General features: G+C 57.8%; 196 protein-coding genes and 6 pseudogenes. 92 read left to right on the top strand and 110 right to left on the bottom strand.

The window, feature by feature from the left end:
• The 9 genes and pseudogenes from KJA79_RS21635 to KJA79_RS21595 all read right to left on the bottom strand — a co-directional run.
• Positions 1–847: TnsA endonuclease N-terminal domain-containing protein (locus tag KJA79_RS21635; RefSeq protein ID WP_213044177.1), on the bottom strand; the 847-nt coding region annotated here is incomplete at its 3' end.
• A gap of 235 nt (positions 848–1,082) precedes the next feature.
• Positions 1,083–1,592: a helix-turn-helix domain-containing protein gene (locus tag KJA79_RS21630; protein WP_213044176.1), complete on the bottom strand. Its 510-nt coding sequence runs from the start codon at positions 1,590–1,592 to the stop codon at positions 1,083–1,085.
• An 830-nt stretch (positions 1,593–2,422) separates the two neighbouring features.
• Entirely contained in the window at positions 2,423–3,274 is an 852-nt protein-coding gene (locus KJA79_RS21625; RefSeq protein WP_213044175.1) for a nucleotidyl transferase AbiEii/AbiGii toxin family protein, read from the bottom strand.
• A 7-nt stretch (positions 3,275–3,281) separates the two neighbouring features.
• Positions 3,282–4,184: a type IV toxin-antitoxin system AbiEi family antitoxin domain-containing protein gene (locus KJA79_RS21620; protein ID WP_213044174.1), complete on the bottom strand. Its 903-nt coding sequence runs from the start codon at positions 4,182–4,184 to the stop codon at positions 3,282–3,284.
• Positions 4,185–4,577: 393 nt separating this feature from the next.
• Positions 4,578–5,489 carry a tyrosine-type recombinase/integrase gene (locus KJA79_RS21615; protein WP_213044173.1) on the bottom strand — a complete coding sequence of 304 codons (912 nt, stop codon included), beginning with the start codon at positions 5,487–5,489 and terminating at the stop codon, positions 4,578–4,580.
• Positions 5,490–5,600: 111 nt separating this feature from the next.
• A complete protein-coding gene (locus KJA79_RS21610) occupies positions 5,601–6,539 on the bottom strand; it encodes a hypothetical protein (RefSeq protein WP_213044172.1) in 939 nt (312 codons plus the stop codon).
• 564 nt (positions 6,540–7,103) lie between these two features.
• Entirely contained in the window at positions 7,104–7,982 is an 879-nt protein-coding gene (locus KJA79_RS21605) for an IS3 family transposase (protein ID WP_213044171.1), read from the bottom strand.
• A 231-nt stretch (positions 7,983–8,213) separates the two neighbouring features.
• Positions 8,214–9,248 (bottom strand): IS110 family RNA-guided transposase, encoded by a 1,035-nt coding sequence (locus tag KJA79_RS21600; RefSeq protein ID WP_213044170.1) that lies wholly within the window; start codon positions 9,246–9,248, stop codon positions 8,214–8,216.
• Positions 9,249–9,326: 78 nt separating this feature from the next.
• A pseudogene (locus KJA79_RS21595) lies at positions 9,327–9,596 on the bottom strand (transposase); the annotation flags it as partial.
• A gap of 83 nt (positions 9,597–9,679) precedes the next feature.
• Between KJA79_RS21595 and KJA79_RS21590 the strand changes: the two are divergent.
• From KJA79_RS21590 to KJA79_RS21580, 3 genes and pseudogenes are all read left to right on the top strand, one after another.
• A pseudogene (locus KJA79_RS21590) lies at positions 9,680–9,932 on the top strand (IS3 family transposase); the annotation flags it as partial.
• Between the two features lie 681 nt (positions 9,933–10,613).
• Positions 10,614–12,131: a group II intron reverse transcriptase/maturase gene (gene ltrA, locus KJA79_RS21585; protein ID WP_213044168.1), complete on the top strand. Its 1,518-nt coding sequence runs from the start codon at positions 10,614–10,616 to the stop codon at positions 12,129–12,131.
• A gap of 68 nt (positions 12,132–12,199) precedes the next feature.
• A pseudogene (locus tag KJA79_RS21580) lies at positions 12,200–12,682 on the top strand (transposase); the annotation flags it as partial.
• Positions 12,683–12,846: 164 nt separating this feature from the next.
• On the opposite strand, the gene KJA79_RS21575 reads toward KJA79_RS21580, so the two are convergent.
• The 10 genes from KJA79_RS21575 to KJA79_RS21530 form a co-directional block, all read right to left on the bottom strand.
• Positions 12,847–13,284: a hypothetical protein gene (locus KJA79_RS21575; protein WP_213044167.1), complete on the bottom strand. Its 438-nt coding sequence runs from the start codon at positions 13,282–13,284 to the stop codon at positions 12,847–12,849.
• Between the two features lie 356 nt (positions 13,285–13,640).
• Positions 13,641–14,735: a PstS family phosphate ABC transporter substrate-binding protein gene (locus KJA79_RS21570; RefSeq protein ID WP_213044166.1), complete on the bottom strand. Its 1,095-nt coding sequence runs from the start codon at positions 14,733–14,735 to the stop codon at positions 13,641–13,643.
• Between the two features lie 225 nt (positions 14,736–14,960).
• Positions 14,961–15,308: a winged helix-turn-helix domain-containing protein gene (locus tag KJA79_RS22895; protein ID WP_246507853.1), complete on the bottom strand. Its 348-nt coding sequence runs from the start codon at positions 15,306–15,308 to the stop codon at positions 14,961–14,963.
• Between the two features lie 451 nt (positions 15,309–15,759).
• Positions 15,760–16,599 (bottom strand): phosphate ABC transporter ATP-binding protein, encoded by an 840-nt coding sequence (locus KJA79_RS21560; protein ID WP_213044164.1) that lies wholly within the window; start codon positions 16,597–16,599, stop codon positions 15,760–15,762.
• A complete protein-coding gene (gene pstA, locus KJA79_RS21555) occupies positions 16,596–17,459 on the bottom strand; it encodes a phosphate ABC transporter permease PstA (RefSeq protein ID WP_213044163.1) in 864 nt (287 codons plus the stop codon). Before pstA ends, KJA79_RS21560 begins: the two co-directional genes overlap by 4 nt.
• Positions 17,452–18,330, bottom strand: coding sequence for a phosphate ABC transporter permease subunit PstC (gene pstC, locus KJA79_RS21550; RefSeq protein WP_213044162.1), 879 nt, complete (start codon positions 18,328–18,330; stop codon positions 17,452–17,454). Before pstC ends, pstA begins: the two co-directional genes overlap by 8 nt.
• The gene (locus KJA79_RS21545; protein ID WP_213044161.1) at positions 18,287–19,153 is read right to left on the bottom strand and encodes a phosphate ABC transporter substrate-binding protein; all 867 of its coding nucleotides are present in this window, start codon (positions 19,151–19,153) and stop codon (positions 18,287–18,289) included. The genes pstC and KJA79_RS21545 overlap by 44 nt, the downstream gene beginning before the upstream one ends.
• Before the next feature lie 35 nt (positions 19,154–19,188).
• A complete protein-coding gene (arsS, locus tag KJA79_RS21540; protein ID WP_213044160.1) occupies positions 19,189–20,226 on the bottom strand; it encodes an arsenosugar biosynthesis radical SAM (seleno)protein ArsS in 1,038 nt (345 codons plus the stop codon).
• Positions 20,227–20,274: 48 nt separating this feature from the next.
• Entirely contained in the window at positions 20,275–20,631 is a 357-nt protein-coding gene (locus KJA79_RS21535) for an ArsR/SmtB family transcription factor (protein WP_213044159.1), read from the bottom strand.
• The gene (locus KJA79_RS21530; RefSeq protein WP_213044158.1) at positions 20,631–21,818 is read right to left on the bottom strand and encodes a methyltransferase domain-containing protein; all 1,188 of its coding nucleotides are present in this window, start codon (positions 21,816–21,818) and stop codon (positions 20,631–20,633) included. The genes KJA79_RS21535 and KJA79_RS21530 overlap by 1 nt, the downstream gene beginning before the upstream one ends.
• A gap of 307 nt (positions 21,819–22,125) precedes the next feature.
• Between KJA79_RS21530 and KJA79_RS21525 the strand changes: the two genes are divergently transcribed.
• From KJA79_RS21525 to KJA79_RS21515, 3 genes are read left to right on the top strand one after another with little or no spacing between them, the layout of a single operon-like run.
• A complete protein-coding gene (locus KJA79_RS21525; protein WP_213044157.1) occupies positions 22,126–22,569 on the top strand; it encodes a heavy metal-responsive transcriptional regulator in 444 nt (147 codons plus the stop codon).
• Positions 22,566–22,961, top strand: a complete 396-nt coding sequence (locus KJA79_RS21520; RefSeq protein WP_213044156.1) for a carboxymuconolactone decarboxylase family protein — start codon at positions 22,566–22,568, stop codon at positions 22,959–22,961. The genes KJA79_RS21525 and KJA79_RS21520 overlap by 4 nt, the downstream gene beginning before the upstream one ends.
• On the top strand, positions 22,958–23,494 hold the full coding sequence (locus KJA79_RS21515; RefSeq protein ID WP_213044155.1) for a hypothetical protein: 537 nt from the start codon (positions 22,958–22,960) through the stop codon (positions 23,492–23,494). The genes KJA79_RS21520 and KJA79_RS21515 overlap by 4 nt, the downstream gene beginning before the upstream one ends.
• A 10-nt stretch (positions 23,495–23,504) precedes the next feature.
• On the opposite strand, the gene KJA79_RS21510 is transcribed toward KJA79_RS21515, so the two are convergent.
• On the bottom strand, positions 23,505–23,882 hold the full coding sequence (locus KJA79_RS21510; protein WP_213044154.1) for a hypothetical protein: 378 nt from the start codon (positions 23,880–23,882) through the stop codon (positions 23,505–23,507).
• A gap of 110 nt (positions 23,883–23,992) precedes the next feature.
• Positions 23,993–24,349, bottom strand: a complete 357-nt coding sequence (locus KJA79_RS21505) for a DsrE family protein (RefSeq protein WP_213044153.1) — start codon at positions 24,347–24,349, stop codon at positions 23,993–23,995.
• Between the two features lie 252 nt (positions 24,350–24,601).
• Between KJA79_RS21505 and KJA79_RS21500 the strand changes: the two genes are divergently transcribed.
• The 10 genes from KJA79_RS21500 (at position 24,602) to KJA79_RS21455 (ending at position 30,232) form a co-directional block, all read left to right on the top strand.
• A complete protein-coding gene (locus KJA79_RS21500; RefSeq protein ID WP_213044152.1) occupies positions 24,602–24,814 on the top strand; it encodes a hypothetical protein in 213 nt (70 codons plus the stop codon).
• Positions 24,815–24,868: 54 nt separating this feature from the next.
• Positions 24,869–25,117 carry a hypothetical protein gene (locus KJA79_RS21495; protein WP_213044151.1) on the top strand — a complete coding sequence of 83 codons (249 nt, stop codon included), beginning with the start codon at positions 24,869–24,871 and terminating at the stop codon, positions 25,115–25,117.
• A 21-nt stretch (positions 25,118–25,138) separates the two neighbouring features.
• A complete protein-coding gene (locus tag KJA79_RS21490; RefSeq protein ID WP_213044150.1) occupies positions 25,139–25,600 on the top strand; it encodes a CBS domain-containing protein in 462 nt (153 codons plus the stop codon).
• Positions 25,601–25,854: 254 nt separating this feature from the next.
• On the top strand, positions 25,855–26,529 hold the full coding sequence (locus KJA79_RS21485) for a M48 family metallopeptidase (protein ID WP_246507847.1): 675 nt from the start codon (positions 25,855–25,857) through the stop codon (positions 26,527–26,529).
• 219 nt (positions 26,530–26,748) lie between these two features.
• Positions 26,749–27,336, top strand: a complete 588-nt coding sequence (locus tag KJA79_RS21480) for a TetR/AcrR family transcriptional regulator (RefSeq protein WP_213044149.1) — start codon at positions 26,749–26,751, stop codon at positions 27,334–27,336.
• Between the two features lie 145 nt (positions 27,337–27,481).
• A complete protein-coding gene (locus tag KJA79_RS21475) occupies positions 27,482–28,306 on the top strand; it encodes an SDR family NAD(P)-dependent oxidoreductase (protein WP_213044148.1) in 825 nt (274 codons plus the stop codon).
• Complete coding sequence (locus KJA79_RS21470; RefSeq protein ID WP_246507846.1) at positions 28,303–28,785, top strand: YHS domain-containing (seleno)protein; 483 nt, start codon at positions 28,303–28,305, stop codon at positions 28,783–28,785. The genes KJA79_RS21475 and KJA79_RS21470 overlap by 4 nt, the downstream gene beginning before the upstream one ends.
• Positions 28,786–28,916: 131 nt before the next feature.
• On the top strand, positions 28,917–29,306 hold the full coding sequence (locus tag KJA79_RS21465; protein ID WP_213044147.1) for an antibiotic biosynthesis monooxygenase family protein: 390 nt from the start codon (positions 28,917–28,919) through the stop codon (positions 29,304–29,306).
• Between the two features lie 107 nt (positions 29,307–29,413).
• Entirely contained in the window at positions 29,414–29,635 is a 222-nt protein-coding gene (locus KJA79_RS21460) for a tautomerase family protein (RefSeq protein WP_213044146.1), read from the top strand.
• Between the two features lie 33 nt (positions 29,636–29,668).
• Positions 29,669–30,232: a carboxymuconolactone decarboxylase family protein gene (locus KJA79_RS21455; protein WP_213044145.1), complete on the top strand. Its 564-nt coding sequence runs from the start codon at positions 29,669–29,671 to the stop codon at positions 30,230–30,232.
• A gap of 153 nt (positions 30,233–30,385) precedes the next feature.
• Here the strand turns inward: KJA79_RS21455 and KJA79_RS21450 are convergent, their stop codons facing one another.
• Complete coding sequence (locus KJA79_RS21450) at positions 30,386–31,153, bottom strand: SDR family NAD(P)-dependent oxidoreductase (protein ID WP_213044144.1); 768 nt, start codon at positions 31,151–31,153, stop codon at positions 30,386–30,388.
• A 118-nt stretch (positions 31,154–31,271) separates the two neighbouring features.
• On the opposite strand from KJA79_RS21450, the gene KJA79_RS21445 reads away from it, so the two are divergent.
• Positions 31,272–31,628 carry a winged helix-turn-helix transcriptional regulator gene (locus tag KJA79_RS21445; protein ID WP_343224278.1) on the top strand — a complete coding sequence of 119 codons (357 nt, stop codon included), beginning with the start codon at positions 31,272–31,274 and terminating at the stop codon, positions 31,626–31,628.
• Between the two features lie 55 nt (positions 31,629–31,683).
• Here KJA79_RS21445 and KJA79_RS21440 read toward each other — a convergent pair whose 3' ends face one another.
• Entirely contained in the window at positions 31,684–33,282 is a 1,599-nt protein-coding gene (locus KJA79_RS21440; protein WP_213044142.1) for a sigma-54-dependent Fis family transcriptional regulator, read from the bottom strand.
• A gap of 212 nt (positions 33,283–33,494) precedes the next feature.
• Here KJA79_RS21440 and KJA79_RS21435 point away from each other — a divergent pair, with 212 nt between their 5' ends.
• The 15 genes from KJA79_RS21435 (at position 33,495) to KJA79_RS21365 (ending at position 44,750) form a co-directional block, all read left to right on the top strand.
• Positions 33,495–34,064 (top strand): carboxymuconolactone decarboxylase family protein, encoded by a 570-nt coding sequence (locus KJA79_RS21435; RefSeq protein WP_213044141.1) that lies wholly within the window; start codon positions 33,495–33,497, stop codon positions 34,062–34,064.
• Positions 34,065–34,127: 63 nt separating this feature from the next.
• Positions 34,128–34,931, top strand: coding sequence for a cysteine hydrolase family protein (locus KJA79_RS21430; protein WP_213044140.1), 804 nt, complete (start codon positions 34,128–34,130; stop codon positions 34,929–34,931).
• 44 nt (positions 34,932–34,975) lie between these two features.
• Complete coding sequence (locus KJA79_RS21425) at positions 34,976–35,350, top strand: DsrE family protein (protein WP_213044139.1); 375 nt, start codon at positions 34,976–34,978, stop codon at positions 35,348–35,350.
• Positions 35,351–35,422: 72 nt separating this feature from the next.
• Positions 35,423–36,022 (top strand): pyridoxamine 5'-phosphate oxidase family protein, encoded by a 600-nt coding sequence (locus KJA79_RS21420; RefSeq protein WP_213044138.1) that lies wholly within the window; start codon positions 35,423–35,425, stop codon positions 36,020–36,022.
• 100 nt (positions 36,023–36,122) lie between these two features.
• The gene (locus KJA79_RS23085; RefSeq protein ID WP_213044182.1) at positions 36,123–36,653 is read left to right on the top strand and encodes an ABC transporter substrate-binding protein; all 531 of its coding nucleotides are present in this window, start codon (positions 36,123–36,125) and stop codon (positions 36,651–36,653) included.
• Entirely contained in the window at positions 36,620–37,366 is a 747-nt protein-coding gene (locus tag KJA79_RS23080) for an ABC transporter substrate-binding protein (protein ID WP_281412715.1), read from the top strand. The genes KJA79_RS23085 and KJA79_RS23080 overlap by 34 nt, the downstream gene beginning before the upstream one ends.
• 9 nt (positions 37,367–37,375) lie before the next feature.
• Positions 37,376–37,855 (top strand): nuclear transport factor 2 family protein, encoded by a 480-nt coding sequence (locus tag KJA79_RS21405; RefSeq protein WP_213044137.1) that lies wholly within the window; start codon positions 37,376–37,378, stop codon positions 37,853–37,855.
• Between the two features lie 776 nt (positions 37,856–38,631).
• Complete coding sequence (gene bufA1, locus KJA79_RS21400) at positions 38,632–38,967, top strand: BufA1 family periplasmic bufferin-type metallophore (RefSeq protein ID WP_213044136.1); 336 nt, start codon at positions 38,632–38,634, stop codon at positions 38,965–38,967.
• A gap of 11 nt (positions 38,968–38,978) precedes the next feature.
• Entirely contained in the window at positions 38,979–39,824 is an 846-nt protein-coding gene (gene bufB / locus KJA79_RS21395) for an MNIO family bufferin maturase (RefSeq protein WP_213044135.1), read from the top strand.
• Positions 39,808–40,584, top strand: coding sequence for an HvfC/BufC N-terminal domain-containing protein (locus KJA79_RS21390; protein ID WP_213044134.1), 777 nt, complete (start codon positions 39,808–39,810; stop codon positions 40,582–40,584). Before bufB ends, KJA79_RS21390 begins: the two co-directional genes overlap by 17 nt.
• On the top strand, positions 40,581–41,114 hold the full coding sequence (locus KJA79_RS21385; protein WP_213044133.1) for a DoxX family protein: 534 nt from the start codon (positions 40,581–40,583) through the stop codon (positions 41,112–41,114). The genes KJA79_RS21390 and KJA79_RS21385 overlap by 4 nt, the downstream gene beginning before the upstream one ends.
• Before the next feature lie 30 nt (positions 41,115–41,144).
• Entirely contained in the window at positions 41,145–41,648 is a 504-nt protein-coding gene (locus KJA79_RS21380; RefSeq protein WP_213044132.1) for a TlpA family protein disulfide reductase, read from the top strand.
• 79 nt (positions 41,649–41,727) lie between these two features.
• Positions 41,728–42,831: an alkene reductase gene (locus tag KJA79_RS21375; protein ID WP_213044131.1), complete on the top strand. Its 1,104-nt coding sequence runs from the start codon at positions 41,728–41,730 to the stop codon at positions 42,829–42,831.
• Positions 42,832–42,949: 118 nt separating this feature from the next.
• Positions 42,950–44,206 carry a sulfite dehydrogenase gene (gene soxC / locus KJA79_RS21370; RefSeq protein WP_213044130.1) on the top strand — a complete coding sequence of 419 codons (1,257 nt, stop codon included), beginning with the start codon at positions 42,950–42,952 and terminating at the stop codon, positions 44,204–44,206.
• Between the two features lie 73 nt (positions 44,207–44,279).
• Complete coding sequence (locus KJA79_RS21365) at positions 44,280–44,750, top strand: c-type cytochrome (RefSeq protein WP_343224280.1); 471 nt, start codon at positions 44,280–44,282, stop codon at positions 44,748–44,750.
• 167 nt (positions 44,751–44,917) lie between these two features.
• On the opposite strand, the gene hepT is transcribed toward KJA79_RS21365, so the two are convergent.
• Positions 44,918–45,355 (bottom strand): type VII toxin-antitoxin system HepT family RNase toxin, encoded by a 438-nt coding sequence (gene hepT, locus KJA79_RS21360; protein WP_213044128.1) that lies wholly within the window; start codon positions 45,353–45,355, stop codon positions 44,918–44,920.
• Positions 45,352–45,765: a type VII toxin-antitoxin system MntA family adenylyltransferase antitoxin gene (mntA, locus tag KJA79_RS21355; RefSeq protein WP_213044127.1), complete on the bottom strand. Its 414-nt coding sequence runs from the start codon at positions 45,763–45,765 to the stop codon at positions 45,352–45,354. Before mntA ends, hepT begins: the two co-directional genes overlap by 4 nt.
• 145 nt (positions 45,766–45,910) lie before the next feature.
• Here mntA and KJA79_RS21350 point away from each other — a divergent pair.
• Positions 45,911–46,162 (top strand): annotated as a pseudogene (locus KJA79_RS21350) (c-type cytochrome); the annotation flags it as partial.
• A gap of 32 nt (positions 46,163–46,194) precedes the next feature.
• Here KJA79_RS21350 and KJA79_RS21345 read toward each other — a convergent pair.
• From KJA79_RS21345 to KJA79_RS21325, 5 genes are all read right to left on the bottom strand, one after another.
• A complete protein-coding gene (locus KJA79_RS21345) occupies positions 46,195–46,962 on the bottom strand; it encodes a DUF3047 domain-containing protein (protein ID WP_213044125.1) in 768 nt (255 codons plus the stop codon).
• A gap of 53 nt (positions 46,963–47,015) precedes the next feature.
• Positions 47,016–48,569, bottom strand: a complete 1,554-nt coding sequence (locus KJA79_RS21340) for a mercuric reductase (protein ID WP_213044124.1) — start codon at positions 48,567–48,569, stop codon at positions 47,016–47,018.
• A gap of 42 nt (positions 48,570–48,611) precedes the next feature.
• Complete coding sequence (locus KJA79_RS21335) at positions 48,612–49,430, bottom strand: TVP38/TMEM64 family protein (RefSeq protein ID WP_213044123.1); 819 nt, start codon at positions 49,428–49,430, stop codon at positions 48,612–48,614.
• A 393-nt stretch (positions 49,431–49,823) separates the two neighbouring features.
• The gene (locus KJA79_RS21330; protein WP_213044122.1) at positions 49,824–51,125 is read right to left on the bottom strand and encodes a hypothetical protein; all 1,302 of its coding nucleotides are present in this window, start codon (positions 51,123–51,125) and stop codon (positions 49,824–49,826) included.
• Between the two features lie 401 nt (positions 51,126–51,526).
• Positions 51,527–52,466 (bottom strand): IS630 family transposase gene (locus KJA79_RS21325; protein WP_213044121.1). Its coding sequence is split into 2 segments (ribosomal slippage): positions 51,527–52,123 and positions 52,125–52,466, totalling 939 coding nucleotides; the frame shifts between segments, so codons are not numbered across the junction.
• A gap of 125 nt (positions 52,467–52,591) precedes the next feature.
• Here KJA79_RS21325 and KJA79_RS21320 point away from each other — a divergent pair.
• Complete coding sequence (locus tag KJA79_RS21320; protein ID WP_213044120.1) at positions 52,592–53,548, top strand: IS5 family transposase; 957 nt, start codon at positions 52,592–52,594, stop codon at positions 53,546–53,548.
• 153 nt (positions 53,549–53,701) lie between these two features.
• Here KJA79_RS21320 and KJA79_RS21315 read toward each other — a convergent pair whose 3' ends face one another.
• Positions 53,702–54,025, bottom strand: a complete 324-nt coding sequence (locus tag KJA79_RS21315) for a hypothetical protein (RefSeq protein ID WP_213044119.1) — start codon at positions 54,023–54,025, stop codon at positions 53,702–53,704.
• Positions 54,026–54,235: 210 nt separating this feature from the next.
• Here KJA79_RS21315 and KJA79_RS21310 point away from each other — a divergent pair, with 210 nt between their 5' ends.
• The 3 genes from KJA79_RS21310 (at position 54,236) to KJA79_RS21300 (ending at position 57,086) form a co-directional block, all read left to right on the top strand.
• Entirely contained in the window at positions 54,236–54,676 is a 441-nt protein-coding gene (locus tag KJA79_RS21310) for a response regulator (RefSeq protein WP_213044118.1), read from the top strand.
• Between the two features lie 57 nt (positions 54,677–54,733).
• A complete protein-coding gene (locus KJA79_RS21305) occupies positions 54,734–55,435 on the top strand; it encodes a Crp/Fnr family transcriptional regulator (protein ID WP_213044117.1) in 702 nt (233 codons plus the stop codon).
• 610 nt (positions 55,436–56,045) lie between these two features.
• Complete coding sequence (locus tag KJA79_RS21300; RefSeq protein WP_213044116.1) at positions 56,046–57,086, top strand: IS630 family transposase; 1,041 nt, start codon at positions 56,046–56,048, stop codon at positions 57,084–57,086.
• Between the two features lie 133 nt (positions 57,087–57,219).
• Here the strand turns inward: KJA79_RS21300 and KJA79_RS21295 are convergent, their stop codons facing one another.
• The 20 genes from KJA79_RS21295 to KJA79_RS21200 all read right to left on the bottom strand — a co-directional run bounded on the left by KJA79_RS21295 (position 57,220) and on the right by KJA79_RS21200 (position 83,399).
• Entirely contained in the window at positions 57,220–59,355 is a 2,136-nt protein-coding gene (locus KJA79_RS21295) for an amylo-alpha-1,6-glucosidase (protein WP_213044115.1), read from the bottom strand.
• Between the two features lie 150 nt (positions 59,356–59,505).
• Entirely contained in the window at positions 59,506–59,931 is a 426-nt protein-coding gene (locus tag KJA79_RS21290; protein ID WP_213044114.1) for a DUF6789 family protein, read from the bottom strand.
• A gap of 148 nt (positions 59,932–60,079) precedes the next feature.
• Positions 60,080–61,060, bottom strand: coding sequence for a VOC family protein (locus KJA79_RS21285; RefSeq protein WP_425518132.1), 981 nt, complete (start codon positions 61,058–61,060; stop codon positions 60,080–60,082).
• Positions 61,061–61,194: 134 nt separating this feature from the next.
• Positions 61,195–62,766, bottom strand: a complete 1,572-nt coding sequence (locus KJA79_RS21280) for a GMC oxidoreductase (protein WP_213044112.1) — start codon at positions 62,764–62,766, stop codon at positions 61,195–61,197.
• 37 nt (positions 62,767–62,803) lie between these two features.
• Positions 62,804–63,592, bottom strand: a complete 789-nt coding sequence (locus tag KJA79_RS21275; RefSeq protein ID WP_425518131.1) for an aquaporin — start codon at positions 63,590–63,592, stop codon at positions 62,804–62,806.
• Positions 63,593–63,678: 86 nt separating this feature from the next.
• Positions 63,679–66,483 (bottom strand): MGH1-like glycoside hydrolase domain-containing protein, encoded by a 2,805-nt coding sequence (locus tag KJA79_RS21270; RefSeq protein WP_213044110.1) that lies wholly within the window; start codon positions 66,481–66,483, stop codon positions 63,679–63,681.
• Positions 66,484–66,571: 88 nt separating this feature from the next.
• A complete protein-coding gene (locus KJA79_RS21265; RefSeq protein ID WP_213044109.1) occupies positions 66,572–67,681 on the bottom strand; it encodes a glucose 1-dehydrogenase in 1,110 nt (369 codons plus the stop codon).
• A gap of 63 nt (positions 67,682–67,744) precedes the next feature.
• Positions 67,745–68,725: a phosphogluconate dehydrogenase (NAD(+)-dependent, decarboxylating) gene (gnd, locus tag KJA79_RS21260; protein WP_213044108.1), complete on the bottom strand. Its 981-nt coding sequence runs from the start codon at positions 68,723–68,725 to the stop codon at positions 67,745–67,747.
• A gap of 104 nt (positions 68,726–68,829) precedes the next feature.
• A complete protein-coding gene (locus tag KJA79_RS21255; protein ID WP_213044107.1) occupies positions 68,830–69,618 on the bottom strand; it encodes an HAD family hydrolase in 789 nt (262 codons plus the stop codon).
• Entirely contained in the window at positions 69,615–70,274 is a 660-nt protein-coding gene (locus KJA79_RS21250) for an ROK family protein (RefSeq protein WP_213044106.1), read from the bottom strand. The genes KJA79_RS21255 and KJA79_RS21250 overlap by 4 nt, the downstream gene beginning before the upstream one ends.
• A gap of 67 nt (positions 70,275–70,341) precedes the next feature.
• Complete coding sequence (gene zwf, locus KJA79_RS21245) at positions 70,342–71,727, bottom strand: glucose-6-phosphate dehydrogenase (RefSeq protein WP_213044105.1); 1,386 nt, start codon at positions 71,725–71,727, stop codon at positions 70,342–70,344.
• A 54-nt stretch (positions 71,728–71,781) separates the two neighbouring features.
• Positions 71,782–74,661: a bifunctional transaldolase/phosoglucose isomerase gene (locus tag KJA79_RS21240; RefSeq protein WP_213044104.1), complete on the bottom strand. Its 2,880-nt coding sequence runs from the start codon at positions 74,659–74,661 to the stop codon at positions 71,782–71,784.
• 95 nt (positions 74,662–74,756) lie between these two features.
• Complete coding sequence (tkt, locus tag KJA79_RS21235; protein ID WP_213044103.1) at positions 74,757–76,841, bottom strand: transketolase; 2,085 nt, start codon at positions 76,839–76,841, stop codon at positions 74,757–74,759.
• A 174-nt stretch (positions 76,842–77,015) separates the two neighbouring features.
• Positions 77,016–78,005: a sugar phosphate nucleotidyltransferase gene (locus tag KJA79_RS21230; RefSeq protein WP_213044102.1), complete on the bottom strand. Its 990-nt coding sequence runs from the start codon at positions 78,003–78,005 to the stop codon at positions 77,016–77,018.
• A 50-nt stretch (positions 78,006–78,055) separates the two neighbouring features.
• On the bottom strand, positions 78,056–78,784 hold the full coding sequence (locus KJA79_RS21225; protein WP_213044101.1) for an MlaA family lipoprotein: 729 nt from the start codon (positions 78,782–78,784) through the stop codon (positions 78,056–78,058).
• Between the two features lie 606 nt (positions 78,785–79,390).
• A complete protein-coding gene (locus tag KJA79_RS21220) occupies positions 79,391–79,687 on the bottom strand; it encodes a carboxymuconolactone decarboxylase family protein (RefSeq protein ID WP_213044100.1) in 297 nt (98 codons plus the stop codon).
• Between the two features lie 339 nt (positions 79,688–80,026).
• Positions 80,027–80,236, bottom strand: coding sequence for a DUF2934 domain-containing protein (locus tag KJA79_RS21215; protein WP_213044099.1), 210 nt, complete (start codon positions 80,234–80,236; stop codon positions 80,027–80,029).
• 171 nt (positions 80,237–80,407) lie between these two features.
• Positions 80,408–81,262, bottom strand: coding sequence for a DMT family transporter (locus KJA79_RS21210; protein WP_213044098.1), 855 nt, complete (start codon positions 81,260–81,262; stop codon positions 80,408–80,410).
• 63 nt (positions 81,263–81,325) lie between these two features.
• Positions 81,326–82,144 (bottom strand): TVP38/TMEM64 family protein, encoded by an 819-nt coding sequence (locus KJA79_RS21205; protein WP_213044097.1) that lies wholly within the window; start codon positions 82,142–82,144, stop codon positions 81,326–81,328.
• A 241-nt stretch (positions 82,145–82,385) separates the two neighbouring features.
• The gene (locus KJA79_RS21200) at positions 82,386–83,399 is read right to left on the bottom strand and encodes a TonB-dependent receptor (protein ID WP_213044096.1); all 1,014 of its coding nucleotides are present in this window, start codon (positions 83,397–83,399) and stop codon (positions 82,386–82,388) included.
• A gap of 652 nt (positions 83,400–84,051) precedes the next feature.
• On the opposite strand from KJA79_RS21200, the gene KJA79_RS21195 reads away from it, so the two are divergent.
• Complete coding sequence (locus tag KJA79_RS21195) at positions 84,052–85,854, top strand: alginate export family protein (RefSeq protein WP_213044095.1); 1,803 nt, start codon at positions 84,052–84,054, stop codon at positions 85,852–85,854.
• A 113-nt stretch (positions 85,855–85,967) separates the two neighbouring features.
• Here KJA79_RS21195 and KJA79_RS21190 read toward each other — a convergent pair whose 3' ends face one another.
• The 29 genes and pseudogenes from KJA79_RS21190 to KJA79_RS21050 all read right to left on the bottom strand — a co-directional run.
• A complete protein-coding gene (locus KJA79_RS21190; RefSeq protein ID WP_213044094.1) occupies positions 85,968–86,966 on the bottom strand; it encodes a WD40/YVTN/BNR-like repeat-containing protein in 999 nt (332 codons plus the stop codon).
• The gene (locus KJA79_RS21185) at positions 86,963–87,934 is read right to left on the bottom strand and encodes a YVTN family beta-propeller repeat protein (protein WP_213044093.1); all 972 of its coding nucleotides are present in this window, start codon (positions 87,932–87,934) and stop codon (positions 86,963–86,965) included. Before KJA79_RS21185 ends, KJA79_RS21190 begins: the two co-directional genes overlap by 4 nt.
• A 25-nt stretch (positions 87,935–87,959) precedes the next feature.
• On the bottom strand, positions 87,960–88,376 hold the full coding sequence (locus KJA79_RS21180; protein WP_213044092.1) for a c-type cytochrome: 417 nt from the start codon (positions 88,374–88,376) through the stop codon (positions 87,960–87,962).
• Between the two features lie 15 nt (positions 88,377–88,391).
• Positions 88,392–88,790 (bottom strand): thiosulfate oxidation carrier complex protein SoxZ, encoded by a 399-nt coding sequence (locus KJA79_RS21175; protein ID WP_213044091.1) that lies wholly within the window; start codon positions 88,788–88,790, stop codon positions 88,392–88,394.
• Positions 88,791–89,285 carry a thiosulfate oxidation carrier protein SoxY gene (locus tag KJA79_RS21170; RefSeq protein ID WP_213044090.1) on the bottom strand — a complete coding sequence of 165 codons (495 nt, stop codon included), beginning with the start codon at positions 89,283–89,285 and terminating at the stop codon, positions 88,791–88,793.
• 7 nt (positions 89,286–89,292) lie between these two features.
• Positions 89,293–89,811: a c-type cytochrome gene (locus KJA79_RS21165; protein ID WP_213044089.1), complete on the bottom strand. Its 519-nt coding sequence runs from the start codon at positions 89,809–89,811 to the stop codon at positions 89,293–89,295.
• Positions 89,812–89,857: 46 nt separating this feature from the next.
• A complete protein-coding gene (locus KJA79_RS21160; RefSeq protein WP_213044088.1) occupies positions 89,858–90,571 on the bottom strand; it encodes a c-type cytochrome in 714 nt (237 codons plus the stop codon).
• Between the two features lie 59 nt (positions 90,572–90,630).
• On the bottom strand, positions 90,631–91,914 hold the full coding sequence (locus KJA79_RS21155; protein ID WP_213044087.1) for a sialidase family protein: 1,284 nt from the start codon (positions 91,912–91,914) through the stop codon (positions 90,631–90,633).
• Between the two features lie 73 nt (positions 91,915–91,987).
• On the bottom strand, positions 91,988–92,659 hold the full coding sequence (locus KJA79_RS21150; protein WP_213044086.1) for a c-type cytochrome: 672 nt from the start codon (positions 92,657–92,659) through the stop codon (positions 91,988–91,990).
• Between the two features lie 50 nt (positions 92,660–92,709).
• Positions 92,710–93,285, bottom strand: coding sequence for a cytochrome c peroxidase (locus tag KJA79_RS21145; protein WP_213044085.1), 576 nt, complete (start codon positions 93,283–93,285; stop codon positions 92,710–92,712).
• Between the two features lie 59 nt (positions 93,286–93,344).
• The gene (locus KJA79_RS21140) at positions 93,345–93,914 is read right to left on the bottom strand and encodes a cytochrome c peroxidase (protein WP_213044084.1); all 570 of its coding nucleotides are present in this window, start codon (positions 93,912–93,914) and stop codon (positions 93,345–93,347) included.
• 141 nt (positions 93,915–94,055) lie between these two features.
• Positions 94,056–94,340: a hypothetical protein gene (locus tag KJA79_RS21135; protein WP_213044083.1), complete on the bottom strand. Its 285-nt coding sequence runs from the start codon at positions 94,338–94,340 to the stop codon at positions 94,056–94,058.
• Positions 94,341–94,407: 67 nt separating this feature from the next.
• Positions 94,408–95,085 (bottom strand): hypothetical protein, encoded by a 678-nt coding sequence (locus tag KJA79_RS21130; RefSeq protein WP_213044082.1) that lies wholly within the window; start codon positions 95,083–95,085, stop codon positions 94,408–94,410.
• Positions 95,086–95,412: 327 nt separating this feature from the next.
• Complete coding sequence (locus KJA79_RS21125; RefSeq protein WP_213044081.1) at positions 95,413–96,144, bottom strand: NAD(P)H-hydrate epimerase; 732 nt, start codon at positions 96,142–96,144, stop codon at positions 95,413–95,415.
• 10 nt (positions 96,145–96,154) lie between these two features.
• Positions 96,155–96,973 (bottom strand): hypothetical protein, encoded by an 819-nt coding sequence (locus tag KJA79_RS21120; RefSeq protein WP_213044080.1) that lies wholly within the window; start codon positions 96,971–96,973, stop codon positions 96,155–96,157.
• On the bottom strand, positions 96,970–97,704 hold the full coding sequence (locus tag KJA79_RS21115; RefSeq protein ID WP_213044079.1) for an MlaC/ttg2D family ABC transporter substrate-binding protein: 735 nt from the start codon (positions 97,702–97,704) through the stop codon (positions 96,970–96,972). The genes KJA79_RS21120 and KJA79_RS21115 overlap by 4 nt, the downstream gene beginning before the upstream one ends.
• Positions 97,701–99,131 (bottom strand): hypothetical protein, encoded by a 1,431-nt coding sequence (locus tag KJA79_RS21110; protein WP_213044078.1) that lies wholly within the window; start codon positions 99,129–99,131, stop codon positions 97,701–97,703. Before KJA79_RS21110 ends, KJA79_RS21115 begins: the two co-directional genes overlap by 4 nt.
• Positions 99,128–99,931, bottom strand: a complete 804-nt coding sequence (locus KJA79_RS21105; protein WP_213044077.1) for a DUF3047 domain-containing protein — start codon at positions 99,929–99,931, stop codon at positions 99,128–99,130. The genes KJA79_RS21110 and KJA79_RS21105 overlap by 4 nt, the downstream gene beginning before the upstream one ends.
• A gap of 5 nt (positions 99,932–99,936) precedes the next feature.
• A complete protein-coding gene (locus KJA79_RS21100) occupies positions 99,937–100,674 on the bottom strand; it encodes a DUF3047 domain-containing protein (protein ID WP_213044076.1) in 738 nt (245 codons plus the stop codon).
• Positions 100,675–100,682: 8 nt separating this feature from the next.
• Positions 100,683–101,354, bottom strand: coding sequence for a tetratricopeptide repeat protein (locus tag KJA79_RS21095; protein WP_213044075.1), 672 nt, complete (start codon positions 101,352–101,354; stop codon positions 100,683–100,685).
• 130 nt (positions 101,355–101,484) lie between these two features.
• Positions 101,485–101,733 (bottom strand): hypothetical protein, encoded by a 249-nt coding sequence (locus KJA79_RS21090; protein ID WP_213044074.1) that lies wholly within the window; start codon positions 101,731–101,733, stop codon positions 101,485–101,487.
• Positions 101,734–101,788: 55 nt separating this feature from the next.
• The gene (locus tag KJA79_RS21085; RefSeq protein WP_213044073.1) at positions 101,789–102,139 is read right to left on the bottom strand and encodes an STAS domain-containing protein; all 351 of its coding nucleotides are present in this window, start codon (positions 102,137–102,139) and stop codon (positions 101,789–101,791) included.
• A 309-nt stretch (positions 102,140–102,448) separates the two neighbouring features.
• Entirely contained in the window at positions 102,449–103,996 is a 1,548-nt protein-coding gene (locus KJA79_RS21080) for a sigma-54-dependent Fis family transcriptional regulator (protein ID WP_213044072.1), read from the bottom strand.
• Positions 103,997–104,247: 251 nt separating this feature from the next.
• Entirely contained in the window at positions 104,248–104,835 is a 588-nt protein-coding gene (locus tag KJA79_RS21075) for an acyloxyacyl hydrolase (protein ID WP_246507851.1), read from the bottom strand.
• A gap of 313 nt (positions 104,836–105,148) precedes the next feature.
• Positions 105,149–105,700, bottom strand: a complete 552-nt coding sequence (locus tag KJA79_RS21070) for a carboxymuconolactone decarboxylase family protein (protein ID WP_213044070.1) — start codon at positions 105,698–105,700, stop codon at positions 105,149–105,151.
• On the bottom strand, positions 105,697–106,638 hold the full coding sequence (locus KJA79_RS21065) for a DUF3179 domain-containing protein (protein WP_425518130.1): 942 nt from the start codon (positions 106,636–106,638) through the stop codon (positions 105,697–105,699). The genes KJA79_RS21070 and KJA79_RS21065 overlap by 4 nt, the downstream gene beginning before the upstream one ends.
• Positions 106,639–106,721: 83 nt before the next feature.
• A complete protein-coding gene (locus KJA79_RS21060) occupies positions 106,722–107,303 on the bottom strand; it encodes a hypothetical protein (protein WP_213044068.1) in 582 nt (193 codons plus the stop codon).
• Between the two features lie 42 nt (positions 107,304–107,345).
• Positions 107,346–107,600, bottom strand: coding sequence for a hypothetical protein (locus tag KJA79_RS21055; RefSeq protein ID WP_213044067.1), 255 nt, complete (start codon positions 107,598–107,600; stop codon positions 107,346–107,348).
• Between the two features lie 84 nt (positions 107,601–107,684).
• Positions 107,685–107,960 (bottom strand): annotated as a pseudogene (locus tag KJA79_RS21050) (IS3 family transposase); the annotation flags it as partial.
• A gap of 46 nt (positions 107,961–108,006) precedes the next feature.
• On the opposite strand from KJA79_RS21050, the gene KJA79_RS21045 reads away from it, so the two are divergent.
• Positions 108,007–109,380: an IS30 family transposase gene (locus KJA79_RS21045; protein ID WP_213044066.1), complete on the top strand. Its 1,374-nt coding sequence runs from the start codon at positions 108,007–108,009 to the stop codon at positions 109,378–109,380.
• Positions 109,381–109,423: 43 nt separating this feature from the next.
• On the opposite strand, the gene KJA79_RS21040 is transcribed toward KJA79_RS21045, so the two are convergent.
• Positions 109,424–110,532 (bottom strand): IS3 family transposase gene (locus tag KJA79_RS21040; protein WP_213044065.1). Its coding sequence is split into 2 segments (ribosomal slippage): positions 109,424–110,268 and positions 110,268–110,532, totalling 1,110 coding nucleotides; the frame shifts between segments, so codons are not numbered across the junction.
• Between the two features lie 502 nt (positions 110,533–111,034).
• On the opposite strand from KJA79_RS21040, the gene KJA79_RS21035 reads away from it, so the two are divergent.
• From KJA79_RS21035 to KJA79_RS23420, 21 genes and pseudogenes are all read left to right on the top strand, one after another.
• Positions 111,035–112,696, top strand: a complete 1,662-nt coding sequence (locus KJA79_RS21035) for a hypothetical protein (protein WP_213044064.1) — start codon at positions 111,035–111,037, stop codon at positions 112,694–112,696.
• A gap of 285 nt (positions 112,697–112,981) precedes the next feature.
• Positions 112,982–113,515, top strand: coding sequence for a hypothetical protein (locus KJA79_RS21030; protein WP_213044063.1), 534 nt, complete (start codon positions 112,982–112,984; stop codon positions 113,513–113,515).
• 13 nt (positions 113,516–113,528) lie between these two features.
• Entirely contained in the window at positions 113,529–113,966 is a 438-nt protein-coding gene (locus KJA79_RS21025) for a hypothetical protein (protein WP_213044062.1), read from the top strand.
• Between the two features lie 16 nt (positions 113,967–113,982).
• Positions 113,983–114,765 carry a hypothetical protein gene (locus tag KJA79_RS21020; protein ID WP_213044061.1) on the top strand — a complete coding sequence of 261 codons (783 nt, stop codon included), beginning with the start codon at positions 113,983–113,985 and terminating at the stop codon, positions 114,763–114,765.
• Positions 114,762–115,442, top strand: a complete 681-nt coding sequence (locus tag KJA79_RS21015) for a hypothetical protein (protein ID WP_213044060.1) — start codon at positions 114,762–114,764, stop codon at positions 115,440–115,442. The genes KJA79_RS21020 and KJA79_RS21015 overlap by 4 nt, the downstream gene beginning before the upstream one ends.
• Positions 115,443–115,945: 503 nt before the next feature.
• Positions 115,946–116,989 (top strand): ThiF family adenylyltransferase, encoded by a 1,044-nt coding sequence (locus KJA79_RS21010; RefSeq protein WP_343224277.1) that lies wholly within the window; start codon positions 115,946–115,948, stop codon positions 116,987–116,989.
• Positions 116,990–117,914: 925 nt separating this feature from the next.
• Complete coding sequence (locus KJA79_RS21005) at positions 117,915–118,973, top strand: IS630 family transposase (RefSeq protein WP_246507836.1); 1,059 nt, start codon at positions 117,915–117,917, stop codon at positions 118,971–118,973.
• An 821-nt stretch (positions 118,974–119,794) separates the two neighbouring features.
• Complete coding sequence (gene dnaE / locus KJA79_RS21000) at positions 119,795–122,986, top strand: DNA polymerase III subunit alpha (RefSeq protein WP_213044058.1); 3,192 nt, start codon at positions 119,795–119,797, stop codon at positions 122,984–122,986.
• 228 nt (positions 122,987–123,214) lie between these two features.
• A complete protein-coding gene (locus KJA79_RS20995; protein ID WP_213044057.1) occupies positions 123,215–123,769 on the top strand; it encodes a tetratricopeptide repeat protein in 555 nt (184 codons plus the stop codon).
• Between the two features lie 1,135 nt (positions 123,770–124,904).
• The gene (locus tag KJA79_RS20990) at positions 124,905–125,108 is read left to right on the top strand and encodes a hypothetical protein (protein ID WP_213044056.1); all 204 of its coding nucleotides are present in this window, start codon (positions 124,905–124,907) and stop codon (positions 125,106–125,108) included.
• A gap of 664 nt (positions 125,109–125,772) precedes the next feature.
• Positions 125,773–126,063: a type II toxin-antitoxin system RelE/ParE family toxin gene (locus tag KJA79_RS20985; RefSeq protein WP_213044055.1), complete on the top strand. Its 291-nt coding sequence runs from the start codon at positions 125,773–125,775 to the stop codon at positions 126,061–126,063.
• A gap of 14 nt (positions 126,064–126,077) precedes the next feature.
• Positions 126,078–126,368 carry a HigA family addiction module antitoxin gene (locus KJA79_RS20980; protein ID WP_213044054.1) on the top strand — a complete coding sequence of 97 codons (291 nt, stop codon included), beginning with the start codon at positions 126,078–126,080 and terminating at the stop codon, positions 126,366–126,368.
• Between the two features lie 572 nt (positions 126,369–126,940).
• Positions 126,941–127,159: a hypothetical protein gene (locus KJA79_RS20975; protein ID WP_213044053.1), complete on the top strand. Its 219-nt coding sequence runs from the start codon at positions 126,941–126,943 to the stop codon at positions 127,157–127,159.
• A gap of 125 nt (positions 127,160–127,284) precedes the next feature.
• A complete protein-coding gene (locus KJA79_RS20970) occupies positions 127,285–127,662 on the top strand; it encodes a hypothetical protein (RefSeq protein WP_213044052.1) in 378 nt (125 codons plus the stop codon).
• 165 nt (positions 127,663–127,827) lie between these two features.
• On the top strand, positions 127,828–129,195 hold the full coding sequence (gene xseA / locus KJA79_RS20965) for an exodeoxyribonuclease VII large subunit (RefSeq protein WP_213044051.1): 1,368 nt from the start codon (positions 127,828–127,830) through the stop codon (positions 129,193–129,195).
• A complete protein-coding gene (locus tag KJA79_RS20960) occupies positions 129,188–129,424 on the top strand; it encodes an exodeoxyribonuclease VII small subunit (RefSeq protein ID WP_213044050.1) in 237 nt (78 codons plus the stop codon). Before xseA ends, KJA79_RS20960 begins: the two co-directional genes overlap by 8 nt.
• A gap of 60 nt (positions 129,425–129,484) precedes the next feature.
• On the top strand, positions 129,485–129,718 hold the full coding sequence (locus KJA79_RS20955) for a hypothetical protein (RefSeq protein ID WP_213044049.1): 234 nt from the start codon (positions 129,485–129,487) through the stop codon (positions 129,716–129,718).
• On the top strand, positions 129,696–130,073 hold the full coding sequence (locus KJA79_RS20950) for a response regulator (protein WP_213044048.1): 378 nt from the start codon (positions 129,696–129,698) through the stop codon (positions 130,071–130,073). Before KJA79_RS20955 ends, KJA79_RS20950 begins: the two co-directional genes overlap by 23 nt.
• Positions 130,074–130,183: 110 nt before the next feature.
• Positions 130,184–131,113: an SAM-dependent DNA methyltransferase gene (locus KJA79_RS20945; RefSeq protein ID WP_213044047.1), complete on the top strand. Its 930-nt coding sequence runs from the start codon at positions 130,184–130,186 to the stop codon at positions 131,111–131,113.
• A 103-nt stretch (positions 131,114–131,216) separates the two neighbouring features.
• Positions 131,217–131,660, top strand: coding sequence for a macro domain-containing protein (locus KJA79_RS20940; RefSeq protein WP_213044046.1), 444 nt, complete (start codon positions 131,217–131,219; stop codon positions 131,658–131,660).
• A 162-nt stretch (positions 131,661–131,822) separates the two neighbouring features.
• A pseudogene (locus KJA79_RS23420) lies at positions 131,823–132,350 on the top strand (lytic transglycosylase domain-containing protein); the annotation flags it as partial.
• Between the two features lie 294 nt (positions 132,351–132,644).
• Here the strand turns inward: KJA79_RS23420 and KJA79_RS22885 are convergent.
• Positions 132,645–132,785: a hypothetical protein gene (locus KJA79_RS22885; RefSeq protein WP_246507834.1), complete on the bottom strand. Its 141-nt coding sequence runs from the start codon at positions 132,783–132,785 to the stop codon at positions 132,645–132,647.
• Between the two features lie 53 nt (positions 132,786–132,838).
• Here KJA79_RS22885 and KJA79_RS20930 point away from each other — a divergent pair, with 53 nt between their 5' ends.
• Entirely contained in the window at positions 132,839–133,339 is a 501-nt protein-coding gene (locus tag KJA79_RS20930) for a JAB domain-containing protein (protein ID WP_213044043.1), read from the top strand.
• Between the two features lie 291 nt (positions 133,340–133,630).
• Here KJA79_RS20930 and KJA79_RS20925 read toward each other — a convergent pair whose 3' ends face one another.
• Positions 133,631–134,224, bottom strand: coding sequence for a hypothetical protein (locus KJA79_RS20925; protein ID WP_213044041.1), 594 nt, complete (start codon positions 134,222–134,224; stop codon positions 133,631–133,633).
• 1,766 nt (positions 134,225–135,990) lie between these two features.
• Here KJA79_RS20925 and KJA79_RS20920 point away from each other — a divergent pair.
• The 5 genes from KJA79_RS20920 (at position 135,991) to KJA79_RS20900 (ending at position 140,611) form a co-directional block, all read left to right on the top strand.
• A complete protein-coding gene (locus tag KJA79_RS20920) occupies positions 135,991–136,251 on the top strand; it encodes a hypothetical protein (RefSeq protein WP_213044040.1) in 261 nt (86 codons plus the stop codon).
• Positions 136,252–137,126: 875 nt separating this feature from the next.
• Entirely contained in the window at positions 137,127–138,296 is a 1,170-nt protein-coding gene (locus tag KJA79_RS20915; RefSeq protein WP_213044180.1) for an RNA-guided endonuclease InsQ/TnpB family protein, read from the top strand.
• Between the two features lie 71 nt (positions 138,297–138,367).
• On the top strand, positions 138,368–138,724 hold the full coding sequence (locus tag KJA79_RS20910; RefSeq protein ID WP_213044039.1) for a single-stranded DNA-binding protein: 357 nt from the start codon (positions 138,368–138,370) through the stop codon (positions 138,722–138,724).
• Between the two features lie 67 nt (positions 138,725–138,791).
• On the top strand, positions 138,792–140,216 hold the full coding sequence (locus KJA79_RS20905; RefSeq protein ID WP_213044038.1) for a hypothetical protein: 1,425 nt from the start codon (positions 138,792–138,794) through the stop codon (positions 140,214–140,216).
• Positions 140,217–140,278: 62 nt separating this feature from the next.
• The gene (locus KJA79_RS20900) at positions 140,279–140,611 is read left to right on the top strand and encodes a single-stranded DNA-binding protein (RefSeq protein WP_213044037.1); all 333 of its coding nucleotides are present in this window, start codon (positions 140,279–140,281) and stop codon (positions 140,609–140,611) included.
• Positions 140,612–140,765: 154 nt separating this feature from the next.
• Here KJA79_RS20900 and KJA79_RS20895 read toward each other — a convergent pair whose 3' ends face one another.
• Together KJA79_RS20895 and KJA79_RS20890 are read right to left on the bottom strand one after the other, a co-directional pair.
• Positions 140,766–141,020, bottom strand: a complete 255-nt coding sequence (locus KJA79_RS20895) for a hypothetical protein (RefSeq protein WP_213044036.1) — start codon at positions 141,018–141,020, stop codon at positions 140,766–140,768.
• Between the two features lie 95 nt (positions 141,021–141,115).
• Complete coding sequence (locus KJA79_RS20890; protein ID WP_213044035.1) at positions 141,116–142,357, bottom strand: hypothetical protein; 1,242 nt, start codon at positions 142,355–142,357, stop codon at positions 141,116–141,118.
• Positions 142,358–142,492: 135 nt separating this feature from the next.
• On the opposite strand from KJA79_RS20890, the gene KJA79_RS20885 reads away from it, so the two are divergent.
• Positions 142,493–142,756 (top strand): hypothetical protein, encoded by a 264-nt coding sequence (locus KJA79_RS20885; protein ID WP_213044034.1) that lies wholly within the window; start codon positions 142,493–142,495, stop codon positions 142,754–142,756.
• Here the strand turns inward: KJA79_RS20885 and KJA79_RS20880 are convergent.
• Positions 142,725–142,973: a hypothetical protein gene (locus KJA79_RS20880; protein ID WP_213044033.1), complete on the bottom strand. Its 249-nt coding sequence runs from the start codon at positions 142,971–142,973 to the stop codon at positions 142,725–142,727. The genes KJA79_RS20885 and KJA79_RS20880 overlap by 32 nt on opposite strands.
• Positions 142,974–144,108: 1,135 nt before the next feature.
• On the opposite strand from KJA79_RS20880, the gene KJA79_RS20875 reads away from it, so the two are divergent.
• From KJA79_RS20875 to KJA79_RS20825, 11 genes are all read left to right on the top strand, one after another.
• A complete protein-coding gene (locus KJA79_RS20875; protein ID WP_213044032.1) occupies positions 144,109–146,580 on the top strand; it encodes a DEAD/DEAH box helicase in 2,472 nt (823 codons plus the stop codon).
• Between the two features lie 124 nt (positions 146,581–146,704).
• The gene (locus tag KJA79_RS20870; protein ID WP_213044031.1) at positions 146,705–147,196 is read left to right on the top strand and encodes a hypothetical protein; all 492 of its coding nucleotides are present in this window, start codon (positions 146,705–146,707) and stop codon (positions 147,194–147,196) included.
• A 154-nt stretch (positions 147,197–147,350) separates the two neighbouring features.
• Positions 147,351–147,734: a single-stranded DNA-binding protein gene (locus KJA79_RS20865; protein WP_213044030.1), complete on the top strand. Its 384-nt coding sequence runs from the start codon at positions 147,351–147,353 to the stop codon at positions 147,732–147,734.
• Between the two features lie 450 nt (positions 147,735–148,184).
• Positions 148,185–149,585, top strand: coding sequence for an RNA-guided endonuclease IscB (gene iscB / locus KJA79_RS20860; protein ID WP_213044029.1), 1,401 nt, complete (start codon positions 148,185–148,187; stop codon positions 149,583–149,585).
• A 336-nt stretch (positions 149,586–149,921) separates the two neighbouring features.
• Positions 149,922–150,269, top strand: coding sequence for a hypothetical protein (locus KJA79_RS20855; protein WP_213044028.1), 348 nt, complete (start codon positions 149,922–149,924; stop codon positions 150,267–150,269).
• A gap of 105 nt (positions 150,270–150,374) precedes the next feature.
• A complete protein-coding gene (locus KJA79_RS20850; protein ID WP_213044027.1) occupies positions 150,375–150,785 on the top strand; it encodes a hypothetical protein in 411 nt (136 codons plus the stop codon).
• A 68-nt stretch (positions 150,786–150,853) separates the two neighbouring features.
• Entirely contained in the window at positions 150,854–151,672 is an 819-nt protein-coding gene (locus tag KJA79_RS20845) for an RNase H family protein (RefSeq protein WP_213044026.1), read from the top strand.
• A gap of 140 nt (positions 151,673–151,812) precedes the next feature.
• On the top strand, positions 151,813–152,211 hold the full coding sequence (locus KJA79_RS20840; protein WP_213044025.1) for a hypothetical protein: 399 nt from the start codon (positions 151,813–151,815) through the stop codon (positions 152,209–152,211).
• Between the two features lie 61 nt (positions 152,212–152,272).
• Positions 152,273–152,635, top strand: coding sequence for an SLOG family protein (locus KJA79_RS20835; RefSeq protein ID WP_213044024.1), 363 nt, complete (start codon positions 152,273–152,275; stop codon positions 152,633–152,635).
• A 201-nt stretch (positions 152,636–152,836) separates the two neighbouring features.
• On the top strand, positions 152,837–153,094 hold the full coding sequence (locus KJA79_RS20830) for a hypothetical protein (protein ID WP_213044023.1): 258 nt from the start codon (positions 152,837–152,839) through the stop codon (positions 153,092–153,094).
• Between the two features lie 81 nt (positions 153,095–153,175).
• Positions 153,176–153,364 (top strand): hypothetical protein, encoded by a 189-nt coding sequence (locus KJA79_RS20825; protein ID WP_213044022.1) that lies wholly within the window; start codon positions 153,176–153,178, stop codon positions 153,362–153,364.
• Between the two features lie 372 nt (positions 153,365–153,736).
• Here KJA79_RS20825 and KJA79_RS20820 read toward each other — a convergent pair whose 3' ends face one another.
• The gene (locus tag KJA79_RS20820; RefSeq protein ID WP_213044021.1) at positions 153,737–154,249 is read right to left on the bottom strand and encodes a metal-dependent hydrolase; all 513 of its coding nucleotides are present in this window, start codon (positions 154,247–154,249) and stop codon (positions 153,737–153,739) included.
• Positions 154,246–154,659, bottom strand: a complete 414-nt coding sequence (locus KJA79_RS20815; RefSeq protein ID WP_213044020.1) for a hypothetical protein — start codon at positions 154,657–154,659, stop codon at positions 154,246–154,248. The genes KJA79_RS20820 and KJA79_RS20815 overlap by 4 nt, the downstream gene beginning before the upstream one ends.
• A 545-nt stretch (positions 154,660–155,204) precedes the next feature.
• Here KJA79_RS20815 and KJA79_RS20810 point away from each other — a divergent pair.
• The gene (locus KJA79_RS20810; protein WP_213044019.1) at positions 155,205–156,278 is read left to right on the top strand and encodes a ParM/StbA family protein; all 1,074 of its coding nucleotides are present in this window, start codon (positions 155,205–155,207) and stop codon (positions 156,276–156,278) included.
• 635 nt (positions 156,279–156,913) lie between these two features.
• Here KJA79_RS20810 and KJA79_RS20805 read toward each other — a convergent pair.
• Positions 156,914–158,070 (bottom strand): IS3 family transposase gene (locus KJA79_RS20805; RefSeq protein ID WP_213044179.1). Its coding sequence is split into 2 segments (ribosomal slippage): positions 156,914–157,797 and positions 157,797–158,070, totalling 1,158 coding nucleotides; the frame shifts between segments, so codons are not numbered across the junction.
• A gap of 1,065 nt (positions 158,071–159,135) precedes the next feature.
• Between KJA79_RS20805 and KJA79_RS20800 the strand changes: the two genes are divergently transcribed.
• Positions 159,136–159,390 carry a response regulator transcription factor gene (locus KJA79_RS20800; RefSeq protein ID WP_213044018.1) on the top strand — a complete coding sequence of 85 codons (255 nt, stop codon included), beginning with the start codon at positions 159,136–159,138 and terminating at the stop codon, positions 159,388–159,390.
• 70 nt (positions 159,391–159,460) lie between these two features.
• A complete protein-coding gene (locus KJA79_RS20795; protein ID WP_246507849.1) occupies positions 159,461–160,117 on the top strand; it encodes an aspartyl protease family protein in 657 nt (218 codons plus the stop codon).
• 119 nt (positions 160,118–160,236) lie between these two features.
• Here KJA79_RS20795 and KJA79_RS20790 read toward each other — a convergent pair whose 3' ends face one another.
• From KJA79_RS20790 to KJA79_RS20765, 6 genes are all read right to left on the bottom strand, one after another.
• Positions 160,237–161,553: a type II toxin-antitoxin system HipA family toxin gene (locus KJA79_RS20790; RefSeq protein ID WP_213044016.1), complete on the bottom strand. Its 1,317-nt coding sequence runs from the start codon at positions 161,551–161,553 to the stop codon at positions 160,237–160,239.
• Positions 161,553–161,804 carry a helix-turn-helix domain-containing protein gene (locus KJA79_RS20785; protein WP_343224279.1) on the bottom strand — a complete coding sequence of 84 codons (252 nt, stop codon included), beginning with the start codon at positions 161,802–161,804 and terminating at the stop codon, positions 161,553–161,555. The genes KJA79_RS20790 and KJA79_RS20785 overlap by 1 nt, the downstream gene beginning before the upstream one ends.
• A 138-nt stretch (positions 161,805–161,942) precedes the next feature.
• Positions 161,943–163,346 (bottom strand): replication initiator protein A, encoded by a 1,404-nt coding sequence (locus KJA79_RS20780; RefSeq protein ID WP_213044014.1) that lies wholly within the window; start codon positions 163,344–163,346, stop codon positions 161,943–161,945.
• A 425-nt stretch (positions 163,347–163,771) separates the two neighbouring features.
• Positions 163,772–164,902: a ParB/RepB/Spo0J family partition protein gene (locus KJA79_RS20775; RefSeq protein WP_213044013.1), complete on the bottom strand. Its 1,131-nt coding sequence runs from the start codon at positions 164,900–164,902 to the stop codon at positions 163,772–163,774.
• A complete protein-coding gene (locus KJA79_RS20770) occupies positions 164,899–165,750 on the bottom strand; it encodes a ParA family protein (RefSeq protein ID WP_213044012.1) in 852 nt (283 codons plus the stop codon). Before KJA79_RS20770 ends, KJA79_RS20775 begins: the two co-directional genes overlap by 4 nt.
• Positions 165,751–166,229: 479 nt before the next feature.
• Entirely contained in the window at positions 166,230–166,796 is a 567-nt protein-coding gene (locus tag KJA79_RS20765; RefSeq protein WP_213044011.1) for a helix-turn-helix domain-containing protein, read from the bottom strand.
• 291 nt (positions 166,797–167,087) lie between these two features.
• Here KJA79_RS20765 and KJA79_RS20760 point away from each other — a divergent pair, with 291 nt between their 5' ends.
• Positions 167,088–168,329, top strand: coding sequence for a tyrosine-type recombinase/integrase (locus KJA79_RS20760; protein WP_213044010.1), 1,242 nt, complete (start codon positions 167,088–167,090; stop codon positions 168,327–168,329).
• 15 nt (positions 168,330–168,344) lie between these two features.
• On the opposite strand, the gene KJA79_RS20755 is transcribed toward KJA79_RS20760, so the two are convergent.
• A complete protein-coding gene (locus tag KJA79_RS20755; RefSeq protein ID WP_213044009.1) occupies positions 168,345–168,587 on the bottom strand; it encodes a hypothetical protein in 243 nt (80 codons plus the stop codon).
• Positions 168,588–168,856: 269 nt separating this feature from the next.
• Between KJA79_RS20755 and KJA79_RS20750 the strand changes: the two genes are divergently transcribed.
• Complete coding sequence (locus tag KJA79_RS20750; RefSeq protein ID WP_213044008.1) at positions 168,857–169,555, top strand: hypothetical protein; 699 nt, start codon at positions 168,857–168,859, stop codon at positions 169,553–169,555.
• A 218-nt stretch (positions 169,556–169,773) separates the two neighbouring features.
• On the opposite strand, the gene KJA79_RS20745 is transcribed toward KJA79_RS20750, so the two are convergent.
• From KJA79_RS20745 to KJA79_RS20710, 8 genes are all read right to left on the bottom strand, one after another.
• A complete protein-coding gene (locus KJA79_RS20745) occupies positions 169,774–170,220 on the bottom strand; it encodes a hypothetical protein (RefSeq protein WP_213044007.1) in 447 nt (148 codons plus the stop codon).
• Between the two features lie 523 nt (positions 170,221–170,743).
• The gene (locus KJA79_RS20740; protein ID WP_213044006.1) at positions 170,744–171,667 is read right to left on the bottom strand and encodes a tyrosine-type recombinase/integrase; all 924 of its coding nucleotides are present in this window, start codon (positions 171,665–171,667) and stop codon (positions 170,744–170,746) included.
• A 750-nt stretch (positions 171,668–172,417) separates the two neighbouring features.
• Positions 172,418–174,292, bottom strand: coding sequence for a hypothetical protein (locus tag KJA79_RS20735; protein WP_213044005.1), 1,875 nt, complete (start codon positions 174,290–174,292; stop codon positions 172,418–172,420).
• Positions 174,285–179,897 carry a hypothetical protein gene (locus tag KJA79_RS20730; RefSeq protein ID WP_213044004.1) on the bottom strand — a complete coding sequence of 1,871 codons (5,613 nt, stop codon included), beginning with the start codon at positions 179,895–179,897 and terminating at the stop codon, positions 174,285–174,287. The genes KJA79_RS20735 and KJA79_RS20730 overlap by 8 nt, the downstream gene beginning before the upstream one ends.
• On the bottom strand, positions 179,894–183,298 hold the full coding sequence (locus KJA79_RS20725) for a hypothetical protein (RefSeq protein WP_213044003.1): 3,405 nt from the start codon (positions 183,296–183,298) through the stop codon (positions 179,894–179,896). Before KJA79_RS20725 ends, KJA79_RS20730 begins: the two co-directional genes overlap by 4 nt.
• On the bottom strand, positions 183,295–186,750 hold the full coding sequence (locus tag KJA79_RS20720; protein ID WP_213044002.1) for a DUF6603 domain-containing protein: 3,456 nt from the start codon (positions 186,748–186,750) through the stop codon (positions 183,295–183,297). The genes KJA79_RS20725 and KJA79_RS20720 overlap by 4 nt, the downstream gene beginning before the upstream one ends.
• Positions 186,750–189,803: a hypothetical protein gene (locus tag KJA79_RS20715; protein WP_213044001.1), complete on the bottom strand. Its 3,054-nt coding sequence runs from the start codon at positions 189,801–189,803 to the stop codon at positions 186,750–186,752. The genes KJA79_RS20720 and KJA79_RS20715 overlap by 1 nt, the downstream gene beginning before the upstream one ends.
• The gene (locus tag KJA79_RS20710) at positions 189,793–190,254 is read right to left on the bottom strand and encodes a M64 family metallopeptidase (RefSeq protein WP_213044000.1); all 462 of its coding nucleotides are present in this window, start codon (positions 190,252–190,254) and stop codon (positions 189,793–189,795) included. The genes KJA79_RS20715 and KJA79_RS20710 overlap by 11 nt, the downstream gene beginning before the upstream one ends.
• Before the next feature lie 627 nt (positions 190,255–190,881).
• On the opposite strand from KJA79_RS20710, the gene KJA79_RS20705 reads away from it, so the two are divergent.
• Positions 190,882–191,985: a hypothetical protein gene (locus KJA79_RS20705; RefSeq protein WP_213043999.1), complete on the top strand. Its 1,104-nt coding sequence runs from the start codon at positions 190,882–190,884 to the stop codon at positions 191,983–191,985.
• 23 nt (positions 191,986–192,008) lie between these two features.
• Here the strand turns inward: KJA79_RS20705 and KJA79_RS20700 are convergent, their stop codons facing one another.
• A complete protein-coding gene (locus KJA79_RS20700) occupies positions 192,009–193,043 on the bottom strand; it encodes an IS481 family transposase (protein WP_213043998.1) in 1,035 nt (344 codons plus the stop codon).
• A gap of 254 nt (positions 193,044–193,297) precedes the next feature.
• On the opposite strand from KJA79_RS20700, the gene KJA79_RS20695 reads away from it, so the two are divergent.
• The 8 genes from KJA79_RS20695 to KJA79_RS20660 all read left to right on the top strand — a co-directional run bounded on the left by KJA79_RS20695 (position 193,298) and on the right by KJA79_RS20660 (position 202,780).
• A complete protein-coding gene (locus KJA79_RS20695; protein ID WP_246507833.1) occupies positions 193,298–194,857 on the top strand; it encodes a class I SAM-dependent DNA methyltransferase in 1,560 nt (519 codons plus the stop codon).
• Positions 194,847–196,163: a restriction endonuclease subunit S domain-containing protein gene (locus tag KJA79_RS20690; RefSeq protein ID WP_213043997.1), complete on the top strand. Its 1,317-nt coding sequence runs from the start codon at positions 194,847–194,849 to the stop codon at positions 196,161–196,163. The genes KJA79_RS20695 and KJA79_RS20690 overlap by 11 nt, the downstream gene beginning before the upstream one ends.
• Entirely contained in the window at positions 196,150–196,599 is a 450-nt protein-coding gene (locus tag KJA79_RS20685; RefSeq protein WP_213043996.1) for a DUF6978 family protein, read from the top strand. The genes KJA79_RS20690 and KJA79_RS20685 overlap by 14 nt, the downstream gene beginning before the upstream one ends.
• Entirely contained in the window at positions 196,596–197,363 is a 768-nt protein-coding gene (locus tag KJA79_RS20680; protein ID WP_213043995.1) for a DUF1829 domain-containing protein, read from the top strand. The genes KJA79_RS20685 and KJA79_RS20680 overlap by 4 nt, the downstream gene beginning before the upstream one ends.
• A 27-nt stretch (positions 197,364–197,390) precedes the next feature.
• Complete coding sequence (locus KJA79_RS20675) at positions 197,391–198,101, top strand: abortive infection family protein (RefSeq protein WP_213043994.1); 711 nt, start codon at positions 197,391–197,393, stop codon at positions 198,099–198,101.
• Positions 198,098–201,250, top strand: coding sequence for a type I restriction endonuclease subunit R (locus KJA79_RS20670; protein ID WP_213043993.1), 3,153 nt, complete (start codon positions 198,098–198,100; stop codon positions 201,248–201,250). The genes KJA79_RS20675 and KJA79_RS20670 overlap by 4 nt, the downstream gene beginning before the upstream one ends.
• 111 nt (positions 201,251–201,361) lie before the next feature.
• Complete coding sequence (locus KJA79_RS20665; RefSeq protein ID WP_213043992.1) at positions 201,362–202,453, top strand: hypothetical protein; 1,092 nt, start codon at positions 201,362–201,364, stop codon at positions 202,451–202,453.
• A gap of 96 nt (positions 202,454–202,549) precedes the next feature.
• The gene (locus tag KJA79_RS20660) at positions 202,550–202,780 is read left to right on the top strand and encodes a hypothetical protein (RefSeq protein WP_213043991.1); all 231 of its coding nucleotides are present in this window, start codon (positions 202,550–202,552) and stop codon (positions 202,778–202,780) included.
• 313 nt (positions 202,781–203,093) lie between these two features.
• Here KJA79_RS20660 and KJA79_RS20655 read toward each other — a convergent pair whose 3' ends face one another.
• The 5 genes from KJA79_RS20655 to KJA79_RS20635 form a co-directional block, all read right to left on the bottom strand.
• Positions 203,094–203,633 carry an MbcA/ParS/Xre antitoxin family protein gene (locus KJA79_RS20655; protein WP_213043990.1) on the bottom strand — a complete coding sequence of 180 codons (540 nt, stop codon included), beginning with the start codon at positions 203,631–203,633 and terminating at the stop codon, positions 203,094–203,096.
• A gap of 18 nt (positions 203,634–203,651) precedes the next feature.
• Entirely contained in the window at positions 203,652–205,415 is a 1,764-nt protein-coding gene (locus KJA79_RS23415) for a TnsD family Tn7-like transposition protein (RefSeq protein ID WP_213043989.1), read from the bottom strand.
• A 4-nt stretch (positions 205,416–205,419) separates the two neighbouring features.
• Positions 205,420–206,220, bottom strand: a complete 801-nt coding sequence (locus tag KJA79_RS20645) for a TniQ family protein (protein WP_213043988.1) — start codon at positions 206,218–206,220, stop codon at positions 205,420–205,422.
• Between the two features lie 19 nt (positions 206,221–206,239).
• A complete protein-coding gene (locus tag KJA79_RS20640; RefSeq protein ID WP_213043987.1) occupies positions 206,240–207,589 on the bottom strand; it encodes an ATP-binding protein in 1,350 nt (449 codons plus the stop codon).
• Between the two features lie 203 nt (positions 207,590–207,792).
• Entirely contained in the window at positions 207,793–209,967 is a 2,175-nt protein-coding gene (locus tag KJA79_RS20635) for a Mu transposase C-terminal domain-containing protein (RefSeq protein WP_213043986.1), read from the bottom strand.
• Positions 209,968–210,085 lie beyond the last annotated feature (118 nt).

Genomic DNA, 210,085 nt, shown 5'->3' with positions numbered 1-210,085 from the left:
GTAACAAACGGGGGAAGGTCACCCCTCCTTCTGAGAAGCGAAATGGGCGATCGGTGAAAAGCAGGGGGGTTCGTGGTGAGGTGTATCTGGTGAAATCGATAGGCCAGTACGAGTTCGCCAGCATATGCCGTGCGACTTGCAGTGAGGTTCCAGGCCTCAATTGGAAGATGTTGTCGCAGGAGTTGGTGATGGGAGCCAATTTGACCCCGGGCCGTACTTCATTGAGGAGAAGGGTCTTAATGTTCTCAGTTAGTTCTTGAGGGATAAACTCTATGGAGGTTGGACTTTTGTAGGGATGGAGCCGTCTGAGCGTGCTGATGAATGGCTTGCTGATCGTGGCTTCTGTAAAGATGCGCCAGGGAATACCGAGCATGTGCCAGAACTGTCGCTCGATTTCTAGTTTCTGTAGAGTACGAGTTTTGTAGAGGTCTCGTTCGTACTTTACCGACCATGCTTGATAGTGGACTTTGTCACGAGACCCAAGCGTCAACAAAAAGTCGGTTGTCATAATGATTGGATGCTTACTCTTTGGATCAGTCGGGTGTTTAAATCCGAGTGAATTCGCAATAGCCACAGTATTGTCCTGAGGAAAGAGAGGATACTGTTCGCGAATATCCAGAACCTCATTATCGAGGTCTGCTAAGTGGAAGAAGATGAGCTCCAGGCGGCTGAAGAGGTGGTGAATACGCCCAGTGGTCGCGCCCTTCAGTCTGGTGCGTAGACCGCGAGAGCTGAAATCAAAAACGGTTAGCCACGGTTTATACGCAAAGTATTCTCCCTTTCCTCTCCCCTGCTGGATCCAGCGAGCAATGAGTTCCGGCGTAACGACCTGTTTGTAGGTAGGCATGGATGATGGTCTCGCTCAGCCTGAAAGGTGCCAAATGGTAAAAAAAAGTTACCATTCATGTCAAGTGTCATGATGGTGGCCGCGTCTTCATCCGTGCCGGGTTATGGCGATTGGCTCGATTTTGAGGAAAGGAAACCTGCGATGGTAATAGCGATGGGACTAGGAGAGGTCGTCAGCTATGCGCGACGACGGTGTCGGTGGAGACGTAACAGACGGTAGGGCCAGGATATACTGCCTAGTGAGATGGTTCTGAGGCGAGTTTCTGCTGTTTGCCGGACACTTTCTTTAGTGTCTCCCGTTGAGTTTGAGTGGATGGATGGAACGCGATAAATGGCCGAGGCGTGTCGAGAAAGATACATTTTGGAATATTCAGAGACAGGGGGGATGTGTCATAGGCTTTGGAGAGTGTGAGGAGGACCTGTTTAGGGGAAAGGCCATCTAGTTTCCTAATGTCTGGAACAGGTGTCCTCCTGGAATTGGCCTGTAATAAGTCTTGAACAAGAATGATCTCCCAGCCGCTCGCAGCCATTTCCATCTCGATGGGGGGCACCCCTAATGCTGCGGCGAGGCCATGCAGGATTGGAATACGCGGGGGTGGATTACGACCTGATTCAATTATGCTGAGATAGGCGTGAGTAATACCTCGTCCTTCAACGTTTGCAGAAACCACCCGTGCTAGTTCGCGTAGACCAAGCTTCTTTGCTAGGCGTAAGCTCCGCAGATATTTGCCAAAATCGTTCTTCATTGAGGTCAGTTTTGTGTCGTAAATGCTGTTCGAATCATATGAACACACAATCAGTCCCTTCTGAAGTGGCGAGTTCGCCAGGTACAGAAGTACGGACGTGTGCTCGGTTAATTAAAAAGGGGTTCTACCGTAATTTGGACGGAGACGGGAGACATGAAAATGCAGTGCGGTAATTCTCCGATTGGAGAGTCTACAACTTTAATGTCAAGTCTAGGACTTTAATGTCAAGGCTACAACTTTAATGTCAGCTCACACAGGTCTGATGTGATCAATGGTCTGCTTGATTCCATAGTACCTGGTATACCAAGAGTCTACCTGTCCTAGCAACATTCTTGGGGGGCGCGCGTCCGAAATTCCGAAGAAAAAGATTCTGGCTCTTTGTTTTGTTGGTGAGGTAACGCATAGTATACCAGGCACCTACGCCCCAGGTAGCGAACTGCTGAGTTGGAGCGAGATCTACGGTGTAGGGGAGGGCGAGGCTTATCTGGCGTCTCGTTGCACCATGGCACTCGTTCGGAACGACTGGAAACCGACTGGAGAGTGCGGTATGGTTATGTTCATAGGAGCAGTGCTCGGGGGTTTGCGCTTAGCTTGCAAGCCGACTCATAAAGGCTCGGAGAAATCCGGGCCTTTTGGTTTTTCAGAGCTTGACACGAACGTTAGAGTCAGTCGCTGGCGGCAATGGAGAAGCTGTCGACCATGCTCAGCTGCCCGTGACCGGTGACTTTTCCACGGGTAACATATTTCTTCACCACCGAATGAGCAACGCTCATCTTTTAGGAGGTAACTCTTGACCACTGTCGCATTTTGAAACGCGGAAACCCAATGTGCTACCAGGGCAGGGATTCGAAAAACACGCGCACGGTTCCATAGACTTCCTCAAAGGGAGGTAAGTCCTCACGAATCTCATTGGCTAATTGAGGATACTCTTTTTTCGAACGCTGGATAATCGCAGGGCTCGCCATAGACGTTCGATCCACTGTGAGGCCACGAGAGGCGGCCTTAGACTTCAAGGCCTCAAGAATCACTGCTTTCACCAGCTCATCGGTCACGGGATAGTCTTTGATCATCCGGAAGAGATCGTAGGCATCCTGTCGGCGCACTCGGTTTCTGACTTCTTGCTGAAGGAGCGCTCTCAGTTTCTCTGCCATTAGGTCAATGAAGCTATACGCATGAATGACGGTCCCGTCAGGAAAACGAAGTTGATCCACCGAGCTGGTCTGTTCGTTAAAACTGTAATCCACATCCACCACATCGGGGCAGTTCTTGGCCACGAGATGACCATGTTTTCTCGTTCCCTTTTCCGCATATCCTAGTGTCATTTGAATGGTTTGAAATTCGGCGTCTGCTCGTTTTGGTCTTACCGCATAAGATTGCACGCGGCAATCCACTCCGTAGTCGAGCTCCTCGACCGCCACTGCAAGCCGGCCTTCAAACTTCGAACGAAAGGTCTCCTGATCAAATTCAGCGAATCGTTGGGCTGTTGAGAAATCAATGTCCCGCGTATATCGCGAACTCTCGTACCGAATCGCGAGAAGGATGCCCCCCTTTATGATCATGTGGGGTTGAAGATCGGATGAACGGCCAATTGCCACCAACACGGTGTGGACCGCCTGTCGAAGTTCTCGTTGCGCGGCATCAGGCGCCTTCTGGACCCAAGCAGCAATGTCACATTCCTCCATGCATGCCTCAGCTGTGATTAAGTGACAGGCACCAGCGTGCGGAATAGCGGGAGCTGTATTCAGAAAGGGGGTCCAGCTTCCGGGAACCGCCCCGCTGGACAGTCGTCGCCCACTTCTCAATAGTTGCGTTCCCTGTGATCCCACACCGTTCATCGAGCACATACCCAGCTCGGGCTTTATCGATCAGCGTGCCATGTCGATCAATCTCCTCGACAATCAACGCTTCATACTGTCTCGCATGAGCCTCATACACTTCGATAACATGATTAATCCCGCCGCACAGGTGTGCGGCGCGAACCATATCCAGAAATGTTCGGCCGATTGTCGAGACTCGTAGGACTCGCTCCTTCCCGATTTTGAATGCACCAGTATGGGCGCTTGCGTACTTATGCACTGGTTTTTTGTCAATTCGGGCAAAGCGGATGCGCGTCAGTCGAGGCAGACTCCCGTCACGGTAGGCTTGCAGGTGCTCGCCGAGATCTGACCTCATTCTGAGCACCGCAAAGCTAGACCATTTCGTTTGTTGGGGAGTACTATAAAAAATGGTGGTGAGAATTCGATTGGTCAGCCCATGATAGGCCATCGCACTCAGATGTGAAAGATAGGCAAACGGATCCACCGAGCACAAAATGTCTTCTGGCGTGAACTGCGTCTTCCCCAAAATATTGTACACACTCCCCCGGAAATCTCGTCTCTTTCGCAAGATACCTCGACTCAGCAGGGTGCGGAGTAGCGATCCGAAATCACCAATATCCGGGACGGACTTTTTTAATCGTCCGATTTTCAGCCCTTCGACCTGTTTCTTGTCGTAAAGGTCGAATAAAAGACGACCGAGTTCATACTCTGTCAGAACTGGCTGAGTCAGTCGTCCAATTTCAAGGGTTGCCGCACCTGCAAGATCCAGTGACATTGGATAGAGCCTTCGTGGAATTACAAAGTGACAACATTGAGGAAACGAGGATCACGAAGCATACGTGGAGAGGTGTATATGTCCTAAGGACATATACACCTCTCCATACTGACTTGTCAATATAGCCACCGCTTTTACAACTATAGGCTTATATCACTTTTAGTATTGACGACTTCGTGATGCAGCATTAGAATGTCCTTAGGACATTCTAATGCTGCATATCAGTCGACTCATTTCTCTCTTCCACATTCCCCCCAGTAAACCTTATTCTTCTCGAGTTACTTCAAGAGAATCCTCGAAACCTAATCAACCTGTAGATTTCGGCATTCGCTGAAGTAACATCACAACCATCGATCGGAACACCTCAGGATGTATTGTTCATCGAGATGGCGATCACGACAGTCCCAACCGATCCGTCACCGAATCCACGAGATGAGGCTCGACGCCTAGGTACTTCTCAGTCGTCATCACGGAACTGTGGCCATACAGCTGCTGAATTTCCCGCATATCTTTGGTCAGTGCGTAACACAGCCGGCCGAAGGTACGGCGCAAGTCATGCGGAGCCACATGTTTCCCCAAGGCCAGCTGTGCGTACCGTCCAACAATTCGCCAGATCGTATCCTCCGTCACTCCCTTGCCCCAGACGCTGCCGTGGCGATTGATGGCTCGGATTACTCGGCCGGACTCAATCCCTGCCGCCTCGACCCACCGGTCCCAGGCGTTCTTCACCACGCCAGGGAGGGGAAGGGTGCGAAGCCGTTTCCCTTTGCCTCGCAGATTCGCGAGCACCCATCGACCCTCGCGTTCGCGCACCGCCGTCACCGCCAACTGCGCAATTTCCGCCCGCCGAAGCCCACACCGCAGGATCAGCATCAACACGAGATAATCCCGTTTGCCCACGATCGTCCGCACGTTCGGCCCACTCAAGATGCGCTGTGCCTGTTCACGTGGCAACCACACTCCAGCCCGAACCCCACGATTGGGAACCATCGGAATGCGGAGAATTGCCATTCCTGTCGGGGTATCGAGCACTTGTTCGGCCATCCCTTCATGCGCTAGACGGCGAAGGACAGTTAGATGGAGATTGATCGATTTCGGAGCGAGCTTCTTGGTGAGCAGCAGATAGTCACGGTAGCGCAGAACCGTCGTCTTCGACAACAGCATCAGCTTCGTCCGTGCAACCCACGCCCGATACATCGAGGCTGACGCACGATAGGCGCGTTGTGAATGTTGAGAGGCACAAGCCAGAACCACCTGATCGCACAGCTGGGTCCACTGTGCCCGGGTCATTGTCTTTTCACTCATGGGTCGTTCTTTTTGCGCAGCTCAAACTGTGAGCCCTACTCTCAGTTCGTGATAGTCTATCTTATCACGTCTTACGTGCAATGCACTTCCCGAGCGAATGGAAATACGTTCTTAATCTGGTAATTGATAGATCTTCCAGTGGTGGCCATTGACTATCCCGATTATTCCCAGGCGTCCATGAGGATCACCGAACGAAAGTAGGTTCTCCTTGTTCTCATTTTTTAGGAATCGCATGTAATACCCCTGCAACATACTCGTGACCGAGGTCCGCACGGGCGCTACCTTAATGAGTCGTTCCATGAAGACGGCGACACAAGGAGGCCCTGTCACGTCGGGATCATCAATGGTCATGTGCGGATCATATTCCCCCGGCAGACCTGTAACGTCGAGGGCAGTCCATATCTTGGGGCCGTGTGACTCAAAGTATCTCCAAACATCGCCGGCAAGGACCCCGGCCAGACGTGTAATCAACGCCAAGTCATTTTGTGCGCGCCCCTTAAACGACACACGCTCAGCCACATTTCGATATCTTTGTGTGGCGGATTGGCGGGCGATGTGTTCATCAAACGATGCCTTGATTTGATCCAGATCTGTGCGACGATCCCAATAGATGTCTACATTCGTCGCCGCATGGGCTGCGATACAGGAGGCCATGTAGGCGATGAACGAATCGAAGGGAACAAATCGTTCGCCTCTTGGAGAGGACCGTTGTTTATACTCCCTCCCATAAGCCAAGGCCGCGTCTTTTGTTCGTCGGCCTTCATGAATCATGCAGGCGCCATGAGCATAGAACGCGAACAGATGTATGGAGAGACTCGTACGATTCAGCGTCTGGACGAAAACCTCCCTGGCTGCCTCGTTTTGGAGCACGTCCTTGTATTTATAATCCTCTTTGCCAACAATTGAGCCGAGGTGTTTCGAAATCCGGGCTAATTCTGGAGCCTGTGCCAATGGAAACAGAACTGCTCCCACTCCAAAGCCAGACTCCTCGGTTGACTGCGGGCGATTACTGGTTCCAGTTTCATCAAAGACAGCGATGTATTTCTTCATGTGCTATTCAATTTGGTCAATCAGTGCACATCTGGCCTGTCGCAAGATCGACGTGCATGTTACGCACCGCTATAAAGGTCACGCATTTGTCTCAAATGGCTCGAAGAGCATCGTGGTACAGGCGCAGTGTTTGGAGTCGAGCAGAAATTCTGACAGCAAACTCCCATGCCGCCAAGTAGCTAAACATCCTACTGTTTGCCGTGTATCAGGCCTGGTCTGAGACCAGAAGTTCTTGCCTCGCGGGATCTACTTGATCGGGAGCTTACACGGTTCTTGGACCAAGAAGCAGAACCCTGACGCGCGAACCTCAACTCAAGACAAGGCATGGAGAACATCGTTGGGGGGAGCTATGCAAAAACATGGGCAGACAAAGGCACGAAATGAACGATACCTTAAACCCCGCTCTGGATCAGGCGAATCGCAGAAGTGTGGAAGCGCACTCGGTTAGATTGGTAGGGCTAACGGTTGACCCGCCCCGCGAATGTAGACCAAACGAGACCTGAGGAATTGGCCTGCGCGTGATCGGTTTGAGCCGCCAATGCGGCGAATCGAAACTACCATAGCTCACGTGAGCGCCTCCAGTAATTCGAGAGCGGCGGGGGCTCTCTGGGGCAGCGGAGCCCAGCCCGCGGCAAAGGCGGCTGGTGTCACGTCCTGTAGCGAACTGTGGGGACGTAGATTATTGTAATCCTCCTGCCACCGCGTTAATTTTTCCCGCGCATCCTCGAGCGTGAAGAAGACTTCCACGTTCAAACACTCATCTCGAAGACGCCCGTTGAAGCTCTCGATGAACCCGTTCTCGACCGGTTTGCCCGGGCGAATAAAGTCGAGCTGAATCCCGTGGCGATAGGCCCAGGCATCCATGACACGACTGGCAAATTCGCTGCCGTTGTCCACGGTGATCGAACGCGGGGTACCTCGCTGCCCCACGAGCAGCTCTAAGGCCTGGGCCACCTTCTCGCCTGTCAGCGACCGATCGGCCAGCAGGCAGAGGCATTCACGGGTGAATTGATCGACGACCGTCAGGATTCGAAACGACCGACCATCGGCGACCCGTTCGCTCATGAAGTCCATGCTCCACCGTTGGTTCGGGGCGGTTGCCTCTGGCTGCGGTACACGGGCTCGGCCGGCCGCCTTCGTCCGGCGTTTCGTCCGCACCGTCAGCCCTTCTTCCGTATAGAGCCGATAGATGCGTTTGGCGTTCACGCGCCAGTCGTCCCGTCTCAGCAACACCGTCAGTCGCCGATACCCGAACCGCACCCGTGCCGCGGCCAACTCGCGCAACCGGATCCGCAACGCCTCCTGCGGATCACGGTGCCCCTGATACCGCAATGAAGCGCGCGCCATCGGCAACAGCCTCGACACCCGGCGCTCGCTGACCTGATAGGTCACCTGCGCCCAGCGGGCGAGGGCCCGCCGGTCCCGAGGCCTTAGAGCTCCCATGAAGGGTGCCGCTGTCAAGATGTTCGGAGAAGGGGGGATACGTCGTCCATCCTCCCATTCGTGCTCTCTGGCACATTCAGCTGGACCAGAGGGGCGCCCCATTCTTTTTTCGAGCCTCGAAGGCTACGCTCTAAAGACGAGGTTACCCGCTGCTGGAGGTATCCCAACTCCATGCTCCGTCGTCGGCGGTGTCCTTCCTCTTGTGAATCCTCTCCTGACGAGCGACTGCAGCTACGCCACGGCTCCGAGTCGCTGAGGTTGATAGACCGTCTCGTCCCGCAAGACGTGGAAGGCGATGGTCAACAGTTTCCGTGCCAAGGCCACGATTGCGGTTTTCTTGCCACGACGGCGCGCGACGCGATGCCACCACTGTTGCAAGGGGCGGGCGGCTGGAGCCTTCACGGCTAGTGCCGCGAAGGCGGCTTGCACCCAGACCGCCCGGATCTCACTGCGCCCTTGTTTCGTGATGGCGCCATACCGCACCTGCTCACCGCTGGCTCGCACACTCGGGGTGAGGCCACTGTAGGCCACTAGATGCTTGGCGGATGGAAACCGTTGGATCGTGTCCACGGCAGCGAGGAGGGTTTGGGCACTAATGGGCCCCACGCCGGGAATCGTTTCGAGTTGGGCCACACGGGCGTCGGTCTGTGCGCGAGCGTGCAACTCCTGGTCGAGGGCCTTCAGGGCGGCAAACAACGCCGTCGCGAGTTCGGCATAGGCGTCCACGACCGCCTGAGTAGATGCTGAAACCGACACCCGTTTCAGCCGAGCCCAGCCGGACAGGGTCGAGAGCGCACGGGTTGGGAGAACTACCTGCTGCTGGCGCAGGAGTCCACGGATCACATTGATCGTCTTGGTCCGCATGGTCACGAGTTGCCGACGCGCCACCAGCAAGTGTCGCACCTCTCGACTCCGCGGCTCTGGCACATGCACCGGTTCCGGCAGTCCCCCGATGCGCAGGAGATGGGCGAGCAATGCGGCATCCACCCGATCGGTCTTCTTCTTGGATTCGGCTATCCATTTCACCTTCAGCGGATGCACGACATGCACCTGGGCACCGAGCTCACGTAGCACATCAACGATCCAGGCCGTTTGCCCGCCGGCCTCAATGGCCACCCGCAAACCCTTCGCCTTGTAACGCTGGAGCACTGTCCGGATCGCTTCCGCGGTGGTCGCCACCGCCACTTCCCGAACCCGGCGGCCGTGAGCATCTTCCAAGCACATATGGGTCGACTTGATGGAGATATCCAGGCCACAGTAGTACATGCCAACCTCCCTTGGTTAGGTAATGAGGAACCTGCGTGCCACTTATCTACCGCAGTTCCATCCGGTTGGCACCCTTCATAGCTTCTTTTTTCGGACAATCTCCTGGAGCATGTGGCGATCCAGCGAGAGATCGGCCAGCAGGCGTTTGAGCTTGGTATTTTCCTCGCGGAGCTGCCGGAGTTCCCGCAGTTCGCTGAGGCCCAGCCCCGCATATTTGCGCTTCCACACGTAGAAGGTCTGTTCGCTGATGCCGACCTCGCGGCAGATCTCCGCGACGGTTGTTCCACTCTCCACGTGCCGTAAGGTGGCCAGGACTTGCTCTTCGGTATGCCCCCGTCGTCGTCCCATCGTTGTGTCCTCCTTCTGGGTGAAGAAGACCACGCCGCAGGCCGTTTCCTCAAGTTCCCGCTGGCCTACTTTTCGGGTTTTGGGTCAACCGGGCGGAACTGGCCCTCATGCGCCGAATTGACGAGCTGCATCTGGCCCATCCGTTTGCCGGCGCCCGCATGCTGCGCGATCTCTTGCGGCAAGAGGGCCACGCTGATGCGACGCATGGGTCTTGAGGCGGTGTATCGCAAGCCGCGCACGACCCACCGGCATTCGGCCCACACCATCTATCCGTATCTCCTTCGGGACCTAACGATCAGTCGCCCCAATCACGTCTGGGCGGCCGATATCACGTATAGTACGCCCAGCCAACGAAGCCCGCCTGTCTGGGGCTGAGTTGCTTGAGCATGTCTGGAATGCATGACTCGATGGAGTTGCTGTAGCAGTCACGAGCATGCCCTCCTTCTGCTACGAGAAGGAGTGAGCCGAAGCGGCGGTGACTTGCCGGACACTGGCAAGGTGACGAAGTCCGTGGGAAACGGGGCTTGCGGCGAAGCGGTTACGCCAAGATGAGCCTCTAGGCTGAGCATGGGACGGTTGAGGAACACACACCTATTGACACGCATCTGAGGGTTGAAATGTCACCCCTGCCTACACCGCTTCACAGGCAGGACGCGGAGCGGAGCCAGTCATACGTATGGACTGGGACGGCGAATGCTGGCGAGACATGTACGCTGGCCAGCAGGGAGTCATGGGGAGCGCGTAGCTAGACCGTGACGTCCGCGACGACTTGCGGAACGCAAGGAGAAAGACTGCGATAGGCAACCTCGCTCGTGTGTGGAGTCCAGCATGTGAACTGGGGAAGGCGTGTACCGATGACAAGGGAGTGTGTCCCCCCGATGCGGTACACGTTGGCGGAGCCCTCGTAGTAGTTCGAGGCCGGGAAAGCCGGCCACAGGGCGAAGGGGGGCAGTTGAAGGGGCTTGCTTGGCGAATTAACTGACCACAATGAGGTGAAGACCTTTGATAATCAGTGACATGCAACGCAAGCTGGCGACGTGGTCAACGGAGAACAAAGAACGCAAGTTCGATCGACTCCTGAGACTGATTGCTGATCGCGCTTGGCTGGCCGAAGCCGCGCGCATCACGTTAGCATCCAGTGGTGCGAGCACACCGGGCGTCGATGGGGTCGACAAGGCCATGATGACGGGAAACCTTCACCAGGAACTGGCGACGATGCGGGCCGAGCTGTTAGCGGGCTGCTACAAGCCGCGACCCGCACGGCGCGTGTACATACCCAAAGCGAACGGCACGTTGAGGCCCTTAGGTATCCCCAGTCTGCGGGATCGAGTGGTCCAGAGAGCGATGCTGATGGCCATGGAGCCGATATGGGAGAGTGATTTCCATCGAGCGTCCTATGGTTTCAGGCCCGCCCGGAGTGTGCACCATGCGATACGAACGGTCAAATTGCAGCTGCAGGAAAGTGATGAGCACAGAACGGCAGGTCGCTGGGTGATTGAGGGCGACCTGGCCAGCTACTTTGAGACCGTCCATCACCGCCTGCTGCTGAAAGGCGTCCGCAAACGTATCGCTGATCAGCGCTTCCTCGCCCTGCTGTGGAAGTGTATCAAAGCAGGCTGGGTTGATCGGGGTCTATTTTGCGCCGCGAGCGAAGGCGTTCCGCAAGGGGGAGTCATCTCTCCGCTGCTATCCAACATCATGTTGCATGAATTCGATGACTGGATGGAAGCGAACTACCTGAGCAAGAAGGTGCGCAAGGACCGATGGGCGTGGAACTTCGGAATTCTCACACAGCGGCCGATTGCTGTGCGAGAGAACCGGCAGTGGAAACCAGCCGTATCCTACTGCCGCTATGCAGATGATTTCGTCGTGGTCGTCAAAGGAACCCGCGCGCATGCTGAGGCGATACGCGAAGCGTGCCGGACGTTTCTGGAAGGTCAGCTCAAACTCACGTTGAATATGGAGAAGACCCATATTACCCATGTGAACGACGGCTTTGTCTTCCTCGGCCACCGTATCATTCGCAAGCGGGGACCGCGAGGTCATCTGCGACCGGTCACGACGATTCCATGGGAGAAGTACCGGGGCTTCACGGACAAGCTGGTCAAGGAACTGTCTGGCAATTACAGCGTGAACAGAATGGACCTGATGGAAAGCCTGAACCGGAAACTCTCGGGGTGGGCGAACTTCTATCAATACACCGACTATACGGCGACCGTCTTGAGCCGAGTGGACCGGACCGTCTTCTGGAAGCTCGGACATTGGCTCGCGCGCAAGTATCGGCGAGGATTCCCGAGCCTGATGCGCGAACACGTCCGGGCACCAGAACCGGGGCGCGCCATAACTTGGGTACTGAAGGGACAGAATAGTCGTGGGTGGTATGGCGAACAGGCGCTTCGGCGCCTCGTCACCAGCCGCAAAGGTCAGTTCAGGTGGCGGAACCCGGAAGGGAACCCGTACCTGATTCGCGACGAGCATCGCACGTTCCTCGAATCGCGCTACGCTGACGTGGCTTTTGCTTTAAGCAACGCTTGAATGGAGAGCCGGATGCGCTGAGAGGTGCAAGTCCGGTTCGGGGAGGAGAGGCTGGGAGATAGTTCGACTACGCCCGGTCTCTCACTCCACTTCCGATGGCGCGGGGCTTCGTGTATCTGTTCGCCGTGCTCGACTGGGCCAGTCGCCGGGTGTTGGCGTGGCGGCTCTCCAACACGCTCACGACCGATTTCTGCCTGGAGGCCGTTCGGGACGCCCTGGCCCACTCTGGCACACCGGAGATCTTCAATACCGACCAAGGATGCCAGTTTACCAGCCAGGAGTTCACGGGGCTCCTGACGCATCACGGCATCCAGATCAGCATGGACGGGAAAGGGTGTTGGCGGGACAACGTGTTCGTGGAACGACTCTGGAAGAGCATCAAATACGAGGAAGTCTATCTGCACGCCTATGAGACTGTCGGCGCCGCGCACCAGGGCTTGGCGCGCTACCTGACGTTCTACAACCAGACCAGGCCGCATCAGGCGCTTGACGGCCAGACGCCCGACCAGGTGTCCTCTGACCATCTGACGACAGGGCTCACGGCCGCGTAGTCAGCAACCCGCGAGGCGCCACTTAAGAAAGGGAATCGGCTGTCCAACCAACCGGAGCCACCTCTCACAGCGGCACTTATATATAACTGCCGCTGAAGCGTACCGGCTGGTCGAGGTGGATACACAGCTTTAAGAAGAGAATGGGGATAAACGTCGGCACGTTCTCATAACCCTATCGCATAATCACTGTTCCATTTTTCCCCCAATAGTAATAGATGGAGAAGTTGGGAAAGATCGCTTCCTGAGTATTCTGTCCGGCAACGGTAAACAGCACCCCCCGCAGCACCGACCCAGTGATCGCCTAAGCGATACTGAAGGGTTGGTTGGCCACCGAACGTATTAAATCCATTCCTCCCTCCGGTCGTGACCTGATGACCATCTGCGCGCCACGTCAGCCCATGGAAGCCGACGAGTTCGAGGTTATACCCAAAGCCTCGCTTCTCATCGAGAATATGCTCGATGATCAGACGGGTGTTGATGATGTCGCTCGGATAGGTGGTCTCTCCGGACTGACTCCCCGGTAAATGGTATGAATAAAACACGCCGGCGCTGATGCGAAAGGGGGCGAGATTCTTGCGAGCCAAAAGGCCCTCCGCCCACATGCGTGAGCCGAATCGTGAAGTAGGGAGACGTCCGAGCGGGGCAAACCCGTCTGGGGGGCTCTCCGTTCCGGCCCCTGTACTGGTCGGGAGCACGATCATATTGAACGTCGTGATCGACGGACGCCAGCCGTTCGAATATGGTCAGGCAATGTCTCAACGCAAAAACGACAAGATCGAGAGCTTAGCAGCTCCAATTTAGGACTGGGGGCTTGCCTCGATGGAAAGAACGGGAAGATACGTATGCTCGAGGCACATCTGAAACATCTGTGCCTCAAACCCGAAAAGCGAAGACTAAGAAGCAGCGGTAGAGGAAAGTTCCCGCACAATAGTCTCTTCCCAGGATCGATCAATCACTGCTAGCGAACCATCGTTGCAGCCCGGGAGAGCTCCGACGCTAGGGGACTCTTTGTCGTCCGATCGGGAGGCAAGGGGAAAAAACCAGCCTTCACCACAGCCTCCTGTCCTTCATAGCTCATGATGAATGCCAGAAACTCTTGCACGGCAGCGGGTACGGGCGAGTGTGGCGACATGTCTGCATAGAGATACAAGACCCGTCGAAGGGGATATGTCTGATCGGCCACCGTTGTTGATAAGGGCGTCACGAACGGCATTCCGGGCGCCTCGGCAAGGGGCACGACCCTCACGAAAGAGGCGTGAAGACCCAGTCCGCTATAGCCGATGCCGAAGACATCACGGCTCACATCGAGAATGACTGAGGCTGCTCCAGGATTGTCATGCGATCCAACCCTGAACTCGCCGCCGGCGAGAACATGTTCCTGGAAAAAGGCTCGCGTCCCGGATTTGCGGTCGCGCCCATAGAGCTGGATTGGAGCCTGTTCCCATTCGTTATCCACTCCCAATTGTCCCCACCGGGTGATGGCTGCTGAGTAACCACGGTTGCGGGTCGTCGAAAAGATGGCATCGGCTTGGTCGATAGTGAGCCCCGCTAACGGATTATCCTTATGGACGTACAGCGCCACGGCGTCGACCGCTACCGGCACGACTGTCGGTTCATGTCCATGTTGCGCGACAAATTCGCTGACTTCGTTATCAAAGAGCTCCCGGGAGGAGGCAACCATTTTAAAACTCACGGCGCGGTCTTCCGGCCACATCACCTTACCAACCTTGTTGAGCGGCGGCTGTAGGAATTCGGCAATGGCCTTGCCGGACCCGCCGCCTCGCACATCAATGACGACGTTCGGTTGTCGGCGTTGGAACTCCAGGCTGAGGCGGGTCAACAGGGGATACATCGCCTCAGAACCCTGAATCCTAAACCTGCCGGACACGTGCGTCTGCGGGCGATAGTGTGCCAAGGCCGAATCGACTGTGTTCATGACAAGAGGACCGCTATGTTCAGCTTCCGATCGCTCAACCAACGCCACAACAGAGACCAGCTGAAGTGCAGACAGCAGAGCCAGTCCCAGAACGCCTATGCTACGAATTGGCAACATGCTTGAGTTCTCCATCAATGCGGTTCGCGACCGCCATCACCTATGACTCTCATGAGAAACGATTGCAGAAGAGTTATGTGACTGTTACAGGTTTATGAACACTTCATGACAAATGGACGCTGTGACAAGTGAGCTGCCGCACGATCGCCAGCTCACGGTGCCGCTCATGCACCCCGATGCTCGATCATGATTACACCGATTGAGGGGTTCGATGTCCACGAGGGGCTACCCGCTCAGTCCACCAGTAGGACCATTCGCTAGTCCTCTACCTGGATGCCGCTCACCAGGAATACCAGCCTCCTCGTCTCTCGTGTCTTTAAGCTTATATCCCAGACCTCTCACACACAGGATCGCTCGATCGAGCAAAGGAAGCTTCCGTTTGAGTCGCCGGATATGGACGTCTACTGTACGGGTCGTCCCATAGTAGTCGTAGCCCCACACAACGTTCAGCAGAACGTCTCGTGAGCGCACATGTCCTGGATGCTTGAGAAGGCATTCCAACAGATCGAACTCTTTTCGGGTCAGCCCGACTTCCCGACCGTTGACCAGGACTTCGTGTCGAGATATATCCATCATGAGCGCCCCATAGACATATCGAGACCGTTCTGAACGAGACCCATTTAGACTTTCCACAGAGCTCACTGTGGTTTTGGCACCACCTTGGGCAGAAGCTGAAACGGAATCCATTTGCACTGAGTCCCCTCGCCCATAAACGACATCAGGCTGATCTTCGTGGGCGGCGACCCATACAGGGAGCATGAAGACGCGAGATCCAGTGGGAAGCTGGTTGGAGGAGATACGGGGACCGGCTTGATGTCCGACAATTGAGATCACCGGCCATTGTTCAAGTGCACGATCGGGCTCACGATTGCCAGATGGCTGGCCCTGTTTCATGCTCTGTAGGCCGCTCGACTCCGTGGAGGGCTTCGAAGGAATCAGCCTGCAGAGCGGCCTCGCCTTGTTCTTCTTCGCGTCCATACTATGTCCTGTCTTCATAGAGCGTGACTCAACCGGTGGCACACGACTATCCTCGCATCCCACTCACATAGGCAGCGGTCAGGGGGTCATGGGGCTCCTCAAAAATCTGCTTTGCCGGCCCTGCCTCAATCAGTTGCCCCGATCCATGTTGAACCCAGAACAGGGCGGTGTAATCCGCGATGCGACGGGCCTGCGAAAGATTATGGGTCACGATCAGCACCGTGTAGTGTCCCCTTAGTCCGACGATCAGATCTTCGATGACGCCACTGGAAAGTGGATCGAGTGCACTGCAGGGCTCATCCATCAGGAGAACGTCAGGCAAGAGCACCAGCGCACGGGCCATGCACAATCGCTGCTGTTGACCACCTGATAGCGCCAAGGCCGGCGAATCCAAGCGGTCCTTGACCTCGTCCCACAGCCCCACATCCCGTAATCCCGTCTCGATAGTGTTGGCAAGCCGGTCCCGATCTCTGAGCCCGTGCTCGCGCAGGGGAAACTCCAGGTTCTTCCGAATCGAGAGAGGGAACGGATTTGGTTTCTGGAAAATCATGCCGACGCGGCGGCGCAAGCGGATTACATCGGTCTGCGGCGCCATCACGTCAAGTCCGCCGAGACGGATGCGCCCCGACAGCCGGCACCCAGGGATGAGATCGGTCAGGCGATTCAGCGAGGAGAGGAAACTGGTCTTGCCACAACCCGACGGCCCGATAAGCGCCGTGATGCAGCCTTGGTTGATTGCGAGTGTCACGTCGCGAAACGCCGGCTTCTGACCATAGTGCAGGCTGAGCTGCTCGACTTCGATGAAGGGCTTGGGCACGCAACAGACCGGCCGTTCTTCCAGCGAAAACCACGGCTGTGTACCAGGCGTAGACGTAGAGAACTTCATATCGTGACGATCCTCCGATGCAGCCAGTGCTCGGCCAGCCACGACGCCGTTCCATTGATCGTCAGCAGCAAGACAACCAACACCAGCGCCGAAGCATAGGCGTGGGCGTCTCCCCCGGAGACATTCATCGAGAGGTCGAAGATGTGGATGGACAGCGCTCGGCCTGAATCGAGCAGCGACTCCGGCAGGCGATCGACATAGCCGCTCGTGAAGATGAGCGCGGCCGTTTCCGCCATGGCCCGACCTACCCCCAGCACCAGACCGACCAAGAGTCCCGGTACGGCCGTCGGCAACAAGAGATGCACCAGCGTCGTGGTCCGCGAGAGCCCTAAGGCGGCGGCGGAGAGCCGGTACCCGCTCGGCACGGCGCGGAACCCTTCCTCTGTCGAACGGATGAGAATCGGCAGCACCATGCAGGCCAGGGTCAGACCACCGGACAAAATCGAGAATCCTAAGCCCAGCGTCTTGCAAAAGAAGGCGTTGCCGAAGAGCCCGAAGACAATCGACGGGACGCCCGCCAGCACATCAAGACTGCGGCGGGTCAGACGCCCGAATAGGCTGCCATCCGGAGTGAACTCAGCCAGCAATACTGCGGTTCCGACGCCGATGGGAAGGGCCACGCCAAGACAGACACCCAAGATCAACGCGGTTGAGATGAGAATGGGGCCGATCCCGCCTTCGCGTCCGGCGTTTCGAGGGGGGGTTGTCAGAAACGCCCATGACAGGTGACTGAGGCCGTGCCAGAGAATGTCCCCCACGAACCAGCAGAAGATCGCGGTCACGAGCACCGCCGCGCTCCACACCAAGGTCGCGGCAAGCCATTCCCGTCCCTCACGATGTCGTTCCAGTGCTTTATCCATAGATTCTTCCGTGGCTAATCCAGTCTGCCGCGGCGACCAGCGCCACAATCATCCCCATCAAGACCAAGCCGCTGACGAACAATGCGGCGCGATGGTCCCCGAAGGCATAGGCCATCTCAAGCGCGATGTTGGCGGTCAGCGTCCGCATCGGATCGAACAAACTGTGCGGTGTTTGGACCACGTTCCCGCAGACCATCAGAATCGCCATCGTCTCTCCGATGGCACGGCCGGTCTCAAGAATCGCACCGGTAAACAACCCTGATTGGGCCGCCGGAAATACGACCCCTCGAATGGTGGCCCAGCGCGATAATCCCAGGGCGGCCGCGCCACGCACGTATTGTGGGGGCACATTGGCGAGGCTGGCATCAGCCATTAACGCGATGGTGGGGAGAATCATCATCGCGAGGATGACGATTCCGGCCAACAGGCTCGGCCCAGGCGGATGGATCGATCCGATCAACGGGACGAGCACCACCAGGCCCCAGAATCCATAGACCACGGATGGAATGCCCGCGAGTAGTTCGATCAGCTTCCGGTAAGGGCGCGCCACGGCAAGGGGCGCGTAGTAGTGGCAGAAGACCGCGGAGAAGATCCCCAGTGGCGTCGCGATCAAGACGGAGCCGACCATCGCGAACAGGGTCCCCCACAGCATCGGCGTGAGATTGTACAATCCTTCGGCAGGATGCCAGGATGGATCGGTCACAAACCGTGCGATGCCCACGTGCCGTAAGACCGGAATGGCTTCCACGACAAGAAATCCCACGATCAGCAGCACGATTGCGCCCGCGAGCGTGGCGGTGCCACGCAGCAGCCAAAGCAGGAGCCGATCAGTCGGCCAGCGGGACAAAGTATTGCTGCCTGATGAGGTCATAGACCGCCTTTGCTTGTGCATATTCAATAAATGCTTTAGCGAGGACTGAGGGCGCCGCACGCGTCACGAGATGCAGGGGCCGCGAGAGTGGAAAAAGTCCTCTCCGTACATTCTCGGTCGAGGCGGCCACGCCTCCGATCGAAAGCAGTTGAATGGGAACCCGGTGGGCGGCGTCATATTCAGCCGTTCCGACGGACACGTACCCGATCGCATGGCGATTCCCGGCCACGGTCTTCACGCCTTGCTCGTTGTCTCCGATCACCACGTGGGCTTTCACATCCGTATTCTTCAGCCTGAAGTACCGAAGAAATACTTCTAGCGTAGACCGGCCCTCCGCTTTATTGACGACGGTGATCGGCGCATCGATTCCACCGACCTCTTTCCAGTTGGTGACCTTACCGGTATAAATCGCGATAATCTGGTCATCGGTGAGAACCCGCACCGGGTTGTCTTGATGGAGAATGATGCAGACCCCGTCGCGGGCAATGGGGAAGGCGGACAGATCCTGCTCATCCTCCTTCAACGCCCTCGAGACCAAGCCGATGTCGGCGAGGCCTTGGCGGGCGTCGGCGATGCCACGTGACGAACCGCCGGTCTGCACATCGATGCGCACGGTGGGATGAAGACTTTCGAACCGCTTGCCGATTTCGGCGACAAGGGGGGCCAGGGTGCTCGCGCCGGTGACCACCAGCTTCCCGGTCAGTGGATCTGCTCCAGCGGCCTGCGCTTCGGCTGATGCCAGGACGCTCAAGAGCCCCACCAATGCGAGAGTCACCAGAGTCCCGTATTTCTTTGGCGGAAACAAACCCGAGTATTCAGTCATGTAGATACCTCAATATATTGGCCATGGGCTTGAGTTCAGGCGACCGCCCCGCCGCAGGACGATCCTGAGCCGGCTGTACAGCCATAGCAGTGGTTGCGCATGACGATCTGGCGTTGATTCAGTTGAACCGGATCAAAGTCGCGGATATGGGCAGGCGCGCCCGGGCTCACTGGCAGTTCGAGCATCTGATTGAAGTCGCAGTCATAGAGAGTGCCATCCCACCCGATGGAAATCATCGACCGGCACATCACGCCAGCGGCCGCTGTGGGATTGAAAGCGTTGGCCAGCCGCTCCATATACTGCTCGTAATTGCCGCTCTCCACGAGAAACTCGAGATATCGGCTCACCGGCATGTTGGTGATCGTATAGAGATGGGTGAACTCGACGCCATGGCGAACCCGGAGTTCTTTCCGAAACTGCGCCTCGATCGCCTCCTGCTTGGGAGGGAGAAAGGCGCCGACTGGATTGTGCACGAGATTCAAGAGCAGGCCGCTGTCGGAGCGGCCGTATCCCAACCCGTTCAACAGGCGTAGCGCCTCGATCGACTTCTCGAAAATGCCGTCGCCCCGCTGCGCATCGGTCTGGCTGGCGCGATAGGATGGCAGTGAAGCAATGATTTCAACCCGATGCATCGCCAGAAACGCGGCCAAGTCTGCCTGTGAAGGGATCAGGAGCACGGACAAATTACAGCGATCCATCACATGCCGGCCGAGTCCGCGAGCTTGTTCGACCAACCATCGGAAATTGGGATTCAGTTCCGGTGCGCCCCCCGTGAGATCAACCGTGGGAATGTCGGTTGTGGCGAGCGCCTGCATGCACAGCTCTGCCGTTTCTCGCGACATGCGTTCGGTCCGATCCGGGCCTGCGTCCACATGACAGTGCTTGCAGGTCTGGTTGCAGAGCTTCCCCACGTTGATCTGAAACACCGTCATCCCGGTCGCTCGAAGCGGGAAGAGGCCGGCTTGATCGAGTCGGGTCTCAAACGATGAATAGCCGTGCGTGTCGGCGAGCAGCTTGAGCTGTTCAGAGGCGGAGGCCAGCGGATGATGTTCTCCCAGCAGGGTCAGCGGCATGTCTGTGTCCTCAGAAAAACAAAAAATCCCCTCACGAACCGAGCCGCCTCAGTGCGCATGACTCAACGCGGCCAAGACCGTTTCAGGGAATCGCACCTCGCAACACCCAAAATTCAGGGCCTGCCCTTGCCGATTCGCTAACGCCCGTTTGACGGTTGGAGCGATGCGATAGCAGACCTGCTTGCCCTCCCGAAGTCCTTCGACTAATCCGGCATCGCGAAGAATGCGAAGATGATGGGAGATGTGCGGCTGCGGGCAGCGCAATTCTCGCACCAGCTCCGTCACGCATTTCTCTTCGACCAGCAGGGACTCCAGCAGACGCAACCGCGTCTCATCCGCCAACGCTTTCAGCACCGTGGCACATTGGCCCGTGGTCAGGAGATCGCCTATCGAAGCACGCTTCATTAACAGCAGGCTCCCTCAGGGGAACAGGTCACGGCTTCCCCGGTTACGCGCTGACCGGCGCGATTGAGAATCGCAAAGTGCGGCGCATAGCCGTCGGTTGCGAGGACCGTGAGGGTTTTGGAGCAGACTTCCAGCGGCTCGCCGCGTCGAAAGACATGGTGATCGTCGTCCTGCGCTTCTACGAACGGTCCTGCCAGCAAGGCGAAGTCGCCTTTCCACACACAGGACGTCTGTTCGGGAAGCACCGATGTCCAGCGTGGATCCGTCTGATCGAGTGTGACTGGGTCTTGAGACAAGACAAACTGTGCGGCAAATGGCGGCTGGCCCAGGAGCCGCGCCGCTTCCGCAGTGAGTGATTGAGGAGTCCCGCGCAGATAGGTCGTGCCTCGTTCATCCACCACGCGGCTGAAGGGACCGCGGAGCGTGGCATAGCGTGGGACTGAAGCCGGCGCATGGGCAGGGAGTTTGTAGCCGGTCAACGTCACCGAGAAGAAGTGAATGCCATCGATCCGCTGCCAGGGCGACGACTTGATCAGATGCAGGCCGACAAACCCCGCCTCCGTCATGCCGGCCATGTAGTCGGTGAGTGTCAGGGCGCCAGACAGGCAATCGCCCCATTTCTCCGCATCGTGAACGAGGTACTGAGGCACGGGCTGGTCGGCGACGATATCCGAGATCGTGAACCGTCCGCCTGGCTTGGCGACGCGGAACATTTCACGGAAGACCTTGCGTTTATCCGGGGCCAGATTGATCACGCAATTGGAGATGATCAAATCAACCGTGCCGTCCGCTACCGGCATGGCGTCGGCCATGCCTTTTCGGAACTCCACATTGGAGGAGGAGTAGCCGAGATTGCCGGCCACGATGACGGCGTTCCTGCGTGCGATCTCCAACATCGTATCGGTCATGTCGATGCCGATCACGCGGCCCGTCGGACCAACGAGACGAGACGCCTCGAAACAGTCGATCCCGCCACCCGAGCCGATGTCCAGGACGGTTTCTCCAGCGCGCACCGTCTGTAGCCCGGCGGGCGTGCCGCAGCCATAGGAAATCTTGATGACCTCCTCCGGGATGAAGGTCTTGAGATGGCTCATGTCATAGCTGGTCGGGCAACACATTTGCTCGCCCGAGCTGGCCGCCCGGGCGTATCGATCACTGACGACCTGGGTAATGTTCTCTCCTGGCATGGCTCCCCCCGCTAAAATATGACCATATGGAGATACGTCGATGTATCAAACTGACGAGTCGCCTTCAATCTCCAGCCGCCCACGAAGATGGATGCGTCAGATAGGGAAAAGAATACAGCGAGGAGAATGAAGATTCTGTAAGCTGGCTTACATTGAGTCCTACCCCGTAGGTGCGAGCATCGCCGCGAGAGGGATCCCTCACCAGCGCAGAGGACTTCTGACAGGGCGGAGCGTGGATCAGGTAGGTTCCTTGCCCCCTTGACTCGCTACCATAGTATCAGGTGTAGCCTCTTCCCACGGAGCGACTATGACATCCCAACGTACGATTGGCTGGCTCGCAAAATCGGCTGGCGTTCATGTCCAAACGGTTCGGTACTACGAGCGGCAACAGCTCCTCTCGCCTGTCGGACGTCGGCCGTCTGGATATCGTGTCTATGACCACGAGGCAGTGGCACGACTCCGATTCATCAGAAACGCGAAGGCACTGGGATTCACGCTTCGAGAGATCGGTGAATTACTCAGCCTCCGAGTGAATGGCCGGGCGCGTTGTGGCGACGTGCAGCGGAAGGCAGAAGCTAAATTGCATGGCGTTGAAGCGAAGCTGACAAACCTCCAAGCCTTGGCCCGCGCGCTGCGCGGATTGATCCGCATGTGTCAGGCTGGTCAGCCTATCGATCGTTGTCAGATTCTGCGCCAGATGGAAAGAGACCAACCCGCCTCACAACAATCACAGAAACGGAGGACATCGTGACAAGTCCGAACGACACACGGTTTACGGAATTGCGTCGCCTCAGTCCGCAAGTAACAGGCGGGTTGCTTCGCATGCGCCAGGCAGCCTATCGCGATGGGGCGGTTCCCGCCAAACATAAGCTCCTCACCGCGATGGCTATCTCCATCACGATCCGATGCGAACCCTGCATTCGCGCCTATGTCCGGATGGCGCACGAGAAAGGCAGCACACAAGAAGAGCTGATCGAATTCCTTGAGGTAGCCATGACCATGCAAGGTTGTCCCGGCGAGGAATGGGCGCTAAAGGCTTATGCTGCCTATAAGGAATCTATCGGTCCTGAGACGACTTCGGATGCCGCAGGTTGCTGCGATCACCAAACGTCAAGCGATACCAATGAAGAGGAGGCACTATGAAACGACGATTCGCTCCCCTGCTCATGACCCTCACAACGCTCCTCTTGAGTACGGGACTTTGGATTCCTGCAGCATCCGCAGCCAACATCCTGATCCATATGAAAACGTCGCTTGCCGTGGACGATGCACAGATCTGCGCGGTGCCGAATGTGGCATGGGCAGCCGTGAAGGCCGGGCATACGGTAACGATCCTGGTGGATGCGAGCGCCGTCACGTCAGTGACAAAAGGCTTCGGGTGGTTCAGGAAGCTCGTTGGCTCCGATTCAACCGCGCTTGACCGTGCCAATCTGCCGGAGCGGGAGCGGCAAAGTCTCTCTGAACAGATGGGCGTACTGCCGGAACAAGTTCCGCGTACCTATGGCGAGTATTTCGACTTTCTCAAGAACAAGCTGGGCGTCGACATTTATGGGAATCAGACCATGATGCTGCTCTACAAGATCGATCCGGCGCGGGTCGCCGCTTCAGTCACCTCAATTCCACTAGCCAAGATGGTGGAGTTGTTCGAGGCAGCGGAACAGATCCTGGTCTATTAGGTAGTGGCTGTTAGAGGCGCGCCCGGCTTCTGAAGTAGTTCCAAACATCAATCGTATCGAGCACCAAGGACATGCCCATGGAGACCGATAAGACCAGCAAATAGCGTTTGAACGACGCCTCAGCGGCAGGGATCTGTGTCACGACATAGGCCAGCAGTGGAATCCATGGGAAGTGGCCGAGCCCGAGAATCTTTGTGAATCCGTATCGCGAATAGAGTCCCATCATCAGCATCGCACTTGCGAGAAAGTTGATGAGAATGAGCTGTGCGATCGCTTCCTGCCAGAAGGCGAAACTCGCCATGTTGACGAGCATGAGAAACAGGACCCACAGGGAGACCCAGAGGGGCTGCTGGATCAATTCGATGAAAAATCGTAACGGGTTTCTCATAGCCCGATTTCCTTCCGATGATTGGATCAGCAGTGGTTTGATGCTCACTGCAAGGGGCGGACATCCGGCCGTGGTGATTGCGCCGTCCGGATGTCCGATGGTTCACGATATTAGAACGTGATGACCTGATACCCCTGGGACACGAGCTTCTTGAAGCTCGGATGACCATCGTATTCTCCCGTCAGCTTCACGCCGCAGGCTACGACCTGATCCTTTACCCCAAACGCGCCCGCGCAAAAGTCGCAGGCCCCGCTGATTCGATCCTTCACCGCCACATACAGCCCGTGGGCCATGTGATCGGGCTTCTCCAGTGCCGGAATCCACTTGGGCCCGGCGCCGTCGAAAATAAGTTGGACGTCGTCGTGGGCGTCCTTGAACTCTTTGACGGCTTCCATCGCGTTCACCACACGTCCCAATCCTTCATGGGTGTCGGTGTCGGCTAATACCACGATCGCAACTTTGGACATGCTGCACTCCTTTCATAACGAACAGGTGAATGTTGAGAACTCTCTCCGTCTCATCGGTGGGACGGCCGCGGCGAGATCCCGCGATAAGTTGTGCACTCTACTGCGGAGCACTCGGAAGTTCTGTGGGCTGGATTACAACTGCACAAAGAAAGAATGCAGAACACGTGAGGTACCTTACAGATCGGCGGCAACACACCCGCTAGGATCGTAAGCAGGATAACCACATGTCTCCCATCCACAAGGAGGTGAACCGTGACCTGTGAACGATGCAACGGACTGATGGTACGGGAACAGATTTGCGATTTGCAGGGGCGGAGCAGCAGCCTGTGCGTGGACGGCTATCGCTGCCTGCTCTGCGGCGATCTGGTCGATGCGCTGATTCTTGAACATCGAAGACGATCCACGGCACCGACAGAGTCCATTCAGTTCACCAGTCCTCGTATGCCGCGGCTCGTCGCGGCATAACTGGAGAGCGATCGACACCTAGCCCGTGCATCTCGTTCAACAGGGAGGCCCGCCATGACAGTGCTCGACGACCCCGTAATGGCCTTACGTATTCAGCTCCACCAACTCCCCTGTCCGACTTGTGGAGCTCATGAACTGATCCCGAAATTGCAGTGTGATTACTATCCCGATGGCTGCCTCTGGTTTGTGCGCTGCGGCCATTGCCAGTCGCAGTACCACTTGGATCATCGGACTGTGCCTGCCGGGGAACAGCTCCCGAGCAGCGCGGGCATCGGAAACCAGACCAGCATCTCAGGCCTATGAGCGAAACGAAAGGAGGCTTCCATGAGAATCCATGAGGTGATGTCTACGGGAGTCGTCACAGGCACACAGATAGAAACAGTGCGGGACGTCGTCGTGAAGATGTTAAGCCGGCATTGCGGGGCCATTCCGATCGTCAGTGCCGATCAGGAATTACTCGGGATCGTGACACTGCGCGACGTGATGCTGCCGATGTACCCCAATTATGGCGATTACATTCACGACGCCGTGCACAGCCGGGACTTTCTGGAAATGGAGCAGAACTATCCCGAGGTGCTGGGAAAGAAGGCCGAGGAGATCATGGTGCGCTATCCGCTGACGGTCTCACCGGAAACGCCCATCCTTGAAGCGGCGTCATACATGGGGTTGAAGAACTTTCGCCGCCTTCCGGTCGCCGACCACGGCACGCTCGTCGGCATGGTCAGCATTGGCGACATTCACCGAGGCCTCTTTTTTGCGCGTGGCGGCTGCGAAGTAGACGCATGAGTCGCCAGCTACCCCCATACGGTTCCAGACCTGTCGCTCGCAGGACACTCCTGTCTCTTGGCGCGACAGTGGCATAGCGCATCGTTCTGTCGCTGAGCGTCATAGGAAGCCTCGCCGCGTACTACCGCGCTCCCGGCACGGCGCGCGACCAGCTCATTTTCTTCTCGGAAGAGAAGGAACTGGATTTCGGACTCAGCGCCTATCGGGAGGTGTTGCGGCAAGCGCGGTTGAGTGACAACGATGAGATCAATGAGATGGTCCAACGGGTCGGCCAGCGGATCGCCAGGGCCTCGAACAAACCTCAGTACCAGTGGGAATTCGCCGTGATTGACGACGACAAGACGATCAACGCCTTTGCGCTGCCCGGCGGGAAAGTCGCGGTGTTTACTGGGCTGCTCAAGGTGACGAAAAGCGAAGCGGGTTTGGCGACGGTGATCGGCCATGAAGTGGCGCATGCGCTGCAGCGTCATGGAGTCGAGCGGATGAGCCGGAGCATCATCGACCAAATCGCCCAATTGGGCGCGATCGGCGCCGCGGCGGCTGGGCAGGCAGGAGGAGGTGCTATCCAGGGTGTATTGGGCGCCTACGGTGTCAATGTGTCTTTGCCATTCAATCGGAAGCAGGAGTCGGAAGCGGATTACATCGGCCTGCGGTTGATGGCGCAGGCGGGCTACGACCCGCGCGAAGCCGTGCCGTTCTGGGAACGCATGAGCGGCTGCCCCAAACAGATGATCGGGAAACTGTGCTTCCGCTCGCAACATGCCATTCCCGAGTTTCTCTCCACGCATCCTTCCGATCTGACGCGTATCAGTCAGATCGAAGGGTGGTTGCCGGATGCGTTGCAATATTACCACGGCCCCGACGGAGGGATCCTTCCGCACCGCGCTCCATATCAGCCACTCATCGGGCCGATGCCGAAAGAGAGTTAGGAACATACTTGATCTGCGGGACCATTTTTGGCCAGCGTGACTCATCAACGAAGTGTAGACGATTGTGGGTTTCAATGGGAGGCAAGATGGGGTTAGGCTATCTTAATAAGCTTGCTCAACCGCTCAATCGAGATTGTTCGAGGCAAGCATGGAAGGATCTGGCCGCCATCCGGTGGCAGGGCTTGACATATGGACCGACTGGTCCATATAATCCGGGCCATGACGATTGGCCGCCCTATCGAGTTTGATCCGGAGAAGGCACTGGATGCCGCCGTAGACGTATTCTGGTGCAAGGGCTATGAGGCCACGTCGATGAGCGACTTGCTCACTGCCATGAAACTCTCCAAGAGCAGTCTCTACCAGAGCTTCGGCAGCAAACGCCAGTTATTCACACGGTGTTTGACTCGTTATCAGGAACGGTTCACGTCAGAACTGAACCATGGTTTGGAGGAAGCCAAGTCCGGACGACGTTTCATCGAATCGGTTTTTCAGGCCGTTGCCGAGACCGCGCAGCAGCCGGAAGGCGAAAAGGGTTGTCTCGTGGGGAATTCAGCCAGCGAGTTGGGTCAGCGGGATACCGTCTTTGCGAAGCCGGTCGCTCAGGGATTGCGCGGTCTCGGCGAGGTATTCAAAGCGGCGCTCAAACGGGCTCAAACGGAAGGTGACGTGCCGCCTCATGCCGATCTCAATGCGCTGGCGAGTTATCTGGTGAGCTCCATGACCGGCTTGAGGACGCTCATCAAAGCGGGCTTGGATAAACGAGCGGCGCGATCCATGGTTCCGTTGATTCTGAAAGCGGTGGGGTAAGTGTTTTTTTGACCATATATGGACCGATTGGTCCATATAGAGAGGGATCGTGAGGATGGGGCTGCAAGGCCATGCGTAGATCGCAATGCACCGTGCAGGCCGATACGGCACGGGTTTCGGAGCATCGCAAAGGAGGAGATGGCAGATGGATCAGCAGGCACAAGCGAAATACGGACCGTGGGCTCTGATTACCGGGGCCACGTCAGGCATTGGACGCGAATTAGCTCGCCAGCTGGCGTCTCACCATATTCACATCGTCGCGGTGGGGCGACGCCACGCGCGCCTGGACGAACTCACGATTGAATTGAAGACAGAGTTTGGGGTCACCGTGCTCCCCGTGCCAGCAGACTTACGCGATCCTCTGGCGATTCAGACGATTGTGTCATCGGCGGAGGGGCTCGACATCGGTCTCGTCATTCTCAATGCCGGGGCCGAACTCACCGGCAGCTTTGTCCATGCCGATGAAACAGCCCATCTCCAGCTCGTACAGCTCAATGCCGTCGCGCCCATGCAGTTAGCCCATCACTACGGGCGGCGCCTTGCCGCGCGAGGCCGGGGCGGTTTGATGTTCGTCTCCAGCTTATTTGCCTACCAAGGCGTGCCGTATGTCGCGCACTACGCCGCCACAAAGGCCTATCTCCTGAGTCTGGGCGAAGCGTTGCATGTGGAACTCAAGCCGCATGGGGTGGATGTCCTGGTGCTATCTCCCGGTCTCACCAATACGGAGATGACCGCCAATATGGCCCTCGACTTTTCCAAACTGCCCCTCATCCCTCAGCAACCACAGCAGGTCGCCGCCGTCGGGCTGCAGGCGCTTGGGAAGAAGGCCACGGTCGTGTCCGGTCTCCTCAATAAAGTGATGGCGTGGGAAAACCGGCTGCTGCCTCGTGCCACACCGGTATCCTTGCTCGGGTTTCTCATCAAGCGGGCGCTCAAGGGCGGAGCCCGTCCAGAAGGGAGGGTGGCATGAGGAACGTGTTCCGCCGATGGTGCATGGCCAGTGTTGGCATCAGTCTCCTGGTCGGTGTCAGTCTGATTCTCGCAGGGCCTGCCGAGTCTGGCCAGTTTTACGAGCGACATGGAGTGGCCATCGATGGCTACGATCCCGTGGCCTACTTCGAAGACCACAAGGCGGTCAAAGGCCTGCCCACGCTTTCTCATGTCTATCAAGGATCGACCTTCCTCTTCGCGTCCCCCGCGCATCTCGCCGTCTTTGTGCAGGCGCCGGAACGATTCGCGCCCCAATTTGGCGGGTACTGTGCCTACGGTGTGGCCGAAGGAGTTAAGGCGGCCATTGCCGGTGAAATCTGGGAGGTCGTTGAAGGGAGGCTCTATCTCAATCACGATCCCCAGGTGCAAGCAAAGTGGAAAGCGGGGCGGTCGGCCTTGCTTCGTGCCGCGCAGGCCAAATGGCCTGAGGTCGAGTCGTCTGCCGATGTCTATCCCTAGCGAATTCTGTCGGGAGTACGTCATCGATGGGATCAGGTGTAACAAAGGGAGGTGTGCCATGTAATGCATACGCTGATGAGCAGGAGCCATAGGATCATCACACCGTCTATCACAGAAAAGGAAACGCGACCATGAAGAGAATTGGAATCAACGTGCTTCGTGCTGGTGCCATGGGAGCCTGGTTGCTTGTGGCGGTTGTTGGAGGAATGCCAGCAGTATCTGGTGCCGAGACCGTGCGCGAGGGGGAAGTGACGGAAGTCATGACCTACGTGGCGGCGCCGGGGAAAGAAAAGGCGTTCGACGAGGCCCGGGCGGCCATGTTCAGCTTCCTGAAAACACAACCGGGGTTTGTGTCCGTGACCGGCCGGCAGGATCTCAAAGATCTGAAGGTTCATGTCGATCTGTCCGTGTGGGCCACACGGGCGCAATACACTGCGGCGTCAGCGGCATTGCCGGAGAAGCTGCGGTCAGCGTTCATGGGGACCGTCTCCGAGTGGAAATATTTTGGGTTGACCCAGTAGGCATTGTGCGCGGTTTCGTTCGCGGGAGGGGCGGCCTCGTGGCGCGAAGGCGCCGGAGCGCCGTGCCAGAATCTAATGGCCGTATCTATCATGAAAGGAGAGGCACGATGCCACTCGCACAATTAAAGGGGCTCAGCGGGTACCTCAGCATGGAACAGAAGCAGGAGTTGATTCGAAAAGTGACGGACGCGATCGTCTCGGTCGAAGGAGAAGGACTGCGGCCTGTGACCTGGGTGCTTGTTGAGGAAGTCCCGTCAGGTCAGTGGGGCGTCGGCGGGACACCCGTCACGACCGAAGGGCTGAAGAAGATGGCTGCACAAGGCAAGTAACTGAGGTTCCTATCACAACGGAGGAGTCGCAGCATGAAGTTTCAGATTCATACGAAAGAGACGGCTCCGGAGGCGTCGCGGGCGACGCTCGACGCCACCGCGAAGAAATACGGGTTTCTTCCCAATTTATTTGGCGTACTCGCAGAGTCCCCGACGGCGGTGCAAGCCTATGCGGGCATCAATAAGGCCCTGGAACAGAGTGCGCTCACTCCCGTGGAGCAGCAGGTGGTGGCGTTGACGGTCAGTGCTGCTAACAATTGCGCCTATTGCATGGGCGCTCACTCCACGGTCGCGCAGATGGTGCACATGCCCGAGGCTGTTCTCACGGCATTGAGAGAACAGCGATCCCTCTCGGACCGGAAGCTCAATGCGCTGCGCCTGTTGGTGGTGTCTGTCTTGCACCATCGGGGGTGGGTGCCGGAGGAGGATCTCAACCAATTTACTGGGGCAGGTTACGCTAAGCAGCACCTGTTGGATGTGCTGACGATCGTGGCGCTTAAGACGTTGAGCAACTATGTGAATCACATTGCCCACACGCCGCTCGACTCCCAGTTTGCGGCGCAAGCGTGGACGTCACAGGCAGCTACGGTCGCCTGACACAGCCTTTCATCTGCTCAAGTCCGGCACGAATGAAGGAGGGGCCTGCGTCTGTGAAGACGCGGGCCCCTCCCCTGACGTCCTATAGTATGTCGTCGCACTTTACGCCGGCGGCCGCGCACGTCCTCGCGAATGCCGATCGGAGTCGATGGGCTAGTTCCGGCCCGCCATGACACCGCCATCGACATCCCAAATGGCCCCGGTCACCCATTGGGCGTCATCGCTCAGCAGAAAATCGATGGTCTTTGCCACGTCTTCCGCCGTGCCAATCCGACCAATCGGATGAAAGCTATTAAATGTGGCAAGTGTCTCGTCCATGTCCTGCGGATCAATGAAGGCCTGATAAATGGGCGTCTTGACCACTGCCGGCGACACGGCGTTGACCCGAATGTTGTTGCTGGCCAGCTCCATCGCCATATGCTGCGTAAGGGCATGCAGCCCAGCCTTCGCCATGGAATACGCAGAGGAAGGGGTGGCTTTGATGGCCTGTTTCGCCCACATCGACCCGATATGCACGATGGAGCCGCCACCGTTTGCGGCCATATTTTTGGCGACGGCCTGTGAAATGAAAAAGAGGGCTCGGTTGAGATCCAGATAGGTGTCATAGTTTTGGAGCGTATGGTCAAGAAATGGCGTGGGCTTGAAATAGCCTGCGGCATTCACCAAGTAGGTGATGTGGCGGCTATGGTCCTCGGCAAACGCCACGATGCGTTGGATGTCATTCGATTCGTACACGTTGGCTTGAAGCGTTTCAACTATGCCAACCGAAGACAGTTCGCGTTGTGCCGTCTCCAGCTTTTCTGGCGAACTACCCGCAATCACCGTGGTGACGTCCCGAGCGAGCAAGAGCCGTGCGGTGGCGAGGCCTATTCCGCTGGAGCCGCCGACAATCAGGGCGAGTGGCTGATTCGCGCGTTGCATGAGATCACCTCCTTACGTTACAAGAGCGAACACAATGTGTGAGGGCAGTCTATGACGCACTCAGACCGAGTCCAAGCAGGTACCAGGTGGTTCAGTAGACACTAAGCGGTACATCTTGATGGGAAGACAGGCGAAAATATTTTCCCGGCGATCCGCCCCAGAACAGAGCACTCGAATGGTGGAGACCATTTATGGGTGCAAATGGTCGCTGACAGTCTATCAGCTCCTGGCCAACGGTATTAAACGGCCGGGGGAGATGGTTCGTAGCGTGGAGGGCCTGACGACCAAAGTGCTCAACGAATGTCTTCGCAAGAACGTGGCATTTGGCATCATCGAACGCATCGCGTACAACGAAATCCCTCCCCGTGTGGAGTATGTCGTCACGCCGTTCGGCAGGAAATTCATCCGTATCCTGGATGATCTGGACAAGTTGCAGAAGGAAATAGACTCTGAACAGCGACGGACGCCCCGTTGAGCGATGCGCCTTCGCATCCCAGGGTGTGCGAGCGAGCCATAGTGTGATCCCGGGATTATGAATCCAGCTTGCTCTTCTTGATGCCCAGCGCTTTGATGCGTGACGCGAGGGTCGTCGGCTTCATGCCGAGTAAGACAGCCGCACCATCTAGGCCAAAGATCTTGCCCTTTGTGAGCCGCAAGGCTTGGACGATGTTCTCCCGTTCCTGACGTTTGAGCTCTTCACGCGTGGCCAACTGTGCCATTGAGGGGGTGGGAAGTGAGGGGACGCCGCGCTCGCGCGATGGCGAGGGTTGAAGGTGAACATGCAGCGAGCGGCCTTGAGAGAGGATGACCGCGCGCTCCACGACGTTTTGCAGTTCTCGCACATTGCCTGGCCAGTCGTGGGCGGCCAGCTGGCTCAGCACTGCCTGGGTAATGCGTGGCACTCGGCGATTCATTCGCCGGGCGCTCTGAGTGATGAAATGTAATGCAAGCTTGGGAATATCCTCGCGGCGTTCACGGAGCGGCGGAATGTGGACCGGGAACACGCTGAGACGATAGTAGAGATCTTCGCGAAAACGACCGGCTTCGACCTCGCGTTTAAGGTCGCGATTGGTCGCCGCGACGATCCGGACATCCACTGTCCGTGTGCGCGTATCGCCAACGCGCTCGAATTCACCCTCCTGAAGTACACGCAGTAGCTTCGCCTGCATCGCCAGCGGCACTTCCCCGATTTCGTCGAGAAAGAGTGTCCCGCGATCGGCCATTTCGAAACGTCCCGGTCGATCTGCGAGGGCGCCAGTGAAGGCACCTTTCACATGGCCGAAGAACTCACTCTCGAACAAGGCGTCAGGCACGGCACTGCAATTCACCTTGATCAAGGGCCGGTCTTTGCGCGGGCTCCGGTCATGGATCGCGCGGGCCACGAGTTCCTTACCCGTACCGCTCTCGCCGGTAATCAACACTGCCGCATCGGTCGGCGCGACTAGCTGAACTTGACGGAGGACGTGCTGGAGCGCCTGGCTTTCTCCGACGAATTCTCCCATCCCAAGGGCAGCCGTGACCTCCTCGCGCAGGTAGAGGTTCTCCTCTTCCAGCCGGGTGCGCAGCAGGCTGATCTCATCGAACGCTCGAGCGTTCGCGATGCTGACCGCTGCGTAATCGGCGAATATGCGAAGCCACTCGAAGGCTTCCTCGTCGAGCAAGCCGCGGTCGAAGAGCGCCAGCACTCCGAGGACATCATCCCGGAAGATCAAGGGCTGCGCCGCGAAGGTCCGGACTCCCTCGTGCGCGAACCAGGCAGGATTAGCGATCCACTCCTCATCACCGCGAAGCCCAGCCAGCCGGAGAGGCTCGCCGGTCGAAACCACACGCCCAATTTTTCGCTCTCCCATGGGAAACCGATGAAAGGCGCCGTCCAGGCGGCCGTAATCAGCCTGCGGATCGTGCGGGACGCCGGCGCTCGCCACGAGGTGCAAGGACCGGGTGATGTCGGAGGTATCGTTCCGACTTCGACACACCTCGCAGAGCGAATCCGACTCAGCGAGCCAGATACGAGTCAGAACGGTGTTCGGACACTGTGCAATGCCGTCGGTAATCGTGCGCAGCACCGCATCAAGCCCGCGTTGTTGAGCAGTGGAAACCATCACTTGTGAAAGTTTGCGGGGATCCATTGATGCGTACAGGCTACGATATTTCATGCACACATTCAACGACTAATCGTAATCTACGAATAGTCGTTGCTACTGCCAGACGAGAAAAATCAATTTAAGTATTGTCTTTTCAATATCTTATTACGCATCTCCGATCAGGCACGCCATCTGCTCTAGCGATGGCTATTGAATGCGGCTGCAGCAAATCAGATCCACTCACAAAGGAGGAACGTATGAATCGCATCGCACATCTCGATCCCCAGACCACCACTGGACCGGCCAAAGCGCTCTTCGAGGGCGTGCAGGGGAAATTGGGTGTGGTGCCCAACCTGATTCGTGTCTTGGGCAACGCTCCGGCTGCGCTCCAAGGCTACCTCAGCTTTAACGCCGCGCTTGCGGACGGAAGCTTGAGCCCGAAGGTCCGCGAATTGATCGCCATCGCGGTCGCCGAGGCCAATCAATGCGCCTACTGTCTCAGCGCCCACACATTCATCGGCGGCAAGCTGGGGCTCGCCCAGCAGGACCTCGCCGATGCCCGGCAGGCCAACGCAACCGACAACCGGACCGATGCCATTCTCAAGCTGGCGCGCCACATCGTCGTGCAACGCGGGGAGCTCGGGGCCACAGAGCTTGAACAGGCGCGTACTGCCGGGCTGACCGACGGCGAGGTCATCGAGACGGCGGCCCATGTCGCGCTGAACATCTTCAGCAACTACGTCAACCATATCGCCAGCACTGTCATCGACTTTCCGGAGATCACACTCACGCATGGATGCGCCGCCTCTTCTTGCGCCTGCGGCTAGAGGCAGAAGACGCATGGCGCGTCAAAGAATGTACCTTCATCAACGCGTAGAAAGGATGCCATCATGACCCTGTTTATTCGTTTAATCGTCACGTCTCTCACGGCTGTTGTCGTGAATCTTCCCCTGACATCAGCAGTGTACGCACAGGACCCGAAACCGACCGTGTCACACTATGCCGGGCCACGGGAGGATGCGCCGGTCCCTCGCCCCGGCCTGACACCCAAGAAGGGCCGGGTGGCCGTGGTGATCACCGATCCCCAAAACGATTTCCTCAGCCCGAAGGGAGTGGCCTGGGGTGTGGTCGGCCAGAGCGTGCAGGAGAACCACACGGTCGAGAACATCGAGAGTCTCTTCAAAGCAGCCAGAGCGAGCGGTGTGCCGGTCTTCGTCAGCCCGCACTATTACTATCCACATGACCACCAGTGGAAGTTCGGCGGTGCTCTGGAAGTGCTCATGCACAACATCGGGATGTTCGATCGTAAGGGGGCGTTGACGCAGGAGGGGTTTGCCGGATCGGGCGCCGACTGGCTGGACCGCTACAAACCCTATATCGAAGACGGCCGTACAGTAGTGACCAGCCCGCACAAAGTGTTCGGGCCTGAGACAAACGATCTCATTCTGCAACTCCGCAAAGCCGATATCAGCCAAGTGGTCCTCGCCGGGATGTCGGCGAATCTCTGCACAGAATCGCATCTGCGCGAGCTGCTGGAACAGGGATTCGAGGTCGTCGTGGTCACCGATGCCACGGCGGCCGCCAAGCTACCGGGGTTCGATGGCTATGAAGCGGCGTTTGTGAACTTCCGCTTGATCGCGAGTGATGTGTGGAGCACCGCTCAGACGGTCAAGATTCTCTCGGCGCTCAAGTAATGATTCGTATCAATAGTCTCACCATCTCTAACCAAGGAGGACCCATGAAAACAGCCATCATTATCATGTCCGATCCGAAGAGCGGCTCAGAGGAAGCACTCGGCCGAGTTTTTAACGCACTGGCGGTCGCAGCCGAAAGCAAACAGAAGGGGGATGAGGTGGCCGTGGTGTTCAACGGCGCCGGCACGCGGTGGCCGGCGGAACTCACGAAGCTGACCCACCCAGCCAACGGCCTCTACAACTCGGTACGTGACGTCGTGCAGGGTGCCTCCTGCGGATGCGCGGATGTCTTTGGAGCCAAGGACGGTGTGGAAGCGTGCGGTGTGCCGCTGAAGAAGGACAATGCCCTCGCCGGAACATCCGGCCTCTTGAGCCTCCGCCAGTATATGGTGGACGGGTGGAAAACGATCGTATTTTAAGACTCCCTCATTGAGGCGGCCAGGAGTCCACTCCTGGCCGCCAGAGGGCTGACGCTTGCAAGGGGTGCCACGATGGCAACGAAATATCTCGACCTGACATTTACGGATTCGGTGTGCCGTGCGCAGCAGCAGTATTACGGACGAGCGGGCGTGATCACCGGCGCACACGAACGGGACCCGCTCAGCCAGGCCGAAGCCGAGTTCATTGCGGCGCGAGACAGCTTCTACCTGGGATCCATCAGCGAAAGCGGATGGCCCTACATCCAGCATCGCGGGGGGGCTCAGGGGTTTTTGCGCGTCATCGACGACACGACTCTGGCGTTCGCCGATTACAAAGGAAATCGACAATTGCTCACGACCGGCAACGTGTCCGTAAACGACCGTGTCGCGCTGTTTCTCATGGACTACAAGAATCGCGCGCGGCTGAAAATCCTTGGTCATGCCCGCGTCGAGGACGCCCGTTTCCATCCGGAACTCGTCGCGCAGATCGCCGACTCGAACATGCGGTCGAGCGTGGAGCGCCTGGTCTTCATCGACATCGTGTCGTTCGACTGGAACTGCCCCAAGTACATCACGCCCCGCTACTCGATTGGTGAGGTCGAAGAACTGGCAGAACCGCTGCGAAAGCGGATAGCCGAACTTGAGGCGCAACTGCGCGCCTATAGCAAATGAACGGCTCCAGCGTGACAGCCCGCTTGCGATACGGGCGGATTGGCATATGCAGATTCCGGCATGCGCACATAACCGCGTCTCACAACCAGAGAGGTGACCCATGAATACGATTTCTCGCAGACGGTTTTTGCAACTGGCGGCGGCAACCAGCGGTACGCTGGCGTTCAGCAATCTGGCCGCGCAGGTGTTGGGACGGTCATCCGGACCACGCGTCGCGTACGCGGGCGAATCCATCAAGATCGGCATCCTCGACCCGCTATCCAACCCCTATAAAACCTCCTCGGTTCACGATGTGCATGGGGCGACGGTGGCAGTAGATCGTGTCAACAAGGATGGCGGGGTGCTGGGACGCCAGGTCGCGATTCTGGAAGCCGACGACGCCTCGAATGTTCAGACCGCATTGAAAGCCGCCACCAAGTTCATCAAGGAAGACCGAGTGGATGCCCTCATGGGCACCTTCAATGGAGAGGTCGCACTCGCCGTTTCTGACCTGGCCAAGAAGGAGAATAGGCTCTTCATGGTGACCGGCGCGCATGTGCCGGAGCTGACGGGGGCGGGTGCAACTCGCACACGTTCGTCTTCATGCCAAGTGCCAGGATGTTGTCCAGGGCCGTCACGCCCCATCTCGTGAAGACCTACGGGAATCGCTGGTTCATGGTCACGGCGGAGACGATGGACGGCCAGGCCGCAGAGCAGGCCATGGCCGAGGCACTCCTGGCCGAAGGTGGCGAAGTGGTTGGCTCCGTTCGCACGCCCTTCGGAACCACCGACTTCACAACCGCGCTGGCTCAAGCCAAAACGGCCAAACCCAGCGCCGTCATCCTGAATCTCTATGGCTGGGATCTCGTTCATGCCCTGAAGGCCTATACCGCGGCGGGGCTGGTCAAGGAGCAGATCGGAGTGGGTGGGATGATCGGCGGAGAGCAGATCGGCCGCCCGCTTGGCTATGCCAACAACGCGGGAATCTGGGGACTGATCTGGGACCCGAAGATCAACAGCGAAAGCTCCCGGCGGTTTATTCAAGGCGTGATCGAGAAGTACCATCACACCCCCACCTCGCGCTGCTACCACGGCTATGCGGCGATGACGCAGATTCTGGAAGCGATCCAACGGGCCGGGACAACTGACACGCAGGCGCTCATTAGAGCGCTGGAGGGCCATGAGTTCGACGGGCTGAAAGAGGGCCGCTCCTACTTCCGCGCCCAGGACCACCAGCATGTGCAGGACGTGCTCGTGGGGAAAGCCTACGGCAAAGAACTGGGCCTGGGCCATTATCAACTGCTGGCCACTGTGTTCGGAGATCCCGTAGCAAGCACGCAAACACAGAACGCGTGTGCACTGTAGGAGCACATCATGTCGTCAACACAACATAGCCGTCCCCCTCTTCCTCCCTTCACCTGGCACACCGCAATCCAGAAAGTGCGCCTGGCCGAGGATGCCTGGAACAGCAGAGACCCCCAGAGAGTGTCGCAGGCTTACAGCGCCAACAGTTCATGGAGGAACCGCAACGAGTTTCTGTCTGGCCGTGAGGCTATCGTAGAATTTCTGCGCCGCAAATGGGCTAAGGAGCTGGACTACCGGCTGATCAAGGAACTGTGGGCATTCCACGAAACGCGCATCGCCGTGCGTTTTGCCTATGAGTGGCACGACGATTCCGGGAATTGGTTTCGGTCCTACGGGAACGAGAACTGGGAGTTCGACCGAAACGGCCTCATGCACCAGCGCCTCGCGAGCATCAATGACCTTCCCATTACAAAGGAGGAACGCCAATACCGCTGGCCACTGGGCCCTCGTCCCGAAGGCCACCCTTCCCTATCCGACCTCGGCCTGTGAGGGACAGCGTGAGCGAGACACGCAATGGCCTGCGGATATCCGCCAGGGCAGTCCATCGAGGTGTGATCATGGAAGCGGTCATAGGAAGAGCCCCTGTGACCATGTTGTTCTCGGCCAAGGGGATGTAAGAGGACCGGACCCCTGATCTCATTTCCCCTCCCCACCTTCTGCTAATAACAGGCACCTCCGGCTGGACTCGCTCGACGGTCCCGGCCGATCCTCCCTCCATCATCTCTCAATTCATTTTTTCAACTGTAACGCAGCTCACAGACCTTTCATGTGGCTGATGGCAAGTTATGCATGAACATATCTAAAAGTCTAGATGTGTCCATGCGCTTTCGATGGACGAAAGCACATCAACCCGTCTACCACTATCACAAAGGAGGGGCAACCCATGTCGATGATGTGCAGCATGCAGGGATGCACACAGAAACACGGAATGTGCGGTCACGAAAAGATGATGCTCGCAATGATGGTGATGTTCATGATCGGAGGAGCGACCTACTGGCTTCTCGGGTAACCGGCCAGCGGCTTCTCCGTACCACTCGCAGCGAGGCATCGGCGGCGCCTGGATGCGGATTGCCAACTGTAAGCTGCCTCACAGCGGCCAGGCGGCATCGGTAGTAGCCTATCGAAACCATGAGTAGCTCCAGAACACATCTCTCGCCGCACTGAAAGGAGGATCGTATGTAGCCGAACTGAATCCGTCCCGAACTGCGCATGTTCGGTATCGAGTGTCATTCCCAATAGCATTGAAACTAACAAAGGAGAATCCTATGAACGCAACGACGAAAAAGAACGCCATGATCCATTCCGCATTGTTGGTGGCCTTGAGTTTTGCAGGCGCCGAAGCCGCGAATGCCGCTCCGAAGATGGCGGAAATGCCAGCCGGATGGGAGGCCTGCGGAGGCGTGGCCAAGGCCGGGATGAACGACTGCGCGGTCAAGACCAGCCTCCATTCCTGTGTGGGCCAGTCCAAGACCGACAATGAAGCCGATTCCTATGTGTTCCTGCCGAAGGGGCTCTGCGGGAAGATCGCCAAGGGTACCGTCCTCGCCATCACGAAAGATGATCTGGCAAAGATGAAAGAGATGATGATGAAAAAGATGTAGGACGACGAGCGATGTCTGTTCAACATCCCACCTCGATCCCGGCACAGGCCGGGATCGGACTGCGGGCACATCATTTTCGCGAGATTCTGGACGCGCCACCGCCGGTGGCCTGGATGGAAACCCATCCGGAGAATTATTTCGGCGACGGCGGCGCGCCGTTGCGCGTGCTTGAGCGGATCAGGAGCCGATACCCGCTGAGTTTTCACGGGGTCGGCCTGTCCTTAGGCTCCACCGATCCAATCGACCAGGCCCATCTCCACAAACTGAAAGCTTTGATCGATCGCTTCGAGCCGGCTTTCGTGTCGGAGCATCTGTCCTGGAGTTCCGTCGGCGGACGCTTCTTCAACGATCTCTTGCCCCTTCCCTACACCGAAGGGAGTTTAGATCATGTCTGCGCCAGAATCGACGAAGTCCAGAATCTGTTGAAGCGCCCCTTGCTGATCGAGAATATCACTCGGTATCTGACCTGGCAGGATTCGCCGATTTCTGAAGGCGCCTTCCTGTCCGAGATGGCCGGGAGAACCGGCTGCGGCATTCTGCTCGATCTCAACAACGTTTACGTCAACGCCGTCAACTTCCATACTGATCCGCTGGATATGCTGATGGCGATTCCGGCTGAGGCCGTCTGGGAGATCCATCTGGCGGGATTTGATCGCTTCGGGAGCATGCTGATCGATACCCACGGTCAGCCCGTGTACCCGGAAGTCTGGGGCCTCTATCGATGGGCGATCCACCATTTCGGTCCGCGCCCGACGTTGATTGAGTGGGATACCAATCTCCCGCCGCTGTCCGTACTGGTCGAGCAAGCCACACAGGCGGATGCCATTCTGGGGGCATGCCATGTCACGACTGCGTGAACAACAGCAAGCCTTTGCCGAGGCCATCGTCGAAGGGAAATACCAGACGGCCACGGCAGCGATGGCAACGGATGGAACGGCGCTGCGAAGCGTCGCGCTCTACCGCCGGTTGATCCGGAATAACTTTGTGCAGGTGCTGAGGATTACCTATCCCGTGTTGCATCGGTTTGTCGGCGACGGTTACTTTGGGGTGCTCGCGCGCGGGTACATCAAGAAATATCCCTCGACCAGCGGCGATCTGTTTCTGTATGGACGCCATCTCCCGGCCTTGCTGCAACACTTCGAGGCGCCCCCCCTCCTTGTCGAACTGGCTCGGCTCGAATGGGCTTGTCATGAGGTCTATCAGGCTGCAGATTCGTCGCCGCTGCCCCCTGACCAGCTTCACGCTATGGTCTCGGCAGATCCCTCGCGCGTCACCTTCCAGTTCCATCAGACTGCGCGGTTCCTGTCCTTTCCCGTTCCAGTCCATCGCGTTTGGCTGGCGCTCCAACCGGACGCATCGCCGGACGAGGTCGTCGACTTGCCTCTTCCTGAGGAGGAGACCGGCCTCATTGTGGTCCGCAGCGGTGGGGCGGTGCAGGTCATACCGCTGGCCTGGCTGGATTACCGGTTGCTGGAGGCCCTATCTCAGGGAGCGACCGTCGCATCGATCGAACGATTGGCACGAGAAGCTGAATCCGGTTTCGATTTCACCCGGTTGATGACGACCCTATTGAACATACAGGCAATAGCCGGAATTTTCGTGGAGGAGGGCGTATGACGCACCCCGTTGGTCTTTTGACACGTGCCGCTGATCGCGCGGTGCCTCTGTATCTATGGCTGGTCCATGGTCTGGAAGCGCTGCTCCCGCTGTTCGACCTGTCCGTTCGCTTGTATCTGGCGAACATTTTTTGGAAAGGCGGGATGGTCAAGCTCTCCAGCTGGATGTCCACGGTCATGCTGTTCACCATGGTCTACGATGTGCCGGTCCTGCCGCCCGAGATGGCAGCCTATCTGTCCACGGCCGTTGAACTCGGCGGCTCGTTTCTGCTGGCGATCGGCCTGGCCGGACGATGGGCGGCCCTCTCGCTCTTCGGACTCAACATCGTCGCCGCGCTCTCCTACGGCCAGTTGTCCGAAGCCGCGCTGCAAGAAGCGTTCTATTGGGGCATTCTCTTTCTCTATTTCGTCCTGCACGGACCGGGGTTGATCTCGGCGGATGCCTTGCTGGATCGCTTCTATCAGCGCCGGCGAACGACACGTGTGATCGACAGCGCTGCCTCGCCCCAACCGGCCGCACATGGAGCCTGAGCTGGCGCCGAGTTACGAAAGGAGCCGAGCATGAAACAGTTGGCATCGATGATGATCTGTATCCTGATCATCGGTTTTCTTGGGGGGAGTGTTTCAGAGGCGGGCGGACAGAAGATGGCGCCCTTCGAATTGCGCGCGCTGGACGGCACCGCCTATACAGACCGGCAGCTCATCGGCCAGCCGGCATTGCTCATGTTTTGGGCCTCGTGGTGCCATGTGTGCCAAGGCGAGCTTCCTAAAATGCAGGCATTGCAAGAGCGAATGAAAGGACAGCCGTTTCATATTCTTACCGTCGGCTTTGCGGATACCGGAGCGAATATCCGCAACCACGTGGAATCCCAGGCGCCTCCTTTCACCTTTCCGGTGATTTATGATGTCGGCGACCGGTTGGCCTCGCAGCTAGGCGTGCGCAGTACGCCGATCTTCTTTCTGCTGAATAAGAAGGGAGAGGTCGTTGTGACCCATCGGGGAGGAGGATTGCTCGACGATCCTCACTTTCAGACGGCGGTCAATCACTTGCTTCAAGAGGAGTAATGGGGAAGACTGTCCGGCACAAACCGGACAGCGAGCCGTCAGCCGGTGCGTGCCAACAACCGATTTTCCCGGAGAAAGCATGGCTCAAGACAGAACAGACAAGCAACTTCTCGCGCCCTTCACTCTCAATAGCGCGCTTCGCGCACACAACCGCATTGTGCTGGCGCCGATGACACGCGCGCGAGCCGGCCGGCATCGCATCCCCAACGGGCTGATGGCGGAATATTACCGGCAGCGCGCGTCCGCCGGATTGATGATCTCCGAAGCCACCGTGGTGTCCACGCAAGGCATCGGCTGGGTCGATTCGCCCGGCATCTATTCCGATGCGCAGACCGAAGGATGGAAGCTCGTCGTGGAATCCGCCCATCGAGCCGGTGGTGTCATGTTCCTACAGCTCTGGCATTGCGGGCGCGCCTCGCATAGCACGTTTCACCTCGAAGAAGGTGCGCCGGTCGCGCCCTCCCCGATCGCCATCCATGGCGACGGAATTCAGACCCCGAACGGCCGTGAGCCGTACGAAACTCCCAGAGCGCTGGCGACAGAGGAAGTTCTCCGAGTGGTCGACGATTACCGGCAGGCCGCTAAGCGAGCCCTGCAGGCCGGGTTCGACGGCGTCGAAATTCACGGCGCCAACGGCTATCTCATCGATCAATTTCTGCAATCCAAGACCAACCACCGCACGGATCGTTACGGCGGCAATGTAGAAAACCGATACCGGTTCCTGAATGAAATCGTGCAAGCCGTGACGGCGGAGGTACCCGCCGCGCGCGTGGGTGTGCGTCTCTCGCCCAACGGGGTCTTCAACGAAATGGGATCGCCGGATTTTCGCAAGACCTTCAGCTTCGCCGCCCAACAACTGGATCAGTACGGATTGGCCTATCTCCATCTCGTGGACGGGCTGGCATTCGGATTTCACAAGCTGGGCGATCCGATGACCTTGCCGGAGTTCCGCCGCGTCTTTCACGGACCGCTGATCGGAAACGGCGGCTATACGCCGGCCACCGCGGAGGCGGCAGTTCAAGATGGATCGGCCGATCTCATCGCCTTCGGGCGTCCCTACATCAGCAACCCGGATCTGGTCGAACGCATTGCCCAGGACTGGCCCCTGGCGCCCGAGGCGCCGATGGACGTCTGGTACATGCCGAATCCCCGCGGGTACGCGGATTTTCCCGTCTATCGATGAGGGCATAACTTCGCGGTGTAGTCGGTGAACCGTACCCGCTTGCGCCAGGCGCATCATAGGGGACACACTGAACGATATACCGATGCCGGTCTGCAGAATGATCGACAATGGAGGGCCCATGAGCCAGTATGATGAGGAGAAGGCTGTCTCGTCGGAGAGGGATGGTGAGAAACCAGTTGGCCGTCGGACATGGCTGGCCAGCGCGGTCTCCGCGATGGGTGTTACGGCCGTTGGCTTGATCGCCCCGTCGATTCTTCCAGCCGTAGAACAGGACCACACCGATCCCACGCGGGTCCCAGGCCGCATTCCCAGTCCTTATGGCACTCGCGCACTGGGAGAAACCGCCCAACGCCTGACGACGGCGACCCATTCACTGACGCCGCATCAATCGTTGCACGGCATCATCACCCCATCCGCATTGCACTTCGAGCGCCACCACAACGGCGTGCCGGCCATTGATCCCAATCGCCACCGGCTCCTGATTCACGGGCTGGTTGATCGGCCGCTCTCATTGTCCATGCACGATCTGACGCGCTTCCCTTCCGTGACACGCACGCTGTTCATCGAATGCTCCGGCAATTCCGGGAAAGAATGGAAAGGGCCGACAGGGAAGACGGTCCAAGAGACGCACGGGCTCATGAGCACCAGCGAATGGACCGGCGTGCCGCTCGCGACGGTCTTGGCTGAAGCAAACGTCAAACCAGAGGCTGCCTGGGTGCTGGCGGAAGGGAGCGATGCCGCCGCCATGACGCGCAGCTTGCCGCTGGCGGAAGTGCTGAAGGACGCGTTCCTGTGTTATGCGCAAAACGGCGAGGCGTTGAGACCGGAGCAGGGCTATCCGCTCCGCCTGGTGATTCCCGGCTGGGAAGGCAACACCTGCATCAAGTGGCTACGGCGCCTCAAACTCGGCACCGCCCCGTTCATGACGCGCGAAGAAACGTCGCGCTACACCGATCTCATGCCGGACGGCACGGCCAGGCAATTTACGTTCGTCATGGAGGCCAAGTCCGTTATCACAAGTCCTTCAGGCAGCCAGCGAATCGAGCCGGGCTTCATCGAAATTCGTGGGCTCGCCTGGAGCGGACGAGGCTTGGTGAAAACGGTCGAGGTCAGTCTCGACGGCGGGCGGACATGGCGACCGGCACACATACAAGGACCAGTGCTTCCACAGTGCCACACACGCTTCCGGTTCGGATGGCAATGGAACGGAGAGGACACGATCCTGCAAAGCCGTTGCATCGATGACAGCGGCTATGTCCAGCCAGCGAGGGCCGCGCTCGTCGCAGCCCGAGGAGTTCATTCTTCATACCACTACAATGCGATTCAGAGTTGGAAGGTGGCCGCAGATGGGGAGGTGACGAATGTGCAAATCTAACGCGACCCCTTGGGAGGTGTCGGCACTCGCACTATCTCTGCTCTTCGGGAGTATAAGTCATGCTGAAGAGCCGATGCGCTATGGGTTCGGTCGGCCGGCCACCGGCGCGGAGATCGGCGCCTTGAACATCGACATCGATCCAAGCGGAGCAGGATTGCCGCCTGGTCAAGGGACCGTGCAGCAAGGGGCAGCCATCTATGGAAACAAGTGCGCCGCCTGCCACGGACCAACAGGAACGGAAGGACCAAAGGATCGCCTCGTGGGCGGCCAAGGTTCGCTGGCCACTGACAACCCGATCAAAACCATCGGCAGCTTCTGGCCCTATGCCACAACGTTATACGATTACATCCATCGTGCCATGCCGTTCAACGCTCCGCAATCCCTGACGCCAGATGAGGTCTATGCCGTGGTCGCGTGGCTGCTCCATCAAAACGGCATCATACCATCCGACGCCGTGATCGACGCGCAGACACTTCCGCGCGTCACGATGCCCAATCGTGCGGGGTTCGTCTCGGACCCGCGACCAGATGTGCTGGTTCGGTGACGCAGAAGCCAACTGCTTGGTAAAGCCTCACGGTGCTCTCTTCTCGTAGACGGTCAAGTGTGTGAAGGCCGGTACACGAATCGCTCCAGCCCCCAAGGTCTCGTCCGAAGGCGCGCTTGATGCCGTGAACGTCGGTGGTGGATTGAGAGGAGGCCGACGCCGGACAATCAGCCGCCGTGGCGATGAGACAGATACTGCTCGATGGCGCTGACATACCGAGGGAAGAGGGATTGGGCTTTCCGAACGGCATCCAAGACGATGGCATCGACGATCGCATCATACTCATGAACCAGGCGGTTCCTCAGCCCCGCCGAGGGAGCCAGCGCGTCGGCCAGTTCTCGCTGAAGCACACCATGGTCGGCCAGCTTGAGAAACCCCTGATAGTAATCGTCCGGGGCTCCGTGGCCGTCCTGGACGAGAATATGGGTATTCAGATCGATCGCTGCTTCAATCAATTCCTGCAGAAGCCGTTCCGTCCCCTTCCTGGTAAACAGATTGTCGCGATACCGTTCAGGAGTCATCGCGGCGACGGGTTCAAGCGCCGTCAAGTTCTCGACGATCACGACGAGCTTCCGGCGAAGCACGGAGGGATCGGACGGCGTCACGCCGCACCCCTGTTCTGAAGAAAATGCCGGATCGTCTCGCGCTGCGCGACGCGCAATTTGGCGGTATCGACATAGCGGCGGTGGGCAAGCGAGCAGAAGGCCGCGTAGCATCCTGGCGTCCGTTCATAGAGGAGCTGTCCTCCCCGCACGACTTCCATCATCAGCAGCGGCGAGGCACGGCGAAGATCCGCCACATCGACAGCGTCGGTGTGCAGAAGGCGAGTGATCTCATTGGTCAGCGAGACAAGATCCAACGGCTGCCGTCCTTTCACGGCAAGATCGAGGTCGCTGTCAGCGTGCGTCACCCCGCCCGCAACCGAGCCGAACAGGATCACCAGATCGAGATCCGGATCGGCAAAGAGCGGGACGAGACGCTCGCGAACGTGAGCGATGGTGAGTGGAGCGGCCATGATTCATTCCGTTCAAGCACGCTGATTCGCTGCAACCCTAGCAATGCCGTTCCTCGGCGTCAAGTCACGGATTGATCGAGCCTTCTGCCCAGCCATAACTCCGCTCCGGCTGGTCAGTGGTTGAAGGTCGATCGCCACGGCGAAGCCCATCAAAACCATTGGCAGCTTCTGGCCCTATGCGACGACTCTCTATGACTACATCCATCGCGCCATGCCCTTGAACGCTCCGCAATCCCTCACGCCCGACGAGGTCTATGCCGTCGTCGCCTGGCTGTTGCATCAGAACGGCATCCTTCCCGCCGACGCCGCGATCGACGCGCAGACCCTTCTGGCCGTGAAGATGCCCAATCGAGGGGGATTCGTCTCGGACCCGAGGCCAGATGTCCTGTCTCGCTGATGGCGCAAGCGTCCACCCTGTCTCTGCCCTGACTACTCCACCCTCTTCTTGAACGCGATATCCCCATAGTAGGCCTCGGCTGACTCACCGGTATTGTCCGTATCCGTCATGATCGCCACGCCGGAAATCATCGGTGGGTCTTGGCCGAACGCCCGCTTGTAGTCTTCATAGACATTGCGCTCCTCCGTGATCCAGGTATTAAGCTTGGTTGAGCCGCTGTCGACCACGATCATCTGAACCTGATCCGTAAAGGGGTTCGGTACGGAGGTTCCTACTGGTGCGTGACTTTCCCAGATATAGTTGATGGCGCCCAGCGGCGGATATTGGCCATAGATCAGCTTGGCCGCTTCGTATTTCGCCTTCCCAAAGAGGCCAACCTTCTGGCTGTCGTATTGGAAGGTGACATAAATGCGGGCGGGGTAATCGTCTCCTTCTTTCTTGGCCACGTCCCCGGCCTTCAAGATATTCGAGACTTTCCACTGCCATTGAATGATCGGATATTCCTTCGGATCGATCAGAATTTCTTTCGTCAGTCCCGAAGAGGAGGCCTGACTGGCTGCTTTGACGGCGACGCGGTCGCCGTCTTTTACGAGGCGGTACGTCGTGTGCTGGGAAATCTTCGGAAAGGTGAGCGGCTTCCAGCCGTTGGGCCATGGGCCATCCGGGGTTGCCGCAGAAAATGTGCCGATTTCTACTCTCGCTGGGGATTCAGCTTGCAGCCGGGTCGGCTCGCCGAGGGGGGCGACGACGAGAAAGAACAGCGCGATGCCGACGATCAAAGTCAAACGACGTAGTGTCATGCTTCAGGTCCTTTAGTGTGACTGTGGGTGAAATCCGTATGGAGCACCCGAAACTATTTTCTCGTCCACGAAAACCACTTACTGAGGATGTTCTTCTGCCGTGCGGTGAAGGTGGTCTTGCGCCAGGCATTGGCCACCTTCTTCACGACTTCGCCCTGTGTGGGATAGGGATGGATCGTCGACGCCAGGGTCTTCAAGCCCAGTCCGGCGTTCATGGCAAGTGTGAACTCATTGATCAAATCGCCGGCATGGGCCGCGACAATCGTGGCCCCCAAAATGCGATCCGTTCCTGCCTCCACATGGACCTTGGCAAAACCCTCTGCTTCACCATCGAGCACCGCCCGGTCCACCTCGTCTAAGCGATGCGTGAACGTCTCCACCTTGTGCCCCTTCTCCTTCGCCTCAGCTTCGTAGAGGCCGACGTGGGCGATCTCCGGATCGGTGTAGGTTGCCCAGGGAATGACAAGAGAACTGACCCGTGCTGTGCCGAGCCCGAAGGGATGGGGAAAGAGCGCGTTCTGAATGACGATCTGAGCCATGGCGTCCGCCGCATGCGTAAACTTGTAGCGGGAGCATATATCCCCGGCCGCATAGATATTCGGATTGGTCGTGCGGAGGTGGCCGTCGACCGTGACGCCCGCCTTGTCGTAGTCAACACCGGCCGTCTCCAAGCCAAGACCGTCCACGTTCGGCTTACGCCCGGCGCCCACGAGAATGTCGTCGACCGTGATATCGTACGCCCGGCCATGCGAACCGCCCGTCAGCCGCTTGCCGGTCTCCGTCTTCTGGATGGTCAACTCCTTGCCGCAACAGAATAAGGTCACACCGTCGCGAACCAGGGCTTTCTCGACAATCTCTGCAGCCTCGCGATCTTCGTTCGGCATGATCCCGTGCAGCGCCTCAATCAGATACACCTGACTGCCGAACCGGGCGAAGGCCTGCGCCAGCTCACAGCCGATGGGGCCCGCGCCGATGATGGCCAGCTTTGCCGGCAACTCGGTTAACGAAAAGATGGTTTCGTTCGTCAGATAGCCCGCTTCTTGTAGTCCTGGGATGGGTGGCGCAGAGGCCCGTGCGCCGGTGCAGATGGCGGCCTTGGCAAAGTCTAACGTCGCGCTGCCGACCTGCACGGTCTGCGCGCTGGCGAATCGCGCCTGCCCCAAGAAGACATCGACACCCAGGCCGGTAAACCGCTGGGCCGAATCCGTCCGGCTGAGTTGGGCGCGCAGTGTCCGCATGCGCGTCATGACGGCGGGGAAATCTTCCTTCGCCGCGCCGGAGAAGTGGATGCCGAACTCCTCAGCTTTTCGAACATCAGCCCAAGCACGCGAGGCCCGGATTAAGGCTTTGGAGGGCACGCATCCGACGTTCAAGCAGTCGCCGCCCATGAGGTGCCGTTCGATCAGTGCGACTTTTGCCCCTAGGCCGGCCGCGATCGCCGCCGTCACGAGTCCGGCCGTTCCACCTCCAATGACCACCAGGTTATATTGACCGGTCGGCGTCGGGTTCACCCAATTTGGTGGATGGACGTAGTTGATCAAGCGTTGATTATGTTCATCGTCGGGTAGCATCACGTTGGAAACAACCATCTTTTCAGGCGCGCTCATGGGCGGGGTCCTTTCGGTTGATGAGGGGGCATCGAATCTCGTTCATGGGTGAGAGGGAGCCTCTGTACGATTCACCGGTTCAACTGGTTTGCCGGCAAATCGCCGATACAGAATCGGCACCAGGGCGAGTAGTCCCAACAAGGTGAAGGCCAGAATCACGTTGGGCGAGGCAATTTCCTTGAGCGAATTGATCGTGCCCAATTGACGCCCGGCGTAAGCATAGACGAAGCTACCGGGCACAATGCCCAGGGCCGTCGCGAGCACATAGGTGCCGAGGCGGACCCGCGTCAGGCCCGACACCAAGTTGACCAGGAAGAACGGGAACAAGGGAACGAGCCGGAGCGTCACGAGGTAGCTGAAGGCGTTCTTTGCAAACCCCTCTTGAATCGGACCCAGCTTCTGGCCGAACGTCTGCTCGACCCACCCGCGCAAGAGATAGCGAGCGGTCAAAAACGCGAGCGTGGCTCCGCCGGTCGCCCCGAGATTCACGAAGGCTGTGCCCCACAGGCTCCCGAAGAGAAAGCCTCCGACGAGGGTCAATATCGTGGCGCCGGGAAGCGACAAGCCGGTGACCAGACTGTAGGTGACGATAAAGCTCGCCACGGCGGCGGCGTGATGTTCGTCAGTGAAGGCCAGGAGCCGATCACGGTTCGCTTTCACCGTCTCCAGCGTGAGATACGCATCCATGTCGAACCAGAAGAATGCGCCGATGGCGAGTCCAATCACTGCGGCGATGATGAATTTGCCGGAACGCGGCCCGCTCGCTGATTCGGAGGGCACCGAGCCCTGATGAGATGGTGGTGTCGGATGTGCCGTCTCGCGCGTGACCGGGTGTTCTACGGCACAAGGTATTTCCTTCATGGTGCTCCCTTCGATCGGCTGATTAAGGCCAAGCATCTGGTCTGTCTTAGATCGGTCTGTTCGTGAGGAATGTTCTCTCGGCATGTCTTCACGGTAACTCAATTCCCAATTTGAATCTGTGAGCCAATTCACAAAGCACAACGGGAGGAAGACCGGGAAGGGCGGCGTTTTTTATGGAGCAAGATTCCCACAATTCAGCTAGAGTCTCCTAAGTTGGCGTACAAACTGAGCATTTACCGGGACATGCCTGCCTTGACTCATGATGCAGTGAAAAACCGGCAGAGGGTGGTCTCCGGTGGGATGAACCATGCCCGATGGAGCACCGCTACAATCAGAGGAGGACAAGCACGATCCCAACGCAATCCACTTGAGTGACGGCAGCATCGATGGGCCTCATGATCGCTGGGGAATCACGAGGATCACATGGTTCAGAAGTGTATGGCGCTCATAGCTCAACAGATACAAGTGCAACAGGGAAGGATCATCGGCATCCCAGTGAAAGAGAGGGCCATCCACGCCAATAGCGTGATGGTCGAACCAACGGTTCTGTGCGTCGAGATGGAATCCATAGAACGTGCGGTGGATCGGAGGACTTGCCACAACCTGCTCATAAGACTCAAAGAAGCTGGGGTTGCCGATGCCAAGAGGAACCTGCCAGCCACGGTCGTACTGCGCTGAGGACGCCACCGGAATCGCGGCCCAATCGAGCCCGCCAAGAATGAGGCGAGTTGACTCCCCTGTCTTGCTGCTGCGAAAGGCGAGTTCTATCTCAAACAGAGAGCGAGTGTCCTCCTTAAGTTTCACGCGCCGGACAATGGCGCCCGTAAGCTCAGCCAGATAGTGAAGCTGTGTCTCTCGCGGGTGCGCGCGAGAGTATCGCCCAGGCGGGATGAAGCTGGCGAATCGCACTGGCTGGTTGTACCAATCGCGATAGGTCGTGGCGACTGGCGTCAGAATGTTTCGGCGCTTGAGGACTTGTTCGCCTTGCGCCGACACCGGCTGGTCCCACAGCGCTGTGGCCTGGACCGGCCATTCCCGTTCGACTGTCCTGAGTCGGTCTAATCGGATAGCCGTGCCTGACGGATCGACCCAGTGCTCCAGCGACCACCAGTAGGACCAATAGGACAGGTCGTTCACCCGTTCGAACACCTGCTTGTAGAGTCCGAGCGGGAACGTGAACCAGAGGTGCTCGTACACTCGCTCTTCACCGTCCTCCGTGGTGAAGAGCAGCAATTCCCATAAGCCCGCGTTCAAACAGTTGCGCGCGAGATCCACACGGGTCAGTGCCCGCTGCTCGAACCCGTCTCCGCCTTCGCGTACGTCAAGATGGGGTGAGGGTCGAGTGAATCGGACCTGTTGCCGGTTCCATTCCCGGTCGATCAACCCGATTTTCGTCAAATCCAGGTCGCTTTTGGCCCAAGGGGGAACTGCCGCAACGACATGCGCGAGATCGACATCGGTGAGCTCGATGGCCGCAGCCTGCGGCGTGGCGGGTTCCAGACGAATGCGAAAGCGGGTGCCGTCGAGTTGTTCGACAATCAATTGTCGGTGAGAATAAGTGCCGAAGACCTGGCTCGTCTTCTCCGGATTTTCGGGATAGGCGTCTTTCGAGAATGCCGTAAGGGCAACAGCTTGCGGAGTCCTGGCGCTGTAGCGACTTGCAAGCCAGACGAGGTTCGCAATCACGAGGATCACGAGACATGCGAGCGACGCGAAGACTATTCGTTTCTTGAATCGATGAGCCTGTGTGGGCAAGGCCTGCGTCCTCCGTGAAAGAGAGGGGTAAACAGCATGCGGCGATTGTATCGGAATGGATGCCGCCTCCGCTATCATCACCGATAGGGAAGGTTAATAGACGGGTGACTGCTGCGTTCGAGGTGCCCGAGGGGCTGAAGGGCGTGCTTGTCCGAACGAGAGTTCGCCGCTGGAATAGGTGCTTCCGAATGTCTTCACGAGTTCGGCCAACTGCCGGAGAGCGGATTGAAGCTCTTCAGAGCGGAGAGGTGAGAGTGGATGGATGTAAGCCGCATAGACGAGGCCATTGCTCGTCGCGTAGCGCGCGTCTAGGGCGGAGTGAAAATTAGAGCGTTTTTGGTTTATGTCTTTACATAGCCTGAAGACGCGAAGTAGCGCGTGCATTCAGCGGGTGTGAAGCGGTCGAGCAACATGCCGATGTCAGCCCAGAGCGCGTCCACGGTTCGAGGGGCAGTTTTCCGGAGCAGCGCTTTGAGTTTGGCAAACAGTTTTTCAATGGGATTGAGATCGGGGGAATACGGCGGGAGATAGCGAATGTGTGCCCCCACCGCCTCAAGCGCCTTGTTGACGCCGGCCACTTTGTGACTGCGTAAGTTGTCGGCGATGACGATATCGCCGGGGTGGAGTGTCGGGCATAAGAATTCCTGGACATATTTGAGGAACAGGGCGCCGGTCATGGCCCCCTCCGCCACCATCGGAGCGGAGATGTCATCATGCCGCAGCCCGGCCACGAAGGTGGTGGTGTGCCAATGTCCGTGCGGGACAGCGGCGACGCACCGTTCACCACGCGGGGCGCGTCCGTAGCGCCGGGCCATGTTCGTCGACGTTCCCGTTTCATCCAGAAAGACCAGCTTCGTGATGTCCAGCGCGGGTTGGGCTGCCTGCCACTCACGCCGTGCGGCTTGCACGTCGGCGCGATCTTGCTCGCTGGCGTGTAGGGGTTTTTTTAAGGGTGAGCTTCCATTTGTCGAGTTGATGCCACAAGGCGGGGACCTTCATCGCAATCCCGTGTGCCGCTAATCGGGCACACATCTCCGCAAGGGTCAGATCACCTGTTTCCTTCAACCATGCCCGCAGTGTCGGCTCCATCCCGACCAACCGGGACTGCCGATGGCCTCCAATTGGGAGACTGCTCCGCTGCCCCGTCTGCGTGAGCCGGTTCCGCACCTGATACACCCAGACCCGACTGACTTCAAATCGGGCGGCAATGGCTGTCGGACGCTCCCCACGTTCCAATGCTCTCAACACACGGTCCCGTAGATCCTGCGAATAGGCCTCCATCCTGTTGCCTCCATCAAGAAACCAATGGAGGGCACTCTACAGAATGTATACACTTAAGGAATCTCTGATTTATTCTCCCTACACAGTATGGTGGGGTAGCGCAGCACTGATGAGGAGGCGCCCCCATGCCGCAACAGACCTTCGCGGAAGCCAGCTTTGAACGGTATCGCAAGCCCACCCGCCGCGAGCGGTTTCTCGATGAGATGAACCGCGTGGTGCCGTGGGCGGACCTGACCGCGGCCATTGAGCCGTTTTATCCCAGGGCCGAGGGCCCGGGGCGTCCGCCGGTGGGCGTCGAACGCATGCTGCGCCTCCATTGTCTGCAACAGTGGTTCAACCTGTCGGACCCGGCGGTGGAGGAGGCGCTGTACGACTCGCGCGCCATGCGGCAGTTCGTGGGCATTGATCTCGGCCGTGAGCCCGTGCCGGATGAGACGACGATCTGCAAATTTCGGCATCTGCTGGAAGCCCATCAGGTGGGGGAACAACTCTTTGCGCGGATCGGAGCGTATCTGGCCGCCCAAGGCATGAAGGTCAGCCGGGGGACCATCGTGGATGCGACCATTATTGCGGCACCCAGTTCGACCAAGAATCGCCAGAAGGAGCGGGATCCAGAAATGCATCAGACGAAGAAAGGGAACCAGTGGGACTTCGGTATGAAGGCCCATCTGGGCGTCGATAGCCGGACCAAGCTGATCCATGCGGTGGCCGCCACGGCGGCCAATGTGCATGACAGCCAGGTCTTGCCAAAGCTGCTGCATGGACAGGAGACCCGCGTGGGGGGGGACGCGGCCTACAGCGGGCAACGCGACGTGATCCGGCACCACGCCCCCGGTGCCAAGAGCTTTATCCAGACCAAAGCCCATCGGCATCGGCCCCTGAGCGAGGCCGAGCGGGCCCGCAATCGCACCAAGTCGAAGGTCCGCGCCAAAGTCGAGCATGTGTTCTTGGTGATCAAGCGCATCTTTGGATGGTCCAAAGTCCGCTACCGCGGGTTGGCGAAGAATACCCACTGGCTGTTCATCAGCTGTGGCTTGGCGAATCTGTACGTGGCTCGACAGCGCCTGCTGACGGAGGCGTAGCTGACGTGGGTCGATACCGCACGAGGGAGCGGCTCGACGGCGGGCGAATCCCGATACGATGCTCCCGGGCGACCTCGTTCCGAGATTGATGGCTCTCATTGACCAATCTCTGAGCAGATTTCTCAAGACAAACGTGAATTAATCAGACGTTCCTTAAATCAAAAACGCTCTAGCGTCCAGCATCTGCTTCCGCCGTCGGTCGGTGAGTTCGGCTTCCGGTCCGATCGGCGCGACGATTCGCATGCGGTCATGCGGCTCACTGGTGAGCAGCGCCATCTCAACATCGGCATAGGAGAAGCGCCATTGGCTGTCCCCTTCTTTCAACTCTTGGACCGTTACAGCCAGAATGTCCTGGAGTGCCTGAATCGTCATCGAGTCTCGGGGAGTGATGCTCGACTTCAGATGCTCCGCCGCGCCGACACCGAGCAGGCTGACGCCGGCTAACACTAACAGTCCGATTAGCACCTGCCTACTCATCTATGCGTACTCATAGTCCCACTTACGGGTCGTCTCCCGGGTTCGCAACTGAGGCCATCATGCCGTAACCGAGGGCCCAGAACTGTCAGCTGGCTTACGGTTTCACTCGGCTGCTTTCTATACGGTATGTAAACGAACCACCTCTCCTTCCCATAGCGAGGAAGGTGAGTCAAGTCTGATCCCGCTCTTGGGAAAGCGAAGAGGCGCAAGATGTTCGAACAGCCGGTGCGCGCTCCCATGATCCTGTTGGTGGACGATGATGCTGATATGACGATGGGACTTTCAGACAGGCTGACTGCTGAAGGATGTCATGTTGCGATTGCCCATAGTGGACTCGAAGCCCTCCATTGGCTTCAGGACCATCGACCGTCTGCCGTTCTCCTCGACTTTCACATGCCGGAAATGGACGGCATTGAAACACTTCTGGCGATTCAGACGGTCGATTCGAAGATTCCCGTCATTATGGTGACGGGGGCCGAGCCCCAGGACCTTCTGCGCCATCGAGAACTCTGCGCGGCCGCAGCGTACCTTCCGAAACCGGTCGAGTGGACGGTGCTTCGACAGACATTGATCGTGGTGTTGGGACAGTGGCTTACCGGGGGAGTCCAGGCAGAGGAATCGCCTATCGTCCGCCCTTGCGAGAAAGGCTAGGTCTTGAATTGATGCCGTGATTCGAGTAGGCTGAGCCTCTCGAATGGAGCCGACTGAATGAGCCATTCCCCCACCTCCCCTAACAAGCTCTGGTACCTCAAGCACATTCATTTGTTCGACGGGATTTCCCCCTCTGAGATGCAGGAGATGGAGAAGATCACTCGCATGGAGGAGGTCAAGAAGCGGCAGCCCTTGTACCTTCCTGGAGACCCAAGCAGCAGTGTGTACCTCCTCAAGCGAGGGCGCGTGAAAATTGCCAACACGGCGCCGAACGGGAAAGAAGTCACCTTCGAGATCTTAGAGGCGGGAGACGTCTTTGGAGAACTCGACGTGCTGCAAGACGCTCCTCGCTCGACATCGGCTGAGACTCTCGATGATGCGCTTATTTGTGTGATTCCACGGAAGGATTTCGATCAATACTTGGCTATGCACCCCAACGTGACGATCAAACTGACCAAGCTGATCGGCCTGCGGCTCAAAAAAATCCAGAGCCGCGTTGAAGATCTCGTCTTTCGCGAGGTGCCGGCCCGCCTGGCCCACCTGCTCTCGGAACTAGGCAAGACCGAAGGCGTTGCGGACAAGCAGGGCATCCGTCTCAAGGTCAAGTTGACCCACCAGGAAATGGCCAATCTGATCGGCTGCAGCCGTGAAACCGTGAGCACCACGATGGGGCAGTTCCGGGACGACGGCCTCATTCAAATGGATGGCCGGACGATTACTATTCTGAGCGAGAAGGGGTTGTCCAGGCTTCTCGGCTGAACTGCTTTCCGCACCCCACTCGACCGGCATCTTGTCGGAGTGCTGCCAGCCCATTTCTCACCGTTCGCTATGTGGCTTCCTCGTTTTTTCTCACCTTCGTTCTTCATGAATCATGCGGACGAGCCACCAGCAGACCGTTCGACAGGGCTGCCGAATTTGCACCGCATGGCATGGCAGCCTCTGTTATGGCTGTCACCGCTCACGATGGTTCGGCTGAAATAAGATGGCCCGCTCGTTTTCTTTCATGAAAATGATCCGGCCTCTATTGAGGTTCATGGTTGAACGAGCCGCACCGTATGACCATCCGGGTCACGAACGATGGGTGCCTGCTTATATCCAAGCCCACGGAAAGATCCAGCAAGCCAGGGAATACCCACCTTGCCGTCCCGTCGACCAAGTCTTTCGCATTGGGGATCGCGCGGTGTGTGCGCGATGTGATTCACCTGGTTGCTCAGAATTGTGAGTGCGAGGAATGCGATGGCATCAAGCATATGACGCGGAGAACGCCTTGCTCTCTTCCCTGAAAATGTAGAGCAACCAATGGTGATGCATTCCGGCAGATAGATACTGATCAGTTCACTAAATAGTGCGTAGTATGTTATAGTGCGCCATGCACAGACAAGACGATGCCAGGACACTGGCTCCGGCGGCACAGGCGCACTTGCGGCGGTTGGCCGTCAAAGCCGTGCGCGCAGGTCTCAGGCAGACCGCGGCGGCCAAGACTTATGGGGTGAGCGTACGTGCGGTGAACAAGTGGGTGGCGATCGACAAGGTCGGCGGGCTGCGCGCCTTGAAGCTGAAGCGCCGGGGCCGCCGGCTTGGACAGGGCGGACGGATGCGCGTCGCTCACGCGCAGCGCATCCGTAGCCTGATCGTGGGCCAGATGCCCGCTCAGTTGAGGCTGCCGTTCTATCTCTGGACGCGCGCGGCGGTGGCGAGCCTGATCGCGCGAGAATATGGGATCACGGTGTCGCTCGTGACCGTGGGGCGGTACCTCCGGGCTTGGGGCTTGAGCCCGCAGAAGCCGGTGCGGCGCGCCTACGAGAGGAACGATGCGGCCATCGCGCGGTGGCTGAAGCAGGAATACCCAGCGATTGCCCGGCAGGCCAGACGGGACAAGGCGGCGATCTACTGGGGCGACGAGATGGGGCTGCGCAGCGACCACGTCACGGGTACGAGCTATGCCCCGGTGGGACAAACCCCTGTGATACGGGCCACCGGCCAGCGCTTCGGGTGCAACATGATCTCGGCCATCACCAATAAGGGGGCGCTCGCCTTCATGGTGTTTCAGGGCAAATTCAAGGCACCCGTCTTTGTGACGTTCCTGCAGCGGCTGCTCAAACAGGTCGTCGGCAAGATCTATCTGATCGTGGACGGGCATCCGGTGCACAAATCCAGGAAAGCCACGCGCTTTGCCGCCACTCACTCGTCGCAGCTGCGGCTGATTCGGATGCCGGGCTACTGCCCGGAACTGAACCACGATGAATTGCTGAATCAGGACGTTAAGACCAACGGGCTCGGCAAGAGTCGGCCGACCAACCGGACCGAACTCATGGCCATCGTGCGCCGCCATTTGTATCGGCGCCAGAAGCAACCGCAGGTGATTACCAACCTGTTTCACGAGAAACATGTCCGCTATGCCGCGTCATGAACTACGCACTATTTGGCGGTCGGCTCAGTATATGGATCAGCCTTGCCTATAGCAGCTTGCGAATCGAACAATCCCCCAAATGTTCTAGATCTGGCCATCGATCATTTCAGATCACCTCGTATCATTCGTCGCTTCATCGCTTGGCACCGTCTCTTTCTCTGGATCGAGGTTTTCTTGTCTCGGTTCGCTTACTCGGTTGCGCAGGAGGAGCGCTGCCCTTCTCCTGAATGTCGTGTGCCATCGACTGAATGGCATGCCAGGCACGGAGAACTTCGGCTACCGTCCAAGCCTGTGCTGGGCAGCCATGTGGAGTAAAGGGGGGGTCTCCGTCAAATATTTCACTGGCACTGCCAAGTCCATGGGTCTGCACATGATGGATAAATGGCGCTAGAAACGTTGCCGCGATGCCGGGATTTTTGTAGACGCGGAGGTGGGCGTGAATGAACGGCCCAATGAGCCAACCCCAGACAGTGCCCTGGTGATAGGCGGCATCGCGTTCACGAGGATCGCCACTATATCGACCGACATACTGTGGATCATTTTGCGCCAGGCTGCGGAGGCCGAAAGAGGTCAACAGATGTCGCGCACATATGTCCACCACCGCGCGCTGCTGCTCGGGTCGCAGCGGGCTATCTGGGAGAGAAACGGCAAATAGCTGGTTGGGCCGGAGGGAAGCGTCTGGTCCAGCCTCCCCATCAATCACATCAAAACACCAGCCAGTGGCATCATTCCAAAATCGTTGAAAGTTCACGCGCACTCGTTCTGCCGTTGCCACATAGAGGTGCGCGGGCTTGTTCAAGATTGCGGCAAACTGGATGAGGGTGGTTAGCGCATTCAACCAGAGGGCATTCACCTCGATCGGCTTGCCTATTCGCGGGGTCACCACCCAGTCGCCTACTTTGGCATCCATCCAGGTGAGCTGTACTCCTGGCTCTCCGGCATACAGCAGCCCATCTTGTGGATCCATTTGAATGTGGAACCGGGTTCCCCGAATATGCCATGCAATAATGTCTTCCAAGACGGGGAAGATCTCGCGCAACAACTGCCGATCCTGCGTCACGGCGTAATACTGGCGAACTGCTTCGAAAAACCACAAGGTCGCATCCGCGGTGTTGTACTCGGGCGTTTCACCGGCATCGGGGAAGCGGTTGGGAAGCATTCCTCGGTCAGTCACCAGGGCAAATGTCTGTAGAGTAGTTCGGGCAATCTCGGGACGACCAGTGGTGAGTGTCAATCCAGGCAGGCTGATCATCGTGTCCCGCCCCCAGTCACCGAACCAAGGATACCCCGCAATGACCGATCGGCCCTCAGATTGCGCTGAAATGGATCGTTCGACAATGAATTGGTCTGCAGCGAGGATCAACTGCTGAGTCCATGCGGGTACGGTTTCGGGTAGATCAGGATGGGCGGAGTAAAACGAGTCAAGCACCGTCCGCTCATGCTGCCGCTGCTCTTCCCGGCTTGAGCGCTTCGATTCGCCTGCGTTGGAATCCGTACTGGCAATAAGCGTCACCGATTCACCCAGTTGAAGCTCAGCTGAGAATATGCCCGCCTGCAGGTGATCCTCATGGTCCTCAAGCCCCCGCGCACGTTCTGCGGACAGATCCATGCTGTGGTGCCACACGTGGGTTGGTTCGACGATGGCAGAGTCAGAAAAGAGGTAGTAGGACGTAGCGCCTTCAAACGCACTAATCCGTACTCCGCGATTGACAGGTTCTATGGTGAATTGCCACCCGTTGGCATGCGTGGTGGAATGATAATCGCGATAGTTAACCAACGCCTTAACAGTCAACTTCATCGACGCCCGACCACGGATCAGGTCGTACCGAACGAAGGTGGTGTTGGCGCCCTGTTGCATCCAGATACGTTTCTCCAGGAGTGCGTCTGCGAACGCAAATGTCCACACCGGGGTCGTTCCTTCTAAACGAAACCGCTCGAGAAATCGATAGCCGTGGGGATCGATCGCTCCGCCAGCCCAACGGTTGGCGCAGAGAGAAATCACTTCTCCATCATATTCAATCGTCTCATCGAACTTGGTCGCCAATAAGGTGCGGCCCAGCGGGGGCATGAGTGCTGCAAATAGGAGCCCGTGGTAACGGCGAGTCAGCAACCCTGCGACTGTCCCGGAAGCAAACCCACCGATGCCATTGGTCACGAGCCATTCCCGGTGCTCAGCCGTGTAAAGATCGCCACAGATCTCTCTCCCGAAGTCCACTGGTGTAGGGGTGAGGCCAGGTTCAAACGTCTGATTGGTTGAATTGTGCATCATTCACATGTCCCTTCGACTCATTCATTGGATTGTTGGATGAGCATTGCGACGGATCCCGTCTATCCTGCTTGGTGGCTGACTCCGAGACCGCCCCATTATCTCCAGGGACGTATTCATCAAAGAGAGCCCGAACACACCAATGACCATTGATTACTTGGCGCCGTTTCCGGCAATTGCGCCAAACACTCCCCCATAGATGAGGTGCGCCATGAATGCAGCCATTACACCTCTCAGGCCAAGCGTCTGCGACATAAAGAAGCCCTGCCCAAGCATCGGCATGGTGACCGCCATGGCTGGCACCCATAGCAAAATTCCCCACAACACTCCCTTAAGGGTTGGAGGACCAGGAAGGTAGGTAAACAGGACGAAGACGTATGCCACTGGAAAGACCAGACTGCCCAATGCAAAATGAATCAGCATTCCTAGCACCCATGGCGTCCCGAGAAACTCGGCCAAGAGATGAGCCACATCCATGGGTTGTCCGAGCATGAGAGGAGCGACAAACTGCATCATCATCGTCATGGCAACCGTCCCGGCAAATCCACCGAGCAGCGCCTTCATCAGATTGGGTTTCATAGGATTCTCCTTGGTGGCCTTGGTCGAAACCGATCAGTCATATCACGAACCGGTTGGGTCAGATGTTCCCGTAGCGACCGTCGCCGCGTCACACGGGTCAACCCATACGCCATTGAAGACTTAGTAATTGCACTAGCCTTTCCGTTCATTATTTTTCCACCAACATCATGGCATGCCCGTCGGGACCCCGGACGAGCAACCCTTTTGTGAAGCCCAGTACTCGGTTGGGTAATGTGACGATATCCGATGAGAGAAGGGCATATTTCCCGTGTCTGAGACGCTCGGCAATCCCCTGAAGATTATCCACCACTAATCGTGTCTGCCAATGAAGTAAATCGTTGGCTCGTGCTTGAGGAGGGAAAGGTCGTCCGGTGGTTGGTGCGAGATACTCCAGAAACTCAATGCCTGGCCCCTCGCCCAGGGGCCGGAGCCCGGTAATATGCACCAGGGCGCCAAACACATTGGCTAAATGCTCCTGTTCGGTCCCATGATTTACGCTGTCTCCCATAACGGTAAGCCCCAGCACATCGCGATAAAACACCAAGCTGGTCTCAGTGTCTCTTACGCTAATCGCTGAATGGTCAATACCTAGAAATAATCGGTTCCCTGAATCTTGCCATTTAGGCTTTCCCTTACCCGGCGGAAAATAAATCAGCTCCAAGTTGTGGCCATCCGGATCACGAAAATAGAACGCTTGAATGCCTGCAGCAGCCTGGTTCCAACTCGGGATCGTCTGCGGCGACGTCGACACATGTAGCACCTTGAATGCGCGAAGACGCTCGTACGCCGTTTCCATATCTTTCACGACAATGGCGATATGCTGAAACCACAAATCATTGCTGTGAGAATCTGTGGGAATGGGTTGGCCCTTTGGGGTAAGGTATTCAGTCAGTTCAATCACCTCATCGCCCAGTTTCATGCGGACGACCTTCATCCGTAGCCCGAATATCCCCTCCAGGTGTTCATACTCGGCTCCGAGGACTTCGACCTCGGAAACCTTCTCGAAGGCCAAGACGGTGGAATAAAATGCCACGGCTCTGTCCACGTCCGAGACGGTCATACCAATCGCATCAACTGTCTGGACAGCCGGCTGCGCCGCGACGACTGGCGCCACAAGCAGGATCCACATGTAAACAAACGGCAAAAGAGAAAATAGGAGGACTCCCCGATCTAGCTGCCTGTAAGTCCGCTCACGGTGCACGCCCATCTTTTCAATCTCCAGTCTGGCGATGCGCAAGAACACCTTGAGAGTGGTGGCCGTCATCACTTTTCTCCGTTTTCTGAAGTGACGCCGAGGCGTGTGAGTAAATGATCCCCCACCCGCATGGCATTCGCCATGATCGTCAAGGAGGGATTCACCGCAGTGCTGGACACGAAGAAACTGCCATCCACCACGTACAAGTTGTCCAGATCGTGCGCCTTGCAGTTCACATCGAGGGCCGACGTTTTGGGATCGGTCCCGAACCGGATCGTTCCGTTCTGATGCGCCGTCCCTGCGAGCGGAATTCTCTTGCCTAAGTAGAGTGACGTCGGGATCAGGTGCTTCTCGCAACCGAGTGCGCTCAGCATATCTTTCAGTTTGGCCGTAAGCCGTGCGTGGCCTTCATCGTTGTTCACCGTGTAATGCAGGGAGATCTCACCTTGCTTGTTCAGCAGGACACGGTTATCGGGGTCCGGAAGGTCCTCAGAGGTCAGCCAGAAGTCGATGGAATGTTTGGCCATCTGATCCAGCACCATTCCAGGCGCGAACACCGGAGCGCCGGAGCGTAGCTGTTCGAGGTCAGATTTCCCGAGCATTTGGATGTGCCCAAGCGGGTAGTCCCAATCGTCGGCGCGAAAGTAGAAGTCGTTGATCGCCAGCGTTTTTTGAAACACCGTGGGATTCTCGTGTTTCGACAACGCCAGTAACGCGCTGTTGTTATGGCACATATAAAAGCGCCCCACCGCGTCCGAGGAGTTGGCCAGGCCTCTTGGATGCTTGTCGTTTGCCGACCGCAAGAGGAGTGCCGCTGAGTTGATGGCCCCGCAGGACACCACCACAATGTCCGCCGTATATTCCTCAGGCGCTCCATGACGAGACACATGCACCTTCGTGATTTCCCGCCCGGAAGGACTGACCTCCAACCGGGATACATAGGCATGCGTCAAGAGGGTCACCGTGGAATGAGTCAACGCCGGGTCGACACACGTAATGTGCGCATCGGATTTGGCGTTCACCAAACAGGGGTAGCCATCGCAGGTGTTGCACCGAATACAGGGACTCGCCTCTCGACGGTCTTCATTCAAGCGAATCCCCAAGGGAAGGGGAAAAGGGTGGTGTCCCATCCGCTTCAAGTCATCATGTAATTCCTGAATCCGTGGCTCATGTTTTACAGGTGGGTAGCGGTACTGTGCGCTGACTGGCGGGCCGGTCGGATCGATGCCATGCTCGCCATGAACCTGATAGAGGTGCTCGGCCTTGGTGTAGTAGGGTTCAAGATCGTCGTAGGCGATCGGCCAGGCCGGCGAGATCCCGCCGTGGTGCCGAATCGCTCCAAAATCTTCCTTGCGAAAGCGCAGCAAGGCGGCGCCGTATACTTTAGTGTTGCCGCCTACGTAATAATGAATCCCCGGATGAAATACCTTCCCATCCTTGTCCTCCCAGTTACAGGCCGCCTTGTACCGTTTCTCTACGAAGACAGACCTCGAGTCCCAATTGTCTTTTTCGCGTGGCAGGTATCCGCCTCGCTCCAGAAGCAGGATGCGTTTGCCGGAGGGTGCCAGATGATGGGCCAGCGTCCCGCCGCCTGCGCCCGTGCCGATAATGATCACGTCATAATGATAGTTGCTCGCCATAGACACCCCTCACTGGATCGTATCTCGTCCTTTCACGTCAGGACCCTGCCGCATAGCCGCAGTGGAAAATGCATCGCGTGGGATTGCGGTGATGCAGCTTGGCGCAGATCACGGCGCCAAGCCCCTTGATCCGCACATACAACTCTGCGGCCAGGAGCATGCCCGCGGGGGGCGCAATCATGTACAGCCAAAACCCGGTCCATCGCCATGCCGGCAACGCTGACGCGAACGTTCTCGCCGGATTCATGCCAAACCCCGAGAAGGGGGCCTCGACGACGACGTAGGCCGCCACTAATAGGCCGGCAAAGAGTCCCGTCAAGGGAGCCAAACGATCGTGATTCATGGCCATCAACAGAACAATCATGAGGATAAAGGCGATCGTAAGTTCCGCCATGAAGGCGACAACCACTCCACTGTCTCCCGGGACGGTGACGACGTAATTCACGGAAGGGTGCGCCATGTAGTTGCCGATAAACAATGCGGGCAGTCCCACGCCCACGAGGCCGCCCGCACACTGAGCCAGGACATACAGGATGGCGTCCCACCGGGTCATCTTTCCCAATCGATAAAACGTCAGCGTGACCGCCGGATTGATGTGTGCGCCCGATCGCTTGCCCCACGGCGAGTAGATAATGCCGATAGCCGTGAGTCCCATCGCGAGGCCCATGGGAATGCGGCGGTACAACGGAGTATCGATGGCGGCCCGCACCGGCGACGAAGGATGCTCCATCACGGTCGCAAACACGACGGCGGACAGCATGAACAGTCCCAGCCCGGCCGCTTCCATAAGATATTCCGGCCAGTGGCGTCTGAGCGCATCCCACATTCCGCTTCCCGCGTCGTTCCAGCGCTGAACCTCTGACGCTTCTCTGAGTGGGCGCGCAGGGCTGGACGCTGTCAGGCGATCGTCCATTATTCTCCCGATTGTTCGAGCAATTTGGCGACCAGCCCCGTCCACCCGGTTTGATGACTGGCCCCCAGTCCTGCTCCGGTCTCCCCATGAAAGTATTCGTGGAATTGGATGAGGTCGCGCCAGTAGGGGTCATGGCGAAGCATCTCAAGCCCTCCATCCACCGGTCGTTGACCGGTGTCATCACGGAGGAAAATATGGTTCAGGCGCCGAGACAGTTCCGCAGCCACTTGCCACAAGGTGCGGGATTGTCCCGAATCCGTCGGGCAGTCGACCGTGAACGAGTCGCCAAGAAAATGATGGAACTTCTGGAGCGACTCAATCAACAGATAATTCACCGGGAACCAGATAGGGCCCCGCCAATTCGAATTCCCTCCGAAAAGGCCCGTCGTCGATTCCGCCGGTTCATAGTCGACACGGTGTTCGGTTCCGTCAATGTGCAGCCGATAGGGATGGTCGCGATGATATTTGGAGAGGGCGCGAATCCCGTAAGGGGAAAGAAACTCTCCCTCGCCCAAGAGATATCGTAAGACCCGCGGCAGACGCTCCGGATCGACGATGGACAGCATGCGCCGCACCGACCCGTCCGGTAATGTGGTCGTGCTCACGTGGCGGCGAAACTCCGGTTCATTCTCGATAAACCACTTCATCCGCCGCTTAAAATCCGGCAGCGCGTCCACCACGTCCGGCTCCAGCGTCTCGACGGCAAAGAGCGGGAGCAATCCGACCATGGACCGCACTTTCATTTGCTGATGATGGCCGTCCGGAAAATGCAGGACGTCATAATAAAATCCGTCGTCCTCGTCCCAGAGGGACAATCCATCCTCGCCACGATGGTTGATGGCGTGCGAGATGTGCACGAAATGCTCCAGGAATTTGCTGGCCATATCGGCATAGGCCTGATCTTCTTGCCCCAGCTCCAGCGCGATAGCGAGCATATTCAGGCAATACATCCCCATCCAACTCGTGCCGTCCGACTGATCGATATGCCCGCCCATGGGCAATGGCGCGGAGCGATCGAAGAGGCCGATGTTGTCGAAGCCCAAGAATCCGCCTTGGAAAATATTCCGGCCTTCCGCGTCCTTGCGATTGACCCACCAGGTGAAGTTCAACAAGAGCTTTTGAAAAACCCTAGCCAAAAAGGTGCGATCACCCTTGCCGCGGAGGCGTTTTTCGATTTTGTACACGCGCCAGGCAGCCCAGGCATGGACGGGAGGATTCACATCACCGAAGGCCCATTCATAGGCGGGCATTTGCCCGTTGGGATGCATGTACCATTCGCGCAAGAGCAGCACGAGCTGTTCCTTGGCAAAATCAGGATCGACGAGTGCCAGAGGAATGCAATGAAAGGCCAAATCCCAGGCGGCATACCAGGGATATTCCCATTTGTCCGGCATGGAGAGGATGTCTTCGTTATACAGATGTTGCCAGTCACGGTTTCGTCCCTGACGATGTCCCTCGGGAGGCGTCGGGCCGGCCGGATCGCCGCGCAGCCATGTCCGCACGTCGTAATGATAGAATTGCTTGCTCCACAGAAGACCCGCGAAGGCCTGCCGCTGAATATTGCAACCATCCTTCGAGAGGCAATGAGGCGCCCGGGCGGCATAGAAGTCGTCGGCTTCCTGCTTCCTCGCAGAAAAGACCCTGTCGAATTCTTTGCCCAGCATCCCTTCGGTCGGCGGGCGGTTCGTCAACCGCAATCGATAGGTGGCCTGTTCCCCAGGAGGAATCAGAGCATGATAATGCGCGGCCGCCTTGGTCCCGATACCCTGAGGGTTGACGGCGTCCGCCTTGCCATGGATGACATAGTCGTGAAACGCGTCTTTTACGTATGGCGTGGCATTCGTCATGCCCCATAAGCGCTGCACGTTGGTCTCGTTCTCCGTAAACAACAGGTCGGGAGTGGCGTCGCACAACAGCCAGCGAGGACCGTATTGGTCATGATCGACGTTGATCACCATGGCCTCGCCTAAGGCGTGGTCCCGTTTGAGTATGGGACGGGAGGACTGTTCTCCCCACGACCAGGTGTTACGGAACCAGAGGGTGGGGAGCAGATGCAGATCGGCCGCTTCCGGTCCTCGATTGTGGACCGTGATGAGAATCAGGATATCCTCATGGGAAGCCTTGGCATATTCGATAACGACATCGAAGTAGCGATTGTCGTCGAACACACCGGTCTCGCGGAGTTCGTATTCCCGGTCCTGTTTCCCGCGCCGCCGGTTTTCTTCGACGAGCCTGGTATAAGGGAATTCCGCTTGCGGATATTTGTAGAGAAACTTCATGTAGGAATGCGTCGGCGTGGAATCGAGATAAAAATACGCTTCCTTGACATCTTCCCCATGGTTGCCTTCGTTGCCGGTGAGGCCGAACAGACGTTCTTTCAAAATGGGATCACGGCCATTCCAGAGGGCGAAGGCCAGGCAGATTTTTTGATGGCGGTCAGAAATGCCTCCGAGGCCGTCTTCTCCCCACCGATACGCCCGCGAACGGGCGTGATCGTGCGGGAAAAACTCCCAGGCCGTGCCGCCTGGACTATAGTCCTCACGGACGGTGCCCCATTGCCGCTCGCTCAGGTACGGTCCCCATCGCTTCCAATGTACGGTTCGCGATCGGGACTCCTCCAACCGCTGCTCTTCACTGACTGAAGCGAACGATGCTGCGCGCGGGGCTGTCTTCCCCTTTGCCTTGGGGCGTGCCTTGGCGGACGCTCGAGGCGGCTGCGGATCCTTCCGCGGTGTGGTGGGCTGCGGAGCGCTTTTCGGCGAAACGCCTTTTCTCGGAGCGGACTTCACGGGTTTGGATGACATGGCCGGTTCTTTCTATAGTGGACGGCGGCGGAAATGCCGGTCGGTTATTCAAGGAGTCAGGCTGTAAGGCCGGCGCCGGACTCGCCAATCAATCAGGAATCGGCGCCACATTCACGAACACCTTTATGGCGCCTTTCGTGTCCGTCAGGGTGCGCATCATGTCCTGATACCGATCCAGTCCTTGGATGGGATGGGTCAAGAGCTTCGCCGGCCAACCGGGCCATTGCAGCTGCGCATGGGCCAAATCTTTGACTCCCATTTCAAAGTATTCGCGATTGGCATTCACCGTTCCCACGACCACTTTGTTGCCCAGGACAAATCCGAGATTGATGCGATCCCCCGGCACCTCGACGGACCGTCCCCCTCCCGATACCCCCGACAACACCAAGACACCGTTTTTCCCGAGAATGTTCATCGCTTCAAAGACCAGCGATGCCACACCGGTGGCTTCGAAAATGAGATCGTAGGGTCCATGATCGCGCGCGGCCGCTGAGAGGGAAAGATCCTTCGTGCTGTGGTAACACCCGCCGATTTCTTTGACGAGATCGGAGTTCACATAGGGTGGTTTCGAGAGCGCGAATGTGCAGACCTGGATGCCTTTTAAGCGCAGCGCCATGGTGGCCAGTAATCCGATGGGCCCCGCTCCCAGCACCGCCGCCCGCTTCGGCCGCCAGACACGCAGCCGTCGCTGTATCTCAAAGGCCTGGGCGATCCCTTTCTCAATGACGCTGGCCGGCTCAAGCAAAACGCCCTCTTCCTTCAACCCCGGCGGGACCTTCACGATATATTCCGCATCGTCCACATAATATTCCGTCAGGAACCCATGGCGGAGATTGATGCCGCGTTCGAAATACTGGTCATCCGTCGTCATGTCGTAGGTCCCGATCTGATCGTACAAACTGGATCCAGAACGGCGCACCGTCGCCACGACAAAATCACCAGGCGACAGATCCGTCACGTGCGGGCCGACCGCCTCGACGACGCCGAAACTTTCGTGGCCAAGGACCAGAATCTGTTCGCCAGGCGGCGCGGCGCCGTACTCGGCTGCATTGATTTCCTTGTCTGTCCCATCGACGCCGACGCGCAGCACTTTCACCAGGACCCCGCGCCCATCAGGGATATCGGTGAGCTGTGGCTTAGGAATATCCGCCAGGTGCACGCTGTGGGCCTGTCCGGGAATCACGGCAATCGCTTTCATGAGTCACTCCTTCGCAAGAACAATATGCCCGCCTGCCGACGAAGCCGAGTGGGCCAGTCCTCTTTACTGTCGCGGCTGTTCGACATGGCCGCCGAATTGGTAGCGCATCGCGGAGAGCACCTTCTCGGCAAACGAGTGATCTTGCCTTGAACGGAATCGCGTGTAGAGCGACGCGGAGAGCACATCCGCTCGAACCCCCTCTTCGATGGCCGCCATGACGGTCCATCGTCCTTCTCCGGAATCTTGCACTGCGCCGGTGAAATTGGAGAGGTCCGGATTTTCCACCAGCGCCGCGGCGGTCAAATCGAGCAGCCACGATCCCACCACGCTGCCGCGCCGCCAAACCTCGGCGATCTCCGGCAAATTCAAGTCATACTGCATATCTTTGGGGAGGTTCTCCGAGTTGGCATGCCGAAAGATGTCAAAGCCTTCGGCGTAGGCCTGCATCAGGCCGTACTCGATTCCGTTGTGCACCATCTTGACGAAATGCCCGGCGCCGGACGGTCCGCAATACAAATACCCTTCCTCCGCCGTACCCGTGACGGTGCTCCGGCCGGGAGTGCGTGGAATATCGCCTCGGCCGGGGGCCAGCGTGCGGAAGATGGGATCGAGATGGTGCACGGCCGCGTTCGGCCCGCCGATCATCAAGCAATAGCCCCGATCCAAGCCCCAGGTTCCTCCGCTGGTGCCCACATCGACGTAGTGGAGGTTCCGATTCTTGAGCGATCCGGCGCGCCGGACATCGTCTTTGAAGTAGGAGTTTCCTCCGTCGATGACAATGTCGTTCGGCTCAAGTCGCTGCCCAAGCGCCTGCACGGTCGTTTCCGTGGCCTCTCCCGCCGGTACCATCACCCACACCGCTCGCGGCGCTGACAGCCTGCCGGCCAGATCGTCCAGGGAATCGGCCCCGACGGCGCCTTCGGCGACCAGCCGTTGGACATGCTCCGGATTCCTGTCGTACACGACGCACTGATGGCCCCCTCGCATCAACCGCCGCACCATATTGGCCCCCATTTTCCCGAGGCCGATCATTCCCAATTGCATGAGTCTCACTCCTTCTGCGCCGGCCTATCCGCCGCGCTCGTGTCGCCAATGAACTGTTTGCATTGCAGAAACGTGTCTCAGTATCGAGCCCTCTTCGTGCCCACTCAACGAGCGTTGGCTCTACGAGTGAGCCGTCCTCCCACATGAGCCTTCTTCCCCACGGGTGGATGCGTATAATTCTGACCGGCAGAGACTAACTGGTGCAGGTCATATTCGAGCAGATTGCCGATTCGATCCAGAGTGATATCAGCCGCTGGGTACGCCGCGAGGATGGCTGGATCGATGGCGTAATGTCCCTGGCGTGGAAACACGGTCGTCACCCGTGGCCCCCAGGCCTGCTTGACTGCTGTGAGGATGCGGAGCTTGTCGTCCACCAGCACATAATGATCGGCGGGATAGCGGCGCTCGACCGCATCCAACTCATGCTCTTTATGAATATAGATCAAGACGTGGCCATCGACCGCCTCGAACAGTCCCGACCGCTCGACCTTGCGCGGCTGGAACACCACATCCCCGTCGGACAGAATGACGGGCGTTCCCCATGCTCTGCACCGTTCCACCACGTCCAGCGAGTTCGGATAGAGCCGGTTCGCAAAGGGATAGTTCACCAGGAATGAGGAAATCGCCAACAGGTTGTGATCGTGGACATGCTCGATCCGGTACCGTTGCAGAGCCCCGAGGTAGTCGGCGTAGCCGAGTTCCGCGCGCAGTTGCTCGAAAATCCTCCAGTAATACCGCTCACACGCGTGCCCGACTTCTCGTTCGAGATGCCGACGCAGATCGGCGGCTACTCGATCGTTATCGAGCAGCGTATTGTCGACATCGAGCAGAAAGACCACGCGTTGCGCCTTCGTCTTCTTCGCCGTTCCTTGTCGTGGTGTCTTCACCGTCATATCCCTCTCTCCTCCCACAGCCGCCGCCCGCCGGTGAACGCATGGGCATTGTCGCCGAGCCGGGCGCCGTCCGGGATCGGCTGTAACTTCTTCGCGTTTCCTCCCCCCAGTACCACGTAATCGGCCACCAAGGCTGCTTTCAAACGGCTCACGACATCGTCAACCGCCCGCTGCCATTTCTTCTTGCCGAGTCGTTCGAGTCCACGGAGCCCCGCATAATCCTCAAAGGTTCTGCCTTTCTTGTAGGGTAAATGGGCGAGCTCCATCGGCATGAGTATCCAATCAGCAATCAACGCCGACCCAAGCCCTGTGCCCAGGCCGAGGAAGAGCATCCGGCCTCCCTCATAGCTGCCTAGAGCCTGCATGGCCGCATCGTTGATCACCTTGACGGGACGTCCGAAGGCCTTCTCAAAATCGAATCCGACCCACCCGGTTCCCAGGTTCTTCGGCTCCTCCAAGATCGTCCCCCCGTTTACTGGTCCCGGGTATCCGATCGAGACCGCGTCGAACCTCCAGTCCTTCGCCGCTTTCACCACACCTGCCACCATCTGCGCTGCCGTTAACTCCGGTCCCGAGCGAAACTTCCGCACGGTCCGCTGTCCCGACGCCAGTATCTTGACGCTTGTCCCGCCGACATCCACGACCAAGACCTTCATAATCTTCGCCCTCCTGCGTTCAGACATCGCGCGCCCACCTCGACCGCGTGGTTCAATCCGAAAATGGTCATGCATGCTCTTTCGGGCTCCGCCACCCGCCGAACGGCGCGATCAGGGCGTGCGATTCGTACGGCCCCCAGGTGCCCGGGTCGTATTCATAGACCGGCGTGAGCATCCTCAGAATCGGATCCACCACGCGCCAGCTGGCCTCGACGCCGTCCTGGCGCGCGAACAGCGACGGATCACCGGCCATCGCGTCACCGATCAGCCGTTCGTAAGCTTCCATTTCATCCCCTCGCTGATGGCTGACAAAGAGTTCGGTTTCGTCTCCGAGCATCTTGTCGCCGGGGATTTTGGCGCGCGCGCCGATCGCCACCGCCACCCGATCGGGGCCGAGCCGGAAGCGAACGTAATTGCGCGGCCCGTTGAGCGTCTCGCCAAAGACGTTCTGCGGCGGACGTTTCAGCGTCACAATGACCTCCGTCGCGGTGACCGGCAGCTGTTTGCCGGCTCGGACAAAGAAGGGCACCCCTTCCCAGCGCCACGAATCGAGATGCACTTGCAGGGACGCGAAGGTTTCGACTTGAGAATCGGACGCCACCCCCGGCTCGGCGCGGTAACCGCGAAACTGGCCGCGCACCAGGGTCTGCCCGGTGAGTGGCCGCATCCGTTTGAAGACCTTCACGCGCTCGTCGCGCAACGCTTCCCCCGCGCCGCTGACCGGCGGCTCCATCGCCAGATTCGCCACGACCTGCAGCAGGTGGTTCTGGACCACGTCGCGAAGCGCGCCGGTCTCTTCGTAAAATCCGCCGCGGCCGGATACACCAAACTGTTCCGCCATCGTGATCTGCACACTGTCCACATACGTGCGATTCCAGATCGGCTCCAGAAACGAATTGGCAAAACGGAAGTACAAGAGGTTCTGAATCGACTCCTTGCCCAGATAATGGTCGATCCGGAAAATGGCCGATTCGTCGAAGACGGTATGCAGCGTGCGGTTGAGGGCCTGGGCCGACGCCAGATCCCGCCCGAAGGGTTTTTCGACCACCACCCTTGCGCCACGGGAGCAGCCCGATTTGCCCAATCCCTCGATCACCGTGGGAAACATGCTGGGCGGAATCGCCAGATAATAGAGAGGACGCAGCGCGCCGCCGAGTTCCTGGCGGAGACGGACAAAGGTCTCCTCTTCGCGGTAGTCGCCGTCGACGTACCGCAGCAGCTCCACCAGCTTGGCAAACGCCGCCTCATCGACTCCCCCGCCGTGCCGGGAGAGACTTTCACGGACGCGATCCCGCAGTTGTGTGAGATCGCGATTGGCCTTGGCCACGCCGATGACCGGAACGGTCAAGTGGCCCCGCTTAATCATCGCCTGCAAGGCGGGAAAGATTTTCTTGAACGCCAAATCGCCGGTGGCGCCGAACAGCACGATGGCATCTGCCTGTGGCTCGGTCATCGTTTCCTCCAGACTGAATCGATCACATTCCTGCATGACATGGTCAACGTTTCCTCAGGCCAACGCCTGTTCCATCGCTCGTTTGAGAATGGCCAGCCCCGCCGGCACGTCGTCGCCCAGGTGCACCCGCAACAGCCGCCGGCCTCGCTCTGCCAAGACCTGAAAATCTCCGCGCGCCTGCGCCGCCTTGACGATCCCGAACGTATAGCGCTGTCCCGGCACCGGCAGGTCTGCGGCATTCTCGCAGGTGATTTGGAGAAAGACGCCGCTGTCTGGCCCCCCTTTGTAGGCCTGGCCTGTGGAATGGAGGAACCGAGGCCCGAAACCTAGGCAGGTCGCGACGCGCTTGGTGTCTCGCACGCGATGACGGAGGGCTTGGAGCCACGCCTCATGCGCGCCGTTCATGTCGAGATAGGCCAGCAGCGCGAAGTAATCGCCCGCCGCGAGTTGATTCAGATGGGCACTCAGATAATTCGTCAGCGACGGAGATGGGCCCGCCACCGCCGTGAGTATCTCGCCATAGACTGGATCGGCATACAATGTGATGCCCTGCGCGTCCAGGAACGGAGATTCCGGCGGGAGCGTTCCGGTCCGTTCATACGCGGACGTCAACTGCTTGGTTACGATTTTGCTGGCTTCCACGTCCGGCTGGTTGAACGGATTGAGGCCCATGATTGATCCCGCGACTGCCGTGGCGAATTCCCAGCGGAAGAACTCTTGCCCCAGATCGTATCTGTCGGCCACCGCGATGCGGACCACCGGTTGTCCCGCTTGCTCAAGCGTATCGACGGCATCGTCCTGATGCTTGTCAGGCCCAGACTGCAAGCGGATGTAGACGAATAGACGGTCCGCTCCGTAGACGCTCGGAGTCCCGGCCGCTTCCCGGTCGACGGGGATGATCCCCTTGCCTTCCTTGCCGGTCGATTCGGCCAGCAGTTGCTCAAGCCAGGCGCCGAACGATGCCACGCCGGGCGACGCCATGATCGTCACTTTGTCGCGGCCTTGTCCGGCGAGCACACCCAGAATCGCGCCGAGCACCAGGCCGGGATTCTCCTCGACCGGTACCGAGGAGGCGCAGGCCTGCACCATGATCTCGGCCCGGTTGAGCAATCTGGGCACGTCGACGCCCGTCAGGGCGGCAGGCGCCATGCCGAAGTTCGACAGCGCGGAATACCGGCCTCCGATGCTGGGAACTCCGAACAAGAGATGGCCAAAGCCCGCTGCTTGTGCCGTCTGTTGCAGCGCCGAGCCGGGATCGGTGATGGCGATGAACCGTCGGGCTGCCTCTTTCGCTCCGACCTGGCGCTGGACCACGTCGAAGAAATATTGCGTGAAGATGTTCGGCTCGAGGGTGCCTCCGGACTTGCTCGAGACGATAAACAGCGTCGTCGCCGGGTTGATCTTCCTCTCGATCGTTTTGATCTGGGCCGGATCGGTTGAATCCAGCACGAGCAACTCCGGATAGCCCTCCCGCACTCCGAAGGTCGTCTTCAGAACATCGGGACAGAGGCTTGAGCCGCCCATTCCCAAGACCAGGGCATGCGTGAATCCTCCCTGTGCGGCCTCTTCAGCAAGGCTGGTGAACACGTGGAGCTGCGCCAGTTGGTCTTCCGTGATCCCCAGCCAGCCGAGCCATCGGCCTTCGTCCTTCCCGGTCCAGAGAGACGGATCGCGAGCCCACAACCGACGCACCTTGTTGCCGCCGCTCCATTCTTTCAGGGAAGCGTGCACGGCAGCCGCCAGAGGCGTTGGCAAGGCGTAGGAGTAGTGATTGACGCCGGAGGACGCGTCCGCCTTGCCCTGCTGCTCAACGGCGGTGAGGAGCGTGTCGAAGGCATCACGAAACAGCTGTAACCCTTCTTGTAGGAGCCGGTCGGTCATCTCCTTCATCGAGAGCCCCGCTCGTTCGAGCAAGCGCATGGTGTCCGCCGCCTCCTCAATCCCTTCGGTGAGCCGGCTCTGTGGGCGTCCGTGATCGCGAAAGGCCTCGAACGTCGCCGGGGGAACCGTGTTGACCGTGTCAGAACCGATCAGCTCCTCCACATACATCACGTCGCGATAGGCGGGATTTTTCGTGCCGGTACTGGCCCAGAGCACCCGTTGGGTCATGGCCCCGCGCTTGGCCAGCGCCTCCCAGCGTGGACCGGAGAACAGCCTCCGGTACCGTTGATAGGCCAACTTGGCATTCGCAATGGCCACGGTTCCTTGGAGGCTTTTGAGTAACGCCTGCTCTGTCTCGTTCGTGGAGATCTTGAGACGCGTGGCCAGCACACTGTCGACCGCCGTATCGATACGGCTGATGAAAAAGCTGGCGACGCTCGCCACGATCCCGACATCGCCACCACGCGCCGCCAACTGTTCCAAGCCCGTGAGGTAGGCCTCAGCGACCAGCTCGTAGGTCTCCTGCGCAAAAAGGAGCGTGACGTTGACATTGATCCCCTTACTGATCAATTGGACGATGGCAGGGATTCCTTCCGGGGTGGCCGGCACTTTGATCATGAGGTTGTCGCGCCCGACGGCGTCCCACAGTCGCCGCGCCTCTTCGAGCGTGCCTCGCGTATCGCGGGCCAGATGAGGCGAGACCTCCAGGCTCACATAGCCGTCTCGCCGCTTCGTCCTGGCATAGACCGGCTGCAGCAGGTCGGCCGCGGCTTGAATATCTTCGATGGCCAACTGCTCGTAGCGCCCCTTCGCATCCAAGTCCCGTCTTCTGCCAAGCGCCTGCAGCGCCTGCTGGTAGTCGGTACTGCCGGTCATGGCTTTCTCGAAGATGGCCGGGTTCGAGGTGATGCCGCGCAACCCATCGTCAACGATCAATCGTTGCAATTCCCCGCTGGCGATCAGACTTCGCCTGATGTAATCGAGCCAGACAGATTGCCCGAATGTCTGGAGTGCGCGCACCGGATTCATGGCGCTGGCCTGTGATGGATCCATGAGATCATCTCCTTCAATGGGGTTCATTCCTTGTCGTCGTCGTCTGCGTGCCCGGCTTCGGCCGAGCAGGCCCTTCGCTGAAAAGATTCATGGGTTCACACAATGGCTGCCTTGCGTGACCGGCTGTGCGCCAATTGTTCCTTGACCACGGCGATCAGATGTTCCGGAGTAAACCCGAACTTCTGCTGCAGCGTCTTGAGGGGCGCCGATGCGCCGAATGTGTTCATGCCAATGCTCGTCCCCGCCAGGCCGATATACCGATCCCAGCCGGTCGTCGCGGCTTGCTCGACGGAAATGCGAGCCGTGACCTGCGGAGGGAGCACCTGGTCTCGATAAGCCTGATTCTGCCGCTCGAAGAGTTCCCACGAGGGCATACTCACCACGCGAGCTTGGATGCCTTCGGCGATGAGTCGTTCGTAGGCGGCGACACAGAGCGATACCTCGCTGCCGGTCGCCAGCAACAAGATTTCCGGCGTTCCACCTGGCGCGTCGGCGAGCACATAGGCGCCCTTTTCCAAGCCGGAGGCCGAGGCGTAGGCCGTTCGGTCCAACGTCGGAAGCGCCTGCCGGCTGAGGACGAGTATCGCCGGCTGATGGTGGAGCCGCATGATCACGCGCCAGGCCTCCGTCACCTCATTGGCATCCGCCGGGCGAATAACCAGGAGGCCGGGGACCGCTCGCAGGGAAGCCAATTGTTCGATCGGCTGATGCGTAGGCCCATCTTCTCCCACGCCAATCGAGTCGTGCGTGAAGACATGAATGACGGGAATCTCCATGATCGCGCTCAATCTGATCGCCGGCTTCGCATAGTCGCTGAAGATTAAAAAGCCGGACCCGAAGGCCCGTACCTTCGAGAGGGACAACCCGTTCAAGATCGCGCCCATGGCATGTTCGCGCACGCCGAAGTGGAGGTTGCGGCCGCTGTAGTCGGCAGGCGAGAAATCGCCGGCGCCCTCGACGGTGAGCCGTGTCTTGGTGGAGGGCGTAAGGTCTGCTGAGCCTCCGATGAGCCAGGGCACTCGCCGGGCCACGGCGTTCAACACCTGTGCTGAGGCATCGCGTCCGGCCAGGCCCTTCTGGTCTGGTGGAAAAATCGGCAGATCCCGGTCCCAGCCATCCGGCAGTTGCCGGTGCTGCATCCGATAGAGCGCGTCCGCCAATTCCGGATACTGCAGCTTGTAGATCGTGAATCGTGCCATCCACTGTTCGCGTGCCGCTCGTCCGCGTGCGCCCATGAGGCGCTGAAAATGCTCCGGCACGCCGGGCGGCACGAGGAACGTCGCCTCTTCCGGCCACCCGTACTGGTGCTTCGCCAGCCTGATTTCCTCTTCGCCCAACGGCTCTCCATGCGCCGCGCTGCTGTCCTGCTTGTGCGGGGCGCCGTAGCCAATGTGGCTGTCGACGATAATCAAGGTGGGCCGGTCTTCGCAGTGGCGAAAGACGGTCAAGGCCCGGTCGAGCATCGCCAGATCGTTGGCATCGCCGACCCGCGTCACGTTCCACCCGTAGGCGATGAAGCGGGTCGCCACATCCTCGGTGAAGGCCAAGTCCGTGCGGCCTTCAATCGTGATCTGGTTGTTGTCGTAGATCCAGCAGAGGTTCGAAAGCTTGAGATGCCCGGCCAACGACGCCGCCTCTCCCGTCACCCCCTCCATCATGCATCCATCGCCACAGAGGGCGTAGACGTCGTAATCGATCATCCGGAACTCCGGACGATTGAACTGCGCGCCCATCCACCGGCTCGCCATGGCCATGCCGACGCTCGTCGCGACGCCTTGGCCCAGCGGGCCGGTCGTCGTTTCCACGCCGGAGGTCCAGCGATATTCCGGATGGCCGGGACACTTGCTGTCCAGCTGGCGGAATTTCTTGATGTCGTCCAGGGTGACCGAGAACTCTCCCACCGTTTCATAGGCCGGATTGACCGCTTTCACGCCACACAGATGCAGGAGCGAATAAAGCAGCATGGAGGCATGCCCGATCGAGAGCACGAACCGGTCGCGATTGGGCCAGATGGGATCGCCGGGGTCAAACCGCAGCCCGTGCTGCCACAGACTGTAGACGACCGGCGCCAGAGCCATCGCCGTGCCGGGATGCCCGGAGTTCGCGGCTTGCACAGCGTCCATCGATAGAGTCCGGATCGTATTGATGCATTGCTGATCGATTGATGGTGTTGTTGTCATCGTTGAGATTCCAATCTGTTCACATTCCGCATGGAGCCGTCCTTCCGCAATCTAGATTCAGGCGAATGGCCTTCTCGTCATTCTGTGTCGTACGCTATCAGGTTCAAGGCGAGACGTCTGTGAGCGGGCTTACGTATCGCCGCACAATTCACGCTCACGTGATGGCGCGCGCGCTCAGACCCTCGCGGCGAGAGTGTGCGCATCGGAAATCGGCGCAAAGGGGCTGCTGAGAGCCTCTAAAGGAAAGGCCGGGGTGCGATCGATCCGGCGCAGCGCGTCGGCGATGCGTTCCGGCCTGCCCCAATCGCTCCACAGCGCATTCGTCAGTTCGGTCACCGCCGCGCGATCCGGCACCTGCTGGAGCAGATCGGACGAAAAATTCCTGACCGGCATATCGCGGTAAATCGCTTCCAGGACCCGAGCCTCTTCCAGCGTGCCGATGGCCCGCCCGAGCCGTTCGAACCGTTCCACCAGTTCTGGGAAGCACCGCCGGCCCAGTTGCCAGAGAGTGTCCACCTTGGCGGTCATGACCATCGTGTTCCAGAGCGCATGGCTCGACAGAGCCTCGTCGGCCTGTTGCGCCGTCGGCTTCTCCAGGAATCGCTGAACCGTCTGGACCAGCTTCCTTCCGGCACGAGGAATCTGTTGCCCCGGCAAGATCCAGCCGTAATCCAGCTCAAGCCGGTCCGGCGCGACCCCGAGCAAGACGATCTGATCGCGCAGCAACTCGGCAGCCCGAACGGCGTATCGCACGGTGTCGAGGAACTTCTCTTCCGGATAGACAAAGTGGTCGGAGGGGTAGATGACGACGGTGGCCTGAGGATCTCGCGCACGGATATGGGTCAACGGCAAAAATACGCCGGCCGCCGTATCCCGGTTGGCCGGTTGAAACAACAGAGTCCCGACCCCGCGCCCCTCCACCTGCGACATGGCCTCTTGACGGTGGGCTGGCGCGACGACGAGGACCGATCGCTCCACCGGCGCAAGGCGCGCCGCACGGTCTAACGTATGCTGGAGCAGGGAGCGTGTGCCGACAAAGGTGCAAAACTGCTTGGGCTTCTGCTTGCCGAGCCAGCGCTGCACGAAGGAACTGACGCGCGTCCCTTCGCCGCCGGCCAACACGATCGACCACAGTGCGCTATTGTTGTCGTTCACATGCTTCATACGATCCTCCATTTTTCCAACCGGTCATGAATGAACTGCCGTTGAACCGATCATTCTCGAACCGCCTTCGCGCGCTTCTGCAAGTACGCGTTACGAACCGCCGCATAGAGATCGAGTGTCGCTTCTTCCACGCCTTGGAACTTCTCCAGATTGAGAGAGCGGTCGTTGGTGACTTCTTCCACCTGCCTTCCGAGCCGGATCATGAACGTCGTTGTCCGGTGCTTATGGGCGATCGCCGACGGCACCCCATTGACCTCGATCAAAGGCAAGACCAGCCAATTGATAGGATCCAGGAAGAGGTCCACGGTATACCCGAACGCGTCGCGGAGACTGAACGGCGGCATAAGCGGAAGAACCAGGTAGGGACCCGGGGCGACGCCATAGAAACCGAGCGTCTGGCCGGTGTCCTCTTCCGGCGTCTGCAAATCCATGTGTGTGGCGATATCCAGGAAGCCTCCGACGCCGAGCGTCGAGTTTATGAGGAATCGGCCCATCTCCGCGCCGGCCCCTGTGACCTTGCCTTGAAAGAGGTTGTTCATGAAGCGCGGCACGAATCGCAGGTTGGAAAAAAAGTTGCTGACGCCGATTTGCGCTGCATCGGGCACCACAAAGTCATAACCCTGGGCGAGCGGTTTCAATGCGAATCGATCGACCTTGCGGTTAAACTCGAACATCGTGCTGTTGAACGGTTCCCATGGGTCGTACTCGTCGGCGGCCGGGCCGTCCGATTTGGCAAAGGGATCGAAGAACTCGTCCCGATCGGATGTCGCACTCGCCACCGCACCGGCTCCCTCACGCGGAGATGCCGTCTTCGGCTCCGGCTCGGACCCCTCGCGCGGCGCTGTGGATAGAGCCGGCGACTCCACTGCTTGAAGAGGGGCAGGAGCCGTGCTACACCCCGCGATGACCATGAGCAGGCCCACAGAGAACGCCCAGAGTGTGACCATCCAACCTGACTTTTTTGCACAATTCTGATCGATACTCCTGAGGCTCCCACGTTGTAACGCCATCGACCACCCAGCCTTTTGTTTGATTGTTTGATGTCCCATTTCAGAAATCACGGGCACTCCTGTCTCAATAGCAAAGCATGCGATGTGCCACCCTTCACGCACTGCTCGAGAATCACAGAGCTGTCTAATTTCCCAACGGCTTACACCGAATATTCTGTATGGCTGAGGAACGTTCTTTTTCGATGCAGGCTCCGATATTCCGGATCGACTGCGAAGCCTCGGACAGGCTCGATGTTTCTTGCTTTGAACGGGGGGAGAAATTCGAGGCCGCCGTCATCGTCCGGCGTCGATCACAGGCAGGCGTACGCCAGCGAACAGACGTTGAGCCGGTACGCCGTTGAGGCAAGAGTGCGTGTCACGCCAACTCATAGGCGCTTAGGAGGAAACGGACTTTGCCTCCCCTGTTGCTCCGACGGGCAGACTTCGTATCCGGGCGTGATCCAGCAACTCGATGACTGCCGTATAGCCTTTCTGGTGCAGCATCTCGCCGGCCCTCCGCGCCACCGCGGGGTCGGCTTCAATCCCCAAACCGTCCACCCACCGATTCATGAAATTGAAAGAGGCGCAAACCAGTACTGCGTGGGACAGGGCAGTGTCGTCCCACCCTGCCTCATAGATAGCCGTGACATCGGCCTGATTGACTTGGTCCGGCAGGAGGGTCAGTTTGCGCACATAGCGGAAGACCGGCTTCAGCCGCTCAGTGACGTCCGCTTCCGCGAGATTCAGCCCGAGCTGTTGGATCAGTTGCCGGTCATGCCCATGCCTGGCCGCGCCTCAGTGTGCGAAAATTCGCAGAAAGCGCAGCGATCGGTAAAGGGTGAAGGAGTTCGCATTCGCTGCTGAGCAAATTCATGCAGAGGCCGCGCAAATTCAGGACCAGCCAGAAAAATATCGATCAACGAGGCCCCTGGCATTGAACGCAACAAGCTCAAGATTTATTTCCTTTCAAGGGCAACCGTGGCGGCAGGGCCGAAACATGGGGACGGCTCAGCATCATGAGCACCATGCAGACTATTCGCCCTTCGTGCCTTTTCCCCGATGCCGTTCGTGCACCCGCCGTTCAGCCTCAGCCCAGTGCTCAAGATCGTGACCATGCTCATAGCCGCACTGGCAAAAAAGGGTGTAGGCCAGCTGTTCGATTTCCTGCTGTAACTGTGACGCATTTGGCTTCTCCGCCTCGGTCTTGCCGCCGTTCGTTTTCCACTCGTGTTTGCGTGACATGGGATCCTCCTCTGCCCGAATCAGGTCCTCGTTGGGTGAGGGCCAGGTTGGAGTGACGCGATGCTTCAGGTTATGATGGCCGCACCCTATCAGTTGGCCTTCAAGCACTCTGTGACGCAGCTGACAATTCGGGCAAATTGAGTTGAGGATATTCGTCGCGAGGATAGGGGTTTATCCGCTGTGAGCGGTGCGACGGAAAAGAACCAGCGCGACGCCGCCGAGAATCGCAGTCGCGGCTATGACCAGGCGTGATGTAACCGGCTCTCCCAGAAAACCGACGCCACCGAACGCCGCCAGAACCGGCACGCAGAGCTGAACTGTCGCGGCGCGGGTGGCCGTCAGCCCGCGCAACGCGGCGTACCAGACCGCATAGCCCACGCCGGACGCGAATGCGCCGGACAGGACGGCGTAGAGCGCGCCGGCTCCATCCAGCCGCATCCAGGGCCAGGCCGCCAGGCTCAACAGCCCCGCCAGCGGAAGCGTCCGTAAAAAGTTTCCCGCCGTTGCGCCGGCCGGATCGTCACGATGCCGGCCCTGCAACGAATAGATTCCCCAGGCGAGGCCGGCTGCGAGCATCAAGACCGACCCGCCGAGGGGCGGAGACGAAAGCCCCGGCGACAGTAGGGCAGCCAGGCCGCCCAGCGCGAGGACGAACCCTCCCCATTGCCCTGTGCTCATCCGTTCGCCGGCCCACAGTCCTGCCCCGATCATCGTGGCTTGCACGGCGCCAAAGAGCAGCAACGCCCCCGTACCGGTCGGCAACGTCATGTAAGCAAACGAGAAGGCGGCGGCATAGAGGAACAGCGCGCCGGCCGATGACCAGGATCCCCCAAACTCCGGGCGTGCTCGGCAACACCGGACGATCAGCCAGAGCGTGACGGCGCCTGAGGCGAGGCGGATGCTGGAAAAGCTCGCCGGATCGATGTCCGTACGGGTGAGGGCCAACCTGCACAGTACCGAGTTGCCGGCGAAAGCGGCCAGCGCGAGCAGGGTCAGGATAGTCGTATGAAGCAGCGACGGAGCCATCGGCGATTCGTAAGCGCTCCGGGTTGATTGTTCGTCGGCCGGACACGGAGAGCCGTGCCTGTCTTAACTCAACGGTCCGCCGCAGGAATCGCATCGCGGGGCGCCGTCTATGGTCACAGCCACCGGTTGCATGGACGGAACATGTGCATGGTCCGCGACCGGCATCTCACCGCGCAGCAGGCGAACCCAGCGCGCGGTGGGGTAACGGAGCACCAGCTTCGGAAGAAGCACCATCATGGCCACCATGGCCAGACCGGACACCATCATCAGCCACACGCCAGAGGCGACTCGACTGCCCGCATAGGTCAGCGCGAAGGTCGGCGGAATCATCCCGACAAACGTGGCCAGGGCGAAGGCCCGGAGGGACATGTTGGTCAGGCCGGCGCCATAACTGATCACGTCGAACGAGAAGAGCGGGACCAGCCGGGCCAGCAGAACAAAGATCGCCAGATGCCGGTCCGAGCATCGTTCGCAGAACGCGACGTTGGTGCGCAGCAGTTTGGTCAGAACTTCCTGTCCCAACATCCGTCCGATGAAAAAGCTCGCGATCGCGCCGATCTCCGCGCCGAATACGGCATAGGCGGTGCCCAGCATCGGGCCGAAGGTAGCGCCGGCGGCGATGTCCAGCGGCAGACTCGGAATTGGGCTGATCACGACGCTCGCCGCCATCAGCGCCATAAAGATCAGCGGCGCCCATGGTCCCGCTTGCTGAAGCCAGCCGGTAATCCGTTCCGGATGCAGGAGTTCGCTGAAATCGAACCAGAAGCTGAGCCCGTACCCGCCAAGGATGAGCAGGAGAAAGGCAGCCCATTTGAGGAGCGTACGGAACGGCAGCCGTTTCCGCAGCCGGGAGGGAGCGGAGGGTCTATCCGGACGGGGCATGGAGATCTCCTCAGTAAGGCGTGTCACAATTTTATAGCACGAGTGAAATCGGGATAATTCAGCCTGCTTTCACAGGGCGTCGAGCTCAACATGGCATTCTTCAAGTTTCTCAGGGACATTAAGACACATCCTGCACGATCTCGACGTTGGTAACTGTCATACAACTTACAGGACTTGGGATATTGTAGAGGCCTAGGGCAAGAAGTGGCCTGGCTCTGCACGATCGCGCGCCATACATCGCTCAAAACTTGAAATCCGCGCCGAGCCACAGGTTTGTATTGCTGGCCGAGGTGGGTTCGAAGCTAAACTTCCGACTGCCATGTTGACAGCCGAACTTCAGGGTCATCGCGTCGGTGAAACGATACTGAAATTCCAGATCGCCCTGATAGACGTTCTCATGGGCTCCGCGATGCACATCGTCCGCGAGGCCACTCGTAAAATTATTACGCTCATAGTCGAATCCGAGAAGGACACTGATCCTGTCCGTCGCCTGTACGACCAGTTCGGCCGAGGCATAGTGGTTGACGTAAGAAATGTCATCGTGGACCTGTGGTTGGTTTCGTCCGTCGGCCAGGCCTCGCTCGTAATGGTACCCCAGCAGCAATTGAACCCGCGGAGTCACGATCCATTCAATGTGCGGGCCGACCGTCCAGAAGCTCGTGTCACGTTCGCTGAAGGCTTGATTGTATTGTCGCAAGCCGTAGCGCCCGAGGAGTCGCACCGTCACGCTCGAGGCCACGCGGCGCTCCAGGTGGGCGCTCCCAAAATGAGTCGTCACGCGTTCATCGACCAGCAGTTCCTTCCCGGAGCGGCGCTCCTCGTTCTTGCCTAAGAACAGGTTGGGTCCATAAAAATAGTACAGCCGCACGACTGTCTCGGACGCAACATCTTGTGTCAGACGCAGACGGTAGGACCCGTGGTTGAACACCGGATTCCCGGCAAAGACGAAGCCTTGCGCCTGCGCCGACAACTCGGTGCGGCCCCAACGTGACTCGAAGGCCCGCCGAACGTCGACCGACGGCTCATAGACCATGTCGCTCCCCTGTCCGGTTCGGTCCACGACTGGCTGGGTGGGGTCGTTCTGCAGAGACAGTCTGCGGGTGGCGGAGAAGAGACCCACATCGTTGGTATAAAAGAGGTTGTTCTGGATCTCTCCCGACCATTGCGCCGAGACGGGCGCGGATTGCAGGAGCACTCCGGCCAGCACGACCGTGCCTCTCACAAGATTCACGAGGAGACGAGCGCGACAGAACACCGTCACGCTCCTGTCTCGCCGGAGTCCGTTAGTTCCTCTCGTGTTAGAGCGCTGGCGTAGACAGCATGTGGACCGAAGGGTTCACCAGTGCGACTGAATCGGGCGTGGCTGGCACTTGCTTTAGAGCACATCCCGCCATCCATCCTCGCATCCATATTCAGCAACCGCTCGTCTTTTGATACTCATCCGGCGATGGCACCCCAATTGTGATGACCGGTCTCCAACGGTCAGGGACAGCCAGAATCTTGCCCACAGGTCTTCCCAGAGCCCCCTGCAAGCCGAAGCACCATCTTCGCAAACACGACAGGGTCACCCTGCCATACCCATCCGCATCAGATCTGTAAGATGCCTTACTGAGCGACTTGGCTTCTCGGTGATAGTTCTAACAGGAATAACAGGCCTGAGATCATCCGTGCCTGGGCCGGAGGAATGGCGCCGTGCAATCGTGCTAACCGGGGGCTCCCTTCAGAAGGGGCTTATTGAGGACCGAGACATTAGTCCGAGTCATCGCCACGGCAATGCGTCAAACGAGCCGTGGCCATCTGCGTCCTGCTCGCCCCGAACAATACACACCGTATTCCGGGGAACAGGCCTCCTGATGTTTCAGACCCGCATCCTAGCAACTTGTCAGACTTCTCTTACTTCGCTCCAGATGAATTGCTCGCAAGGATTCCTCATCGGCATGATTGCTGTAGGGCTGTTCGGCCTTCAGTGCTCGCTTGAGACCACGCCGGCGTTCGCCCAGACCGTCGAAGAACTGAAGGCGACGATGGACAAGATAGAGAAGCTTCATGCGAGCGAACAGGAAGAGATGCGGCGGCGCCTTGAGCACTTGGAACAGACGGCCGAACCGCCTCCTGCCCCAGAACCGCGCGTTCGCGTCCGCATGCGGAAACCGGAAGAGCTACGGCCGTATCACCCGATCGTATGCCCCGGCTTTATGGAGTGTTCGCCGGAGCCCCAACTCCAATTGGAGGCGCCGAAACCGACGACTGGCCCGGGATGGGAATTAGAACTCCAGTCCTATAACCGCTTCCGATTCAACCTCTACGATAATTTTTCGGATACGCGGAACGCTCTAGGCAGCACCGCCGCAAATCGAACGTTTGCAAACGGCTCATCCTGCTCCTTCGACACTTCGTGCAAAGACGACACTCGCCTCCGCTTCTCGACCATGCGCGGCTACGTTACCAGTGCGATCAAGCGCGGCCCTGTCATGGCTGTGGCGTCCATCGACTACGCCGGCGACCAGTTTAACGACGGGGTCCTGCTCGGAAACGATTCCGGCTCCCTCGGAGCAGCGGGTCAGCGGCAATGGATCGTCAATCCCCAGCTCTATTACCTCCAATATGACGGCTGGGCTCAGGTGAGACTCGGCCGCCAGTATGCCCATGTTGGCAATGGAATCGTGGGCCATATACCCCGGGACATGATCGCGGTTTCCAAAAGCTGGACTGCGCAATTCAGCACACAACTCAACTATGTCTACGGTTCCACCGGACGATCCATCTCCAACCAGGCCGGTCAGACCTTCCAGACACAAGGCTCAGGGATAAACGCCATCAATCAGACGACTCAAAATAAGGTCAATGATGCGAATGGGAAGGAAGAAAGTCTGGAAGGGGTGATGCTGATCTTCAACTATAACCCCCAACCCATGAACCGGCTCCAGCTCTTTGTCTGGAAGATGTTCGATACGACGGTTGAGGGAGTCAACAAGCAAAACCAATACATTGATGTGAACGGCTCCGGCCGGCTTGGCCGCATGGACTATGCGTTTGAATTGGCTCACCTGAGCGGGACTACGCCCGTAATCTCAGGAAGCGCGGGCGGCATCCCCGGCACGCGCGAAGATAACCGGGCCTATCTGGCCTATCTGGACCTCCGGTACACGCTGCCCTCGGAGATCGTGCGAATCGACAAGGACGACTTCTTGTCCTTGGGCGCGACCTTTGGGTTCGGCAGCGGTGACAACAAGCCGAACGACGGGAAGAACACCAACTTCGACAGCCTGTTTGTTGACGAGACCAGCTTCCGGTACAATTTTCTCTTTTCCGACGACGTCCACGGCTTCAATGGCCGCGGGTTCGACACCCGCCGCGGCAGCGGCTTCTCAAATATCACGTTTCTCCAGCCCTATGTGATCGTGAAACCGACTGACAAATTCCAGGCGAAGGTGGCCTGGACCTATCTCCGAGCTTCGGTCGCCCAGCCGGCTGGGACGGGCGCGCTCGGTCCCCAACCCGTCTTGAGCCAAGCACTCGCCTTCAAAACCACAGCAGTCGGCGGACCGACCAAGGACGTGGGACAAGAGTTCGACGTGTTGATGGACTACTTCGTCAATCCCTATGCCCGCGTATTCTCGTACTTCGGCATGTTTCTCCCAGGGCGCATCTATGCGCCTGTTGCCGACCATGCCGTGAAGTATGAGCTCGGGCTCGAATTGCGGTTCTAGGATGATACTCAAGGCGCCCCTTACTTGGGGCGCTGTTGAGTCTGCCGGCGCAAGTGTTCTTAAGAAATGCCGCGCGTCACGATACGGGTTGCGTGCGCGGCGGCTCCCTGATTCTACGGAGGCGCCACATAGCGCAGAATCGTGCCGCCTTCGCCGACGGCCCAGCCGCGCTGGGCGCTGACGAACTGAACCGCCCAGAGGTTCCGGCTCGTCCCGCTGGGTTCTCTTGTCCAGGTCCCACCGCCATCGCGGGTGTGCAGGATTGTCCCCTTGCGGCCCACGATCCAGCCTTCGCGCTCATTGAGAAAACACACGGACGAGAGTTCATCCGACACGCCGCTGACCTGAGAAACCCAGGTGTTTCCTCCGTCGGCTGTTGTCATGATGAGGCCATCCTGTCCGACGGTCCAGCCTCGCTCACGGCTCACGAAATGCAGCCCGAACAGATTCGACAAGAAGATGGCCTGTTGCTCCCAGGTGTTCCCGCCGTCGAGGGTATGGACGATTTGGCCACGCATGCCGACGGCCCAGCCCTCGTCCGAGCTTATAAACTGAATCGCGGTGAACCACTGCGTGGTGCGGCTGTCTTGCCGCGACCAGGTCGCGCCACCGTCCGCCGTATGGAGGATGTGAGAAACACTTCCGACGGCCCAGCCCAGCCGGTCATTGGCGAACGACACTCCTAACAGGACGTTCTCCAACTCTTGGTGCGGCAGCGTCCAGGTTCGCCCTCCGTCCTGCGTCTCAAGGACATGGACTTGGTCGCCCACGGCCCATCCGTGGTTTCGATCAACAAACGCCAGTCCCATCAAGTTTGCCCTCACCTGGCTGTTCTGTGGCGTCCAGGTTTTTCCACCGTCCTCCGTGTGGAGGATGGTGCCTTCTTCGCCGGCCACCCAACCGTTCTGAGTATCCAGAAAGCGGACGGCAGCCAGCGCATGAGACGTCCCGTTTGTCACGGAAACCCACCGCGCCGAGGTGTCGGATTTCGAGGGCTGGTTCGTGCAGCCAGGCAGCAGCGCGATTATGGCGAGGAGCAACCGGGCAACCCGGCCTGCATGCCGGCGCGCGCCGGCGGCGCGGCCTGTCGTGGAATCATCACAGCCGGTCATGGTCCGACAATGATGCCATGCGGATCTTTCCCCACCACGATGCTGGCCACCACTTTCTTGCCCGCCACGTCGATCACCTCGACCGTCCCGGTGTCCCGGCTGGTCACGTACAGCTCCCGGCCGTCGGGCGAGAACACGACGATGTCCGGACGCCGTCCGACGGGGATGGTGTTCATGACGAGGTGGGATCCGACGTTGATAAGCGAGAGCGTGTTGTCTTTTCGGTTGGTCACCGCCACAAACCGGCCGTCAGGACTCAACGCCAGTCCATGCGCCTCGGCGCCGACCGGTATCTCATGCGCGATGGTGTTGGACCGCGTGTCGATCACGGATACCATGTTCTCGCCGCCCTCGGAGACCCAGACTTCTTTCCCATCCGGCGTGATAGCCGTACCCATGACATCTTTGCCGGCAAAGATGCTGGTCAACACCTTACGCGTAGCCGGGTCCACCACCATCACATCCGCCGAGCCTCCGTTCGAGACATAGGCGCGTTGCCCGTCAGGAGTAAAGACGATCAGCATGGGCTTCTTGCCGACGTCGATCGTATCGACGACGCGATAGCCGGCCAATTCGATGACCGACACGGTGTTCGAACCAACGTCGGCCGTATAGAGAAACCGCCCGTCGGGGCTGACCGTGACTCCGTGAGTTTTCGTCCCGGCCGGAATCGAGGCCACTTCTTTGCGGCTCTTGAGATCCAGAACCAGGACATTGCTGCTCCCGACGTTCGCGACATAGAGCGTCTTCCCGTCTGCGGAGAGCGTCAGATTATGCGGATTGGTCGTCGAGAGGGGAATGGTCTCGACGACCTGGCGGCTGACGGCGTCGATCACGGAAATCGAATTCCCGCCTTGGTTGCCGACATAGATCGTGGCGGCAAGCACGGTGGAGGCGAACAAAGGCCAGCCCAGCGCGAACAGAAGGGAGGCCTTCAAGCAAGTGAGTGTTCTGTCGTAGGGCAGCATGTTGTCCTCCTGGCCTCGCCCACCGCTATGGCGCCGTGGGTAAGGCTCGTAGATAGTTAATGACGTGCCAGCGGTCTTCCTCGGATAGGACGACATCCCAGCTCGGCATGGGCCCGCGGCCGATCGAGATTTTCCAGAACAATCGCCCATTCGACTGAGCAAAGACGGCTTGGCCCGTCAGATCCGTGGGACGAACGCCCAAACTCAATGACGAGGGGCCGTCCCCGCGTCCATTCTCGCCATGGCATACCGCACACCGTCGCGAAAAGATCATTGCCCCCCGTCCCCTCGATTCCTGAGAGGGGGCAATGGGATTGGCGAGTGCCTCAGCCTCTTGGGGAATCGCCCATTCGGCGGAAACCGCAGAAACGCTCTCGCCGATACTCAAAGCCAAACAACTGAACACCACCCCAACGATGACCGAGCCACTAGATTTTCCCATGGTCTCCAGCCTGCCTCAGTCCACAGTAAATTTCAGCGGCGCGCTGGTTTCATACGTCTTGCCTTCGCTGCTGGTGAACACCACCCGCACCGGCGCTTCCCTGGACGCCTTCAACGGAAAGGTCACGATTGGATCGTCGCTGACCGCCGATGACATCTCGTACCAAGCAATCTTGGTGTCGCCGTAGTAAATTTCGAGCAGCCTGATATAGATGGCGGGATTGTCTGGATCCGGGCCGAAGGCATGTTCTCCGGTCATCTTCAAGCCGGTGCGCGAGGGATGGCGGACCTTGGCCTGGATGCGAATCACGTCCCCTTTGGCGATCCGGCGAGGCAGCCGAATGCGAGCCGGTCCACGGGGATAGTCTGACGTGGAAAGTCGCGCGACCGGCGGAGCGAGCTTCGGTTCAGCCATTTAACAGCCTCCGACGGCCACATCGACGTCCGCGCTGCCGACCCATCGTCCATGCTTGTTGCACTCCGCGACGGCGTAGATCGTGGATTTCCCGGCATCCAACCGGACCTGCGTATAGAGGGAGACCGTTCCCGAGTCCGGCGTAAAATGAAAGGTGCCTTTCCAGATCAAGGGGTCCTGATAATCCAGAATGCGGACATTCCGAATATAGTGGTCCTGGTCCATGGGATGGTCCATCTCGACGATCACCGGCGCGTTGGCCCCGTCTTCAATAACCTCGGCGATCCTCACCCGTGGCACATGCATCCGTTCGAACTCGGTGAGGTTCTCCGGATCTTTCGGTCGATGCAGAATCGGAACAGCGGCCTGGCCGAATACCCAGGCAGGGAAGCCGCTCGTCAAACCCACGACCGCGAGGACGCCGGTCACGGCGTGCACCAGCAGGCTGCGGCGTCCGATGACAGAAGCAGCGCCGTATGGTCTCGCGTGAGTCATGATCCGGTTACCGCTTTGCGTGCTCGTGCGCTTCCGGCTTGCCCCCGTGCGAAAACGCGTGCTCGAAAGCCATCACCTGCCAGCGTTGTTCTTCGGTCAAGAGTTCCTTCCACGGTTTCATCTTGGTCTTGGGGACTCCTTCTGAGATCCGCCAGAACCAAAAACTGTCTTCATAGGTGTCCATGCGCTTCGATTGCCGGAAGTCTCTGGCGCCGGCCTTCACCGGTTTCCCGTCATCGCCGTGGCACTTGGCGCATTTGACCTCTGGGTTGACGAGGCCCATGTAGATCTTCCGGCCTTCTTCGATCGCCTTGGAGTCGGTCCATCCGCCGGCAGGCATATGCTTGTCCTTGTACTCGGCCGGAACCGGAGGATGCTCGACGACGGCTGCGTCATCCCCCCCCATCCCGAACGAATCCAGCAGGCCAGCGGTCACTGACCGTTCCGTGCCAAACCCGACCATACCCAGAGACAACACCAGCATGCCGATCGACCCGTACTGCCACCAACGATTCCCTGCCATCATTCTCCTCCTCTCGAAGTATGAATATCTTAGAAGATCGCTCCCTCTGTCATTTCAACGTATGGAGATAAGCCACGATCGCATCAAGCTCCGGCTCGCTGAAACCAAACGTCGGCATAAAGGTGCCCGGCTTGATTGTCTGGGTGTCCTTGAGCCAGCTGCGTTCCCACTCGGGGCGGATCTTGCGACCTACGTGACTTAAGTCGGGGTAGCCCGCCACGCCGCCTTCGCCGATCGTATGACAGGCCCGGCAGTCGTAGGCCCGCACGAACGCTTCGCCTTTTTCGACGTCGGAAGCCTTGGCTTGAAGAATCTTCTCTTTTGGAACCTCGCGTTTCAAGGTGAGCAAGAAGGCCACGACATCCGCCACCTCCTGCTCGGATTTCCAGTCCAGTCTGGGCATCGGGCTTTCAGGAAACAATTCCGACGGATCGTAGATGAAGTTGTTCAGCCATTCTGCAGACCGGCGAAGGCCGACCTGCGCCAGATCCGGTCCCTGGCTCCCTCCATGGCCGCGGATGCTGTGGCAATTCACGCATTCCTGTTTCTTGAACAATTCCTTCCCGACATCTGGGCGTCCCGTCATGGCCTGGCCGGCCGGCGCGCTGGCTGGAGCAGGACGCGCTTGTGCCGACACTACGGCCTTCGCCGTCTGCGGCGCGATTGTCGGCATCGATTCGCGCGGCACAGGCGGCTCTGCGCATCCCAACGTCAGCGCAAACAGCGTGCTGAGCCCTATCGCGATCTTTCCTATCTGCGTCATGATCGTCATGCTCCTCTGTGGTGTGCAGTTTCCGGCAAGCCCCTGATGACTCGCGCTTCTCACTCCATCGGCTGCCGCAAGTACGGCAGCGACGAGGCATAGACATCTGAACAACGGACCGGCTGGCAGACACTTGGGCCGCCCCGCCGGTCATCCCGCTGATCCTCCCAGATGACCATCAATTCCTTGTGCGCGCCGACCGCCAAGCCGGCATGCAAATGATCGGCCGGCCGCCGATCGCTGTTGACTCGAACATTGGGTCGGAACGTGTTTCCGCCGTCTGCGCTATACGCGAGATAGATGTCGGCCTGTCCATTCCGATAATCTTCCCACGCCACCGCCACGGCGCCCGTCACTCCGGCTCCCAGACTCGGATGAAACTGATAGGTCTCGCCTCGATCGTCGTTGAGCTTCCGATTAGGGCTGAAGGTCTGACCGCCGTCGATACTCCTCGCAAAATAGATATCGGCTTGGCCCTCTCTCAGATCGTGCCAAGCCACATACACCGCGCCGCCATCATCCACCGCCAGGCTGGGGTTGAACTGCCCGTCTGTTCCAGGATCGTCGTTGACCCGGACGTTCCGGCTGAACGTCTTTCCTCCGTCTGTGCTTCGTGAGAAATAAATGTCTTGGTTGCCTTTCCTGAAATCGTGCCAGGCCAGGTAGATCGTTCCGCCGGCATCGACCGCAAGGCTCGGGTAGAGCTGGCCGGCGCGGCCCACATCGTCGTTCACGCGGAGATTTTCGGTGAACGTCTTCCCGCCATCAATGCTCTTGGCAAAATAGATGTCGGCCTGATTGCGGCGATAGTCCTGCCATGCGGCGTAGATCGCCCCGTTCCGATCGACCGCCAGACTGGGCAAGGTCTGAAACGCTGGACCGGCTAAGCCATCTGGCTCGTCGTCGCCAAAGACATCCGCCTCAACCGGGTTGTCCTTGTCGTCGTTGATACGGATGGCTGCGGTGAACCCATCGCCACGCGCCGCCTCGCGCGCAAAGTAAATGTCGTAATCGCCGTCCCGATTGTCGAACCACACGATGTGGGCGCGATCCTGCCGGTCCAGCGCCACAGTCGCTCCGAACAGCCCGGCAGTTCCAGGGACATCGTTCACACGCACATTCGAGCCGAAGGTGCGGCCGCCGTCACGGCTCTTGACCAGATAGATGTTGGATTTACCCTCCCGTGTGTCCGACCACACGGCAACCGCCATCCCTTCGCTTCCGATCGCCAGCCCGCGCTGGCCAGCCGACAGCGTCCCGGCTTGCGCGCGACCTGGGGTAAAGTCCGAGACGCGAACGTTCTGGGGCGCCGTACCGAAGAAGGACAATGCGCGTGCGAACATAGGCCCTCCGGTCAAGAGAATGAGTGCGCTCACCATTCCTGCCAAGCGGCGCCATCCCGGCTTCATCCGGCCTCTACTTCAAGCTGTCCAGATAAGTCGCGATGGCCTTGGCTTCGTCTTCTGTAAAGCCGAACGTCGGCATAAACGTGCCCGGCTTGATCTTTTGCGGATCCTTCAACCATTCCTGTTCCCATTCGGGATAGATCTTGCTGCCGATGTGGGTCAGGTTCGGATACCGGGGCCGCCCTCCGTCCTGGATGATATGGCAAGCGCGGCAATCGAACGCCGCCACCAGGGCTTTCCCGAACTCCACCGGCGAAGTTGTGGTCTTGCGAATCGCATCCCGATCGACCGGCTTCTTCAGCGTCTGGAGATAGGCAACAATGTCCGCGACCTCCTGCTTGCTCTTCCAGGGGAATCGCGGCATTTTCGTGTCTGGAAACTGATCCTCAGGATCATAGATGAATTCCAGCAGTTTGCCGGGAGCGCGCCGGAGGCCGACCTGAGTTAAGTCAGGTCCGACCTCCGAGCCTTGATGATTGACGCTGTGACAATTCCGGCAATCGCTGCGATCGAAGAGTTTCGCGCCGACATCGGCCCGCCCGGCGGGAGCGGTCGCCGTGGGACTCGCTGTCCCACCCGCCGCCAAGACCTGGGATCCCTGCACCAGAATGACGAGGCTTGCCAGCCAGGCCGCAGTGAGCCAGGTTTGCAAGACGCTGTTCTGTTTTGCCGATGCCTTCATCTGAATTCTCCCTCGTGGATTGACCGGCCTGTCTATCTATGCTGCCGGGACTACATGGCCCCAGGCACCGGCATCGGGACGATCTTCATGGCCCCCGGCTCCAGTCTCCGGCCTTCGCTGAAGGTCGTGATGTAGGCGGTCAGATCGGTGGCCGCCTGGCTGTTCAAATCCAGCGGCATGCCTTTCAAGAAGGTCATGATGCACATGTTGTTCATGCCTTCCAGCGTGACCACCGCTTTCATCGGCCCCATCGGCTTGGGGAAATGCGGCGCCGCCCCTTTGAGCGTCGGGATGGCGACTTTCATCTTCATCCCTTTCCATTCCATTTCGGACGCGCCGCCGACCGTGCCGCCTTCGCTGTGGCAGCTGGCGCAGCTCTGGCCCGACTTGTTCATTCCCAAGGTCGTATCGTTATACAGCTTCTTCCCCCGTTCGACGGAAGCCTCCAGCGTATCCGGCGGCATCGTCATCATCATCTTCTTCATCGCCATCACTTTGTCCTCGGAGAGATAGGGGCTCATCATGCTCATATCGCCCCCCATCATCATCATTTTCATTTGCTCGCATCCCCAGAGACCACCCAATAGCGCGAATGCTGTAGCTGAAACCATCGTTGCTCGTTTCATCGGGTCATTCTCCTTCTTCGAACGTTCATTCCATTGATTCAGTGATCATCTCTCCACCCTTACATGGCCCCTGGGACCGGCAGCGGGACGATCTTCATGGCCCCCGGCTCCAGTCTCCGGCCTTCGCTGAAGGTCGTGATGTAGGCGGTCAGATCGGTGGCCGCCTGGCTGTTCAAATCCAGCGGCATGCCTTTCAAGAAGGTCATGACGCACATGTTGTTCATGCCGCCCAGCGTGACCACCGCTTTCATCGGCCCCATCGGCTTGGGGAAATGCGGCGCCGCCCCTTTGAGCGTCGGGATGGCGACTTTCATCTTCATCCCTTTCCATTCCATTTCGGACGCGCCGCCGACCGTGCCGCCTTCGCTGTGGCAGCTGGCGCAGCTCTGGCCCGACTTGTTCATTCCCAGGCTCGTGTCGTTGAAGAGCTTCTTCCCTCGCTCGACGGAAGCCTCCAGCGTGTCCGGCTTCATCATCATCATCATTTTCTTCATCATCATCACTTTATCCTCGGGAATGTAGGGGCTCGCCATCTCCATCTCCGCACCGGCAAGATACACTCCTGCCCCCAACACCAATCCCGTGACGATAAGCACCCCGGCCCCCAACCCGTTCCGTGTGAGCGTCATACCGGCACCTCCTTTGTCCCATTGATGATAAAAAGCGATGTTTCGCCCTGCTATAGGAATACGTCTGTAGTACAGCATGGACCGGCTCCACTGTCTGTGATCTAGCTGACACTTTCCGGTTTCCTTCTAGACGACCTTTCTTCACCCCTGGCAGTCGTGATGGATGTTCCCCTCAAGACTCTGCGGTCGAACCGACGAAGCGCTGCCGAACTGCTGCGGCGCAGGGGTGGGAAGTCGAACGGCATACGTTCCGGCGCCGGTCCGCATGAGTTGCACCTGTCCTGTTCTGCTCAAACGATCCACTTCGAAGAAGATCTGGTTCCACGTGAGGCCCGGACAGGCGGACACCAGCTCTTCAAGCAAGCACCCGGGAGATTCGGCCACGGCGTGGATAATGCGGTCGCTAGAAGTAGATGCCTGTTCCATACCGTCCCCTCTGTTTTCTTTCCTCAGAGCCACACAGGGCCCGTTGGGATGAGAGCGTCTCTCCCGCTCATCTCGATGTCGGCACAAACTGAAAATTCGTGATGAACCGATCGAAGACCGGCCAGTATTCCCCATACTGATCCGGCGAGGCGGCGTACTCGATCACAAGGAGATCCGGCCCATTCTCGATCATGACGATACTTTCCCTGAGATCCAGGCTCAGCACCTCAAGCCCCTTCGAGAGCAGAGACGCGACCTCGTGAATCCTGACCAGACGGGCTGGACGACGGTCGACTGCGATGGCCTCCGTGCCGAGAATGTGTGCGCCCTTGTCACCCTGCAACTGCGCGAGCAGATTCTCCATGGATGCAGTCTGTCCTCCCCTCGGATATCGAGAGACCATCATCATGACCACCGTATGTCGTGTCTGGTCCACCGGTCCGACAAAGAAGCCCTCAAGTGTCGCATCCCTAGGATCCAGGGGATGGGCCCAGGTTGCCGGTACCTCGAAGCGATAATCGCCTCTCGGAGAGGTCGCGGACGTCATCTGCAGAGCCTCAACGCCGGCGGCATCCGCGTGCCCCTGCCTGGCAGCCTCCACCGGGGAAGCCCAGAGCACTGGATTGCCTGGTGCCCGGCTTCCAGCTACCGACGCGGCCGCACTCGCGAGCACAGCGGCGAAGCCGAGCACTCCAATGACCAGCATGAGTTCTCTCGTGTGTGTGGTGTCCCAGTGGAGTGTCATGCGGCGCCTCCTTCCATTGCCGAATTATTTGTCTGTGTTTCTCCTCGATTCTTGAACGCCTGATGATGAGAATCGCATAGGCCGTGCCGAACGGAGCAGAACGATGCGGATCAACTGACGGTCTATCTTCCAAGGAGTTAGCTTGTGGATCTGACCAGGCAGGTCTTTCCTCTGCCAGCTGCCGCTACGACGCTTCGTGTAGCCTCCGAACAATCGTATTCGGCAACGCGCTCTTTGTTTGATGAGAGGCAAGGGGGCAGGAGACGGTGGGGAGCGTTGAATGGCTTGGAGATAGCGTTGAGCCGCGCGTCAGGCGCTGGCGGGTCGTTACCGGCAGGTCAACGGAACCCAGAAACCCTTTGTGAACGGATTGACATAGGACAATCCCATGCGACGATAGGTCTGCTCGGGAATGCCGATGTCGGCCAGGAAGAGCTGTCCTGTTCTCTGGGGCAGCAGGCCCGTTTTGGGGAGAGCCAGCGTCATGGTCCAATGGGGCTGGATACAGTCTCCCGGCGTGCCACCGGTTGTGGCGTCCAATCCGGACGGAATATCGAGCGCCAGAATCGGCGCTCCTGATCCGTTCGCCCACCGGATCAGCTCCGAGACTGGACTGCGCGGAGCAGAGCGGAGCCCGTAGCCAATCAAGGCATCGACGACCAGATCGACTGGTTCGACAGTCAAGGAGGTCGGTGTGATTTCTCTGCCGCTCGTCGAGCGGAAGATCTTCCGCTGAAACGCAGGAACTTCATCAAGATCGCCAGGCTCTGCGATACAGAGTGTGACGCTGATCCCGCGATTGACTAGGTGGCGGGCGGCGCAGATCCCCCCTCCGCCGTTCCCTCCACTACCGGCCAGCACGACGATTCTCGCAGAAGTCCACACTTCGCCAAGCACCGCAAGGGCGAGCAGCGCCAGATTGCGTCCGGCGTTCTCCATCATCTGAAAGAGATTCGGTCCCGTCTCTTCAGTGGTAATGCGGTCCACTTCCCGCATTTGCGCAGCCGTGACCGCAGGAACTTCGATCCCGGCGTCCGTGAAGAATCGCGGGCTGCTCATCGCGTGCCTCTCATTCAGCATAGACCAGCAACTGAATGCCAATGATCAGCACGAGGATTCCCCATGCGCCTTTCCAACGAGCATGTGAGGGAGCTACACTGTTAATCGCATCGGCTGTGGCGAGCGAATACTCGGAGACAAGCAGGCATGTTCCGGCCATCAAGGCAGTCACTCCCATCGTCAGGTGATGGAGGGCGATTTTATGGGCAGACGGGTGGTCGCTATGGCTATGGAGAAAGAGCAGCGACCCTCCGATGACCGCAAAGGTCGGGAGAGGCAGCGCCCAGTAACGCTCCTGCAACCGCCCGGATCGCCGGAACAGCTCCAGCGTGCCGACGACCAGAAGCAGGAGGGCATAGATCTTATGTTGCAACGTTCTGGTGTCGCCGCCGAAGAATGTCTTCATGAAGGTCTGAGGGCCGATCGGCCAGGCATCGTGATCACTCCAGACGACGAGATAGCTCCCGGCTACCAACATCGCACCCGGCAAGAGAAAGCGCACCCACGACCAGGCCGTGATGCCCAACGCGCTGTGCAGTTCACTGAGGCCGATGAGCACGACAAAAGCTCCGGCCAGGCGGTGGTTGAATTCCGAGTAGGCCTTCCCTTCCACCGATCCATCCCAACCCGAGATCGTCAGGCCGACTTGTTGTGAGGCCCCTCCTCTCGGAAGTGAAGGATGTGAACTGCCGGCCTCATGAGCGGGAGGTGGACTCTGGGCCGACAAGGAGAGAGAAGGCTGGCAGAGGAGGACGGCAAAACACCACAACACGGCACGCCAAATGTTGCCGATGTGCAAGGCGACTCGCGGAGGACGTTTCGTTTTCATCGCTCGCCTCCGATCGCACTGACGGTCGATGGGCGGGGCCCCTCAAATGGCTCCGCAACATCGCCGGCCTTGCTCGTGAGCTTGACGAGCAGCGCCTGGAACGAAGCCTCTCGGATGATACTGGCAAACTGGGCTCTATAGTTTCCCACCAGACTGATCCCATCCACGCTGATGTCGTAGACGCGCCAGGCCTCTCCTCTATTCACGAGACGAAAATTCACCGGGAGATCGACTTTGCGCGAGACCAGCCTGGTGCGGACTTCGGCAAAGTTTCCCGCAACCTGCTCGCCGAGGTAACGGACGTCTTCGCCCGAATAGTCTTTGAACCGGCCTTCATAGGACGATTCCATGAATTGCCTGAATGCGTCCAAGAACGCTTTGCGATCTCTGTCGGCGCGCGCCTTCCACTCTTGCCCCAACGCACGCATGGCCATCTCGTCGTAATCGATCACGCCGCTGATGGCCTCCACAACCAAGCGTTTCCGCTCCCGGCTCCGCTCGGACTTCCGCCAGTCCGGATCGGCAAGAATCGTCATCACCCGGTTGACGGCCTCTTGTATCGTGCGAGTGGGGGCCCCCGTTTCAGCCGCCAGAACGGGGCTGTATGAGAGGAGTATCGACACCAGCAGGCCGACGGCCGAGAGGCAGATCGCGTGGGTCGGCGCCCATTCGCGCCGCCTGCCGCTTTGTGCGAGGTGAACCTGTCCGGCGGGTTGATTCCATCCGATCATGGCATCCCTCCTTCTTCTTCACCGCTTCCGCGTCCCACGGCAAATCCGGGTGGGGAGGTTGCGGTCTTGGGTGATCCAGCCACCGATGTGCGTTGCTTCGCTTCCGCCTGACTCCGAAGTGCTTTGGCGTTGATGTGCAGCGGGTGTCGAAGCATGGCTAACGGCGGAACTTCATCCCCGGTCCGGTACGGACGAGTCAAGATCACGAAGATCATGTTCATATGATAGTTTCCCGGCTTGCGCAGGTTCGTCATGTTCAGCAGGCTGTACCCAACTGCCGACGGTTGAGAACGGAATACGGTTCCCCGGACAATCCCCCATTCCTTCCATTGTTCCGGGATCATGAAGGCCTGCAGATAGGTGCCGGGTTTCCCGCCGACGACATACCAATCATGATCTTTGTCGGTGACGGCACCGGCTTCGTTCTTCTGTGCGGAGAAGGCCAGGGGCTGCGGATTCACGGCATCCCGATAGGTCATCCCGCCTGCTCCGTCGCGGAATTCGCTCACGCCGGTAAACTGAAAGTCTTGGAGTGCCTTCAGGACTAGCCATGGCGCTGAAAATATCGAGGGAGTAGTGAAAGAACTGGCATAGAAATAGGTATAGGCGGTCCCGCCCGGCATATCGGGGAAGTACCGGCCGAGGTTGAGTGATTGACGGACTCGGCGGATGGCCCGAACGGGCCCGTTCTTGACCCCGTCGATCCGGACTGAAAAGTCTTCTTCGGTGAACAGCGGGCTCCAGGTGGAGAGGAGCAACGAAAACGTGGGGTGCACACGCAGCTTCATGCGCTCGAGCATATTCTCGTCCGTCCCGCCTGCGGCGGGCGCGATGCGCAGGCCGGTGAAAAAGTTGCGTCCGGGATAATAGTCGATCGTGTAGAACGAGGTCCGGGCTTGGTTCGTGGCGGGATCGAATCTGGCATAGGACACCGGCGATGTCGGAGGAACGTGAGCCGAATAATGGACGAGGTACGCCCAGCCTCGCTCTCCGTTCACGGGGTCGGCCACCTCAATCTCGACCGCAGCATCGCTCGTGGCCGGCAACAATTCCGATGCGAGCCGATCTCCGGTATCTTTAGCCATAAAGACCAGTTCATCATTCTCGTCGAGCTGAAACTCGTCCTTGGCATCGGTGTCGCTGAAGACGATCTCGCCCGCGCCGTCCCGCTCGTCAAACTGGAACGGGATGGGCAAGAGGTGACCATCCTGGACGCTGTAGAGCCGGTACCTGGCCGTATCGCGGGTCGGGAGTCCTGTGAGGATGCCGGTCTTCACAATCACGGGATCATGCAGACGTGTGAGCGTCTTCGCCTCCTGAGCCGCCGCAAGATTCGATCCGGAAGAGAAAATCGCCACACACAAACAACCGCAGAGTCCATACGCCCATGTACCAACCGATGTAGAGGCACGTCTGCGCGCGTTCATGGGCGAACTCGATTGGTTTCAGGTTCGGCGCAACGGATCGCCAAATCGTCAAAGCCGGCGATGACGCGTGATCGCGTGTTGTCCGTGTCTGCCAGAAAAGCCACGGCCTCCACCTCACCCGGCTCTTTTCCCGGGAATGCCCGCATGAAATCGTTCGCCAGATGGACCTGTTCAGTCACCCACTGGCCCACCTTTGCGGTTCCGCTCTCCACGATCACCATTCGCTCTTTAGACGGCAGCCAGGCGTTGGGATAGATGGCTCCGACCGGCGCCCGGTGATCCCACAGGTACACCAGAATACGTTTATCCAATGGATTCCAGAACGACGGGCCGCGAAAGACCACGTAGAGTTTCGCGGCCGCGTCGTCGCCTTCTTTGCGCATGAGGTCGCCCGCCGCGATCGTGTTCGAGATCCTCCATCGCCAACTCACGTGGGGGCATTGTCGCGGAGCAAACGTCAGATGCACGCCTTTGGCGGAAGAGGACCGGTCGCTCTCGACCTTGAGATAGTGATTGCCGTCCGGCTCGGAGGCGAGGGAAAAGACGTTGTGCCTGGCGATACTGGGAAATCCCTGCTCCTCCCAGCGGACACTCAAACCCGCTTCGAAGTCTTCGGAGAAGAGCAGCGAGTTCTGCGCGACTGCCTGCGACGTTCCGATGCTGAACAGGCCGGCGCACACGAAAACAGAGAGGAGTCCCGCGCAGGCCAGACCGCTTCCTGTCCCTGCCGGGCGACTCCCCAGGTGTTGACACTCGACCATCGTCTGCGGCCTGGCTGCTGAGTGGTTCTGGTCTCTCATCGTGCTCAACTCCTGTTCAGCGAGAGGTGCCGATAGTACGCGGTCGCCTGTTCGCCCGTGTCGTCCGTATCGGTCATGATCCCGATGAATCTCAGCCTGGGCGGATCGCTACCGAACGCATTTGCATAATCCTCGGAAACATTGCGTCGTTCACTGACCCATTGCGCGACCTTTGACGGTCCGCTCTCCAGGATGATCATCTTGGCCCAGGACGCATTGGCGTTGTCGAGCATCGTCCCCACGGGAAGCCGATTGTCCCAGACGTAGAGGAGCGCGCTGCCCGGAGGATAACGGCCGTAAATCAACCGGACGATCTCATACTTCATCCGCTTGAAGAGAGAGGCTTGGGCCGGGTCGTAATGAAAGGCCACGATGATCCGCGCGGGAAAATCGTCGCCGTTCTTAGTCGTGGCGTCCCCTTTCTCGATGAGATTGGACACCTTCCAGTCCCATGCAATCAGCGGGAACTCACTCGCATCCAGGTCCACCTCGGTGTAGATGCCGGAGGCGGATGCCTGACTCACCGCCTTGAGAGCCGTTCCCCCTTCGTCTGCCTCGACGGAGTAATCTGTCGCCTTCGCGACGTTCTGAAAACGCAGTATCTGCCATCCCTTCGGCAGTCCATTGTCTCCGAGCGAGTCAGGAGAAGGATTCAGCAAGAGTCGTGCGTCTCCGGCCAGCACGGGCATCCAGGAGACGGCCAGAATGGCGACCAACGTGAGCGAGGCAAGCGGAGCATTCATCGGCATCCTCATCGCAACGGACCAGAAAGGAACGCTTGCTGCCGGGCTGCGATCACTCTTAGAATCATATCGGCATGATTGAGGGCCCGGACGCTCCAATGCCGAACCGTCCGCAGATAGGTCAGGTCCGCGTCACGCAGGTCCAAGTGGATCGCCTGCCGATAACTCTCAATTGCCTCGCCCCCATGGCCACCGGCGAAGAGATCGAGCGCCAGACCGGCCCAGGTGCCGGCCATCTGCTGGTTGAGGTCCACGGCGATCCGCCAAGCCTCCATCGCAGGGATCAGTTGATCCAGCTCGTAGAAGGCGAAGCCAAGATTGCTCCAGGCCGGCGCATAGCCAGGATTGAGCGTGACGGATTCTCGGAACTCTATGAGCGCGTCTGCGGGCTGTCCCTGAACATGGAGGACCATGCCGAGGTTGTTATGGGGCACGGGACTCAGAGGACTGAACCGGATCGCTTCACGAAACTCCCGGGCCGCACCCTCCAGGTCTCCCTGCTCGAACAATCGCCCTCCGGCGTCATTATGGAGCATGGATTCATCCTGTGCGGTGCGCACCGTTGTCGCCTCCGAATTCGGCGCCGAGGGCACACCGGGAAGTGTGTCTGCTTGGGAGACGGCGCAGCCAAGCGTCGCCGTGAGCCATGCCGCCACACTCCAAGCGCGAATGCGAGTCATACATCTCCCTCCACAACTCGGCCCCAGTGGGACCAGGAACAAATCATCATGGACGTTCCCGCCATTCCTGCTGTCCCAGCTACAGTCCACCATCCCGAGCCTGGTCCCTGTCGCCTGCAAGGGACTGGCCTCAGCGGCAGGTCGTCATGGCCCGCATCAGCAGCCACACTGTCGCCAGTGCGACACTCGCGATTCCGATAATGCCACTCCAGGACGCCAGAAAGAGGAGTCGAATATACTCACCAAGCGTGTCTGCCCCATGCGCGAACAGAATGTAAGCTTCCATCCCAAGACCGATCACCAGCAGGATCGCGGAAAGTTTCATGAACGTCCACGCATTCCCTTCTGACAAACATTTCCACTGCGTCTCGTGTGTCATGACGTCCTCCTTTCCCTCAGCGCCCTGTAGAGTTTCCTTCCAATCGATGTCCGTGTCATTGAGAGCGCCTGGAATTCGTGAGGTTCGCTGCCTTGATCGGCGGTCCTCCCGGTCCGATTGTCTTTCCTTGCCGAATTTTTCCGACGACTTGCCGTCCCAGAAGCGCCTGCACGAGCAGGGTGGCGCCCGTCAGCCGCACGTTCTCGCCCAAGATCCTCTTGAGCGTCTCGACTCCTTGTCGATCAATGTAGGTCACATCGGACATATCGAGCGTGATGTGTCGGCTCTGGGACAGGCAAGACCCACAGGTACGGTCGAGTTCGGAAACCCAGTCTCCGATCACCCGGCCCTCCACCTTCAGGCAAACCTGGTCACTGTCTTCGCTCACTTGAGTAATTCGTAACATCGTGGCGCCTCCTCGAACGGCTCCGGCAATCGGGCCGTGATCGCATTCCAAATCGTCTGAGAGTGCTGCTCCTCTGTATCTCAAGGACCGTGCCCGCGCCGAGAACCGATCGCAACCATGGAGCAGCGCCTGATTCCCAATGGTTAGAGGCTATGGCTTCATTGGAGGCTCTTGTGGGATGCGTAAGGGTGATACGAAGGGTCGTACCAGGTTCGAGGGCTCGTGGAATCTGGGCAGGGTGCGATCGAGGAGTAGGGCGGGTGGACCGGTTCGTGATTCTTTTTCGTGGGCAGCGAGGCTGTAACAGGGCTACTCAGGCTTTGTGATGCCGAGTTTGGGAAGCCGGCTCCGCAAGGTATTGGGATGGATATTGAGCAGTTCGGCAGCGCCCTTGGGGCCCCCGACCACCCACTTGGTTAGTTCCAGCACTTTCAGAATATGGCTCCGTTCCATTTCCTCCAACGTCATGAGCCGTTCCGGAGTTGCCACGGCGGCGCTCGTGACAGACAAGGCCTCATTTCCGATATCCAGGGTCGGACCGCTGCAATGGATCACGGCACGTTCGATCACATGCTCAAATTCTCGCACATTACCAGGCCAGGCGTACTGGACCAGTCGCTCCATCGTGCTGTGGCCGATGGCCTCGAATTGCTTGTTCATTTTCTTCATGTATTTGTCGATAAAGTAGCGCGCGAGGATCGGAATGTCTTCCGTGCGTTCCCGCAAGGGAGGAATTTGGATCGGAAAGACATTCAGACGATAGAACAGATCAGCGCGAAAGGTCTGTTGGGTCACGGCGGCCTTGAGATCCCGGTTGGTTGCGGCCATGACGCGGACATTCACCGTGATCGTCTGCGCACCGCCCACTCGCTCGAACTCCTGTTCCTGCAAGACCCGGAGGAGTTTGGCCTGGGTCTCAAGCGGCAGATCGCCCACTTCGTCCAGGAAGATCGTTCCCTGATGGGCGAGTTCAAATCTTCCGATTTTCTTATTGAGCGCTCCGGTGAAGGCCCCCTTCTCGTGACCGAACAGTTCGCTCTCCACCAGCCCTGCGGGGAGCGCAGCGCAGTTGACTCTCACTAATGGGCGGGACTTTCTCTGACTCAAATCGTGAATTGCTCGGGCGATCAACTCCTTGCCGGTCCCGGTTTCGCCCCGGATCAATACCGTAGAATCGGTCGGCGCCACTTGTTCCACACTCCGCAACACTCGTCGTATCACTGGGCTCTCTCCAATGATCTCTTCGAAGTTGTGGGTCGACTTGATTTCTTCCTGAAGATAAACGTTCTCCTTGTGGAGTTGGTCACGGAGCGACTTGATTGTGTCGTAGCACAGCGCATTGTCGAGCGCGAGCGCCAGCTGACTGGCCACCTGCAAGAGAAACGCGATGTCCTCGTCTGTATAGCGCGAAGGGATTGTGCTGGCCACTTGAAGCGTTCCCAATATCCTGTCTCGCGTCATTAGGGGCAGATAAAGCACCGACTGCAAGCCTTCAGCCAAGAAATGCGTATCCTCGAAGAACCCACGGTCGTCCGGCAATTGCGGGCGATACAACGGTGTCCGGTGGTCGAACGTCCACCCCATCCCGCTTCCCTCCCGCGGAATATCAGCCCCCCGCTGCAGTGAAACCGGCGGAGCAGTCGTTTCCAGTGAATAGATTTGGAAGTGATCGGCCACAGGATCGTAGAGGGTGATGCCGGCTCGATCGAACGTGGTGACGTTCCGGATCTCGCTCGCGATCGCTTTGAACAACGCGTCCCGGTCGAGATTCAACACGAGCGCATTCGTGATCTCCAACAGCACTCGGTACTTCTCAGCGGCCGTGTTAGAGCTGTCGTGTGAGGAATGTATTTCCATGGGGCGTGGAACCTCCGGAAAGACTATGAGTCTGACGTTCCAAGACTGGGATACCATACGTCCGCAACGTGTTGACTTGCGACGGACCGCCCTATCGGTCCTCTTGGTTGCCCGCTCATCGTGACTGAAGCGCGTTGCGCATTTCGCCGCAAAACCCTGGCTCCCATTTCGACCGTCTCAGGACCGAGGCGTGAAATGTTCCAAAATTGAGCCAGTAGGTCATCAGCGTCACGGTATCGACTCCCTGGGCGTCAAAAAAATCCCGGTGTGAAGAATGAGACACCGACATAAGGCAGCACCCCGTTGATCCCGGTATTCCGTTCGCCGAGGTTGGCATTGGAGATATGGTGGAGCCGCACACCCATGGTCCAGGTAATCCGGTCCGTCACAAAATAGTGCACGCCAGGACCCGTTTCCAGGCCAAATTCGAACTGTGTGCTCTGTTCTGAGATCCGCGGCGCCAAGTTGGTCCAGAAGATGCCGGCGCCGGCATCCCAGAAGGGCATCCATCGACCGAACGAGAGAAAGTTGTATTTCACCACGAACGAACCGCCAGCTCCATCGGCCGCAAACGGTTTGGTGAATCGAGCGTACACCGGTTCCACCAACAGCTCGACATTGCCCTGGTACCATCCGGATCCCAGGGGATCGGTCAGCACCATTCCGAGGCGCGGGAGGACAAAGGCTGCTGCCCGGTTGGCCGATGTACCAGCGCCGACCGCCGTTGTGGCCTGGGCGTATCCCACGGCCCCTCCGAGTTCCATGGTGCCGCGCTTCACGACGTCCCGAGCCGCAAAGGACGATTCCGCCACCGCCACCCCGCCATTGATCCAGAGCATCACGATTGTCAGTACCGATGCTGTTATGAAGGCGGCGATGTGCCGCCGATGTTGACCTAGCGGCCTTTCCGCGGTTCCCTGCACACCCGCATGGTGACCCCGGCCTCCCAACTTGTTCCTCCTTCGCATGACCCTGTATCGCATCCTTTCTATCCATGAACAGATGATGCCATGCTAAGCCACGTTCACGACACGGGTCTGTGACATATCTTACAAACGGCTGAACAAATATCTGACGGAGACGGCCGAAGGAGAATAGGATCTCCGGTTGCTGGAGTAATGAGAGGAGATGACGGAGGTTGTGGAGCGTATTCTAGCCTTGCCGGTCACGGCCCAGCGCCTCGAACTGGGCGTTGCTCGGCACGCAAGGAGCGGCACAGCCCATGGCATGCGTGAGGGTCGGGAACAGGCGGGAGACGGCGATCGCCATGGAAAGCTCGACGACGCCGACGTCACCATAGCGACGGAAGATAGCTTCACGCCAGGTATCCTCCTCGCCACTGCCCGTCGCCACGGCTTCGGCAAAGAAATATACCTCCGCCAAATCCGAGGGCAGCGCGCAGGGGGCTTCATCGAGAATGGTATGAATCAGGGCCGCGCTGACGCCGGCTCGTGTTGCCAGGCGCACTTCCATCGCCATCCACGTGCCGCAATCTTCATGTCGCGCTGTGACAATTCGCGCCAGATGATACGCCTCAGGCGGAAGGGCCCTCCGAAACCGCGCAAGAGGCATGACCTGTATGAATGCGAGAAAGTGCGGAAACGAGACGCGCAGCATGCCGCGCAGATAGGCGAGTTCGGCCCCCTGCGCCCGCTCAACCGCACGGAGCCGCCGTTCGAGGAACCAGCGGGTCACTCTGGTCATGGGGACCTCCGTACAGGCCATTTGAACACCTGCGTGTCGGGATGAAAGGCATACCAGGCGAACCAGAAGGCCGTCACGGACGGGATCGGTCTCCCTCCCGTATCAGTCACCGACACGCTGCGCGCACGGTGATTAACATGTATCGTCACCGTGTCTCCGCCGAGTTCATCGGTGAGGGGAGACTCGCCCTTCTTGAGCTCGCTAAAGGGATAGGCTTTGACCACGCCCTTGTGCTCGATCCCCACCACCCATTCTTTGGGATGGTAGCGCGGATCGACATGCGTGGTGTCGAAAAACAGCTCACCACTTTCAGCATAACCTGTGTAGGGATCTCGATCGTAGTTTCGAAGCGACCCGGTTCTCGTCGAGAGCACGAGTGTTGACGGATGGGCCGCGCGCCACTCCGCCCAGGTCGTATGCTCCAGAAAGACAGGAGTGAGCCGCTGGCCTGTCAGCGGCCCCGCCACGGCATGCATGCCGATCTGTGACCACAAGCTGTCTGTCTGATGGTCGTACATGAGGAGGTCGCTTTGATAGAGCAGGCCGGACACGCCAAACGTGTGCCGGCTCCCTTCCACATTCGCATCGAAGGCGATCCCGGTCCCGCAGAGCGGGCAGTAGGTGACAACAACCGGCTTGCCGCCGACCACATCATTCACGATTTCGTGCCAGTTGAGAATCTTGATCGGATAGGCCTTGGCTTCGACTCCCTGTGTAAGTCCCAAGACGCGATCAGCGTCCTGGAGGAACGTCGCCCCAAACGCAGAAACGAATCGCGGGGTGAGCAAGGCAGGAATCCCGTCTTTCCCCGGCCCTCCATCGACAATCTGGTCGAGTGGAACACTATGCTTGGTCAGATCGAACGAGGTCGCTAGCGACTTTCCAAATCCAAGCCACGCGGAGCAACTAAGCACAGCACCGATGGCGATCAGGAGCAGCACTCTGCGCCGGGGTGGAACAAGATAGGGCCAGAAAACCGTTCTGACCGGAGTCGAAGAAGAGAGCGATGGACCGGGCTGGTTCATGTGACGAACAGATAGACTGTTATCGCAATCGGAAGCAGCAGAAATATGATGAGCCGTAAACCACCGAGCCGCACGCCGATTGGCCGAAAGGGTTCTCCCAACGGCGCAACGGGCGCCGGGATTGTCTCTTTAAACCCTTGGTATTCATCACGCAAACACGCGCTCACAAACGCCGGAGTATCCAGGATAGAGGAGGGCCTGACTCCAGAAAGGTACCGGTCAAACGCCTTGAAAAATCGGATGGTCGACACAATCTTGCGGTACGTTGCCTGATCAAGCGCGTTCAGCCGAAACGCGTGAGGCAGGGCCGTGGCGAAATACAATCCTGCCTCATTTGTGGTAATGGCCAACGCGATGATGCGCTTGGTGCTGTGATCCAGATGTTCGAGATAAAGCTCTTCTTTGAACAGTTCCCAGGCCGTTTCCAGATAAGCCGGTCGATCGCACATTCCCATAAACAGATCTGGTACAAACGTGACACCGAGAGTCTGGGTAATATCCAGAAAGACGATTTCGGTGGCGGTGATGCGTGAGAGGTCAGAGCTGAATCTCTCCGGCTGTGTATCCATTACGGACATCGTCTTCACTCTAGAGTCGCTCTCTGGCCGACGGCCGCCTGATCAGGAGTTGCTCCGCTCCCATTCTTTGAGTCTCGCCAGCAACCATTCCTTCCGTGGGATACCCGTGGCTAGGACCCGCCCACCGAGGAGAAAAGCAGGGAACACCAGGATGCCCAAGACATCACGATCCTGCTTGTCTGCAGCTCGAACCTCGATATGCCACGCAGGAAGTTCCTGTTGAATTTCTTTGACTAACGCCAGAGTCGATCGCTCGGACAGGCAACCCCGGTGAACGAGAATATCAAGACGAGCCATAGTGCAATTTTAGAGGCATGAGTCATCGCGATCTGTGAGGTGGCTTACATTGAGTGACCTTCCCCCAATTTCGTGGACACCTGGTTAAGCAACCGCCGCCCTTGCTTCAAACTCGGCTGGGGAGTCATAGCCGAGGGTTGAGTGCCGGCGCGTCCGATTATAGAACACCTCGATGTATTCGAAGATGTCCTGGGTGGCCTCTTCACGGGTCCCATAGCGCCGATGGTACACGAGCTCGCGCTTGAGCGTTCCAAAGAAGCTTTCGACACAGGCATTGTCCCAACAGTTGCCTGTGCGGCTCATGCTGGGGATGAAGCCGTGCGCCGCCAGTACGCGCTGGTAGCTCGTGGCGGCATACTGGGCGGATTCAAGTGGTCGTCGCAACATCTTAACGAAGGAGGTTGCGATGAACATTCGAAAGCGGCGTTCGGATCGGTCTGGGCGGCCCTCCTTGCTGTCACCAGGTCGACCGTCAGTGGCAGGAGGAGAGGAACGGCGACGGTTCTGGGCAGCGATCGCGGCAGGCATGGCCAGTGAGGATGCCGCAATCGAGGCCGGTGTGTCGCCGCCGGTAGGAACAAGATGGTTCCGGAAGGCAGGCGGCATGCCACCAGCGATGTTTGGATGCTCGGCGAGGCCGCTCTCCGGCCGGTATCTCTCGTTTGCAGAGCGAGAGGAGATCGCGCTCCTTCGCGTGCAAGGTTACTCTATGCAGGAGGTCGCTCGCCGACTCGGGCGGGCGGCATCGACGATCTCCCGGGAGTTGCGGCGCAACGCCGCCACCCGAAGCGGCGGTCTGGCCTATCGCGCGACCACAGCGCAATGGCACGCCGAGCGAGCCGCTCGCCGTCCCAAGCTGGCGAAGCTGGCGCAAAACGCGATCTTGCGGGCGTATGTGGAGGACCGACTGGCTGGCGTCGTCGTCGCTCCAAACGGAGCGCCTGTGCCCGGCCCGGCCGTGCCCTGGAAAGGCCGTCGGCATGGACCGCGGCAGGATAGGCGGTGGGCACAAGCCTGGAGCCCGGAACAGATCGCCCGGCGCCTGTCGGTCGACTTCCCGGAAGATGAGACCATGCGCATCAGCCATGAAGCCATCTATCAAGCGCTGTTCGTTCACGCTCGGGGTGCGCTGCGCCGCGAGCTGGCGGCCTATTTGCGCACTGGGCGGGTATTGCGGATGCCGAGGGCGCGCACGCACAGGCGAGGCAAGGCCTTCATCTCGCCCGAGATCATGATCAGTCAACGTCCGGCAGAGGCCGCCGATCGCGCCATGCCGGGCCACTGGGAAGGGGACCTCATTCTGGGGCTGGGCAGCTCCGCGATCGGCACCTTGGTGGAGCGCACGACGCGCTTCACCCTACTGCTGCACCTGCCTCGCATGACGGGCCATGGCCATGAGGCTCGCGTGAAGAACGGACCCGCGCTCGCCGGACACGGTGCCGAGGCCGTGCGTGACGCCATCACGCGCACGATCATCACCTTGCCTGAGCAGCTTCGCCGGTCGCTGACTTGGGATCAAGGGGCTGAGATGGCCCAGCACGCACGCCTGAAGATCGACGCAGGCGTACAGGTCTACTTCTGCGATCCTCACAGCCCCTGGCAACGCGGCACCAACGAAAACACCAATGGGTTGCTGCGCCAGTACTTCCCGAAAGGCACGGATCTGAGCGTGCACAGCGCCGAGGAGGTGGCGGCCGTGGCGGCCGCCCTCAACGCCAGGCCCCGAAAAACGCTTGATTGGAAAACGCCTGCAGAGGCACTTGACCAGTTGTCCCGATAGACTGACCAGCCGGGAATTGTTGTACCACCTTCTCTGTTAGTCTTCAGCTCGCAAGCTGAGTGGTTTCGGGGACTGGTGGCTGGCCCCCGAGACTGCTATGGGGCCGGATCGTATTGTAGTGGATCCGCCAACGTTCTGTCAGAATCTGGGCTTCCTTCAATGTATAGAACAGCTCCCCGTCGAGAAATTGGGCCCGCATTTTTCCATTGAATGATTCGATATAGCCATTTTCCCAGGGCGACCCCGGCTCGATATAGAGCGGCTCGACCTGGAGGGTCTTGAGCCAGCGCCGCAACTTCCTGGCGATGAACTCCGGCCCATTGTCAGACCGAATATGTTGCGGGACGCCGTGGTGCACAAAGAGCTCGGCCAACAGCAAGATCACCTCCTGGGAACCGATGCGTCTCGCCACCACCGAGGCGAGACATTCGCGCGTGTACTCATCGAGCACATTCAAGATCCGAAACACGCGCCCATCGTGGGTCCGCTCTGCCACAAAGTCGTACGACCAGACATGATTGCGGTGGATCGGCCGCAACCGCACGCACGACCCGTCAGCTCGCCACAGGCGTGTGCGCTTGGGCTGCTTCGGCGGCACCTTGAGGCCTTCTTGTCGCCAGATCGTATACACTCGGTCTTTCCCCACGTCCCAGCCCTCCCGCTGTAAGAACCAGGTGATCGTCCGATAGCCGTACCGCCCATATTCCTTGGCGAGGGCGATGATCCGGGCCCGCAACCGCTCGTCAGTAGGGTCCGGCTCCGCGACATAGCGATAGCTGGATCGGAGCTGGCCGATCGCCCGACACGCCCGACGCTCTGAGACGTGCAGCACCTCGATCGCGTGCCGCACCGCCTCCCGCCGCCGCGCCGGGCTTAGCAGTTTCCCGACGCGACTTCCTTCAAGATCGACAGATCGACGGCCTGATCGGCGACGATCCGTTTGAGCCGCAGATTTTCTTGCTCCAGCGCTTTGAGCCGTTTGGCTTGATCGACTCGCAGGCCGCCATATTCCTTCTTCCAGCGATAGTAGGTCTGCTCGGTGATGCCGAGTTTGCGACATGCGTCGAGCACGGCCAGGCCTTTACCGGTCTCAATCTCGACGGTGCGGAGATGTTGAATGATGTCTTCGGGCGTGTACCGCTTCCTGGGCATACAACTGACCTCCTGGTTGTGGCCAGACTAACATTCCGTCTGGACCAAATCAGCCCGGCTAGGTCACGGGCGCAAAAGGGAATGCTCTATATCACCAATCGCAACCCCTTCCATTCAGGCATCTCTTGATCAACGCTTCAATGCTGCAAAGACCCTGGCCATAGACACGTCGAGGAGTGAAGGACATTCCATACACCAACACAACCAGCTAAAAATCCGACACAAACACCACGATGCACAATCAGACTTGCATCCTATCTCTTTGAAAAGCGCACCCCGGGAATCTACCTCGCCCTTCCAATGTTCACCTACTCCGATACGGCCATTGCCGTTCCGTTAGGGGGAACCCCAATCACATAAGGCAAATGCTCCTACGCTCAGATGGGGAAACCACTTAAAATCTCCTTGAGCACTGTCGCCTACAGTTACCTGAAACCAATCATGCGCGAAGCACAGCAATGCGTCGCACTGGCACCCGAGAGTCTTGGAAGGAGATCGCACCATGTCCGCCGGCATTAGGACATCGCTAACACGGGTCTATACGTATCCCGCATATCTCACATTTTCTTCCTATGCTGCCTTGCCGGCTGCGGTCAGAGAAGAAGCTGATCAAATGCAATCGCTGTGGAATGCGATGGTCGACGTTTATGAAGTCGCCCATCGCCAACAGGAGCGCCTTCACAAACAATTTCTTCAAACGAGTCGCACGACGACGCGCGCAGCTGGCGGCACACGTTCGATTGGCGATCCCCTTGAGTGCATCAAACAATTGCGTGGGCAAAACGACTCCCTCGAGGACGCGACTCTTCTTGCCCTTTCTCGTACCTATCGCACAGCTGCGGCTGAGTACGAAGCCTCCCAACATCACAATACCGACCGATGTCTCCCTTACCCTGAGAGCATGAAGCAGGAGCTTTCCCAGATCACCAAACGTCTGCATGACACTCTGCACCAACTCGCACGCACAAGCCCTCTGTCTCGTTCACACAGCAATGCCATGCTCGAACGAATGAAAACCGCCATCCGCCGCGTGCCCCTCGGAAATCTTCCACCTAGCAAGGAAACAGGTCCACCGACCTCGTTATTCTTTACTCACAACTTCGGTTCGCAAGGAATCCGCATCCAATCGTTGACTCGCGCAGACATGACCCAGTCGGGCTCCTCATTTGCCGCCAATCGTCTACTTACACTCAACCCGGCCTCGCAACTCGCAGAGGACACCGACCCCCGAGACCGGGGCCAACGAGATTTTTGCAGAACCGAGGGGGAGCTTTTCGTTCGCAACGTCCCAATTCCGTTTGAACTCATACTTACTCCGCTTCTGCCCAAAGACGCTCTTCTCAAACAGGTCTCTCTCATTGGTTCACAACAGCGACCACAGACGAGCGTCAACTTGGACAGTTCCAATGCACGTCTCAGGAACGACACGACATGGCAGTGGCACCTTCAATTCACGCTAATCGTACCGCCGACCCAGCAAACGGAACCAAAAAAATACGGGATGATCGCCCTTGATTTTGATCATCGACTCATAAATGACGCGAACCCCCTTGTTAGGGTGGGAGAATGGGTATCTGACACGGGCAAACACGAATCCGTCTTCTTTCCCGCGCGGATACTAAAAAATCTAATTGCGGCATACGAAGCCAGGGAAGCCCTCAATGTTCAGCACCTCGCCCTCAAACAACTATTTGTTCATTTTCCATTTGGTGAGGCACTCGCCGATATGGTCAAGGAGCCCATTCACAGCGATGTGCCACTGAGCAGAAAGAGGCTTCGATGCATTGCTCATCAGGCAGTTGAAAAGGCCTACAGCGCTCCCCTTACAAGCATAATCCGAGAAATACTCTCGCAAATTCGGGACACACGAATCGATGTAGTGAGACGGCGCCGACAATGGCGCAGAGACCGAACCGAGTTTTACGACAAGCTTGCGCATCGCCTGTCGAGAGAAGCCGGGACTATTGTGCTGACTCCAATACTGATGCCTGAACCTTCAGGCTCCGAGGGATCTTCTACCTGTACGACAAGAAGTGCGCCATTAGCACAAGCCCTCGCACATCCCATCAACATGCAAGAATTTATTCATCGACTTCGGCATGCCGCGCCCATCTATCGGACCACACTTCATTTTGTACAATCCATGCATGCCTTGATCGCCTGACTTACGCGGCCCCTTGCAAAGATACTCTGACTTTCTCAAACAACAGCTTCGCCCCATCCCACTCCAGTCCTTGAGACAGCGCCTACCAAAACAATAACCACCGCCTCACGATCGCCTCTGCGTTGTGCACACCACAATGAGGCCCCCATGCTTGGCACAGTCGATTTGCTTCCACACACCCAAGTGGTTACGAACAGCACACCAACCAATATTTCCTCTGCTGATCTGTCTCAGAGTGGGGATGATTCCCCAGTATTGCCCCGGCTAGCCACCGAGCCAGTTGGTATGAAAACCGAGGCGGTGCCCGATCCTCCGCCCCCACGACGCGATGAAGAAGACGACGTAGATGAACAGGACCCGATTGTTAGCCTCGAACAGGACTCCGATGATTTTCAGCGCGCGACGATCTCCATCGTGATGACGCTGCTCCCAACGGACCGCCACCCTGACGGCCGCCTCACACTCATCGGCGTACGAAGTCACAACCTCCCGCCGCAGCTGACTACCGCACGATTCAACGACTTACTGCCCCTTCCGGAATCTCTGAGCCAGGCCCTCACACGTTGGGAGCAGACCTTTCCTGCGGCGCTAACGGCACGGAAAACCCAGCGGGAAGCAAGAGCCGCCGAGCAACAGACTAGAAGCCTGGAACAGGAGAAAAAACGCGAAGCGGAACGGCAGGCCAGAAAAGCCAAAGTTGCTAAGCCGACCGCCGCGAAAACCACGTCCGTGGCCCCAACACCCAAACCGGATCGCGAACAACACTCAGACGATTCCCCCTCAAACACAGCCCTTCCTCAAGCCGGCTTATTCGGGTAGCGAAAGGAGCCTTATGGTTACGCTTCAACTTGAAGGACAAGAAATTCAATTGCCCCCCGAAATCGCCATCAGCGACGATGCGGTTCGCAAAGCGATCGCCCCCCTCTTCCCACAAGCCGCCCATGCCACCATTCAGCGAACCACTGACACGAATGGGATGACAACGATTAGGCTCACGAAAGAGGCTGGAACGAAAGGAAATTACCATGTCATCCTCCGTCAGCTTATCGAGTCCCCCCGCCACGTCAATCCCGCCCTCACGCTCTACCAGACATACCAAGCTGAGTCCCAGCCAACCCAGGCAACGGTCGAATCCATACTCCTCACGCAGCAAAAGCTGCGTCTCGCCATTGAGCATGGTGAAAAGGAATACAAAGAAACAGCTACCATTAAGGAGCGACTCACAAGCACTCCTGGCTCGCCCAGCCGCATCCTTCCACCTGGGTTTTAACCTGCCCTCCACGCCGTTGAACCTTGTTCTCGCATCCCTCAAAAACACAGAGGTTATCTCGGTCCCCTCATGCCTCGAATATCTGGAGGAGAGAGCGCGCGACTTTTGTATTGTCAACACGTTCCATGAGATCTTTCCACGGAGGTTTCGCACTGCCGCCGCCGCCCTTCCGCATCGAAGCATCAAGGAGGCCGCAGAACAGCTTCAAGAAGAGTTCATTAAACAAGTCGAGCAACACTACTTCCCGCTCGATAGTTGGGACACCGAATGGATTCGAGACAGCTTCCCATTCATTCCCATACATTTGGAAAATTATGATTGTGAGTCGGAATTCGAAGAGGTACCGCTTCCAATCTGTATCGCAGCGGCCTGGGTGGGACACTATTCCTACGCCCCCACCTGGACGAACATTCAAGAAGAACTCAGCGAGCACGCTACAATTCCACGATGCTTTTTGAATCCTCAACACCGGTGCAACGTTCAATTTCTTGACTTCAGGAGACGCTGTGCCCGACGGCGCTTTCCCATTTCAGGCTTTCCCCAGGTCATCGACATCCTCGGCCACTGCACCGGATCTCTGTTCCTTGACATCAGCTATGACTGCGAGTCACCAGATCACCCGTACCAATGGAACAAACGGGATCTCAAAGCTTTGGCTCGCCAATGGAAACGGGCGCAAATCATGCACGAATCCATGAATAGCACGACTAAAGCCTTACTCGACAATCCGTCAGCATGGGAAACGATTTTCAGCTGCTGGTCCGATCTTTGTACTGCAACACATGAGGCGCAAACATGAGAGATGCAAGCTCGTGGCACGACGCGTCTCTGCACTTCATCGGCGGGCAATTGCTTCTTGAATACAAGGATGGGGAAGCGGTTGTCCGAAAATGTATTTCACCAGAGGCCGCCAGGAATGCGTTCTCATCAGCCGGGATAGATTCCGACTGGCTCCCAGAACATGTCTGCCGCTATGGCATAGGCCCCGAAGGTCCATGGCTACTCCTCCGATTTCCCCCTGGTCGATACCTGGTCCCACTGGCTGACCCCATTAGACTTTCCGGAGGAGGGGCCCCACACACAATGCTTGCCGTCCCGATGCCGGGGTTGTTGTTTCTGGGGTACGGGACCCGTTATTACGTCTGGGCCTACAAGCTATGGAAGTACGCGGCAACAAAACTCTTCAAGGCACCGCTTGCAAATGTCTACCCTGATGGCGCGATCTGTTTCGGAAACGTCCATCCACGGGTTGCCCACGGCAACACGATTGCAAACAGCTGGCGACTATTCTGGGATAGTAACTTTTCCGACCATCTCGCAAGTGGGAAATCCACCACCCACCCGGACAATATCCTGCCCTTCCTGGCGAAACTTCACTCAACTGAGGCACAAGACTATCCTCTCGATGATCTTGAGCCGGCTCACCTCTCAATTGCCGCCATCATTCGTCAACTGATGGAGAGCGGGAAGGGGTAATCACATATGACGAGGACGTCTCCTTTCATTAAACACCACATTGCGAGCTGTCTACTTCCCGCCGACAATTCCACCCTTTACGACTATGTTCTGGCTGGCAACGGGGTCTTTATTCGCGGCAAACGTAGAGAGCTGTCAGTGTTTTTTCCAATTGTCGAACATCCAATTGCCGGCCTTCCTCCCATTGCAGGCAGCCTCACGCTCACGATTCCGAGAATTCCACAACGGCTCATCCAAGAGATGATGGAAGAGGCACTAGGAGCCTGCGCAGAGCCGGCGGGTCCCGTAGAAAGTCTATTCCATTTTGAACACGACACAGATTGGTGCATGACTATTCCAGACCAGATTCGTACGCCCTTCTCAGTCCAGCCTAGCACCCCTGAACGCTGTCCATCTTACGAGCGTGCCATTGTCGAGATTCACTCACACCACACCATGGCTCCACGGTTTTCTGTCGTGGACAATGAAGACGAAACGGGGTTTCGAATATACGGTGTGTGTGGATGGTTGACCACTCGCCCGTCCATTACATTTCGTGTCGGGCTGTATGGCCACTTCATCCCAATCCCAGCGGAGTTCGTTGCAGAGCTACCTCCCACACTTCAGGACACATACAGACAATGAGGGGCGAGATGTCATCGCGACATGTTGTCACTGCAGGGAATCGCAGCACAGAACAAAACACCAGGACACACCTGGACCTTAGTCATGTACATGCCGTGAATGTGCTTCCTAAGCAGTGCCAACGCCTCCATCTCATCCAAATCGGATGTGGGGGCATCGGAGCGTTTCTTGGTATCCACGTCGCCCGCCTCGCACGTGAGTGTTTCCGTCTATTTGATACGGTGATGGTCACTTTCTATGATGGGGACACAATTGAAGAGAAGAACCTACGTCGTCAAAACTTCTGTCAGGCAGAAATCGGACACAATAAAGCAGAGGCCTTAGCATTTCGAATCTCTACCGCTTGGGGGATTCCCATTCGCGCGTTTCCACGGCATTTCTCGGAGAAAGAGGCACGGCCTGAGTACGACACCCTGACCATTCTTCTCGGTTGCGTTGACACAGCAAGGGCTAGGCGTAGCCTCCATCAAGCTCTCGCGCGATTGAACACCAGAAACGATGCCCAAGCATGGCTGATTGATGGTGGGAACCTCACCACCCACGGGCAAGTGTTAGTTGGTAACGTCGTCAAAGACTTTAACCCACACGAGAGCTTTCAGCTGCGCACTGTGTGCCAGTCACTCCCCGCGCCAGGGCTTGTGCACCCAGAATTGCTCAAACGAGAACGTCGCCCCGTCAACACTCAACCGCGGTCATGTGCTGAAATTGCACTAAGTGACCCGCAATCCCTCACGATCAATAGCATCATTGCCTCGCACATGGCGGACTACCTGCTTCGACTCGTCATCACCAAAGACCTTCGCCGTTTTGCAACATATATCGATATGGATACTGGCTCAGCGCGGTCTCTGGCCATTACTTCGACGGAAATCTCCCGTGCACTAGGCTTATACCAAAACAAGTCTATGGGGAAGGCTTCCTAGCCATGAACCTACGACACCGCTAAAGAAAGTCGGTAATACAAGATGACAATACTTCGATCAAAGAAGATCAAGCTCCGACGATCCACATCAAATTCTTACGTTCTTGAAAATGCCGTACGCTTATAGCGCCTGGATTCAACGCTGGGGCCTTTCCGGTATTTTGTGGATTTCTACGGCAAGTCTGACGCACGCCGCACAGCCTCTCCCCCAGGAACTGATGAATCAATGGTTTGCAGTTGAAGTCTTGAGTGGAGCCAAAATTCCTTTATCGATTGAATTCGTGCCATCTCCATGGTCACTGATCCGGCTACGGCTGGCGCCGGACGAACGACTCTTGGTGTTATTTAATGCTCCCGTACAAGACTGCACGATTAGTGGCGACGCCCGGCTAGATCCAGATCGAGATCGGATCCACATCCGAAGCCATGCCATGACGTGCCGTACTGCTAGAGGATTTGAAACTAGACTCTTCACTGGAACGGTGGTTTCTGAAACTGACGGGTTTCAAGGGGTCCCGTTGTCATTGGCACATCAAAGCCAGGATCAGAAGGGGTACATCGTCCCAGCCGGAGTCCAAGGCACCCTGGTCGTCCTTCCACACAACCCTCCCGAGAGAGTCGACGCCCCTCCCCCATCTCGCAAGTAATCGCTATCCATCTCTTTCGCTGCCCGCATTCGATGAACACTCTTGATGCCTTCAGTCTCTCGGTGGAGCCATGTTAAAGCGAAAACGGCGTTCTCTTCCACACTGAACGCCAATCGCCGGACACGTGCGGCACTCGCGGAGGGAGCGGCACCGTCCCGACTGGAGGAGCCTATAGGAACACTGTCACGCGGCAAGTGTAGCCTGACGTGAATGCGTGGCCCAATCGAGCAGAATGGGCTAGTGGACTGTAACATCTATTTATAGACTACAATCGTGTTCATGAGGAATACGATTACCCTGACGAAACGCGAACGGATGGAACTGATGCGGCGAGCAACGAGCCGCACCGGGCGGGCCGAAGATGCCCGGCGGGCGCGGGTGATTCTACTGCTAGCCGAGGGGCGGACCTGGGATGTCGTCTGCGAACACGTGGCCTGCAGCCGCGGTTTTATCGCGAGTTGGAGTCAGCGGTTTGCCGACGCCCGGCTGGCGGGCCTGTACAGTCGCCATCGCGGCCAGGCCCCGACGCGCCAGACTCCACGTGTGGAAGCCCGTATTCTGGAGGCCACGCGGCGCGCGCCAACCGATGGCTCGACCCACTGGAGCACCCGCAAGCTCGCGGCTCACCTTGGAGTCAGCCATATGCGGGTGGCGCGGGTGTGGGCCAAGCACGGTCTCAAGCCGCACCGACTGGAACGGTATCTGGCCTCCACCGATCCCGACTTCGAGACGAAAGCTGCCGATGTGATTGGGCTCTACCTGAACCCGCCCCAGCATGCCGCGGTGTTTTGTGTGGACGAGAAAACCGCGATCCAGGCCCTGGATCGCAAGGACCCGGTGCTGCCCTTGTCGCCGGGGCGAGCGGAACGGCATGGCTTTGAATACTACCGGCACGGCACGCTCTCCCTCTACGCGGCGTTCAATACCAAGACCGGCGAAGTGGTGGGCAAGACCGCGCAGCGCCACACCTCGGCCGAGTTTGTCGCCTTCCTGACCGACCTCGCCGTCAGCCAGCCGCGGGGGCGAGAAATCCATGTGATCGCGGACAACCTCTCGGCGCACAAGACACCGCGAGTCACCGAATTTCTGCAGGCCTATGCGAATGTGCATCTGCATTTCACGCCGACGTACTCGTCGTGGCTGAATCAAGTGGAATTGTGGTTCGCCAAGATCGAACGCGATGTGATTGCTCGGGGCGTCTTCACTTCCGTCAAGGACTTGTCCCAAAAGCTCATGCGCTATATCCATCGGTACAATAAGGACCCCAAGACCGTGAAGTGGAAATACTGTGATCCGTCTCGACGAATCAGTACACAATCAGTTGTTACAGGCCACTAGCACGCCAATATCGAGCGACGGTGAATGATCATTAAAGAGAAAGGCGTCAGTATGAAAGAAGCAGACGCGCCCCTACCCCAATGGATGCCAGGACTATGGCGAATAAAACTCAGCGACAATGGGCCGGTAACTATTGTCACGCCACGAGAGGACGAGGATGAGGATCTAACGATTGCGGTGATCACTGAGCCCTTCAACAACAGAAAGGAGGTCCTCGCGAACGCATACCTGATCGCTGCAGCTCCGAAACTGTATGAACAACTACGACTTTTAGTCCGTTGGGCAGAGGACCAGGGAGAATCGTGCAGATTCGCACAGGATGCTCTCGCTGCAGCACAGGGAGAATCTCACACAACGTGCGCGGGCCCATGTATCGCGGGGCTTATGCCGGGTGAAGCGTGTGAGCAATGCGGCAAGCTCTGTGAGGATAGTGAGACAGAGCTATGACACTGCATTTCACAGCGGGCCCATGGGTCGTCTACAGATCTTTGAATCGATAGAAGCCATCTCGACTGTATGCATTACCTTGACAAGCCTTTCATCGATTGCCCAGGTGCTTCGCCAGTTTCAAGACGCCCAGCTTGATTCTGATGATGTTTTGTTCGGTCGTCATGATCCTCGCTCCTTTGATGAGGAGGACTGTATTTATATATCAGATTTAAATTTACCTTTTAGGCCTAATTAGTATTGCGCCTCCTCCGAATCACACGCTCACACGTACACAATTCACCCCAGCTCAGGGCCAACCGCGCCACCACCTCCCAACGAGCGCTTACTCTCATCCCCCGCCTGGAGAACTCGTCCCATCAATCTGGAGTGACATGCCGACACCCTTTGTCCATCTGCACACGCACACCACTTATAGCCTGCTCGATGGCGCCACTCTTCTAGATCCCCTCGTTGAACACGTCAGATGGCTCAAGCAACCAGCTGTCGCGATCACCGATCATGGAAATCTCTTTGGCACAATCCCCTTCTACACCAAGGCCCGATCGGCAGGCATCAAGCCGATCATTGGGTGCGAAGTCTACATGGCCAAGGGCAGTCTGTTAGACAAAAAACCCCCAGAGGGACCCCGTGATTTCTATCACCTCATCCTGCTAGCCCAGAACAGTCTCGGATACCAAAACCTCATTCGCCTGGTCAGTCACGGCTACACGGAGGGTTTCTATTACAAACCCCGAATAGACAAGTCCTTGCTGCGCAGCCACAGTTCTGGCTTGATTGCACTGTCTGGCTGTCTTGACGGTGAAATCCCCACCCTCCTCCGCCAGGAACAGTTCGCTTCCGCGTCCGTGGCCGCCCAAGACTTTCTCGACATCTTCGGTCCAGATCGGTTCTATCTCGAGCTCCAAGCTAATGGACTTCACCAGCAACAGACAGTCAATCAGGGCCTGATTCACGTGCACCGGGAGCTGGGGATCCCGTTGGTCGCCACGAATGACTGTCATTATCTCAAACGAGGCGATGCAGACGCCCATGACTTATTGCTCTGCATCCAGACCGGCACTACGATCACTGATACAACCAGACTCCGTTTTGGAACCGACCAACTGTACGTCAAATCCTCCGAGGAGATGGCCGAAGCTTTTCGAGAGCTACCTCAAGCCATCACACACACGAATCTGATAGCTGAACAGTGCACGCTCGAGATTCCTCTGCATCGGACACAACTTCCTCGGTACAACGTGCCTCCCCCGCACACCCTCGACAGTTTTCTTGAAACCCTCGCCCAGCAAGGGTTGTCGGCACGCCTCGCCCACCACTCGGGGCCTCTAGACCAACCTAAGTATGAACGACGCCTGCGGACCGAGCTCCTCACCATCTGCTCCATGGGCTTCGCCGGCTATTTCTTGATCGTGTGGGACATCATGAAGTTTGCCCGCTCCCGGCGCATCCCAGTTGGACCAGGACGCGGGTCCGCCGCAGGTAGCCTGGTGGCCTATGCGCTCGGGATTACAGAGTTGGACCCGCTCGCCTACGACCTCCTCTTCGAACGGTTCCTCAATCCGGATCGAGTTTCCCTCCCAGACATCGATATGGATTTCTGCATGAAGAGACGGCAGGAGGTGATCAACTATGTCACGGAGAAATACGGCCGAGACCATGTCGCACAAATCATCACCTTTGGCACCCTAGGCGCCAAAGCTGCAATCCGCGATGTAGGCCGTGTTCTCGAAATTCCCTACGACGAAGTCGACACGATTGCCAAGCTGATTCCGTCTCAGCCCAACATGACGATCGCACAGGCACTCGCCGAAGAACCGAAATTAAGTGCCTTATCTGCCTCGCGCCCTTCGGTCGGCAACCTGCTATCGGTCGCCGGATCCCTTGAAGGGCTCGCCAGACACGCCTCCACCCATGCAGCGGGACTGGTCATCTCCAATACCCCCCTGCTGGAGACGGTCCCATTGTGCCGCACGACGAGCGACGACATTGTGACGCAATTTGGGATGGGGGAACTCGAACAGATTGGCCTAGTGAAGTTCGATTTTCTCGGATTGAAGACCCTCACCGTGATCGATCACACCATCTCACTGATCAATCAGCAATCTCCGGGATCCCGTCCGTTGACGCTGGACGACATTCCGCTCGACGACGCCAAAACCTTCGCCCTCCTCGCAAGCGGACGTACCACAGGAGTGTTTCAGCTGGAAAGCAACGGAATGAGGGAGCTCCTTCGTGAATTTCAGCCTGATCGGTTCGATGATATCACAGCGATTATTGCGCTCTATCGTCCGGGGCCCCTTGATCTGATTCCGGAGTTTATTCAGCAGAAACGCAGGCAATGTCCCCTCGCCTCGAACATCGCGGCCCTCGAACCTATTCTCAGGACTACCTATGGCGTGATCGTCTATCAGGAACAAGTCATGGCCATCGCCAACACTGTGGCAGGATTCTCACTGAGCCAAGCCGACATTCTCCGCCGGGCTATGGGAAAAAAGAAACCAGAGGAGATGCGCGCCCTGCATACACAATTTGTGGAGGGGGCCGTCGGACTCGGCACAGAGCGTGACGCAGCCGAAGAACTCTTCCAGATGATCACCAAGTTCGCTGGCTACGGATTCAACAAATCCCATGCCGCTGCATACGCGCTACTCACTTATCGGACGGCCTATCTGAAAGCTCACAATCCGCTGGCCTACATGACTGCGTTGATGACCAGTGATTTCGGTGACCATGAGCAACTCTCTCTCTATGCCAGTGAATGTCGGGAAATGGGCGTCAGGCTCCTTCCGCCCGACATTAACCGGAGTGAGACCGGATTCACGATCGTGGACGAGGCCATGCTATATGGTCTGGCCGCAATTAAGCACGTAGGAGAACATCTCGCCACACAATTGATCCGGACTCGTGCAACCGGAGGCACCTTCGCTTCCTTCTTTGATCTCTGCGATCGCGTCGACCGCCGCATTGTCACCAAGCGCGTACTCGATGCCTTGATTAAATCGGGCGCCCTCGACACGCTCTGTGAGCATCGCGCACAACTATCCGCAATTCTAGATGATGAGACGCCAGCGAAGCCTACTCGATCTCACCGGAACGTCACACAACAAACTCTGCTCCATTTCTTGCCGGTGGAGTCAGAAACTCGCGTGCTGCCCCAAATACCATCCTGGGCTCCATCTATTCAATTGGACCACGAGCGAGAAGCTCTCGGATGCTATGTCAGTCACCATCCCGTACGAGTCCATGACCACCAACTGAAGCGGCTCCAAGTTGTTCCGTTAACTCAGCTTCCTGACCTCCCAGATGGCAAAGAAGTGCGAATCGCGGGATTGATCACCCGAGTCAAACGCATCACCACTAAAAGGCAGCAACCCATGGCCTTTGTCCGCCTAGAAGATCAGGATCGCACACTCGAAGTTGTTGTTTTTCCGAGTCTCTACCGACACGAATCAGGGCAACTGGAACCTGGCACCGTCATCGCGCTCGAAGGGATTCTCGATAAGAATGACCAGGGGATAAAAGTGAAAGCCACCAGATTCCTCCTCCTCGATCCTGCTGCCTAAGCTCCCCACAATCCAGGAACAGGACTGCCCATCCGGTAATACACACGCAGGGACGACGTCATCTCAGCATGGGTGTCATCAAGAATGGGTTGCGTTCAAAAAGGAGTTGCTCTCACAATGGCGGCTACACTGACTTCCAGCTTACCTCTGTCAGTGATCAGTGCATTTCTATCACCAGTACAACGCTGGAGTCGCCACGGCCTCATAACAATCGGCTGCAGTCTCGGCATGACGCTCCTCGGTTCGGAAGTCGTAATTGCTCAACCTATGGACTTGCCTGCGGTCGCGCGATGCCAAATGGAGGTAGCCTCGCAGCCCAACAGAGAGGCGCTCATCCGGAGCTGGATTCACCGGGCGGGGCAGACCGATGCGCTGGCAGCGCTCTGCCTCTCATTTTCACCAAATCCCAACGCGGGGGAATCCCTGGCATGGCTACGGCGCGCGGCGGATCTCGGACTCCCGGACGCACAGCTGCTTCTCGGTGCAGACCTTGAGGTAGGATTCAAGAGTCCTCCCAATAGTCACGAAGCCATGCACTGGTACCGGAAGGCCGCACAGGCCGATTTCCCTTTTGCCCAATACGAGATCGGATCCATTTATTCGGAAGGCAGGGCGAACCAACGGCAAGATTTGCCTGAAGCCTACTACTGGGCGACGCTTGCGGCCAGGCATCAATTCCAACCGGCCAAGGAACTCGCAGATACGCTCAGACCACAGCTCTCACATGATGAGCGCACACGCATCGATGGCCGCATCAAGAAATGGAAGCGCGTCGTCTCGTAGCCTATACTGTACCAAATCGATCCAGACTTACTGTGGCAGTATGCGCCTCCTAGCCAGTAGCCTTCGTCAGATTATCTCGAACATCATTCGACACTTACTTGGAGGCGCATCCACATCTCGTCTCACCCACGATGAAGGCCGTGCACAACAAGAACGTGCCGACCTAGCCATGTTGCAGATCCTTGTCCAGGAAAGTGAACGGCCTCACACCGACGTGAGCTTGTCAGCCTCTCCAGTGGAAGACGACCCCCATCCCTAAGCCCAAAGGTCGGATTGCCCCGGCTCACACGCTTCGATAGAATGGTGTCCATTGAGTTGATGAGGCACTATGCCAACCATATCGACCGTTGTCCTGCTCTACCTTCTCGGGTATCTCCCACCCGCTCCGCTTTCTCCTGGGATCGCCCCACCGATGCCCCATCTTCAATGTAAGACCTTCACCGATAGCGAGTATCTTGCGAGTGAGGAGGACATCCTCGACCAACTTAGCAACCGTGGTCGATGTATCGACCTCACAGTCTCATACGCACCATCATTGGAAGGTCCCAGTTGGTGGATGAACCCCGCTCCGACTGAACCGGCTACCGCTTCCTTTTTTGATTTCACTGCATCTCGGTAGGTCAGAAGGCTGTGAGGCTTTCCCATCACGGGACCAACGCATCTCATGCCTCAGACAGCAGCCGCTCCACAGATCCTGCCGCCATAGGAGTCTGATTCGCTTCCCCCCAGTCAAGCTCAAGTCGCACAGGAAGGCTGTATGCCTCACGCCGAATCCTTCTCCATCGCATCGAATTCCAAGCCGGGACTTTGCTATACCGTCACTCGAAGTCAGGCCAATGACTGGCAATGCACCTGTCCACATTGGACCTACGGACGAACCGAATGCGCGCACATCCGGACAGCCCAGTCTCTCCCCGCAACAAAGTCGATACATAAACCGGAACCGCCAATTGTCTATGCACATGTCCGAGAAGTGACACCTCAACCAGACGGATCGTTGTACGTCCCCCTCCTGCCAATTGGGGACCCACATTTTCTCTATACACTCTGCTTTGATCTCTATGCACACGGCGTACTTTGGGCGAGCATTCTCGAACGGTATCGGCTCCCTCGGAGTTTCAGTAGAGACACTTGCGTGGCTTTCATTGAACAGCACGGAAGAAAGATCTATCAGTTCAGCGACAATCCCGCACTCCCGCGCCACCAATACCAGATCCTCTCGGGCATTCCACTTCCCGACATTCCACGGTACCAAGAAACGCCGGTAGAGTATCACTCGCGTACTGGATACCCCCTCGATCTCTGCCGACGCTATCTCCACCCCTTATCACCCACGTAGGAACAGCGCATTCCTTCAACCTCGACACATGAGGACGTATGAACCAACCTCCCATTCCAACGATGAGGATTGAAGAATCTGGATATCTACTCCATCCGCCTTACGGAAACCGGTATGTTGCGATCCAAGTTGATCCCACTCAATGGACACACGTATGCTCCGCACGCTTCGGACCAGGCAGACCCTGCAGTTTTAGCAAACAGACAAAGTGGACTGGCGACTCCTACCGCTATGATATTTTCATCCGTCCAGAGCATCGGCAAATTGCGCTGCGATGGTTTAACGGAAGCGGAGAGGGCTGGCTCATCGCGGAGGATAAGAATGAGAGAGGGGAACGCTCCCTCCTCGACCACATTGCCCAGCTCCCAGACGAAGCGAGACGCTGGGACTTCTGTCATTTCATCTGGAGTGCGCTGTCACAAACTCGGAGGGCTGTCGTTCATACCGCAGAGGACACCTGGGAACAGGCGATCCTGCAAAAGCAAATCACCATCCGGAAACGCAATGGCCGACGGACAGCATCGATCAAGCCTCAGACAACCAGATCCACTCTAAGGCAGTCTCCCATCCTTTCTTAGTTCGACTCATCACAAATCTCAGCAATGCACACTCTCACTGCGCATAAGGCTTGCGCGATGTACTGTTTTACCGTACACTCTAAACAATGATCATTCGATCCGTGCGCCATCGTGGATTGAAACGCTTCGTCGAGCGTGATCAATCAAGCGGCTTGCGCCCAGACCTGGTGGACCGGATACGGAACATACTGACAGCTTTGATCGTCGCTGAGAATATTCGGATGTTCCGAGACGGAGCCCCTTCTGGCTGGCGAGTGCATCAGCTTTCGGGAGACCGTAAGGGCACGTGGAGCATCTCGACCTCGGGCAATTGGCGAATCACGTTCCAGGAAGAGCATGGCTATGTCGACCTGTTAGACTTGGAGGACTATCACTAATGGCACGGAGAGGAATGACAATTGGCATGACGCCTCCCCACCCAGGACGCTTCATCAAGACGGAGGTCTTGGACGAGCTCGGCTTGAGTGTGACCAAGGCGGCTGAGATCTTAGGCGTACGCCGAGCCACGTTTTCTGATCTCGTCCATGAAAAAGCGGCTCTCTCTCCTGAAATGGCATTGCGGCTGGAGAAGGCCTTTCGTCTGAAGATGGAAATGCTGCTTCAGATGCAGGCTTGGCATGACAGTACCGAGATGCGCAAGCATGCGGGAAAAATAAAAATTTCCCCATTTGTTCCCGCCTAGCGTTCGCCCGCAAGCCCCGTCGCATTACACTACAGCGCCAGATCCGGTAATCGCCTCACACGTTTCTAAGGCCCTCATTCCTTTCCCATGGATGCGATCACCTGCGTCTGCATCTTCTGACACATCGTAGGGACCTTAGCAGTCAGTAATACATCTACATGAACGTCCTCTTTGGAATAGGTCACCACCCCTATGCCTCGCGCAACCACTTTCTCGATCCACTTCCGGAACGAGATGCTGGAGTACCGCAGTGAATCCATTTCGCTTCAAGCCATGTTCTGGAGATGGCTCTGTCTCTTTGCGTTTCGACGGTGGAAAACAGAGTTCCGAGGGAACCCTGTCGGAGTTCCCGGTGAGCGGGATCCCAGGTTCCCCTGTCAAAGCTATATGCCGAGGCCGCGGGCAACTCACGACATGCCACATTGCAGGTTTCCGGACGGGCACTACCTCTGTTGGACTTGTACAGCAAATGCCCAACTTCCCAATCCCGGCACCCTGATTGCTCTCAAAGGGGCGAGCCGTACGGAGTTGAAGTCTCGCACCCAAGCCGTTCCCTCGACTCACGAGGCGCTATGAAAAAGGATTACGCCGTATCGGTCATCTTCCCTGAAGTGTTGGTCAAGCACAGCCGGCAACACATCAGAATCTCGGCGAGTAATCTACGGCTGGCTGCAAATGAGGCCCTTAAAGCCATCATGAAACGGGAAGGGATCAAAGGTCGACGGCTGACTCGCTTGCAACTGGCCGTGATCCACGCCGGCACGAGCACGATACAGGACCACGAGGCCTAAGCGAACACACCCCAAAGGCTATGGGTCTTCGTCTTCATCCCCAGTGGGGTAGCGTCCTACGCTGACAAATACTCACCCTGAGTTGCAGCGCGACGATGCTCATGCTCTGCCGTCGTCAGGAAGCCATGGCCACAGCGGACAATGACTCGTTTGGCGTTGGCATGACGATCATCGCAGCTTTTCTTTTTGCCAACCAGCTTTGTCGGCTCCTCGAGCCGAAACGGTTAGGGTACACCTTCACGAGTCTGATCCTGCTCGACGCCACGACCATCATCCTGCTGGAAATGAGCATCGGCTGGACGGCCGTGTTCTATTCGCTCGGGGCGATTGGACTCGGTCTCCTCGATATCTTGAACAAGCCCTCGCGCTTCGGTCCTTTATATCCGCAACTGTGGGGGTCCCCTGGGCCATCCAACTCCACAGAGCCATGGCGTCCGGCCGATCTTGGGCACGGACGGACACTGATGTCAGTGTGCCGAAGACAGACACCTCCTGATGGATGAGTGACGACGGATGTTTACTAACCGGATGGCGCTCACGCGCAGGGCAACCGCCTCGCTGATACCACGACGCGCTAACCGAGCACTGACACAGCCCTGAGAACCGTGACGATGTCTCTTCCATCTACTCATTCAACCGAAACGCCACAGCCAATTCTCTCTATTGGGATGCTCTCGCAACGCATTCGTCGACAACTCGCGCCGATGCTGACCAAGCAGACGTACTTGCTCCAAGCCCAATGGATCAAACCCCAGGCCAATAAGGGGCAAAAGGGCTTTTTCTCGGTCACCCTGGCGGACACAGACAATCCCAATATGGCGATTGATGCCATGATCTGGGAACCGGCGGTCATCAGGAAGGTGCTCGAACAAGGCCAACAGTTCGGCCATGACCTGCTGAGTCGGGATTCTCGAGTCGAGGTCGTCGTCGAGGCCACGCTGGGGTACTGGGCCAATAAGAACACGATCTATGTGCTCATTCACCAGCTGAGCACGATCGGCATGCTTGGATTGCGACAGCAACAACGGGAAGCAGCTCTTCGCACCCTCAAAGAGGAGGGCCTCCTTACTCGCAATGCCAGCCTTCCATGGCCACGATTCCCATTGCGAATCGGCATCATCGGCAAGCAAGGAAGTGACGCCGTTCACGATATCTTAAATGTCCTGCACAGCAGTCCGTACCGGTTTGAAACCACCATTTTCCACACTGCCGTCCAAGGAGTCGGAGCGATCCCAGGGCTTCTCAAGGCATTCCAAGATGTCGCCGCACACACCGCACCGCTCGATGTCATTGTCATGTCGCGGGGAGGCGGAAATGAAATAGATTTGGTGGCGTTTGATACCCTCGACGTCGCCCGCGCCGTGGCGACAGCCAGCAAACCCGTCCTGACAGGGCTGGGCCATCACCTCGATCGGTCGATCTGTGACGAGGTGGCGGCGAAGGCTTTGTCTACGCCAACCGCTGCCGGGCAGCACCTCGTCAGCCATTTGGACCGCATCCGCGAATGTCTCTTCACGACCCATGCAACGCTACATGCCCATACTCGACACACGTTGCTGGAATGGACTCATGCACTCACGCTCACCCGGCATGCCCTCTGGGAACGCGCCCGGACCACGATCGAGGCTCACGCGACAGCGTCACAGCACGCCCATGAGCGATTCCAGCGCGCACTCCGCGATCGCCTCGAAGCCAGCTACCAGCAAGGCAGAACCCTTCGATACGGCCTGACCGCTAGCCTGACACAAGCGCTCTCACAGTTGTCCATGGGGTACGCCTTTACACTGGTACGCCTGCATACCGCCGGACTTTCGCGCGTCGATATCATAAAGGGCGCCATCACCGCGTTCGTCCAGGCTTTGACCCTCTCAGACCCACAACATCTTCTTGCCAGAGGCTATGCCTATGTCCTTGATAATCAGGGACGGATGGTGACCTCTCGTAGGACGGTCATGGCGGGAGCGCAGCTACATATTCACATTCAGGACGGCAGGATTATCGCCACCACCCTTCACACGGAGCCTTCGCATGAGTAATGAAGACACGTCCCACCCCCAACTGCCCACGTCCTATGACGCTGCATTTAAGGAATTGGAGGAGCTTTCCGCCAGAGCCACGAAAGGCGATATCAGTATCGATGAGTTGAGCACGGCCATTCAACGAGGGAACCAGCTGTTTGCCTTTCTCAGCAGTGGCATCGCGAAGATCAAAGCTGAGATTGAGGACCACGCTCCGGACGGTATCACCCAATCCAAGCCCAATTAACCGCTTGGCATCCGATGTTCCAGGGACCATGTCCCCATTCAGAAGAGGACTCACTCAATCATGTCGAAACACCATCACACTCAATCGATCACGATCGATCAGACTCTGGATCTCTTAGCCAAGCAGTGGACGGCTGCAGACCGCGTCAGACTCAGAACCGCCCGGCACCGTCCACGCCATGTACGGGCCGCGGAACTCTGGACCCGTATTCAATCGTTGACTCAATCCACGCTGGCCCTGTTCCAACACCCTTCAGCCATGGAGACCTCGCATGGCCATCATTCTGATCGTTGACGACTATTCAGACATCCGAGCCTGTCTCCGGACGATGCTTGAAGAGGCGGGACATATCATCGTCGAAGCAGGCTCCGGCCAAGAAGCACTGCATGCCTGGAACGAAACCCACCCAGATCTCGTAATTACTGATCACTCAATGCCTGGGATGTCAGGTGTCGAGTTGATTCGCGCTTTAGGCCAGCGGCAACCGGAAGTGAAGGGCATCTTGATGTCAGCCGATCAGGATCCGCGCCCCGCGGAACCACCAGACCAGTCCCACGCGTGGCCATTCCTCCAGAAGCCCTTCGGCTTCCGGGCGCTACGACAAGCCATCGATTCGCTTCTGCTGGCTCAGCCGGCGGAACCAGCCTAGAGCATCAGCCAAGCGTCTTTCGCGCCTCTTCACCCCAGACATCTGCGTTCGTCCACCGTTCCGGTCTCCACTGCATCACTAACCCGTCGCTTAATGGGATGTACCAGGCTATGGTCGACTCAGACTTTCTGTCGTATGCACAACTCTGTCAGTTTGTGCGGGAGCAGGGACGTCTCCCACGGTTAGATGACCCGATCCCAGCCTATCGTTATGCCGGATGGGCCCTACCAATGATTTGGGAAGGGCATCGCGTGCTGCCTAGGGTTCCAAATCGATGGGGCTATCATTTAGACATACTTCACGAGAGACGGATTCCGGACGCCCCGATTCCGCAGATTGAATTTCTCCACACCCCCCATCGAGACACACTCACGCATCTGCAACGCTGTGTCACGCTCGCCGCAGAGCATCAGTCCAGCTGGACAGGCCTCACCAATCTCATTGCTTGGATTGCGTTCTCTTTAAAACTTAACCACGTCCCCCCGTCGCTCGCGGACAACACGCAAGCCGCGCTCTACCAAGCCGTCAATCTCCAAGAATTGGTACTCCACCCTTACGATTATTGGGGCGATATCATCGCGGAGGGGATCGGCCGTGGGCCGTGGGCCAATCCAAACGGGTTCTATCCGACCCCCATGAGCGTCTGTCAGCTCATCGTACGGATGATGCTTCCCGACGCCGACAGCCTCTCCCCAGCCGCACGGAACGCCTTGCGGGTCAAATCCATTGCAGATCCCGCAGGATCCGGAACCGGAAGGATGCTCCTGCTGGCATCGAACGTCAGCCTCTCGCTCTACGGGATCGAAAGGGATGCACTGGTCCGCACGGCATGTCTCATCAACGGCGCTCTCTACGCCCCCTGGCTCGCGTTCCCCTTGCCTCAAGAAATCCTCCATGGCACGGACGCGGAACATGGCCTCACAAACCAAGCCTCGCTCCTCTCAGTCGCCACGCCAATACCTGAAGAGATTTCGCTCATTCCTCCCATCAACGATGCCGTCGATCACGAGGACCTGCAGCTGGTCTTTCCTGGATGGTGAGTGAGATACGCTGACAGCACGCAACCGGTGCCGACCGACCCACCCGGTACTGGCTCGCGCTGCGAGCCAATGTGTTGGTTGTCACCCAGTGGGGAGGGAGAGTATGCGAGTCCTCGAAGCACACGGCGAACTCTGGGATGTTCATGCTCAGGGTTCTTGGATCGCCATTACAACAAACGGGGTGATAAGAACAAATGGGCATGGCGTCATGGGAGCGGGGCTTGCCAAACAGGCCGCGGACCGGTTTCCTAGCCTGCCCTCGCTGCTAGGAACCCATCTAGGCCGTTTCGGCAACATTCCCACATCGATTCCCTCCATGCGGATCATGACCCTGCCCACCAAACATCATTTTCGCACCGCGTCTGACCTCGCCCTTATCCAGAATAGCCTGCAGCACATCCAGCTCATTCTCACACGTGAACGCATCGACCGGCTGTATTGTCCGCACCCAGGATGTGGTCTCGGTCAGCTAAGCTGGCAGCAAGTCCAAGCAGCGATTGTGCACGTGGTCGATCATCGATTTCTCTTCCTGCATTCTACTGCTTGAGTTCCTGCTCATGCTTCCCTGAGCGTCGGCCATTCGCCTTCAACAGATGTGAGACACGTCCCCAGCTCGCATCTCTTCTCGCCAACTAGACGTCACCTCACGACCCATCAGTGTCTTCGTACCAGAATCGGCCTCAGGCGTGCGTCGCACGCAGAGTGAAGGATGGTCGCGTACCACCCATTCACAAGAGGGAGACTTGCCATGCGTCGTCAGGCTTACGCGGCTATCTCGTTGACGCTATTTCTCATATTACCCGCATCTCCTTCTCAAACATTGGCACAGACCAAACCGGAAGCTCCGCTCACGGGAGCATCGTGGCAGCAATGCCTCATCCACTATGCCCAAACCCTCGCCATCGATCCTGACCTCTTCCATGCGATCGTCCAAACCGAGTCGGCAGGTCACCCCTGGGCCTTGGGATGGAGCGACCAAACTGGGAGACGACACAGTTATGCTCCACGTCGCCAGGAGGATGCGGTCGCCATGCTCCTAAGTCTTCTCCAGACCGCTCCCAATGTTGATATCGGGATCGCTCAGATCAGTTCACAACACCTGGGCTGGCTGGCCAGACACCACCAAATCCAGTCTCGCGATCTTCTAGAACCATGTGTGAATCTCTACGCCTCGAGTTTGATCCTTCAGACCTCAATCCAGAAGCATGGTCGCACCTGGAGAGCCGTTGCCGGCTACAACGGGTCCACCGCGTACATTCCGGCCGTTTGGAAGCAATTCTGTCAGCGTGCGGCAGATGCTGGCTGCTCCTCCGGACGCTCGACGCCTCCGCTCCCAAGTACGCCGTTACCTCGTCCATACGACAGAGGCACCGTTGAGACGCAGCGGAATACAGGTGGCACGCCGATATCGTGGAAGATCAGTCCAGTCGGCAGTCAGCTTTCGTTTCAGAGACCTCACTTAGAAGAGACCGCAACACACACTTTTGATCTCCTGAACGTCCGCGCACTGCTAGTCGTCACCCTTGCGCTTCTATGTGGTGGGATTGGCCTGCTCCTGATCCTCGCGCTCGGTGGGCGCCTCGTGCTCTTGGCCGTCTACATCGTTCGAGAAGGGATATATATGCTTCGCCGGCAACGCGCCGCACATCATCGCCTGACAGGGTAGCGTCACGAAACCCAGCGTTCGCTCGCACTCACCGGCTTACCATGAGGAGAGGATCGCCCGTGAAGACTGCTCTCGATCAACACCAGCTCGGGATCTACGACGTTCCGCGCTACACCATCCGTCTTATCAAAGAGGCCGCATCGACGTTCCACGCCAAGACTCGGTGCCAGTCATCGGAAGACGTCTACCGATACTTCAAAGACATCTGCGAAAACCAAGATCGCGAACATCTTTATGCTCTCTTTCTCGATACAAAACATGTGCCCATCGGGATGAATCATGTGGCAATGGGCACACTCAGCACCACGATCGTCCACCCTAGAGAAGTCTTTAAATGTGCCATTCTCCTGAACGCGGCTTGCCTGGTCATCGTTCACAACCACCCGAGTGGCGATCCCTCACCGAGCCCCGAAGACCGGGCCCTCACGACTCGGATCGCCGAGGCGGGCCAGCTCCTCGGCATCGCACTCCTCGATCATGTGGTGATCGGCAACGGTAGGTATTTCTCCTTCGCGGACCACGGACCACTGACGCAACACGCTCCCACATATACGTCCTAAGATGACTACGAAGGTTCTTCCGACGTCTCACGGGCTTTGATTCGAAACGCAACAGCGGGAGGTGTCCGAACAGCTAGTTTTCGACAGACTCTGAGCCCACAGCGTGGGTTGATCTGTTGAAAGTCGAAGTGAGTGTGCGAGCACTGTGATTCTCGCAGTCGAGGCGGAACGTAAGGCTGGATCTACAGCAGGTCGTGTTGCCATCGTACAATGACAACTTCCGCCGACTCCCTCGACGGGTCACTAAGTTGGGCAACGGGATGTGCACAAGAGATTGGTCTCACTGAATACCTATTCTCCCAGAAGAAGCCCAGAAATAGCGTTCTCTGTCCCAGTATGCTGTATCCCAAGCCCCTTCCCATGATCCCCAAGCAAATTGCGCATGAAGATACAGTCCCATAGCATACTGCTAGGCTTGCCATTATCGATTTTGGCAGGGATCTTCCAATCAGATGAATCAGATTCCCACGTCCAATGGCCTAGGTCACCACCTCGCGATTGACTTGGTGCTGGGCAATACTTCTTTACAAGCGCGGCAACTTTTGGCGTCGCTCCCTCATGGAGATACTGGTAGAAGGGATTCTTCGGCTGCTTGTTCGCGATCATTGCGATGGTTTCTTTAGCACGACCTTGATTAGGATGCTGAATTTTGACCAACAACCATGCCCGAATGGCTGACAAATGCGTGGGGAAGTTAGGCGCATTGAGAGTGGCTTCGTAATAAATTTTGTCGCCGACATTCATATTCAAATACAGCTGGAGAATCGTTTGGACACCGGGAACTACCATTGTGATGGGAAGGGTGAGGAGGGTCGCGTTTAGCTTATAGTTACGGATGCCATCGGGGGACTCACCGCCAAGCGCCCTAAAAACGGCATCATCCATATCACGATCTATCGGACGCATTGTGCAGTTCTGGTGATGGCAATATCGAGGAACGTTATGTAGCCTAAGACCTTCGTCCGCCCATGGTCTATTGTGATCGAGCCAGTTGAACCATCGTTCCAACGAGCTCTTGTCCCCTGTAGTGACTGCGTACAGCAAGAGTCCCAATTCCTGGTCCGGCGAGAAGGTTTTGTGCTCCCCGCTATCTCCAGTTACAACACTTCCGTTTTCTCGATGAAGATTATTCGTCTGCGCTCGGCGAGGTGATCGCCACATCCTGCTCTCGTCTAACCCAGCTTCAGTCGTTAGCGACCGCTTTACTGCCTCACATCCTCGCTTATCTCCGGATGCGCACAACAACCCATTAAAAATGGTTGAATCTCCATCATCACAGTCGTCTGGATATACTTTGGTATCAATCGGTCCCTTGGAAGCAAAAGCAAACCCATCCGGGGCATGACATAAGTGTGCTGCGTCACTCCACGCGTCGCGGCTCCACGCCTCGTCCGCGAAGAAGCTTGGGACCACGACAAAGAGCAGAACAATTGAGTACAAGAAATGCATTTTCCATGAATAACGGTAATGTCTCATCGGAATACCTTATTCACCATATCTCAGTACGATAGCTTCGAGTTCTTCCGCGTCACTTTTCACAGCATTGTTGCAGGCACCTGTGCCCCAAAGGTCGACCTTCGTCCCTTCGAGGCGGCCGATACAATCAACGCCACTGCAGCGCGGCCCCCCGCGGTGGCGGGGTTAATCGCGAAAATAGCTGCATTTGTTGCACAGGATGGCCTATCCCCTTTGATACCTGGATGTGGCGCCACGGTAACTGAAGTAGGCTCGACCTGAATCGCGGTGACCTGACGAATAGTGACTCCGAGTGTCTGTCCTTGCTTACGTACTGCTTGTCCAGGTCCGACCTCATCGGCAATAGCGGTCCCGATTGTCACTATCACTGATATGAACAGCAGAAGTGGCATCAGCAGTCGTATGCGATAACCAAGCGTTTGTCGCCCGATTGCCAGTAGGGAAGACTTCATCGCGGATACCTCCTATAGCAGTCAACGTATAAGAGTAGTGGTTGCTACGTGTCTGAAGAATTTCAGCACTTATATAGCTGAAGCAGGATGGAGTCAAGGTAGCCCCATTCGATGAGCAAACTGTCTTCCATCGGCTGGTGGTGTTGATTGCCGTTCCTTCCTCTCGACGCAGCATTTATCAAAAGAGCACAACCATGCATGCACTTATGCGCGATCCCGTAACAGGACGATTCCGGCGGCGCTATTCCTGTTCCTCTTGTCAGATGCTTCGCGTGAATGGACTGCCCTGTCATGAAACCGGCTGTCCAGATAGCTGGATAGACACGACACGGGAATGCCGGAACTGCGGGTGCGACTTCATACCTGATTCCCAGTGGCAGCACTATTGCGACGACGCCTGCGCGGCCTGGTAGCGCTGGCCAATTCCTGCTACTCAGGCCCGCTCTAGCGGGCAGTGAGTGCGTGTTCGTGAATCCCAATCGTTCTGTGGAGGCTCCTTATGGGCGTCACAAAAATCGCGAGCACGCTTGATGGTGGCCTAACCCCAATCTGTACTTGTTGTGGTATTGCGCTCTGTTGGGACATCCCTGAATCTGAATACACCGAGCGCCAAGCCTTCTGGGATGCCTGGCGGTGTCGGGAGTGCCATCCTGATGCCAAGGGGGCACGGCGACGCTGGATTGAGCAACAACCCGTGGCTGGCAGCGGCCCATCGAGGGTGCCATGACACCTTCGATCCGTTGTCCCTTCCAACGCCGCTCTATTCCCAGACATCACCCCTTCTGGCCCCCAAATTCCAATCAGATCGACAGCGGGATCCGAACCATCTACGATCTGAGCAAGGGCATCGCCCTGTTCGGGGTGTTTGTCCCATTGGTGACATTTAACGGGGTCTGGTATAAACTGGTGTTAGCGGTTTCGGCTGGTCTAGCCTTCTTTCTCACCGCGTGGTATTTGGAAGGACGCAATGGATCTACATTGTGATCTCGACACCGCAGTTCTGATTGGCTTCAACTTCATCGGGTGGAGCCTCTTTCTCGGCGTCCTGCTTAAGGATCGCCTCACGCACTTCCAACGGACACAGACCTCGCAAGCGACGCGCTAATCCCCCGCATCCCATGTCGATGGGTGCAACACTCCTACACGCCCTCGCATCATCGTGTCCGCATCGATGCATAGTTGTCCTGTAATACAGAGACAGGATTGTAGATTACGGAGACTATGCATCTCGAACACCTGTGTCGCATTGCGCTCGAAGACCCTCACCTGGTTGAAACCGCCTTACTGCGAGATCCCTTCACCTCGCAATTTCTGAAGGACTGTCTCGCGCACCTTCACCAGGGAGATCCGAAACAACTGGCCCGTGAGTCCCACCTTTTTGCTCAACTCGCTAAAGGCACACTTCGACTTGACCCTCCCAGCTAGTCTCTCAATGGCTCCGCCGTCACCACACCCGCTCGCACTTCTGCTCCGGACAGGAGTGGAATGCGGCTTTACCGATCTCGTCGTCCGCGCATGCTATGTCCAGATCGCGGCGATTGCTGACCATGCCCATCGGATGGCGTGGTTCGACATCTTCTTCTCGCAGTGGACCACGTCCTCCCGGGTTCCTTCGTGCCTGCACCCCCAGCTCCGACGCACCGCGTTGATCATAATCGACGCGCTCCGATGTTCCTAGGCCAGACAGCTTCCCCTCAACACGTGGCCCGCTCCGCGGGCAGAGCGGAATACGTCGTGGTCTTACGTGGCAGACCCTACTCACCGAATCGTTCATGGCAGGGAGGCCCTGCCCTTAAGGACGTAGAAGACTGCTCTTCAGGCTTCTTAACGACATACACATATTCTCGAGGGGAGTCTGCATGAAGCAACGCTGGACCTTTCGTGCCTACCCGACGGAGGAACAAACATTCCAGTTGGCGCGGACATTCGGCTGCGTCCGTTATGTCTGGAACTGGGCGCTGGCGCTCCGTCGTGACGGGCTCGTGCAGCATCGACGCAGGATTGGCTATGCTGAAACTGACGCGCGGCTGACGCAGCTCAAAGGTCACCCCGAGACTGCATGGCTTCGGGAGGTGAGCAGCGTGCCCCTGCAGCAGAGCTTGCGCGATCTCCAGTTAGCCTTCGTGAACTTCTTGGAGCACCGTGCGGCTCATCCGACATTCAAGCAAAAATCCAGGCGTCAGTCAGCTAACTATACACATCGTGGCTTTCGGTTTGATCCACTCACCAAGACCCTGACCGTTGCGAAAATAGGCAGACTGCACATACGCTGGACGCGCGACTACCTGCCGATGCCCTCCTCGGTCCGAATCATCAAGACAACGACTGGCAAGTACTTTGTTTCGCTGGTCGTGGAGATAGAGCCCCTAGACTGGCCCAAGTCCGGCGAGGCTGTCGGCGTTGATTTTGGCTTGACGTCTCTCGCAACGCTGAGCAACGGCGACAAGATCGACAATCCACACCACGCTGAACGACGCCAGCACAGGCTGACTCTGTTACAACGGCGTGTTTCACGGAAGCAGAAAGGCAGCCGGCGGCGGAGCGTGGCACTGCAACGGCTGGCATTGCTGCATGAACGAATTCGAAACGCGCGATGGGATGCCTTACACAAGTTCTCCACCAATCTAGTGAAACGGTTCGACCGGATCTATTTGGAAAATCTCCACATCCGCGGCCTGGTGAAAAACCACCACCTAGCTCGAGCATTGAGCGATGCAGCGATCGGTTCAGCCTGTCGCTTGATCGAAGCGAAGGCGTCACGATACGGAAAGGAGGTCGTCACAATCGATCGGTTTTTCCCGTCGAGCAAGACGTGCTCGGGCTGCGGGCACGTCGTCGATAAATTGCCTTTGATGATTCGTGCATGGTCGTGTCCATCGTGCGGGACCGCCCATGATCGGGATATCAACGCCGCACAGAATATCTTGGCGGTTGGACAGACCGTGTCAGCGCATGGAGCTGGGAGAAGTACTCGCCGTCTTCCAGGACGACGAGCCACCTGGCGTCGAAGTGCGAACCCCTCTCGGTGATCAGTTCAGACACGAGGGAATTCCTGGCATTCAAACCAGGAAGGATGTCAACTCCCACCGAAGGAGCTCATATGTCAGGCAAGCGCGATTTGAACTTCAGTTTGTATTCCGGAAGACTGACCCATCCACCAGAAATGATGCAGTACAACACCGGACACGGCCATATGCTTTGTTTCTCCCTCGCCATTCATTCGGATGCCCCCTCAGACAAAATCGACAATCCCATGTTCCTCGATGTGAAGGTCACCGGAGCTTCACCGGAACTCCATCAACACATGAGCGTCGGCCAAGAGGTACGCGTCCGTGGGGAGCTACAGTCACGAACGTTCAAGAAACAAGACCGCATCCAACGGACCTACTATCTCCACGTGAAACACCCCTCCGACCTCGAATTCCTGTCGCGGCCGAAGGACAAGACGACGACCTAATCACCACACCCACGGATTCACATCCACGCGACGTGCCCATCCAAGTCTTAACAAGGAGTGTCTCATCATGACCACTGCCCAAATCACGCACGCCCAGATAGCCCGCGCCCTGTACGAGGCCCACTCCTCCGTGGAGTGCCTCTCGATCGAGGATCTTCGCGAGCTGCAGCTTTCTACTCTCGGTTCCCATGCCAACTCTGAGACATCCTGGCTTCCCGCACTTCCAGACCGCGTTCTCGTCACCACCGAGGCGGAAGAGGAAGAAGCCATCACCCTCATTGATCACCTCTTTCAGGCCCATATGGACGCCTGGTCCCTGAAGGACCGCGATCAGGTCTTCTCCCGAGGCACCAGGTTCGACGACGAGAATCCCGCCCCCCAATACCCGCTCATCACGAAGAGCTCTCGCCGGACATCGGATCCGTCCTTCATGGTCCTCCCAGACGGGCGAAGGGTACTCCAACTCGATGCACAGCGGTTGCTAACACTCTGTGGCATCCAAGAGGTGCTACTCCGAAAAGAAGTTCGACCAGGTGCATTCGCACGCGCCGGTCGAGGCAAATGTCCCTCCTGCCACGGCTTGCATCTGACCACTCCCCAATCAGCACAGGCCACCCCAGCGCGCGCATCAGGAAACGACCTCGTTTGCCCCAGGTGCAAAGTCAGCATTCAGAGCAACTATATTCAGGAGGATGCCGATACCCTGAAATGCCTCTGCTGTTCGCACCGAATTTATCGAGAACATGCCCCCGAGCTGCCCGGTCTCGATGCCGAGGATATCGCGCAGAACGAAGAACGAGTTGCGCGAGCCTGCTATGTAGACCACGGCCAGCAGGCCGAAGCTGACGACGACGCCCTCGATCTCGACAGCGGCCAGGACAGCGAGGATCTGTTCGACGACACCACGCAGATCGACACGTTTGAGTATCTAGATTATGAGTCTTCCCATGAGATTGCCCAAGACGACATCCCGAACGACGAGAGCGACGTGGACTTGCCTGATCTGCAAGACAAGCTCCACGCACCGGCTTATGCCCTGTTCTGTCAGGGCCGTCACCCACTTCGACAGGCCCTCCTCAACCAGGCCATCCTCGAGCTCGACGCCCACGACAATCGCATGCCGGTCTGGGTTGCGGCCGGGCGTATCCTCACGTCCACCCCACACCACCTCTCTCCGACCGACGCGCAGGCCATCACAAGCTGGCTCCATGGGCTTCCACAAGAGGACCTCGCCATCCTGGCTGGCGATCCCAACGCCAGCAACGAACGCTTAGCGCATCCGGAACCCGGGTTGTTCTTCCCAACCGATCAACTCCTGCTACCATTGATTCGCTTCTTCGGACACAGTCTGAAACGCTTTCGAAACAAGGAGGCTGGCTGCCGCATCCTCGCCGCGGACTATGGGCTGACAGAATCCGCGCTCAAACACATCGCCATGGCCTACGGGCAACTCCCAGCCAACCGCGAGGCCGCCCACGTGCCTGCAGCCTAGTCTCACCCTTAGTGATACGGCAGTGCACATCCCTCCGCTCAACCATGTGAAGGAGTCTTTTCATGACCTATGCTCACGTCGAACTCGTTGGCCGTGTCGCGACCACTCCCGTGCGCGCCTCAGTCGGCGCACGCAGGGTAACCAATCTCCGCGTCGCGATCGACCGGCCTATTCAGACCACTCGTCCTGGACACACTCCACCACTGTTTCTCTCCGTTTGCATCTGGGACCACACACTCGACCACCAGCTCCCCTCCCTGACGAAGGGCCAAACAGTCAAGGTTACAGGGCGCTTGGATACCCGCACCTCCTCGCACACCGGACTGACGTATACTCATATTGTCACCGACCACATCGAACTGATGCCACCGGCGATACACCGACAGGCTGCCTAAGCCCCGGCCGGCGGCAAGGCAAAAAAAAGGGGAGCACTTCCGGGAAGACGCACTGAGTTCCAAGGAACTCGCGTCTTCCACAACGAAGTGTCTCCCCTCATGTACTGGTGTCGGTCCTTACATGGGGCCATGCGTAAGGAGTTCTAGTCCAAAACTACCATTCCCACGCTGTCCCATACAATGCGCGATGAGCCTCATAGAGCGCATCGGCAGCTTCTTCACGAACCTGCTTCAGCGAGTCCTGAGTGACGCCCGTCCGACAAAGCAGCTCATCTCGAAGCGGGGCTTCAAGGGCTTGCGCTCTCTCCCAGACGCCTGTCACGAAGGCGGCTTCATACGTCTCAGGGATGCAGCTCGATCCGTGTATGTGTTGGACAATCTCGTTGATGATGGTGTCGATCACATTCATGAAAGCCTCCAGGCATAGTTGACAAGGGCACAGAGAGAGGCGTGCGCTCCAAGAAACCACGCGCTCCCTCTGCTGCTCCCCTATCGACACGGGCACTAGGCACTCGCGGCTCGAAATACGTCCGGTGAGACACCAAACGACGGGGCCAAAATTCTGACACCCGCGCTGGCAACTCGGAATCGTCTCAATGCCAGCCGACATGCTAGCTGCCACTTCTGTATCTTCGTCGATACAGACGGCACGACCAACATACGTTCCGGCTGAGCCAATTCTGCCGGCAATTCCGACTCTGGGAGAAACGCGCGCAACTCCTCGGTCGACGTTCGCATCAGCCAACGTGCGATTTCCTGTTGCTCTGCGCGACCCAGCCCCCGGCACGATTCCATGAGTGTGGACGCCACGGCCCAAATCATATCAAGCCGCTCCCCACTCAGTCGTTCACGCATCGTGCCCTCTAATAGTGCGCAACGAAGGGGCTTGACCGTCCAGTCTTGCCAAAAGCGATTCTGCAAGGTCATCAGCTGATCTACAGGATCTTCCGCGCTCTCCATATCCTGCGTCTCAAAGTCCTCAACCACACTGCGTTGAGTCTCCTCCTCGCCGGTCATGCTGCTCGGCACGATGTCCTGTTCGTCATCGTCTGCTGATTCTTCAGATTCGTCTATCGGCCCCACAAGCGTTCCGTCTCCGTGATCCTCCAGCTCAAGATCCGATTCCACATCGACCGTCGCACTCGGTTTGCGTCCGAGTTCGACACGCCACGCGCAAATCAGACAATGCGCCTCTTTCAGATCTAACTGATGGACACCGACCGTCATCATGGACACCACCACAGACGACGAGCCACAGTCGGGACACAGCGGTGTATCGACTGTCGCATCGGTCGCTTGAGCAGCACGTGTCCCACGAGGAGCAGGCACCGTGTAATCCAGTTCGGCCATGTCTTCCCACGTCTCACCACGATCGTCATCGTCGTCGTAACGATTTTCGAACGGTGTGCGAGCGTTCAACATCTTGGCATTGCGCCGTTCAATATCGGTCAAGTCTGCCAGGCGTGCGCGCAGACGAGCCCATTGTGCTGGATGCACCTGATAACGTGGTTTTTCCAGCTCCCAGATTAGTCGTTGCAGGTCCTCCAGAGCGAGTCGTTCCCAGGCATGCACCAAGCGACCGTGATCTGCAGCGATTCGTTGGAAATCTTGAACCACTACCGAGACGATCGCCTTTGCCATCTCCGAGCGAACCAACGTTGCATCCACCACGGGAGTCCGGCGAGGGGCTGCACTGAGAAGTCCACGTAACGTTGCATGCTTCGATGTCAGATGGGATGTCGTCATGATGAGATCCTTTCATGTCATGGTATATGTTGTGATGTGTTGATTTCAGACGTGCTTCGTGGCGCATTCCAACAGCATCGTGCGTGACATGCCGTCCCATTGACCACCCTCGACCCAACTGCTAGAGTTGGCGCCGTGTTCAGTCACTCTGAGAACACCATGAGACTCACGCCGGAATTAGAGATCACCCGTCAGCTCTCCACCTTTGTGAACAGCCGCCAGGAGCTACTCATTGCCAACGCGCGTTTTGTGGGATCACGTGAATTCTGTGCACTGGAAGGATTCAGCGAACGAGTGCTCTCTCAGGTCAATCATCTCACCCAAGCGCTCTCACTCACCGAACAGGAACAGGCCCTCGCTCGAGACATCACAGACGCAGTTGCCGCTTTGTCTCGCTAATCACTTCCAACGAGGTCCAATCGCTTTGCGGCATCAGCACGAAATGATCCGCTCTTGCCTTCGACCATTTCAGCGCCCCAGCCTCGATCAGTAATTCAAAGCGATTCGCCAGATCGTTAAATGCCAATTGCAATGCATCGCCGGATCCATGCAGATCCACCAGTACCAGTTTGCCGACAATTCGCATGTCCACACTGACTGCTTGATTTGTGTACATGGACGCCTCCGGACACCTGACGGCAGCATCTCGCGATCCTGCGTCACGTGCAGCATGTTTAGAATGTGTGTGTGATGTGATTGAACGGTGATCGGAGCGATACGTAAACGGCAGCTTACGTACCACCGATGGAGTTAGGAGACGAGACGGAAGGACTCAACGCAGCGAACTCGCGTCAGCGAACCCTATGGCACAGCTGTTCGAGCTGTTTGCTCAAGAGCCCGGTCTCGATCAGTATCGCGTGAGCGACACAGACACTGAACCGCCGGCGGACAAGGTACACGCATCGTCATACAAACCTCCTTAATGAAGCATGGGCACATGGCTCATGCATGGTGAAGAGGATCACGCCAAACATCCTGTCTTCAAGTCTCTTTGCCTACACAGGAAGCAAGGAGAACGTTAGACCTGGAATATGGCGTGAACCTAACGTGGACCGATCGATGGAATTGAAAGATGGAGCACTGACAGAAGAGAAGCAATCTAGCTGTGATGATCACTCACAAGGACTAGACTGCGGATGCAGAGACGTTGTACCGAGTACAACGCAAGAGAAAGGATGGTTCGGCAAAGCCTACGAAAAAGAATATGTGCTCATGGTATCCAAGACCGAATAACGAGTCAAGCCCTCGACGTCCGCCTGCTACACAAGATTGGATGGTCAGGATATTCGTGAACTTAATAGGCGGACTTTGCACAACAAGTCGCAGTCACGACGAACGGATCGAGGAAGGGGCGATGATGAGGGAGACATTTGAACGAACTGAAGGGGAAGAAGTCATTGGCAGTCTTGGCGACCAGTTAGTGGAAGCCAATGCGACCATCAAGGCGTTACGTGGAGCTCTTCTCTACATATCCACGGAATTGCAGAAGTCACTGACAAACCAAGCGAGACTGACCGCGAGGGTGAGGGAGTTGACCACGTACGTGAGACAAGATGGACCCAATATTGGTTAAACACAGCCACCGAAGCAGGAAGGCTTAGTTCAGCAGACTCACGAACATCCACGATTCCTTCACTCCCCATCCTCACCGGTGCGACCGCCCAACCTCCTCACAGGTGTCCCGAGGCGCTCAGGATGAGCGCAGGTCGGGCAGCTGGGTTGTCCATTCTATCAGCCATCGAGGAGGTCCTATGCCCCAAGCACCGGTCGCTCTCCATGCCAGTCGCAGTGGCAAGCCTGCGTCGACCCGCGCGCTCCTCCTCATCGAGCAATTTCGGACCGCGCTCCAGGACGAACTCCAGAGTCGCACCCCTCGGCAACGTCAGGAAACTATCTGCGTCCCGCTCACAGACGGGCAACGGCAACACGTCACTGGGCGAACACACTACTATCTCTTTCAATCTGAGCCGATTCCGGCCAACCTCGTTGAAGACACGAATCCTTCCCTGGTCCTTATCAGCCAGCGCATTCCCTGTCGAATCGTTGGCTTTTCCCCAGACGGCCTCGCCTTAGCGTTCGAGGGCGAAGCCCCGGAGACGATCCCTTCGGCACATCTCACCTTCGACTCAGTCCGCTTGCTGCAAGCCCTCGACAAACGTCTGCAATCCATCAGCCACCAACCGGACACCTTCGGAACCGCCCTCGCTCTCAAGGCCTTTGATCCTGATGCCATCGCCACGATCACTGCTCTCGACCGCTTGCCGGAAGCCTCAGGCCTCAATCCCGAGCAGGCGCAGGCCTATACCAATGCCCTCGAACGAGATCTTCTATTTGTCTTGGGCCCTCCTGGTACCGGGAAAACCGCCTTCATCACCGCCTTGAGCCAGGCCTTGTTGGCGCAGAATGGGCGAACCCTGATCTGCTCCCCGACCAATACGGCCATCGACAACATTCTGGAGCATCTGCTCAGCCGATCTCCCGATCTCGCCATCGATCAGGTCATTCGTATCGGCACCCCCAGTCCAGACAGCAGTGATCAGTGCCAAATGGCCAATCTCGAGACAGTTGCGCTCACCCACACACTGCCGCTCGAAGAACGCGCGAAGACCCTTCGCCGCCAATTGCAGGACTTGGATCGAGACATGCCGTACCTCGCTCACAGCGCCGACTCCGCCAAACGACTGGACACTCACTGGCGAGAATTACAGACATTGCGCGAGCGGCACCAGATGCTCCACACGGATGAACGCCGTCTGCGCGGACTCATCACCGAGCGCGCAATGACCATTCAAGAACTTGAAGGCGAGCTTCGAGCCTTCAATGCCAGTCCTGCCTTCCGTCGTCTCTTCGAGCACGGCAACAAAGCACGGATCGTCAACGACCTTGCGTGTTTCCGAGACTACCAGGCTGCCGACGAAATTACGCTCTGGTCCCTGCAATCTCAGGTGCTCCACTCACAGGTCCGGATCGACACCCTCAATCGCGTCATGGAACAATTCCGCCAGGACCACCAATTGCCGGATGCCCCGTGGTCACCCGAACAACTCTGCGCCCTCCATGAGGCCATGCAGGGCATCCGACATGATCTACAAGGCACCCTCGATCGCCTTGAGAACGAGATCGCTCAGATTGAACAGGCCCTCGTGCGCCGTAGCAGGATCGTTGCGACGACCCTGACCCGGACCTACACCTCACGGCTACTCGACGATCAGCGTTTCGATACCGTGATCATCGACGAGGCCAGCATGGCCCTGGCCCCAGCCCTATTCTGTACCTTGGCGCTGGCCACCTCGAGGGTGATCATCGTGGGAGATTTTCTGCAACTGGCGCCCATTGCTTCGGCCAAGACACAGGCCACCAAACACTGGCTGGCCAGGAGCATTTACGATATCGCACAGATCACCTCAGGACGAGATCCTCGTGTGGTGCCCCTCAGCATGCAGTACCGCATGCATCCCGACATCGCGAACGTCAGCCGTCGTCTCTACGCACGCGCTGGGCTCAGCTATGTCTCCGCCCCGTCCACGTTGACGGACCGCGGCCAGACCGCTGAGGCCGCACCGGCACCAGGACATTCCCTCATCTTCTGCAACACCGAACCTGCTCACCCCGTCACTGTTCGGGACGCAAAAGGCTCTCCTTTCAACCTCTATCACGCACTACTTGCAATCCGCTTGGCGCAACAGGCCCTCTCCACGCCCGGTCATTTGCCGACCGTCAGCATCATTTGTCCCTATCGCGCCCAGGTCAACCTCATCGAACGACTGTTGCGCCTGGAAGAACTGGATGAGCTGGTGCGCGTGGGCACCATCCACCGTTTCCAGGGACGGGAGAGCGACGTCGTAATCTTCGATACGGTCACGACGGAGAATGCCACCCGATCAATGTTAGGCTGGGCCTATGACGATGCGGCCCCGCACAAACTGATAAATGTCGCCCTGACCCGGGCCAAAGGCAAACTGATCGTCATCGGACATCACGGGGCACTCGCCACCCTACAGCACGGGCCTCAGCCGATTCTGTGGGAATGCATCGAAGAAGCCAATGCCAATGGGTTGCATCTCGACGCGACGACCATTCTCCAGGCCATGACCTTCTCGCTACATGACAGTCCCATTGAATCGGACGCAGTCCTCTCCCGGGTGTTGGCACGTACCACCGCCTCGCGAGGACAGCTCAAGCCCGTGCCATCACGTCTCACATCCCTCGTCCAAGCCTCCTAGCCAACACCCCTCGCACAACGGCCGCCGCATTCTCCGCCGGCAGCATGACAACTGCCGGTGTTCGTGACCGACGTCTATCTCCATCCGATGAACGGCCACGCCCACATCCAATAGGAGGCCCCTCATGGACACCTCACCCACTCCTCGTCCGCTTACCTATGATGAAAAACGCGCATCGGAAGCCGCCTTTCTCGGCCTCCCCGCGCACCCCTCGTGGACGCAAGGTGCTCAACGCATCTATGCCCAGATTACGCAGGCTCTGGCCAAGAAGCAGCCACCGACGGATTTGTTGCACGAGGGCCTATGCCCACGGCAATTCTCTCTTCCTGTCGTCAACGAGACCACCAACTTGACGCCAGACCGCTGCCAAGTCTGGCACCTCTCACTGCACGCCCCAACCGAACAACACCTATTCGTGCTCGATCCACAGCATCCCATCAAGGATGTCGTACAGACGATCGAGACCAGGTGGCCAGGTCGCGCCTATCAACTCGACCCCGTCACCTGCGGCGTGTTCGCACTTCTCAACATTCCGCAGGAAGCTTTCAATCAACATCCGGAGCGACAGATCATCCATTCCCTTATCGCACCGGCTCGCCCGTCATCGTCCACGTAAGACACGGCCCCATGACTCCGTCTACCAATTCACCACAGCGCGTACCCGCACAACGCACCAGGCCGCACGAAGGCCCGCGCAGCGGGCAGGCATCACAGCGTCACGATTCAGGCACATAGGGTGCTTGAACGAATCACGTGTGCAGGAGGTAACTATGAATACATCCACCCAGACTCCACAGGAAATGAAGAAACCGTATCGCGACACCAATAAAATCGAGATCGCCGGTCAGCTCGGCCAGAATCCCGAGATCGTCGCGTTAACCTCTGGCCGGATAATCGTTACCGGCTCATTGGCCTCTCACCGGAACTACGTGAAGGATGGCCAAACGGCCAAGAAGACCAACTGGGTGCCGTTTACATACCGTGGCGACAAGCCCGAAGAGTTCGCCAATGCCTTACGGAAGGGCGATCAGGTTCTCCTCCTCGGTACCCTCGACTACCGTGAATGGATTGATGAGTCTACACAAACCAAGCGGTCCACCTTGGAAGTCGCCGCGTTCGAGTACAAACTGATCCGCGAGGGCAAGCATCATTAAGACAGTGCGTCGGCCTGCCACCGGGACTCAGATCGGCCCTCGCTGACAGAGTCCCGGTCCCGGCCATGTGGGTAGACGATCCCCACACATCGATCGTCGCCCGTGGATTCTGCGGACTAACAGAATCATCCCTCTCAGTGTAAGGCGTTCAGGAAGGTAGGCTTTGAAGCAGCCAGGCGGGTTGGAATCCGCTTCCCTCTAAGGAGTAGTCAACCGCCCCTCCCCTAAAGGAAGGAGCTTGCAGAAAGGATTCCCGGCAAGCTCGAGGTTGACCAGATCAAGAATGGGTAGGTCCCAATCTACGTTGCAACTAGAGCTAAAGAACCGACCCTGGGATGCTTCCTCAGTCCCAGGCACTCGAAGGCGGCGGTGCAGACAAGGCACGGGTGGCTACGAAACGGCCCCGCCATCCACGCTGGGTTGCAACATGGTCGAGGGGAGATGTGCCGCATGGCACACGTCACCGCCGAAAGGCGAGAACAAAGGAGTAATCCAATTCAATCACAGGTTTTTGTGTTGAACAGAGAAGGACAGACACTGATGCCCTGCCACCCCGCCAGGGCCAGGCAACTTCTCAAAGAAGGACGGGCTGTCGTCCATCGCGCTGTACCTCTGGTGATCCGTCTTAAGAATCGCACCGAAGCCATCGTGCAGCCGGTGCGCCTTAAAGTCGATCCAGGCAGCAAGGCTACGGGCATGGCGCTGGTGCGGCACCAGCCCCCAGCCTCTATTACCGTGCTGAGCCTTTTTGAGCTACAGCACCGTGGTCGCCAGATCAGTGAGTCACTGACAGCCCGCCGTCACATGCGTCGTCGGCGCAGAGGCAACCTGCGCTACCGCGCACCCCGCATTCTTAATCGCGTTCGCTCTGCCGGTTGGCTTCCACCCAGCCTACAGCACCGCATAGATACCACGCTGGCCTGGGTCAAACGCCTTCAACGCTTTGCCCCCATCAAGGACATCAGTTGCGAACTGGTACGCTTCGACATGCAGGCGATGCAGAATCCAGAAATTTCCGGCACCGAGTACCAGCAAGGCACGCTGGCTGGTTACGAAGTTCGAGAGTACCTGCTGGAAAAATTTGGCAGGCAGTGCGTTTACTGCGAGGCCAAAGACACTCCGCTACAAATTGAGCACCTCCAACCCAAGGCACTGGGCGGCAGCAACCGGATTAGCAACCTGGTGCTGGCGTGCCAGTGTTGCAACCAGAAGAAGGCTGCGCAGCCGATCGAAATCTTCCTGGCTCACCAGCCCGAGACACTGCGCCGTATACAGGACCAGGCCAAGCGCCCGCTCAAGGATGCGGCAGCGGTCAACACAACGCGCTGGGCTCTTGCCCAGGCGCTGCACTCAACCGGCCTACCGGTGGAGTTGGCCTCGGGTGGTCTCACGAAGTACAACCGCCAGCGCCTCAATGTGCCCAAGACTCATGCCCTCGATGCAGCGTGTGTGGGCGAGTTCAGCGTGCTGAAGGGCTGGCAGCGAAACACCTTGGAGCTTCGCTGCACGGGGCGCGGAAGATATCAGCGCACCAGGCTCAGCAAAAACGGCTTTCCGCGTTGCCACTTGATGCGTCACAAACTAGTCAACGGCTTTCAAACCGGGGATCTGGTCAAGGCCAACGTGCCCTCGGGCAAGAAGTCAGGAACCTACCAAGGGCGCGTAGCAGTACGCGTCTCAGGCAGCTTCAACATTTGGACCGGCAAAGAATTCATTCAAGGAATTTCGTATCGATACTGCAAACTGGTTCAGCGTGGCGATGGGTACGGATACTTTATGCAAACCCTAATCACACACCCCAAAGAGGCCCGAGCACGTTCGATGCACATCGTGCTATCCCCTACGCTTTGAGCGGCGCAGTTTCTTGCACACCTGACCGCCTCCCCGTTCCCACCTTTGGTCTTTCCCCTAGCTCTGGAGACCACTATGCAGAACGCTCCGATCCTTGCGATTATCATCTGCGGGCTCTTCGTCGGAATCAGTGTCGGCCACCCGTTCCTCCGCCGAATCTTGCACAACAAAAGACGACGGCACTATCAACGCCACCCACTCTCCCTCGAACTCCGACACCTCGCCCCTGTCTACCGTCCCAATCGGCATCGCTCCTGACCGCACGCGTCAGGGGCTGGAATCTCCTGCTGGTCCTGCGGGCAGAGTCCTCGCTCGATGACCTTAATGGAGGTGTGTATGTCCAAACCCGCTGCGGCTAAACGGTATACCTTCCCGAGCCCCATGAGTGTGGGAATTGCTCTGACTGCCCTCATCCGTGCCTACGGGTATCATTGTCATTCCCCGGAACCGTATTCCGCACATTCGTGTACCTACCTCGTCGAGAATCCGCACGATACGGCCGATACGGGCGGGTACACGATCACCCGAAAAACAGCGAGTGCAGAGGAGTACCTGCTAACAATCCACCGCGCCACTGCCCCTCATATGCGGACGCTCATCGAACGGGCACGTAACGAGGCCGCAGCACAGTCCAGCATTCAAATCGTGTCATCGCGCCGCGCCAAGACACAGGCGGCCGCTTAACGCCGAGACACCCGTCTCACGCCTCCACTGTGCAACTTCTCGTGATCAACCCACACTGCGTCTGGATCGCCCCACCCTAACCCCAGGCCTCCTGACGGAGGGATTATGCACTCTACTCGTCCGCTTCTGATCGGACTCCTCTGTTTCCTGCTGCTTGTCGTCACCAAAATGTCTTGGGCACAGTCCCAATCCATCCCGCCCATTCCAGAGGAACCTTCAGACACTCAGTTAGTGGACGAAGATGTGAACATCGCCACCGGCTTCTATGTCCGCGACTATGCCGTAGGCGGATCTCGCACGGTCAATTACCGGACCGCCAGACAAATCGTGAACGTTCTCCACAATGAATTCGAGAACACTGTCGTGGAGACTCTGGCAGCCCCACTGTTCTACTGGTTTGACCGCGATGGGACCGGCCAGTTCTCCATGTGGATCGAGGCTCAAGGCACCGGGTGCGTCTGTGATGTCCGCCCCTACGCCGATTCGTCCCTGACCGTGGCTCCACGGCTGCCGTGAGATGCGGCCATCCCCATAGGCCCGCTGCGCGGGCAGGTGATCGTCAGGTGTCACCCAGGAGGTCCACCATGATCCCACACCACACCCAGGCCCAGCGTGCAAGCGAGCAGGCTCGACGGCTTGCCGACACATTCATCGGTCGACTAACACAGTCCGGATACACGGCCACCGTCGGTGCCCCAGTTAACTACGGTCACAAGGTATCGCTCGCTCATCCCTCCCTTCCCCACACGCTGCACGCGGTCCTCTATGTGGGCAAAGACAAGACCTCGTTCGTGAAGGAGGGCAAGAACTGGCCGGATGGTTTGTACGATGTGCTACTCCAAGAGTTTCATACGCTGCAGCTCCCACACCCCATGCCTCTGGTGGCTCCCATTACACAGGCAGCAGGATCGACTGTTGCCTACGTCGATGGCTCCTATTGCGAGCAAGACCACAACGCGCACATTGGCTGGGCTTTCGAAATTTGGCGCGAGGGCCAATCCATCGACGGCCAGGCCGGCTCCATCTCACACCCAGACGCATTGAGTCTTCGCAACGTGGCCGGGGAGTGTCACGCGGTCGAACAGGTCCTAGAATGGTGTCGGGCTCATGACTGCACGGACATCGAGATTCGGTTTGACTACACCGGCCTCGCCCATTGGGCGAACGGCACGTGGCGGACCAATGCGGTCCGGACACAACGCTATCGTGAGCGAGTGGCATCCTCCGGAGTCCGCATCACATGGACCAAAATCCAGGCGCATAACGGAGAGTACGGTAATGCACGCGTTGACTTCTTCGCGCGCCACGCAGCCACCAATCATGTCTTTTTTCCAGAGTTACCACTCTCCATTTTGCCTCCACGCTTGCGCCAATCACAGGTGACACCTGCCCCTGGCCAGTAATACAGCTGTCGATGGCTGAGTGACTCCACCGCCAATTCGAGGCAGACCCCTCCAGTCCAGGCCCGCTACGCGGGCAGGCCGCCTCGGCACGATCACTCGCATGAATCACGCTGTAAAAACACGTCTGTCGGGAGGCTGTTATGCGCATGCTCGCTCTTGTGATGCTCATCCTCGTTCTCGGGGTTCATTCCAATCTTGTGAAAGCGGAGGAGATCACCCCTAACACCCTCCCGACCATCGAACCCACGCTCATAGAGATGCCGTTTGTCGAAGGACAAGGTGCGAGCTATCCCGTGTCGGACCAGGCGCGCGCCTGTCGTCTGGCGTTACCCAAAGCTCAACTAGCCCTCGCCAAAAGCCACGCGCACATGCTCAGGACGCTGGCAGTACGCCCGACCTCCGATCCGATCATCGACATTACGAACCACTATGATCGCTATACTCGCATCTGTACGGTCACCATTCGTCTCACCTGGCCCACGGTGTACACCTACCCTCCGGTGAAGCTGGCCACAGATTACCGCGTGCCGACGCCCTAACCCGTCGATACCCAAGCCTCATAGAAACGCTCTACGCAGCTGAACTCTTCGAGGAGGTCCTGTGAAACGAGTCGTGCTCGTATCGGGTAGTCGCGACTTTCCCTCCAAGGAATTGATCATGGACGTGATGCGGAAGTCGTTCTGTGCGGGCGATTGTCTGATCCATGGCTGTGCCAGGGGAGTCGACTCGTGGGCAGAAGAAGCCGCACGTTCAGCCGGAGTGCCCGTGTCCCGACGTCCGGCAGACTGGGACCGATATGGCAAATCAGCTGGTATGCTCAGAAATTCTGCAATGCTCCACGAAACCCTCGAGGCGCCGTCGTATCTGATCCTGATTTTCTGGGATGGCCGGTCGCGCGGGACGAAACACATGATCGATGCCTGTCAGGTCAGAGGAGCCACGTTCTCTGTCGTACGTTCATAGGAACGCAGGGAAGTCCCTGCGACACACACTGGCACCAAAGGAGATCGCATGGGCCGCACTACACCGCTCTGTCCCCAGTGTCAGGAAGTTGGCCCAGACACGGTGATCGAACACTCGACTCTCGGTCTCATCCAATATGAAACATGTCGAGACTGTACATTTCACAATCTCTCTCGCACATCCTCACAGGGACAATTTGTCATGAGCTGCTATGCGAAGCAGGATGAGCTAAATCGTGACCGCTATGCGCTCCACTATCTCACCTGTGTGCGTGGCATGAAGTACCAGATGTATCAGATCTCCACGGCGTACCCGCGGTACACCCTGACACGACGCGGCCAAAGCGGCCGCACCTACGATAATGCGCACTATGAGTTTTGGTGTAAGGTGGAAACGCTCATCGAGCACCTGTTCACACCTTGCTCGGATGGACCTCCGCAGCTGTCTCCGTTCCCGTAACCCCGTCCTGCATCTCCCACCTGCGGCTCGCTACGCTCGCAGGGTCCGCTTCCTGTGACTGTTCACCACAAGGAGGTCCCCATGAGACACACCGGCTTTCATTTGCCCATATCTGAAACCTTGAAACTGCGCACGCTCCGTCATGTAACGGAGCAGCAATCCGTCGATACCTTGGCTCGCCTCCGTGCACAGGACCGAGAGATGGATAAGAAGGACGTCGGCGCCATTGCCCGCGCGATCCGAGCTGGACAGTCGCGCATCACACTGTGAAGTCTTACATCACCTTTGTTTTAGCGTAGCTGTCTTCTTCCACAAGAAGACAGACAGCGCACGGCGGACAGTACCAATGGCCATGGCGATCCTATCGTCGCGGTGCTGTCCGCGCTCTTCTCCACGTCGCTCCCGCACAAGCAGAGGCCTTCGGCAGGGGCTCGCGACGACGCTCGCCGCTACGCCTACCTACACATTCCTCTGCTACTGCCCCCTGGAGTCTTCTGCCATAGTCATGTGGCTATTAAGTATGCGCTCGCGTGCTTTCCGGAATGGTTCACCGACGGCAGGGCCTCGGTCTCTATTCCACGGCCATACACGCTGCGGCCGTAGGGCCGGCGCGAGCATGCGCTCGCGCCGGCAGTCCCGCTCTCATTGCGACACGCTGATATCCCGCTTCAGGAGCTCGATCCACCACCCCAGCCAGTTTCCATGAATCGCCGCTGCGCCCAACGCTACCCCTGCCAGAACTAAGATCAGATGATCGGCAAACCCAAACGGCTTCCATCGCGCCAACACCCACCGCTCCCGATTCGTCGCATACAATGGCCACCACAACGGCACGCCCCCGCTCAGTGCATCCAATACAAGGTGACTCACCCAGCCGATCAGGCCCGCTTCGATCCACATCCATGGCAAATCGAAGACGACGGCCATGGAGGCGGCAGTCACGATTCCGACCAGCGAATGGCTATAGGTGCGATGGCCTACCAGCCCTTTGAATCCTTTGGCCAAGAGAAACAATCGATAGCCAATGGTCGATTGCGGCTCGTCAATGTCCGGCAAGAGCCCAGCTCCTGCTGAGATCAACAGAATCGTGGGGTCTGGTCCAAACAGCCAGGCTGCCAGCGCGGCTGGCACCAGGCAATGCGTTCGCCCCATCATGCGTCACCTGTATTCTGGAGATGACGCGCATCTTCTTCCCGCCCAATCCACTGCACATCCCCGGCAAGCGAGGCTCTCTTGGCCTGGCGGTAAGCCCGAGATCGGAGTTTCGCTTTGACCATGCGAATCCGCGACCGAACCACATGCTCTGCATTGAGTCCCATCTGGCGCTGCTTCCTCACCAAGTTATTCAACGCCCGCGCCGAGTACGCCGGATACTTGAGAATCATCTGTTCAATGTACCGGTCGAGCCCTCGAAACCGTCGCTTGATCCTGGGCGAATCTTCATCCAATAGGATATTGAGCCAGAGACCTACCAAGCGTGGTGCTCGGACTCTCGCCTCGTGCAACAGCTCGTAAAAGCGATTCATGTACTCTTCGTGTAACGCTCCCCCTCGCTGCCGTGGCATAGACCCCTCCTGGGGGAGGTGTTACCGGATACGGAACGCCGTCAGGGGGCAAGTGGGAGGACGATGACAAGTCTCAATATAAGACACCATATATGCATCCGGTATACGAAATGCGTACGCGACAGTGCTGCCGTACCTTACTCACAGTGCGTACGTCGCTATCGGCCAGCATGATGGTGAAGGGAAACCGCCGAGGGAGTGTTGAAAAGACGTGGGCCGCGCTGCCGGACAGCTTGCGCTAAATCTATGCCCTAGCGCACTCGCGAGCCATCCGCCGGACAGGTGTATGCCATTACTCCTATCCTGGGGGGCTGCCTCCCCCACACAACCGTGGATGTCAGGCCGATCCAATGAACTCGTTGTGCAATCACTGGATTCTCATTTAGATCTGCGTACGCACGACAGCGAAGTGTCTTACTTATTTGTCTGACATGTATGACAAATGGAATTAGTGCTGTATTGGCCCGTTCTAGCGCCACGAAGTTAGTAATACATCCCTAACTGAGTGGGCCCAATTTGAACCGCATGACGAACGGAGGCTGTACATGAGTAAGGCGACTGTTGAACAACCGAAAGCGTCTCGTGGACGCCAACGCCCCGCGTCCTCGGCTCCATGGGTCGCGATCGACGTCGGGTATGGATACACGAAGATCCTGACTCAGGAGGGACAGGCGAACGTCTTCCCGTCTCTGGTGGCGCCGGCGGAGCTCTCCAATATCGACCTGAGCTTGTCCGATCCCCAGGAGACCGTGAAACTCGAGGGTGCAGAGTATATTGTGGGCCAAGCGGCAGTGTCCCGGGGGTTTCGCTTTAGCGAGGAATATGACGGCTGGTGGATGACCACGCGCTACAAAGCGCTGCTGCACTACGCGGCCGCCAACTTCGTTCCACCAGGGTCCCGTATCGTGACAGGCATTCCCCTACATATATTCGGCTCTCAGAGGGCCCAGCACCAAATTAGCGACGTCTTCCGGAAGGCGCTCAAAGCTCCCGCCGTGGCCGTCTTACCTCAAGGATTCGGCGCGCTGTGCCTCGCGATCAGCACCAACTCCGCACTCGCGCAAGGACGGGTGGCCTTAGTCGATATCGGCAGCCGCACAACGGAACTCATTTGTTTCTCCGATGGACAGTACTTGAACCACGAATCGGCGGGGGTCGTGTTGGGGGTTGGACAGGTGTATACACAAGTGGCCCAGAAGTTGTCTTCCCAACATCAACGACCGATCGATGCCTACGAGGTGGACTGGGCGTTGCGCGAGGACAAGCCGATCAAGATTAAAGGGGGTGTGGTCGAGCGGCAAGCCTTAGAGGCGCTGGTTCAGCATTATGTGCGGCCGTTGGCTACCAGGCTCCACAACGAGATGACACGACTGTGGAAGGAAGGTGCACCAGGCATCGATCACTTGCTTTACTGTGGCGGCGGATCAGCTCTGCTCGCTTCCTATCTCGGCCACTTCAGAGACGACTATACGATTCTGCCGGAGAGTCAGTTCACCAATGCCGCCGGCTACCTGGAATACATCCGCCTCACCAGTAAAGATCAGACACGCGCGCAGGATCAGGGGGCTGACGATATTCCACAGGGGGACGCGTCTGCACAGAAGGCCTCGCATGCCTAGAGTCACAGTTTATTTCTCGGAGAAGTCAGCGGACGATATGCGACTGTTTCGGTGGCTAGTTCGGCTTCCCCCGTATCAACGCAGCCGCCACTTCAAGCGGTTGGCGTTGGCCCGCCTCATTAATGGGGCGGGCCGTTCGGGATCAAAACGCGCAGGAAAGCCATCTCAGACCGTACTGAAGGCCGATACCAGTGATACCCTCCTCTCTACGACTTCCATATTCGTGCCGATAAGCCTCGCGGAAACTCAGGCCGCGTTTTTACAGGCGATTAAGAGGCTCTAATTGTAGGGACCGTTGAGTTACGCAGGCATTTCATTACTCTCAACAGAGGAATCTAGGTGCTCCAGAATCCTGCGCACCATTGATAATGGTTGTGGCAATAGTCCAGACCCTAGCGACCTACCCCCTGCAGTTGTAGAAGCACGAATTTGAGTTATGCACAGTTCCGGCCGATCCGCACCAATCATAGGATCCGCACTCGTTTGAGGGGCAGGTCAAAATCAAAAATTAAGAGCAGCACCTTTGCGTTAGAGATCATGAACTTGCCAGGGCCATTCAGCCCTGTGCCACTTATACGTATTATCCTCGTATATTACACTACAAATGATCTTCCCCCGCTTTGGTGGACACCGGGTTACGCGACAGCGGCCCTTGCTTCGTACTCGGCTGGGGAGTGATAGCCGAGGGTCGAGTGGCGCCGCTGCCGATTATAGAACACCTCGATATACTCGAAGATGTCCTGTGTCGCCTCGCTCCGCGTCGCGTACTGCCGCTGGTACACGAGCTCACGCTTCAACGTCCCGAAGAAGCTTTCGACACAGGCATTGTCCCAGCAATTGCCTTTGCGACTCATGCTGGGAATGAGACCGTATTCATCAAGGACACGCTGGTAGCTCGTTGCGGCATACTGACTCCCACGGTCCGAATGGTGGAGAAGCCCTGCCGTGGGAGCCCGCTTCGCCAGCGCCATGGTGAGCGCCTGCTCGGTCAACTCGACCGTGATCCGTTGGCTCATGGCCCAACCGACCACTCGGCGTGAGTACAGATCCAGCAGGACGGCCAGATACAGCCAACCTTCCAGGGTCCAGACGTACGTGATATCCCCCGCCCACACCCGGTTGGGTGCCTCGACGGTGAAGGCCCGCTCAAGGGTATTCGCGGCTACGGGAAACCGATGCTGGGATTGGGTGGTGGCCCGCCATTTCGTCACCGTCTTGGCTCGAATCCCGTCCTGGCGCATCAGCCGGGCCACGCGGTGCTCACCAATGCGGTGCCCCTGTGTGACCAGAGCCTTCCAGATACGGGGACTCCCATAGGTTTCGCGGGATTCTCGATGGATCACCCGGATGACGGAGAGAGTCGTCCGGTCCGACACTGACCGGGCACTCTCTGGCCGGATACGCCATGCATAATAGCCCGCTGCCGAGACGGCCAAGGCTCGACACATCAATCGGATCGGATAGCGACGGTCGTGTTCCTGAATGACTCGGTATCTCATCGCGACTCCTTCGCGAAGAACGCCGCCGCACGCTTTAAAAAATCCCGTTCCTGCTTCAAGGTCGCGTTTTCTCGTCTCAGCCGCACCAGCTCTTCCTGTTCTGCCCGCATCGCCTGGCGTGTGTGGCCCCGGCTCTCCGTCTGTTGCTGCTCAGCTCGCCAGCGGTAGAGCAGATGGTCGGCAATACCCAGATCTCTGGCGACTTGTGCGACCGGTCGTGCCGAGTCTCGGACCAACCGAACTGCTTCCGTCTTAAACTCTTCCGTATACTGCCGTCTGGTCTTGGTGCTCATCCTGTCCTCCGATTTCATCCTGTTCCTCCTTATACAGGTGTCTGTGAAATCGGGGGAAGGTCAGTTGGAACTAAAAGCGTATTTCCCATTTCCGCTTCTTTTAGTCTAGATGCTGGGGAGCTCTTCCCTGTATTGCTTATGGACATGGTCGTATTCATGAGAACTCATGAAAAACTAAGCCAATGCCTTCACCAGAGCATGCTCGACAGCATGCTTTCTTTCTCGGAACGTGGGCTGAGTGCTCTTAAGTGTAATGGTCATTTTCTTGATAAGGACTCGGCAATTAACTGCCTTCACCTTGTGCCAAAGGCTACGGGGGTCTACTTCTCAGCCACAATCACCTCAGATGGATGTACACCCATCTGAGGGTCTGCGCTCACGATGTGCCGGACTACCTAGGCAAGGGATCCATCACAAGCCCGTTCGGGATAGGGAGAAATCTTCCAAATGAGGTCTTCACGGGAAAGACCCCCCTGAAGTGCATTCCACCGAAGGTCGTCACAACTGCGTGAAACCGCACGCTGCTCACTCAGAAGCAGGGGCCACCGAAGGTGGGATTGAGGGTTACTCCTCCCGCCTGTAGACTCACCCGAGTGCCTGTCCTCGGGCATAAAAGGTGTCAGCCTTAGTTTACGGCGATGGCAAATTCTGATGGCTACACAAGAACCTGGTTTGTGGAATGCGGACAAGAGAGAGCTGAGTCGAACCAGTCAAGCGGGCCTTGGCCTCTTCTCGTCCACGCTTCAAGTGGTGTACCTGAGTCCGGAAGCCCGCGTGCTACTCCAGGAATTCGCCCTTCGTCAAGGGCCATCTACTGACCTCCCTCCCGCAATTCAATCCTTTTGCCAGGAAGTGATGCAGACGCTGCCAACCACTCCCGAGTCAACAGCCTGGGAGGGATTGCGCCACTCACGCGTAACCTCCTCCCGCTCTCGTCCGATGCTCCTCCATGCATTTGGCGTCCCTGCGCCAGGTCACGATGGTGACGGACAACTCCTCCTTCTGATTGAGCCGGCTCAGCCAACCTCTCACGCACTCGCTCCTCACTCGCCCCCAATAACGCCGATGTACCTGACACGACGAGAGCAATCTGTCACGTGGTACCTCTTAGAGGGCCTCACGAACAAAGAACTTGCGAACAAGCTGCGCCTCAGTGAGCACACGGTGAAGGATCACCTGAAACGCTTGATGAAGAAAGCTCGGGTGACGACCCGAACTGCCGTGGTCAGCCGACTGCTAAGTGACCACCGTCTGCTCGCTCAACTCGCAAATGCGACCGTCCCTTCCGCGGACCAGGACATCCATGACCTCGCGGTGTAATCAAGCTCCGCTCGATGTTCTGCCCATACCGCGGATAGCACCGGCAACAGTCCTCACCGTCTTGACACTAGTGCTGCTGGTCGTACCGACTACCTTCGCAAACGGCACCCTCTTTGAGTGCGTGGATGCCCATGGCAAGACAGTATTCACAGACAGTCCCCGCCAGTTTCTCTCCTGTCACGCCGTCAATCTTCTGTCGCCTAAGGCCTCGACAGGACCGATGCCTCCGACCAGCATGCCGTTTCCCCCTAACGCGCCGCAGCATGTCGGTAAAACTCCCTCCTCTCCCCTCTTGTTGGACTATTCCCATGCTACCGCCGTTCCGGTGGAACGCTTGGGAAGTGTCCTCGTTGTCATGGCCACCTTGAATGACTCCAAACAGGCACGACTCATTGTCGACACCGGTGCGTCGCAGACCATCATTTCGCGTCGACTCGCCACGGAGCTTGGATTAGCCTCGACCGCCTACGCAACACGCGTACTGTTGCACACAGCAAGCGGGTCGGTTCAGGTGGACGCGGTGATACTGGATGCGATTCGCATCGGCGGGGCAGAGCTCAGGAATAGCCAGGTCTTAATCCACGACCTTCCCGATCTCCCATTTACGGTTGACGGGCTCTTGGGATTGAGCTTTCTCGGGGCGTATCAGATTACCCTCGACAGCAGCCGAGGAGAATTGCATTTGAAGTCACTGCCAGATAAAACACGCGAACTCGGGGATAGATAGATAAGTGGCAGTGGGAACCGGAGCAGTGACATCGCGCGGATATGTGATATCCTGAATCTCTTCGCTGTGGCGGTCTACCCCCACGTGTGCTGGAGTCACATCGCGCGCTTCAACACGGACTACGGTGCGGCGACAAGCACGTCGAGGCGCTGTTTGACACCTCGGGTTACGGAAACAGACACAGCGGTTGGAAAATCATTCGGCAGGGCATTCTCGACTGTTTCGAGCGCCTTGGGCGCCGTGTCCACGACCTCTTCGAGCGCCATGGCAATAACTGCTTTCGAGAGACCGGCGGCTATTGCGGTCTGCACGAAATGCCGGCGCTGAATTTCATCGATCCGGTAGTGACGGTTCGTGCCGACCGACATGGAGAGCTTCATCTGCTTGCGCTGCACCTGTCCCGCATCAAGGCTTGGCTGGGCAGTCAGCACATCATAGAGCGGCGTCAAGCGATAGCTGCCGCCGGGGCCGAGAAAGATGCTGAAATTCTTCGCATGTCCGTCCGTGGCTCCAATGAGCCAAAAGAGTATTTGCGCCTTCAATAGCGTCTCTCGGTCCACGGTCGGACTATCGCTGCCTTTCAGGACCTCAAGCATCTGTAGCAGTCCCGGTCCCCCTTCACTCTGATATTTTCTCGTCGGCGGCACCGAGAGCACCTGACAGAAGTCCTCCTGGGGCATGCGCAGCAGGCGCTTGTCCGCGGTCCATCGCCGGTCGAACCGTTCGACGACCAATGTCCGCATCCCATTGAAGTCCTGCATCTCCGCCTTATTGACCGGCAACCCAAACGCGGCGGCAAGCCTTAGGCAGTAAAATTCATTCTCGACACTATTGGACAGATCGATCCCATCTGGCAAGCGGCCAATCTGCTTTTTGAATATATGCGTGGTCGGCGTGGTACCCGACGGCTTCCACCACTGTCCCTTGTGCCGGAGCAGCGCTGTTTTCTCCTGGGCTCCGGCCACAGAAATCCGAAAGTCCACATCCCGACTCAGCCCTAGCGGAGCCTGCGACAGGCCCTGCAGTAGTCTCTCTATCGCCGACTCGTTCACCAACTCACCTGTGATCGCGCCGCTCTCACCATCGGGCGCATTCTCGTCGAGCCCCATGAACTGCAGCGCGCCCACGCAATCGCGCCCGATGGCCGCCAACAGGCTGTAAAAATCTGTTCCGGCCGCGCCGACCTTTTCGGCCACGCGCCGGCGTAACGTATCGGAATCCGGCAACAGATTGTCGAAGACCGCCGTGACCGCCGCCCCCCTGTATGCGTCCTCCCGAAGAGGAAGCGACAACGACACGGGCATCGCATACTCCCAGTCGAGCCACGCGGGCTCATACTGGAAATCAATGGCGCCCGTGGCAGCCTTGTTGAGTCGGCCGACCGGTCGGTTATTTAGCAGCACGCGCAATGGCGCATGGGCGCGGCGGCGGGACATCAGAAGATCTCCTCGATGTCCGCAGCCTGCCCCTTCGACCGTGGCACAATCCGAAGCTCGAGATCGAGCGCCGCCAGAATCCCCAGTATGGTCTGCAGCTTCGCTGCCGGATGACCCGTCTCGATCAGAGAAATCGTTTCCTGTCGCAATCCCGCCTTATCGCCAAGCTGTGACTGGCTGAGCCCCTGCTTCTTCCGGGCGCGGCGTACGAGATTTCCAACCTGTCGTGGATCGCGTGCGAGGTCTTTCATCGACATGCCTTATTTCCTAGCTGATCATTATGTGTCACATCACATAAAGTTGCAATATGCTACTTGGAGCATATTTAGCTGATATGCGACGTCTATCATACGAGACGTAGACGCGTGAGGGTGTGCGTTGAAGGGATGCTACTTTTCCGAAGAACCAGAATCTCGAGTGGTCCAAGGGAGATTCAATCGCGTCGCATCAATCGAGACTAGTTTAGCCAAATAACTGCCCATATTGAGACGCTCGCCGCGCGCATTGCGCTCACGCACTTCGCCGATCCGTCTCCAGATCATCGGATGTGGCACGCTGGCAATCGCGCGCTTCCACCATTTCTCCCACACCTTTGGGTCCTTCCGTCGGCCGGACAACTCTAGCACGATGCTCAATAGCCTCGCGTTCGAAGCTTCTCGTTCCTCATCCTTCTCGGGACTGCTCTCATCCGATTGCTCAATGAGGAGGAACGGGTCGAGCTCTCGTCCGAGCTGCGGCAATTCACGCTGACTGGCTCCGACCATCTCTTCACGGAATTCTCGCGTCTTTTTATCCGTCGCCCACCAGGCTGGCCCCGCCTCCCAAATAATCTCAAACTCCTTCCCCTCAGGCGTTCGAATCGGCACATATTCCCAGCGCGAAATAAATTCCTTTTCGAGCAACTCACGATGAGCCTCATCTAATTGCTGCTTTACCAGCGACAGGGCACTGTGTCGCTTGATCTGCCAATTCCGGACCAGTTCGGAATACTTTTGTGAAGCCGTTCCACGCCCAAGGTAAAACAGGTTATGCAACAGTTGATGCAGCAGTTTTGTGATTGATCCATGAAGATCTCGAAAGAGTTCATGATCGATGACGATACAATTGCCAGACCGCAGGCTCATCCAATACCACGTGGCAAGCTCAACCTCGTACTTATCTGCCACAAAGCCATCCGCATTGACTTGCCCCGGCAACACTACCGTTTGAAAGATATGAAAAACGATTCCCTTGTTCGAGCGAGGACGCTTCTCCGTTCCTCCTGATTCGCCTTCCTGTCGCCAATCCCGCCCGGCGCCAATCATCGTCCCGGCCATGCGTAGGAAGAATCGATCCATTTCCTGATACGAAGCCCCGCCAAGACCTTTCCCGCTCGCCTCCAACAATTCGCGCCCTGAGATCTTGACTAACTGATTAAACGGCTCGCCGCTGCTCATCGCGGCTTTCGTCCACCGTTCAAACCCCCGAAAGAACTCGAGATCGATTGAATTTGGAAGCCCCAAATCGCCGCTACCGTAGACCACCAACGAGACTTTGCACAGACGGCCGTTGCGCCACACATCTCTATAGATCTGCTTCTGGTAAGAGGCTCGTTTCGCTCCCGTCGGCCGACCTTTGGCTTCCCACAGCGGAATCGATCCCAAGATATGCTCGCTGAGGAGATGATCGGGAGTGGTAACGGACAAGGAGCCTGGATCGGTAAGAGTGCCGGGAAAGACTAACTCAGCGGAGATTCCGACAGGGGAAAGAGTCTCTTCATCCGGTTCCGAAAGCGGTGTTAAATCAACGTCCATCAGCGTAACGTTATGTATTAATTCTTTCGTAAGATTCTAACGTAGAGACACGATTTGTCAGGCGCTTGCTTCTTGCTTTGCATAGAACAATCAATGTCTTACAAAAACTGTGTCGTTCATCGAAGTAGCGTGACTTCATTCAAGTTACGTCGCGCTTCACTCAACTAGCGAAGGAATTGAGCCGTTTTCTTCATTCAACTAGCGTGAGCTTCACCGAACTGACGCGAAATCTTCATTCAAGTAGCGATGGGGCTGTGGATAACTCGCTTCTCGTACCCTCTCATCGCTCGTGCTCGATCCGGTAATACTATAAATCTTCAAAAATGCTGAAATATTTCTGGCTGAGAAAAACCATTGCCAACGTTGTTCAGCATGCCGCCCGTTTGTTCGTAAGTTGAATGAAACTTTTCACCGAAGATCCCAGGCTAGGTCAACTTGTCACGAAACTCCTGGATGCGCTCCGACGCCTGCTTTAGGGCTTCTTCAATCATTGGTATTTCATGCGGCTTGTTGGAATGAAAGAGAATGGTCAGCATGAACCCACGGTCTCCACCCCTCCCACGCTCCACGAACCGCACGGCTTGGGCGCCTTCATTAATTCTTGGTTTGCGATCGATTTCCTGTCGGATGCGGTCTCGAGTCCACGATTCTTTTGAGGCACGGCGAGCGATCGCGTGGAGACGTGGCTCGTCATGAGCCAGAGGGAGTAATGCCTCTGCGTGGGCCGCCGTCATGTGACTTTCAGGTCCAAAGAACACGTTCAAGATAGTCTCTGGCAATTTCAGAATGCTGAGCGCCTTTGAAATGCGTGATTTATGACAGCCCAGGCGCTCGGCTAACTCGGACTGCTGAAAACCATACCGTTCGATCAGGGCTTGATAGGCCTTGGCCTCCTCTAAGGCCGACAAGTCCTTCCGGACGACGTTGTCGATCAACGCCTCGGCGGCAGCTCGGTCTCGGTCCTTCCGACGTACCAGAGCCGGAATCGAAGGCTTGCCGAGTAACGCACAAGCCCGCCATCGCCGCTCGCCGGCAACCACTTCATACTTGCCCTCCTCCACAGGTCGGATCTGAATAGGAGTGAGGACTCCATAAGCGCGAATTGATTCCAATAGCTCCTGGTCAGCCGAAGGATCGACCTCCGATCGTGGTTGGTCAGGACTCGGCACCAGCCGATCGAGGGGGACTTCGACGACCTCTTCTAGCCGACGTAGTTGATCCCCCTCTTCCGCAACCACGGGAGCCACTTTGGGAGCGACAGACGAAGCCGCGGCTTCTGGACTCACCTGGACGGATGCAGATGCGATACCACCAACAGCTGAGGTGGGGGGTGTCGATGGTATTGGGCTATTGGGCGTTGTGGGCTCTGCTCCGGGCTGCTCACCTTGTGTATCCAAGCCGAGAAGGGCAAACGGACGAATACGACGAGCATCACGATCAAACGAGGCTTCGAGATCAGCCAGGTGCGAGGACTTTGGGCGTTCCGATTTAGCCTCTTTGCCTTTCGAGAGAGGGGGGTTCTCCTCTTTGCCTTTGGAGACTTGTTTGGTCGTCATGATTCACCTGCCCCAACCTCGACCGGTTCGTCCATGTCTTCAGGCTCCGCCAATGCACCTAACCCCATGCGCGCCAAGACCTCGCGGCCTAAATCCATAAACTCGCGCGCGGCATTGCTCTGCCGATCTAGTTGAAAGATCGTCTTCTTTAGCGATTCCGATTCTTGGATCTTGGCGGCCAATGGGATGGCAGTCTTAAATACAAGGTCTCCGAAACGACGTTCAATCACGCCCCGCATGGATTTGCAGACGTTTTTCCGCCCATCATGCTGCGTGACAAGGATCCCCAAACACTTCAGGGCAGGATTGGCGCTATCAACTACATCGCGCACCAGCTCCATGAGGTCCTCGTATCCCGTGATGCTGTATTTAGATCCGGACATCATGGGGGTCAGGTAGTAATCCGAAGCGACTAGAGCGTTGATCGTAAGGATCGACAGGGTTGGCGGACAGTCAATCAGGACAATATCATCATCCCCAAATGCCATCTGCTCTAGGCGACGCTTCAACACGATAGAGGGCATCGTAGGATACACCCTGGGAAGTTCGCGATCCGCTTTGGTCAAGGACACATGGCCGTAGATGAGGCGAACTTCTTTCTCGATGGTGTCATACCACGGTGCGGTCATGTCCTCATCGCGTTTGTTATCCATCAGTAGTGTGGCGGCAGTCACTCTGGCTTCGTATGGACTTACCTTCCCAAGTGTCGAAGATGCATTCGCTTGCGGGTCAATATCGACCACGCAAACGGGATGACCAAGTCTAGAAAGTGCTGCCGCGAGGTTCACCACCGTCGTGGTTTTTCCAACTCCACCTTTCTGGTTAATAACGGCCACTACATTCGGCATTAGTACCTCCTTGACCTACTATGTATAGGCCAGACTCCGGACGATAAGAATAACCCACCAGGTCCGGACATCTAACTTGCCATGGCGTTTTGTCTAACATGCACAGGATTAGCTTGTGGACATGGGGCAGCAATTAGATGTTTCCTTACGCCTGACGGTGCAGTCTGTCAACTACTTTATATAATAACTATATTCACTCAGCTCAAAGCACAAATATTTTGCAGTTGCGCCCGCGCAACTCAGAGAAAAGGCGATGCGGGCTGGATATGGCAGCAGCGTTCGATTCAATGCTTTTGATTGTGCGTGAAATATAATTATAAACCTTATCTTGCCGTTGCATTAATCTCGATATGGTTTAAGTATGTTTCTATGAGCCAGCGTAGAATGTACAAATGTTCATATTCCGCGTAATGTGTCTAGCTGACAATCGTAGAATATTTGAGAGTTGCGCGGGCGCAACTCTGAGATGGATTGGGATCTTATTGGGATGGCGAAGATAAGGTGGGGTACTTTGATCTGAGCCGTCCGTACATTCGCTGCTTCAGCAAATAAAAGAGCAGGCCTTGCTGAAACGTCGTTTTATCAGGATTCTGGCCGATATCATGAAACCGAGCGCGCACTTCTTCCTCAAGAGATTTCCGCTCAGAGGCCTGCAGCGACTCGTAGACGATCTGTAAATCAGCCCGATCTTCCTCGCTTAAATGTGCGAGCAAGTTCTCAATCGACCGCACATCTGATGCATCTAGCAGCTTTGGCCGGCGACGTGTCCGCAATGGCTTCGCCTGCTGGCGTACGAGTTTTTGATAGGAGCATGGTCTGAGCTCGTACAGACCGGCGCGTTTTCCCCCTCCTGGATGAACAACATTCACGATATCCACATCCGGATGTGCCAGCCGTTGGAGCGCCTGGTGAATAGTGGAGCGACTCAATCCCGTGCGAGCTTGCATACGATCCAGTGTCATCGCGACCGGATTGCGGCGGCGACCGAATGCTTCTCGGACAAGTTGTAAGTAGACGAGTTGGGTAGGCGCCGACAGGGCCGTCATCCCACCATCCAAGAGAAAGTGGAGAAGGCCGGTGTAGGCGAGGGGTGACCAGACGGACTCGCTAAGAAGGGCAGCTGGAAGAGGGGCAGATTCAGTCCCTTCAGGGGTAGGATTGTGCTCAGGAATATTCATCTAAGCCATTGATGTCTAAGTGCGATTAGCGGTTTTACGTTAGCTTGTCATTTGTCCATATTGAAATGTGTATAGTCGTCTTATGGACAAATGTCAAGTGCTGGACTACCACTTCATAAAAGAGAACCTTTGACGAAGTAGGCTGATTGGCTTATTCTGATGGCTACCATCCCGGACCAGAAGGAGATCCATACCGTGGACGAGTCCGACGCGACGTCTGATAGTGAGTCGACAATGACCAGGCTGCAGCGTGAGAGCGGGGAGGGGATTAGGAACCCGCTGAGGCTTCAGCCTGGGCGAGATGGCGATCACGTGCATCTCCAAGCGACGTTCTATCATTACCTGCTCTTTTGTCAGGCAAACAAAGCGGCGAGTACACACCGGATCTACCAATCCACCCTTTGGGCCTTCTATCGCTGGTGGAGGCAAGAACGGCCATTCGAGACACTCGGTCCCACACTGCTCCATGCCTATAAGATTTGGTTATGTGAGAGTCGGGATCGGGGACAAGAACGATTGCAGGCGCGGTCGATCAACAACTATCTCGCGGCGGTCCGTGCGTTCTGTCGATGGATTCACGCCCGATACCCGCTCAGTTGGGATCCTGGCCGGGAGATTCCGGACGAGCGTGTCGATAATAAGACCTATCAGCGACTTCCACTCAGTCCATCACAAGTCACGACATTAATTGGGAGCTTCGATGACTCCCTGATCGGGCGCCGGGACGCCGCCATGACGTACCTCATGGCGAAAACTGGCTTGCGCGCGATCCAGATCCAGCGGGCGGATTGCGGGGATCTCGAGTGCCTAGAGATCCAGGTCCACCAGAGAGCGGATGGGGCAAGGGAAGCCAGCGGAGCGGCGGTCGCACGATCGCAATGGATCTTGCGGACTCAGGGAAAGGGACAGCAGACGAAAGAAAGTTTTGTGAATTTGATGCCAGAAGTCTATGAGCGGCTGCAACGATATCTAGAGGCACGCGGGCCGGTGTCACCACGAGAGCCCTTGTTTGCCAGACACCATGACAAGCTCACTGCGCATCTCGTGCTAGCGCGGTCGAAGGAGGGCGGGGCGGAGGGGGCAACATTGGCGCCGAATGAAACGTTGCGACTCACGACCCGCGCCATCCAGCTTCGAATTACCGAAGCCATGATCCGATGCGGGCTGCGGGAAGCCGCGCGACCTGGTGAAGCGGCACCCTCAGGCAGTCGCCGGCACCGGCAACGACGAGTGACCCCGCATAGTCTCCGCCATACGGCCGCGACGGAGGCTGCTCGGACTGAATCGCCTTTCAAAGTCCAAGCCATGCTGGATCACAAGGACATCCGCACGACTCAAAAATACTTTCACGCGATTGATCGGCTAGAAGAGGGGGCAGAGTACGCGATCACGCGGTACTAGAGGAGAGGAATCTTTTCATTTCCCAACGACATGATTGTAGACAAATTCCCACAAAAAAGCCGCCATGACAGAACCAGTCATCACCGATACTCGCGTCGTGAGATCCGGATAGAGGGTGGCTCCAATACTCGCTCCCAAGTAGGTAGCCAATACCCACACCTCGCCGTTCGCTGATGCGGCTCCCTGCATCGCTGCCAGAATCAGCAATCCGGTGACTAAGGAATGAATGACGATACCAATGGCTGTATCCCGGGTCATCGTGCGATCTCCATAAAGCATCACAATTGATCGTTGATCACGCCCTCGTCAAAACGACACGCCTGAGCTCCCCCTACCTCTAGAGAAGCTCCCATGATCTGAGAATCGGCGGAAACTTTTTCCGCAACGTATCTCTTTTATGCACTTCGGGGATTGATAGCCAATCCAGCATTCAGCCCTAGTCCTCACCCCACTACATCTTCTATCTGATCCAGCTCCGCGCGAGCCCAGCTGGCCTGGCCCATTACACATCGGACGAGGAGACGCATATGACACTCAGCGCGCAGCACAAATTAGTGTCCCGCCTCTGGGCTGAAGACTCCGGCAATCATCCCGTGGTGCTCAGTGAGAATAACGCGGCTGAGCCCTCTCAACGGGGGAGTAGGCATTATTGGACATCATTGAAAGGGCGCAGCGTGGTGCATTGTCCTAGTTCGTACGGATGGCCCATGTTGTATCACGCGTCCTCGATACGCATCGAGGTTGGTGCCAGATGGCTATTAGCCCACCCCATCAGCCGAGTGAAAGTCGCAGGTGTGATTATGTGGGGCCTCTCCGCGGAGATTGCCTATCTTCGCGGACTCCGCATCACGCTGGGATGGGTGCGCGGACGCCGCACCACGTTGGTCGAGGGAGAGCGCTCATATCACGCCTCGGGGTGGGATGGTCGCCGGGCGGTACGGGAGGCGATCACGGCGTGGAGACGCCAAGGGAAAGAAGAGAGGGAAGCGTTGCAGATCCAGGCTTCGCTCTCACGCATCTGGGTGTCCGCTGCAGATTCCAGTGACGCCGGGAACTGCCCTAGAGGAACGGATTTTGTCTCGCGAAAACTGGCAGCCAGACTCGGCGCGCCGGGAGCTGATCTCGGTGCGGTCCGAGCCGACTATCTCTTGCAATATCGAAATGATGAGTACGCGTGGCGAGCGGTGAGAGTGGCCGCGAGGCGGATCGTTCCGGTGATCGAGTGATTCGTCGGCGACCGCGGCCTAAACTGTCGGATGGCAGGACGGTCAAATAATGGATTTTGGGGGAGGCGCTAACAGAGATTTGGCTCCTTAGCAAGAGGCCCTCGCTCTGGAAATTCGTTCAGTAGTTTTTATATAGGTAGCCTGGATGAGCACTCTACCGTTTGTATAGTGGGTCAGTTGAATAACAGAGGGCAGACGTCTGAACTTTTGAGTCGACTCTATCGGGCGGGGGTGTTGAGGCCCAGTCGAGCATCGAGGGCGTCGAAGAAATCGACGTAGAGGATCGGCCGGTGCTCGATGGGGATCGCCACGAGATTCGGCCTGAAGGCTTCTGACGAGACATTCATCGCCCATGCCGGCGTGACGCGGGCCGAGGACTCAGTGACTGGCTCCACCTGCACCGTGAGCTGATAGCCGACGGTGCCGCCGGCAAGCGCGGCGCTATGGCCGACGCCGCTCGGCTGACTTTTTAGGAGGCCCTTGGCCGGATCGACTGTCGCGAGCGCCATCGTATACTCGATCATCTGAACCTTAACGGCGTCAAAGACAATGGACTGACTGAGATTGTAGACCCGCGAACGGTAGTGCGCTTCTTCTTGTGGCGAGAGGATCGTGCAGCCGGCTAGAAGTAGCGCCATCAAGCCAGCGAGTAGTGAGTGCATCATGATCTCGTTCGTCCTCCATAAGGAAAGCCGTGTACGTTTGTTGCCATTTCTAAACTGAGACACTACCACTGTTTGGCCTCGCTCGATTTTGAGCCCTTTGCGGGGCCTTGAATCTGACCTTATGAAAATCCACGAGAAAATGAATGTAAGAGTTGTCGTCTCACCCAAAGCTCAAAGATGTCTGAAAACTTTGTCAAGTAGCGTATAGATGCTCAGCGAGCCAGATGAGCATCACAGACCTTCATAAGACCAGATAATAGTGCTTATATAGGATCATGGTAAAACATGAAGAATGGTTATGCCACACATAGAAGCGGAAGCCCTTCTCCTGCTCGCGTTCCTAATTCTGGCTATTGCAGACTTAAACAGCGAGACTCGGTATCTAGAACTCCGTAAGGAGACAATGCACCAAACCAGTTGAGATGTGCATATTCTGAGAGGTTGGACTACATTTCCTCCACACGTGGGTTTCGAACCCAGAACCCTCGCCTTAAAAGCTGCCACCTGATTCCCATCCTGCTGTCTACTGAATATCGTCCAGATAGCGTTCCGCTCCAAATCGTATGCGGTTGACCTGGTCAATGAGGACCTGAGTGGTCTTAATGGATTCATGCCGCATAGTCTTCTTGAGCTCAGACGGGCTCGCCCCTTTCCGATAGGCCAAGGCACCACCTGACAGCCGGAGTGACAGGGCGGTCACATGGGGTTGGGCAAGGCCGGCTTCCGTAAAAGCGGCTTTTAGCTGCTTGCGCATTCCCCGTGTCGTCATGCGTTCCCCTTGGGAAGACGGATGATGATTCGTGAACAGCGGGTCTTGTGACGGAAAGCGGCCGTCAGGATATCGCTGGCGGAGATAAGTCCAAAGCTTGGTGCTGAGATCCGGTCGTACCACGACGGGTTCCTGTTTGGCTTTGCCTTTGCTGTGCAACAACAGCAGACTCCCTTCCTCTCCGTACTCCGTGAGATCACCGATATTGGCCATGGCCAGTTCGGATTCACGGGCTCCGGTGCGAATCATCAACGCAGCGAGGAGATAGTCCCGTTGACCGACGAGCGTGGTCACCGCGAACTGCTTCAACAATGCTTGGAGATCCGTACGGGTGAGCAGGCGATGCCGCAACCACCGCGCTCGCGGTGGCCCTGACACAGCCGCAAAGGGATTGATCGACAGGTGGCCAGCGGTTAGGAGAAAACAGGCCCATTGCCGGACGGCCGACAGATGCAGGCCTTGAGAGGATTTGCTCCTGGTGCCGTGCGTTGCGAGCCAGCGCGCGTACCGTGTCGCCAACGTTTCGGAGACGGGGAGAGAGGGTTCATGGTCACGCCACCATTCGTGAAACGTGGTGAGCTTTCGCGCATAGGTCGCGACCGTGGTATGGGCAATCGCCGCCGCCCGCTCCTGCAGAAATGCCGCGATCAGGGTTGGGGCCAGGTTGTGACGTGACATTAAAGCTGTAGACAATGTGCTTGGTTACTATCAATGAAATCAAAGATTTGCATAGGACCATAAAGAGGTAATTATCATAAAGTTGTAGACTATTTTCGGTCACGAATTTCACGATAGTTTACGACAAGACATTATAGTTGTAGACAAACAGTGGTTTGCATATAGATTCAATAGTTTGTGAAAATGCGAGAGCTTCAGAATCGGTCCCTTCCAGGTGGATGATTCCAAGCTGCTCTTCCCCATATGCTGTGGTACCACGAAAGACTCTGAGATTCAGTAGCACGTGCGCTGGTTCTCTCTGGTGCGTATTTCTGCAATACATGGTTAGTTGACACTGTGTTCTCACCTCCCTCGTCTCGCACAATCCGGATGTGTCTTCCTCAAGGGAGACATTTCCGTCACATCCCTGCTGCTGACTCATCGGGGCTGTTGTGCATTGCTTGGTGCTCGCCAACCAGGTACAAGGCGATCTATTCGACCACCAGGATCGTCCCAAGTCGAAACGCTTGATAGACTGCGCTGGGTACAATTAATGCGGTAGGCAGCCGAGACGCTGGAATATGCGACAAGTGGATTAAGGAAAGCCTGGGAAGAGCAGCTGTACCGACGTTAACCAGCCTACACGCCTGATTGGGATGGGCTTCTTGCCGTTTATGCCTGCCTGACCCACAACCGCCGAAAAACATGCCAGAGCGTGGCAGGCAAGACAAGGAACTGAGGAAACTCAGGGGATGCTTCCTACGAATATTCCTAGCCTTGCCCCGTCGGCGCGTTCACGATACGGTCGAAGGCCAGTCCGCTTGATCCTTGGCCCCGCCCGGTTTGTTTCCGCGCCCCCAGCCATACGATCACCCGGCCATCGGTCCAACGCGTTCGCTGGTACGCCTGGCTGACCACGGCACCGGCTCGTGGCACTTCTTCCTCGTGAAGGAAGAAGGCTGCCTTCGGTGTCGCCTCCAGTCCGTCGCGCAGTAGCATGGTTCTGGGACGCACCTTGTCGGGAATTGGATTCGGATCGCCGTCGAGTAGGCGAGGCATCGCGGCGCGCTGGAGCTGGGTGGCGCGATTGTCCCCAGGCACGTGCACTGGGATGAACGGAATCCAGTTCTCCGGTACGGAACTCATCACCTTATAAATGATCGATGCGCCTGACACCGGTGCGGTGGACGCCGTGGTGTTGACCTGGAGCCATTCATCGAGAAGCCGTTGGTGGTAGGCCAGTGTTTCGCCGGCCGCTTCATCGCCAGGTTTTCCGTGCCCGGTGGGAAGCGGAATGGTCTTCTCGACACCCCAGACCATATTTGCCACCTCATCGCGCACCAACAGCACTTCCTCCAGCGGGCGTCCTTCCTGGATCTTCGGTACTGTAGGCAACAACAGCAGATTAGTATCCGCCTGCTGTCCCGGCCCATTGCCCTTCACCGATAGCGTGAACATGCTCCAGCGCTGCCACGCATCGTCAGCGCCGGCGGCCGCAATCCAGAACCGCTCCCCGAACACGTTGGTGACCGCCATACCCCGTACCCGCGCCAGCGATCCGGCATCGAGCGTGAGCGGGATCAGGAACCAGTCGTTGGCGTAAACGAGTCCGAACTCCAGGAACATCAGCTTTCCCAGGTCAGTCGTGGCCGGTGTGACTTGGCCGAAATTGATTCGGCGGTCCTCGAACGCCCACCAGCGCGTATTGGGCATCCCATCGTAGGAAATTGGCACAGGAATCAACGACTGGACCTGCTCATTCTGCGGATGGGGCGCTGGGTTCGATGGTGTCCCGAGGGTGTGCCGACTCCGGTCCACGTTGAGGTTGTACCAGTCGAGACGACCATGATAGTACTCCTCCGCCTCGAACACGGTCTCGGTCGCGCCTTCTGGCGCAGCGCAAGCGAACTTATACTCAAGTCGGTCGGATACCCAGGCATCTTCGTCCTTAGGCGGTTGCGTGAATGCCGTCATGAACCACTGAACGAACGCCCCAGCCACGTCATCGATTGCGCCATGGTGCATGCCGAGGATGCTCGGGATGTCATCCCATGCATGACGACCGGTACCACCCGTCAGGTAGGCGAAGAGTGCAGCGCCGTCCATACGCCGGCCCGCAACCGCCGCGGCAAGTTGGAATACCTCCTGATGCGCACAGATGTACGCGTCTTCCTCTGCCGTCGGATTGGGCGCTTTGATCGGATACTTCTCGACGAACGCATCCGTGTAGTCGGCAATCGGCTTAACCATCTTCAACCACTGCCGCCCCATCAGTAGGCGTATGTCCAGAGACATGGGATTGTTGCTCATCGTCAACGGAAGCGGGCGTCGTTCGACACGCGCCTCGAGTGGCATGGATTCATCGAAGGCTCGCGTGGTACCACGCGCCGCCTGATATGTTTGTAGTCGCGTTGTCGCAAGTTGAACCTTCACTGTGGCGGGCGAGCCGGCGTCGTCGCCCTGGAACTCGCCCATTTGCCATTGCTTCGAGAGCATGAACATGGCATCGCGCACTTCGGCCTTGAGCGCCCGGGCGAAATCAGGCCGGCGCGGACGGCCTTCCAGCCGGTTCCACGTTGTAATCGTGGGAAACTGTCGCTTCTCTAGCGCAGCCACGATGTCGGCGACGACATACTCTTCAGCCATCGGTATCCTCCTGTAGGTAGGCGAAGAAATCGTTGTTGCGCGCCAGATTGGTCATGATGGACACCTGGTATAGCGTTGCGGCCATCACCGTCATTGGTAGGAAGCGCGCGTACGCTGTCTCATCGATGTGCGCAGGTTCCACGGCGCGACTCTTCGCGCGGTCGAGCGTCTCGCTCACCGCATCCACGATGTCTTGCCACTGCCACGATCCGATGAAGGCCGGTGGGGTAACAAGTAGCAGCGCCTGCGGGGCTTCAGCGTTGGGACGATCGTAGTGAAAGGTGAGTCCAGTGGTCTCTTCCTTCGCCGGGATCACTTCCGTCCAGTCGTCGATCATCAGGCCGCATTGCCACTGCGTGTGGTCGAACGGCTGCACAAAGTGCGCGGTGTAGCAAAGGCGATCACCGTCAGGCACGTAGGTGGCTGGATACTCGAGCCCCAGCCAGTGCTCGCCGGCCTTCCAGGGGATCTGGAGTGGTAGCAGGTCGGGTTCCGTGGCGCCGAACGCCCCCTTGAGCATGACCGTCTGCTCCCAAGCCTGCATCTTCTCGCGAACACGCGCGATGCCGTACAGCCAAGTGTCGACCGGCTCCGGCGTCTTCTTTACGGTTCGCTGCCAGGTCAGTGGATCACCGGCAACGCTGGCATTGTATGCGGCCTGCAGAGTTGCGCCTTGGTCGTCATCAAGCCTGAACTCAGGTATCAGGAGCGCGTCGTCGCCGAGCAGCTTCTTTGCAGCCTCGCCGAGCAGGCGAGCCCGTGCCGCCGGTTCGGCTGAAGCATCGTGCTGGACGACGAGCGCGGCGGCCGGCGTCAGGCGGGCATCCTTGATGATCTTGATCAGCCGCTTCGCGCGAGCTAGCAGGTCGGCAGAAATGCTGACGAGGGCCTTGTCGAATTTCGCGAGGTCTACCAATTCCACGTCGAGCTGTGACAGGGCCGGTGGACCGTCGACAGCTGCATGCACGGCTGCGCGCAATGTCATGACGCTTTGCGTAACCATTGCCAGGATGTTGCGCAGCACCACGAGGCGAGCCGAAAACGTGTTGCGGGATGCGCCAATCGCCAATCGGTAATTGGCAGACGGCGGAGGCGGGATCGTGATTGTCGCACGCACGTAACGTTCAGCAGCGGCGAGCGCCGATAGGCGCTCGGTCTCCGTCATGCCAGCGGTTACCGTGTCGTAAGTGGCCAAGCGTGCATCGCACTCGGCGAGCCGGGTCGCGAAGCGGCCCGCCACCTGCTGCACTAAGTCCATGACTGAGCCGAACCAGACGCGCTTAAAATCGAGAATAAATCCCCAGCCCGCGTCGCCAAGACCGAATGTCGAGGCACGCACCAGAAAATCAGTGAAGCTTGCGAGCCGGTTGTCGAGCCCCGCTCGGATCTGGGTCTCGCGCGCCGCCTGCGCCGCCGGCGTCTCGCCAAGTGGAATCACATGCAATGGTTCCAAGGCGTCACGAAACGTAATGAGATCGTCGCGCAAATCCGTAAGCGCGGTCTGCACCTTTGTGATCCGCGCCGGCTCGACCTTGACTAGTGCGTCCATGGATGAGGATGCCCTGCCCTGGGCCACCGCATCGGTCGGCCGCAGAGGGCGCGAATGCAGCACGAGCGGTCGCAGGCTGCGAATCAGTGCCGCCAGCTCAAAGAACGTCACCATTCCGGCGATAGGCTTGCGATACAGTATCGTGACCGCGCAGTCGGCGCGAGGCACGAACTTCCGGTGCGTATAGAGCACGATCCGGTCGTCCAGCTCGCTCATCGCCTGCTCGGTTTCCAGCGATGCGGTGTAGAGCAAGTCGATCGGCTGAAGACCGATGTTTTCCTGTGTCACTGTACCCGTTTTGTGTGCATTGGTCGTCGGATCAAACCAGTGTACGGTACACGCTACCGTGTCCGGACCGGGCAGCAGTCCGGCGAGCCAGCTATTGAGTGCAGGCTCGGCACAGCCCCGCGGCGTCATCCAGGCCGCCGGCAACGGCATATTTCCGATCACGGCCGGCGTGACGTCCTTAGCCAAGCCGGGCTGCAAATGCAACGCCACGCGATGCGTCACGGTCCGCCCGCTTCGTGGCGTGTTGATGATCGCCGGCTCGGGGGGGAGTTGGCCGTTGCCCGAGCTTTCCAGTGTCGCGGCAACCCCGTCGTAGTTACCTTGCGCGGCGTGGTACACGCTATCGGCGATCTTCAGGTCGGCGATCGCGTCGGTGGTATCGATCAGCCGCGCGACCTCAGCGTTGATCGCATCCTGCTTGGCCTGATCGGCTGGCGGAAGGTCGGTGTACCCGAACGGGTACGACTGCGATGTCATGTTCTTGACGTGCTCAACCAGTTGCAGGCCGTCCACGACGTTCCTCGCCTCGATTGTTTCGATTGAGGCGGTCGGATCACTGGTATCTGGGTGCCGGTCGGCGACCAGCGGGAACTTCTTGCGCAAGGCGTGAATGTGTTCGTCCACCTCGCCAAGCGCCCAGGCATCGTGCAGCCCGCGCTCCAATTGGTAGCCGAGGAGCGCACCCAAACTCTGCCCCTGGCGAATTCCCTCCAGGAAGGACAGCGCCACGCGAACGCGCTGCGATGAAAGGTTGATTGCGAACGCGCCGGGATTGTCCGGGGAGGCGTTGGCCAGGTACCCGTTGCGCAGTACGGCCGCGGCGACTGCTTGATTTAGCGAGGGCGCATGAATGTAGCCGCCGTTGGTGGAGTCGTGCACCAAAGGCGGAAGGTCAGCTGCGTGGAACGATGCGTCGAGCCCCGGCGACGGTGGAACTGGATCGAGCTGTCGCGTCCGTGGCCGCACCTGCTCCAGCCAGCCGAATGCGCCCAGAAGTACGCCTTTCTTTGTGACGGCGGCACCGCCCTCGGTCTTGTAGCGCGCCGATGACAGCGCGTAGTGCACCAAGCCTTGCTGCCAGGCGTCAAGACGATACGTGCAAGTGTCGAGATGCTCGGCGAACAGCCGCTCCAGCCGAGCCGTCGGAAGAGTTTTCAATACATCGAGCGCGGCTAGCATGCGTTCGAGGCGTGATGTGGCTGGATTGGTACCGATGATACTCGTGATGTAGTCGGCGACGCGCACTGCCGGGTCGCCGGTCAGCTGGGCATTCTTCCCATAAAGTATCTGCCAACGGCTCTCGCCCGAGCGCGGCTCCTGCTGCACGTGAATAAAGGGTGACTCACGCCGCGCCGCTTTGATTGCCTCGGCATTCATGAACTCGCCCAACTGGCTCAGGCGCAGGCTCGAATCCCAATATGCTTGGAGCAGCGAGTGCCGCAGTAGCAGATAGAGCAGCGCCTTGGGAGCCTTGCCGTCGGTAAAGCCGGATTCCTGGCGCAATCTATCGAGCGAAGTTGCCGCCGCATTCTTCAACCACTCGATGTAGTTCCAAGGATCGGCCGAGATCTTCTGCAGCCCAGCGGTCTCTGAGAGCGGTGCGTCGTCCACAAAAGAGCCTTGTAACAGATTGATGTTTTCCAAGAAGAACCGCTTCAGAATGTCGGGAACAGCGCCACCCGCATAGCCAAGATGCGTCAGATGCGAGATGCCCGTGATCTCGTACTGAAACGCCGTTATCTGGGCCATGAAATCCGCGCCCCATCCGTAGAACCGCATGCGGTTGTACAGGTCGTCGAGGCTTTCGGCGTAACGCTGGTAGTGCTCGACCGACGCTGGATGCAGGCCAATAATGTCGAGCAGTACTTGGTGAGGATCGCCGGTGCCACCCACTCGCGAAACATTCTGTGCCATGTCGGCCCAATCGCCGCCCATCACCTTCAGCACCTTTTCAACCCGAGACAGCATTCCACGGAATCCAGGCGGATTGTCCGCGCCGGGGATGTCATGCAGGTCCTTCTGGTCAGGCCACTGCGATCGCGATATCACCGTCGTCGGGAGAATGCCGTACGGCTGGCGGCCCAAGCGGATGGCAGGCAACAGGCCACGCCCGGTCACAAAATGCTCGTAAAACCAGCGCACGCGGTCCACGTCGTCACCGTCGAGCACCGGGTGCATCATTGTTTCGAGACTGTAGCCGAGTGTGGCCGGCCAGAGCGCCACGTTCATAGCCTGCGCTTCGAGCTGATCGGTGTTCCGGCTTCCTCCCACCGTATTGAGAATCGCCGGATCGATGCCGAGTGCGTCGGACAGCCACTCCCCGTCAAACTTTCCGTTCCACGGCGCATTTGCCCGGAGAGCGGGGCCTGGGTGCAGCCGCTCGTCAAACGTCCGATCAGCCTCGTCAGTGCGCGTGAAGCCTGAGTTCTCGTCTTCGGTGTTGTTGGTAGGCGTGCCCTGCTTGATTATGGCAAACCCTGATGACCCATCGCGGTGATGCGCGAGCAATTCTTCGAGTAGCCGCTTGCCTTCCACGGCATTGGCAGACAAACGTAAGCCAATCACCAGTAGCCGCTCGAATCCTTGTGTCGCCATCTCAGGTGTCAGGTCCACGCGGAAGCCCATTCCGATTTGCACGGCGCGATCAAAGTCGGTCAACCACTTCAAATCTGGGCCGACCATGATCTCGCCGTTTTCTTGTCGGAATTGCTCGGCGTCAGGTGCTTGCGGGTCCGGGCCTACGGTGAGGGGCCAGGGAATCGGATTGCCGATCTCCTCTATTACCTTGACGCCACCTTTGTCGTAGGCGAGCAGAACGAAGCGATCTGGCAATAGGTGTGAACGTGCAGGTTGATTCCATGATCGAATCGCTGCGGCCTGCTCGGCGGTTCTCGGGAACTCCACGAACTCAACAGTGACGTTCACTTGGTTGCGTGCGCGACCAGGCGGCGGCTCGTCACTCAGGTTGACCGGCTCGTAGTCGTCAATCAGCTCCTGTGCACGCACGTCATTCCCAATCCTGGTACGCAGGTTCGTCGTCGCCTGATCGATATCGACAGGCTTGCCGTTGGCTAGCCACACTGCTTTCCAGAACGCACTTACTTCAGCAGCTTCGGGATTGAGAATCGGTGTCTCGGTCGGTATGACCAGCACGAGCGCGTTGTTGGCCTGATTGTTGGGCTTCGTGCCGATGTTGAGCGGCCGGTAGTTCGCCTCCAGCCACCCCGCGCGGCCGGACCCGTGGCTTGCCACGAATGAACGCCACGCGCCACGCTCCTGCGCCTCAATGCCACGCGCCTTCCACATGTTGACCCAATAACGCTGAGTACTCGCGATCTCGGTCTCAGACGGCAGTGGCTCGAAAGAGTCGACCAGGCAGTCGTCAGGATAGACGCGAGTCCAGAGCTGCGGTATTGCGACTCCGGCGCGCTTGACCGAACCGAATCGAGTTTCGAGACGCAGCGGGAACATCAGGAAGGGTGTGGTATCGTCGAGCATCGACGCACCGGTTCTCGGATCGGTGAACTCCTTGAAGGCCTCGCGCCTGTTGGTGAACGCGGTCGTCCTCTTGCGCGCCGTTTCCGCGTGCTCCTTAAGTTGTTCTTGGTGCGTTTGTTCTGGCCGACCGACGCGCGTGGCACGCTTCAGGCCTTCACGCGTTTGGAACAGCGCCACGCGCGCCTCGTCGGCCTTACGAGCTGCGTCGGCAACGGCTGACTGAGCCACCTCGAAACGGTGCCGTTCTTCTGGGGTTGGCAACGGACTCATTGACCCTCCGGCCGGAGCATTTCGGCGCCATGGACAGCGACCAGCACCGGTGCCTGGTACAGTACGTAGGCCACGTCAGCCGCGTTCATGTCCTTGTTCCACTTGATGGCCACATCATCTTGGTGCTGTTCTTTCTTCTCATCCGGCAAGGTCAGCCCCTTCACCTCAAAGGCGCTCATGGTGCTGTCGATCACTACGTAGGAGCCCGCCGGTCCCGATTGTACGTTGTCCCAACCGAGGTCATTCCAGACGTGAATCTTGCTCGGATCGGCGGCACCGATGTCGAAGCCGAAACGGGGCTCTCCCGGCCGCTCTTTGATTATGAAGAACCAGCCTGGATCGTCGCCAGGATCTTCGCCGGTGCCGCCCTTGACTTCTGAGTCCGTCAGGTCAAATCCAAAGAAAAAAATGTCGGGGTCTACTTTGGCTTCGTACTGCGGGGTGCGCACTTTTGATTTCGGCGGGTTATCTTCTTCGGCCGCTGTAAGAGCCACCAAGCGGCGCTCTTGAGTAGGGTCGATGTCCTTGCTTCCATCAGTCTTGAGCTGCCACTCGGCGCGGTGCGCGTAAATGACCGCGTTCGGATACTTCTTGAGGAGCTCGCCACGAATCGTGAGCACCAATTCGTTCTTTGCGGCGCCGCTGCTTTGACGGTTGTCGTGATCCTTCAGAGAGGACGTTCGGGACCACTGATGCAACTTCGTGATATCGCGCAGCTTCTCCTTCTGAGCCTCTGGATCGGCCTCTGGTTGCGCGTCCAGGAACGCTCTGACATCCCAGAATTGCCGGAAGTAGCTGCCATGCTGGTCGGTTGGATACTCGCGCCACATCAACTCGCGACCGAGCTCGTGGTTCAGCCCGATCATGTACGCTTCAATAAATGAAAAATTTTGTTCCAGCAAAATGATGGTGTTTTGCTCGATCAGATTCAAGTTCGGCAAAAACAGCTCAGATGAGATGTCGATCAATGGTTTATACATTGGCATGTCGAACTGAGGATAAGCGAATGGTTCCCGGAACTGCTCTGTCACCATTGGGGCGAGCCGAGTGGGCAGCTTGATACCGGTGAGCGTACGTAGCGGAACGGTAACATCGGGATTGATGGCTGTCACAACTGCAGCTGCAATGGTAGTAAAAGTAAGGGATGCGCCGGCAGGCCCCTTGGCCGCTTCGCCAGCTGCGGCGGCCTTGCTGCCGCCGATGAGCGTGCGCGCGCCGCGCAGGCCATCCTTAAAGTTGGTGCCCTCAAGGCTGTCGCTAGAGCCGGTGGCGGGCGCCGGGTCCTGCCCCGGCTGCGCGATGGTGAAATGGGGGAGTTTTGGCATGGAAGCCACATCGGCTGGCGTGGCGACGACGTCGTCGAGCGTGTCGGCCTTTGTGAGGTCTGCGCTCCAGCGCCGCAACACCGCGAACAGCACCGCGGCAACACCACCGATGGCCGTCGCGATCGTTGAGCCGGAAGGCAGCAGCATCCACAGTAATAGGGCCGTAATCAGCAACAACAGCAGTATCACCCACGGTAGGAAACGAAGCTTCCGTAGCCAGTTCATGAGGAAACCCGGTATTGGCGGCCGTAGCTTGGCGGCCACGTCGCCAGGAGTCACGAGTTTGGGGGGCCGGATACGTGGAGGCGCGGCGCTGACCTCCTTGTTGTTCAGTCGGCGTAGTAGGTCCTGCGGTTGTCCGGGCGCGGCAATGGGCAGCGCTGTGGCTAGCCTGGCACGCGGGCGCAGCATCCGACGCACGGGCGCCGACATAGCTGCAGCGGGCAATGCGCTCTGGCGTATGGTGTGAGCGACGGTCAGGTTCCCGGCTATGATGCGGTTGTGAACCGGCGCGGCAATGGTGAACGCGCGCTCGGGATTTGTCGTCAACATCGGCTTGATATGACGGGCATACCAGATCCACGACACCTGTTTGACTAACTGACCGTCTCGAATGCGTCGCTGTGCTTCGAGCACCGCGCCGATCTGCTGCCACGCCGCAGCCATCAGATCTTCCTGCTTCTGCTGTACCACCTTTGTCCCGAATCCGGCCGTCACTCGGTGACGCGGATCGAGGTTAAGCTGGTGGAACCAGTTGTTCCGATTTAGCACGTTCGTTCCGTCGCGCTCCTTGAGCAGACGCCGCTGCAATGCGTGCCACTGGCCGTATAGCGGCGGCGTGATCAGGGGGTCCTGGTCTCCTGCCAGGCCAGGAGTCAGGGCAGCGGCACTATTCGCGGCCGGGGCCGCCTTTACCTGATAGTCGTCAGCCAGATTGATCAGCGTGGCGAGTTTCTCTTGAAAGGGCCGTGGATAGGGTGTTGCCCAGTTCTCGTGTGCCTGAAGGTAGGCCCAGTCAGGGTCACTGAGCGCCTTGCGTGGGACCTTAAGTGCGCCACCGAGCTTGAGCACGCCTGCCAGAGCGGGGTCAGCGATCCCTGGGAGGTTCGCGTCTGGGTCCTGCACGTCCATGTCGCGGGTACCGACGCGCTTGTCCACAGTACGTGGCTTCAGCAAACGCACCAAGTACTCAAAGTCACCGACTGTGCCAGTGCGGAAGTACCAACGGTGGTAATACGGGTAGTTGGTGCCCTGCTCACGTGGTATTGATGCCGCGCCCGGGTACGTGCCCCACGCCGACTGCATCGCTTCGGGCGCCTTGGACGGGTCCAGCCCAAGGCCTGCTAGTCGCCCGGTCTCGAAAACCGGCACAACAAAGGCGTGATACGCCGTGTTGTCTTTGAGCTTGCGTGGGCAGATGAGACGCGAATAGGCCAAGTCGGCATTCTCGTCAAGCGTCTGCTCCAGCCGCTGCACGGCTGGATGGCTGGGATTGGTGCCCGCTGGCACGGCCGTGCCGAGGGCCGGGGTTCGCATGCCGGTATCGATCATGCTGCGATTGACGTGGACATGAGCCCAGGCCCACAGCTGATCCGCAGGCGGAAAGCGCGCGGGATCATCGACAACGATATAGGGCAGTGATCGGTCACCGAGGTTGGCGCCTTCCTTGAACTCCGTTCCTTCCTCAAGCACCACCAGTGCGATCCAGGGACGAAGCCGATGCGTGGCGGTGTCGGCCTTGGCTGGCGTGTAGCGCCAAGGAAAGTCCTCGTCGTAGAATTCGATGCAGGGGACATAGTTTGGCTCGAAGTTGGTGATCCAGTCGCGCGGTTCGGTACGAACGATGGCACGTGACTCGATGCCGACAATGTCGCCCGGGCCGGCGAGCGGAACGTTCCGTGGAGCGAGCGGAATCTGCTGCACCAGGTTGGCTGACAGGCCGCTGCCCGTTAGCTCGAGGGCGATTGGAATTTCCGACCGCAGCTTCACGCGTCCGGCAGTATCAGTATCGGTGATCTGGTTGCCCAGTCCCTGTCGCAACCAGGGGAAGAATGAGTAGGCAGGGCGGCTGCTCACGCTACCCTCCTAATCTCAAAGTCTGGTAAAACATGCATCGTGTTGGCAAGTCCTGGATTCTTGGCGATGGCCTGCTCCATATACTCCTTCGCTTCATGGTAGCTTCCGAACACGCCGGTCCCAGCGACCATCGTATTGTTCGTAGTGTTTGCCACCCCAAATCTTTCGGACCTCGTCTTGATGGTTTCCTGGAACGGCTGCATCTGGTTCTTGAGCCGAGCCGAGAGCGAAGAGCGCGAGGCAGCGTTGCCACCCAGGAAGTGGTGGAACAGCGAGCCGCTGAAGGTCACGAACCGTTTCTGGAATCGCTTGAAGTTGGTGTCGAGGATGATCTGCTCGTAGCGCACAATGCGACGGACCACGAGGCTCGAGCGCAAGGCATCGCCGGTGGCCGAAATATCTACGCCGCCGTCTTCCTGCGAGAAGGCCGGCGCGGCCAGCTTTTCGTTCCTGCTCATGGCGTGGAACTGGGCCGGCGCGAACTCCTCTCGCACCACCTTGGCGATGGCTAAGCCCGGCGTCTTCACAGCCAGGGCGAAACGGTTCGCGTCGGCTGGTTTCTGCGTGCCGAAGAGATCGATCTTGCTGTTCAGCGGCACCGTGCGCTGTGTGATGCGGAGGGTGCCGACCGGATGGAGCACGAACTCCTTGGTCTCGCCCACCACGCGCAATGACACGAGGAGGTTGCCGCTCTTCGGTGGCAGAGCGCTCCAGTTCGGCTCCTTGGCCAGCTCCTCGGCGAGGAGGGGGAAGACCTCGATCGGCGGGAGCGTGGTGTCTTTCTCCTCCCCCCACGTCTCGTCGAAATTCGCCGAAACGTCGAAGAAGAAAAACGAGATTGAGCCACGCCCGCGCGCATGCCACGGGGTTGGGCCTTCGAGCGCCAGCTCTAGCGAGATGCTGAAGACGCCCATGCCGAAGACCTTGAGTGACACCGACGCGCCTAGCTCGATGACAAAGTAGAACGGCGAGAACTGGAACAATGCGTCGAATTGGAAGTGACCGTCCACGCTGATCGCGCTGAAGCCGAAGAACAGCTCGGCGGAGGCGCCGAACTGTACAGTGTTGGTCGTAACGGCGAAGTAGGACGACACGCGGATCCGGGCCTGGTCCTCGTCGAGGATGCAGAGGGCCAGGCGCTTAGGAGACGGGAACGGCAGTGGTGGCGGCGTGAAGCGCGGGTGGAAACCGCCCACGCTAAGTACGAAGTCCGCGTCGTCGCCCCAGGCGAATAGTACGCCCATTTCGCCTTCGAGCGTAAACGTCATGATTTTCGAGTCGAAGATGCCAGCGAAGAGCCAGAGCCGCTTCTTGTCGAACTCGATCGCGCCGACGAATGCCACTTGGAGCACGAGAACCGGCGCCTTCGCGTCGGGCAGGACACACTTCAGGACGCCGAGGATAGCGAGGTTGCCCGGGATCTCGATGATGACTCCGAGTGACAGCGTGATGAGCGGAGGCGAGCCCCAGCCAAGCTTGGCCATGGGACCGATGAGGAACTTGCCTTCGAACGCTGGGAAGATGGCACGCAGGTCGCTGATGATGCGGGGTGCGTTAGCCACCACGTTCTTGGGGAACATGATGTTGTTCACCGCGCCGGTACGTACACCGTCGGCCAGCGGCTGGAGCTTGACGGTGCGGTTCAGGCCGAGCAGTCCGCCGACGCCGATAAGCGTGAAGCCGAAGCCGAGCTGGATGCCGGTGCCGAACTCGGCGGTAATGATAATGAGGAGGGAGAACCCCTTGGATCCGTCGGGCATCCGCGTGGTGACGAGCCCGACCGCAGTTAGAGTGAGGAAGTTGGCAATGGACAGTTCAAGGACGCCAGCGTATTCCTCCTTGTCGAAGTCGAAGTAGAGGTAACCGCCGCCCTTTACCGTCCCAGCATCGATTGACAGCCCGAGACCGTTCGGTGGCTTGAATCCCATTCCGATATTGAAGCGACCGCTCTTACCGTCTGCTGGGTTAGGAAATTGCGCGACGAGCTTTAGACCCACGCGCTCGACTACGAAGGCAAGTGGTCCAAGTTTTCCTGAGACGGTTGCACCTACTTCAACATCCACATCCTGTCCGCGGGGCTTCACACCGAGAGTGAGTCCCTGAAATTCGATGGGTCCAAGCGTAACGTGCAACGGAATGCTCGTTTCCAACCCACCCGAACCCGTAAAGACAAGACCCGAACGTCTCGATAGGCGTATACCGAAGGACATTTCTGCGGAAATTCCTTCAGTGCCTAGCAAGCTGCCAAGGAATGAATCTGCCTCGTCCGGCGCTGGTTTGACGACGATGCGTGCGCCATCGAGTTGCGCGTCGACGAAAGCATCAAGCGTATTCGGCGGCACTAACTCTGCCCCGATCGCAAAACTCAGCGTGTTAATGTCGAGCCGGGTCCCGCCGGCGTTACCGAACAGGACCAGCGGACCGAGCACCAGCCCATCTCGCCGCACACCGACGCTAACGCCTGCGCTCACCGCGCCGGCGAGCACGATGTTCGCACCGCCGGGTTGGACAGTCAGCGTGAGCCCCTGGGCCGCGAAATCGGCGCCAATCACCAGGTTCCAACCCTCACGAAGGTCGATCGCCATATCGAACGAGCCGTCGACATAGGGCTCGATCGCGAGACCGCTATTGGTCACGTCGGCGGGGTCGTCGTGGCGACGGACCCGGAGACCGGCGAGGACGCCCGCGAGACCGTCGGCCGGCGTCGATATCGTCCCCGCGAACAGCGGGACATCAAGTTGAGTCCCAGTTGGCGCGTCAGCATCGACAGGATCGGGGATCGGCAGCGCAAGCCCGAACACCCCCGAGAGCCACATGAACGCGTTGATTCGCTCGAGCAGAATCTCGGCGTGGAACGGATTGCGGTGCCACCCATACTCCTCGGCGAGGATCGCCTTCGGATCGGTGAACAACTTCGGGATTCGATCCCATCGCACCTCGATCTTGTTGTAGAACGGGTTGTAGTCGCCCTCAGCGACTGCGGTCTGGGTCACGATACCAAGGATTGCGAGCAGACTCTCGAGTTTAGGGTATTTGCGCCGCAGGTACGTAACGATCAGGTAGTCGACGAGCCGCAACGGTAGCTGATCGATCCCAGCGTGTTGCAGGAATGCCGCGTCAGGGATCGCTGCCTGCGCGCGCAAGGGCAAACCGTCGGCTGTCTTCGCCGCCTTGATCACCGCGGCGATCAGATCCAACACCTTCTTGAGGAAGGACGGTTGGTTGTACGACCCGTCGGCGTATGCGTCGACGACCGCGGTCAGCGAAGCCGCGAGCGCGGAGGCGCTCGTCGAGACGTCATCGAACAGGTCAGGCAAGTCGGATCCGGCTGGCAGCCTGTAACCAAGTCGCGCGACCAAGTCCGCGCCATCATCAACACCGAGGATAGTGGTTATCTCGCCGAGCGCCTCCGCGACCGGAACCATGAGCGCATCGAGCGTTCCGCGCGTCACTAGACCCCCCACTTGGCAACGGTACGGGTCGCTGCGGCCGTGGTGTCAGCCGATGCCGCTGCGAAGTTCTGTGGCGCCTCGTTGTCGAGGTAACGAAGGCGGAGAAACGCATCGAGGCCGATCACGAACCGCACCATGTTGCCGATCACAACGCGATCGCGACGATGTTTGAACAGTAGAAAGTCGCGATACTGCAGCGGGGACCCGACCATCGCGGTTTCTGCGGTCTTGATTGTATCGGCCCAAGTGCTGGGCCCGCCGTTGTATCCGATGTAGACCATCCCGTAATAGCTGAGGTAGTCCTTCCACTCCGTGTCGGCGGGCGTCTTACCGGTCAGATCCGGTGGCGGGGCCACCCAAGAAGCATTGCGAGTCCACGCCCCGTTCACGAAGGCGCTGGTGTTCCCGAGTATCCCCGCTTCGATCTCCCGAAAGTAGGCGACCATCAGAGAAATCCCCGCCCAGTGCATACGGCGGTGCAACTTCCAGATCCTTGGGGTGCCGCGTGGGCCGATCGGCGCAGGCGATGGCACGAACGTCCCAAACACGCGGCTGCTGATGTAGCGCCCGACCGACTCGTCAGGGTCCAGCGCGATCACTCCGGCTTTGACGGCGCCGGAGAGTCCTTCACTCATGCCGATGACCGCGTCTGCCGGCAGGACGGTGCGGCCGTCGACACCGTCATCGGTATTCGGGGTCGCGTAGTGATCGAGCCCGTAGGGATAGCTGAGCCACGCCTCGCGGGCCATCTGCACGTCAGGGCCTGGATATGTGGCGCGCAAGCGCGCCACAGGCGCGATATCGGCGCGACGCAGTGCTTCCCAGAGGAGCGTGGCACCCTCCGTTCGCGTGTAACGTACGCGTCGGTTGATCGCCGCGAACTGCTTCACGCCTTCACGCTCCATCAGCGCGAGGACGACCGGCAGCGGAAGCGCCCGGTCAGGAGACACGCGCATGCGCTCGGTCGCAAGCCAGGCAGACTCGATGTCGAACGTGTCGAATCCGGTTGGCGAACCAAAAATGAGGTCGTCGAAACTCAGCACTCCCGACAACGCTGCGGGATGAGTCTGATCGTCGTTGTATGGTTTTCGGGGTGACGGATCCTTGTCGTTGTCCGTTCCGTCGGCGTTCAGGTGGTGCCACTTGGTCCCGACCTTGGTGAAACCCACCTTGCTGTCCCACCATCCTAGGGATGCAATCCCCAGAACCTCCATTCCTGCGGCATCCATCTGGCGACGAAGATGGACCGCCTTCTCGTGTTGGTCAGCGCGTAATGGGGCGACGAGGGGATGTCCACGGAAACGGGGATCTGCTTTGTCGACCAATGACATGAGGTCAACGAACGGTTCCTCCACGTTCGTGAAATGGGTCCCGCGCGTCAGCTCGAGCAGCCAGTCGGTGGTCGTATGTAGAGGGTTTGTCGCGATCGTCCCCGCGGTGAACCAGCAGGCGTGTCCGACCTGCTTGCCGGTGTAGGCCGACAGATCCCCCGCCCGCCCGGCCGTTGGCTTGCTGGCTGGCGCCGGCGCCGCGACACCGAACACCGCGGCAGCGAGATCCCCGGCATGAAGCGCCTCAAGTTCGTAGGTCGTGACCCCATCCACCGGGAAGGCGGTCCCTGGAGCCGCCGAGGCGTAGACCGGCGCAGGTCGACCGAGCGGGGCACCCGCCCAGCACGCGACCCAGCGCTGGTTGGGATCCTCGATCAACCTCAACCGCTGATGCTGTTCCTTGGCCGCCTTGGCCACTGCATCGTTCGCAGTGAAGGGCGGCTGATCGCTCGGCACGGGGAACCGTGCAGCGTTCTGCCCATTGAGAGCAAGAACCTCGGTCCACGAGTACCCGGCGAGCCGGCGCGCGTAGACGTTACGCGAGAAGAACATCAGGGACTCGAGCAAGTTGGCCGAGCCGATCACCTGCGTCGCGATCAGTATCAGTGCAGCCGCGTCGCTCGCTTTCGGCTCACCCTTCTTTAGCGTGGCAGTCCACGTTGCGGGGATCGCTTCAGCCGCGGTTATGTCCTCGATACGCCACCGCAGCACCGCCACCGACAAGAACGCGGTCCACGCCCTCAGCATGCGACTCACTCCCGCGACAACCCAGCCCATCACCTCGGGGCTGCTCCCGGGGATGGCGAGACGCGCCTCGGCGCCAGCTTCGTTCTTGTGCGCGGCGTTAAGTGCTTCTAGGTGGCGAAGCTGGAACGCGAGCAGCGCATGGACGAACTCCGAGACGTCAGCTCGGCTTACGTGATCGAACGCGAATGTTCGCGCCTCGAACAGCAGCGTGTGCGTACCCTCGACGGATCTCGCGGTGCTGAGTGGCGGCTGCTCGATCAAGAGTCGGCCGGTCGAGCTCGGGCCGATGACCTCGAGCGTGGTCGCGCCAGACCAACGGTACAGGTAGTACGGATCGAACCGGAACCGGCCGCTCACAGGCGAGCGAAGTAATAGCCGATCAAGCTCCCCGAGCGAGGTCTTCGATGTCGTCAGCAACAACTCCGGTACTGCCGCCGACGGCATGCCGTTGATGTCGAGAATCCCCAATTGGTTGATTGCAAGAGTTGCCGGTAACCATGGCACGGGCTTGGTCTCGAAGTACATTTCAACGGAATCCACACCGAGCCGAGGAATCGGCATTGGCGAGAAAGAAAGCGCGCGCGGATCGGTCGGGACCTTGTCCTGTAGCTTGGCGTCTACCGCACTCACGCTGCCTGGTGCCGGTGCAGCAGGCTGGAACGCCGTTGTTCCCAACAGCGTCATTCTCTCGTTCATTGTCGCGGCTGAGAGCGTCTCCCGCGACGCCGGCACCAAGTCACGGCCGTGGCGAGGCAGTAGCACGCGTGAAGCAGCTCCCACCCCACGAACCTCCGCCGCAGGCGGATCCTTGAAATATCGTCCATGCGTACTGATTGGGGTCGTCGCCGTCACGTCAAGTGCCCCTGCGTACTGCACGCGCTCAGCCGCGGTGATCCCCGACGGTGGTACCGCGACTGGAAGCGAGAAGTACCTCGCCCAGTCGATGTCGCAGACCGGTGCGACATTACGTGGCATGACAAACCTCAATACTCCTCACGTGTGTCGTGAGGTCGAACCCCGACGCTGGCGCGCCGATCGTGAAGAACTGGTCGAGCGGAGTTTCCTCGCTGTCGGCCAATAGCGTTTCTCCCGCCACCCAGGCATTAATCTTCAACTGATTGAGCGAGAGCACGCCAGTTGTGGTGGCGAGCGATGACTCGAATTCCGTGCAATTGGCAGGGGCCGGCGTGTTGATGGGGGGGCCACTCTGGCCACTCGGTGTAAAGCCTGCGTAGATGCTTAGCCAGCCCGGGTACATGCGAGTCAGGCCGAATGGCGCCGTACCGAAGAGCGCTTCGATGAGATCTACGCAGTCGCCAATGAAGCGCGCAGTCTCATTGGCGAGGTAGCCCTCGGCCACCAAGATAAGCTTGAAGGAGTTGTACGGCGAATTGCTGAAACCGCCGGGAAACAGTTTTCTCAGCATTGCGCGAACCTTCCAGCCCTGAGAGAGAGGCTGTCGGTGTGCGGTTTTAATCGATACGGCGCCGACCGTATGGACCTGTAAGCCGTGACAGTCGACTCTTCGACGCATCTGTTCGAACCGGCCAAGCGCCGCCCGAGATGAGAGTTGTAAACTGTGGGCAGGTTGAACTGTGGGATTGCTAAGCGCGCCGCGCTATGCGGCCTTTTCACTGTGAATGGAATTGTTTTGGCACGCATAGGTTCTCCTTCATTGCTGCCTAACTACGTTGTAGTCAGCTGCCGAGCCCATCACGTTCAGAGGTGGTCTATATTCAGCAGCTTCGTATTCCTTGATGTCGGATCGTAATACTTATGCGCCACTTCTGAATATGTGTCAATGAGGCTTCCCTGGATGCGTATTCCGGTTTTCTTGGTCAGGCGGTCTGGCGATCTCGACCAGTCTTTCCGGATGGCCGCGGACATCAGAAACGGTGGGCGTGATCAGAAGAGGCGCATCAATGCGGCCACCATACTTGATCGTATCTAGTTAGATACGTCATGGATCAGCGGACTTCCCTCGCCGTACCTCTCTCTGCTTCGGTATAAACTTCTCTTCCAACTAGTACCGCATCTATTTGGAGGAGAAGCCATGTTTGAATCACAGCGAAAAGGCGCAGTTGTTACTCGACAATTGTTATACGACCAAGTCTGGGCCACACCGATGGCGAGGTTGGCCAAAGAGTATGGGATCTCAGACGTGGCCTTGGCCAAGATCTGCAAAAGGCTGAAGGTTCCCTACCCTGGGCGCGGTTACTGGCGAAGAAAAGAGACGGGCAAATCCGTCAAGCAGCCTCCGCTCACACCCAACTCAGATCCAGCCAAACAGGATGTGACGATTCATCCTACTATTCGCCCCGACTCCCTAGAGCCTGTCTCAGAAGAAACCACTCAACGGATCACAGCCGAGCAAACTCCTGAACAGAAGATCGAGGTACCTGATCGTCTCGGCAAAACGCATCGACTGCTGAGTGGACAGCTCACCGAGTGGCGATCGGCCTCAGTTGATGAGTATGGCGCGATTCGGTCAGGCAGTTTGAGGCAGCTCAATATTCGAGTCAGTCCACAACACCTCTCTCGGGCGGTGCGCATCATGAACGCTCTCCTCCTCGCATTGGAGGCTCGCGGCCATCAGGTCGGCATTCAGGACGGATTCAAGAAAGCATTTGGTGTCCGTATGAATGGAGCGCCTGTGGAGTTTGGGCTCGAAGAGAAGTTTCAACGGATAGAGCGTTCGGAAGAGAAGAGCCGAAAACAGGATCCCTGGGGATACCGTCGCTTTGAGTACGTCTCCACCGGGATGCTGATGTTGAAGATCACCGAATGGGGAGCCGATGGGCTGCAGAAGACCTGGAGCGATGGGAAAACCGCTAAACTTGAAAATTGTCTGAATGACTTCGTCGTGGGACTCTTGAGGGTTGCGGAAGCGGTCAAAGCACGTCGGCTAAAGCAGGAGCACGAGGAACAGCTCAGACGGGAAGCCGAACGTCGACGTCAGGAAGAAGCGATCAAGCGGCAAGAAGAGTTGGCTAGACTGCAGGCTTTGGAGCAGGAAGCCGCAAATTGGGCAAAGGCCCAGCAGCTAAGAGCCTACCTGTCAGCACTCAAGGACATGCTGACCACCAAACATGGCGCGATCCAGCCAGGAAGCCAAGCAGATCAATGGCTTATCTGTATAGCTCAAGACTTCATCTGACAGACAGCGAGTCCTCTCCGGGTTTAGGCCGCTAGTATTTTCTCTTTCGCCAAGGGCACAGTGTCCGCGAATGTTTGCCACGGCGTTTTGCCGTAGCACCAGCGTCCCTGGTGGGATCGCTGCTCGTTGTACTCCTGCACCCAGTGATCCAAGTCGGCCTGCAGTTCGTCCAGCGTCCGATAGATCTTCTTCCGGAACGCCACTCGGTAAAATTCATTCAGCATCGTCTTGTGGAACCGTTCACAGATCCCATTGGTCTGGGGATGCCGCGTCTTGGTGCGCGTGTGGTCGATGTTCTCCACGGCAAGGTACAGCTCGTACTCGTGGCGCTCCGGCGCCCCGCAGTACTCCGTGCCGCGGTCGGTGAGGACCCGGTTCAGCGGAATCTCGTGCTGGTCGAAGAATGGCAACACACGATCATTGAGCAAGTCCGCGGCGGTGATCGGTGTCTTCCGGTCATAGAGTTTTGCGAACCCCACCTTGCTGTAGGTGTCGATGAAGGTCTGTTGATAGATCCGACCCACGCCCTTCAAGGTCCCAACATAGAACGTGTCCTGTGCGCCGCAGTAGCCCGGACATTCGCTCTCGAATTCGCCATGGGCTTCTTTGTCGGCCGTGGCCTTCTCCAGCGCAACGACCTGCGCCTCGGTCAGCACGAGGCCTTCTTGGGCGACCTTGGCCTCCAAGGCCTTCAGCCGCTTCCGCATGGTCTCCAGATCATGCCGGAGCCAGATACACCGGCCGCCTGCGGGGGAGATCGTCAGGGCTCGTTTGCGGAGTTCATTCGCCACGCGTAGTTGGCCCCAGGCGGGTTGCTCAATAGCTATTTGCACGATGGCCTGCTCCACATCGGGGGAGACCCGATTCTTCAGCAATGGTTTCTGGCGGGAGATCTCTTGAAGCGCAGCCTCTCCCCCCATCTCGTAGAGTTCTTTGAACCGGTAGAAACTATCGCGGCTATAGCCCATCACCTGGCAGGCCTTGGAGACATTGCCCAGGTGTTTCGCCAATTCCAACACGCCCACCTTGGTCTTGATGATCTTCTGCTCTGTCGTCATGGTCCTCACTCCTTCCGCGAAGGCGAGGACTCTACCGGACTGTCAGATTAAGTTCTAGCTTTCACAGCTTATCTGGGCCCACCAACATGCAGATCGGCTCGACCCACTCGTGGCCGGATAACTTCGAATATTGCGTCTACTTTGAATCCCTTACCTCCTAAGCTGTGGTGATTTCTCATGGGGAAAGGGGTATTCTTCCGGACAATAGGGGGAAGTGGGATTTCCCTGGCACTTGAGGAGGATGAGCACCATCAATGGCGCCTAAAGGAAAGATGTCAGCGAAAGCGGAGACTGGTGCCAATCTCGGATTTGAAGCCAAGCTCTGGCAGATGGCCGACGGACTTCGCAACAACATGGACGCGGCCGAGTACAAGCACGTCGTGCTCGGCCTGATCTTCTTGAAATACATCTCCGACGCCTTCGAGGCAAAGCACGCGGAGCTTGATGCACAGCGGAAGCAGGGTGCTGACCCGGAAGATCCAGACGAATATAAGGCGGCGAGTATCTTCTGGGTACCCAAAGAAGCGCGGTGGTCACATCTCAAGGCGAATGCCCCGCAGCCGTCCATAGGAACGCTCGTTGACGATGCGATGAGTGCGATTGAGCGCGACAACCTGTCACTCAAGGGGGTATTACCGAAAGACTTTGGACGAACAGGTCTCGATAAGCAACGGCTTGGCCAGCTCATTAATCTTGTCTCTGACATCGCACTTGGTAGCCCAGCAGATCGTGCGAAGGACACACTTGGCCGCGTCTACGAGTACTTCCTCTCACAGTTCGCCAGTGCCGAGGGAAAGAAGGGCGGGCAGTTCTACACGCCATCCCGTGTGGTGCGCGTGCTGGTTGAGATGCTTGCACCCTACAAGGGCCGTGTCTATGACCCGTGCTGCGGATCTGGCGGGATGTTCGTCAGTAGCGAAAAGTTCATCGAGGCCCACAGCGGTAAGCTCGGCGACATCTCCATCTACGGCCAGGAGTCCAACTACACAACGTGGCGGCTCGCCAAGATGAACCTCGCCATCCGCGGTATCGATGCGCAGATTGCGCATGGAGACACGTTTCACAACGACCGGCACCCCGATCTCAAGGCCGACTACGTGCTGGCCAACCCACCCTTCAACGACAGCGACTGGCGCGGCGAGCTGCTGAAGGACGATAAGCGTTGGGTCTACGGCACACCGCCTGCGGGCAACGCCAACTACGCCTGGGTGCAGCACTTCATCCACCACCTGGCACCCACGGGGCTCGCAGGGTTCGTCCTTGCAAATGGATCGATGTCGGCCAATCAGTCGGGCGAGGGCGAGATCCGCAAGGCCATCATCGAGGCCGACCTGGTGGACTGTATGGTCGCGCTGCCCGGTCAATTGTTTTACTCGACACAGATTCCGGTTTGTCTGTGGTTTATCGCGCGCAACAAGAGGAACGGCCGCTTCCGCGACCGACGCTGTGAAACACTCTTCATCGACGCCCGCAAGCTGGGAACCTTGGTGGATCGCGTGCATCGTGAGCTGACCGACGAAGATGTAGCAATGATTGCTGGCACCTACCACGCCTGGCGCGGCGACAAGGACGCGGGCGAGTACGCTGACGTGCCCGGCTTCTGCAAGCGCGCAACGCTGGAGGAGATCCGAAAGCACGGCCACGTGCTTACACCAGGCCGCTACGTTGGCGCCGAGGCCGCTGAAGATGACGGCGAGCCCTTCGAGGAGAAGATGAAGCGCCTTACCGCGAGCCTGCGTGAACAGCAGATCGAGGCCAAGAAGCTGGATGCTGCGATCGCCGCCAATCTAAAGGAACTTGGGTATGGCGGATAACGGCTCTCGCCAGACGCTCGGCGATTACTTCACGCTTCAGCGAGGGACCACGTACAAGAGTCGGCTGTTAGGTCTGCCTGGGCCAGTATTGCTCGGTCTTGCAACGATTCAACGTAATGGAGGGTTTCGTACAGATTCCCTTCAGACATACGGCGGCGAGTCTCCAGCTAAGCTGCTTGTGCGACCGGGAGATCTGTATCTTTCACTGAAGGACGTCACGCAATCGGCGGACTTGCTCGGAGCGGTCGCGCGACTGCCAATCGACCATCCTCCGGGACGCTTGACACAAGATACGGTCAAGTTGGAGCCAAAAGGTTCCGACGTTCCGCTCGATTATCTCTATTGGTTGCTCCGCACCCCACAATACCGAAGCTACTGCCGGGCACACGCAACTGGCACAACAAATCTTGGTTTGGGTCGCGAGGATTTCCTTTCGTTCCCAGCGCCGGAGCCGACAACGATCCAGTGCAAGATCGTGAACACGCTCGCTACGCTGGACGACAAGATCGAGCTGAACCGGCGGATGAACAAGACACTAGAGGCGATGGCACGGGCACTCTTCAAGTCGTGGTTTGTGGACTTTGACCCCGTCCGCGCCAAGGCCGAAGGCCGCGATCCAGGCCTGCCGAAGTCCCTCGCCGACCTTTTCCCGGAGTCCTTCGAGAATTCGGAATTGGGGGAGATTCCGAAGGGATGGAAGATTGGCACTCTTGGTGATTTTTCTGGGCTTAATCCGGAATCGTGGTCAAGAGATACACGGCCGTCTGAGATTGAGTACATTGACTTGTCCAACACTAAGTGGGGTCGAGTCGAGGAGATCACGAAGTTTGCCGCTGATGATGCGCCGAGCCGCGCGCAACGAGTATTGCGGCCACGGGACACGATCGTGGGCACTGTGCGTCCCGGGAACGGCTCCTACGCCTTCATCTTGGTTAATGGGCTGACGGGCAGCACTGGGTTCGCCGTGCTCAGACCGCAACGCGATATGTACGCGGAGTTTGTCTACCTCGCAGCCACGTCAGCCGACAACATCCAAGCACTAGCTCATCTTGCAGACGGTGGCGCGTATCCGGCAGTTCGACCAGAAGTTGTTGCGGCCACTCAGGTTACACGTCCCAAAGAGGACATACTAGGGGTGTTCTCGCGCGCTGCAGGACCAATGCTGCTGAAGATTGCCGACAACGAGCGCGAGTCTCGCACGCTCGCCGCCCTGCGGGACAGGCTGCTGCCCAAACTCATCTCCGGCGAGCTACGAATTCGGAAAACGAACGGCTTCGAAAGAGGAATGCAACATGGCCGCAACTGACTTGCCTCAATCTGAAGCAGATGCTCTGATCGCGCTGGCCAAGGTCAAGGTTAATGATGATTCCTATGACTACCCAGGGACCGGCGGATCGCTCGTTGTGCCGCTCACATCACAAGATAAACGCGAGGAGTTTCTGCTGGACATTTATCGTGGACGAATTGATCTGCTGAAAGGTACGTACCAGAACCGTGCTCGTCAGGTTATCGTCCTTGTTCGAGTCGATTTCGGCGGTGCGCCCCATCGCAATCCAGACGGGGAAGAAGTCCCGTGTCCGCATCTTCATCTGTACCGCGAAGGCTTCGGTGATAAGTGGGCTATGCCCTTGCCAGTTGCGAGCTTCCCCAACATCAACGACCTGTGGCAGACTCTCGAAGACTTCATGACCTTTTGTAATGTCGTCGATCGACCTGCAATTGCCAGGGGACTTTTCATATGATCGATCAAGTCCAGGAGCTGCTCGATCAGTATTGGTCCTGGCTAAAGGATAAGACCAAGCTGCGCGAAGTCGACGGAGAATGGGTAGAGATTACGACTCCTCACCTCGATCGACACAACGACTACCTGCAAATTTATGCACGCCGTCGGAATGGCACCCTTGTGCTAACCGACGACGGCTACATTATTGGCGACCTTAATCGAAGCGGTTGCAAGCTCGATAGCCCCAAGCGACAGGCGTTGCTGAATATGACCCTCGCAGGATTCGGCGTTCAGCTTATCGATGGGCGGCTTGAAGTCCATGCTTCCCCTGAAAACTTCGCTATGCGCAAGCACAACCTTCTGCAGGCCATGCTTGCAGTAAATGATCTTTTCTTTCTCTCAATCCCAATGGTTGCCAGCTTGTTCTATGAAGACGTTGTCTCGTGGCTCGACTCTAGCGACATTCGGTACACGCCGAACGTTAAGTTTACGGGGAAGAGTGGTTATGACCACCTATTCGATTTCGTTATCCCAAAATCACGGCGGCAGCCTGAGCGCATTCTTCACACGATAACTCGACCAAGTAAGGACACCGCTGAGGCAGCGGCATTTAAGTGGATTGACACTAGAGACGTGCGTTCGCCAGATTCTCGCGCCTATGCGCTTCTTAATGACCAAGAGCAAAGAGTTTCACAAGGTGTGCTCGATGCTCTGGCTAACTATGACATACGCCCTGTGGTCTGGAGTGCTCGCGAGGCAGTTAGAGATGAGCTAGCTGCATAGAAACTGCGATTTCCAATAATGGGCGATATGTCATTCATCAACGATTTTAGAATGCACGGGGCGCGAGAGGCCATGGCTTCTGGAATGGTCCACATTGAGGAGCAGGTCAAGGGGCTTGAGCGGTCCGTGACGGAAAACCCCGGTTTAGCCTTTGATCTTGCCAAAACACTAGTTGAAAGCACCTGTAAGACCATACTGAGTGAGCGCAAGATCGCATTCTCTCCAGATGACGATCTCCCCAAGCTATTTAAGATGGTGTCCAAGCATCTCCCTTTTCTCCCAGAATTATCTGCCAACGAAGCTGACGCGAGAAGGAGGCTGTCGCAAACGCTCGGTGGACTCCATACATCACTGGTAGGAGTGTGTGAACTCAGAAATTCATACGGGTTTGCATCCCATGGGAGTGAAACGCAGCGACCAGTCATGGCTGGAGCACAGGCCATCCTGGCTGCTCAGGCAGCGGACACCATCATTGGTTTTTTACATCGAGTTCATCGTCAAAACACGGTTGCGGTTACGCCTGCTCGGGTGACCTACGAACAGAATCAAGATTTTAATGAGTATGTGGATTTCGCAAACGATCCAATTCAGATATTTCATCTAGAATACAAAGCAAGTGAAGTGCTCTTTAATGTGGATAAGGAAGCCTATCGCGATCTACTCGCCAACTATTCTAGCGATGAGGCCGACCAGGATAATCCAGTAGTAAAGAGCGAACCATCGGAGACCGTCCAGTGAATGCCCCGGGGGTTGCTGAATCGGTGGTCGAGCAGGCCGCTCTCGCCTGGCTAGAGTCTCTCGGCTATTCCGTCCTGCATGGGCCAGATATTGCCGCGGGCATGGCCAGTGCCGAGCGCAGCGACCCAGGCTACCGCGACGTGCTTCTGGATGGCCGGCTGCACCAGGCGCTCGTAAGGCTAAATCCGGAGCTTCCGCCTGAGGCACTGGAAGACGCCTGGCGCAAGCTCACGCGCGCGGATGCTCCGTCGCTTGTGGAACGCAACCGCGCCGTGCACCAGATGCTGGTTGATGGCGTCACGGTTGAGTATCGGCGCAAGGACGGCTCGATTGCCGGGGCGCAGGCCCGGGTCATCGACTTCGATATGCCCGGGAAAAACGACTGGCTCGCTGTCAATCAGTTCACGGTTTCGGAGGGTCAGCACACGCGGCGGCCGGACGTCGTCCTCTTCGTGAACGGGTTACCGCTGGCGGTGATCGAGCTCAAGAACCCCGCAGATGAAGACGCCACGATCTGGTCTGCATACCAACAACTTCAAACCTATCAGACCCAGATTCCCTCGCTCTTCGCTACCAACGCGGCGCTCATCATTTCTGACGGTGTTCAGGCACGCCTTGGGGCTCTTGGGGCTGGAAAGGAATGGTTTAAACCCTGGCGCACGATCACAGGACGGGAGGACGCAGCTGCGAAGCTGGCCGAGTTACAAATCATGCTCGAAGGGGTCTTCGAGAAGCGACGGTTCCTCGATCTCGTGCGGCATTTCATTGTGTTTGAAGACGAGGGTGGCGGAAAACTCACCAAGAAGATGGCGGGCTACCATCAGTTCCACGCGGTAAACGTGGCTGTCGACGAAACTTTGCGGGCAGCTCGCAGTGCGATGGAGTATCGGGCTGCGGATAACTTGGGCCACTACAAAGCTGGGCACCAGCCGGGTGGGGAACCGGGGGATCGGCGAGTCGGTGTGGTCTGGCATACACAAGGCTCGGGCAAGAGTCTGACGATGGCGTTCTACGCTGGCCGAGTGATCCTGCATCCAACGATGGCCAACCCGACGGTCGTGGTGCTCACCGACCGCAACGACCTTGACGATCAACTCTTCGGCACCTTTGCCCGTTGTCATGATCTGCTCCGCCAGTCACCGGTGCAGGCTACAGATCGCGCTGATCTGCGTGAGAAGCTGAAGGTCGCATCCGGGGGCGTGGTTTTCACGACCATCCAGAAGTTCTTTCCTGAAGAGAAAGGCGACCGTCATCCCATTCTCTCGGACCGGCGCAACATCGTGGTGATCGCGGACGAGGCGCACCGTAGCCAGTATGATTTCATCGATGGCTTTGCGCGCCACATGCGCGATGCGTTGCCGAACGCGTCGTTCATCGGCTTCACCGGGACCCCGATTGAGAAGACCGACGCGAACACCTGCGCCGTCTTTGGCGAGTACATTAGCGTCTACGATATCCAGCGGGCAGTCGTCGACGGTGCCACGGTCCCCATCTATTATGAAAGTCGGCTTGCCAAGCTGGAATTGAAGGCGTCGGAACGGCCCAAGATCGATCCCGAGTTTGAAGAGGCGACCGAAGGCGAAGAGGTTGAGCGCAAGGAGAAGCTCAAGAGCCGCTGGGCACAGCTCGAAGCCGTGGTGGGATCAGATAACCGGATCAAGTTGGTTGCACGTGACCTGGTTGAGCACTTCGAGAGCCGGCTTTCCACGATGGATGGGAAGGCGATGGTGGTCTGCATGAGCCGGCGGATCTGCGTGGAGCTGTACCGTGAGATCTCGGCGCTGCGCCCCCAGTGGCACGGCGACACGGACGACCTCGGTTCGATGAAGGTGATCATGACCGGGGCTGCCTCCGATCCGATGGAATGGCAGAGCCACATTCGCAACAAGAAGCGACGCGAGGATATGGCACTCCGCTTTCGCAATCCCAAGGATCCATTTCAACTCGTGATTGTGCGAGATATGTGGCTGACAGGATTCGATGCGCCCAGTCTCCATACGATGTATGTGGACAAGCCGATGCGCGGGCACGGGCTGATGCAGACCATCGCGCGGGTGAATCGTGTCTTCAAGGATAAGCCCGGTGGACTGGTGGTGGATTACCTCGGCCTTGCCGACGAACTCAAGCAGGCATTGGCGACGTATACCGAGAGCGGCGGTACCGGGAAAACGGCGATCAATCAGGCCGAGGCTGTGGCAGTGATGCTGGAGAAATTCGAGATCTGTCGAGGCCTGTTCCACGGCTTTGACTGGTCGCACTGGATGACTGGTAAACCAGAAGAGCGTCTCTCGGTGTTGCCTGCCGCGCAGGAGCATATTCTGGCCCAGCCAGACGGCAAATCCCGTCTGTTACGCGCCGTTACCGATCTGTCGCAAGCCTTTGCCCTTGCCGTGCCACACGAGGAAACGTTCCGCATCCGGGACGATGTGGGTTTCTTTCAGGCTGTTCGCTCGGTATTGGCCAAGAACACGCCAGGTGAGCAGAAGACTGACGATGAACTCGATCACGCCATTCGGCAGATCATCTCGAAGGCGGTTGTATCCGACAAGGTGGTGGATATCTTTGAGGCGGCCGGGTTAAAGAAGCCGGACCTCTCAATTCTCTCTGACGAGTTTCTGGCGGAAGTGCGCGGGATGCCGCAGAGAAACCTGGCTGTCGAGTTGCTCCGCAAGCTTCTGGCTGGTGAGATCAAGGCTCGTTCGAAGCGGAATGTTGTGCAGGCGCGTTCCTTCGCAGACTTATTGGAACAGGCGATCAAGAAGTACCAGAACCGGGCTATCGAAACTGCCCAGGTGATCGAGGAGCTGATCGGCCTGGCGAAGGATATGCGGTCAGCTCACACGCGGGGCGAGACGCTGGGCCTGACCGAAGACGAACTCGCCTTCTATGATGCACTCGAAACGAATGATAGCGCTGTGAAAGTGTTGGGCGAGCCGACGCTGACTAAGATCGCTCGCGAACTCGCGGAGATGGTGAAGAAGAACGTGACTATCGATTGGACGGTCAGAGAAAACGTGCGAGCGCAGCTCCGTGTCCTCGTGAAGCGTATTTTAAGGAAGTACGGCTACCCTCCTGACAAGCAAGAACAGGCAACCACAATTGTGTTGGAGCAAGCGGAGGTCTTGTCAGAAACGTGGGTTGTGGGGTAACTGCGGTTCATGTGTGACTGAGGGGAGTTTCCGTTATGTTGGATCTGCCGACATCGAGAGAGGATGATGAATTGATTCAGGAAACCAAGAAGTACCTCATTATCTGATGTCATGGGAGCTCTTACTTTGCCACATGTCCCTCCTGATCATCTTTCCTCATTGAGAATTCTCATCGAGCGTTCTCCTGGGCTATCTCCATTTGTACGTGGATTGCAGCAGCTGAGACTTGTTATCGATGCGAGCTTCTTACTCGGCGACCTCATTTGGCTCGTGAAAAAGCGCAAGGAGCCATCGGCCAGAACTGCTTTCAAGGAAGTGCTGGCATCCGGAACGATCCTGGCAATTGCTCCCGTGACACTCCGTCAGGAGGTCTGTGAGAAAATCCCCTTGATCGCAGTACGTGAGAATATTGCAGAAGCGCAGCTTCGCGAAGAGTGGGACTCTTACCAACCGTTTCTTCATTATGTTGCGGAGGACGATCGAAGAAGCTCACTTGCCATGGGAGCTGATTCTGCACGTGACCCAAACGATCTCCCTTACATCTATCTCTATCATTCTACCGATGCTGCTGCTGTGCTGAGCCTAGATAAGGACATCGCTGCGATGGGGGCCCCCACAGTTGGGTTTGATGTGATCATCCATCTTCGCGATTACGCGCGTTCCAAGACTGTCGAGGTCAGTTTCCTGGTATGCGGTGCAACGATCGGGGCTGCAAGTCTACAGGGTGCCATGGAGCTATTTGCGGGTCTAGCGAGAGGTGTTGCACAGCTGCCGGATTGGGCAAAATTGCTTCTTGTTATCGGCGGGCTCGTGGCTGTCTTGCACCCTGGAATCCGAAGCGCTATTCGTGATTTCTGGGTCAACGCCTGTCAGCAACTTAAACCTCTGTTCGACACGGTAGGACCAGCAGTTCTTCAGCTTGTCCACGCACTGAACATCGAGAAAGAGAAGGCCATTCAGTCGTGGAATGCAGCGAACGCGCGACTGAAGCCCCGCAAAAGGATCACACTCAAACAGTATGCTGTTTCGGCTTGCCTGGAAGCAGGGACACCAATAACGATTCAAGAAATCGAAGCAAAAGTGAGATCCTATGGGTACTCTTCGAGAGCAAAGAGCACGATGGGCTACCTCACTAGGGTCTTGCGTCAAGATTCTCGCTTTATTGCCTTCGGGGATGGTCGCTGGGCAATTGTGCCAGCATAATAGTGCTTCATATTAGCAATCTGGAAGTGGTGATTCTGCAAGGAGCGTTCTCTCTTTCACTCATCCGAATGTGCCTGTTGGGATAGAATGTCTCTCATGAGCGAAACCCCTCAAGGGAAAGAATCTCCCTCTCGGCTCCATGTGGTACTTGAACCACGAGCTGACCACACACTTCAGGAGATTCTCTTCGCGCTGGAACAGGCCGGCGCCGCGGAAATTGACCAGATCAGCACCAAGTTCGTCTCAGCTGAGATCCCCCCAATCTCAGTGCCATCCTTGGAAAAGATCGCCTTTATCGAAACCAAGAAGCCTTACGGCCTTGCCTGACCCACTGCTCATATCCAATAATCAAAACTGAGTTGTCCACGAGCCAGATCCACGTAGTGTTGACGCCGCTTCAAGATCTCCTGGACCTCTTGGCGTACCTGTTCCTGCTTTTGGGGTGAAATGGGCTCAGCGGAGAGGTGGACATGAATAATGGCCGGAGTAATGCTACAAGGGCTGTCCAGTTGTCTACTCATCTCAATGAACTCTTCATTCTTGTGGGATGAGACCTCTCTCGCCAGACCGAATGGAATCCAGAGACATACACAGGATCGTCCGAATGACGCTGCTCCATAGGTTGATCAACTATCCAGCCTCAATCTGTCGCTTTCCGGATCGTGCTCGCGACGCGAGCTTTTCGACTGACAACAGTTTCCTTTTTCTGAAGTGGCGTCTCTCCGGGAAGTGGAGATAGTTTAGTCCTCTTCAAGAGCTGCTCCACGCGAGCGTTTCCGGCCGTGGTACCAAGGATAGAAAGCGGAGTTTTGTTCTTGAGCGCCCGATGCTTGCGGGTCAGCCATGCCGTCGCGGCGTCTTGGCCACCCAATACATCACTAGCCCGCTGCTGTAGATCAAAGGCGTCCTGTGTCGCTTGCGGGTTGTTCCTCGTTTTTGTGGTTTTGGCACGCGCTACTCTGCCGCTTTTCGCCGGCTGAGGGTGCTCACTGTCCGCGTACATTGGCGGCAATCCTGTTGTCAGAAAGAAGATCTCGTCGACGAATATTTGCTGCGTCCGTGGAGGCAACGTAGGCAAGACGCTGTCGAGCCAGTCTTGCATGGCCTCGTTAGTGAGTTCCTTGATGCCACTAAACTTTTGCACTGCTTGGCGATACCCCTGCATCATACCCATCGTCATTCAATCCTCCGTTCGTTTCTAGTCTTCTGGCATATGAGAGGTGACAATTCGATTGAGTGTGGCACGAGTCGCGGGAAGGCGGTGTAAATTAGGTTGGATGAGGTGTCGGTATCCGGATTGTTTAATGAGCTTGTTCATTGAGATGCGGTGACACCCTGTCAGAGCTGGAATCAAGGGTGCCATCTGTCTTTCAATAACCTGCGCAAGAAACTGATCTCTTTCATTCCAGTCGACCTGCGTGTGTGATCCAGCCCGACGAGAGATTCTCGAACGATGAGGTTGAACGATGAGCCAGTCACGATCATGTCGAAACAGCCAGTGGTAGAGTCGGCGTTCTTCTCGCCTCGGAGCACCTGAGAGAGACTCCAGAAGGCAGAGCGTAGTCCATTGTTCCCGAGCGGACAAGACGGTTGTTATTGTAGGCTGTTGGACATGTCCACGCCAGGTGCGCTTGCGACTCGGTATCGCTGCTCGCCCATGCTCTCTTCTCCATACCGGGAGGTGAAGACGGGCTGCATGCATGGACAGATTCTTTTCCGCAATCCCCACGACTTGCGAGATGAATGGCAGCGTAAGATTCGGTGCTGACCAGAGACGTGTAAACTTCCGATCCCAGAAAGGGCCATATTGCTCGACACGGGTATAACTAAATTGGGCGAGTGGTCCCCAGTCAGGGCCGACTCGTACATATGCAAACCCGCATTCGCAGGCAAATCTCGCCACGGGTCGTCCACTATCCTTCTGGATGTGGACTGAGATGTTAGTCACGACTAAGTGTCGATAGTGCTGGGCGAGTGTATTGAGGCATGGCCATGGGCCACTCCCAAAGTCTGCGGGTTCTTCTGGTATCTCGAAGAATGCTTCGGCTGTCTTACCCAGGCACTGCATCATGAGGAGGTGGTAGAGCGCCGGTAACCCCGTCCTGGGTTTTCGAACAAGGCTCAGAACCCCTCGACCCGACGTCAGTCGTCCTGTCTGTCCTTCGATGCGAGCAAGGAGGGTAGACGGGCACTGGCGATAATACAGAGCCAGCAATTTCTTGATCGCCACTTTCCCTCGATAGCTGCAGAGTCCTTGTTCTCTGAGCAGGTATCGATATCGCTTCCACAGCGTGACAGGGTTTGAGGGGAGGGAGGTTTGGTTTAGAAGCCACGCCGCATCGTGTGCCAGTTGTCGCATAGCTTCGTGCCCAGGTTCAGAGGCACGAAGTGGCTTCGGCGTCGTATCGTCGATAACATTTTCTGCAGGGACAAAAGTGTGCCACCCTCCAAGTGCTTGTGCCGGAGCGGTACTTTTCTCTAACCAAACTTCATGGATAGGACAGACTTCGAGACCCGGAATTTGATGGACACGATGCCAATAACATTCACCAAATTCTTTGCGCGCTTCCTGTGTGCAAGAGGGACAGAACATCAGATGTTCTCGAAGCGATGTGCTTCCCCTCCTCTGTCCCAATAACTTATTTCCAGGTACGCGAGTGTCCGCTGATTTCATCGCTGTAACGACTCGCTGAGCGCGATTGAACTCGAGAAAAGGTTGATAGTACGGAAAGAGCGTGAGGCGATTAATGATTTCTTCCCCGGTCAAGCAGAGCGAGCCGCGTAGACGCTCTGCCAGTCGGTCGAGGTGGGTTGGGCAATGAATCGATGTGTGAAGCTGTGGAGTCCCAAAAAGATGATTCAGAAAGGACGAGCTGGAATGAATTCGCAGCCGTTGGGCATATCGTCCGAGTAGGCTATACAGGAGCTCGTCAGGATACGGATGAGGAATTGCTGGGAGCATGACGTTATCCGAGATGCTGAGTCCATGCCTGTCCAATAAAGCTCTCGGGGATCACTCGTCTCTGGGGAGGTACAAAATCCCCCAAATTGAGTCGGTAGGCTTCGATACTCAGATGAACCAAACGCTGGCGGCCATATTCTTTAATGATGGTGGGTGCAGTCTGAGGGTTAAGCAATTCGACCATGATTCGTGCGATGCGCAACATTTCCAGATGATCTGTTAAGCTAGGATTAATGAGTCGCCCCTGCCCTCCGTAAAGGACACGTTCAGCACTAGCCTTCTCGCATTCAGGTCCGGACAGGCACCACAATTCAATGGTTGTCGGTTCTAAGAACATTTCGTGTCTGACACATACATATACGCCCGGTAGTTGGTGACTGCGATGCCAGTATCGCTCACCGTGAAGCAGACGGTCGTTGTCGGCGCATGACGGGCAGTAGCGAAGCACGGTTGGCACATGTCGAGCAGCCTGATCAGGGTGGAGAAGATCTGGTCTGTGGGAATTTACCCCGAACGTCGGCAGCATGACGGAGGGGGTAAAGATGCGAAAGAAGGGAAAGAGGGTATGTTGCTCAAGGAGATCGTAGTAATCCAACTCATAATGGGAGGGCAGGATGTTCCCCAGGTGGTCGAGGTAACGAGGTAAGTCCCACGAGATGCGGGGATACGGTACCCCGAACAGTGTTCTGAACACGACCAAGCCATCCACGCGAAGCCGGTCGATCAGTCGTGCACACATACTTGCGACAAGTTCATCAGGGAAAAGGGTTGGTAGAGATCGTACAAAAGTTCTCATGCCTGGCATGGTGTGCTCCGTTACTCACTTAGATGGGAAGTGCGGCTCCGAGATTCGAATTGGCTAACGCCTGGGCAGGAGTGTGGCCGTGCAAGGTTGCCGCCTCAATAATGCCTGCCAGGGAGGGACTTGCATCTTGTGTTGGGTTTTCTGAAGCGGTTAAGCGTACTTTCCCTGGGGGATTTGCCATGGAGGAGGAAAGTGGTTCGGGTGGATTCTGTGTGGTGGATGTATTCTTGGGGGCGCTAGCCTGCCTACTCTTTGCCAGGGTCTTCGCTTCTTTCTCGAGAGTCTGCAGTATTTCTGGAGGGAGTACATCCTCCAGCTGCCCAATCACAGCGGTACTTTTGCCCTCTCGGAGTGCTTTGAGGACATTTTGGGCACTTTTGAGGCCATCTTTCGCGACAGACCGAATCATGGCTGGACTGATTCGCTCTCGCCCTGTAGAAATCGCACGCCATTGCGCCATGCAAAACACTTTGATTGCATAATCCGTGATGCCTTGTGTTTCATCGTACAGAGTGTCGCTCAATTCAGGGGTCAACTCGACCGGATGCCTGACGAACTGAAAGGCCCACATTGCATTAATGAAGTGCGACCAGTTTTCACTGCCTTTCTGCATACGATCCCATTCCTTCTCACCCTGCCCACTTCCTCGACGGATTTGAATGAATTCCTTTGCGAGAATCGCTCGGGCCTTCCATGTTCCGACAAGAATCACAGGAACTCCGATTGTGTTTACAAGCTGTACAAAGAAAGCCAACATGCGTTCAGCGCCACCGCTTTTTGCCAAAGCGAGCCGTTGAATCTCGTCGATCACAAGTAGACCGAGACAATGGTTCGCGGCGATCGCGGCGATTGAGGGAATCAGGGTATCGACACTGGCGCGATTGTTCCGGTTGTAGAGGTACAGGTAACTCTCCTCGGTTTTTTCTGGCCTGAAGATGGCATCAACAGCCTGAAGAAAATTGACGCACAGACCACGAACCGACACGTCATATGGGCATTCGAGATGAAGCCATGTGAGTTGGTCAAAGCGAAATGGCTGGCTTTTATATTCGGTATGTTGGATCCACTGAGGGTAGAGCGATAAATCTCGCTCAATAGCCGAAGTCTTCCCACCGCCGCTAATCCCGGTTAGTTGAAAGCCGAGTGCGCTAGATCTCTGAAAGGTTCGAGGCGGCGACCAAAAGCGATCAATTTGCACTCTGTTGTCACGGTAATATCCGGGTGTGAAGGGATTGCGCTGCGAGAGGCCTCCCCGAATAGCTCGCGAAATGGATTCGTGGAGATCAAGATGAAAGGGGAGTGGCTCAAACCACTCGAGCATCGCAGCTTGAACCATCTCAAGGCGGTCGTGTGGGTCGGCCCTGCGCATGTCTTCTTTAAACGGTGGCCGTTGGGCGAGGCGCACAGCCACCTCTTTTCTGCTCAACGTTGTGCCTAATGTTTCAATAGTGGGGACTTGTCTATAGGACCATATAACCTGCTCAACGTAGTCGGCCTTCTGGATCCTTCCAAGCCGGAGGAGCGATGGTGCGAAAGGTACGGAGTTAGGTGTGGGCTCCATAAATCCTCTTCTCAGTGAGATGTGATTTTGGATGTCAGTTCGGCTTGTGCTTCCTGCAACAAAGCGAATGGCAACGCATCGGGAATATATTCATCATCAACCGAGACCTGTGGTGGAGGAAGTGGTGGTTTCACACGCTTGGGAACGGGAGGATTGATTTGTTGTTCCTGTTCTCGTTCCTTTTTGTAATTGTCGGCGATGCCCTTGAGTTGGGAGGACTTGGATGTCGGAGTGACAGCTTGAGCAAGTTCTTCTTTGGCCTGTTTTATGAGGGCAGCTTCCTGAACATCAAATGTGAGGGTGGAATGTGCGGCTGTATACTTCTCGTCGAGATTCTCAATGTTCCGCAGGGTAAAGTGATCTTCGACGTCGTACCAATCTTGTCCCACCCAACTTAGCTCGTTGATGCGATCAACCAGTGTGCAAGGAACAAGTCGTGATCCATCTTCCAGCCGAAGGTAGAGGACCGAGTCGTCGGGTGGATAGTAGGCGACATCTATGCTCCAGGTCTTTTGGCCCGCGCGGACAAACCATTGTTCGCTTTCGGCTAATGAACACGTGTAGTAAAGATGTTTAAAGCGTATCCCTTTCCTGGTGACTGTAGCCTTGTCCCTGGGTAGTAACGTCGCCTGAACCAGCGGTTCTGGCTTCCAGCGGAGTTCACTTAAGGATTGGCTCACCCCCCACTCCCACAGTACAGACGGATAGCGTTTGACTTTATCTGCGATCATCTCTTTTGAGAGGGCATAGTGTTTCAGGAGGACACTATTGTTGTGCTTCAAAATGATCCATGTCAGGAGTTGTCGAAACATGCGAGGCGTCAGGACGCCATCCAAGCGACAGTCATGCTCGCCCGGTTGGCGTTTATGTAGCTTTCCAGGGATCCATTCGATATGTGTGTTGAGTAGTCCAAAATACCGCTCCACGAGTGGTTTCCAGTCAGGGCGCCAGGCTGCGGCCTGATGGATCTGGATTCCTAGCGCGGTGAGACTGTCCGCATCATGACCAAGTAGTTCACCGCCATCGGCGAGGATCGCATCTGGAAGGCCTTCGCAGGGCCATTGATTGGGTGTAATCGTGATTCCTAATCCGGCGCAAAATCTCTGTTTATTGGAAAAGGCTTGAAACAAAGCCTGCATGGCTCCCATCCAGCTGGGTCCTTCAAGCAGGACGGCAAATCCCACGATCATTCGGGAAAACACGTCGACAACTAAATAAATCACCGGACGCCCTATCAGACGATTGCGATCCAGCTCACTTCTCAGATAGACGTCACCGACCGTGGCATCGATGTGATACAGCGATCCCGGTCCCTCTACCATGCTAAGTGACTCGCCAAGCAGGGCTCTGTGGTTGCGAAGGAAAAGCTTCTCACTCGTTAGCGCTGTCAGTACTTGAGTCGGATTCTGGAAATCCCGCTTAAAGAGATAGCGAGCTTGTCGTTCGCTAGGTAGTGAATCTGGAGCCCATAACTTCGGGATGACAATCCCGTTCTTCATTTCGAAATCATCACAAAAGCGCGATTGGATTGTCTTCTTCACGGCTTGGGCAAAAGGGAGCTTCTGTTTAAGGTGAAACTCCTTAATTCCTTCAGTCAGTCGTTTGCGGATATCTTCGTTGACGGCAACGCCATTGCCGGCGGTCCATCCCAGTTGCTTGTTTCTACGCTCTGGCCCTGGACGACTGTCGTATACGAGTCGCCTCCCACCTCGGCCACCGCAGCGATGGTAACCGGGAAGAAAAGCGTTCTTCGTTTGTCCTGTCAGCCAGTACCGCCGCAGATATTTGTAAACGGTTTCCTTCGTCCAACCCGTACTCTTGATAATTTCAAGGACAATTGCGCCACGAGTGCGAAGTTCAAGGAGTGCGAGGTAATGCTTGGTTAGAAAAAGCTCAAGTTTGTCCCATACATGGCTTCTGAATGCTTTGTCATTCTCGGAAAGCGTAGCCTCGTCCCGATATTGTTCGGTGTAGGGATCTTCCTCAACCAAGACCAGGTCTTCGTTAACGAATGCGTCATAGAGGTATTTAAGCGGTGTACGGATTGGGAGAGGTCGTTTCTTATTGAGATTAATGACCGATGCGGTTTGGTCTGGATAAATATAGAGAATGCGTTCTTTGATTAGATGTGGTTGCCCATCTTTCTCTCCTTTCCATCCAATGACCCTATTGGCATAGAGCTGCATACACCCTGACCTTCCCCCCGAAAACTAGACCATTGGCTTGGAAGTTCCACTGTGCTGAGATGGGGCCCACAGGAGGGGCCCATGACTCGAAAACGGCACACGGAAGAACAGATCATTG

The sequence above is a fragment of the Nitrospira defluvii genome, from assembly GCF_905220995.1.
GTDB lineage: Bacteria > Nitrospirota > Nitrospiria > Nitrospirales > Nitrospiraceae > Nitrospira_A > Nitrospira_A defluvii_C.
Note: the sequence above shows the minus strand (reverse complement) of the source record. Positions and strands in the feature narration are given on the sequence as shown.

Coding starts and splice junctions, on each gene's coding strand:
- KJA79_RS21570 (WP_213044166.1), bottom strand. CDS start 14,735: ATGTTGCCAATTCGTAGCATAGGCGTTCTGGGACTGGCTCTGCTGTCT.
- KJA79_RS21155 (WP_213044087.1), bottom strand. CDS start 91,914: ATGTTCGCACGCGCATTGTCCTTCTTCGGTACGGCGCCCCAGAACGTT.
- bufA1 (WP_213044136.1), top strand. CDS start 38,632: ATGAACGCAACGACGAAAAAGAACGCCATGATCCATTCCGCATTGTTG.
- KJA79_RS21425 (WP_213044139.1), top strand. CDS start 34,976: ATGAAAACAGCCATCATTATCATGTCCGATCCGAAGAGCGGCTCAGAG.
- KJA79_RS21240 (WP_213044104.1), bottom strand. CDS start 74,661: ATGGATCCATCACAGGCCAGCGCCATGAATCCGGTGCGCGCACTCCAG.
- KJA79_RS21435 (WP_213044141.1), top strand. CDS start 33,495: ATGAATCGCATCGCACATCTCGATCCCCAGACCACCACTGGACCGGCC.
- KJA79_RS21285 (WP_425518132.1), bottom strand. CDS start 61,060: ATGTGGATCCTGCTTGTGGCGCCAGTCGTCGCGGCGCAGCCGGCTGTC.
- KJA79_RS21470 (WP_246507846.1), top strand. CDS start 28,303: ATGAGGAACGTGTTCCGCCGATGGTGCATGGCCAGTGTTGGCATCAGT.
- soxC (WP_213044130.1), top strand. CDS start 42,950: ATGAGCCAGTATGATGAGGAGAAGGCTGTCTCGTCGGAGAGGGATGGT.
- KJA79_RS21170 (WP_213044090.1), bottom strand. CDS start 89,285: ATGACTCACGCGAGACCATACGGCGCTGCTTCTGTCATCGGACGCCGC.
- KJA79_RS20960 (WP_213044050.1), top strand. CDS start 129,188: ATGAGTAATGAAGACACGTCCCACCCCCAACTGCCCACGTCCTATGAC.
- KJA79_RS21610 (WP_213044172.1), bottom strand. CDS start 6,539: ATGAAGAAATACATCGCTGTCTTTGATGAAACTGGAACCAGTAATCGC.
- KJA79_RS21340 (WP_213044124.1), bottom strand. CDS start 48,569: ATGAGCGCGCCTGAAAAGATGGTTGTTTCCAACGTGATGCTACCCGAC.
- KJA79_RS20850 (WP_213044027.1), top strand. CDS start 150,375: ATGCACTCTACTCGTCCGCTTCTGATCGGACTCCTCTGTTTCCTGCTG.
- KJA79_RS20755 (WP_213044009.1), bottom strand. CDS start 168,587: ATGACCCGGGATACAGCCATTGGTATCGTCATTCATTCCTTAGTCACC.
- KJA79_RS23080 (WP_281412715.1), top strand. CDS start 36,620: ATGTTGTCCAGGGCCGTCACGCCCCATCTCGTGAAGACCTACGGGAAT.
- KJA79_RS21615 (WP_213044173.1), bottom strand. CDS start 5,489: ATGAGTGAAAAGACAATGACCCGGGCACAGTGGACCCAGCTGTGCGAT.
- KJA79_RS23085 (WP_213044182.1), top strand. CDS start 36,123: ATGAATACGATTTCTCGCAGACGGTTTTTGCAACTGGCGGCGGCAACC.
- KJA79_RS21515 (WP_213044155.1), top strand. CDS start 22,958: ATGAAACGACGATTCGCTCCCCTGCTCATGACCCTCACAACGCTCCTC.
- KJA79_RS20830 (WP_213044023.1), top strand. CDS start 152,837: ATGAGCTGCTATGCGAAGCAGGATGAGCTAAATCGTGACCGCTATGCG.
- KJA79_RS21150 (WP_213044086.1), bottom strand. CDS start 92,659: ATGAAGGCATCGGCAAAACAGAACAGCGTCTTGCAAACCTGGCTCACT.
- KJA79_RS21605 (WP_213044171.1), bottom strand. CDS start 7,982: ATGGGAGCTCTAAGGCCTCGGGACCGGCGGGCCCTCGCCCGCTGGGCG.
- KJA79_RS21145 (WP_213044085.1), bottom strand. CDS start 93,285: ATGAAACGAGCAACGATGGTTTCAGCTACAGCATTCGCGCTATTGGGT.
- KJA79_RS21005 (WP_246507836.1), top strand. CDS start 117,915: ATGAGGAATACGATTACCCTGACGAAACGCGAACGGATGGAACTGATG.
- KJA79_RS21125 (WP_213044081.1), bottom strand. CDS start 96,144: ATGAGCAGCCCGCGATTCTTCACGGACGCCGGGATCGAAGTTCCTGCG.
- KJA79_RS21320 (WP_213044120.1), top strand. CDS start 52,592: ATGCCGCAACAGACCTTCGCGGAAGCCAGCTTTGAACGGTATCGCAAG.
- mntA (WP_213044127.1), bottom strand. CDS start 45,765: ATGGCCGCTCCACTCACCATCGCTCACGTTCGCGAGCGTCTCGTCCCG.
- KJA79_RS21130 (WP_213044082.1), bottom strand. CDS start 95,085: ATGACACTCCACTGGGACACCACACACACGAGAGAACTCATGCTGGTC.
- KJA79_RS20645 (WP_213043988.1), bottom strand. CDS start 206,220: ATGCCAGGCATGAGAACTTTTGTACGATCTCTACCAACCCTTTTCCCT.
- KJA79_RS20790 (WP_213044016.1), bottom strand. CDS start 161,553: ATGTCCCGCCGCCGCGCCCATGCGCCATTGCGCGTGCTGCTAAATAAC.
- KJA79_RS21365 (WP_343224280.1), top strand. CDS start 44,280: ATGCGCTATGGGTTCGGTCGGCCGGCCACCGGCGCGGAGATCGGCGCC.
- KJA79_RS21490 (WP_213044150.1), top strand. CDS start 25,139: ATGAGAATCCATGAGGTGATGTCTACGGGAGTCGTCACAGGCACACAG.
- KJA79_RS20950 (WP_213044048.1), top strand. CDS start 129,696: ATGGCCATCATTCTGATCGTTGACGACTATTCAGACATCCGAGCCTGT.
- KJA79_RS20765 (WP_213044011.1), bottom strand. CDS start 166,796: ATGACGGCCCTGTCGGCGCCTACCCAACTCGTCTACTTACAACTTGTC.
- KJA79_RS20640 (WP_213043987.1), bottom strand. CDS start 207,589: ATGCGCAGGGCCGACCCACACGACCGCCTTGAGATGGTTCAAGCTGCG.
- KJA79_RS21265 (WP_213044109.1), bottom strand. CDS start 67,681: ATGAAAGCGATTGCCGTGATTCCCGGACAGGCCCACAGCGTGCACCTG.
- KJA79_RS23415 (WP_213043989.1), bottom strand. CDS start 205,415: ATGCTCCCAGCAATTCCTCATCCGTATCCTGACGAGCTCCTGTATAGC.
- pstC (WP_213044162.1), bottom strand. CDS start 18,330: ATGACCTCATCAGGCAGCAATACTTTGTCCCGCTGGCCGACTGATCGG.
- xseA (WP_213044051.1), top strand. CDS start 127,828: ATGCTCTCGCAACGCATTCGTCGACAACTCGCGCCGATGCTGACCAAG.
- KJA79_RS21375 (WP_213044131.1), top strand. CDS start 41,728: ATGGCTCAAGACAGAACAGACAAGCAACTTCTCGCGCCCTTCACTCTC.
- KJA79_RS21100 (WP_213044076.1), bottom strand. CDS start 100,674: ATGAATGCTCCGCTTGCCTCGCTCACGTTGGTCGCCATTCTGGCCGTC.
- KJA79_RS20870 (WP_213044031.1), top strand. CDS start 146,705: ATGGACACCTCACCCACTCCTCGTCCGCTTACCTATGATGAAAAACGC.
- KJA79_RS21430 (WP_213044140.1), top strand. CDS start 34,128: ATGACCCTGTTTATTCGTTTAATCGTCACGTCTCTCACGGCTGTTGTC.
- KJA79_RS21095 (WP_213044075.1), bottom strand. CDS start 101,354: ATGACTCGCATTCGCGCTTGGAGTGTGGCGGCATGGCTCACGGCGACG.
- KJA79_RS20655 (WP_213043990.1), bottom strand. CDS start 203,633: ATGACGATGGGTATGATGCAGGGGTATCGCCAAGCAGTGCAAAAGTTT.
- KJA79_RS21275 (WP_425518131.1), bottom strand. CDS start 63,592: ATGTGGGATGCGCTCAGACGCCACTGGCCGGAATATCTTATGGAAGCG.
- KJA79_RS21575 (WP_213044167.1), bottom strand. CDS start 13,284: ATGTGGGCGGAGGGCCTTTTGGCTCGCAAGAATCTCGCCCCCTTTCGC.
- KJA79_RS21085 (WP_213044073.1), bottom strand. CDS start 102,139: ATGTTACGAATTACTCAAGTGAGCGAAGACAGTGACCAGGTTTGCCTG.
- tkt (WP_213044103.1), bottom strand. CDS start 76,841: ATGACAACAACACCATCAATCGATCAGCAATGCATCAATACGATCCGG.
- KJA79_RS20810 (WP_213044019.1), top strand. CDS start 155,205: ATGAGTAAGGCGACTGTTGAACAACCGAAAGCGTCTCGTGGACGCCAA.
- KJA79_RS21305 (WP_213044117.1), top strand. CDS start 54,734: ATGAGCCATTCCCCCACCTCCCCTAACAAGCTCTGGTACCTCAAGCAC.
- KJA79_RS21385 (WP_213044133.1), top strand. CDS start 40,581: ATGACGCACCCCGTTGGTCTTTTGACACGTGCCGCTGATCGCGCGGTG.
- KJA79_RS20685 (WP_213043996.1), top strand. CDS start 196,150: ATGGCCGCAACTGACTTGCCTCAATCTGAAGCAGATGCTCTGATCGCG.
- KJA79_RS20905 (WP_213044038.1), top strand. CDS start 138,792: ATGACCACTGCCCAAATCACGCACGCCCAGATAGCCCGCGCCCTGTAC.
- KJA79_RS20985 (WP_213044055.1), top strand. CDS start 125,773: ATGATCATTCGATCCGTGCGCCATCGTGGATTGAAACGCTTCGTCGAG.
- KJA79_RS21215 (WP_213044099.1), bottom strand. CDS start 80,236: ATGTCACGCAAACACGAGTGGAAAACGAACGGCGGCAAGACCGAGGCG.
- KJA79_RS21070 (WP_213044070.1), bottom strand. CDS start 105,700: ATGACCAGAGTGACCCGCTGGTTCCTCGAACGGCGGCTCCGTGCGGTT.
- KJA79_RS21345 (WP_213044125.1), bottom strand. CDS start 46,962: ATGACACTACGTCGTTTGACTTTGATCGTCGGCATCGCGCTGTTCTTT.
- KJA79_RS20940 (WP_213044046.1), top strand. CDS start 131,217: ATGCGAGTCCTCGAAGCACACGGCGAACTCTGGGATGTTCATGCTCAG.
- KJA79_RS21015 (WP_213044060.1), top strand. CDS start 114,762: ATGAGAGATGCAAGCTCGTGGCACGACGCGTCTCTGCACTTCATCGGC.
- KJA79_RS20875 (WP_213044032.1), top strand. CDS start 144,109: ATGCCCCAAGCACCGGTCGCTCTCCATGCCAGTCGCAGTGGCAAGCCT.
- KJA79_RS20675 (WP_213043994.1), top strand. CDS start 197,391: ATGTCATTCATCAACGATTTTAGAATGCACGGGGCGCGAGAGGCCATG.
- KJA79_RS21460 (WP_213044146.1), top strand. CDS start 29,414: ATGCCACTCGCACAATTAAAGGGGCTCAGCGGGTACCTCAGCATGGAA.
- KJA79_RS20705 (WP_213043999.1), top strand. CDS start 190,882: ATGTTTGAATCACAGCGAAAAGGCGCAGTTGTTACTCGACAATTGTTA.
- KJA79_RS21165 (WP_213044089.1), bottom strand. CDS start 89,811: ATGATGGCAGGGAATCGTTGGTGGCAGTACGGGTCGATCGGCATGCTG.
- KJA79_RS20780 (WP_213044014.1), bottom strand. CDS start 163,346: ATGGACGTTGATTTAACACCGCTTTCGGAACCGGATGAAGAGACTCTT.
- KJA79_RS20880 (WP_213044033.1), bottom strand. CDS start 142,973: ATGTACACAAATCAAGCAGTCAGTGTGGACATGCGAATTGTCGGCAAA.
- KJA79_RS21205 (WP_213044097.1), bottom strand. CDS start 82,144: ATGCCCCGTCCGGATAGACCCTCCGCTCCCTCCCGGCTGCGGAAACGG.
- KJA79_RS20995 (WP_213044057.1), top strand. CDS start 123,215: ATGACGCTCCTCGGTTCGGAAGTCGTAATTGCTCAACCTATGGACTTG.
- zwf (WP_213044105.1), bottom strand. CDS start 71,727: ATGACCGAGCCACAGGCAGATGCCATCGTGCTGTTCGGCGCCACCGGC.
- KJA79_RS20955 (WP_213044049.1), top strand. CDS start 129,485: ATGTCGAAACACCATCACACTCAATCGATCACGATCGATCAGACTCTG.
- KJA79_RS21185 (WP_213044093.1), bottom strand. CDS start 87,934: ATGCTGCCCTACGACAGAACACTCACTTGCTTGAAGGCCTCCCTTCTG.
- KJA79_RS20975 (WP_213044053.1), top strand. CDS start 126,941: ATGAAAAAGGATTACGCCGTATCGGTCATCTTCCCTGAAGTGTTGGTC.
- KJA79_RS21045 (WP_213044066.1), top strand. CDS start 108,007: ATGAACATTCGAAAGCGGCGTTCGGATCGGTCTGGGCGGCCCTCCTTG.
- KJA79_RS21180 (WP_213044092.1), bottom strand. CDS start 88,376: ATGGGAAAATCTAGTGGCTCGGTCATCGTTGGGGTGGTGTTCAGTTGT.
- KJA79_RS20710 (WP_213044000.1), bottom strand. CDS start 190,254: ATGCTGAGAAAACTGTTTCCCGGCGGTTTCAGCAATTCGCCGTACAAC.
- KJA79_RS21545 (WP_213044161.1), bottom strand. CDS start 19,153: ATGACTGAATACTCGGGTTTGTTTCCGCCAAAGAAATACGGGACTCTG.
- dnaE (WP_213044058.1), top strand. CDS start 119,795: ATGCCGACACCCTTTGTCCATCTGCACACGCACACCACTTATAGCCTG.
- KJA79_RS20925 (WP_213044041.1), bottom strand. CDS start 134,224: ATGGATGATGCCGTTTTTAGGGCGCTTGGCGGTGAGTCCCCCGATGGC.
- KJA79_RS21535 (WP_213044159.1), bottom strand. CDS start 20,631: ATGAAGCGTGCTTCGATAGGCGATCTCCTGACCACGGGCCAATGTGCC.
- KJA79_RS21315 (WP_213044119.1), bottom strand. CDS start 54,025: ATGAGTAGGCAGGTGCTAATCGGACTGTTAGTGTTAGCCGGCGTCAGC.
- KJA79_RS21450 (WP_213044144.1), bottom strand. CDS start 31,153: ATGCAACGCGCGAATCAGCCACTCGCCCTGATTGTCGGCGGCTCCAGC.
- arsS (WP_213044160.1), bottom strand. CDS start 20,226: ATGCCGCTGACCCTGCTGGGAGAACATCATCCGCTGGCCTCCGCCTCT.
- KJA79_RS20745 (WP_213044007.1), bottom strand. CDS start 170,220: ATGATGCACTCACTACTCGCTGGCTTGATGGCGCTACTTCTAGCCGGC.
- KJA79_RS21630 (WP_213044176.1), bottom strand. CDS start 1,592: ATGAAGAACGATTTTGGCAAATATCTGCGGAGCTTACGCCTAGCAAAG.
- KJA79_RS21495 (WP_213044151.1), top strand. CDS start 24,869: ATGACAGTGCTCGACGACCCCGTAATGGCCTTACGTATTCAGCTCCAC.
- KJA79_RS20855 (WP_213044028.1), top strand. CDS start 149,922: ATGTCCAAACCCGCTGCGGCTAAACGGTATACCTTCCCGAGCCCCATG.
- KJA79_RS20680 (WP_213043995.1), top strand. CDS start 196,596: ATGATCGATCAAGTCCAGGAGCTGCTCGATCAGTATTGGTCCTGGCTA.
- KJA79_RS21390 (WP_213044134.1), top strand. CDS start 39,808: ATGTCACGACTGCGTGAACAACAGCAAGCCTTTGCCGAGGCCATCGTC.
- KJA79_RS21290 (WP_213044114.1), bottom strand. CDS start 59,931: ATGAAACCCAATCTGATGAAGGCGCTGCTCGGTGGATTTGCCGGGACG.
- KJA79_RS21445 (WP_343224278.1), top strand. CDS start 31,272: ATGGGAAGACAGGCGAAAATATTTTCCCGGCGATCCGCCCCAGAACAG.
- KJA79_RS21380 (WP_213044132.1), top strand. CDS start 41,145: ATGAAACAGTTGGCATCGATGATGATCTGTATCCTGATCATCGGTTTT.
- KJA79_RS21230 (WP_213044102.1), bottom strand. CDS start 78,005: ATGAAGCATGTGAACGACAACAATAGCGCACTGTGGTCGATCGTGTTG.
- KJA79_RS21335 (WP_213044123.1), bottom strand. CDS start 49,430: ATGAAGGAAATACCTTGTGCCGTAGAACACCCGGTCACGCGCGAGACG.
- KJA79_RS21560 (WP_213044164.1), bottom strand. CDS start 16,599: ATGAAGTTCTCTACGTCTACGCCTGGTACACAGCCGTGGTTTTCGCTG.
- KJA79_RS20775 (WP_213044013.1), bottom strand. CDS start 164,902: ATGACGACCAAACAAGTCTCCAAAGGCAAAGAGGAGAACCCCCCTCTC.
- KJA79_RS20635 (WP_213043986.1), bottom strand. CDS start 209,967: ATGCAGCTCTATGCCAATAGGGTCATTGGATGGAAAGGAGAGAAAGAT.
- KJA79_RS20660 (WP_213043991.1), top strand. CDS start 202,550: ATGAGCGAAACCCCTCAAGGGAAAGAATCTCCCTCTCGGCTCCATGTG.
- KJA79_RS20920 (WP_213044040.1), top strand. CDS start 135,991: ATGACACCTTCGATCCGTTGTCCCTTCCAACGCCGCTCTATTCCCAGA.
- KJA79_RS21080 (WP_213044072.1), bottom strand. CDS start 103,996: ATGGAAATACATTCCTCACACGACAGCTCTAACACGGCCGCTGAGAAG.
- KJA79_RS21600 (WP_213044170.1), bottom strand. CDS start 9,248: ATGTACTACTGTGGCCTGGATATCTCCATCAAGTCGACCCATATGTGC.
- KJA79_RS21160 (WP_213044088.1), bottom strand. CDS start 90,571: ATGACGCAGATAGGAAAGATCGCGATAGGGCTCAGCACGCTGTTTGCG.
- KJA79_RS21250 (WP_213044106.1), bottom strand. CDS start 70,274: ATGAAGGTCTTGGTCGTGGATGTCGGCGGGACAAGCGTCAAGATACTG.
- KJA79_RS21060 (WP_213044068.1), bottom strand. CDS start 107,303: ATGTCCGTAATGGATACACAGCCGGAGAGATTCAGCTCTGACCTCTCA.
- KJA79_RS22895 (WP_246507853.1), bottom strand. CDS start 15,308: ATGGATATATCTCGACACGAAGTCCTGGTCAACGGTCGGGAAGTCGGG.
- KJA79_RS21175 (WP_213044091.1), bottom strand. CDS start 88,790: ATGGCTGAACCGAAGCTCGCTCCGCCGGTCGCGCGACTTTCCACGTCA.
- KJA79_RS21620 (WP_213044174.1), bottom strand. CDS start 4,184: ATGTCACTGGATCTTGCAGGTGCGGCAACCCTTGAAATTGGACGACTG.
- KJA79_RS21110 (WP_213044078.1), bottom strand. CDS start 99,131: ATGAACGCGCGCAGACGTGCCTCTACATCGGTTGGTACATGGGCGTAT.
- KJA79_RS21055 (WP_213044067.1), bottom strand. CDS start 107,600: ATGGCTCGTCTTGATATTCTCGTTCACCGGGGTTGCCTGTCCGAGCGA.
- pstA (WP_213044163.1), bottom strand. CDS start 17,459: ATGGATAAAGCACTGGAACGACATCGTGAGGGACGGGAATGGCTTGCC.
- bufB (WP_213044135.1), top strand. CDS start 38,979: ATGTCTGTTCAACATCCCACCTCGATCCCGGCACAGGCCGGGATCGGA.
- KJA79_RS21140 (WP_213044084.1), bottom strand. CDS start 93,914: ATGACGCTCACACGGAACGGGTTGGGGGCCGGGGTGCTTATCGTCACG.
- KJA79_RS21120 (WP_213044080.1), bottom strand. CDS start 96,973: ATGAAAACGAAACGTCCTCCGCGAGTCGCCTTGCACATCGGCAACATT.
- KJA79_RS21405 (WP_213044137.1), top strand. CDS start 37,376: ATGTCGTCAACACAACATAGCCGTCCCCCTCTTCCTCCCTTCACCTGG.
- KJA79_RS21485 (WP_246507847.1), top strand. CDS start 25,855: ATGGTCCAACGGGTCGGCCAGCGGATCGCCAGGGCCTCGAACAAACCT.
- KJA79_RS21090 (WP_213044074.1), bottom strand. CDS start 101,733: ATGACACACGAGACGCAGTGGAAATGTTTGTCAGAAGGGAATGCGTGG.
- KJA79_RS21025 (WP_213044062.1), top strand. CDS start 113,529: ATGGTTACGCTTCAACTTGAAGGACAAGAAATTCAATTGCCCCCCGAA.
- KJA79_RS20840 (WP_213044025.1), top strand. CDS start 151,813: ATGCGCATGCTCGCTCTTGTGATGCTCATCCTCGTTCTCGGGGTTCAT.
- KJA79_RS21505 (WP_213044153.1), bottom strand. CDS start 24,349: ATGTCCAAAGTTGCGATCGTGGTATTAGCCGACACCGACACCCATGAA.
- KJA79_RS21525 (WP_213044157.1), top strand. CDS start 22,126: ATGACATCCCAACGTACGATTGGCTGGCTCGCAAAATCGGCTGGCGTT.
- KJA79_RS21480 (WP_213044149.1), top strand. CDS start 26,749: ATGACGATTGGCCGCCCTATCGAGTTTGATCCGGAGAAGGCACTGGAT.
- KJA79_RS20740 (WP_213044006.1), bottom strand. CDS start 171,667: ATGTCACGTCACAACCTGGCCCCAACCCTGATCGCGGCATTTCTGCAG.
- KJA79_RS20815 (WP_213044020.1), bottom strand. CDS start 154,659: ATGCCACGGCAGCGAGGGGGAGCGTTACACGAAGAGTACATGAATCGC.
- KJA79_RS20690 (WP_213043997.1), top strand. CDS start 194,847: ATGGCGGATAACGGCTCTCGCCAGACGCTCGGCGATTACTTCACGCTT.
- KJA79_RS20980 (WP_213044054.1), top strand. CDS start 126,078: ATGACAATTGGCATGACGCCTCCCCACCCAGGACGCTTCATCAAGACG.
- KJA79_RS20825 (WP_213044022.1), top strand. CDS start 153,176: ATGAGACACACCGGCTTTCATTTGCCCATATCTGAAACCTTGAAACTG.
- KJA79_RS20845 (WP_213044026.1), top strand. CDS start 150,854: ATGATCCCACACCACACCCAGGCCCAGCGTGCAAGCGAGCAGGCTCGA.
- KJA79_RS20970 (WP_213044052.1), top strand. CDS start 127,285: ATGGCCACAGCGGACAATGACTCGTTTGGCGTTGGCATGACGATCATC.
- KJA79_RS21280 (WP_213044112.1), bottom strand. CDS start 62,766: ATGGCGAGCAACTATCATTATGACGTGATCATTATCGGCACGGGCGCA.
- ltrA (WP_213044168.1), top strand. CDS start 10,614: ATGCAACGCAAGCTGGCGACGTGGTCAACGGAGAACAAAGAACGCAAG.
- KJA79_RS20760 (WP_213044010.1), top strand. CDS start 167,088: ATGGCTACCATCCCGGACCAGAAGGAGATCCATACCGTGGACGAGTCC.
- KJA79_RS20890 (WP_213044035.1), bottom strand. CDS start 142,357: ATGACGACATCCCATCTGACATCGAAGCATGCAACGTTACGTGGACTT.
- KJA79_RS21310 (WP_213044118.1), top strand. CDS start 54,236: ATGTTCGAACAGCCGGTGCGCGCTCCCATGATCCTGTTGGTGGACGAT.
- KJA79_RS21420 (WP_213044138.1), top strand. CDS start 35,423: ATGGCAACGAAATATCTCGACCTGACATTTACGGATTCGGTGTGCCGT.
- KJA79_RS21255 (WP_213044107.1), bottom strand. CDS start 69,618: ATGACGGTGAAGACACCACGACAAGGAACGGCGAAGAAGACGAAGGCG.
- KJA79_RS20715 (WP_213044001.1), bottom strand. CDS start 189,803: ATGCCACGTAATGTCGCACCGGTCTGCGACATCGACTGGGCGAGGTAC.
- KJA79_RS21465 (WP_213044147.1), top strand. CDS start 28,917: ATGAAGAGAATTGGAATCAACGTGCTTCGTGCTGGTGCCATGGGAGCC.
- KJA79_RS20700 (WP_213043998.1), bottom strand. CDS start 193,043: ATGACGACAGAGCAGAAGATCATCAAGACCAAGGTGGGCGTGTTGGAA.
- iscB (WP_213044029.1), top strand. CDS start 148,185: ATGGCACACGTCACCGCCGAAAGGCGAGAACAAAGGAGTAATCCAATT.
- KJA79_RS20695 (WP_246507833.1), top strand. CDS start 193,298: ATGGCGCCTAAAGGAAAGATGTCAGCGAAAGCGGAGACTGGTGCCAAT.
- KJA79_RS20770 (WP_213044012.1), bottom strand. CDS start 165,750: ATGCCGAATGTAGTGGCCGTTATTAACCAGAAAGGTGGAGTTGGAAAA.
- KJA79_RS21510 (WP_213044154.1), bottom strand. CDS start 23,882: ATGAGAAACCCGTTACGATTTTTCATCGAATTGATCCAGCAGCCCCTC.
- KJA79_RS20665 (WP_213043992.1), top strand. CDS start 201,362: ATGGGAGCTCTTACTTTGCCACATGTCCCTCCTGATCATCTTTCCTCA.
- KJA79_RS21195 (WP_213044095.1), top strand. CDS start 84,052: ATGAATTGCTCGCAAGGATTCCTCATCGGCATGATTGCTGTAGGGCTG.
- KJA79_RS21210 (WP_213044098.1), bottom strand. CDS start 81,262: ATGGCTCCGTCGCTGCTTCATACGACTATCCTGACCCTGCTCGCGCTG.
- KJA79_RS21010 (WP_343224277.1), top strand. CDS start 115,946: ATGGTTGACCACTCGCCCGTCCATTACATTTCGTGTCGGGCTGTATGG.
- KJA79_RS21475 (WP_213044148.1), top strand. CDS start 27,482: ATGGATCAGCAGGCACAAGCGAAATACGGACCGTGGGCTCTGATTACC.
- KJA79_RS20895 (WP_213044036.1), bottom strand. CDS start 141,020: ATGAATGTGATCGACACCATCATCAACGAGATTGTCCAACACATACAC.
- KJA79_RS20750 (WP_213044008.1), top strand. CDS start 168,857: ATGACACTCAGCGCGCAGCACAAATTAGTGTCCCGCCTCTGGGCTGAA.
- KJA79_RS20785 (WP_343224279.1), bottom strand. CDS start 161,804: ATGAAAGACCTCGCACGCGATCCACGACAGGTTGGAAATCTCGTACGC.
- KJA79_RS21625 (WP_213044175.1), bottom strand. CDS start 3,274: ATGGAGGAATGTGACATTGCTGCTTGGGTCCAGAAGGCGCCTGATGCC.
- KJA79_RS21030 (WP_213044063.1), top strand. CDS start 112,982: ATGAAAACCGAGGCGGTGCCCGATCCTCCGCCCCCACGACGCGATGAA.
- KJA79_RS21035 (WP_213044064.1), top strand. CDS start 111,035: ATGTCCGCCGGCATTAGGACATCGCTAACACGGGTCTATACGTATCCC.
- KJA79_RS20865 (WP_213044030.1), top strand. CDS start 147,351: ATGAATACATCCACCCAGACTCCACAGGAAATGAAGAAACCGTATCGC.
- KJA79_RS21300 (WP_213044116.1), top strand. CDS start 56,046: ATGCACAGACAAGACGATGCCAGGACACTGGCTCCGGCGGCACAGGCG.
- KJA79_RS21115 (WP_213044079.1), bottom strand. CDS start 97,704: ATGATCGGATGGAATCAACCCGCCGGACAGGTTCACCTCGCACAAAGC.
- KJA79_RS21440 (WP_213044142.1), bottom strand. CDS start 33,282: ATGGATCCCCGCAAACTTTCACAAGTGATGGTTTCCACTGCTCAACAA.
- KJA79_RS21270 (WP_213044110.1), bottom strand. CDS start 66,483: ATGTCATCCAAACCCGTGAAGTCCGCTCCGAGAAAAGGCGTTTCGCCG.
- KJA79_RS21105 (WP_213044077.1), bottom strand. CDS start 99,931: ATGAGAGACCAGAACCACTCAGCAGCCAGGCCGCAGACGATGGTCGAG.
- KJA79_RS20915 (WP_213044180.1), top strand. CDS start 137,127: ATGAAGCAACGCTGGACCTTTCGTGCCTACCCGACGGAGGAACAAACA.
- KJA79_RS21135 (WP_213044083.1), bottom strand. CDS start 94,340: ATGGAACAGGCATCTACTTCTAGCGACCGCATTATCCACGCCGTGGCC.
- KJA79_RS21455 (WP_213044145.1), top strand. CDS start 29,669: ATGAAGTTTCAGATTCATACGAAAGAGACGGCTCCGGAGGCGTCGCGG.
- KJA79_RS20800 (WP_213044018.1), top strand. CDS start 159,136: ATGTACCTGACACGACGAGAGCAATCTGTCACGTGGTACCTCTTAGAG.
- KJA79_RS20730 (WP_213044004.1), bottom strand. CDS start 179,897: ATGAGTCCGTTGCCAACCCCAGAAGAACGGCACCGTTTCGAGGTGGCT.
- KJA79_RS20945 (WP_213044047.1), top strand. CDS start 130,184: ATGGTCGACTCAGACTTTCTGTCGTATGCACAACTCTGTCAGTTTGTG.
- KJA79_RS20820 (WP_213044021.1), bottom strand. CDS start 154,249: ATGATGGGGCGAACGCATTGCCTGGTGCCAGCCGCGCTGGCAGCCTGG.
- KJA79_RS21530 (WP_213044158.1), bottom strand. CDS start 21,818: ATGCCAGGAGAGAACATTACCCAGGTCGTCAGTGATCGATACGCCCGG.
- KJA79_RS21295 (WP_213044115.1), bottom strand. CDS start 59,355: ATGATGCACAATTCAACCAATCAGACGTTTGAACCTGGCCTCACCCCT.
- KJA79_RS20735 (WP_213044005.1), bottom strand. CDS start 174,292: ATGGCTGAAGAGTATGTCGTCGCCGACATCGTGGCTGCGCTAGAGAAG.
- KJA79_RS20900 (WP_213044037.1), top strand. CDS start 140,279: ATGACCTATGCTCACGTCGAACTCGTTGGCCGTGTCGCGACCACTCCC.
- KJA79_RS21190 (WP_213044094.1), bottom strand. CDS start 86,966: ATGACCGGCTGTGATGATTCCACGACAGGCCGCGCCGCCGGCGCGCGC.
- KJA79_RS20910 (WP_213044039.1), top strand. CDS start 138,368: ATGTCAGGCAAGCGCGATTTGAACTTCAGTTTGTATTCCGGAAGACTG.
- KJA79_RS21075 (WP_246507851.1), bottom strand. CDS start 104,835: ATGCTCTGGATCAATGGCGGGGTGGCGGTGGCGGAATCGTCCTTTGCG.
- gnd (WP_213044108.1), bottom strand. CDS start 68,725: ATGCAATTGGGAATGATCGGCCTCGGGAAAATGGGGGCCAATATGGTG.